Source organism: Hymenobacter aquaticus (assembly GCF_004765605.1).
Taxonomy (GTDB): Bacteria; Bacteroidota; Bacteroidia; order Cytophagales; family Hymenobacteraceae; genus Hymenobacter; species Hymenobacter aquaticus.
The window spans coordinates 1718051-1948736 of record NZ_SRLC01000001.1; the positions used below are offsets into that span (position 1 = coordinate 1718051).

Below are 230686 nucleotides of genomic sequence, written 5' to 3' on the forward strand. Positions count from 1 at the left end.
GGTGCGCATCGCTAACCCCAGCCAGCAGCCCACCACCCTGCGCCTGCTGCGGCAGGCCGACCAGCGCGTGCTCTACAAAGTACAGAGCCGGCAGCCGGCCTGCGGGCAGCAGCTGAATCTGAGCAACCTCACCGACGGGGCCTACGAGGTGGTGGTCAGCATCGGGGCCGCCACCTACCACTACGGCCTGCGCATCCAGACCACCACCCAGCGCCAGACCCAGCTCGTGCCAGGTCCGGTAGCTAGCCGCTAGGCCCGGCCCCCACTCCGCCTCCCCGGTCGTTTTCCCGCGAAGACCTGCTCCCGTCGGCAGGTCTTTTGTGTGCCTGCCGCGCGGGGTCCGCGGCTACCGGTGCGGTAGGTGCTCGAAGTTGGCGCGCACCATACCGGCGTACTCGGCCGAGTCAAGGAAAGCCCGCTGGTAATCCAATCGGGCCTGCGCTATTTTCAGGCTTAGCTTTTCCTCCGACCCGTACAGCGTTATCAACTGCTGTATATCTACTACTGGAGGATCAAACTCGAACAGCTGAGCCAGAAACTCAATATCCTGCAGACAGCGCAGCCTTTCACGACGGTCATCGAGCAGTTCCTTACGATTGAGGTCGTAGGCAGAGAGGGATGCACGACCGTGCGACGTTAATCCTTTAGCGGCCTCTTCCGCAAAAGTCAAGTGCCGCTCGGGGTCGGGTGTGCTGGCTGGATTCAGCAACAAAGGTTGTTCCCGCGCCACATCATCGTGGTGCATACGGGCACGACCGGCAGGATCATTCGCCAGTGGAAACAACTGTCGCTTACGGACACGGTTACAGTCTTCACAGGCAAAGAGCAGGTTTTGCCAGTCGTAGGCTAGCCAGTAGTAACCAGGGCCCTGTATTTGTCCGGCTGCCGTTTGGCGGTAGCCGGCTTTGGGGCGGTAGTGCTCCACGTCGCCAGGGCTGCTATGGTCGAAGCGGGTTTCGCAGTACGCGCATTTATTATGCTGATCCGCTTTAAGCAGTGCTTTCACGTCGGGGGCAGCATACACACGGCGGAGCGGTTTTAGGGTTGGACTGCCGGGCCGTTGGCAGCCCGCACGGTCCGTATCATAGGCCTGTTCTAGCTGCGCCCGGCCCGCCGCAGCCTGCCGTTGCAGGGAGGCCGGAGCTACGGCACTTTTCTGTACTGCAATCATCGTGCGGGCGCGTCGGAGGGGTTACGCCCCAGTTTCTGCCGAAGCTGCTGAAGCACATCGTGCACTTCCCGCTCCGAGGGCGTTTCACCCAAGGGCTGCTGATCCAACTCCTGCGTCAGCTCCTGTAGGCGCTTCTTCTCGGCGGCCGTCAGCCGCGCCTTACTCAGCAAGCCCGCCCGCTCAACCATCTTTGCCTCCGTTTCCCGCGAGCGGGCCGTTTCCAGACCAAACAGCTCACTGGTCATAATCTGGTCGATGCGCCAGCCGCGCACGTCTTCCAGGTCCTGCACCACCACCGTCTGGTCGCCCTCGCGCTTGAGCAGCACCACGTTGGCATTGGCGTCGCCGGCGGCCTGCACCACCAGGGGGCTGTGGGCGGTGGCAATGAACTGGGTGTTCTTGAAGATGCCGCTGAGGAAGCCAATGAGCTTGCGCTGCCAGCTGGGGTGCAGGTGCAAATCGATTTCATCGATGAGCACGATGGCCGGCATTTCCAGCGGGTTCGGGCTATCGGGGTAGCGAATGAAGAGCTTGCTGGCGAAGTCGGTAAGCCACACGACCAGGGTTTGGTAGCCCAGGCTCATGTCGCGCAGGCGCACCCAGCCGTAGGGCGTGAGAAGCTCAAGCTGCTGCTGCTGCTGCTTATTGCTTTTGATTTGGATATCAGCGACATCAGGAAGAACCTGTAATAGGGCTTGACGCACGCTTTCTATCTGTACTAATGCAGACTTTGCACCACCTTGATTTACATAAGAGCTAAGCATTTTCTGTAAAAACCATTCTTCTGGATTCAGTAAATCAGCTCGATCATCAAAAAGGCTACTGCAATTATCTTCTGCTGGACTTTCAGACGCTCCTAATGTAGTAGTGCCAGTAGTACGCCCAGCACCATATCCATAGCATTTCAATTCGGCATTCTCACTATCAACTACAGGGATATGAATTATATACTTATCCCGCTTCTGAGCTTCTGGACTAGGAATCATAACGGAATATGTTCCAACTACCGAATGGGATACGTCGGCTAGTTTGCTCCCTATATGCGTAATACAACTCATAATCGTAGTGCCCTCGCCTGAATGACGAATAGGCTTCCATCTAGAAACATTCATCTCCATATATGCTGGCATAAGATGATCTTCATCTGAGAAGCCCGTCTTAATTGGCCTCAACGCCGCCAACGCCTTCAGCACCGTCGTCTTCCCCACCCCATTATCCCCCAAAATAATCGTCCACTGCGCGGGCCTTCCATCCTCCCTCGCAAAGGAAATGGTCTGCTTCTCCCCGAAGCTGCGCACGTTTTCCAGGCTGAGGGAGAGGAAGTAGGCGGGCGGCGGGGTGGCGGGTTGCTTGGACATAGCACGAAAGGTAACGACTGAGGGCACGAGAAGCGGCCCGGCTCCAAAAATAACGGGCCTGCCGGTATCGGCAGGCCCGCGGGCGTTTTTTCCAGACATAGTTATGTCTGAGGTAAGACATAACTATGTCTGGAGCAAGACATAGTTATGTCTTGAAATACTACTTGGCTTGCTTGCGGGCTACGGCCCTGGCCACGGAGGCAGCCGATGGCTCGCTCACCCGCTTCAGCTCGGCCCCTTGCATGGCCGAGGCGAAGAGCTTGCCGGGGCGGAATACCACCTTTACGTTGTCGATGAGGGCGGCGCTGAACTCCTTTTCGGAGGCGGCCCCCTCCCCTTGCAGGCTCACCGAGAAGGAGCCGAAGTCGCCGAAGCGCACGATGCGGCCGGCGGCCAATTCGCGGGGCACCGTCTGAAAAAAGGCTTCGAGTACGGCCATCACGTCGACGGTGCTCACGGTACTCATTTCATTAATGCGGCCGGCCATGTCGCGCACGCTCGTGTCGCCCTGGGAGCGGGCTACAGCATAAAACTTCTTGGCGTCGGTGGGCTTGGCCGGGTTACCGCGCTCGGCCAGGGAATATTCGATAGGCATACGAAAATGGGTTAAGGATGAGACGATAAGATAACGGGATTTGGTATTGATTTCATATATAAAATAATGTTTCATTGAAATTATTTCAACGCAATACATCTATTCAGTCCCTGGCTTGAATGCGGGTTCTGCCGGGCTGATACTAGAAGGCGCGGCTTGGGTGGCCGTTGGTTGGGCCCGGCGGTGCGTGGCTGCCATACCAATTTTGCCCACATTACAAAAGCATTCCAAGACATATATGTGTTATTCTAAGCAAAATATATAATTCCCTATCTTTATAGGTGAAGCAAGATTCTCCTCACTCTTTCCCCACTGCTATGAAAAACACCCTTCCTACCCGGCGGCCCCTGTGGCGTCGCCCCCTGCCGCTGCTGGTCTTGAGCCTGGCCCTGCTGGGTGCCTGCAACGACGACGACGACGAGCAGGCCGCGCCCTCGACGACCTACGGTCCCACCGTCGTGGTGGGCAGCGGCACGGCCCGCGGCTTCGTGTCGGCCGATGCCCAGGGCAAACCCACCGAAATCGGGGTGGCCCTCTCCGAAACGGCCCTCAACGGCCTGCCCGCCACGCCCGCCTTTGGCACCATGTACGACGTGGCCCTGCCCAGCAGCCCCGCCACCGCCCAGATGCCGTTCGACCACATTTCCTTCGACTGGAACCCCAACGGCCATGAGCCCACGGCCGTGTACACCGTGCCCCACTTCGACGCCCACTTCTACATGCAGCCGATGGCGGCCCAGCACGCCATTACCCTCGACGACCCCAAGGGCGACATTTTCCCGGCTGCCACCAAGCTGCCGGCCGGCTACATTACGGCCCCCAACGTGGCCCCCGGCCGCACCGTGCCCATGATGGGCCGGCACTGGGTCGACCCCACCAGTCCGGAGTATCAGCCCGGCGGCAGCTTCAGCCACACCTTTATCTACGGCACCTACGACGGGCACGTCACCTTCCTGGAGCCCATGTTTACCAAGGCCATGCTCGTGCCCGGGGTGAGCGTGGAAAAGGCCATCAAGCAGCCCACCGTGTACGAAACGACCGGCAAGTACTTCCCCACCACCTACACCATCCGCCACGACGCGACGACCCGCGAGTACGTCATCTCGCTCAAGGGCATGACCGCGCGCTAAGCCCCGCGGCCCCATATCCCCGGAAAAACCGCCCCCGGTCCCGTTGCCAGTCAGCGGGGCCGGGGGCGTACTGTTTTCAAGCTGGCGCGCGTCTCCGACGCGTGCTTACCGGTCCCGCGTCTCTGACGCGGCCGTTGAACGAACGGAGCAGGCGGCGCGGATGGTACGCGTCAGAGACGCGAAACCGGGGGACACGCGTCGGAGACGCGCGCCAGCGAGGGACCACCAGCGGGGCCGGGGGCGGCTGTTTTCACGTCCAGTGGCCGGCCAGCAGCGCCGCGTACCCGGCCTCCGTATCCACGTCGACGCTGCCCCCGGCAAACGGCACGGCGGCCACCAGTTCGGGGTGCTGCCGCAGCAGCTGCCCGGCCCCGGCGGCCGGCGGCAGAGCCCGTAGCAGCGGCAGGACGGCTTCGGCAAACAGCACCGGCACCCCGCGCACCCCGTCGTACTCGGCAGCCACGATAGGCAGGCCGGTGGCGGCCTGGGTAGCGGCCAGCTGCCGCAGCACGGCGGGCGTGAGCAGCGGCTGGTCGCAGAGCAGGATGGTAACGCTACTCAGGACCCCGGCCGGGTCCAGCGCGGCTAGGCCGCAGTGCAGCGAGGCCCCCATGCCCTGCTCCCACTGCGGGCAGCGCACCACCGCGAGCGGCAGGCCGGCCAGCTCGGGCAACAAATCCTCGTGCAACGCTCCGGTAACCACCACCACCGGACCGCCCAGCGCGGCGGCCACGGCCGTTTCGGCGGCGCGGCGCAGCAGGGTCTGGCCCTGGTAGGGCAAGAGCTGCTTGGGCCGTCCGAGCCGGGTGGAGGCTCCGGCGGCCAGCAGAATAATGGCGGACAGCGGCACTGGCGGCGGCAGCATTACAGGCTACAGGCCGCGTCGGCCCGGCCTTCCATCACCAGGGGCGCGGTGGCGTGCAGGGGCGGATGAATCGGGAGCGGGGAGTCGCGCAGGAAGCCGGCGGGTCGCCCGGCCAGCACCGCCTGAATCTCGGCCACGATGGACAGGGCAATTTCCTCGGGCGTTTCGCCGCCCAGGTTCAGGCCAATGGGGCTGTAGAGGCGGCCTTCGAGCTGTTGGGCGGCAGCGGGCACGTCCTTTTGCAGGTCTTCCAGCAGGCGCTCATACTTCTTGCGCGGCCCCAGCAGCCCGATGTAGCGGGTGGGCGCCGAGAGCAGGTGGCGCAGCACGGCCAGATCGTAGTAGTAGTTGTGGGTCATCAGCAGGGCAAAGCTGGCGTCGTGCGGCTCGGCTTCCACCTGGGCCAGGGGCAGCACGCGCACGGCTTCGGCCTCGGGAAACCGCCCAGCCTGGGCCTGGTTGGGGCGACCATCCAGCACCTGCACCCGCCAGCCCAGACTGGCGGCCAGGCGCACCACGGGCTGCACGTCGTTGCCGGCCCCGTACACGGTCAGGCGCACCGGGGGCCGCAGGATTTCCAGGCATACCCGCACGGTGCCGGCCCCGGCCGGGTAGTGGCGCGTGGCCGGCTGCCCGGCGGCCAGCGCGGCGCGGGCATCCTGCAGAATAGCGTCGTACAGCTCCGAATCGGCCGAGAGGTTGCCTTCCACTCGGCCATCGGCGAGCAGCAGCAGGCGCTGTCCCATGCGGGCCGCCGCCGTGGGGCCGGCCATCCCGAATACGGTGGCCACCACGGCCGGGGCCTCTACCCCTTCGGCCCAGCGGCGCAGCAGCTCCAGGGGGTTGTCGGGATTCTGGAAGTCGAGGGGCTCGAGCAGGATCTGGACCACGCCCTGGCAGCCCAGCGCCGCCCCGAACTGCAGGTCGTCGTCGGGGTCGGTCGAGTCGTAGGTGACCACCGTGGGGCGGCCCTGCAGAATGGTTTGGCGGGCGCGGCGGCGGGCGTCGCCTTCAAGGCAGCCCCCGCTGATGGCGCCGGTCAGCTGCCCTTCCTCCGTCACGAGCATGCGGGCCCCGGGGCGGCGGTAGGCCGAGCCGGCCACATCTACCACCGAGGCCAGGGCGCAGGCGCGGCCGGCGGCACGGTGCTCGTCGTAAGCCAGAATAAGACGTTGTAGTTCGGTCATGGTATTAACTGTTGGCACTGAGCAGCTACGGCTAGAGGCTAAGGCTAGGAAAGCTAGTTCCCCTCCTTTTTTCAAGGAGGGGTTAGGGGTGGTTTGTCATTGAACGACTTTTAGATTTAGCCCTAAATCGTTCTATCGTTTCAACCACCCCTAGCCCCTCCTCATCTGAGGAGGGGAACTAGTTTCTAGTTACCTAACTCTTATAAAAACTCACCTTAAACACTCAGGCTGTTCATCACTTTGTCGGGGGTGATGGGCAGGCTGCGGATGCGCTTGCCGGTGGCGTGAAATACGGCGTTGGCCACGGCGGCGGCTACGCCCACCATCGAAATTTCCCCGATGCCCTTCACACCCATAGCATTAATGTAGGGGTCGTGCTCCTCGATGAACTCCACGGTCATGTCGGGAATGTCGGCGTTGACGGGAATGTGGTACTCGCCCAGGCTGGCGTTGGTGTAGCGGGCCAAGTTCGGGTCGCGGAAGGTTTCCTCCATCAGCGCCGCCCCAATGCCGAAGATGCTGCCGCCGATAATCTGGCTGCGGGCGGTTTTGGCGTTCAGAATGCGGCCGGCGGCGTGCACGCTCACCCAGCGCGTGACGCGCACGGTGCCCAGCTCCGCATCGACGCGCACCTCGCAGAAGTGGGCCCCGAACGAGTGCATCGAGTGGCCGCCCATATCGTCGGCGTGGCCCGAGTCGGCGGCCCCGGCGGTGCGGCCCGACTCGTAGCCGGCCCCGTACTTGCCGTTGCCCATGCCCTCGACGTCGGCCATGTCGGCGCGCTTCATCAGGGCCATGAAGTCTTCGCCTTTCGTTTTGTCGGCCTTGAGCTGCAGCCGGCCCTTCTCCACCACCACGTCGGCGGGCTTGGCCCGGTACAGCGGCGACTTTTTATCCTGCACAGCCAGCTTGGTCAGCTTCTGCCACACGTCCTGGGCCGCCATGTAAATCGACGACGACACCGTGCCGGCCGCCACCGAGCCGCCCGAGTTGGGGGCCGTGGGCAGGTTGGTGTCGCCCAGCTCGAAGCGCACCTTCTCGGGGGCGAGGCCCAGCGAGTCGGCCGCGACCTGCGTCATGACGGTGTAGGTGCCGGTGCCCAGGTCGGTGGCCCCGGTTTGCACCACGGCGTGGCCGTCGGCGTAGAGTCGCACCCGGGCCGTGCCCTGGTTGTTGTGCACCGGATAGGAGGCCGTTGCCATGCCCCAGCCCACCAGGTAGCGCCCCTGCCGGGTGGCCCCGTTGCGGGGGTTGCGCTTGCTCCAGCCGAAGAGCTCGGCCCCGCGGGCGTAGCACTGCTTGAGGCTTTTGCTGCTCCAGGGTTTGCCGTTGGTGGGGTCCTTGTCGGCGTAGTTCAGCAGCCGGATCTGCAGCGGGTCGATGCCGAGCTGGTAGGCCAAATCGTCCATCGAGCACTCAATGGCAAACGAGCCGGGCGCTTCGCCGGGGGCCCGCGTGAAGGTCGAGGTCATCACGTTGGCCCGGCCCAGCCGGTAGGTCGACTCGAAGGCGGGGCAGGCGTAGAGCAGGTTGATGATGCGGCTGTTGGGCTCGGCGTAGTTGTCCCAGGGCGAGGTGGTGGAGGTTTTCTCGTGGATCAGGGCCGTGAGCTTGCCGTCCTGGGTGGCGCCCAGCTTGAGGGTCTGGTGCTGGTCTTCGCGGTGGCCCATGCTGGTAAACTGCTGGGGCCGGGTCAGCGCGAGGCGCACGGGCCGGCCCACGGCTTTGGCGGCCTGCACCGTCAGGATGGTGTGGGGCCAGGTCGAGCCCTTGCAGCCAAACCCGCCGCCCAGGTACTTGGTCACGACGCGCACCTGCTCGGTGGGCAGCCCCAGCATGGCGCTCAGGGCCTTCTGGGTGCGGGTCACACCCTGCGTCGATTCGTAGACGGTCAGCCGGTCGTTGCCTTCCCACACGGCCGTGGTAGCACCGGGCTCCATGGGGTTGTGGTGGTTGATGGCGTGCTCGTAGGTGGCCGTGAGCTGCACGGGCGCGGCGGCAAAGGCCTGCTGCGGGTTGCCGCGCCGGGTGTGGCCGGGCGTTTTGCCGTCCTGCACTTTCTCGGGGTCAAACAGCTCAGCCTTGGGGTCCAGAAACGATACTACGGGTTTCTCCACGGCGTACTGCACCCGCACCAGCGTGGCGGCGTGCACGGCCCGGTCGTAGGTGTCGGCTACCACCAGGGCCACGGGCTGCCCGGCGTAGTGAATTACGTCCGAGGTCAGGGGCAGGAAGCCCATCGGGGCCCCAATGGCCTTTTTGCCTTCCGCGTCGTTGGGAGTTTTGGCCAGCTTGGGCAGATTCAGGTGGGTCAGGATGGCCAGCACGCCGGGCTCCCGGGCGGCAGCGGTGGTGTCGATGCTCTGGATTTTGCCCCTGGCAATGTCACTGGTGCATAGCACACCGTAGGTCAGACCCGGCAGCTTATACTCGGCCGAGTACTTGGCCTGGCCCGTCACCTTGGCGAAGCCGTCGACCCGGTCGAGGGGCTGGCCGACCACGCCGCCGCTGCCGGGGCCGTTGGTTTCGAAGAATGCTGGTTCGTTGTCCATAAGTAGGAAGCTGTAGCGGCACGGATTCGCGCCTCAATCGTTGAACGGCCACTCGTAATAGGATGGAGCGGCGTACTACCGGCGGGAAGGGCAACTCCCGGCGGCGCCGAAGCGGCCGGGGCTTACGCCATCAGTTCCTCCAGCGCCTGCACCACGGTTTTCTGCGCCATTTCCACCTTGAAGCGGTTGTGCTCCCGGGGCTGGGCGCCACGCACGGCGGCCGCGGCGGCAGCCCGGAAGCTCTCCGCCGAAGGGGCTTTGCCGACCAGCAGCTTTTCGGCCTCCTGGGCCCGCCAGGGCTTGGTGCCCACGCCGCCCAACGCAATGCGGGCCGCCCGGATCTGGCCGCCCTGCACGTCGAGGCCCACGGCCGCCGATACTAAAGCAAAGGCGTAGGAGGCCCGGTCGCGCACCTTCACGTAGTGCGACTTGCGGGCGTGGGCGGCGGCCGGCACCGTCACGGCCACGATCAGCTCGTCGGGCTCGATGACGGTTTCGCGCTGGGGCGTGGTGCCGGGCAGTAAATGAAACTCCAGCAGCGGCACGCGGCGCTGCTTGCCCTTGGCGTTTTCCAGGGTCACCACGGCGTCGAGGGCTACCAGGGCCACGGCCAGGTCGCCGGCGTTGGTGGCAATGCAGGCCTCGGAGGTGCCCAGAATGGCCAGGTTGCGGTTGTCGCCCTGCTGGGCGGGGCAGCCCGAGCCGGGGTTGCGCTTGTTGCAGGGAAAGGCCGGGTCGCGGAAGTAGCCGCAGCGGGTGCGTTGCAGCAGGTTGCCGCCGATGCTGGCCATGTTGCGCAGCTGGGGCGAGGCGCTGAGCAGCAGGGCCTCGGCAACAGCCGGGTATTGCTGCGTTACCAGAGTATTTTCGCCCACGTCGCTCATGCGCTCCAGCGCGCCGATGCGCAGGCCGTCGGCCGTTTCCTGGATGCCCCGGAACGGCAGCAGGTTGATGTCGACCAGCTGAGTATGCTGCTCCACGTTGGCCTTCATCAAATCCAGCAGCGTGGTGCCGCCGGCAATAAAGGCCGCCTCCTTTTTATCCTTGCGAATGTTGGTGGCCTCTTTGGCCGTGCTGACCGGCGTATAGCTGAAGTTGTTCATGCGGGGAAGGGGTGAGATGGTGAATTTGTGAACTGGTGAGTTTGATGTTCTGGTGGCGCGGGGCTGCACAGTCTGCGCAGATTGAACGACAACTCACCAATTCACCAACTCACTGATTCACCGTCAGGCTTTGCCGGCCACCTCGCGCACGGCGGCCACGATGTTGGGATAAGCGCCGCAGCGGCACAGGTTGCCGCTCATCCATTCGCGGCACTGGTCGTCGGTTTTGGCGTGGCCTTCCTGCACGCAGGCCACCCCCGACATAATCTGGCCCGGGGTGCAGTAGCCGCACTGAAATCCGTCGTGCTTGATGAAGGCCTGCTGCATGGGGTGCAGCTCCTCCCCTTTCGCCAGGCCCTCGATGGTCGTTATTTCCTTACCCTGGTTCATCACGGCCAGGGTCAGGCAGGAGTTCACGCGCCGGCCGTCGACCAGCACGGTGCAGGCCCCGCACTGGCCATGGTCGCAGCCTTTCTTGGTGCCGGTCAAATCGAGGTACTCGCGCAGGGCATCGAGCAGGCTCACGCGGGGCTCGGCCTGGAGGGTGCGGGCCGTGCCGTTAATTTTCAGCGTCATACCCGTAACGCCCTCCACCGTTTTGGAAAAGGCCGTGAGCCGCTCGGCCTGGCTGAGCAGCGGCGGGGCCAGGGCCAGGCCCAGGATGCCGCCGGCCTGCTTGATAAAGGAACGGCGGGAGCCGTCTTCCGGCGTGGCCCCCGGCGCATCGGCGGCGAAATCAGCAGTATTCTCTTGACTCATGGCAGTAGCGGCTTCAAACAACAAACAGAATATGATACGCGCGGCAGCCGGCCGGTTGGGCTTCGGCCGCCGAAAAACGCCCTGGAGGCAAGGCTCCCGGTCAGTAGCAAGCGTTATTCTAACCACCAACGACCCGCCAGGTTAGCAGCCCCGGCAATATTTCAGGTTCTGCTCCCTCCCGCGCTCTGCCAACCTGTAGCTTACGCCGGGCCAAGGTTGAGGTTACGGACTGCGTGGTAAAAAACCGGTACCTCATTCGTGCCAGATGGCCGCGCCTACCTGCCTTGCCAAAAAACAAAAAGGGCGCAGCTGCCGGCTGCGCCCTTTTTGTTGGGTTGATTAGGGGTGGATTAGCTGTCCGGCGGCAGCTCGTGGGAGTCGGCGTGGACCACCAGCGGCTTCTGGGTGAACGGGTTGGTGATGATGCGCATCGAGAGGCCAAATACCTCCTCCAGGGTTTGCTGGTCCAGCTCGTTGGGGTGCGGCAGCGTGCGGTGCACCTGCCCCTGCTTGACAAACACGAGTTTATCGGCGTAGGCCAGGGCCAGGTTGATGTCGTGCAGCACGGCCACCACAATGGTCTGCCGGCGGGAAAAGCGCCGGGCCAGTTGCAGCAACTGGTGCTGGTAGCGCAAATCGAGGCTGGAAACGGGCTCGTCGAGCAGCAGCACCCGGGTGCCCTGGGCGGGCTCTTCCCAGATCTGGGCCAGCACCCGGGCCATTTGCACCTTCTGGGCCTCGCCCCCCGACAGCGTGGAGTAGTCCCGGTCGGCGAAGTCGCTCATGCCCAGCTCGGCCAGGGCCAGCTGGGTAATCTGCTGGTCGTGGCGCGCGGGGCTGCGCTGAAAGTGCGGGTAGCGGCCCATCAGCACCACGTCGGCCACGCTGAGCGGGAAGGCCAGCTGGATTTCCTGCGACAACACGGCCCGCACCCGGGCCAGCTCGGCCGCCGAGTAGGTGCTCAGGGCCGAATCGTGGTAGAGCACCTGGCCGGCCGAGGGCTGGTACAAGCCCGCCAGCAGCCGCAGCAGCGTGGTTTTGCCCGCGCCGTTGGGGCCCATCAGCACCGTAAACTCGCCCGGCCGGCACTCCACCGACGCGTTGCGGAGCAGGGTTTTGCCCGCCACCTGAAAGCTGACGTTATCGGCCCTAAGCATAAAATCCGCCCCGCTGGTTGAGTTGCCGGTAGTGGGAAAGCATCCACAGAAAAACCGGGGCCCCGATAAAGGCCGTGAGCACGCCAATAGGCAGCTCGGCCGGAGCAATGATGGTGCGGGCCACCGTGTCGGACAAGATCATCAGCACGGCCCCCAGCAGACTGGAGCCCAGCAGCAGCAGGCGGTTGTCGGCGAGGCGCAGCAGCCGCAGCAAGTGGGGCACCACCAGGCCCACGAACCCGATGACGCCCACCGTGGAGGTAGCCACGGCCACCAGCAGGGTGTTGAGCAGCAGGATGCGGGTTTGCAGCTGCCGGGTGTTCACGCCCAGATACTGCGCCTCATTCTCGCCCAGCTGCAACGCATTCAGTGCTTTGGCAAAGCGCAACGCCAGCCCCACGCCCACCACCGTCACGGCCAGCACCAGGTAGAACGAGGGCCAGTCGGCGCTGCTGAAGCTGCCCAGGTTCCAAAAGGTAATGGAGCGGGCCTGCGGGTCGCGGGCAATGTAGGCCAGGAAGCCCGTGCCGCCGGCGGCCAGGGCATTCACCGCAATGCCGGCCAGCAGCATCGAGGCCACCGTGACCCGGCCCTGCACCCTGGACAGGCGGTAAACCAGCCCGGTAGCCAGCAAGGCGCCCACAAACGCGGCGGCCGGCAGCACGAAAGCGCCCAGAAACGTGGTGTTCACCCAGCTCAGGGAAGCGCCCAGCACGAACACGCAGGCCGCGCCCAGCGCCGCCCCGGCCGAGGTGCCAATCAGGCCCGGCTCCACGATGGGGTTGCGAAACAAGGCCTGCATCAGCGTGCCCGACACCGCCAGCGCCGCCCCGACCACCGCGCAGAGCAGTACCCGCGGCAGCCGGATCTGGAAAAACACGCCTTCGTGCAGCGCGGCCGTCGGGTCGGCGCTGGCGGCGCTGAAACCCAGGCTCTGGGCCAGGTAGCTGCCGATTTCGGCGTAGGTGAGCACCACCGCGCCCAGCCGCGCCGAGCCGACGATACTCACCAGCAACGCCGCCAGCAGGATGCCGAAATACAGCCGCACGCGGCCCGCGCTCAGCCTCACGACTTGGGTGTCGGCTGGTGAATCAATTCCATGAGCTTTAGCACGTTCTGCCCCGTACGCGGCCCCAGATACACCATGTCGTGCTCTTCCACCCGGTAGATGCGGTTATTTTTGGCCGCCGGCGTGAGGGCCACGCCGGGCAGGGTCTTGAACTTCTCCAGCCCGCCCATCCGGTCGAAGCCGAAGTCGGTGGCCAGAATCACGTCGGGCTGGGCGGCGGCAATCAGCTCGGGGCTGATGGGCTTCATGCCCTCGGTGGCGTCGATGGCGTTGACGCCGCCGGCCCACTCCAGCATCTGGGTGCCGGTGCTTTTCTGGCCCATAGCCAGGTAGATGTTCTTTTGCAGGCCGTAGTGAATGATAACCACCTTCACGGGCCGGTCGCCAAACCGCTGGCGCTTCTCGGCAGCCGTGGCCATGTCGGTCGTGAGCTGCCGGGCCAGGCTGTCGGCGGCGGGGCGCTTGCCAAACCCGTCGCCGAGCTGCCGGAGCAGCTGGCAGGCTTCCTCGATGGTCTTGGTTTGCTTGAACTCCTTAATAGGAATGCCCACCTTCTGCAGCTGGGTCATCACGGCCGCGGGGGCCACGTTGCCATCCGAATACACCACGGTGGGCTTCAGCGAGACGATGCCCTCGGAGTTGAGCAGGCGGTGGTAGCCCACGGTGGGCAGTTTTTTGGCCGCCGCCGGGTAGGTGCTGCTCAGGTCCACGCCCACGAGCTTATTGCCCGCGCCGAGGGCGAAAATCATTTCCGTAAGCTGCTTCGACACCGATACGATACGCTCCTGGCCCGGGGCGTCGGCGGCCGTGTTATCTTCATTGCGGAACCGGTTGCAGGCCACAGCGGCCAGCAAAAGGGTTGCGTACACGAGTTTTTTCATGGATTGATGGTCGTAAGAACGTCATGTCGAGCGAAGCCGAGACATCTCGCGTGCAATGGTAATCAGATTACTACTGCAACCTCAGCACGCGAGATGTCTCCCGCTGGTCGACATGACGACCAGATGTATTTAGTGCCCGCTTCTAAAAAGTGTAGTTCAGAGTGGCGCCGCTGTACCAGTTGCGGGGTATGCCGGGGTTGTAGAAGGTCGGGGCCTTCACCGGCGTGGCCTGGTTCAGGGCAATGGACACGGCGTACCGCTCGTCGGTGAGGTTGTCGAGGCCGGCAAACACGTCGTAGCCCAGGTGGCCGGCCACTTTGCCGCGCACGCCTACTTTGCTGTTCAGCAGCCAGTAGGAGGCCGCGTAGCGGTTGTTGCTGTCCGACATCGGCGTTTTGTCGGTGTACTGCGAAGTCAGGTTCAGGTACAGGCCAAACTTGGTTTCCACGTCGAGGCCGCCAGTAAATAGGTTCTTGAACGTGCCGGGCACCCGCTTGCCGCTGTAGTCGTTGGCCGCCAGCTGGTACGACTTGAACTCGGCATCGGTGTAGGTATAGCTCACGAAGGGCCGCACTTGGGTCAGGACGCCGGCTTTTTCGGCTTCCACCAGATTGCCCGACAGGGCTACTTCGACGCCTTTGTATTCCGAGGCGCCGGAGTTCACGAAGTAGGTTACTTTGTTGGCGTTGGTCTGCGACACGAGGCCGTTTTTCACCTTCATCCAGTAGCCCGTCACGTCGTAGTTCAGCTTGTTGCCCAGCAGGCTGCCGCGCGAGCCCAGCTCAAAGTTGTCGTTCGACTCGGGCTTCAGGTCGGGGTTAATCTGGCCGGTCGACAACGAAATCTGGCTGCTGATGGGCGGCGAGAAGCCGGTGCTGTACTGGGCAAACACCGAGAACTGCTCGTTGAAGGTGTGAATCAGGGCCACGCGGGGCGTCCAGGTGGGCTTAAACTGGCGGTAGCCGGTCAGGCTCAGCTTGGGGTCGGCCCGGAACAGCAGGTCCTGAATGTCGTAGGTCACCACGTTGTAGCTGGCGCCCACGGTCAGGGTCGTGTGCTCCGTAATCGAGGCTTCGGCCTGGGCGAAGGTGTTGAGCTGGGTCGAGCGGATTTCCTGGTCGGCCGACAAAGCCGTGGGCGCGCCCAGGGCCGTAATGCCGTAGCGCTTGTTGTTGTCCTGGTTCGCCAGATACTCGGTGCCCAGGGCAAAGCGCGTCTGCACGCTGCCCAGCTGGGGGGCGTAGGTAAACACGCTCCGCACCCCCCGCTTGCTGCGCTGGGTGTGGGTGAAGCTGGGCTCCGAAGGGCTCAGGGAGTACGTGCTGCCCATAAACAGGCTGGTGGTATTCACGAAGTTGCCGGTGAAGCGGTAGGTGTGCGTCAAACCCAGGCGGGTGATTTCGGCATCCACGCCCACGTCCTTGTCCTTATAGGCCTGCGCCAGCTTGGTATAGTTGGTGAAGAAGTCGGTGCTGTCCAGCTCGCCGGCGTAGTTGTCGTGCTGGTTGGTGTAGGTGCCCAGCACGCTCACCGTCTGCTTCTCGCTCACGTAAAAGTCGCCGGCCACGGTCACGAAATCCTTGCGGCTGTTGGAGTGGTCGGCGCGGAAGCCCCGGGTTTCCTGGTGGCCGTAGTTGACCAACAGGTTCACTTTGTCGGTGCCGATGCCGATGCCGGTATTGGTCCGGAACAGGCCGTATTTGCCCACTACCGTGCCCAGATGAAGGCTGGTGCCGGGCGTGGCCTTGCGCGTCTGGAAGGAAACGACCCCGCCCAAGGTAGCCCCATAAATGCTCGACGCCGGCCCCTTAATCACGTCGATGCGGCCCAGGGTGGTGTAGTCCAGATCATCCAGGGAAGTCGTGCCATCGGCCTCCGACAGCGGAATACCGTTCTGATACAGCTTGATGCCCCGGATGCTGAAGCGCCCGTAGGTGCTGCCGATACCCCGAATCACCAGGTTCGACTGCGAGGCCGCGCTGCGCACGTTCATCCGCACGCCGGGCACCTGGTTCAGGGTGTTCTGCAGGAAGATGGTGTTGTTGCGCTGCAAATCCTTTTCGGTTACCACGCTCAGCGCCACGGGCGTTTCGAGTAGCTTTTTTTCGGTGGCGTAGCCCACCACCTGCACCTCGCTCAGGCCGGTGTTGGATGGTGCCAGGGCAATGGTCAGCGCGCCGGAGTTATTATTCTTGATAGTCACATCCTGGGCCACGTAGCCCAGGTACTGCACCTTCACGGTGCGCACTTCTTCGGTCGAGGACAGCTGAAAACGGCCGTCCTTATCGGTGGTAGCCGCGGTAGCCGAGCTGGCCGCTACCACCGCGCCCACCAGGGGCTGGCGGGTTTGCTGGTCAACGACAGTGCCCGAGGTAACGTATTGGGCAGCAGCGCCCGTGCAAAAGAAGAGTGAGCCCCACAGCAGGAGCACCCCAGTAAAGATTGATTTCATGAAATGCGAATAGGTTGCGGCCCACTGGGGCCGATGAAGGAGCCCGCAACGGCCCAGGCCGGCGGGACTTTTGTGTGAAGAGCAGGCCCAAGGCCACGTCAGCCCCTGTCGGCCGGGAAGGCCCAGGCTGCAAAATCAGGCATCCGCCTCGCGCGCGGCTATGCAACCGGCGAGTGGCGGAGGAACCCGGAAAACGAATTGGCTTAACGGCCAGCCGCAACCCAGTGCGCTTCCGCCGTGCGCGGCTGGCAGCCCCGCACCTGGCGCGTCATTACGAAAGGGAACCCGAAGCTAGGCCGCCGCCCGGGGCTCCGGCGGCGGCACCACCACGGCGGCGGTTCGGGGCGGCAAATTGCCGGCGGCGGCGGCGTGGTGCGGTAGCAGCTGGCGCGGCAGTACGCGCCCAGGCTCCGCAGCAGGAGCCGGCAGCAACGCCAGCTTAAACAGGTGGTCCAGCAGCTTCTTGGCCGTTTTGCCCGCCTCCGGATTGGGATGCGTCAGCTCCTCGACGTGCCGGTGCAGGCCCGCCAGCAGCTTCTCTTCGCCTTGGTCGTGCCAGCAGAAATACGTGATACTGTCCGCGCTGGCCTGCTGCCGCACCACGTCGTAGAGCTGGCCGCGCCACCGGAACTCGTGCTTTTCCTGCCACTGCGGGGCGGCCTCCCCGGCCGCCGTGCGGGCCACCCGAACGCGCACCAGGGCCTGATCGGGCAAGTGGGCGCGGCGCTGCCGCTCAGCCTGCTCCCGGAACTGGTGCTGCCGCCACGTATAGGCCGGATAGAAACCTACCAGGTTATACAGGAACAAGACCAGAAGAACAAAGGCAATAAGCTGCTTCAAGGAGCCAGTAGCGGAGAGTGCAAAACAAAAATACCGCAAAACCGCCCGTCCGACCTAGCTTTATTTAATCTGGTTTTAATGATTCCCGTAGGACGAAATTCCGGAATTTGTGGCCTGCCCTACCCTGTTGGGCACCTGGCCGGCCGCGGAGCACGGCGGGCAGTTTGGCATTCTAGTTGCCAAGTCGCTTGCCGCCGTTGCGGCGGCCCTTCATCGTCTTCTCATTCGACCTTCCCAACCTTCGTCCTATATGCATAAGATCCTCATTCTACTCGCGGCCATTACCGTCTCTTCCAGTGCCGCCTGGGCCCAGGCTCCGGTGAAAAAAGCCAACAGCAAAATTGAGTCGGCCAAGCCGGCCCACGCCCCCAAAACCCCGGAGCAACAGGCCGACCACTTCACCAAAGGCCTCACCCAAAAGCTGAGCCTCAGCGCCGACCAAGCGCAGCGGGTGCGGCAGCTGCGCCTGGCTTACGAGCAGGAGCAGCAAGCCGTGAAGGCCAAGTACGGCACCGACCACAAAAACCCGGCTCAGCGCCAGGAACTGAAGGCGGTAAAGCAACGCTTCGACACCCAGCTCAAACAGGTATTCAGTGCCGAGCAGGCTACTAAGTATGCCCGGCTGCGGGAAGAGAAGAGGCAGAAGCACGCCAAAGGCCAAGAAAAGCTGAAAGCCAAAAGTTAATCCGACGCGGTTACGGACCGCCAAAAAAGCCCTGACCACGCGGTCAGCGCTTTTTTGGCGGGTTATTTCTTTGGGAGTGCCCCCGGCGCAAGCCGCAGGCTGCCTGCGGATTCTCTAGTCTGGTTGGGCTTCCGTAATTTTGCGCTATACTATTCCTTTCGCATATGTCGTCCACTTCTCTTTCTCCCTGGATTGCCCGCGCCCAGCAGTTGCCCCAGCCTAATCAGCAGGTGTTGGTATATGTACCCTCCTCGTGGCTGGAAATTACGGTGGCTACCTACAAGCCATCCAACGCTTCTAAGTCGGCGCACATGTTCGTGATGCCTGACCGCAACGGCGTAGACCGCTACGTGAAGGGAGTCACCCACTGGATGCCCCTGCCCGCGCCGCCCGAAACAGCCTGATTATACGGTATCGTTTGCCGGCGTGATTCCACCGCCGCGCTTGACTCTATACTAATAGGAGTCCGAAATCAATGCTCGGCCTCGACGAGGCCAATAAAAACGCCTTTTATTAACCTTTATATAGCTTACTATCAGTTCATTAATCAAAAATCATTTACATTAGAATACCCATCAAACACAGTTCTGTACAGATATTCCTGCTCTGAATACCACGCAACTAGTACTCTACTGCAGGCATAATCTATAGACTAACGCGCGTTATGGTCAATCCAGTACCATAATTGGCAAAAATAGTAGTGGATTATGCTGCGCCAGCCCCCTACCTTAGTATTATAGAATGAAGCACAAAAACACGGCTTCTTTCGCTTCTCAATCAGCCGCCTTCAAGTGGAAGCGCAAGGGCGAGGAGTTAACAAGATAAAAGTACCGCGGAGCTTACAGCCCGTGGCTTATGATACAGGATCGGACCGACGTTGGGTGGGAATTTTCGTCGGTCACGATTCATTGAAAGGGCGTTCCGGGTGGGGCGCCTTTTTTGTTTTACCCCTTTTCCACCCCGGCGGCAGCAGCCGACTCGGTACGCTGCAACTCTGCTGCCCATTGGCTTTGTACCGGCTGCCCTCTTGATTAACGACTGGCAGCTGCACCGCCAAACGCCCCCCGTGGCTGTATGCCGCACCGGGCGACGTAATAGATAAGGCGGAACGCAGCCCCAAAAACAAACCGGCCGAACCAGTATGACACCAGTTCGGCCGACTATAGATTTTGGAATACCGATGGGTCAACTTGCTGAGTGGGAGAGCCGGTTGATTTCTCAGTAGTATTTTCCAGATGGGGTGGGGCTTCATCTGGTAAACAGGGCGTGGGAATTTTAATTATCAGCCAGCCGGGGGGATTAGCCAGCTGATAACTGTGACAATATTACTACATACCGGGTATAGTAACACTATAACGCCATAATTTTTTAGTAAGTGCTTACTCACCTATCATATATCCGGTTGTAAGCCAGTTATTTACTACGAAACCCAAAAAACACAACAACGGTCCGGATCAAACCTTATGGGCTTGATCCGGACCGTTGGCGCAGCTAGTTCGGCGGCCCTGCCCTCGTGGCTTACGGCGCTACTTCCAGCCAGCCTTTGTAGCGGCGGCCATCGGTGTAGGTAATCAGGTAGAAGTAGGTGCCGGCAATACCCGAGCCCTGCCACTGAAAACTGCGGTCGGGGGAGTGGTACACTTCGTTGCCCCAGCGGGAGAAGATGCGGATGCCGGCAAACTGCGCGCCGCAATAGTCAGGGGGCAGCGTGGGCAGGGCGAAGACGTCGTTGATTCCGTCGCCGTTGGGCGTGATGATGTTGGGGGGCCGGAAGCTGACCGAATCGGTGGTGGGCACGACCTCAAACTGCACGGTGAGCAGCTGGGGCTGGGCGTCGCAGGCGGCGCTTTCGGCCAGTCGGAAATCGACCAGCAGGCGGCCCAGCTGGGCGGCCTCGCACGAAGCCTGCCAGCGGAAAGTGCCCGTGGCGCGCCCACTCCCGTTTTGCGCCCCGAACGACATACCGGCCGCGGGCAGGTTGAAGCCCCGCCCGGTGGCGCTCAGCACCAGCGCGTCGCCGTCGGCATCGGTACCCGTCAGCGTGGCCGCATACCCGCTGCCGACCGGCAGGCGCACGATACGGGGCGTAGTTTCGGGCACGGCGGGCAGCGGGAAGCTGCTCGTCAGCACGGGCGGCGTGTTGGGGGCCGGCTCGGCCGTGAAAGCCAGGCGCACCGTGTCGCGCTTGGGCAGGCTGCAGCCGTTGTCGGCCACGATAAGGTCGAGCAGGTAGACTTTACCCTGGGTATCCTGGCAGCCCGGAAAGCAGAGCGTGGCCGTGAGCGTATCGGGGGCGCCGGCGGCCCGCACCGTGCCGCTGGTGGCGGTGGTGAACGTGGGCCCGGGGCTGCCGCTGGTGAAGTTGACGGGCTGGGCCGTGACGGTAAGCTGGGAGCTGGGGTCGGGGTCGGTGAAGCGCACTTGCAGGCAGTGGTCGGTGCCGGGCCGGAGGCGGAGCGTGTCGCGGCCAGGCTGGTAGGCGCGGGCACTGGCCGTGGGAAAGAGCTGCACGCTGGGCGCGGCATTCACCGAGCAGCTCAGCACGTAGAGCTGAAAGTCGCGGCGCGTTTCACCAATCTTCACCCCCCGGCGGTACTCGGAGCAGCGCACCCCGAACACGAACAGGCCCAGCTGACTGGGTCGCACGGTGAGGCGGCCGGTGCGCGCGTCGATACCCAGGGCCGGGGTGCCAGGAATCTGGTTTTGCGCGCTCAGGCCCGTGGCCCAGATAACGGTACTATAAGGAGCCGCCTGGGGCGTGATGGGGCCGGGGTTGTTGGCGGTAGTGTGGCCGTTGAGGGGCGTCACCAGGTCGTAGGCCAGGGAGTCGCCGTCGGCATCCTGGCCACCGAAGTCGTAGTAGAACAGCTCGCCGCGGCAGGCATAGTCGCCCAGGGGCGGAAAGATGCGGGGCGTGGAGTCGAGAAAGGGCTGCCCGCCGCGCACCACGGCCGGAAACTCCAGGTAGAAGGTCTGGGCCGCGCCGCCGGGGTTGACGATGTTGCGAATGCCCAGGTTGCGGCAGCACCGCTCCACCGAGGCGTAGTAGCCGCTGGCACTGGCATAGGTGGCCGCGTCGAGGGTAACGTCGCGGCTGTACACCAGCTTGCGGGTGCTGAGCGTGGGCTGGGTGCAGGCCGGGTTGGTGTATTGCACAAACGTGTTGCTGACCAGCGGCAGCACCACGTCGAGCATGCGCCGCTGGGTGGCCTTGTCAAATATTGAGGCCGGCATCTGCTGGTCGAGGGCGCCAGCGTTGCCATTGACGGCGTCGAAGTAGAGGTTGAGCGTGAGCGTATAGAGGCTGCCGGTGCGGTGTTGCAGCTCCATTTCGCCGCCCACGATGTGCGTAGCCGAGGCCGCGCCCGGCCGCAGCAGGGCCAGCACGAGCAGCAAAGCCCCTACCGCGCGCCCCGAAATCAAGGTAAAAGACAGCCGCATAAAACACTGAAAAAACAAAGGAATGAGTGGCAACGGGCCGCTGAATCGTCGGGCTTCCGGCCGGAGAGGGAAGCCCGACGAAGCAGGCGGAAACTGGGGCCGCGGGGCCCCGGCCCTACCCGGCAGCGTTAGGAGTTGCCGGTGCCGGAGGTGGAGGTCGAATCGGAAGGCGTTTTGGCCTTGCAATCCTTCTTGGCGCCCTTCGGGGCAATGTCGAGGGCGTCGCAGGCGCTGAGCAACGTGGTGCTCAGTAGCAGGGCAAAGCCGAGGCGGAGAATAGAGGAACGGTTCATCGAAAAAGAGGTAAAGTGAAACAGGAAGGGTAAGCGCACTGGGTAAAAAGGACTGCCGGCGGGCTACTGAATGTTGCCGCCCACGGGCAGGCCGCTGGGCACCTGGGCCGGAATGCTGGTGTCGAAGCCCCCGGCGCTGAGGGCCAGCAGGAACGCCACGATGGCCTGCGGGTTGTCGACGCGGGTCGGAATCAGCGGGTCGAGGCTTTGGGTGGGCACGTGGGGGTTGGCGGAAGTGCGCGGCCCGCCCCGGCCGGGGGCGTAGAAGCGCAGCACGTCGGGCAGGGTGCCGAGCACGCCGCTGTGCATGTAGGGTGCCGTGGCGGCCAGGTTGCGCAGGCTCGGGGTGCGGAAGGCGTAGGTCCCGTCCTGCCCCGAATCGGAGGTGGTATGCCGGGCATTGTCGGCAATGCCCAGAATGTGGGTCTTGAAGTCGGAAAACATCGGGCCGCTGTGGCACTTGGCGCAGCCGCTCTGCACGAAGGCCGTCAGCCCCTGGAGCTGCTGGGCATTCAGGGCGGATTTGTCGCCGCGCAGGTAGCGGTCCACGGGCGTATCGGTCACCACCAGCGTCCGCTCGAAGCAGGCCAGCGCCTTGCCCAGGTTGCCGGCCGTGATGGGTGAGCTGCCGGGGAAAGCGGCGGCAAACAGCTCCTGGTAGCGGGCATTGCGCCGCAGCCGGCCGACCACCGAATCGAGGGCGGTGGCGGGCGTGAAGCGGGAGCCCTGCATTTCTTCCAGGGTCACCAGGGGCCGCAACGACTGCTCTTCCAACGACTGCACCCGCATATCCCAGAACATGGGGGCGGCCTCGGGGGCGCAGCCGCCAGTGGCGGTCAGCCCATTGAAGGCCGTGTTGAGCACCGTGGACGTGTTGCGCTGCCCGAAGGGAATGGTAGTGCCGGCCGGGAAGTGGCGGGCGGCCCCCTGCCCCACCCCACTGGTGCCCACCGGCAGGTCGAGCCCGTCGGCGTAGCCGGTGGCCGGGTGGTGGCAGCTGGCGCAGCTCACGTCGCGGGCGCCCGATAGGATGGGGTCCCAGAACAGGAGCTTGCCCAGGCTGCGCTTGGCCGCCGACGACCCGTTGGCGGCCGGCTCGGGCGCGGTTTCGGGCAGGGCGCTCAGCTCGGCCGCCGCCGCCGTTAGGCTCAGGGGCTGCATGTCGGCCTCCTGCTGGCAGGCAACGAGCAGAAACACGGCCAGGGCCAGCAACAACAGCCAGGTAGAAGTAGGGCGCATAGCAGCAGGAAAAGCCAGGTGAAACGGTCGGGCAGTACCAGCGCCCGGGCCAGGTGGGGCTGGTTACTGCGTCGAAACTACCGCCCCGGCCCAGGGCCGCGAAACGAACTAGGCCATCTGCCCAATCACCTAGACCATCTGCCGTTTTTTGCCGCTTACGCTCCGGCTTTCATCCGCCCGGCGGCCGATGCGGAGGCCCCTGCTCCCGGCTTGTTTGTCGCTGCTACAGTACTGTTTATCGTTCCACGATGAGACGCAACGATGCGCCTCTACACCGGCAGGTCCGCCCCAATCGTGGCGGGCACTGTCGAAAAGAGCGGCGTGCGCGCCACAGTTGTGGAAGGCCCTCAGGAAAAGGGCGGGGTGCCGTGCACAGCTGTGGAAGGCATTCGTAAAAAGCCAGGGGTGTCTTACACAGCTGTGTAAGGCTATCATACAAAGTCGGGAGTGCCTTACACGGTTGTGTAGGGCCGTCCTAAAAAGCCAGAGGCACCTTACACAGTTGTGTAGGGTCGTCATAAAAAGCCAGGGGTGCCTTACACGACTGTGTAAGGCGGCGGGCAATTAGTCGGCCAGGGCCGGGTGAGTGCGGCGGACTTTGGAAGTGCGAATCGCCGAAAATTACTTCCAGCGGCTGAAAAACTGGTCGAACGTGTCGCGGTACCGGTCGCTGACGGGAATGGTCTGGTCGCCGATCTGCACGGTGCCCCGCGTCACGGATTTGATGTGGTTCAGGGCAATGATGTAGGAGCGGTGCACGCGCATAAACTGCTGGGCGGGCAGGCGGTCTTCCAGGGTTTTCAGGCTCGATAAGGACAGCAGCGGCCTGGGCTCACTGCGGCGGTACACCTTGATGTAATCCTTCAGGCCCTCGATGTAGAGAATGTCGCTGTAGTCGACCCGCACCAGCTGATATTCCACCTTCAGGTAGATGTAGTCCTCGGTGGGCGGGGCGGGCTCGGCGGGCGCCGGGGCACCTGCCGCCGCCGGAGCCGAGGCCGGGGCCTGAGTAAGTTCGGCGTAGGTTTTGGCCTTGGTGGCCGCGCGCAGAAACTCGTCGTAGTCGAAGGGCTTGAGCAGGTAGTCGAGGGCATCGACGCGGAAGCCTTCGAGGGCAAACTGGTTGAAGGCCGTGGTGAAGATGATGCGCGGCCCCTTGCCGCCCGGCCCCCGGTCGAGGATGCGGGCCAGCTCCAGGCCGTTGAGGTCGGGCATCTGGATGTCGAGGAAAATCACGTCGACCGAGGGCAGCTGGGAAATGCCGCGCAGGGCTTCCACGGCCTTGCCGTAGCTGCCCACCAGCCGCAGAAACGGGGTTTGCTCGATAAAGGTCGTCACCAGTTTGAGCGCCAGCGGCTCATCATCGACGGCAATGCAGTTGAGAATCATAGCAGCGTAAGGGTCAGAAGCACCTGATATTCGTTGTCGGGCGTGCGCTCGTGCACCACCAGGGAGTAGCGGCCGGGGTAGAGCAACTCGAGGCGGCGCAGGGTGTTGACCAGCCCGATGCCGCCGCCCTCAGCCAGAGTAGCCTGCTTGGGAAAGAGCGTGTTGCGCACTTCCAACGCCAGGGTGCGCTCGTCGGGCTGGCGCAGGGCCACGAAGATGTGGCTGGGCCCGGAGGCGCCCACGCCGTGCTTGAAGGCATTCTCGACGTAGGGCAGCAGCAGCATGGGCGCGATGGGGGCGTTGAGCAAGGGCTCGGGCACCTGGAAGGTGACTTGCACTTCGTCGGTCAGGCGCAGGTGCATCAGCTCGATGTAGTCGCGCACGAAGGTCACTTCCTGGCTGAGCAGGGTGGTATCGGCGGGGGTTTCGTAGAGCACGTAGCGCATCATGCGCGAGAGGCGGTGCAGGGCCGCCCGGGCCTGGTTGCCGTCGATGAGCGTGAGCGAGTAGATGTTGTTGAGCGTGTTGAAGAAGAAGTGCGGGTTGATCTGGGCCTTCAGCAGCGAGAGTTCGGTGGCCAGGCGGGCCTGCTCCAGCACCTGGCGGCTTTCGGCGTCGCGCTGGCCTTTCTGCACGGCGGCCAGGGTGGTGCCCATGCCCAGCACCAGCACCGTAATCAGCAGAATGCTCAGGTTCAGGAACTGCGGCTCGTCGGCGGGGCCCAGCTGCATGTGAGGCCGCGGGGCGCACCACGGATTCACGTTTAGGGCATCTTCGCGGGCCTGGGCCAGCAGCTGGGGCACGCGCAGGCCATTTTCCAGCTGCTGATGCACGGCCAGCACCGCCACCACCGCCCCGGCCAGCAGCGCCAGGTAGAGGGGCGCGTGGCGGCCGTAGAGCAGGCGGGGCACGGCCAGGCGCAGGTTGGCATAAAACAAGGCTACCAGCAACCCGAACACAATGCCCTGCTTGAGCAGAAAGGCCGTGGGCAGCGGACTGGGCTGGCCCGGCGGCGGCATGGACAGCAGCAGCCCGGCCAGGCTCAGAATCAGCAGGTGAACGAAGAGCGTAGGGGCGTAACGCTGCAAAGTAGACGGCACGGGGCGAGGGAAAGTTGGCGGCAGAAAGAAGGAGGCCGCAAAGTACACTACGGGCGCGCTACGCCCGGCACGGCTCTACAAGTAGCGGAAATTTACCGACCATCTGCGGTATTTCATCGGTCGGCAAACGGGCCGGTGGGGCCGCGCCGGGGCCGGGGGCGTCGTCGGGTCAGAATGCCGAATGGTCGGGGTGGGTGGGGTAGTTGTCTAGTACAGTTGGGGCCGGGCGGGCCGGGTAGCACCTTTGAAGCAGTACTCCGCCGCAGTCCTGAAAATACCGGCGGACTTCTTTTCCCTCCTTCTCCCCTACCGTTATGAAAACCCTGTCGTTTGTCCGCGTGGTGTTGTCGCTGGTGCTTTTGCTGCTGTTGCAGGTGCTGTCGGCCCAGGCCCAGATGCTGGAGCGCGAACTAGCCGAGCCCCGGGTGCGGCCCACGGCCAGCGCGCTTGCCCAGCCCGAAGCCAGCCTTGCCCCGGAGCAGCGCCGCGACCAGCTGGTGCGCACCCTGGCCAACACCCTGCAACTGCAGCCCCACCAGACGCTGCTGCTACGCCAGGCCCTGACCGACGATCTGAACCTGGCCCCCTTCCCCGACCTGTATAGCCCCGAGCTGGTGCAGATACCCTACCCCGAGCAGCTGCGCCTGCTGCTCTCGGCCACCCAGCTCAACCGCCTGCGCGAGTGGGAGCTGACGGCCCCCGAAGCCCGGCAGCTCAGCTTTATTGCCCTGGAGCGGTAAGCGGTAAGTCGATGCCCGTACTCCATTCCCGTCCTGTTGAGCAGAGCGAGACATCTCGCGGGCTGAGGTTCGATTAATGATTCAACGAACCCGCGCTAGAAGTCTCGCTCTGCTCGACATGACGACCTGCCGGCCTTGGTACGTTCTGCGGGCTCGTCGCCCATTCGTTTGCTTTCATCGTGTCTGCTTTTCGCTTCCATCCCGGTATGAAATCAATCTTTACGTCCGATCTGCTGCCGACTACGCAAGGGCGCTGCTCCGCCGAGGCGCTGCCCCTGGCCGTGCTGTGCCAGTCGGCGGACTGGGGCCCGGTGGAGCAGCAGACGCTCTGGCTCGCGCAGGCCCTGTACCACACCGGCCGGCCCGTGTTGCTCTTGGCCCCGCCCGCCGCGCCCTTGCTGTGCGAAGCCCAGTCCCTGGGGCTGCCCACCGGGGCCGTAGCGGCCGGGTTGGTGGGTATTGCCCCGCTGGCCCGGCAGCTGCGGCAGCACGGCACCCGCGTGCTGCTCACCACCCGCCCCACCGACCTGGGCGTGGCCCGCCTGCTCAAACTGTGGCAGGGCGCTACGTTGCGCCTGGTGCACCGGCAACTGGAGCCGCTGGCTGCGACAGGGGGGCTGCATGCCTGGTGGAACAGCCGGCACACGCACGCCGTGGATGCCTGCGTGGCGGCGTACCCCAGGGTCGCGCGGCAGGTGCAGCAGCACGCCGCCCTCGACCCGCGCCGCTTGTGGGTGGTGCCACCGGTATGGTTGCCCGAGCCAAGACTAGAGCAGCCGGCCCCGCCGGCCGAGGCGCGCCACCTGCTCGATTTGCCCGCCCGGGCCCTGCTGGTGGGCGTCGTGGCGCGCGATGCGGCGGGGCCGGCCTTTGCCCTCGAAGCCCTGTACCGCCTGCGGGAGGAAGAAGGCGTGGCGGCCGAGCTGGTTGTCATTGGTTGCCCCGATACGCCCCCGGGAGCAGACTACTGGGCCAGGCTGCGGGAGCTGGCCGGGCAGCTGCGCCTGAGCCACTGCGTGCATCTGCGGCCCCTGCACAACGCGGCCCACCCCGTTCTGTTCTACCAGGCCCTGGACGGGCTGCTGCTGCCCGACCAGGCCAATACGGCCGGCATGGCGCTGCTGGGGGCTATGGCCGCGGGCTGTCCGCTGGTTAGCCAAGCCAGCGCCGACGCCCCCGACCTGCTGGAGGACGGCCGCACCGGCCTGCTGTTTCCTGTTCATGATCTGGCCCGGTGCGCGGCTACCCTGGCCCTGGCCCTCACGCAGCCCGGCCCCGCGCAACGCCGGGCCGGCCGCGCCGCGGCCCTGGTGCGGCAGCACTGCAGCCCCGGCCGGCAGGCCCGGCAGTTGGAGGCCATCATCGAGTATGTTTGCCGCCACGAAACCCTTGTGTAATGGAATCGGCCGTCATCATCCCGCTTGCGGACCGTATCTTCACAGGCTCAACCCGGCATTCCGGCCTTATGAAACTCAAAAAGAACATTGCCACCAGCGAAACCGGGTTCATCTTCAACCCCGCTACCGGCGACTCGTTTGCGGCCAATGCCCTGGCGGCCGAAATCATCGGGTTGCTGAAGCAGGAGCAGTCGGCGGCCGACATCAAGGCCTCGATTCTGGCGCGCTACGAGGTGGAGCCCACGCAGCTGGAAAAGGACTGGGACGACCTGGTGGCCCAGCTGCGCGACCATAACCTGCTCGACTAGCATGACCCTGCAGCCCACCCGCCCGCGCTATACCATTGCCGTCACGGGCCTGAATGCCATTGACTCGCCGGGCCCCGGCGTGGCCGTTATCCGGGCCCTGCGGGAGGCGCCGGGCTTTGCCGTGCGCATCATCGGGCTCAGCTACGAGGCCCTGGAGCCGGGCATCTACATGCACGAGCTGGTGGACAAAACCTACCAGATTCCGTACCCCGGCGCGGGCACCACGGCCCTGCTGGAGCGTCTCACCCACGTGCAGGAGCACGAGCACCTCGATTTGCTAATTCCTAACTTCGACGCCGAGCTGCCCAATTTTATCCGGCTCAGCGGCCGGCTGCTGGTCCTGGGCATCCGCACGTTTTTGCCTTCCCTGGAGCAGCTCGACCAGCGCGACAAGCTGCACCTGCGCGCCTTCGGCCAGGCCCACGACCTGCTCGTGCCCGACGACGAGCCGGTGTTCCGGCTTGACGAGCTGCGCCGGGCCGGCGAGCGGCTGGGCTACCCGCTGGTGGTGAAAGGCAAGTTTTACGACGCCACCGTGGCCCACACCTGGGAGCAGGCCCAGAAGGCGTTTCACCAGCTGCACGCCACCTGGGGCCTGCCCGTTATTGCCCAGGAGTTTGTGGCGGGCCACGAAATCAACATTGCCGGCCTCGGCGACGGCGCGGGCCGGCTCATCAGCGCCGTGCCCATGCGCAAGCTCTACATCACCGACAAAGGCAAGGCCTGGGCCGGCATCACCCTGGAAGACCCGGCCCTGCTGGCGCTGGCCGAGCAGTTTGTGGCCGCTACGCACTGGCGCGGCGGCTTCGAGCTGGAGCTGATGCGCGGCAGCGGCGGCGAGCTGCACATCATGGAAATCAACCCGCGCTTTCCGGCCTGGGTGTACCTCACGGCGGCTTCGGGCCAGAACCAGCCGGCCGCCCTGGTGCACCTGGCCCTGGGCGAGCCGGTGGCCCCGATGCAGGGCTACGCCGTGGGCCGCATGTTTATCCGCTACGCCTGGGACCTGATTACGGATAACACCGAGTTTCACCAGATTTCCGCGTTTGGGGAGCTATGAGAACTATCCTTAGAACGTCATTCCGAGCGCAGCCGAGGAATCTCGCGGGCAATGGTAACTATCAGGCTGAGCGAAGTCAAAGCATCTCTCCCGCTTCGTTGCAATATGTAAATGAATAGCACTGCGGTAAAGATGCTTCGACTTCGCTCAGCATGACGCTCTGGTTTCGTAACGTTCTGTTCCCAATACTACCCAACAACCTCAGCACGCGAGATTCCTCGGCTGCGCTCGGAATGACGCCCTAATTCAACAACTACTTTCCCCACCCGTGACTCCAACTCCTAAACTTCGCTACGAGCGGCCGGTGCTCAGGAAGCTCAACGCCGGGCTGATGAACAAGTTTGGCACCCGCTCGGAGGTGCAGCCGGTAACGCACATCGACGAGGCGGCGGTGAAAGACCTGCTGGCCGAGTTTGGCTCGCCGGTGTTCGTGCTGAGCGAAAAGCAGCTGCGGCGCAACTACCAGTACGCGGTGCGCGCCTTCCGCACGCGCTACCCCCGGGTGCAGTTCGCGTGGTCCTACAAAACCAACTACCTGAACGCGGTGTGCCGCATTTTCCACCAGGAAGGCTCCTGGGCCGAGGTGGTATCGGGCATGGAATACGACAAGGCGTTGCTGAATGGCGTGCCCGGCAACCGCATCATTTTCAACGGCCCCCACAAAACCCGTGAGGAGCTGCGCCGGGCCGCCGAAAACGACTCCCTGATTCACCTCGACCATTTCGACGAGCTGTACGCGCTGCTGGAGCTGGCCGCCGAGCTGCCGCGCCGGCCCCGGGTAGCCGTGCGCGTGAACATGGACACGGGCGTGTACCCGCAGTGGGACCGGTTTGGCTTCACCTACGAAAACGGGCAGGCCTGGAACGCCATTCAGCGCATCGTGGCCTCGGGGCGGCTGGCGCTGGTGGGCCTGCACTGCCACATCGGCACGTTTATGCTCAGCACCAAGGCCTACGCCGTGGCGGCGGGCAAGCTCTGCGACTTGGCGCTGAATTGCCGCAACACGCTCAACACGCCCATCGAGTACCTCGATTTGGGCGGCGGTTTCCCCTCGACCAACTCCCTGAAGGGCGCCTACCTGCCCGGCACCGACACGGCCCCCTCGGTCGACGAATTTGCCGAGGCCATTACCAGCACGATTCAAAGCTGCGGCTTCCGGCCCGATGAGCTGCCCCTGCTGATTCTGGAAACCGGCCGGGCCCTGGTCGACGACGCGGGCTATTTGCTGGGCACGGTGGTGGCCAATAAGCGCCTGGCCGACGGCCGCCGCGCCACCATCCTCGACTTCGGCGTGAACCTGCTGTTCACCTCCTACTGGTACGACCACAAGATCAGTCCGGCCGGCGACTTTTCCCACCACACCGAGGAAACCGTGCTCTACGGCCCGCTGTGCATGAACATCGACGTGGTGCGGGAAAGCGTGAGCCTGCCCCTGCTCAACCCCGGCGACCAGCTGGTGGTGCACAAGGTGGGAGCCTACAACATGACCCAGTGGCAGCAGTTTATTCACCTGCGGCCCAACATCGTGCTGCTCGACGCGCAGAGCCGGCCCCACCTCGTGCGCCAGGCCGAAACCCTGGAGTATCTGCAGCAGCTGGAGCAGGTGCCCGCGCATCTACAGGCCGTAAACCTGCCCTAATGAGAAGCCGTGAGTAACGTCCGCGCGGGCCGGGGAGCCGCTTTTTCGTCGTTCATGCAGGCCGTGCTGCACAGCTACAGCCTGCTGTTTTTTTCCCAGCACCGGGGCTTCGCGGCCCTGCTGCTGCTGGCCACCTTCCTGAATCCCGGCGCGGGGGCGGCGGGCCTGGCCGCCACGGTGCTGGCCGTGGCCGGGGCCCGCGCGGGCGGCTTCAGCCGCGACCTGACCCAGCTGGGCGCCTACAGCTTCAACGCGCTGCTGGTGGGCCTGGCGCTGGGTACTTTCTACCGGCCCGCCGGCAGCTTCTGGCTGGTGCTGGCCGTGGGCGCGGTGCTGGCCCTGGCCCTGGCCGTGGCCCTGAGCGGCTGGCTGGGCAAGAACGGCCTCCCGATTCTGTCGCTGCCCTTTGTGGGGACACTCTGGCTGCTGCTGCCGGCGGCCGAGCAGTTTCACCGCCTGAGCTTGAGCGAAGGCAGCATCTACTGGCTCAACGACGTGTATGCCGTGGGCGGCGAGCAGCTGGTGGGCCTGGCGCAGCGCGTCGGGGGCTTGGCCGAATCCTGGCCCCTGCCCGCCGGCCTGACCACCTACTTACGGGCCCTGAGCGCGGTGCTGTTTCAGGACAGCGTGCTGGGCGGCGCGCTGGTGGCGGCGGGGCTGCTCTGGCACTCGCGCATTGCGTTTTGCCTTTCGGTGCTGGCCTTTGCGGCGGCCACGGGCTTCGCGCGGCTGGCCGGCGCCCCGCCCGAGCTGCTTACCCACTACGACCTGGGCGCCAACTACCTGATGGCCGCCCTGGCCGTGGGCGGCGTGTTCCTGATTCCCTCGGCCCGCTCCTACCTGGTGGCTTTGCTGACGGTGCCCTTCACGGCGGTGCTGGTGGTGGGGCTGGGCAAAGTGCTGGGCGCGGCCAGCCTGCCGGTGCTGTCGTTGCCCTTTTGCCTGGTGGCGCTGCTGGCCCTTTACTGCCTGCTGCTGCGCCCCGCGCCGGGCCGGCTGCCGCTCACGCCCTTTCAGCTGTATTCGCCCGAGCGGAACCTCTACGGGTTTCTCAACGACCGGGAGCGGCTGCAAAGCCGGCTGTACGTGCACCTGAGCTTGCCGTTCCGGGGCGAGTGGCGCGTCACGCAGGGCTACGACGGCGGCCTTACCCACCAGGGCGACTGGGCCCAGGCCCTGGACTTCATGGTGGCCGATGCCGAGGGCCAGACCTACCACGGCAGCGGCGCGGCCCTGCCCGACTATTACTGCTTCAGCAAGCCCGTGCTGGCCTGCGCCGACGGCGTGGTGGAAGCCGTAGTCATGCACATCGACGACAACCCGCCTGGCACGGTGAACACCCAGCAGAATTGGGGCAACACCATCATCCTCAAGCACCTCGACGGCCTCTACTCCAAGGTGTCGCACCTGCGGGCTCACTCGGCGCAGGTGCGCGTGGGTGACTTCGTGCGGCGCGGCGACGTGCTGGCCCGCTGCGGCAACTCGGGCCGCTCGGCCCAGCCCCACCTGCATTTTCAGGTGCAGGCCACCCCGTATATCGGCTCCCGCACCCTGGCGTATCCGGTGGCGTATTTCCTGCAGAAAACCGGCCGCGGCCACGAGTTGCGGAGCTTCACCCAGCCCGTTCTGCACGCCGAGGTCAGCAACCCCGAGCCTAATGCCCTGCTCAGCCAGGCCTTCCGGTTTCAGCCCGGCTACCGCCTGAGCGTGTGGGCCGCCACCGGGCCCGAGGCTCCCGCCCAGTGCTGGGAGGCCTTCACCGATGCGTACAACAAAACTTACCTGCGCTGCCACACCACCGGGGCCGTGGCCTACTTTGAGCACCACGAATCGAGCTTCTGCTTTACGGGCTACTACGGCCCCGAGCAGGCCTGGCTCTACCTGTTCTACCAGGCCGCTTACCGCGTGCCCCTGACGTATCTGCCCGAGCAAACTGTGGCCGATACTTTCCCGCTTTCCACGGTGGTGCGGCCGGTCCTGAAGTGGCTGCAGGATGCGTTGGCGCCGTTCGTGCTGTTCATCCGGCCCACCTTCGCCCTGCGCTACGAGGCCCCCGACAACCCCTACCACCCCCGCGCCATGCGCCTGCGCAGCCAGGTGGCGCTGGAGTTGCCGGGCCGGCGGCAGGTCCAGTCGCGGGCCGAGCTGGACCTGCGCGACGGGGCGCTGGCCGGCCTGACGGTACACCACGGCACTCAGACCGTGCAGCTGATGTGTAGTCCGGAAGCCCCTGCCCTATGCTGATGCCGCGCCACTTGCTGCTTTGCACCCTGCTGCTGCTAATCTTGGGGCTGGCCGGCCAGCCCCTGGCGGCCCAGGACCTGCGCGACTTTGCCTACGTCGACAGCCTGACCCTGACCCTGAGCGGGCAGGAACGGTGGGCCGCCCTGGACTCTTTGGGCGCGGCGGCCCTGCGGGCCGGCACCGATTATCCGGCGCTGCGGCAGCGGCTGGGCTACGCGGCCCTGCGGCAAGGCCACCTGGTGCCCGCCATCCGGCACTACGGGCAGGCCGTGGCGGCCAATCCCACCGACGAGGAAAGCCGCACCCAGCTGGCCCGGGCGTATCTGCTGGTGAACGAGCCCGGCGCGGCCCGGCTGGCCGTGGCTACTCTGCCCGATTCGGTGCGGCAGGCGCTGCACCTGCCCGCGCACCGGGCCGTAACGCAGGTGCTGGTGGAGGGCAGCGGGAAGCCGGCGGCCAACGTGCGGCGGGAGGCTGCGGGCTTCGGCCGAATTGGCCTCAGCAGCCAGCTCAGTACCCGCCTGGCGTTGACCCAGAATCTTTCCTACTACGAGCAGGCCGTGCGCCTGCCCGAGCGGCGGCCCACGCCCGCCTTCTTCATCCGGCAGCGCGAGTACGCCGCCCTGCTCACCGAGCAGGTAAGCCTGAGCTGGCAGGTGAAGGGCGCGTATCATTTCGTCAGCAACGACTACGGCCCGGCCCGCTACGCCAACCACCTGGGCTTCGCCGCTGCCCGGTTCAGCCGGCCCGGCTGGAGCGTGCAGCTAAGCCAGTACGTGGGGCGCGTGACGGACACGACGCGCCTGCAAACCGACCTGCAGCTGCTGGCTTACCCGCTGCCCTCGGCCCGCCTCTACGTCTACGGCCGGGCCAGCCTGATCCGCTCGGCGGGCCACACGTTCCCGAATGCCCTGCTGGGGCTGGGTGCCCAGCTTAGTCCGCGCCTGGCGGTGGAGGGCTTCGGCAGCCCGGGCCGGGTGCCGGTGCTGTTTGAGCGCGACGCCATCGACGTCTACAACGTGCTGGACCCGTTGCGCTACCGATTGGGCCTGAATACGTATGGGCAGCTGTCCGGCCACTGGCGGCTGCACTTTTCCTATCTGGCGGCCCGCTACCAGGAAATTCGCACGCTTACTTCGTACACTCAACACTCCCTGACCGGGGGACTTCTATGGACCTGGTAAAAACCTTCTCCACTGCCCTGCTGCTGCTGTTGCTCGGCGGCTCATTCCAAGCCGCGGCTCAGGATCAGTCGGCGGCCTTTGCCGCCAGCTACGCCGCCGAAGCCAAGGCCGACTACCCCGGCGCCATTACGGCCCTGCGCACCGGCTACTCCGGCACCTACGAGCAGAACCTGCGCCTGGGCTGGCTGTATTTCCTGGCTAAAAACTACACCACCGCCAGCAGCTACTACCAGAAAGCCGTGGAGCAGCGGCCCTACGCCCTGGAGCCCAAGTTTGGCCTGATCAAGCCCCTGAACGCGCTGAATCAGGTGGCCCAGATGCAGAGTGCCTACCTGTCGATTCTTAAAATCGACCCCCAGAACACCCAGGCCAACTACTGGGTCGGCGTTATCCTGCTCAACCAGAAAGCCTACGACAAAGCCGCGCGCTACTTCGAGCGGGTCGTGAACCTCTACCCCTTCGACTACGACGCCAACCTCTCCCTGGCCTGGTGCTACCTGAATATGGGCCGCAAAACCGACGCCCGGGTGCTCTACACCAAAGCCCTGCTCATCCGCCCCAACGACCCCACCGCCACCGCCGGCCTGAAACGCACGCAATAATGCGGTGTAATGTGCTAATGTGAGGAATGTGCTGAGGTGCTAATGATTAATGGGCTGAGGTGCTAATGCTTGTTTGTCCTTGCGAGCAAAGCGAAGCACCCGAAGGACAGCGTAGCTAATCCGTCCTCTGCGCAGGTGGTCCTGACTTTTTACCAGAAAGCCCTTTATTCCCGCCGGAGTAAAGGGCTTTTCACGTCAGAAGGCTCTGCCCCTTTCAGCGGACGGATTGCCGCTTAAAGCGCGGAATGCCGTGCCTCCTGGCAAGGACACGCTCTTATCATTTCTCACATTTTCCACCTCAGCACCTCAACCCATTAATCATTAGCACATCAGCACATTCCCCACATTAGCACATTAACATCAGCCTACTTCCAGCCCGGCCGGGGCGGGGGTGCGCTGCTCCTGGGCCATGAGCAGCAGATAGATACCGCCCGACACGAAGAAGCCGACAAACCAGGCGTAGTCGTAGAGGGCGGCCAGGCCGGGCCAGATGGCCTGCTTGTCGAGCACGCCGATGGCGGCCAGAAAGCCCGGCACGTTGGGCAGAATCCCGATAATGAGGGCGGCCACGGCCCGCAGGTTGTAGCCGTTGCGGTAGGCGTACTGGCCCTGGTACTGGTAAAGCTCCGGCACGCTCAGCTGCTCTTTGCGCAGCAGGTAGTAGTCGGCCAGCATGATGCCGCCGATGGGCCCGAGCAGGCCGGAATAGCCCACCAGCCAGGTAAAAATGTAGCCCGAGGGGTCGGCAATGAGCTTCCAGGGGAAAATCAGCAGCCCCAGCACCCCGGTGATGTAGCCGCCGGTCTTAAACGAAATCCGCTCCGGGGCCACGTTGGCAAAGTCGTTGGCCGGACTCACGATGTTGGCCGCAATGTTGGTGGCCAGCGTCGACAAGGCCACGGCCAGCATGGCCACGCTCACCAGCAGCTTGCTGTCGAACTTGCCGGCCAGCACCACCGGGTCCCAGATGGTTTTGCCGTATATCACGAAGGTAGCCGAGGTGACGACCACGCCCACGAAGGAGAAAACCGTCATGGACGTGGGCAAGCCCAGGGCCTGCCCCACCAGCTGAGCCCGCTGACTGGTGGCGTAGCGGGTGAAGTCGGGAATGTTCAGGGAAAGCGTGGCCCAGAAGCCGACCATGCCGGTGAGGGACGGAAAGAAAAACGCCCAGAACGCCGCGCTGGACGTGAACTTGGCGGGCTGCGCCAGAATCGGGCCCAGGCCGTTGCCGGCCGAAATAGCCCACCACAGCAGGGCCAGCGCCGCCACGGGCAGGAAAAACGCCTTGAACACGAGCAGCTTGCGGATGCTTTCCACGCCCAGGTGCACCACGTACATGTTCAGCAGCCAGAACAGTACAAACGTAATGGCCGGCCCCGTCGCCAGGGCCCACGACGCGGGAAATACGGCCGGCAGCGTGGCCAACGACGGCAGCCAGAGCACCGCCATCTGGTAGAGGGCGTAGCCGCCAATCCAGGTTTGGATGCCAAACCAGCCGCAGGCAATCAGGGCCCGCAGCAGGGCCGGAATGTTGGCCCCGCGCACCCCGAAGCTGGCCCGGGCCAGCACCGGAAACGGAATGCCGTAGCGCGCCCCGGCCCGGCCGTTGAGCAGCATGGGCACCAGCACGATGGTGTTGCCCAGAAAAATCGTCAGCAGGGCCTGCCACCAGTTCATGCCGCCCTCAATCAGGGAGCTGGCCAGCATGTAGGTCGGAATGCACAGGCTCATGCTGATCCAGAGGGCGGCGTAGTTGCCGGTGCCCCAGCTGCGCGCGGCCGGCGCTATCGGGGCCAGATCTTCACTGCTCAGGCCGGGGTCGGCGGCCAGGGGCGCGGGGGACGAGGGCGTCATCATACCGGGTCGTTTCGGGGAGAAGAGCGGCGCGGGACAGCGGCAGAGCATCTGCCCTGCGCCGCCGCGCCATTTTACCCCTTAAAGCTAGAAGAATTAGGCATTTGCCCTCAACGCCCGACCCGCTATTTTTCCGGCTGGCTACCCGCTTCCCAACCAGGTATTCGCGCCCGCGCCCCGCCGGCCGGCGGCTAGGAAAGATGCGCCGCCGCCGGCTCGGCCTTCGCCGCCCGTACCGAGGAGCCCCGCACCAGCAGCTCGGGCCGCAACGCCACCTGCCGGGGCGTGAAGGGCGCGGTACCGGCCTCAATCACGTCGAGCAAAAGGCGCACCGCCGCCTGGCCCATTTCCTCGCAGCGCTGGTCTACGGTAGTTAGGGTGGGCTCGGTGATGAGGGTAAAGGCCTCGTTGCTGAACCCGCTGATACTCACGTCCTGCGGCACGCGCCGGCCCTGGCGGCGCGCTTCCTGCATGGCGCCCAGGGCGCTGTAGTCGCCGGCGGCAAACACCGCGTCGGGGGGCGCGGGCAGGGCCAGCAGCTGGCGCATGGCCGCCGCGCCCTGCTCCTGGCTCATGTCGGTGTGCACGATCAGCTGCTCGTCGGGGGCCATACCGGCTTCGTGCAGGGCCTGGCGGTAGCCCTGGAGGCGGTTTTTGTAGATGTTCAGGTGCTGCGGGCCGGCCAGGTGGGCAATGCGGCGGGCACCCTGGCTTAGCAGGTGGCGGGTCGAGACGTAGCCGCCTTCCTGGTCGTCGAGCACCACGGCATTCACGTTGTCGCCCTCCGGCACCCGGTCGAAAAACACCAGCGGCAGGCCCCGGCCGCGCACCGTCTCGAAGTGGTCCGCTTCGAGGGTCGTGCGCGACATCGACACCAGAATGCCGGCTACCTGGGCGCTGAGCAGGATGTCGAGGTTGCGCCGCTCCTGGTCCACGTCCTCGTTCGACTGGCAGATGATGACGTTGTAGCCCGCCCGGCTGGCCGCCGTTTCGATGCCGTGCACCACCGACGGGAAAAACCGCCCCTCGATGTAGGGCACGATGATGCCAATGAGCTGACTTTTGCCCTTGCGCAGGGCCGAGGCCAGGCGGTTGGGCTGGTAGTTGTACTTCTTGGCCAGCTTCAGCACCTTCTGCTTCATGGCCGGCCCAATGCTGTGATGGTCGCTCAGGGCCCGGGATATCGTCGTCATCGAGACGCCCAGCTCCCGGGCCAGATCGGCCATCGAAACCGGGTTAGTCGACGCGGGAACCGGAGCTTGTTTTTTTCGGGAGGCCATACGGGGAATCTACTGCGCAATACGTGGGGTAAAGGTAGCATTCTGCCCCGGCGGCTGCTAACCGGGCCGCCGGCCCCACCTTGGGGCGGCAGGACTGGCGGCCCGGCTGGCCGCGGAGCGTACGGCCGGCGCAGCTTACCGCTGACCGTAGGCCACCTCGTTGTAGCGCAGCTCGTTTTTGAAGGTGCGCAGCCGGGTTTCGTCGTCGATGAGGACAAACTCGATGCCGGCCATTTCGGCGAAGTCCTCCAGGTACTCGGCCGTCAGGTTTTGGCTGTAGCCGGTGTGGTGCGCCCCGCCGGCCAGAATCCAGGCGGCGGCCCCCACGCTCAGGCTGGGCTTCACTTTCCACAGCACCCGGGCCACGGGCAGCTTGGGCAAGTCCTGCTCGGGGGCTACGGCCTCCACTTCGTTTACCACCAGCCGGAACCGGTGGCCCAGGTCCACGATGGTGGCGTTCAGGGCGGGGCCGGCGGGGCAGTTGAACACCAGGCGGGCCGGGTCGGCCTTGCCGCCGATGCCCAGGGGGTGCACTTCTACTTTGGCCTTGCCTTCGGCGATGCTGGGGCAGATTTCCAGCATGTGGGAGCCCAATACCTGCTCGTTGCCGGGCTGAAAGTGGTAGGTATAGTCTTCCATAAAGGAGTTGCCGCCGGGCAGGCCCGCGCCCATTACCTTCATGGCCCGCACCAAAGCCGAGGTTTTCCAGTCGCCCTCGCCGCCGAAGCCGTAGCCTTCGGCCATCAGGCGCTGGGTGGCAATGCCGGGCAGCTGGGCCATGCCGTGCAGATCCTCGAAGGTGTCGGTGAAGCCGATGGCCTGGGTGTCCTGCAAAAACCGGCGCATGCCCACCTCAATCCGGGCGGCCTCGCGCAGACTTTCCCGCTGCGCGCCGCCCTCCCGTAGCGCCTCGCTTAGCTCGTATTCCTGCTCGTAGGTGGTGAGCAGCGCGTTTACCTGCTCGTCGGTGGCCTGGTTGATGACGGCTACCAGGTCGCCGATGCCGTAGGTGTTCACCGAGTAGCCAAACCTGAGCTCGGCCTCGACTTTGTCGCCTTCCGTGACGGCCACGTAGCGCATGTTGTCGCCGAACCGCACGATGCGGCTGCCCTGCCAGTCGGCCCAGGCGCAGGCGGCGCGGGCCCAGATGCTGAGCCGCTCGTGTACGTCCGGGCTCTGCCAGTGGCCGACTACTACCTTGCGCTTCAGCTTCAAACGGGCCCCGATAAAGCCGAACTCCCGGTCGCCGTGGGCCGACTGGTTGGTGTTCATGAAGTCCATGTCGATGTCCTGCCACGGAATGTCGCGGTTGAACTGGGTGTGCAGGTGGGCCAGGGGCTTCTGCAGGATCTTCAGGCCGTTGATCCACATCTTGGCCGGCGAGAAGGTGTGCATCCAGGCAATCAGGCCCACGCAATTCGGGGTGGTGTTGGCCTGCTGCACCAGCTGGGTAATGGCCTCGGGGCCGGTCAGAACCTCTTTATAGACGATGCGGATGGGCAGTTCGTGATTGAGGGCGGCGGCAATCCGCACGGAGTGCTCGGCCACCTGCGCCAGGGTTTCGGGGCCGTAGAGGTGCTGGCTGCCGGTGATAAACCAGGCTTCGTACTGGGAAATGTTGATCATGGAGGAGGCAGGTAAAACCTTGGATGGTTGGGAGTTCTTGCGTTGTTGACTGGAAACTAAAAGCTAGTTCCCCTCCTTTTTTCAAGGAGGGGTTAGGGGTGGTTTATTAGAGCTAGAAATTGTAGCGGGAGTCATGCGGAACAGCGCTAGAGCTAATTCTAAAAATCGTTCTAGGGTATCAACCACCCCGCCCTTCGGGCACCCCTCCTCATCTGAGGAGGGGAACTAGCTGCTAATCGCTCTTTTCTAGCTTACTAGCCTGCTTACGACTGGCCGTAGTACGAATGCACGCCGTGCTTGCGGTCGTAGTGCTTCTGGATCAGGGCGTCTTTGAGGCGGGGCACGTCGGGGCGCAGGGTGCAGCTGAGGTAGGCCATGCGGGCCACTTCTTCGAGCACGGCGCTGTTGTACACGGCTTTTTCCACGGTAGCACCCCAGGTAAAGGGGGCGTGGTTGCTGAGCAGCACCATCTCCACCTCGGCGGGCGAGAAGCCCCGGCGCTGAAACTCGTTGATGATCTGCCAGCCGGTCTGGTGCTCGTAGTCGCCGGCTATCATCTGGTCGCTCATGGGCGGGGCGCAGGGAACATCGGTGGTGAGGTGGTCGGCGTGGGTGGTGCCCAGAATCGGGATGTCGAGCTGGGCCTGGGCCCAGGCCGTGGCGTAGGTGCTGTGGGTGTGCACAATGCCCCCGATATGCTCCCAGTGAGCGTAGAGCACGGCGTGGGTCTTGGTATCGGAGGACGGCCGCTTCTGCCCTTCCACCGGCTTGCCCGCGAAGTCGACGATGACGATGTCCTCGGCCGTCAGGGTGGCGTAGGGCACGCCGCTGGGCTTGATGGCAAACACCTGCTTCTCCCGGTCCACGACGCTGGCGTTGCCGAAGGTGAAGAGCACCAGCCCGAGCTGGGGCAGCTGCATATTCGCCGCGTAGCACTGCTCTTTTAGTTCCTGGTATTGACTCATACTGCTGATTGTTGCCTGTTCCGCCCCGCTCGCTTAGCATGCGGAGCGGGCGTACCGGGCGGTTGATGTCCTGAGAAGCACCGTTTTGGTCATTCCAATGACCGTTTCAGCGATTCGAATCACCGTTTCGGTCATTAGAATCACCATTTCGGTCATTCGAATCACTGTTTTGGTCATTCCGATGACCGTTTTAGCGATTCGAATCACCGTTTTGGTCATTCGAATCGCTAAAACGGTGATTCGGATCGGTGTTTTGGTCATTCGAATCACCATTTTGGTCTTAGCTAAGACCATTTCGGCGATACCTAAGGCTGTTTTGGTCTTAGCTAAGACCATTTCGGTGATACCTAAGACCGAAACGGTCTTAGCTAAGGCTGTTTTACCGATACCTAAGACCATTTCGGTCTTAGCTAAGACCGAAATGGTCTTAGCTAGGGCCTATTCGGCCAGGGCTGGGGCTTCCACGGCCTTGGCTACCGTCGTTTGCTCGACGTACTGGCCCAGGGCCTGGTACTGCTCGTAGCGGCGCTGGTAGTCGGTCACGCGCTGGGGGTTGGGCTCGTAGGTATCGGCGAAACCGTTGCCCATGGCCCGCTGCGCCGTCACCACGTCGGGGTGAATGCCGGCCGCCACGGCCGCGTACATGGCCGCGCCCAAGGCCGGGGCCTGGTCCGACTCGGCTACTTTGATGGGGCGGTTGAGCACGTCGGCCAGGGTCTGCATCATAAAGGCCGATTTCTTGGCCACGCCGCCCAGCCCGATGACCTGCTTGATCGGAATACCCTCCTGCTCGAAGCGCTCCACGATCTGGCGGGAGCCGTAGCAGATGCTCTCGACCAGGGCCCGGAAGATGTGGGGCGCCGAGGTGCCCATCGTCAGGTTGAGCAGGGCGCCTTTCAGGGCCTGGTTGGCATCGGGGGTGCGGCGGCCGTTCACCCAGTCGAGGGCCAGCACCTGCGACTCTTCGGGGTCGACGGCGGCGGCGGCTTTGTTGAGCTCCACCATCATGTTGTCGCTCAGCTCGGCCCGCAACGCCTCCTGCTGCTCGGCAGTCAGCACCGCCGACTGCGGCACGAGCGTGCGCAAGGGCCATTCCAGCACCTGCCGGAACCAGGCCAGCAGGTCGCCCACCGCCGACTGCCCCGCTTCGAGGCCCAGCATGCCCGGAATCACCGAGCCGTCGACCTGCCCGCAGATGCCCGGCACCAGCTTCGCCCCGACTTCGTCCATCGGGGCCACCACGATGTCGCAGGTGCTGGTGCCCATCACCTTCACCATCGAATAGGCCTCGATTTCGCCCGCCACGGCCCCGGCGTGGGCATCGAAGGTGCCCACGGCCACCACGGTCCGGGTCGTCAGGCCCAGGCGGGTCGCCCATTCCTCGGAAAGGTGGCCGGCTACCTCATCGGCCGTAAACGTGTCCTGGTAGAGGTGGCCGCGCAGCAGGGTCAGCTGGGGTTCCAGCTCCACGATAAACTGCTCCAGCGGCAGGCCGCCCCAGCTTTCGTGCCACATGGCCTTGTGGCCGGCGGCGCAGCGGCTGCGCTTGCAGGAAGTCAGGTCGGCGCCGGTCAGTAGCAAGGTTAGCCAGTCGCAGTGCTCCATCCAGGAGTGGGCGGCGGCGGCCACGGCGGCATCCTGGCGGGTGACGTGCATGATTTTGGCCCAAAACCACTCGGAAGAGTAGATGCCGCCCTCGAATTTGGTGTAGTCCTCCCCGCCCCAGCTGCGCGCCTTGCGGTTGATTTCGGCCGCTTCGGCCAGGGCCGTGTGGTCTTTCCAGAGCACGAACATGGCGTTGGGGTTGTCGGCAAACTCGGGCAGCAGGGCCAGGGCCACGCCCTGCTCGTTTACCGGGCCGGGCGTCGAGCCGGTGGTATCCACGGCCAGCCCCACGATCTGCTCGGCCGGCACGCGGCCCGCGACCTGCCGCACGGTGGCCTCCAGGCCCTCGATGTGGTCGAGCGGGTGCTGGCGGAACTGGTTTTTAGCCGCGTTGCAGTAGCGCTGCTCTTTCCAGCGCGCGTAGGGGTGTACGGCCTGGGCCACTTCGGCTCCCGTGCGGGCATTCACCAGCAGGGCCCGCACCGAGTCGGTGCCGTAGTCGATGCCGATAACGTAAGCGTCGGCGGAGGTGGGAGTTTCCAAAGTGGTGAGATGGTGAAGTGGTGAGATGGTGAAATGGTGAGGTGAATGAGTGAATGAGTGAGATGGTGAGTTTGATGTTTTGGCGGCGCGGTTCTGCGCATGTGGCGCACATAGAACGACAATTCACCATTTCACCACCTCACCACTTCACCTACTTGCGCACGCCGAATTTGTAGAGGGTGGTAGAGTGCAGCGTGTCGCCGGGCTGGAGCGTGGTGCTGGGGAACTTCGGCTGATTGGGCGAGTCGGGGAAGTGCTGGGTTTCCAGGCAGAAGCCCGCGTGCTTGCCGTAGACTTTGTTGCCCTTGCCCGTGAGTGTGCCGTCCAGGAAGTTGCCGGTGTAGAACTGAATGCCCGGCTCGGTGGTCAGGACCTCCAAAGTGCGGCCCGAGGTCGGCTCATACACCGTGGCGGCCGGGTGCGGGGCCGCGCCGGGCTGGTTCAGCACCCAATTGTGGTCGTAGCCGCCGGGCACCGCTCCGATCCGCTCGCCAATGGCGTGGGCCGTGGTGAAGTCGAAGGGCGTACCCTTGACCACGCGCAGCTCCCCGGTCGGAATCAGGGTGTTGTCGACCACCGTGTAGCGGTCGGCCGGCAGCGTGACCTGGTGAGCCAGCACATCCTTGCCCGCGCCCAGGTTGAAGTAGCTGTGGTTGGTCAGGTTCACCGGCGTGGCTTTATCCGTCGTGGCGGTGTAGTCGAGGCGCAGCGCGTCGTCCTGGGTCAGCGTGTAGACCACCGTGACGCGCAACGTGCCGGGGTAGCCTTCTTCCCCGTTTTTACTCACGTAGCGCAAGGTCAGGGTCTGGCCGTCGGCACTGCGGCCGGGCTCGGCCTGCCAGACGACCTTGTCGAAGCCCTGCTTGCCGCCGTGCAGGTGGTTGGGCCCGTTGTTTTTGGCCAGCGAGTAGGTTTTCCCGTCCAGGGTGAACTGCCCGGCCTTGATGCGGTTGCCGTAGCGCCCGATCAGGGCCCCGAAATACGGGCCGGCTTGCTGGTATTCGGGGCTCTGGTAGCCGCTCACGTTGTCGAAGCCCAGCACGACGTCGCCCAGCTGCCCGGCTTTGTCGGGCACCAAGAGGCTGGTGAGCGTGCCGCCGTAGTTGGTGATGCGCGCTTGCAGCCCGTGGGCGTTGGTTAGGGTATAGAGCTGTACTTCGGTGCCGTTCTGCAGCTTGCCAAAGGACGCCGCAGCCGGCGCGTCCGGGCCCGTGGAGGCCGGCTGGGCAGAATCGGCGGCGGCCGGCTGGGTAGTGGCCGCGCCCGGCTGCTCCGTCGGGCTCGACTGGTTGCAGCCGGCCAAAGTGAGCAAGCCCGCAACGCCGGCAGCACTGACAAGGAATCCGGTACGGTGGTTTTTTTTCATGGCGAAAGAGAGTGGGAAGTTTGGTGGGGTAGTATGGAGAAGCACTAAAGAAAAGCATCGGCACGGAGTAGCCCCAGTTACTTAGCCAAGCCCTGAGCACCCCTAATGTACCCCGTTACGCGACCAGCGGCGCCCCCTGATCGGTTCAGGACCTAAACCGGTGGGGAAAGTAGAAAAATAATTCCGGTCTGCACAATCGTTTGTGCAAATCTTACCGACTTACCCACTCCTTGCTTGACTTCCTGAATAACCGGTCAGACAAACTACCGGATGGTTTTCCGCATCATCCGATAAAGCGCCGCCAGGTCGTAAGCGGCGTCGTAGTGGCCGACATTCACAACCCTTTGTGCTACTGTTTTCCTCCGCCTTTTTTTGCGGCGGCGGCGCTTTTGAGTTGCCGAAGTAGCCGTTGGGGCCACTGTATTCCGGCTGAGGCGCTAAGTTTAGGGTTTCAGCCTCCAACCCGGTTTGTGCATGTCCAGCTTTCTTACTTTTCTGCAGACGCTGCAGCCCCTGAGCGCCGGCCTGACGGCGGCCCTGGTAGCCGGCACCCGCCGCGAGGAGCTGCCGGCCCACCACCTGCTGCTGCAACCCGGGCAGGTAGCCCGCCGGGTGTACTTTCTGGAAACCGGCCTCGTGCGGGGCTACACGCTGCTGCACGGCCGCGAGATATCCTCGTGGTTTATGCCCGCCGGCGACTTCGTGATTTCCATCCTGAGCTTTTTTACCCAGCAACCCTCCGATGAGTACCTGGAGCTGCTCGAGCCCGCCGTGGTGCACTCCATCACCTACGACCAGCTCCAGCGCCTCTACCACGACTTTCCCGAGTTTAATTTCATCGGCCGGCGAATTCTGGAGAAGTACTACGTGCTCAGCGAGCAGCGGGCCCGCAACCTCCGCTCCCGCTCGGCCGCCGAGCGCTACGAGCTGCTGCTGCGCGACTTTCCCACCGTATTTCAGCGCGTGGCCCTGCACCACATTGCGTCCCACCTGGGCATGGCCCCCGAAACGCTCAGCCGCCTGCGCAACAAGTAGCTACCCGGCCGCTGAGGGTTTCGAAAATGACATATATCAGGAAAGCTGCGCGTCGTGGCGCTGACTTTTGGGAATCTCTTCCCCTAACGCTCAGACCCGATGCTGCCCCTACTGCTGGTTATTTTCGCTGCGTTCCTGCTGCTGGAGCGCCTGTTGCCGGGCCGGGCCCTGCCCACCGTTCCGACCTGGACGATTCGGGTCCTGGGCATTAATGCGCTACAGCTGCTGGTGGTCGGGCTGGCGGGGCTGAGCTGGAACCGCTGGCTGACGGCCTATTCGGTGTTCCATCTGTCGGACCACGTGCCGGCGTGGGCCGGCGGGCTGCTGGCTTACGTGGCCGCGACGTTCGTGTTTTACTGGTGGCACCGCTGGCGGCACACCGTCGATTGGCTTTGGCAGTGCCTGCACCAGATTCATCACAGCGCCCAGCGCATCGAGGTGAGCACCTCCTTCTACAAGCATCCGGTCGAGACGCTGGTCAACCTGCTGATCGGGGGCCTGTTTATCTATACCCTACTGGGCCTGAGCGCCGAGGCCGGACTGATCTACACCTTGTGCACGACCGTCAGCGACTTTTTCTACCACAGCAACGTGCGTACGCCGCACTGGGTGGGCTACGTTTTTCAGCGCCCGGAAATGCACCGCCTGCACCACCAGTACGAAAAGCACGCCGGCAACTACGGCGACATCGTGTGGTGGGATATGCTCTTCGGCACGTATTACAACCCCGAGCAGGTGGACATCCGGTGCGGTTTCGACACGCCCCGGGAGCTGCGCCTGCTGGATATGCTCCGGTTTCGCGACGTGCACAAAGACCACCCCGCCCCCAAGGGCCGCTAGCCCCCGAGCCGGCCCGCGGGCTACGCCGACGTCAGGTTTTGCCGGGCCGTACGCAGCTCGTTTTCCAGCAGGCCTAGCAGCTGTTGCAGCTGCTCAACCACCTGCGCAATCAAGGGTTGCAGCTGGTGCTCTTCGAAGGGGCCGCGCCAGGTGTCGAGCTGGTGCACGGGGGGCAGCAGGTGCTGTACCTGCAGGTGCTCGAGGCTGGGCTTGAGCTTGTGAGTGGCGGCCCGCAGCCGCGGTACATCCTGGGCGCGGGCGGCTTCCTCCAGCTCGGCAATGGCCTCCTGGGCGCTTTCGATAAATGATTCCAGCATCAGCACCATAAAATCGGGGGCCCCCTGCCCGATCTGCTCGATGATGGCCAGGCTGTAGGGCGCGGGCAAGGCGGCGGCGGGTGGCGGCTGCTCCAGCGTCCAGCGGCTGATAACCTTCAGCAGGTCTTCTTCCTGAAAAGGCTTGGCCAGGTAGTCGTTCATGCCAGCGGCCAGGCATTTTTCCCGCTCGCCTTTGATGGCGTTGGCGGTCAGGGCAATGATGGGCAGATTCAGCGCCAGCGGCCCGCGCAGGTGGCTGGTGGCTTCCAGCCCGTTCATCACCGGCATCTGCACGTCCATCAGAATCACGTCGAAGCGCTGCCGGCCGGCCAGCTCCAGGGCTACGGCGCCGTTTTCGGCTTCGGCCACCAGCAGGCCGGCGTTTTGCAGAAAGCCCTTGGCAATCTGCCGGTTGAAGGCATTGTCCTCGGTCAGCAGCACCCGCTTGCCGCGCAGCCGCTGCCGGGTGTCGGCCGTCACCACCGACTTCTGGGGCAGATCCGCTTCCGAGCCCACGGCCAGCAGCAGGGTGAAGGCGCTGCGGGTGCCCTGGTTTTTCTGGCTGACAATCTCGATTTCGCCCCCCATCAGGTTGACCAGCTGGCGGCTGATGCTCAGCCCCAGGCCCGTGCCCCCGTATTTGCGGGTCACGGACGAGTCCTCCTGGCTGAACTCCTTGAAGATGTCGCCCAGGTAGTCGGCGTCGATGCCCACGCCGGTGTCGGCCACCGTGAAGCGCAGCGCCACCTGCCCGGCGGTGAGCGGCTCGACCAGCTCGCCGGTGATGGACACGTGGCCTTTCTCGGTGAACTTAATGGCATTGCCGGCCAGGTTGAGCAGTACCTGCGTGATGCGGTACGGGTCGCCGAGCAGCACCGGGGGCAGGCCCGCGGCGGCGCTAACCACGAAGCGCAGGCCCTTTTCCTCGGCCTTGAAGTGCAGGCTTTTCTCGACCTGGGCCAGCAGCGCCGCCAGGTTGAAGCCGATTCGCTCGATGCTGAGCTGGCTGGCCCCGATCTTGGACAAATCCAGAATATCGTTGATGATGACCAGCAGGTTTTCGCCGGAGGTGGCAATGGCGCGCAGGTAGTTGTGCTGCTCGTCGTTCAGCGGCGTTTTGGCCAGCAGCTGCCCCATGCCCAGAATGGCGTTCAGGGGCGTCCGGATTTCGTGGCTCATGTTGGCCAGAAACAGCTCCTTGCTCCGGGCCGATTCCTCGGCCGACTCCTTGGCGGCCCGCAGGTTGTGCTCCAGCTCTTTCTGGTGGGTAATGTCGAGGGTAATGCTGATGGAGCCGCACACGCGCCGCTCGTCGTCGTACACGGGGGCCCCGCTGACGAGCAGCCAGCGGCGCGGACCGGCCTTGGTGGTAATGGGCATTTCGTAGGTTTCGGCCACGCCCCGGAAGCGGTTCTGGCTTTTCTCGGCCACGAACAGGGCCCCCGCCTCGCCCAGCACGTGCTGCATGCCCTGCTGCTTGAGCAGCTCGTCGGAGGTGAAGCCGGTGATGTCGCAGAAAGCCTCGTTGACGTAGGCCACGGCCCCGGTATGGTCGCGCTCCACCAGGCCCAGGCGCATGTTCTCAATAATGCCCCGGTATTTCTCCTCGCGGCGGCGCAGGGTTTCCTCGTTGTTGCGGCGCTCGGTAATATCCTGAAACTTCCACAGGTAGCCGATGTAGGTGGCATCGACGAAAATTGGCACGAAGTCGCACTGCAGGATGCGGCCGTTTTTCAGCGGGAAAATCTCGCCCGTCACCAGCTGCCGGCTTTGCACCAGCGTCTGGTAGCGGGCCACAAACTCCTCGGCGTGCCGGAAGAGGTTTTTGGCCTGCTCCCCGAACAGGCGCGCGTCGCGCCCCACCAGCTCCCGGGGCGCCAATGGGCTGCTGAACAGCCGGCAAATGGCCTCGTTGGCCAGCACGACCCGGTGGTGCTCATCGACCAGCAGAATGCCTTCCTGAAAGTTGGCAATGGTAGTCGACAGGCGCAGGCGGGATGCTTCGATGGCGGCATTGGCATTCTTCAGGGCCGAAATATCGGTGTGCACGCCGGTCATAATCAGGGGCTTACCCTGCTCATCCACCTTCGTAACCAGGCCCCGGGTCAGCACCCACTTGTAGTCGCCGTTTTTGCAGCGCATGCGCCGCTCGATGGAGTAAATGGGCTCGTCGCCGCGCAGATACGCCTCCGACGCCAGCAGGCTGGCCTCGATGTCGTCGGGGTGCACGTGAGTCAGCCAGGTTTGGGGCTCCAGCGCAAACTCCTCTTCGGTATAGCCGAGCATGGCCTGGTAGGCGCCCGAGAAATACTCCTCGCCGGTCTGGTAATTGAATTCCCAGGCCCCGTCGCCAAACCGTTCCATGGCCAGCTGCCAGCGCTGCTCGTTGGCCTGCACGGTTTCTTCGGCCTGCTTCAGGGCCGTAATGTCGACCATGATGCCGTTGTAGAGGCGGCCGGCGGCGCCGGGCTGGTCTTGGCTGGCATTTACCCGGCACCAGCGCAGGGGCTGGCCCGGCACCAGCAGCCGGCCCTCAAACGTCCAGCTCCGGGCTTTGAGGGCGGCCTGCCGCACCGTGCGTTCCCACCGCGGCTGGTCCTGGGGGTGCAGAAAGCCGAGCAGCTGCGGGGCCTGCGCCGCGTCGACGCCGAAAATATCGGTCACTTTGGGGCTCAGATACACCAGCCCGGCCGTTTCGTGCCACTGAAACAGCACGCCCGGCACCTGCTCGGTGAGGTAGCGAAACCGCTGCTCACTCTCGCTCAGGGCCTGCTGGGTGGCTTTGGCCTCGCCGATGTCTTCGAGCAGCCCCACAAACCGGGCGGCCTCACCGGGGGCCGCGGGCAGGGGCTGAATCCGGACCCGGACCCAGCGCGGGGCGGCGGCGGGCGCGGCCAGATTGGTTTCGTAGCGAAAGGCGCGCCCCGTGCGCAGCTGCTCGTCGAGGTAGGCTACGGCTATTTCCCCCGGCCCGCTGCCCCGCAACAGCTGCCAGGGCTGCTGTGAGGGTAACAGGGCCGGTGAAGCCCCACGTAGCCGGGCAAAGCCCGCATTGGCCCATAGCAAGCGGCCCTGCGCATCCAGCACCACCACCGCATCGAAAGCCTGTTGCAGCAGCTGCAGTTCCTGTTCCCAATGACTGGCGGGCGGGCCAGAGTAACTTTCCTTCACAACAATCGTCCGTTGGGTGGTATGTAGCCAAATAGCAGATTTTTCCTCTTGCTCTATCACTGCTCCGGTTGGGCAAGGCCCGGTGGCCGGTTGATGAAACCACCTGCGCCCCGCCCACGGCGCAGCTCGACGCTAATTTACTACTAACCAGGAAATGTAGCCGGGGAAGTAATCGGGGCTCAACGGCCCCCAAACTACGGGTCGCCGCCGGTCTGCCGTGGCCAGCCTGGGTGGTTCGTGGGGGGCCACTTCGGCCGCGGGCAGGATAATAATATTATATTAAAAATAGTAAATATATTTAGCCAATTACCCGGTTTGTCCTATGGTTTCTACGCCTGATTATAGCCATTTGTCTCTCCTACCCACTCTCTCTTTTTACACGGTCCTACATCAGCCCAGCCCGCCCCTGCTGACCGGCATCAGCCAACGGGCCCTGCACGCGGAGGAAATCACCGAAACCTGCGAGGTGCTGTTAGCGGCGGCGGCCCGGCACCACTGCCCTTACTGGCTGCTGGATGGCCGCGCCAACCCGTGCGAGCAGCCCGCGACGCTGCACGAGTGGATGCGGGAAGACTATTTTCCGCGGGTGCGGGCCGTGCTCGGGCGGCAGCCCCAGGTAGCTTTTCTGGTGGCGCCCAACCTGTGGCCAGGGCTGCCGCAGCGCGGCTACGGGCCGCCGCACTGCTGGGAGTCGACGATGCTGCACGCGGCCTGGTTTTGCGAGGAAGACCCGGCGCAGGCCTGGCTGCGCCGGCAGCGCGCCCGGCTGGGGTTCAGTTGCGCCGGCTAAGCACCCGGAGGTGCTGGGGCGCCGGCGGCCGGGGGGGTATCTTCCGTTCACCGGCCCCGTTGGCGTCTTTTATATACCTGAACCGGAATACCGACTTCCCTTTGTCCAAAGGTTCAGTTGAATTGTAAATACGCGCACACTGACGCGCACCAAATAAAAAACCCCGAATAATCTGCGTTTCAGCAGCGTATTCGGGGTTTTTCGCACAAAGTGCAGAGAGGATGGGATTCGAACCCACGATAACCTTTTGGGCTATACACACTTTCCAGGCGTGCTCCTTCGACCACTCGGACACCTCTCTGGGTCTGGAATCGGGTGCAAAGTAACGGTCCTTTTTCCGGATACACAAGCCCCGGGGCACTTCCGTTAGCCAGAAGTTATTTCGCCGCGCAGGTCCTGGGCCAGCAAACGGGCCGTTTCCTTGGGGCTACGGCCCAGGCCGAGTACGAACATGAGCTTGGTAATGGCGGCTTCGGTGGTGATATCCTCGCCGCCAATGACGCCCAGGTCAGTGAGTTGGGAGCTGGTTTCGTACTGTCCCTGGATGACGTGGCCTTCTTCGCACTGGCTCACGTTGAGAATCTGCACGCCCCGCTGGTGGGCGTCGCGCAGGCACTGCAAAAACCACGGGGCCGTGGGCGCGTTGCCCGAGCCGTAGGTTTCGAGCACGCAGCCGCGCAGCCCGTCTACTTCCAGCACGGCCCGCACCACCTGCTCGGTGATGCCCGGAAACAGCTTCAGGATGACCACCCGCTCATTGAGGTGCTGGTGCACGCGCAACGGGGCCGAGGGCAGGTGGCGCACCTGCTTGTCGTTGTATTCCACCTCGATGCCGGCCCGGGCCAGGGGCGGGTAATTCTCACTGCGGAAGGCATTGTACTGCTCACTTTCCACCTTTTTGGCCCGGTTGCCCCGAATCAGCAGGTCGTTGAAGAACACGCAGACCTCGGGCACCCGCACCGTGCCGGCCTTGGAGTGGCGGGCCACGGCAATGTCGAGGGCGGTGACCAGGTTGCGGCGGGCATCGGTGCGGATGCGGCCCACCGGCACCTGGGCCCCGGTGAAGACCACCGTTTTGCCCAGGTTTTCGAGCAGGTAGCTCAAGGCCGCCGCCGAGTAGGCCATCGTGTCGGTGCCGTGCAGCACCACGAAGCCGTCGTAGGCCGAGTAGTGCGCCTCAATCAGAGCGGCCAGGCCCAGCCAGTCGGTGGCCGTCACGTTAGACGAGTCGATGGGCTCGGGCAGGCTGAGCACCGAGAGGTTCATGTTCAGCTGACGCAGCTCGGGCATCTTCTTGCGGATCTGCTCGAACTTCATGGGCACCAGCTCCCCCCGCTTGTTGTACTCCATGCCCACGGTGCCGCCGGTGTAAATAATCAGCACGGACGTGGCGGGCCGGGCGCTGGTGCCGACGGGCGTGATGTCGATAAGCGGCAGGGTGACGGGCAGGGCCATAGGGAATGAGTGAAGTGGTGAGGTGGTGAGGTGGTGAAATGGTGAGATGGTGAGGTGATGTTCAATCTGCGCGAAGCCACGCCAGCCGAACAACACTTCACCACTTCACCATCTCACCACTTAAAAAGCGCCTGGGCGTTGCGGGTGGTGGCTTCGGCAATTTCCTCGGGGGCTTTGCCCAGCAGCTCGGCCACGCGGCGGGCAATCAGGGGCAGGTAGGCGGGCTCGTTGCGCTTGCCGCGGTGGGGCACCGGGGCCAGGTAGGGGCAGTCGGTTTCGAGCAGCAGGTGCTCCAGGGCAATGTCGGGCAGAAACTGGTCGGCCCCGCCGTTTTTGAACGTGGCCACGCCCCCGATGCCGAGCTTAAAGCCCAGGCGCAGCACCCGGTCGGCTTCTTCCTTGGTGCCCGAAAAGCAGTGAAACACGCCCCGCAACGAGCCATCCTGGGCGGCCTCGATGATGTCGGCCGTTTCCTGGAACGCGTCGCGGGTGTGGAGCACCAGGGGCAGGTTGTGGGTTTTGGCCAGGGCCACCTGCACGCGCAGGGCTTCCTGCTGCCGGGCCAGGGTGGTTTTGTCCCAGTACAGGTCGATGCCGCACTCCCCTACCGCCGCAAACGGGCGCTTGCCCAGCCACTCCTCCACCAGGTACAGCTCCCGCTCGAAATCCGCCCCGACCGAGCACGGATGCAGGCCCATCATGGCAAAGCACTGCTGGGGAAAGCGGGCCTCGGTTTCGAGCATGCTGTCGATGCTGGTGTGGTCGATGTTGGGCATGACGATGGTCGTGACGCCGGCCTCGTAGGCGCGGTGCAGGGCCTCGTCCCGGTCGGGCTTGAACTGCTCGGAGTAGATGTGGGCGTGCGAATCGGTGAGTTGCATTCTAAGTTGTTGGTTGTTGGCTGGCAGTTAATAGTGCTTACAAGCAGTACTAACCGCCACATTATCATTTATATAAACGGCCTTTCCACTCGAAGGAAACCGGCAGCAGACGGAATACGGTAAGGGCCCCGGTGAGGGCCACCGTGTAGACTTCGAAGGCCGGCAGCAGCTGCCAGGGCATGCGCAGGCCGGCGCGCCGGTAGCAGCCGTAGGCCAGCAGGCCCTGCAACAGCATTTTCAGGCCCAGCACGCCTAATGCCGCCAGCGGACCGGCCACCACGGCCAGCACCAGCAGCAGAGGGTAAAAGCCAGCGTAGAACAACAGCCCGCTTTGCAGCCACCCCGGTAGCGCCTCGACGCCCCGCAGCCAGCGCCGCCGCTGGTGCAGCAGGCGCAGCGGCGTGCCGATGGGCAACGAACAGGCCAGCGCCTCGGGCCGGTACACGTTGCGAAAAGTGAAGCCCCGGGCCAGCACGGCCTTAAACAGCGCAAAGTCCTCGGTGACGGAAAACGGCAGGTTTTCGTAGCCCCCGGTGGCTTCGTAGGCGGCCCGCGTCACGAGCATGTTGTTGCCCATGGCCGTAACGGGCCGGCCCAGGTCGGAAACCACCTGCACCAGGCCCAGGGACTGCAGCCAGTCGAGGCCCTGGAGCCGGTCGAACAGGCGCGGGCCGTGTACCACGGTCAGGCCCGTGACGGTGCCCACTTCGGGCGTGGCAAAGGGCAGCAGCGCCGGAATCCAGCCCACGGGCACGGCAATGTCGGCGTCGGTGATAAAGAAGTAGTCGGAAGTGGCGGCCCGGGCCAGGTGGGCCAGCACGTTGGCCTTGCCCCGGGCCGAGCCCAGCTGACTGGTAATGGGCAGGCAGCGGAACCGGCCGGCGTAGCCCCGCATGGCCTGCTCGGCCACGGCCCGGGTGTGGTCGGTGGAGGCGTCGTCGCCGAGCAGCACTTCCACCAGCTCGGGCGGGTAGTCGAGCTGGCGAATGGCTTGCAGGCAGCGCCCGATGGTGGCTTCCTCGTTGCGGGCCGCAATCAGAATGCTGACCGGGGGCAGCGGGGCCGCCAGCGGGGCCGGTGCGGGCCGCTCGCGCCGCCAGAACAGCAGCGCCGAGGTGGCCAGCACCAAGAACCAGAGCAGAAAGTAGCCGGTGAGGAAGAAGGTCATGCGCCGGGGTTAGAGCAGCTCGAAGCGAAACCCCTGCCCGGCGAAGTGCGCCAGGTAGCGCGGCAGCACGTAGCGCAGGTTGCCACTGGCCTTCAGGCTATCGTGAAACACGACCACCGAGCCGGGCCGGGTGAGGCGGAGCGCGTCGCGCAGGCACTTTTCCGGGGCGTAGTCCCGGTCGTAGTCGCAGGTCAGCAAATCCCACATCACGATGCGGTAGTCGGGGCGCAGGTGGCGGTTCAAGGACGGGGTGAGGCGGCCGTAGGGCGGGCGGAAAAAGCGCGGGGCCCCGGCCGGCAGCACCGCGTCGAGGGCCTGCTGGCAGCGGGCAATATCCGCGTAATAGGCCGCCGCCGGCGTGCTCCAGCCGCTGAGGTGGTGGTGGGTATGGTTACCGAGCTGGTGCCCGGCGGCCACGACTTGCCGGGCCACGTCGGGGTGGCGCAGCAGGTTGTCGCCCACGCAGAAGAACAGGGCTTTGGCGTTGAACTGCGCCAGCTGCTCGAGCACCCAGGGCGTTTCCTCCGGAATGGGGCCGTCGTCGAAGGTCAGGTACAGCGTGGGGGGCTGGGTTGCCGCGTGCGGGCCGCGCCAGATGGTATCGGGCAGCCAGCGGTGCATTACTTCGGGCAAACGATGCAGATGCATGCGGGGGCGGTGAAATGGTGAGATGGTGAAGTTGTGAAAGCTCTACCGCGGCAACGCCTTGGCTGTTACTTCAACAATATTCTGCCAGATTTGCTCGGCGCTTCGCACCCACGAAAACCGGTGCACGTTGGTCAGGCCCTGGCGCACCAGCTCAGCCCGCAGCTCGGGCTCGGCATCCAGCCGGGCGAGGCCCTGGGCAATGGAATCGACGGAAAGCGGGTCGACGAGCAGGGCGGCACCGCCGGCCACTTCGGGCATGGAGCTGCAGTTGGACGTCAGGACGGGGGAAGCGCAGGCCTGGGCCTCGATGATGGGAATGCCAAAGCCCTCGAAATACGGCACGTACACCGTGGCCCGGGCCGCCGCGTAAAGCTGCACCAGCTCCACGTCCGACACGCGGCCGGTGAGCACTACCGCGTCGCGGTGCTGCATTTGCTGGTAGGCGTCGAACATGGGCCCGGCTTTCCAAGCCGTGCGGCCCACAATGAGCAGCTTGGTAGCCGAGCCAGTCCGGGCTTTGAACTGGTCGAAGGCCCGCAGCAGGTTCACCAGGTTTTTGCGCGGCTGCAGGGCCCCCACGAACAGAAAATACGGCGCGCCGGCGCTGAACCGGCCCCGGACCTCGGGCTGCTCATCGGCAGGCAAGGGCCGGAAGTGGGAGTCGGCGGCGTTGTACACCACCCGGATTTTGTCGGCACTGGTGCCGTAGGTCGTTATTAAATCCTGGCGGGTGGCTTCCGACACGGCCACCACCCGGGCCGAGGCCCGCACGAACTTCGGGGTGAAATAGTGGTAATACTTGCGCTGCAGCCAGCCCACGTCCTGCGGAAAATGCTCGAAGGCCAGGTCGTGGATGACGGTGATGCGCGGCACGCGGGTGCGCAGCGTGGTAAAGCCGTCGGGACTCAGAAACACGGCCGGGCGGTGCCGGCTCAGCCAGGCCGCCACGGCCCCCTCAAACCAGGCCACGAACAGCAACGGGTGGCGGGCCGGGGGCAGCAGCACGTGGGGCACTACGTTGTCGGCGAAGAGGTAGCGCTGGTCATAGGCCCGGTCGAAGAGGAAGTGGAAAGTGTGCTCGGGGTGCTGACGAACAAGGCGGCTGAGCGTTTCGAAGGTGAAGCGGCCGATGCCTTCGAGCTTGTCGCCGGGCAGCAGGAAGCGGACGTTAACGGCAATATTCAACGGGCAGGGTGGTTCGGAGGCGCTAAGATGTCCGTTTTTTGAAAAACATTCCGGCGGAGCGGCCACTCAGCGGCGCAGGGCTTTCAGCTCGGCCACCCGCAGAATGCCGGTACCAAAGAGAATACCGACGAAAGCCAGCCCCGCCCCGACGGCTTCCAGCAGCCACTGGTTCAGCCACAGGCGCAGGCCCCAGAAGGCGGCGCAGAGCAGCCCGAAAGCCAACAGCAGCCGCGCGATAGTGCCCCAGGGAATAGCCACGCCCGCCCGGCGCTGCACCAGCCACAAATAGCCCCCCGACACGAATACCACGCACAGCAGCGTGTTCAGGGCGGCGGCCACGGCCCCGTAGCGGGGCAGCAGCAGCACGTTCAGCACCACGTTCAGCCCGATGCTGCCGGCCACGAGCCCGCTCACCGGCTTTTCGTGGTTGGTGCTGGTGAGCAGGGTGCTGTAGATGGCGAAAAAGGCGTGCACCAGCACGTTCACGAACAAGATCTTCAAGCTCAGCGTCATGCGCGCCAGCTCGGGGCCGGTGCTGTGGGTGAACTGCCAGAACAGCACTTCACCCCGAAACAGCACGAAGGCGCACACAAACAGCAAGGGCACCGTCACGACGCGCTGCCCGAACCAGAGCAGCTCCTGCTGCTCCTCGCGCTTGCCGGTCACGAAGGCAAATTTGGCAAAGAACAGCGGCAGCACCGTCCAGAGGTACATCATGATGGCATCGACCCAGCGGTAGGCCGCCGCGTAGTAGCCCGCCTCGGCCGGCGAGGCCAGGCGCTCCAGCATCAGCATGTCGACCCGCTCGTTGAGGCCGTACACCAGCGTAATGAGGGCCAGGGGCAGGCTGGCCTTGAGCAGGCCCCGGGCGTGGTCCCACTTGAGCTTGAAGCGCACCCGGCCGTAGAGCCTGGTAACCAGCGCGTAGAGCACCACAAAGGTAAACAGCACCGCCACCGACCGGGCCCCCACGTAGCGGTCCAGGGTGATGCCCACCGGCAGCAGGGCCAGCACGAACAGCAGCAGCAAGGCTTTTTCCAGCACCGAGAGCACCGCGTCGGTATTGAAGCGCTGGTGGGCCTGCAGGGTGCCGCGCAGAAACTGCGTGTACTGCGTGACCAGCAGCGAGGCGCCCGTCAGGGCCAGCAGCGTGAGGGTGTGGCCCCGGTAGCCCAGCAGCCAGCCGCTGCCCACCATCAGCCCCAGAAACAGCACCGACAGCCAGCCTTTCAGGGGCAGCAGCGTGGGGAAATACTCGCCCAGAAACTCCGGATTGGCCGCCATCCGCTTGGTAGTCAGCTGGGTAGTCCCCAGGTCCGAGACGGAAGCCACGATGAGCGTCCAGTTGAGCAGGGCCGTGAAGGTGCCAAACACCGCGTGGCCCAGCCGGTCCTGCACCAGGTTTTCCACCACCACCCAGCCGGGTTTCACCAGCAGATTGAGCAGGACGACGAAGCTGATATTTCCGAAAAACTTTTTGATGCGGCCAGGGCGTAAGTGGGGGCCAAAATTAAGTAAAAACCGGTGGCCAGGCCCAGAATTACGCCGGAGCTTTGCTCCCGGACCCATTTCGGAGCGCCACGCCCAGGCCAGCCGCCGGCGGCGCCCAGGCACGAGCGGGTTGTTTTCGGGGCCCCAACCGTCTTTCGTCCTATTCAATGCGCGGAATTTGGAGTAGCTTTGCCCCAATGCAGTCAGCCGAAAAACGGCTCCTACTGTGCCCGTTGTCCTTTTTCCTTTTGCATGTCATCCCGCTCCTATTCACTCCTGGGTCTGTGGCCCGTTGTTAACCGCTGGAAACCCCTTGTTGCCGGAGCCGTCGGACTGGCACTCATTATCAGCGTGATAGTCAGCCTGCTGATGCCGAACATCTACAAGTCGACGGCCGTTTTCTACCCCACCAACCCTAATACCACCGACCCCGACCGAATTGTGACGGACGGCGGCAAGCTGGAGCTGGGCGGCCGGGCCGAAGACCTGGACCGGGTTATCACCATCGGCGAGTCGCAGACCCTGGCCGAGCTGATTATCAAGCAGTTTAATCTGCACAAGCACTACAAGGCCGGTAAGCCGGGCGAAGACGTGGCCGACCAGGCCGCCCTGGACGAGTTCAACAGCAACTTCACCATCGTGCACAACGACCGGGACGCTATTGAGGTCAATTTTCTGGACCGCGACAAAGTGCTGGCCGCCCGCGTGGCCAACGCCATTGTGCACGCCATCGACTCGATTAACCAGCAGCTGACCTTCGAAAACCGCCGCACCGTCATTACCCTCTACCAGACCCGCAAGGAGTTTCTGGAGCGTGAGTACGCCGCCGCCCACGACAGCCTGCTGGCTGGCCGCCGCCGCTACGGCATCTACGGCATGGAGAACGAGTCGCGCTACCTGGGCCGGGCCATCATCGAAACCGAAACCAAGCTGCGCCAGGCCGAGGGCGAAGGCAACAGCAGCAAGGCCGCCGGCCTGCGCAAAGCCCTGCGCGGCCTCACCCAGGCCGACGGCGGCAACTTCCTGAACCTGGAAAATTACGTGAAGGGCACCGACCGGATGGCCACCGTCTACGCCCGGTTCGCCGATATTCAGGGCCGCCTGATTGGGGCCCGCAACGCCTACGAAACCGCCAAGCTGGCCATCAGCGGCAAGATTTCGTCGATTTACAGCGTGCAGAAAGCTTTCCCGGCCACCAAGAAAACCAAGCCCGTGCGCTGGCTGATTGTCGTCTCGTCGGTGATTATCACCCTGGCGTTGTCCATTGTTTTCGTCACCCTGCTGGAGCTCTACCGGGGCAACCTGAGCGTGGGCCGCCCCGGCTCCGAGCCGCAGTATTAACTTTTCCCCGCTGATGGCCGCTTCTACCCTGCTGGCGCGCCTGCGCCCCCGCGACTCGGCCCAGCGCCTGTACGCTGCCTTTATCGGGCTGCTGCTGCTCAGCGGCGCGGCGGCGGCGCTGCTGGAAGCTCCGCTCTGGCTGGCCCTGCCCGTGGCGGCCCTGGGCGTGGGCGTGCTGCTCATCGACTGGCGCTGGGTGTACTACGCCCTGCTGCTGACGCTGGCTTTCTCCCGGGAAATCCCCTTGCCCGGCGGCCTGAGCCTGGACGTGCCCTCGGAGCCGCTGATGCTGCTCCTGCTCGGCTGCTTCGGGGTGAGCGTGCTGCTGGGGCGCTCGGGCGTGCCGGCCCACATCTGGCGGCATCCGCTGGTTATTATCATGGGGCTGGCCCTGCTGTGGTCGGCGGTGTCGATGCTGTTTTCGGTCAGCACCGTGAAATCGGTGAAGTACCTGCTGGCCAAGACCTGGTACATCGTGCCCTTCGTGTTTGTGACGGCCTCCATCGTGCGCCGCCCCCAGGACGTGTGGCGGCTGGTGGCGTTTTACGTGGTGGGCGCGGCGGCCACGGTGCTCTACACCACCTCCCGGCACCTCACCCGGGGCCTGAGCTTCGACTCCATCAACTGGGCCATTCAGCCCTTCTACATCAACCACGTTATCTACGCCGTGGTGCAGGCCCTGCTGATTCCGTACTGCTTCTACGCGGCCCGGGGCGCGCGGGGCACCAAGCGGCTGCTGTGGCGCATTGCGCTGGGTATCCTGCTGTTCGGGGTAATTTTCTCTTACACCCGGGCCTCTATGGCCTCGCTGCCGCTGGCGGGTTTGTTTTACCTGGCCCTGCGCCTGCGGCTCACGCGCATCATTCTGGCCGTGGCCGCCGTGGCCGTCACGAGCTGGGCCGCGTTCATGATGGCCAACGACAACTACATGAACTACGCGCCCGACTACGAGAAGACCGTCTTCAACGGGCACAACTTCGAGAAGCACCTGGAGGCCACCTACAAGATGCAGGACGTATCGGGCATGGAGCGGGTGTACCGCTGGGTGGCGGCGGCCCGCATGATCAGCGAAAAGCCCCTGACCGGCAGCGGCCCCAGCACCTTCTACCCCGAGTATAAGAAGTACACCGTCAAGAGCTTCCGCACCTACGTGAGCGACAACCCCGAGAAGTCGACCACCCACAACTACTTCCTGCTCCAGCTGGCCGAGCAGGGCTTCCCAGGCTTCTTGCTGTTCGCCGCCCTGTTTGCCACCGCCCTGATTACGGTCGAGAACCTGTACCACCGCAGCCGCTCGCCCGAAAACCGCCGCGTAGTGCTGGCCGCCGGCTTGTCCCTGGTCGTCATCATCTTTCACCTGCTGCTCAACGAGCTGGTGGAAGTCGACAAGGTGGGCTCCTTCTTCTACATTGCCCTGGCCCTGCTCATGCGCGCCCAGGGCTGGATAGACGAGGAAGCTGTGAATGAGCGAATGAGTGAATGAGTGAGTTGTCGTTCAACGACTCGTGTCATGGCGAGCTTGCGCAGCCATCCGTCTTCGGCTGGTGACAAACTCCTTTTACCAGAAAGCCCTTTCCCGTATTGAACAGGAAAGGGCTTTTGCTTGTAACGCGAAGTTCCACTTCGCGAGGCGTTGCACGACGGTCGTTCAGTCGGCTCCAACGACTCGCGAAGTGGAACTTCGCGTTACATGGGTCAGGATTTAGAGCTTTTCAGTGTAGGAGGCTCAGCACATTGCAGCGGACGGATTGCCGCGCAAGCTCGCCGTTCGCGCCGCCAGAACCAAAACTCACTCATTCACTCATTCACTACTTAAACCGGCAGCTGAGGATGGTGATGTCGTCGGCGAACTGGTTTTTGGTGGCGCTGAAGTCTTCGATTTCGCGCAGCATTTCTTTGTGCAGAGCGGATAGCGGCAGGTAGCGGTTGCGGGTCATCAGCCGAATCAGGCCTTCCTCGCCGTACTCGGCTCCGGCTTCGTCGAATACTTCCGTCAGGCCGTCGGTGTAGCTGAGCAGCAAGGAGTGCGGGGGCATCTGGGTTTCGCCCACCGTGAGCATGGGCAGCTTTTCCATGATGCCCAGCATCACGGTGCCTTCCTTCAGGTACTGAATCGGGCCGGAATCGGGCACCAGAATCGGGTCGTTGTGCCCGGCATTCACGTATTGCAGGTGGCGGGTGGCGCGGTTGTAGATGCCGAAGAACACGGTAATGAATTTCTCCCCGCCCGAGTTGCGGAACAGCAAGTGGTTCAGCTCGTGCACGATGGTGGCCAGGTCTACGTTCTGGCGCAGCAGGGTGCGCAGGCCGGCCTGGAAGTTCGACATCAGCAGCGAAGCCGGCACGCCCTTGCCGCTGACGTCGGCCACGCAGAACAGGAACCGGTCCTTGTCGATGCTGACCACGTCGTAGTAGTCGCCGCCGATGGCGGTGTGGGGCACGTAGCTGGCGTGCACGGCCACCTGCGCGTCGTTGGGCAGCTTGCTGGGAAACAGCAGGTTCTGCACTTCCTGGGCAATTTCGATTTCCTTGCGCATGGCGGCGGCCGAAATCCGCTGCCGGTTCAGGCGGCGGTTTTCAATGGCGCCCACCAGGATGTTGCTCAGCGTTTCCAGGAACTTGCTGGCTTCCTCGTTGGCATAGTCTTCCTGCACGCTGCCGATGAGCAGGTAGCCCACGACTTCGTCCTTGTTCTTAACCGGAATAATGGTTTCCAGCTTCTGCCACTCCGCGCCCAGCGGCAGCCCGCGCATGGGGCACGGCCCTTCCTCGCAGGAGTCGATGATTTCGTCGGGCAGCGCCAGCTTGCGGAAATCGGCCAGCTGGTGGCCAAACGAGGAGATGACGCAGCGCCAGGTGCGCTCCTCGCGCATGTAAAGCACGATGCGCCGGATCTGGAGCTGCCCCGTAACGGTAAACTGGAAGATCTTGTAGAGCGCCTCCTCCGTCATGTCCAGGTTGATGGACTGCGTGATTTCCAACAAAGCGGACAGCTCCTGCTGCTTGCGTAGCAGCTGCTTCCGGAGGCTCTGAATCTCGAGGTTCAGCGGGTTCGAATCAGGCATCTTTCTATAGTTGTTAGTTGTTGGTTGTTAGTTGTTAGGTCGTTAGTTGCTAGTTGTTGGTTGTTCTTAAAAACGACCTAACAACCAACAATCAGCAACTAACAACTAAAAACTAAGCCCCCAGCGGGGTTTTGGGGTCGTAGGCGTCGCGCAGGCCGTTGCCCAGCAGGTTGAAGCTCAGTACCAGCAGGCTGATGGCCAGACCCGGCAGCAGCGTGAGCCACAGGCCGGCCTCGGTGCCCAGCAGCTGGAAGCCTTCGTTCACCATCAGGCCCCACGAGGGGGCCGGCGGCTGCACGCCCAGGCCCAGAAAGCTCAGGCCAGCTTCCAGCAGAATGGCCGCCGCAAAGTTACTGGTTGCAATGACTATGAGCGGGCCGGTCATGTTGGGCAGCAGGTGACGGGCAATCAGGCGGCTTTGGGGCAGGCCCAGCACCCGGCCGGCCTCCACGAAGGTTTTTTCGCGCAAGCTCAGCATCTGGCCCCGCACCACCCGGGCCACGTCGACCCACATGGTCAGGCCCACGGCCACGAACGAGGTCCAGACGCCCTTGCTGTCGAGGGCCAGGGAAATGGCAATGACCAGCATAATGCCCGGAATGCTCCACACCACGGTCATTAGGCCCATCAGCAGCGAGTCGACCCAGCCGCCCACGTAGCCGGCCACGGCCCCGATGAGCATGCCCAGGGCCAGGGAAATGAGCACGGCCACGAAGCCAATGCCCAGCGAAATGCGCGTGCCCAGCAGCAGGCGGCTCAGCGTGTCGCGCCCGGCCTTGTCGGTGCCCAGCCAGTAGGTGCGCCGGATGATTCGGTCCTGCTCCACTTCCTGCCGCAGCGCCGCCACCGGCCCGGCGTGGCCGGCCACCTGGGCCAGGGAGTAGCGCTGGGGCGCGTCGGCCAGGGCGCTGTGGTTGCGGTAGGGCCGGATCAGCACCGAGTCGCCGGCCAGCTGGTAGCCCCCGATGGGCGACTCCGAAAACCGCGACTCGCGGCCCTGCCACCACGTACGCCAGATGTTATCGGGCGCGGTAGCCTCCTGCGGCGCCGGGCGGCGCAGAATGGTGGCCGAGAAGCCCGGCGGCTCCTTTTGCAGCTGCACCAGGCTGTTGTTGGCGTCGGGCGAGTTGTCGGGCAGCACCCAGTAGCCGAGCACGGCCACCAGGGTGCAGAGCACGATAAAGCCCAAACCCAGCATGGCGGGCTTGTTCTGGAGCAGGCGCCGGCGCACGTAGTAGCCCGGCGGCCGGGCCGCCGGGGGCGCGAAAGAGGCGGGAGCAGCGGCCACCTTAGCGGCTGTTGTGGGCCAGCAGGCCGGGCTTGGTGGCCAGGAAGTAACAGTCGCGGGCCAAGGCCCCGAACGACGTGGTTTCGTAGGCCAGCTCGGTATCGGGGTCGGGGTAGAAGCACTTCACGTAGTCCTGCTCGAGCAGGCCACGCAAGTGGCGCTCCAGCTCGGCGGCCGGCAGCTGGGTTTTTTCGCTCAGGGTGCGGAAGGCGGTGACGAAATACAGCTCGTCGATAATATCGTATTCGGTGTCAGTCACGGGAGGCGGGGCAGGTGAAGCAAGCAAATGTAGCTCCGCGAGACGGGAAAGGGAAATGCGGGCGACAACTGCCGGGCCCGGCCGGCGGGCTACCCCCACTACCCCACCGGTTTAACGGGCCGCCGGGGCGTAGGCTACCGCCGAGGCTCTATCGGTTGTGGCTTCGATATACGCCACGATGCTTTCGATTTCCCGATCCGATAACTGGAAGCTGGGCATCTGCTGCTTTTGGTACTGGTTGAAAATTTTCACCGCGTACTCGTCGCCAGCGGCCACCATTTTGCTGGAATTTTTCACCCACGGGATTATCCAGGAAACCGGCCGGCGCTCCGTAATACCCAGCAGCGCGGGCCCGACCACCACATCGGCGAGGGCGTGGCATTGGGCGCAGTTATTATTGAATAAAGTCTGTCCAGCCCAAATTATGGCCACCTGAGACGAGTCACCACCAGTCGGCACTCGTAAGGCTTGCTGCAAAGCCGCCGAATCAGTAACTGCGAAGTCTGTTACACCGCATCCACCCGCTTCCGCAGCATCTGAATGAGCCAGCGGCGACACATCGGCCGGAACAATGGAAACCAGGCCGGCTGCGCCCAGCAACAAAAAGCCTATGGCTACCACTATTGCGGCCATCGTAAGCGGCAGCATCCAGGCAAAATCGTACTTGCGCATGGCATTCAAGGCATTTTACCGCCCGTTGATTCGCTACCTAAGTACGCTCCGGAATACTGCCGAAACAACCGCTTACACCCTATTTTACCAACGGTTTCTGTCGTAGCTTGGCCGGTTTTGGCCGGGCCTACCCAGCGGCCCGCTGTTGGTCCGCGCGCCGGGTGGCGGCCCCGCTTACTCCGGGCCCCAGGCGGCTTCCAACACGGCCAGCTCGGCTTCCAGCCCGCGCAGGCGGGCCAGGCGCAGGGTATGCTCGGTGGCACTCAGGGGCACCGGCGCGTAGGCCATATCCTCCACCAGCCGGTCGAGCCAGCGCAGGTCCTGGGCCGCGTCGGGGAGTGGGCCGGCCCAGAACGGCGGCACGGGGGCCAGCAGCACGGTGCGCAGCTCGGCCAGCGCCCAGCGCCGGTGCGCGGCCGCCTGTGCCAGCTGCCCGCGCTGCTCCAGCTCCAGCTGGGCCCTGAGAATACCGACGCGTACCCCCTTGAGATGGAGCCGGAGAGCGGCTTTTTCGTCGGCGGCCAGCCGGGGCGGGTTCTCCTCGGCGCTACGGGCGGGGGCGGGCGGGGGCGCGGCCCCGGGCCCCGGCGCGGGCGGCAGGTGGTGGCTCAGCCGCAGCAGGCGGTAGACGGCAGCCTCTCCCAGCTGCTTGCGGCCCGCTTCCACGGCCGCCAGCATCGAGCGGCTCACGCCCAGAAAACCCGCCAGCTCGGCCTGGGTAAGGGCAAAATACCGCCGTACGGAGTAAGATAAAGAATGGGAAGCGCGGGAAGGGCGCGGCATAGGCAGAGGGGTAACAATCAAGGAAAACGCTGAACTGTTTGTTACCACCGGGGTAACAAACGTAAGATACCGACAATCATTTGTTACCACCAGGGTAACAAACGTTCTATTATTCCCCTCGTTTGTTACCGACCGGAGCGAAGTGCGGGGTCCCTCACTTCGTCGTCACGGCCCGCTCCTTCCACTCGTAGCTCCCGCGCAGGCCCAGCAGACCGATGGCCAGCGCGTAGGGCGCGTACAGCACCTGCAGCACCAGCACCCAGCGCAGCCACCGGGGCCGCCCCAGAAACCGCAGCACCGGGCCCAGAAACCAGGCATCGGCGCCCAGCTTCAGCACCCAGATCCCCAGCACCCAGGGCCAGAGTGCGGGCCGGATGAGCCCCAGCAACAACCCCAGAAACAAGGCCACGTTGGCCCCCAGCACCAGCAAAGCCAGCCGCTGGGAAGCCGCGTGCTGATAGTGCCGCCACTTGCTGGCCCAGCGCACCCGCTGCCGGAGCAGGCCCCCCAGCGTGGCCGGGGCCGCCGTGCTGACAATGGCGGCCGGGCTTTTCAGAAACCGGATGCTGCCGGGAAAGGCCGCGTGCAGCTTGTGCAGCAGGAATTCGTCGTCGCCGCTGGCCAGGTGCTCGTTGCCGGCGAAGCCCCGCACGGCCACGAAGTCGGCGCGGCGGTAGGCCAGGTTGGCCCCGTTGCACATGGTCGGGTGCTGGCTCCCGATGCTGGCCGCGCCCACCCCGATCAGGCCCGCGAATTCCAGCCCCATCAAGTGGTGCAGGGCCGTGGCGGGACCGGTCAGTAGCACCGGGCCGCTGATGAAGCGCGCGGCGTCGTCGGTAGCTACCAGGGCGGCGTAGCTGCGCAGCCAGTCGGGCCCGAGGCGGCAGTCGGCATCGGTACACACCACCCAGGGGGCCCGGGCCCGGCGCAGGGCCGCCTGCAAAGCCGCTTTTTTACCGGTGCCCGCGCCGGGCTCGTCCCCCAGGCGAATCAGCCGCAACGAAAACGGGCTACCCGCCGCCGCCGCCGCCACGATTTCCGCCGTGGCGTCGGTGGAATGGTCGTCCACGATGATAACCTCGAAGCAGGCTGCCGGCAGGCTTTGCCGCGCCAGATCGGCCAGCAGGCCGGGCAGGTGGGCCGCCTCGTTGCGGGCCGCTACCAGCACCGAAAACTGCCGGGTGGCGAGGAATTGCTCCGGCACGGTAGCCGGCCCCGTCGGCAGGGCGGCCCAGGCCCGGCGCAAGGCCAGCATCCGCGCCGCGTAAAGCAGCGGCAAGGCCAGCAGCGCCACTCCCACCCAGGCGCTGCTCATCGGCCCGGGGGTGTAGCCTCGGCGGCCTTCTTGCGAAACACCTTCAGGCGCAGCACGAACAGCAGGCCGGCGGCGCTGGGCAGGGCAATATTGATGACCCACAAGCTCAGGCTGGCGCTGAGCACGGGCAGCACCGGCTCGTGGAGCAGGCCAAACAAGTGCGTGGCCGACAGCTCCCGCACGCCCACGTCGGCCAGGGCATTGAGCGAGGGCACCAACGACTTCAGCAGAAACGTGCCCGCAATGGCGGCCAGCCCCGGCCCAATGGGCGGCGCGGCCCCGTAGGCCCAGAGCAGCAGACCAAATTGCAGGCAGAACACCGCGTAGCGCAGCATCGAGAGCCCCAGAATCACGTGCAGCGCCCGGGCCGGGTACGTGGGCATGACGGCCAGAAACCGCCGAAACCGCCGCAGCGGCCGAATGACCATGAGGGCCGTGAGCAGCAGGCGCGAGCGGTAGAGCGGCAGAATCACGCCCGCGTTGAGGAGCACCGTAGCCACCACCAGGCCCAGGCCGGCCGACGGGTAGCCCGGCAGGTAAAACGTGAGCAGAAAGTAGAGCAGGCCCACCGTACCGGCCACCACCGTGGCTACCAGCTGACAGTAGCGGCCCAGAAACACGGCCCCCAGCGCATCGAGGCGGCGGCTCTTGAGCTCGATGATGCGGCCGGCGTAGTCGCCCACCCGGTTGGGCGTTACGAAGCCCAGGGTGAGGCCCACCAGCACGGCCCGGAAGCAGCGCCGGAACGAGACGGGCTCCAGGTGCCGGGCCAGGCGCCACCACTTCCAGGCTTCCAGGCCCCAGTTGAGCGGCACCAGGGCCAGGGCGGCCAGCACCGGCCCCCGGCCCGAGCCGCTGAGCGTGGAGCTGAGCAGCCGCCGCCAGGCCGCCGCCGTGGCCGCGTCGGCAAAAACGGAGTGGTAGAGCAGCCCCAGCGTGAGGCCCGTGATGAGCAGCTTGCCGCCAATGACCAGGGCGCGCCGGCGCGGCGCGGGTTGTTCCGGCTTTTGGACGTAGTTTTGTAAGTTGGGCGGGGGCAAAACGGCGGCGCATTGATTAGCTTCGGCAAGTTACCGACGAAAATTCAACGGAACTCCACCCTTCCCGTCCCGTCCCCGCGTTTCGTTTGGCCTATGCTTCTGTCCTCCGCTGCTTCCTCCCCTGCCGACCTGCTGCCCAAGATTATCATGGGCGTCGACCCCGGCACCCAGATTATGGGCTACGCCGTCATTGAGGTGACGGGCAGCCGGGTGGCCGTGCTGCGCTACGACGTTATCGACATGAAAAAGCTGGGCACCAACCACGCCCTCAAGCTCAAGAGGATTTTTGAGCGGATGCTGGAGCTCATCGACGAGTTTTTGCCCGATGAGCTGGCCATTGAAGCCCCGTTTTTCGGCGTGAACGTGCAGAGCATGCTCAAGCTGGGCCGGGCCCAGGGCGTGGCTATTGCCGCCTGCCTCTCGCGCCAGATTCCCTACGTGGAGTACGCGCCCACCAAGGTAAAGCAGGCCGTGACGGGCTCGGGCTCGGCCAGCAAAGAGCAGGTAGCCAAGATGCTGCGCCAGACCCTGAAGCTGCCCCCCATCGAGGAGGCCCCCAAGTTTCTGGACGCCACCGACGCGCTGGCCGTGGCCATGTGCCACCACTACCAGAAGGGCAACAACGTGAAGGCCGGCACCAAAAGCTGGGACAAGTTCCTGACCGACAACCCCGACCGGATGGCCAGCGCCTCGGGCACCAAGAAAACCCCGGCCAAAGCCAAGAGTTAAGGTGCTCAGGTGCTAATGTGGTTGAATGTGCTGATGCGCTTTACGTGACCAGAACGTCATTCCGGGCTTGCCGAGGAACGACGTTCTTATTCTTATGTATAATGCACTCTTATTTATTCCTACCGCTATGCTCCGCCGCCCTATCCGTTCTACCTCGCTGAAAGCCGTGGGCTACGAAGCGGCTTCCCTGACCCTGGAAATTGAGTACCGCAACGGCCGCGTGGTGCGCTACACCGGCGTGAGCGAAGCCGTGTACCAGGGCCTGCTGACCGTGCCGGGCAAAGCCCAGTTTGTGGAGCAGGTGCTGGAACGCAGCGGCTACGGCCGGGAGCAGGTGAAGTGACTGGCTGGGCCGCTTTTGCGCTGCTTCACCGGTCATTCCGGGTCTGCCCACGGCACCTTCTACAACCTGAAAAGCCCTTTCCTGCCCGTGCGGGAAAGGGCTTTTCAGGTTAGGAAGCGCAGCACATTTCATCGGCTGACGCCACTTATTACGCGGCATGCCCTTCGTCCTCGCAATGGCACATTCCCAGCACATTCAACCACATTAGCACCTGAGCACATTCCCCTATCCCAGCTCGATTTCGCCCTTCAGGTAGGTCACGGCGTAGCCGCTCATCAGGGCCCGGTCGTGGCGCAGCTCGCACCACAGCTCGCCGCCCCGGGCCGATACCTGGCGGGCGCGCAGCTCGGTTTTGCCCAGGCGCTGGGCCCAGAAGGGAATCAGGGAGGCGTGGGCCGAGCCGGTAACGGGGTCTTCGGGCACGCCCACGCGGGGCGCGAAAAAGCGGGACACGAAGTCGATGCCCTCGGGGCCGGGCGCGGTAGCAATAACGCCCACGTACTCCAGGGCCGCTATTTTGGCCATATCCGGGTGCAGGGCCAGCACTTCGGCCTCCGAGTTGAACAGCACGACCAGGTCGCGGGAGGCCAGCACTTCCAGCGGGGTGGCCCGCAGCGCGTCGAGCAGGCCGGTGGGGTGCGTGGCCAGGGGCTGCGGGGGCCGGGAGGGAAAGTCGAGGGTGAAGCGGCCGTCGGCGGCGTGGCGCACCCGCAAGGGGCCGCTCTTGGAGTGGAAGGTTATTTCCTCACCCTGAAAGTTGAGGTGGCGAAACAGCACGTGGGCCGAGGCCAGCGTGGCGTGTCCGCACAGGTCGATTTCGGCCGTGGGCGTAAACCAGCGGATGGCGTAGTCGGCGCCCTCCTGCGGCACGAAGAAGGCGGTTTCGGCTAGGTTGTTTTCGGCGGCAATGGCCTGCATGGTGGCGGCCGGCAGCCACTCGGTGAGCGGGCACACGGCGGCGGGGTTGCCGGCAAACACCCGGTCGGTGAAGGCGTCGATCTGGTAGAGCGGGAGCAGCATGGGCGGAACTGGAAATGGAGTGGGCGCTAAAGGTAAAAGAAGAACCGAAAGCAGCGTAGCTTGCCCGGCGGGCTTTTTTCACGACCCGCCCGGCTTATTGAAATTATTTTTCCGCCGACGCAACCCCGGGTCGGGGCCGGCGGTCATGGGGGCAGAACGCTAGCGAAACGTATCCTTACCTGCTTATTCCCCGCCGCTGCCTATGGCCGAATCTATTGACGCACTCGTGGAAGGCTGCCGGCGGGGAAAGCCGGCGGCCCAGCGCGGCCTCTACGAGCGGCTCGGCTACCAGCTGATGGGCGTCTGCCTGCGCTACTGCCCGTCGCGGGCCGAGGCCGAGGATGCGTTGCAGCTCACGTTCGTCAAGATCTTCACCCGCCTCGACCAGTTCCAGGGCCAGGGACCGTTCGAAGCATGGGCCCGGCGCATCGCCGTCACGACCTCGCTGAACCTGTGGAAGCAGCACCAGCAGCGCGGCCCGCAGCTGGCCACCGAAGAGGCCCACGACGTGCACCACCCCGACGGCACGCCCTTCGACCAGCTTTCGGCCGACGAGGTGGTGCGGCAGATCAACTCCTTGCCGCCCGGCTACCGCACCGTGCTGAACCTTTACGCCATCGAAGGCTACTCGCACGCCGAAATCGGGGAGCTGCTGGGCATTTCGGAAGGTACCAGCAAGTCGCAGCTTTCCCGGGCCCGCCACTTGCTGGAGCAGCGCCTGCACCGGCAGGCCCATATTCCTCACTACCATGACTGAGTTCGAATCGGAAAAATTCTACCACGACTTACGCCAGAAGCTCGACGGCTACGGCAGCGCGCCGCCCGAGTCGGTGTGGGCCGGCATCCGGGAGCAGGTGCCCGCCCGCCAGCGCCGGCGGCGGCCCATCTGGCTGGCCCTGGCGGCCTGCACCCTGCTGGTATGCCTTACCGTGGGTCTTAACCAGTGGAAGTCCTTCTTCACGCTCCCAACCGACGTGGGGTCGGCGGCGGACAACGCGCGGGGCACCGCCCGGGCGGCAGCCGCCCGAACGAAAACCATGCGGACGGCAACTGCGGCGCCGACGGAAGCGACTGGCGCCAGCGCCGTAGCTTCGACGGCGGCTTCGGCTTCGCCCGATGCTTCGGCTCTACCATCCCGCACTTCGCCCACGGCCTCGGCCGCACCAGCTCCCAACGCCGGCAGCCCGCGGCCGACTACGGGTGCCGCCGCCGGAGCTACTTTGCCTCAATCGGTAACGCCTGGTCTTGGTCTTACGCGTACTGGCCGCCCCCGTCCCCCGCAGCTGGCGGCGCTGAACGCTACCCACCCGACGCGGCGGGTAGCGGGACGGCCGGCCGCTGACATGGCGGGCCCGTCGGCCACAGCGGCGCCGCTAGTCGGCAGCCGGGCCCGCCGGGCGCGGACTAGCGGCGCCGGGGCGGCGGGCCTGCTGGCCGGCAACTCGACCCGGCGGCGCACCCGGCGCTTCGGCCAGCCGACCGACCAGCTGGGCGCGGCCCCTCAGGTGGCCGCCGCCAGCCCCGGCCGCCGTGCCTACAACCGCCGTAGCCGCGCCCTGAGTGACGCTTCGCAGTCCGGCCTTTCCTCCGAGCTGACCACGACGGAAGCCGGCCGCCGTACCGGCAGCCGCCGCCGGAGCCGGGCCCCACAAATCAGCAACGATCGGCTGGCCCTGCTGGTGCTGCGGCCGGCGGCGCTGCAAGTGGAAGAGCCCGACGTGGAGCGCGCCCACCGCAATGCGCCTAAGCGGCCCACCCGGCAGGAGCTGCGCCTGCGCAACTGGAGCGCCCAGTTGCTCCTGGGCTCGGGCCTGACGTACCGGGTGCTGGGCGGCACGCCGACGCAGCTGGAAACGCTGGAGCGGCCCAGCCTGGGCTTCTCGGGGCAGGCCACGGCCAGCTACGCTTTTTCGCGGCAGCTGGCGGTAAGCGCGGGCGTGGGCTACGCCGAGTACGCCACCACCCTGCGGTATGATTTGCAGAAAGCCGGAGCGGAAACGGTGACGAAAAAGGATTTCCGCGACGTGTACCGCTTCCTGACCGTGCCGGTGCAGGCTCAGCTAACCCTGGGCGGCAACCCGCGCTGGCGCTACGGCGTGCTGGGCGGCGGCACGCTGGGCATTCTGGCCGGGGCCAAGACCACGGAAGGCTCGGCCTGCAACTGCCAGCAAACCCAGTGGACCAGCTCGACGCAGGAGCTGCCCTTTGCCCGCGCCAGCCTGCTACTCAGCGGCGGGGCCTTTGCCAGCTACCAGTTTGCCGTGGGCCAGTGGTTCACGATTCGGCCCCAGGGGCAGATTTTCCTGAACTCCCTGACCGACCCGGCGGCGGGCCGCACCGCCCGCCGGCCCTGGAGCCTGGGCCTGCAGGCGGGCTACAGCTGGGACCTGGACCCGCGCAACAAGCACTAATTCTCTTTATCCACTCTACCTCCTTACCTATTCCAATGAAACGTCTCCTGTTTGCTTCCCTCCTGCTATTGCTGGCCGGTGTGCTGCCCGCCTGCCAGTTCGACCCCGGCATCGTCGTCTGCGAAGATGGCAGCGGCACGGGTGCTTCCGACACCGTGCCGGCTACGCTGAGCCAGCTCCACGCCCAACTGGGCGCGCCCGTGCAGAAGCTGACCTACGACCCCAGCCGCACCAACACGTTTACCGGCGCGAAAGGCACCGTCATTACCATTCCGGCCAATGCCTTTCTCAAAAACGGACGGGTAATAACTGCGCCGGTGCAATTGTCTTTCCGCGAGATTTTCAGCCGGGCCGATATGGTGCTCAGCAGCATGCCGACCGTTTCGGTAGGCCGCCTGCTCGAATCGGCGGGGGAAGTGTACCTGCGGGCCGACCAGGATTCCTCGCTTCAGCTGGCGGCGGGCGCTACTATCCGGCTCCTGACCCAGAACCCGGCCAACCTGGCCTCGCCCGACTCGATGCGGCTGTTCGTGGGCAACCCCGGCAGCGGCCCCGGCTGCTTCGACTGGATGCTGAACAAGGACCTGGGTTCCTCCCTCAGCCAGACCGGCACCGGCAACCTCATCACCATCAGCAGTGTACTCTACAACCAGGGCGTGGGCTGGCTGAACTGTGACCGATTTTACAAGGCTACCGCCCTCACAAGCCTCACGGTAAAGGTGCCGGGCGGCGACGTAGACCCCACGCAGAATACGATGGTGTTTGCCGTGTTCCGGACGTTCAACGGCTCGTTGCGGGTCTGCGACTTCAAGGCTCCCGACACGTTCACCCTGCTCAACGTGCCGGATCAGCTTCCAATCAGCGTAGTCGTTATCCGGACGCTGAACGGCAAGCTGTATTACGGCCGCCAGGATGGCACGGTGCAGCCCGGCACGACCTTCTCGCCCGTGGTACAGCAAACGACGCCGGCCGGGCTGGTTGCGGAGCTAAACAAGCTGTAACGCCTTAACTACCTGCTCATCCTTATCCGGCTTATCTTCAGACTATTTCTAACGACGCTAAGCAAAAACGGCAGCCAGTGGCTGCCGTTTTTGCGTTCCGCTGCTGCTGAATCAGGCGTGCACCTGCCCGCCGATGATGACTTCGCGCACCGGGTTTTCGCCCAGCCAGTAGGGTATTTCCTGGTAGTCGGGCACGTTCAGCACCAGCATATCGGCCCGCTTGCCTACCTCAATGCTGCCGATTTCCGGGGCCAGCCGCAGGGCCCAGGCCGCGTTGAGGGTTACGGCGGCAATGGCTTCCTTAGGGGTGAAGCCCATTTTCAGGCAGGCCATCGACAAGGCCAACCACAGGTTTTTGCTCGGGCAGGAGCCGGGGTTAAAGTCGGTGCTGAGGGCCACGGGCACGCCCTGGGCAATGAGCTGGCGGCCGGGCGCGTACTTATCCTGGCGCAAAAACAGCGGCACCAGCGGCAGCAGCACGGCCACCGTCTGGCCCGAGGCCGCCACCCGGGCCGCGTCCGGGGCACTGAGGTAGTCGCAGTGGTCTACGCTGACGGCCCCCAGCTCGGCGGCCATGGCGCAGCCGCCCAGGTCGTGGAGCTGCTCGGCGTGGATTTTCAGCTTGAAGCCCAGCTCCCGGGCCTGCTGCAAGTAGCGCCGCGAATCGGCCACGCTGAACGCGCCTTCCTCGCAGAAAATATCCACGAACTCCGCCGCCCCGGCCAGCGCGGGCAGCACCTCGGCGGCCAGAAAAGCGAGGTAGTCGGCGGGGCGGCCCTTGTACTCGGGCGGCACCACGTGGGCCCCCAGAAACGTGGGCACCACCCGCACCGGCTGCCGGCGGCCGGCCTCCCGGGCCACGCGCACCAGGCGCAGCTCGGTTTCCTTATCCAGGCCGTAGCCGCTCTTGGCCTCCAGCGTGGTGATGCCGTAGCGCCGGAAGTCGCGCAGATGGCGCAGGGCGTTGGCCAGCAGCTCCTCTTCCGGGGCAGCCCGCGTGGCGCGCACGGTGCTCAGAATACCGCCGCCCGAGGCCAGAATATCGAGGTAAGATTCGCCTTGCAGCTTGCGCTGAAACTCGTGGGCCCGGTTGCCGGCAAACACCAGGTGGGTGTGGCACTCCACCAGGCCCGGCAGCACCACTTGCCCGCCGGCGTCCAGCACTTGGGTTTCGGCCGTCACCTGCGCCTCATCCAGCTCGGCCATCGGCCCCAGGGCCACGATTATCGGGCCTTCACAGGCGACAAAGGCATTTTCCAGAATCAGCCAGTCGGACAGGTGCGGGCCAGCCAGGGGCCGGTCGGTGGGGCCGCCACTGAGGGTCAGGAGTTGGCCACAGTTGCGGATAAGCAGGGAATACGGCACGGGCAGCGGGCGGCCCGGGGTGGAAACAGGCCGCGGCGCTAAACTAACCACATTAAAAAAGGATACGCCAGCCCGTGGCGTATCCTTTTTTAATGTGGGCCAGCTTCACAGCTAGTCACCAGCACGTTACGTCCAGTACTGAATGGGCGCCAGCGGAAAGCGGCGCTGCCATTCGGTAAAGAAAAACTGCTTGAGCACGCGCATTTCCTCGGGCTGGTACACGTATTTGGTGCCCCCGAACTTGTTGCGCTTCACGGCCCGGCCAGCTTCGCTCAGGTCGAGGCTGGTGTTGGGATACCACTGCTGTAGCACGTCCCGGGAGCCGGGCGTGAAGCGGTGGCTAATCATTTCCACGGTCAGGTCGCAGGGAAAGTCGAGGGTGGCGGCCAGCCGGTCGAGCAGGGCCGCGTAGTGGGCGCGCCACTCCGGAATGGGCATAATGGGAGCCAGCACCACGCCCACGGGGTAGCCGCCCCCACCCTGCTCCCGGGGCAAGGCCAGCTGGCGCAGGGCCCGCAGACGGGCCGCCACCGAGGCCGTACCGCCTTCCAAGCGGCGGGCAATGGGCTCGGCATTCAGGCTGAACCGGGCGCGGGTGCGGCCGTGGTGGGGCAACCCGAGCAGGGAATCTACCGCGTCGTACTTGCTCACAAACCGCAGCCGCGCGCCTTCGCGGGCCCCGTAGTAGCGGATGCACTCGGCCAGGCTGCCGGTCAGGTGCTCGATGCCCAGCACGTCGGTGTAGCAGCTCACTTCGAAGCTGGTGGTGCGCCCGGCCTGCTCGTAGGCAGCCGTGCCGGCCAGCAGCTTGGGCAGGTTGGCGTAGGCCCGCACCACCGGCGGCCCTTGCAGGCTGCCGGCCAGGTAGCAGTACTGGCAGTGCGCCGGGCAGCCTTCGGCCAGGTTCATCTGCCAGTCGGCCGAGGGCGGGGTGGGTTGCAGCTTCAGGGCGCCGGGCGGGGCGCACACCACGGCCAGCGTGTTTTTGGCGTTGCGGTACGTTTCGCGCACGTCGACGCCCCGCAGCCCGGTCAGGCGGTTGCTTTTCAGCACTTCTATTTCCAGGTCGTGGGCCCGCACCCGCTCGTACATCTGCTGGCCAAACGGCTCGTCGAGGGCATCGGGGGTGAAGAGCACCCGCTTGGGCAGCCACAGCCGCGCCGAGTGGGTGAGCGGCTGCGGGGTGGCCGGGGGCTGGTCGGTAAGCAGGGTATCGGAAAGGGAAACGAAGGCGCCGGTTTCGAGCATCAGAACAGGTAGCTGGTGACGGGTATAGAACACCGGGGGACTAGTTTAAAGTCCCGATGGGCCATTCCAGATCAATATTTTACATCTTGAAAATCAAAAACTTATCCTCAACATAGAATATTTGCAAGTGCAAATATCGTGAACGAAGCATCCATAGCAGCCGCGCGGCGCATCCGGGTACCAGATTCGCCGCGTTTCCTGGCGTCAACTCCCTGCCCCACCTTCTTTGTCTGGCGATGTAACGACTTTTCTTCAGCCCCAGGGCAGCCGCGTGGCCCGGGCGGGCGACCTGAGCTACACCTACGGCACGTATCTTTCCGCCCAGAATCCGGCCGACCAGGGTGGCTACCTGCACGTGTGGCAACAGGAAGCCTGCGGCTGGCGTTTAGTGGCCGAAGTCCTCACCCCTACCGCCCCGCCCAAACCGTAGGGCGGCCTTTTCTTATCCATTCTGCGCATGAAAGCTCTGCTGCTCATTGATATTCAACCCGATTTTCTGCCCGGCGGCTCCCTGGCCGTGCCCGGCGGCGACGCCGTGGTGCCCCTGGCCAATGCCCTGCAACCCCACTTCGACCTGGTAGTAGCCACCCAGGATTGGCACCCGCCCCACCACCAGAGCTTCGCGGCCTCCCACCCGGGGCAGCAGCCTTTCGCCGAAATCGACCTGCACGGCCTGCGCCAGGTGCTCTGGCCGGTGCATTGCGTGCAGGGCTCGGCCGGGGCCGCCCTGGCCGGCGCGCTGGACACCAACCGCGTGGAAGCCATTTTCCGCAAGGGCACCAACCCGGAAATCGACAGCTACAGCGGCTTCTACGACAACGGCCACCGCAAATCGACGGGCCTGGCGGACTACCTGCGCGGCCGGGGCATCCGGCAGGTGTACGTGGCCGGCCTGGCCGCCGACTACTGCGTGTACTTCACGGCCAAAGACGCGCTGCAGGAAGGCTTCGACACCTATCTGATTGAGGATGCCACCCGGGCCATTTCGCCCGAGGGCTTCGAGCGGACCAAAGCCGACCTGACGCGGCTCGGCGGCCATATCGTACACAGCAGCAGCCTGCTGCCCACTACCTAAGCGCATGACCACTCTGCCCCCATCCCCCGCGCCGCCCCTGATTCTGACCCTGGCGCTGGATGAGCCGGCCAGCCGGTTTTTCAACGAGCTGCGGCAGGCCCACTTTCCACCGCAGCGCAACTTTCTGGCGGCTCACCTCACCCTGTTTCACCATTTGCCGGGCCCGCAGCAGGCCGAAATTGAGCAGCAGCTGGCGGCTCTGGCCGGGGCGCAGCCGCCGCTGCTGCTACAGGTAGCGGGCGTGCAGTTTCTGGGCCAGGGCGTAGCTTACCGGCTGGAAAGTGAGGCGCTGGAGAGCCTGCACCGCCGCCTGCAACAGCAGTGGTGGCCCCAGCTCACGCCCCAGGATCAGCAAAAGCGGCGCCCCCACGTAACGGTGCAGAACAAGGTGCGGCCCGAAGTAGCCCGGGCCCTGCACCAGGAGCTAACGGCTTCGTTCAACCCATTTTCGGCCACCGGCACCGGCCTGCAGCTGTGGGCCTACCGCAACGGCCCCTGGGAGTGGCTGCGAGATTTTCCATTCACTGGCTGAGCTCAGCTTCGAATATTAGTTTTATTCTATTATTACGCCTACCGCCCAGGAATCTGCTTTTTCTGGGCAGCAGGCCGGTGCCCCGCGCCTACCTGCCGGCCAAAAGTCCAAACTTCATTGAATAGTACCGAAGCACGACGGCAAAAGTGGTAGCTTTGATTTTGTCCGAATCGCCAGTAGCTTTGAGATTCGTCCGCCCTGAACTACCACACCCTGTGCATGCAACATCTTCGTTTTCTTTTGGCGGCAGCTCTGCTTACCGGAGCCGCCTCAGCTACGGTTGCACGGCCCAGTGATACCCGGCTAGTCAGGGCTTCCCCAAAACGTCCTATTACTACTCAGCCCGCTGCTCGCGTGGCCGAGGCCGTGGGCGGCACGGTGCTCACCAGTACCGGCGAGCCGCTGCCCGGGGCCACCATATTCGTTAAAGGCTCTTTTATCGGCACCAGCTCCAACCAGCTCGGGCAGTTTCACCTGGCCGTAGCCTTCGACAAAGGCCCCGTGACGCTGGTCGTTGCCTTTGTAGGCTACGAGTCTCAGGAAATCACGCTCAGCGGCCCCGATGCGGAGCTGGTGGTTTCGCTGGTGCCCAGCGCGGCGGCGGTGAATGCCACGGTGGTATCGGCCTCGCGGGTGGAGGAAAACATCTTGCGCACGTCCGTTACCATCGACAAGGTATCGGCGCGGCAGCTGGAGCGCTTCAGCACGCCGGAGGTGCTGGCCGGCCTGGGCCAGCTGCCGGGCGTGGACGTGAACTCGGCCTCGATGCTCTTTACCTCCGTCAGCACGCGTGGCTTCAACACGGCCAAGAGCGAGCGGGTCATGCAGCTGGTCGACTACATGGACACGGCCCTGCCGAGCCTGAACCTGAGCCCGGGCAACCTGGTGGGCCTGCCCGAGCTGGACCTGGAGAGCATCGAGCTGCTGCACGGGCCGGCCTCGGCGTTGTACGGGGCCAACGCGCTGAGCGGGGTGGTCTTGTTCAACAGCAAGGACCCGTTCGTGTACGAGGGGCTGAGCGTGCGCCTGCGCGGGGGGCAGCGCAACCTGCTGGACGGGCAGCTGCGCTACGCCAAGAAGCTCACCGACAAGCTGGCCCTCAAGCTCAACGCCAGCGGGTTTCAGGCCCAGGACTGGCTGGCCCAGAACTACGAGGCGGCCAGCTTCTCACAGAACCCCGAAGGCTCCAGCCTCGGCTACGACGCCGTCAACCGGTCGGGGGAGCTAAGCTTTCGGTTTACCGACGACCCCAAACAGCAGCTGCCCGGCGGCACCCACCCCGACCTGTACGGCAAGACGGTGTACATGCCCGGCTTCACGGAGCAGGAGCTGATTGGGCCCGACCAGAAAACCAAGTCCTACCGCGTGCAGGGCGCCTTGTCTTACCTGCTGAAGGACAACCTGCAGCTGACCCTGGAAGCCAAGCGCGCGACGGGCACGGCCACCTACCAGAACATCAGCCGGTTTCGGGTGAAAGATCTGGGCACCAATCAGTACCGGGCCGAGCTGAAAAGCAACCGGGGGTTTGTGCGCCTGTATTCCACCGAAGACTTCACCGGCAGCAGCTACGAGCTGGCCCAGCTCGGGGCTTTGCTGCTGGGCTCCACGGCCCAAGAAACCAGCCCGTATGGCCCCCTGAGCTATGCGCAGCTGTATTTCAGCACCTACAACACGGTGTATTCCGACGCCATCCGGCAGCCCGGCACCACGCAGGCGCAGGCGCTGGCCCAGGCCCAGCAGGCGGCCAATGCCACCCAGCTGCAAAGCGCCGACCCGCGCTTTGCCACGCTGCGCGCCCAGCTCGTGGCCGACGACCAGCCGGGCCGGGGCGCGCAGCAGCGGTTCAACTCCTTTCTGAACGACATCAGCGCCCAGCGCAGCTTCCGCGCGTCCGACTTCGGCACCGACCTGATTCTGGGCGCGGCCTACCGCGAATACCGCCTGGGCTCCGACGGCAAGCTGTTCGACGACTTCAACCGCCGCCGCATCCGCAACTACGAGTTTGGGGCCTACGGGCAGCTGACCCAGACCTTGCTGCACGAGCACCTGAAGCTGGCTCTGGCCGGCCGCGTCGATTACTTCCGCAACTTTTCCCCGGCGTTGTCGCCCCGGGCCTCGGCCGTGTATTCGTTTGGGCCCGAGCAGCGGCATAATTTCCGGGCCAGCTACGCCGGGGCCTACCGCAGCCCGTCCCAGCTGGAGCAGTACGCCCACTCCGACGTCACCTCGTTTATCGTGCTGGGCAACATCAGCAGCGGGTTTCAGGGCTACAGCTTCACCGATGCCAACGGCAACCCCTACGGCACGCCGGGCATTCCGCTGGCCGCCTTTGCCATCAATTTGCCCAAGCTCAAGCTGGAACGCTCCAACACGCTGGAAGTGGGCTACAAAGGCATGCTGCTGCCCAAGCTCTACGCCGACGTGAGCTACTTCCGCAGCGTCTACACCGACTTTATCGGGGGCCAGGCCTTTGCCGGCAACGTGGACGGCAGCCGCCCCACCCAGGCCCAGATCGACGAAGGGCTGCCCGGCTTCACCGACCGGACCAAGCCCACGCGCATCATCTTTACCTGGTTCAACAACGCCCGGCAGGTGCGCACCCAGGGCGCCACGCTGGGCCTGGCCTACAAGCTCAGCAAAGCCATGAGCCTGACCGGCAACTACTCGCTCAACGTGCTGGACCGCCACCGCCTGCCGGCCGATTTCCAGACGTTTTTCAACACGCCCAGGCACAAGTTCAATCTGGGCGTGCACGGCACCGTCCGCCAGCACCTGACCTACGCCCTGAACTACCGCTGGGCCGAAGGCCACCGCCAGGAAATGCCCTTCGCCACGGGCACCATCCGGGCCTACAGCTCCACGGATGCCTACCTGGGCTACGCGCTGCCCGAGCTGGGTACCACGTTGCAAGCCGGCGTCTCTAACCTATTCAACGCCAACAATATCCAGATTATCGGTGGCCCCCAGATTGGCCGGCTGGCTTTTCTGGGCGTGCTGGTGAATGTGAAGTAGCACCGGTTTTACCGCAGGAAACAGCCGGAGCACGTCCGGCAAGTTTTGGGCGTGCTTCGGCGGTGGCGGGCGGTACCTTAGCGGTTGTTAATCAACTGAAACCGGGCGTCCGTTTCCGCGCGGGAAGCGTTGCGCATTTCCTCGGAAGTACCGTAGCCCACCTCCTGCTCGCCAGCGGCCAGGCGCGCCATGATGGAGTCGGCGAAGGCATCGACGGGCACGCCGAACGTGTGCAGCCCGGCCCCGCCCAAATCGGTATTCACGGCCGGCGGCACGATTTCCAGCACCTGAATCGGGGTGGACTGGGCCAGCTGGTGCCGCAACGAAAGCGTGAAGGAGTGCAGCGCGGCCTTAGTGGCGCTGTAGATGGGCGCAAACGCGGCCGGCGCAAACGACAACCCCGACGTGACGTTGATGATGTAAGGGTTGGGCTGCTGGCGCAGATGCGGAATAAACAGCATGGCCAGATGAATCGGGGCTTCCAGGTTGATGACGATTTCCTGGCGGCGGCTTTCCCAGTCTTCCGGGTCGTCGGCCAGCTGCAGGCGGTTCTGAATGCCGGCGTTGTTGAGCAGCACGTTCACCCCCGGAAACTCGTTTTTCACCCACTCCAGCAGGCTTTTACGGTCGGCGGCCCGGGCCACGTCGCACACGCGGGTGTGCAGGCCCGGCAGCTGGGCCCGGGCTTCGCGCAGCTTGTCTTCGCGCCGGCCCACGACGATGACCTCACTGCCGGCCCGCACGAAACGCTCGGCCAGGGCCAGGCCAATGCCGGAGGCGCCTCCGGTAATCAAGACGGTGTTATTCGCTGGGTTCATGAGTGGGCGGTGAAAAGAAGCTGGTAGTCGGAAACGAAAACTATACTACCCCTTACCAGTCCGTTTTGTTGGCCCTGCCCCCGTCAAAGTACCGCTGGCCTCCCTTTTTATTAGCCGTCTTTCTGACCACTTTTGTGGGCCGGCTTCTATCCGCGGCACTTAGCTATTCCAATGCGTCATGTATTCCTGTCGGCCGGCTTGCTGCTGGCCACTACCCTTACCCGGGCTCAGTCGTTCGAACCCGGCCTGCTCGTCACCACTGCCAACGACACCCTTCGGGGCGAAATCGAAAACAGCCACTGGGTCGAAACCCCGGCCACGGTGCGGTTCCGTACGGCCCCGGGCGCGGCCGTCGCCACCTACGCGCCTCCCCAGCTGCGGCTGTTTCGCCTCACCGGCGGCCGGTATTTTCGCTCGGAGCTGCTCCCGGTAGACCGCACCGCCGAAACCCGCGCCACCTACCTGACCCTGGACAAAGCGCCCAGGCAGCGGCCGGAAACCATCTTCGCCGAAGTCATTGTCGAAGGCCCCGCGCCCCTGCTGCGGCTGGCGACGCCCGGGGCCACCCATTATTTCGTGCGCCGCGAAACCCAGGGCTACATCGAGCTGACCGAGCGGCGCGTGGTGCGCCAGGATCAGCAAGGCCGCCGCACTGCCATCGACGCCAACAACTACCGCAGCCAGCTCACGGTGTTTTTCGCCAGCTGCCCCGCGGCTACCCAGGCCGTTGCTACCGCCAAGTTCACGGCTCCCGACCTGGCGGCCGTGGTGCAGGCCTACAACCAAAGCTGCGCGAATGCGCCGCAGGCCGGCACCAGCTTTCTGCCCACCACCAAGCGTCGGCACCACGTGGCCCTGAACGCCGGGGTGCTGGTCGGGGTGCAAATCAACAGCTTCGTGCTGCGCCGCGACGATTTCCGGCCCGCGCAGGACTACTCCCTGGATGGCCTGAACGTGAACAGCCGCTTCCACCCGATTGGGGGGCTGTACGCCGACGTACTGTTTGCCAGCCGCCAGCTGGCCCTGCACGGCGACCTGACGGTGAATACCATGGGCAAATCGGGGGAAATACCGGCGCGCGGGGCGTTGCCGGCCGGTGAATACGCGTGGCGGGGCCTCAGCTACACGGCGCGGCTGGGTGGGCGCTACTTCGTGCCCCTGGGCCAAACCAGCCGGCGGCTGTTCGTGGGCTTGGGCCTAGCCCTCGACCATATTCAGGTGACCAGCACCAGCCTGCGCTACGGCAGCGGGCAGCCCGTGCCCGTCGGGGGCGGCCGCACCGTGCCGTCGGCCGGCACTTTTGTCGATGTGAATCCCGGCAACAACTCTTTCCGGGGCCTAAACGACTTCGGCGGCTCGCTGCCCTACCTCGAAGTCGGGCTGCGCCAGGGCCGCCTCACAGCCACCCTCGACGTGCGCGCCCGGTACGAAACGTCTTTTCACGACGAGGTAGCCTTTGGCCTGCTGACCGCCAACACCACAACCGGCTTTCCTGAGCGGGTGAGCTACGACGCGCGCTACTGGCTGTTCAACGCTACCGTCGGCTACCGCCTGAGCACAGCCGACGAACGGGCTGGGCGCTAGCTACTTCACTGGTTCGGGAAAAAGCGGCCAGCCGAATTTCACAACAAAAGACCCTTTTTCCGCTTTTCGACGTAGGCAATACCTTTGCCGCTTTCTTTGCTACGTCACCTTATGAATACTACCGATAACTCTCCGGAAAGCACCGTCGACGTCGTGCTCATCGGCGCCGGCATTATGAGCGCCACGCTGGGCATGATGCTGAAGGAGTTGCAACCCGACCTGACCATTACCGTGCTGGAGCGCCTCGACGTGGCCGCCGCCGAAAGCTCCGACGCCTGGAACAACGCCGGCACGGGCCACTCGGCCTTCTGCGAGCTGAACTACACGCCCCAGCGCCCCGACGGCTCCATCGACATCAGCAAGGCCATCGGCATTGCCGAGTCGTTCGAAGTCTCGAAGCAGTTCTGGACGTTCCTGGCCGAGAAATACGCAGTAAAGGAGCTCCAGCGCTTCATCAACCACATTCCCCACATGAGTTTCGTGTGGGGCGAGGCCAACGTGGACTACCTGCGCAAGCGCCACGCGGCCCTCACCCAGTCGCCCCTGTTCAAGGGCATGGAGTACTCCGAAGACCGCCGGCAGATTGAGCAGTGGATTCCGCTGGTGATGGAAGGCCGGGAGCCGGGCCAGCCCGTGGCCGCCACCAACATGGAGCTGGGCACCGACGTGAACTTCGGCTCCCTGACCCGCGGCATGTTCTACCTGCTCCAGGAAAAGCCCGGCGTCACGTTCCACTTCAACCACGAAGTCACCAAGCTCAAGCGCCGCGACGACGGGCAGTGGCGGGTGAAAGCTACCGACCGCCTCACCGGCCAGACCCGCAAGGTCACGGCCCGGTTCGTGTTTATCGGGGCCGGCGGCGGCTCGCTTACCCTGCTCGAGAAGTCGGACATTCCGGAGGGTCACGGCTTTGGGGGCTTCCCCGTGAGCGGCCAGTGGCTGAAGTGCGTGAACCCGGCCGTCATTGAGCGGCACCAGGCCAAGGTCTACGGCAAGGCCGCCGTGGGCTCGCCGCCCATGTCGGTGCCCCACCTCGACTCGCGCATGATCAACGGCAAGCGGGAGCTGCTGTTTGGGCCCTACGCGGGCTTCAGCACCAAGTTCCTGAAGAAAGGCTCGTTCCTGGATCTGCCCGCCTCCATCCGGGCCGGCAACCTGCGCCCCATGATTATTGCCGGCCTCAAAAACATTCCCCTCACCCGCTACCTCATCAACCAGGTGCGCCAGTCGCCCCAGGACCGCCTGGCCGCCCTGAAGGAGTACCTGCCCAATGCCCGCCCCGAAGACTGGGAGCTGGAAATTGCCGGCCAGCGGGTGCAGGTCATCAAGAAAGACGAGAAGGAAGGCGGCGTGCTCGAATTCGGCACCGAAGTCGTGAGTGCCGCCGACGGCTCCATTGCCGCCCTGCTAGGGGCTTCGCCGGGCGCGTCCACGGCCGTGTCCATCATGGTAAGCCTGGTGCAGAAGTGTTTCCCGGCCCAGGCGGCTTCGCCCGAGTGGCAGGCCACGTTCCGGGAGATGATTCCCTCCTTTGGCCAGAAGCTCAACGACAACCCCGCGCTGCTGGAGCAGATCCGGACCCATACCAGCACCGTGCTGGGCCTCACCGAACCGGCGGCGGCCAGCAAATAGCACGGAGCAAATTGCAAGCAAAAAAGCCTCTCAACTGCACGTTGAGAGGCTTTTTTTGTGAGCTAACCGGCTTCTCCTACGGCCTGACGGCCACCACCGAATACACCAGCGGCGCCTGCGTACCGAGCGGCCCGATGCGGAACGTGCCGTCGGGCTGGGCCACGGTGTGGGCAAAGCAGTTGTAGGGCGAATAATCGTACTCGGCGAAGTGCGCGAGGTGCAGGCCCTGGGTCAGCAGGCTCCCGATAACCTCGCTCAGGCTGTGGTTCCAGGTAACGGACTGGTGCACCAGGTCGGCCTGCTGGTCGGCGTAGGTGCCCACTTCCGTTTCCTGGATGGGGCCCGAGTTGAAGTAGCTGTATTGCAGGCGGGTAAAGTCGTTGTCGAACATCCACACCACGGGGTGAAACTCGACCAGCAACAACCGGCCGCCGGGCCGCAGGTAGCGGTGCACCAGCGCGGCCCAGCGGCCCAGGTCGGGCCACCAGTTCAGCACGCCGTAGGTCATGTAGACCAGGTCGAACTGCGCCTGGGGCAGGTGCTCAGGCAGCGCGTGCACGTCGCAGCAGATAAACTCGGCCGGCACGCCCAACTCGGCGCTCAGGCCGCGGGCCGCCGCAATGGCCACATCCGACAAATCGACGCCCGTGACCTGGGCACCCAGCCGGGCCAGCGACAAACTATCCTGCCCGAAGTGGCATTGCAGGTGCAAAATGCGCTGCCCGGCCACGTCGCCGAGCAGGGCCAGCTCGATGCCGTTCAAAGAAGTATTGCCGGCCTTGAAGGCCTCCACGGCGTAGAAATCGGAGGCCAGGTGCGGGCCGGTGCGGGCGTTCCACAGGGCGCGGTTCAGGGCGAGGTACTCGGGGTCGGGAGCCATAACGGTAGTCAAAAACGAAGGCACTACGAAGCCAGGGGTGGCAGAAACACTTCCGCCAGCATGCACCGGGCGCTGCCGCCCCCAATGGTTTCGATGGTCGGAATGGGCAGCGGCAGCAGCTCGCAGTAGCGGCTCAACGCCAGGCGCTGCTCGGGCGTCAGGGCGTCGTGGGCCCGCTGCGACATAGCCAGCAGCTCGGTAGGGCGGCCGGCGGGTTGCAGCGTGAGCATGTTGCCGGCAAACTCGGCGACCTGTGCCAGGGAAATAGCCACGATTTCGTGGCCGGTGGCCGTCAGCGAATCGGCTACGGCTTGCCGCTCAGTGGCGTCGGTAATGCTTGCCAGGCAAACCACGGCAAACCCGGCCCCCACGCACATCATCACGTTGGTGTGGTAAATAAGCTGGCCCCGCGCGTCGTGGGCGTGGAAGGCCACGGGCCGGTAGCCCAACCGGGCGGCCACCTCCGTGAGCAGCCCGGCATCCGTGCGCACCGACAAACAGGCGTAGACCACCCGGTGCACGTGGTCGAAGATCAGGCTGCCGGTGCCTTCCAGAAACTGCCCCTGCTGCTCGTACGCCGACAAATCAACCACGTCGCGCAGCGCAAACTGCTGGCCGAGGCGGGCCAGAATATCCGGGCGCCGCTCGGGCCGGCGGTTGGGGGCGCACATGGGGTAGAGCACCACCCGGCCATCGGCGTGGAAGGAGCCCCAGTTGTTGGGAAACACGGCGTCGGGCTTGGCGGGCTCCGGGGTATCGTCGAAGACCAGAACCTGCATGCCGTGGGCGCGCAGCGTCGCGACCATAGCGTCAAACTCGGCAAAGGCTTTTTCCTGCACCTGCGCGTCGCTCAGGCCAGCAATGACCCGCTGAAAGTGGTTGGATCCGGCCGTTTCCGGGTTGAAGCCGAAGCGGATGGGCCGCACGAGGAAAACGGTGGAGGCAGATTGCATGAGGCAGCAACGTGGGTGGAGCGCGCAAGTAGGCAAATGCCCCGCTGCCAACCAAAGCCGCCCCGCATTTGCCCGGCAGCGGGTACGGCCCCAACGCCAAACTACCCCGGCCTGAAGGCAAGCCTCCAAACCGGGGTAGCGTAGAATAGCGCCGACACGACCCGGCGCTACGGGTTGGGCTTACAGGTAAATCGTGTGGATACCCTCGCCCTGGCCCTTAGAGCCGACGCCCGATACCGAAGCGTTGATTTTTACGGGGCTGCCCGAGTAGCTGAAGCTGAAGCTGGCCGTGGGCGTGGCCCAGCCGTAGGCCCAGGTCAACTGGGCGTAGGTGGTGCGCAACACGTAGCGCTGCTGCCGGGCCTGCGCCGAGCCAGCCGACATCCAGGCCGTAGCCGTGCCCGAGTTGGTCGTGATTTTACCGCCGCCGTACAGGATAGTGTGCTTCACGGTGATGTGGCCCCGCTGGCTGCCCCAGATCCACTCGATGTCGAAGTCAACGGCCGTGGCCGTGAAGGGCGTCGTCGTGACTTTGGCCTGCTCACTGGCCACGTCCGAGGTGCGCTGGTCCTTGAGGGTGAACAGGTTGGCCAGCATGTTGTCGTATACCAGGCCCTTTTCGTTGTAGAGGCACAGCGAGGTAAAGCGCTGCCCGTCCCGCTCCCAGGTCAGCTCTACCTGGCCCAGGCCGGCCTGCAGAGATTTGCTCAGGTAGGCATTGATGCCGGCCTGCGCCTCATTCACGCTGCCGCCCGGCTGGCGCTGGGCGTTTTCCCGCAGGCTCATCAGCTCAAACGGGGGCGTCTGGTTGGCTTTGCTGCCCTTCTGCAGGTCGCCATACACCGGAATGATACTGCCCGCGTCCAGGATGCGGGCTTTGGCGGCGGCCACTTCCTCGGCCGTCGTCAGGCGGCTGCGGAAGGCGTAGGACACCAGCTTCAGGTTCAGCGCCGGGTTAGTGTTGGCGTAGGCAATGGTCGAGTCGAGCTGGCCCGTGATGCGCACGTTGGCGGCCTGGGCTACCGGGTCGAGGCCCCGGGCGTCGCCGGTCTGGGCCGTGGGCGTGGGCAGGCTCTGCTCCTCTTTCTGGCAGGCACTCAGGGACACGCCGAGCAGGGCTGCCCACAGCAGGGAAGTAGTGGTTGTTTTCATGGGAAATGGTTGTGGGGAAAGAGTGGAAGAAAGAACTGGTCAAAGATGCCTTTCCGCCCAACCAGAGTAAAGGAATAATATATGGTAATTATATATAGTAAATATTCAATAATAAATATACTTTAAACAATACGATTATTTCGATTTCGATTTGTATTCACAGGCAGCGCCCGTTGGGCAGGCAGCAGCCGTTCAGAATAGCCGCGTCGTTGTGACATGCCCCCGGCGCGCTGCCCCCGATGGGAAGCCAACCATCGGGGGTAGCTTCCCATCGGGGGCGCGGCCGGCTTACAAGTGCTTGGTCACGAGCAGGCCGCCGTAGGAGTAGCCGTTCACGTTCAGGCCCTGCAACGGGCTAACCGAGAGGCCAGTGCGCCGCCCGGTTTTGTGCAGCTGGGGCACCACCACGCCCATCGTGGCCCCGACGGCGTAGCCCAGCAGGTTGTCGGTCAGAAAGTGCTTGCCGGCCTCCATGCGGTAGTAGGCCACGGCGGCGGGCACCACGGCCGCCGCGCCCCACACAAAGGGTTCCGCCGCCGAACCGGGGTGGTAGTCGTGGAACACCTTGGCGGCAAAGAAGGTAGCGGTGGCCGTGTGGGCCGTGTGACCGGCGAAGAACGAGTTGGTGGAAATCTTGCTGCTCCGCTCCCTGGGCGTGCCGCCCGAGCCGTAGAGGAAAGGCCGGTAGCGGTACACGTTGCCCACACTGGAGGTGAACATAGCCGCCGACGTGGCCATCGTCTCCACGTAGAGCACCAGCACCTGGCCATAATGGGCCCGCATGCTGGGGTCGAGGGCCAGCAGGCCGGGGGCCACGGCCAGCGAGCCGTAGCAAAGCAGGTCGCTGGCCGTTTGGGCCGAAGTGCTGTAGTTGCCGGCCACAAACCGGTCGATTTTCGGCACGTTATTCTTGGACAGGGCCGCCAGCTGCTCTTCCGTCAGTCCCTGCTTTTGCTGCACCCGGTAGAGCCCAAAGCCACTCACGGCGCCCAGGCCGGCAATAACGGGGGCATCGACGGCAAAGCGGGTGGTGTAGGGCGACTGGCCCGGGGACTGGGCGGTGGCAACGGGGGCGGCGGCAAGCAACGAAGCCGACAGCAAGAGCGGAGTGAGAAACTTCATAGAGGAGCTTGGGAAAGATTGAGGCTGAAACGCACCCTCCCCCGCTAAGGTTGGCCCCGCCGCTACGCTCCTTTATGGGTTCCGGGTGGCATTGCGGCAGCCGGCCAGCAACCAGGCCCGCACCGAAGCCCCGGAGCGCGCCGGGGCGCAGCAAAGAGAGACGGAAGGCATGGCGGCAGGAATTGGGACAAGCCAGAATTTCTTTTCCCTGCTTCTCCCCTACTTCTCAGCCACCTTCTGCGGCTCGGGCGGCCCGCTGGCTGCGTTCCGCGGCCGGGCTTAAAGCGGCGGAAAGGTCGGCAGCCAGGGCTGCGCGGCTCGCAGCAGCTCGGAGCCGGTGAAGCTCAGCTGCATACTACCCGCATCGGGCAGGCTGATGCGGGTGGTGTAGGTAGTAACCCAGAGAAACTTTTCCGCCTGAATAGGCCCGAAAGCAACCCACGGAATGAGCAGTGGCGGGTGGCCGATGCTGAACAGCGCCATCGTAGACAGCCCCAGGCCCTGCGCCGTAGCCGTGGCCCGGACAGACCGGTCGTATTTGACGGACCCGATGTGGGCCCGCGTCAGGGAGAAAACCCGACCGGCGGGCACGGCGGGCACGGCGTAGTAGCGGGCCAGTCGCCGCCAGCCCAACAGGGAAATCAGCTTTACGACCAGGCACCAGAAGGCCACAAAGCCACCAACAAGCAGAAACGGAAGAGGGTACAGCCACGAGTTGTGCATGCTGCCAGTACGGGAGACGGGGCCCAATGGTATACGCGCGGCAGACTGGCCGGCACCGAAGCCAGCCGAAGCCAAGCGCCAACCTTTCCCGGGCCCGGTGGGTACACTTGCTACATCCGAAGCCCGCCGCCGACCTGCCGCGCGGCAGTTACCATGAAAGAACAAGCTGCTCATCTTTTCGCCCACTTCCCCGATATTTTTGCCACGCTGGGCATTCTGCTGGGGGGCCTGATGCTGGGCCTGGTGCTCAAATACGTTATTTTTCGGGTACTGGGGGCCGTTGCCAAGCGCGAGGATTCGACTCTGGCCCGCTCCGTGGAGCGCCACCTAAGCTCGGCCAGCGCCCTGTTTTTGCCCGTGCTGACCGTGTCGCTGCTGCTGCCGCTGGTGCCGCTGCCGCCCAAAGGCTTCGAAGTGCTGCGCCGCATAGTCGAGTTCACCCTGATTCTGACTTTCGCCTGGGGCCTGATCCGCACCCTGGACGTGCTCCAGGACCTGGTGCAGCGTCGCTACCAGCTCAATTCCGACAACAACCTGCGGGTGCGCAAGCTCTTCACCCAGCTGCAGTTTATCAAGAAGCTGGCCATGTCGCTGATTGCCTTCGTGGCCGTGGGTTTGGTGCTGATGAGCTTCGAGACGGTACGCCGCCTGGGCACGGGCCTGCTCACCTCGGCCGGTATTGCCAGCGTCATCGTGGGTTTTGCCGCCCAGCGCTCCATCAGCAACCTGCTGGCCGGCTTCCAGATTGCCTTCACCCAGCCCATCCGCATCGACGATGTACTGGTGGTAGAAGGCGAATGGGGCCGGGTCGAGGAAATCACCTTTACCTACGTGGTGCTCAGCATCTGGGACGAGCGGCGGCTGGTGCTGCCCCTCAACTACTTCATCGAAAAGCCCTTCCAGAACTGGACCCGCACCAGTGCCCGCCTCACCGGGGCCGTGTACCTGCAAACTGACTACTCGGTGCCCGTGGAGGCCGTGCGCACCGAGCTGCGCCGCATCTTGGCGGCCCACCCGCTCTGGGACCAGCGCGTGGCCGTGCTGCACGTCACCGACGCCAAGGAGCGGACCCTGGAGCTGCGGGCCCTGGTCAGCGCCGCCGACGCCGGCTCGGTGTGGGAGCTGCGCTGCGCCGTGCGCGAGCAGCTGATAACGTTTTTGCAGCGCGAATACCCCGGCAGCCTGCCCCAGGCGCGCGTGCAGCTGACGGCCGGCGGCGGCTTGCCCACCTGAGCCGGGCTACTCCCGCAAGCCCAGGTCCTGCTTGTGCATCCAGCCCCGGGTCGTCACTTTTTCCCAGTTGGTAAACGTGACGTACACCGCCGCGCCCTGCTCCTGACCCAGCCGCACTTTGTCGCCCTGCTCGCAGTACGCCTTACGGGGCTGGCCCAGGTCGGGGGAGTTGTAGAAATAAGCCCGGGCCACCCGCACGACGGCCGTTTGCGCGCCGCCGGGGCTGGTTTGCGCCGGCTCAAGTGGCTGAGTTGCGGCGGGACGGGCGGCCGGGGCAGCCGGCGCGGTGGGCCGGCTCCGACTAGCCTGCGCCGACGCGTTTTCGATTAGGCTGCTGAGGTCCTGCATTTTCAGCCATCCGGCCACGGTAGCGCCCTGGGGGCTCACAAAGCGGGTTTTTACGAAGCCGTTGCCCTCGTCCTGGCCGTAGAGCACGTCGCCGCGCCGCAGGTAGTTGCCCCTGGGCCGGGCCTGCCGGGGCGAGTCGTAGAAGTAAGCCGTTTCGGCCCGCACCCGGTAGCGGCGGCCCGCCCCGGCCGGCAATGCCGCCGCCGCCGCGTTTTCCGCCTCGATTACACTGGGCCGGCGCTGGTCCGGGGCCGGCGCATCGACGCGCAGCTCCGAATCCGGCCGCCGCGCCGCGTCGTCGGAGCAGGCCAGCAGGCCGGGGGCGGCCAGCCCCAGCAATAGGCCGTGCGCCAGCATCCGCCAGACGGAGGAAGCCGGCCGCGCATCGAAAAGCAGGGGTAGTAAGTCGCCGGAACGGGGCGGGCGGCAGTGAGAAGCGGGCATAAACATATCGGTAGCGGGCGAAACCCGGTGGTGGCTTTCCGGTGCGTACGTAGGTCGGACAGCCGGCGGCGGTACCGGGCCATTGCTTTCTACCCGGTGTCGGCCGGGCGGGACGCACCGCATAATGATGTGATGCCGAAAGCCGCCCGCCCCGCGCTACGGCCCTTCCGGCCCGTTGCGCGCCAGCTATAACATAAAAATGCTATATCCATCAGAGGTTAAATCCTATTAAACTTGCCTCGCCATTGCCGCTATTGGTATCCCGGTCAGCGGCTTGGCGCTTGCTTTTCCACTCCATTTCTACCAGCTATGAAAACATCCCCTTTCTTCCCCTCCCCCACGGTTGCCATCATTGGCGGCGGTCCGGCCGGTATTGCCGCCGCCAAGTCGTTGCTCGAAGACGGCCTCACGCCCGTTGTCATCGAGCAGAGCAGCGGCCTGGGTGGGCAGTGGAACCAGGGCGCGCCCCACAGCGGCCAGTGGCCGGGCATGCACGCCAACTCCTGCCACATCAAGATGTCGTTTTCGGACTTCGACTACCCGGCCGGCACCCAGATGTTCCCGACGACGGAGGAAGTGCTGGCCTACCTGACCGAGTACGCCCGCCACTTCGGCGTGCTGCCCCACGTGCGCTTCAACACCCGCGTGGAGCACGTCAGCCCGGGCCCCGATGGCCAGTACGTTATCCAGACGGTAAACCAGCAGGGTGAGCGGCGGACGGAGTTCTTTGGCCGCGTCATCGTGGCCTCCGGGCGCTACAACAAGCCCCGCCTGCCGCGCACCCCGGGCCTCGACCAATTCCAGGGCCGGGTGCTGCACTCGTTTGACTACCGGGGCCGCCACGACTTCCGGGGCCAGCGCGTGCTGGTGGTCGGCAACAGCATCAGCGGGCTGGAAATTGCCAGCGACCTGGCCCAGAACGACGATACCGTGGTGCTGTCGTCGAGCCGGAAGCCGCGCTACATTGCCCGCAAAATCATGCACGGCGTGCCGACCGACCAGCTGGCCTTTACCCGCTTCGGGGCCTACGTCAACCAGGCGCTGCCGCCCGCTGAAGCCGCCGCAGGCCTGAAAGAGCTGATCTTAAGCGCCGTGGGCAACCCGGCCGACTACGGCGGGCTGCGGCCGGCCGACGACATTCTGGAAGCCGGCGTGTCGCAGTGCCAGGACTACCTGGACCAGGTGGCGGCCGGCCGCATCCGGACGCTGCCCGGCGTACGGGAGTACACGGCCACCGGGGCCATCCTCACCGACGGGCGCGCCGTGCCGGTCGATGTGGTGCTGCTGGCCACGGGCTACGACCTGCACCTGCCGTATCTGCACGAGAGCATCCGGCAGACGCTCAACGCCGGCCCCGAGCACATCGACCTGCACCACTTCACCTTTCACCCGGCCTTGCCCAACTTCGCCTTCATGGGGCTGTACCAGCAAATCGGCTCCTACTTCGTGACGGCCGAGCTGCAGGCCCGCTGGATTGCGGCCTGCTGGAGCGGAGCCTGCCCCGAGCCCACGGCGGCCGAAATGGCGGCGGGCCTGGCCGAGTTTGAGCAGTTCAAGCAGTTTCGGGGCACGGCCACCTGCCAGGAAGTAGCCGAAACGATTTCCACCGCCATGGGCGTGGCACCCACGCTGCCCGACTACCCGGAGCTAACCCAGGAGCTGTTTTTTGGCTTGCTGGCGCCGGCTCAGTTCCGGATGGAGGGCCACGGCCGCCAGCCCGACGCCCGCCTCCGCTTCGTGCGCAACGCCCGCCACTTCACCGCCGGCCAGCCCACCCCCATGACGGAGCAGCAGCTCGGGGGGCTGCGGATGCTGGCCGCGCGCCTGCCGCAGCACGCCATGCTGCAACGGGTGGTCCAGCAGTTGCAGCCCGAGTCGGCTTTGGCGTAAGCTGCCCTGCTTTTTTCAAGTACGCGAGCCGACGGATAGCCTCCGTCGGCTTGCTGATTTTTGCCCCGCCCGTTGGCGGGAAAACCGGCCCCGCTGGCGGCTAGGCTATAACTTTCGGGGACGAGTAGCGGTAGTAGCTGCAAGCGGCGCGGTTTGCCCGGGCCAGCCGGCCAGGGGCACCGCCGCTGGCCCTACCTTTTCTTCCCTGCTTTATGGCATCCCAATCAGCTGAACCAACCTCGGATTTTCCTTCTGCTTCTCCCGCCGCCTCACCCGTCATCGTGCTGGCGGGTGCCACCGGGGCCCTCGGGCTGCTGATTGCCCACCACCTGCGCCGCCGCGGGGCTACCGTGCGGGCTCTCGTACGACCTAGCGCCGAGCACGGGGCCGAAGCAACTTCCCTCCGACTACAAGGCGTGGACATCGTGACCCTGAACTACCACGATGCCCCGGCCCTGACCACCGCCTGCACGGGGGCCGCCTGCGTGGTATCGGCCCTGTCGGGGCTGCGGGAGGTGATTGTGGACGCCCAGACCCGGCTGCTCGACGCGGCCGTGGCGACCGGCGTGCCCCGCTTTATTCCCTCCGACTACTCCGCCGACTTTACCCGCCTGCCGGAAGGCGCCAACCGCAACTTCGACCTGCGCCGCGAGTTTGCGCGCCGCCTCGAGCAGGCTCCGATTCAAGCCACGTCCATTCTCAACGGCATGTTCACGGATTTGCTGACCGGCCAGGCTCCCGTGATTCTGGCGGGGCCGCGCCGGGTGCTGTACTGGGGCAGCGCCGACCAGCCCCTGGACTTTACCACCATGATTAACACGGCCGAGTACACGGCCGCCGCCGCCCTCGACCCTACGACGCCCCGCTACCTGCGCGTGGCCGGCGAAGTAGCCAGCATCCGGGGGCTGCGGGCGGCGGCCGAGGCGGCTACGGGCCAGCCCTACAAGCTGCTGCGGGCCGGCAGCCTGGGCTTGCTGCGCACCATGATTTCGATTACGAAGACGCTGCTGCCGGCCAAAAACGAGGTATTTCCGCCCTGGCAGGGCATGCAGTACCTGCACAACATGCTCAGCGGCCAGGCCAAGCTGCCCGAGCCCCTCGACAACGGCCGCTACCCCGAAATCCGGTGGACGCCGGTGCGGGAAGTGCTGGCTCCGGGCAAATAGCGCGGCAGGCGCACGGCAGTGGCGCGGGCGGCTCGCAGTTCGGGCGGGCTACTCGTGGGCGGCGGGCAGCTGCCAGGCTACGGCCGTGGCCCACAGCTCGGCCGCTTCGTAGATCAGGTGAAAGACGGGCTCCTTCAGAAACAGGTAGCCGTCGATGCTGTCGGGAAACAGGTGAGCGGCCCGCTGCTTCAGCAGGCCGTACTCGGCGCGGGCCCGGGGGCTGGCGCGCAGGTAGTCGCGGAACAGCAGGGCGTAGCGGGCATTGAACCGGCCCGCTTCGCGAAGGTGAATGTGGGTGCGGCGCTGCCCGGCGGGCTCCCGCGCGTAGCCCTTGCGCAGCTCCACCGACGTGGCCGGCAGGCCGTGAAACTCGTCGTACTGCCACTCTTCGCGCAGCCGGAAGCCCGCCGCGCCCAACGGCCGCGCCAGCCCGGCCACGCCCGAGAAGTCGGCCACGGTCAGCTGCACGTCGATGACGTCTTTGGCGCATAAGTCCGGCACGGCCGTGGAGCCGATGTGGTCGATGCGCAGCACCTGCGGCCCCAGCACTGCCCGCAGGTGCCGGGCCAGCTGGGCATACTCCCCGGCCCAGGCCGGCTGGTAGGGCCGCAGCACCACCGGCCTTGATTTGGCAAAACGCTCCATGCTGGACATACTCCCTGAAAAAAAGCCACCGGAAAGCCCGAAAATACGTTATCGGCCGGGCCCGCCAGTAGGCGCGCCGCTATTTTCCCAGGGTGCGCAGGTAGCGGGCCGGAATGGGCAGGCCGCGCAGGTGGTTGGTGAAGGCAAACAAAATGAGCAACGCCACCACCACGCCCAGGCCCCCGATGCCCCAGGCGTGCCGGCGCGCCCGGCGCGGCCCGAAAATACTACTTGCCTTCTGGTAGTGCAGCGCGGCCAGGTGCAGGAAAACCGCCGTGACGGCCAGGAAGTAGTAAGGCACAAAAAACAGGCTGAACGGAAACGTGTTCAGGCCGGCGGCGGCGAAGTAGAAGTTGGTATCCAGGCCAAACCAGACCCGGCCGGACAGCACGGCCCCGGTGTGCGCCAGCAGGAAAAACGCCAGGTACAAGCCCGAAAAAATCTGAAGCCGCCGCGCTGCCGACGGCCCGGGCTGGCGGCGGGCTTGCCCGTACAGCCGCACCCCGGAAACCACCTGCAGGCCCGTGGCCAGCAGCAGCACGGCTTCCACCACCGGGTGGCGGTACCCGACGCGCAGCGCGTTCATCACGGCCAGGTGGGCCGGAATGCCGCTCAGGGCTACCAAATGATTGGCCAGATGAGCCAGGATAAACACCGTCAGCAGCAGTCCGGTCCAGTAATGCGTGGTGGTCAGGGAAGGGCGCATCAGTTGTAGCAAAGGGAAGCGGGTGCAATACTAGCACGGCCTGCCCTTTATGCATAGCGGGCCGCTTATATAGAGCCACTGCCGCCGGCAATTTCCGCCGGGCGGCCGGGCCGGCGGTCCAGCGCCAGCCGCAGACTCAGCAGGGCCAGCACCAGCGTCAGGGGCGTAAAAACGTGCTTTTCCAGCGGATTAACCGACAGCAGATTGCCCACGGTGTTCAGCCCGAACAGCGCCGTCATCAGCCACAGCGCGCCCCGCAGCCAACCGGTGCGGCGGCCAGCGCCCCAGTGGCCGGCCCAGGCCCCGGCCACCCCGGCCAGCACCAGGTTTGCCCCGATGGAAACGGTTTCGAACGCCAGCATCTGGGCCGGGCTCTGTAGGCGGCCGCCCCACACGATTCCGTACGGCACAATGCCGGTGAGAATCAGGGCGTGAAAGAGCACCAGCAGGGAAAGCAAAACTAGCAGGCAAGTAGCCGCCCGGCGGGTGGAAAACAGGTGTTTCATGGCGGAAGGAATAGCCGCGAAGTACGCCATTTCACCAGTACGATGCGCCCGTCATCAGGAGCCGCGCGCCCCGGTACCTTCGCTTAGAGGTACGACAGCCACCAGTAGCGGTGGCGCCGCTTGTAGCTACCGTACCAGCGGCAGGGCCAGTACAGGAGCACCACCACGGCGGCCCACACCGCGTAGGCGCGCCACAGGCTGGGCTCGTAGCCCTTGGGCCAGCTGGCCGGGGGCGTAAACGACAGGTTAACAGCCTGTCCGAACGCCAGGCGGGTCCAGAGCCAGGCCCCGGCACTGATTAGCAGCAGGTGCAGCAGAAAGTAAAAGAAAGGCACCTGCCCGTAGGTGCGCAGGGTGCGCGTCAGGCGGTTGTCTACGGTTTCCAGCCGGCTGAGCAGCAGCAGGGACACGCCCAGCGTGAGGCCCACGAACAGCAGGGAAGGCGGGTACTTGCTCACGTTCAGCAACGACAGCCCCGTGTAGAGCGCGCCCCGGGCCTGCCCGCTCCACGGGGCCGGGTCGCCGTACCAGTTGGTTGCCCGCAGCACCCCGAATACGACCAAGAGCACCGCCCCGGCCGTGCGCAGCCGCCGGGCCCGGTCGGCCAGGGGCAGCCCAAACCACGGCCCCACCACGTAGCCGGCCAGCATCACGCCCAGCCACGGCCCCACGGAATAGGCCACCAGCAGCGGCGGCAACTGGACCAGGGGCAGCACGAAGGGCGTATTGTGCAGCAAGGCCCAGCTGGCGTTGGCGGGAGTCACGGGCTGAATAAAGGGCAGCGCGTCGTGGCCCAGCACGATGAGGGCCGCCAGCGCCGCCAGCACCGGGCGCGGCAGCCAGAGCAGCCCGGCCATCAGCACCATGCCGCCCCCGATGGCCCAGATAACCTCCAGCACCAGCAGCTCGTGGCTCCATTGCAGCAGGAAGGTAATGACCACCACCTCGACGCCAATCAGCCACAGCCCGCGGGTGAGCAGCCGCCAACTGGCCGCGCCCCGGCTCCCCTGCTTCTGCAGTTGCAGCCAGATGCTCACGCCGGAGAGAAACACGAACGTGGGGGCGCAGAAATGGGTAATCCAGCGGGTGAAAAACAGCGCGCCGCTGGCCTGGGTCAGGTCTTCGGGCCGGATGGCGGTGCTGCTCCAGAAGTCGCGCACGTGGTCGAGAGCCATGATAACCATGACCAGGCCGCGCACCACATCCACGGCCTGCACCCGCGGGGTACTACCGGCCCGCCCCGGGGCGGACACGACTTCTGATTCGAGGGCTGCTTGCATACGGGGTGGGCATTCGGTTGGCGGGGAGGTAGCGGCCGGCGCGGGCCTCCGGCGTCCGGCGGCCGTAAGCTACACGTTGGGCCGCATTTAACCAGCTGGACCGCAGCTCATTTTACCCGACCAGCCGGACAAAAAACGTATATTCAGTAAACCCAATATCCAGTGCTATGCAACGCCGCCCCAGGTCGTTCGGGCGGTATTTATCAGACAGAATGATACGTGAGTAACCCAGCACCACCACGAGTTGACCCCAGTTAGACAGCCGGCCCCGCGTCTCTGGCGCGCCCGTTCGCGCAATACACCTGCACGGCGCGGCTGATTCGCGTCACAGACGCTGAGCCGACAAGCACGCGCCGGAGACGCGCGCTTGCCGCGCAACACAGCCTCGTCGCTGGCGCGCGTCTGTGACGCGTGCCTCCCGGTTGCGCGTCTCTGACGCGCCCGTTCGCGCAAATAGCGACGCGTGCCGGCAGCACCTGCGCTATTCCAGAAACTGTACCGGTAGCAAACCACCGTGACCGGCATAAGTGGCCGCCGAGCTATAGAGGTAATGTTCCGGCTCGGCCACTGTCAGATCGGTAACGGGGTTGCGATGCACATACTCGAGCTTTTGCCGGGCAAAGGCTGGGGTAAGCAGCTGCACCGCATGGCTGCCATCCTGCCAGAGCTTATAGTCCTGTACTCGCCGCGTCTGCGCGGCATGAAAAGCAAAGCGGTGCAGCAGCCACTCGCGCCGGCTTTCGGCCTCCTGCTGAATGCGGTACAGCAGCTCCCGATTGGTGTACTTCTTGAAGTCGCGCAGAAAGGCCGAAAGGCTATGGCCCGGCGCTGCCCCGGCAATCAGGTGCAGGTGGCTAGGCATCAGGCACCACGCGTAGAGTAGCAGCCCTTTGTGCTGCTGACAATAGCGTAGACTGTCTACAATGACTGTTTTATAGCTACCCCGCGTGAACAGATCAACCCAGTCCACTACCGTCATGGTCAGGAAATAAATGCCCTCCGGGTCGTTCGGGCGGTATTTATCAGACATAATGATACGTAAGTAATTAAGCCCGTTGAATAGCTGGCGCACGTCACAGCGGCACAGCTGGCCCGCATCTCTGCCGCGCCCGTTCACGCAATATACGTGCACGGCGCGGCTGATTCGCGTCACAGACGCGGAGCCGGAAAGCACGCGTCAGAGACGCGCGCTTGCCGCGTTAGCAGCATGCCCACCCTACTGCTCACTGCTGGCGCGCGTCTCCGACGCGTGCCTCCCGGTTGCGCGTCTCTGACGCGCCCGTTCGCGCAATACACCTGCACGGCGCGGCTGATTCGCGTCACAGACGCGGAGCCGGAAAGCACGCGCCGGAGACGCGTGCTAGACAGCATCCCTACTACTCCGCAGCCGGCAAGAACCAGCGCTGGTAGGCTAGGGCCACCAGGCGCTGCCACTCGGGGTGGCGCTTCAGGTAGCTGGTCACGAAGGGGCACAGCGGAATCAGGGGCTGCTGGCGCCGCGCGGCTTCGGCCAGCACCTTTTCCACCAGGGCCGTGCCCACGCCCTGCCCTTCCAGCTGGCCCGGCACTTCGGTGTGAAACAGGGCCAGGGCCCCTTCCCGCTCGCCGTACTCCATGAAGGCGGTGGCGTGATTCACGGTTAGCTCGAAGCGGTGGCTGCCGCCGTTGTCGATGAGGGGCAGGCTCTGGAGTTCGGGTTTCATGGCAGGCGAGATTAGTGGTAGCGGGCCAAAAGTAGCGGGGCCCGGGCTGGCATGCCACTTCATGCGCCGTAAAACGCAAAGCGCCGCCCCGGTTTCCCGGGGCGGCGCCGATTCTGTAGAAGCCGGAAACCTAGGACTTCCATTGGTTGCGGCGGAACTGCTTCCAGGTTCGCTGTTGCTTGGCCAAGGTGGCGTTGTTCGTTTCGGGGCCATGCGGGAAGCAGACGGCACAGCCGCGGGCTTCTCCGAACACCACGCGCGACACCTGCACGTTGGAAAACTTGGCGGGGAAGGCTACAAAGGGTCCTTCGTCCACGGTGCCAAAGGCTTGCCGGAGTTTCTTTACTCGTTTCATGGGGCTTTGAGTTGGTACTCAAAGCGGGCTGCCTTTAGCAAAGACGGGTAAGTAGATCATGGAGTAGTAACGCACGTTCGGCAGCAGGCCTAAGATAGCAAAACCACCGGACCACGGTCGGCGCCGGTGGGCAACAGTTTCCAGCGGCGGCAAAAAAGGAACAAACCAAAACGTCATGCTGAGCCCCGCGAAGCATCTCTACCGCCAAAGTAACTTTCATTACTACTGTGGTAAAGTTATTTCGCGGGGATCAGCATGACGTTTCTGGCGGCAGTAGATTATAACTCTGCTTTCAAAGTAGCCGCCGCTACCGGGCGGCGGCTATTTCAGCTTGATGCCCTGGTCGGCCATGGCCTGCTCGGTGCGGGCGTGGTTGGCCTTGAACTCGGCGTGCTGGGCCTCGGTGCGCTCGGTGCCCAGGCTGGCCAGGTGCTCGCGCAGCTGGTCGGCGGGCAGGTCGGCGCCGTAGGAGGGCGTGCCGGGCTGCTGCCGCCACGACTCGTGCAGGGTGCCGTCGTCCACGGCGTCGAAGCCCAGCTCATCGACCAGCTGCATGACTTTCTGCTTGGCGGCGCTGTCGTCGGAGGCCACGGGCAGCGAAATGCGGCCCGGCGTGCCGGCGGCTACCCCTTTGTTCTGCAGGTGGTCGGCGTAGATGTTGTTGAACACCTTCACCACCGGGCGGCCCAGGTGCTGCTGCACCCACTCGCTCTCGGTCAGGCTGCCGGTTTCCAGCTCCGGAATCTGGCCGTCGCGCAGCATGGGGTAGTAGTTGCTGGTGTCGATGATGGGCGTATCCTGAGGGACGCTGGCCAGCAGGTTTTTGGGCAGGTCGGGAATGTTCTTGAGCGGGATGGTTACCACGATGAGGTCGGTGCCGTGCTGGGCGGCCTGCTCGGCCGTTACGGCCTTGGCGCCCGTCTTCTGCTCCACCTCCTTCAGGGTTTCCGGCCCGCGGGAGTTGGCAATGTATACCGAGTGGCCGAGGCTGGTGAGCCGCACGGCGAGGGCGCTGCCGATGTGGCCGGCCCCAATAATTCCAATGTTCATAGTCGGGAAAGGTTGTGTGGAATGCGCGCCGGCCCTACGCCGCCGCAGGTGGTTAAACAGCGGCGAGGCGGTTTTGCTTTTTTGCCGCGAATAATGCGCACCTGACCCGGCCCCGGCCCGCCCACAAAAACGCCCGGCTTCCGCGAAGGAAACCGGGCGCTGGGTAGCTGCAAGTAGGATAGTGAGGATAGAGGGGGCGCGGCGGAACGAACTAGCCCAGGGAGGGCGACACCGGCTTTCCGGCCGGGACTTTGGCGGCGGGCTGGTGCTGGTTGAAGTACTTCTTATCGAAGTAGGTGCCGGCCTGCTCGGGGTGCTCGTCGAAGACCAGGCCCAGGGTGCGGGCGTTGCGCGAGAGCTGGCGCGTGAGCAGGTCGCGCTCGGCGTGGGTGCCCACGCGGGCGTCGGCCTGGGCCTTCTTCTGCCCCGTCTGCGCGGTGAGGGCGCCCAGCAGCGCGTCGCGGTGCTGGGTGTAGGTGGCCTTGAAGTCGGCCTCGAACCCCTGCCCTACTTCCGTGAGGGCCGTGTCGTAGCGCTCCAGCAGGCCGGGCCAGGCGGGGTGGTCGGCCTGGTGGTACTCATCGGCGCCATTGGGGTAGAAGCGCAGGCGCTGGGCCTTGTCCTTGAGCTTGTAGTTGACGTATTCGCGGCCGGCGCCCACCAGCCAGTCCACCAGCTGCTGCCGGGCCGTGCCCAGGGTCAGGGTGGTGCCCTTGCCCCCACTGTGGGCCGTACCCGCCTGGCTGCGCTGCCCGAAATACGCCTCGTAGCAGGTCTCGGTAGCCGCAATCAGGGCCGCGAAACGGTCGTGGTCGTTGCCCTGGCGCAGCCGTTCCAGGTGGTCGCGGGTGCCCGCCTCCAGCTCCTCAAAGCTGATGGCGTCGTCGGCGAACCAGTCGCCGAAAATCTTTTCAAAGGATAACATAAATCAGTAAGTAAGTGAAGATTGAACTCCTGCCTAGCTACTAAGAATCCGCTGGAAATCCTACCGAAAAACGCCGGTTCTCCGTTCAGAGCTCTGTTCCTGCCGCCCAGGTTTTCCGGGCCATCATCCAGAGCTCTGGAAAGCCCTCCGCTTTTTTCCGGAGCCCCGTCCAGAGCTCTGGAATACACCCCGGAGTTTTCGGGTCGCCCATCCAGAACTCTGGAAGGCCGACCCGAAAACTCCGGAACCTAAAACAGAAGTCTGGATGGGCAGCCGAAGTTTTCCGGCGGGCCTTCCAGAGTTCTGGGAGGGCTGGGGGCTTTTCCCGGGCGTGAGCCGGTGGTTATAGGCTTTGCTGGCAGGAAAATGGGCTGGTTCCCGATAGAACGAACAACGCCGCCGGAGTTTCCTCGGGCGGCGTTGTTCGTTCTAACAGATAATGATATTACAACGAAGTCCAGCTTAGTAAAGAAAAGTCAGTTCTGCATTAGACTATGTATCTGGTATTTATTCTGAGGCAGGATTTGGCTGGGTAAAAAGTATAGGTCTAGCCCTAACGTATGTTTGAAACAATGAATCCTTGAATCTATAGTGTTTATCTCTAAGTTTAACAAGCTCAGCTCCATATTCTTCAGTAACCAAGTGCCCAACATACTGACTTGGATTATCAACATCTTGTTCAATAGCTAGTTTGTAAGCATCCGTAGTATAAATTTCGCCATCAGTTCTTACATTACTAGATAAAACCTTGAGTACCGTTTCTCTTGATCTAGAGGAAGCTACTGCCTTCTTATATCTGCCTTCCAAAACTGGATCAGCTTCTTTCTCCGCAATAGATTTCAGCACTTCATCTACATAATCCTCGTTTAATTCTTCATACCTTCCCTCAAAGTAAGCAGATCTAAAAGCCTGTTTACCTATGAGATGGACAATATATGGGTGACCATTAGCCAACGTAATAATTCTCCTTTTGGCATCGTCATTAAACGATATAAGATTATTGATAGAAAGTTCCGCATTATTAATAATTTCCTCTAGCTCATCATCATTCATAGAGGGCAGATTTATAACACTACCCGCAAACAATCTATCAGCACTTTGATGCTCCTTCATCAAATTATGTATATCTTGAGCTACCCCAATAATACAGAACTTTAAATAAGGAAGGTTAGTCGCACAAGATTTAAGCAATGAAGCAAACCCTGTCGGGTCAACTATCTGATCGAATTCATCAATTACGATCAATATACCGTTTTTTGCTACACTACTTTTTTGCAAATCATATAGAACGTTTATGAATACTGATTCTATGGAATGCTTTTGCAAAGCTGCGTTCTTAGTAGATTCATCTGTGTCATCACCACCTATTTTCGCCACTCCAATATTCGCACCACCAGTTAGCTTACTGATTTCTTTACTAGCAGAAGGTATTTCATAAATCCATTCAGCAAGGCACGCTCTAGTGGTAAGAAGTCGCTCCATTAGCTGTTCAGTATTTTGAATGGAGTTACCACAAGCTAAATACACGCTCAAATAATCAAGTTTTTCATCATGGTGAATATTAAGCTTGCTTAACAGCTCATTATCCCCTTGGCTAATTTTAATTATCTGCCTTGCTAATGAGGACTTACCAATCCCTCTATTGCCGACTATAGCAATATTACCTCCCTCTGACATCAATGCCAAGTATGCATCTCTAACATATTCACCTCTTCCTGCAAACTTCTTTGGATCCGAAATTTCTTTTGCAGGAACGAAGGCATTTTCAGTCTGTTTAAGCGTTACAACTTGAGTCATTTTTAATTTATTTTTTTGTTTCAAATGCATCTACATTATCCGTGATTTTTTCCACAAAGTTACTCCGCCGCTTATGAAAGTAGTGGCTTGTTATTTCACTTTAAGGAATCTTCACCCCGCGTTCCTGGGCTACCTGCTGGGCCAGCTCGTAGCCCGCGTCGGCGTGGCGGAAGACGCCCATGCCGGGGTCGGTGGTGAGGACGCGGCGCAGGCGCTCGGCTTTTTCGGGGGTACCGGTGGCTACTATCACCATGCCGGAGTGGGTGCTGTTGCCGATGCCCACGCCGCCGCCGTTGTGCAGGCTCACCCAGTCGGCGCCGGAGGCGGTGTTGGCCAGGGCGTTGAGCAGGGGCCAGTCGGCCACGGCGTCGGAGCCGTCCTTCATGCCCTCGGTTTCGCGGTTGGGCGAGGCCACGGAGCCGCAGTCGAGGTGGTCCCGGCCGATGACGATGGGGGCCGAGACTTCGCCGCGGGCCACCAGGTCGTTGATGACCAGGCCGAACTTTTCCCGCTCGCCGTAGCCCAGCCAGCACACGCGGGCGGGCAGGCCGATACACGGGACCTTAGCCTGAGCCTTCTCAATCCAGCGAGCCAGCATTTTATTGTCAGGAAACGTTTCGAGCAGGGCGCGGTCGATGCGCAGAATATCCTGCTGGTCGCCGCTCAGCGCAACCCAGCGGAAAGGTCCTTTTCCTTCACAGAATAAAGGCCGGATATACGCGGGCACGAAGCCGGGGTAGAGGAACTGCCCGTGTTCGTCGCGCACTTGCAGGCCGCCTTTTTCGGCCTGCCCGCGCAGGTTGTTGCCGTAGTCGAGGGCCACGCTGCCGCCGGCCTGCATGTCGATGATGGCCTGGCAGTGCTTCACGATGGAGGCCAGGGCCTGGCGCTTGAACTCCTCGGGGTTGTTTTTGCGCAGCGCCAATACCTGCGTGATGTCGCCCTCGGGAATGTAGTCCATCAGGTCGTGGGCCGAGGTTTGGTCCGTCACGATGTCGGCCTTGTAGCCCCGGGCCAGCAGCTCGGGCAATACCGTGGCGGCGTTGCCGGTCAGGCCGATGCTCCAGCCCTGGCGCGCCTGCTTGTACTGCTCGCACAGCGCCAGGGCGTGGTTTAGGTCGCGGGCCTGCTCGTCGAGGTAGCCTTCCTGCACCTTCTGTTTCACGCGGGCGTCGATGGGCTCGATGACCAGGCACACGCCGTCGTTCATGGTCACGGCCAGGGGCTGCGCGCCCGACATGCCGCCCAGGCCGGCGGTAATGGTGACGGTGCCGGCCAGGGTGCCCGCAAAGTGCTGGTCGGCCACGGCGGCGAAGGTTTCGTAGGTTCCTTGCAGGATGCCCTGGGTGGCAATGTAAATCCAGGAGCCGGCCGTCATCTGCCCGTACATCATCAGGCCCAGCTTATCCAGCTCGTCGAAGTACTCCTGGGTGCTCCAGGCGGGCACGATGTTGCTGTTGGCAATGAGCACGCGCGGGGCGTGGGCCCAGGTGCGCAGCACGCCCACCGCCTTGCCCGACTGCACCAGCATGGTTTCGTCGGCTTCCAGGTTCTTGAGGGTCTTGACGATGGTTTGGTACTCCTTCCAGTTGCGGGCGGCGCGGCCCGCGCCGCCGTACACGATCAGCTCGTCGTAGACGAGGCTTACGGCCGGGTCGAGGTTGTTTTCCAGCATGCGCAGGGCCGCTTCGGCCTCCCAGGTTTTGCAGCGCAGGGTGGTGCCGTGCATGGCTTTCACCGTTTCCTCGGGCTTGTACTCGTAGTACATCGGGCGGCCCCCACCCCCCGGCCCCGCATCTGCTTTAGGCGCAGAGCCCTCGGGCGAGGGGGAGCCAGACGACTTGGGCGCTTGGGTGTGGTCGGATTGGCTGGTGGCTTCGAGGTTGAGCTCGGGCGTGTCGAGGGAAGCGGGCGTAGACGGCTGGGACATGGGTGGCAGGGAGTTGAGAGGGAATGGGTGGAGCGGCAAGTTAGTTTTTTTGCCTTTCTGCGCTACTGCGGGCGGGGCCGGCGTTTCGGGCGGGGATTTTTCCCGCGTCGGTCATTCCGCGCCCGGCGAATAACTGACGGCCCCTACCCCACCACGGCGTAGTGCCAACGTGACCAGGCTGTTCGACACGCTGCTGGACGGACCTGGTCGGGTTGAATCCTGGTTGCCCAGGTTCTTCACTGCGGCCAGGCTGACCGGCGCGGTGGCGTTGCGCTCGGCCTGTACAACCCGCCCAAGTCGGCTTATCCATACCCTTACCCCGGGTTTCTGCGTAGTTCCATTTCCGTCCAACCAACACCCCGACCGATGAAACAAGTAGCTCCTGGCGTACACCAGCTCACGATTCAACGCTTTGTCAACCTGTATTTCGTAGAAACCGGCCGCTCCGGCGAGTGGGTGCTGGTTGATACCGGCCTGCCCGGCGCGGCCAAAGACGTTATTGCCGCCGCCGATAAGCTGTTCTATCCCGGCACTCATCCTGAGGCCATCATCCTGACCCACGGCCACATGGACCACGCCGGCAACGCCCGCGAGCTGGCCGAGCACTGGAAAGTACCGGTGCTGGCCCACGCCCTGGAAATGCCCTTCCTGACCGGCAAAGCCGTGTATCCGCCCGCCGACCCTACCGTGGACGGCGGCGGCTCCCTGGCCTTCGTGGCCCGGTTTTTCCCGCCCCAGTCGTTTCAGCTCAGCGACATCGTGCAGGTGCTGCCCGCCCCGGACACGGACCCGCCCTTCCTCCCCGACTGGCAACTGATCCACGTGCCGGGCCACGCGCCGGGGCAGGTTGCCCTGTTCCGCGAAAAGGACCGCACCCTGCTGGGTGCCGACGCCTTTGCCACGGCCAACCACGAGTCGGTGCCGGCGCTGCTGCTGCAGCGGCCCCGCATCAGCGTGGCCGGCGCGCCCTTCAACTACAACTGGGAGCAGGTGCGCGCCTCGGTGCAGACGCTGGCGGCGCTGCGGCCCCAGGCCATCGGCTGCGGCCACGGCCCCGTGATTCAGGGCGCGGAGGCCGAGCAAGGGCTGACGGCCCTGGCCGAAAACTTCCCCATGCCCACCCACGGCCGCTACGTATTGGAACCCGCCCGCACCGACGAAACCGGCGTGCAGTACGTGCCCAGCGCCCCCATCGACACGCTGCCCTCCAAGCTGGCCATGATTGGCGCGGGCGTCGGGCTGGCCGTTACGGCGGTGGCGCTGCTGTCGGCGGGCGGCAAGAAGAAGAAAAAGAAGGCCGGCCGCCGCGCCCCGGCTTCCTACGGCTACGCCGGCAGCTTCGACAGCCAGTATGACGACTACGAGAACAACTACGGCGTGCAGCCCGACGGCACCGTGGTAGGCCCCGGCCCCAGCCACCCCGGCTGGCGCAAGGGCGGCGTGGGCGACTAATCCTCACTCGGTGCCCCAAGCAAAAGGCCGCAGTAAGCAGATGCTTGCCGCGGCCTTTTCGGTTGTGGTTATTTGCTCGGCTTACAGCTGCGTGAGCGTGACGCTGCCTTTGGTGGTCACGGCCCGCAGGGAAGCGCCGCCCTGGCCCAGCGTGGCGGTTACCACTTTCTGCAAGGTTTCCGACGTGGTGACGGGCAGGCGGCCGGCGCTGATGGAGCCCACCGTGGTAGCGGCATACACGCGGGCCGAGTAGGTTTTGGGCAACGTCCAGGTGATGCTGCCGTTCAGGGTCGTCACGTCGAGGCCCTCGCCCACCCATTTGGGCCCGGCCAGCTTGATTTTCACGCCCCCGTTCACAGTGCGGCCCTTCACGCTGCCGCCCACGTTGGTCAGGGAAATGGCGCCGTTGGCCGCCTCGAAGGTAACGGCCCCCTGCAAGTCGCTCAGGTTGATGCCGCCGTTGAGGGTGCGCAGCGTGAGGGCCATGCCGCGGGGCACGAACACCTCGTAGCTCACGGCCCAGCCCAGCTCACCGGGCTCCGAGCTTTCGGCCCGCAGGGTGTAGTCTTTGGCCATGATGGTGACGCTTTTGCCCAGCTGCCGGGCTTCCTCGTCGGTTTTGCCCCAGGCCAGAATCTTGGCCCGGACGCGCACGTCGGTACCATCCCAGCCCTTGACGGTAATGCCGCCGTTGGCCCGCCCGTCGATGGTGATGCCCTGCCCGGCCGGGGCGGGCAGGATTTTGTCGCGGGTTTCGCAGTAGCGCTTACTGCTGCTGCTGGTGAAGGTGCCGTCGCCGCAGGTGAAGGTGAAGACGGGGGCCGTCTGGGCCCGGGCCGACCAGGCCGATACGCTCAGGAGCAGAGCCAGCAAAGGAATTTTCATGCAGCACGAGGCGAAAAGGCAAGGCGGCCAGCCGGCCGCTGCTGTCCACAAGCACAAATGCCGCCAATTAGTTGCCGGGTTTGCCGGCAGCCCACAAAAAAAGCAGCTCTGCCGGCCGGAAGAGCTGCTTTTGCAAACTGAGTAGCGGCTGCTATTCCTGGTTGACCTTGATGCCGCCGTTGGTGGTCACGGCTTTCAGGGAAGCGCCGCCCTGGCCCAGATTGGCGGCAATTTCCTTGTGCATGAAGCCCGATTTGGTCACGGTCAGGTTGTCGGCCTTGATGGAGCCCATCATGGTGCTGGTGTAGAGCCGGGCCGAGTAGTTTTTGGGCAGGTCCCAGGTGATGCCGCCGTTGGTGGTCGTCACGTCGAGGCCCTGGCCTTCCCACTTGGTGCCGGCCAGCCTGATGTTCAGCCCGCCGTTCACGGTCTGGCCTTTCACCCGGCCCGACACGTTGCTGAGCGACACGCCCCCGTTGACGGCCTCAAACTGCACCTCCGAGTCGAGGTTGCTCAGGCTGATGCCGCCGTTGACGGTGGTCAGGGCCAGGGCCGTTTTGCGGGGCACGAACACCTCGTAGCTTACCGCCCAACCCTGGTCGTTCTGCTCGGGGCCCTGGGCGCGGAGCGTGTTGCCGGCGCTGGAAATCGTCAGCTTTTTGGCGAGCTGCGCGGCCTCGGCATCGGTTTTGGCCCAGGTGCTCACTTTGGCCCGGACGCGCACGTCGGCACCGTCCCAGCCCTTCACCGTGATGCCGCCGTTGGCCCGCCCGTCGATGGTCAGCTTTCGGGCGCCGGGGGCGGGCATGGTCAGCTCGCGGATTTCGCAGTAGCGCCTGGTGCTGTTGGGGCTGGTGTAGGTATTGCCCTCGGTGCAGGCCGAGGTGAACGTGGGAGCGGTTTGGGCCAGGGCCGGCAGGGTAGTCAGGGCCAGCAGCAGGGCCGCGGAAAAGGTTTTCATAGCGCAGAAAGGAAGAAGTGAAAGTTGAGGCGGCCGCAACGGCGGGCCGCTTATCTAGCTAGAAGCAAGTAAGGCGCGAAGCGTTGCCTGGGCTGTTACTGGGCGCGCTTGATGGAGATGCCGCCGTTGGTGGTCACGGCCCTGACGGGGGCGCCGCCCTGACCCAGGTTCACGGCTATTTCCCGCCCGATTTTGCCTTTCACCGCCGTATCGAAGTCGGTGTCGACGGGGCCGTGCTGGGTGCTGCTGTAGAGCTGGGCCGAGTAGTTGGCCGGTACTTTCCAGGCAATGCGGCCGTTCTGAGTGGCCACGTCGAGGCCCTTGCCCTCCCACTTCTTACCGGCCAGCGTGATGTTCAGAGCCCCATTCTGGGTGTGGCCGCGCACGTCGCCGCCCGCCCCGGCAATGGTGACCGAGCCGTTCTGGGCCTCGAACGTAACCGGGCCGCGCAGGTCCTTCAGGCTGATGCTGCCGTTGTGGGTTTTCAGGTCCAGGGCCGTTTTTTCGGGCACGAATATCTCGTAGCTCACCGCCCACTGCTGCTCCTCTTCTGCCGCCGGGCCGGCTTGCAGGCGGTTGTTGCTGGTTGAAATCTGCACGGTGGCCGCCTGCGCCTTGGCCGCGGCGGCATCGGCGCCCCAGATGCTTATTTTGGCCCGCACCCGCACGTCTTGCCCCGCCCAGCTTTTCACCGTGATGCTGCCGTTGCGCCGCCCGTCCACCGTCAGCGGCCCCGACTTGGGCACGGCCATCATCAGGTCGCGGGTTTCGCAGTAGCGCTCCTGGCCGCTGTGGTAGTATTTGCCCTCGTCGCAGGTCGAGGTGAAGGCGGGGGCCGTTTGCGCGGCTACGGGCAGGGCCGCCGTGCTGAGCAAGAAAGCGGCAAGTAATTTTTTCATGGGAGTAAGGCTGGTTGGGAAGAAGTTGAACAACGGACGGCCCGCAAACCGGAACCGCTGCACAACCAACGAAATATTTCGTATTTAATCACGAATTATTTCGTACTTCTTTTCCAGCCGCCGCCCCTTACTCGATTAACGCATTATTACACAACAAATTACTTACCCGATATTTCCTGCGCCACCCCCGTAATAAAGGCCGTAATGATGGTAGCGGCCAGCCGGGCCGTCTGGTTGTCCCGGTCGAAAACCGGGTTCAGCTCCACCACTTCAAACAGGCGCACGGCCGGGTGCCGGCCGGCCAGGAAAGCCGCTTCCACGGCCTGCCGGGGCGTAAACCCATCGGCACTGGGTGCCGACACGGCCGGGGCGTAGGCTTCGGCGCACCCGTCGATGTCGAAGCTGACGAAGGCGGAGCCCCCGGCGGCGGCGCGGCGCAGGGCCCGCTCCATAAACAGCGCCATGCCATCCTGCTGCACGTGGGCCAGGGGCACGATGGTAGCCTGCTGCTGGTGCAGAAAGTCGATATCCTCCTTGGTGTTGAGGTTAGAATGCAGGCCGATTTCGGTGAAACGAGCCCCGGCCAGCACGTTTTCCCGTAGGAGCTTGCCAAAGGGCGTCCCGCTGCTGATGAGGCCGGGCCGGTCTTTCACGTCGGCGTGGGCGTCGAGGTTGATGCCGCCCACGGGCTGCCCGCCGCTGGCATCGGAAAGGCCGCGCACGGTGCTGTAGGTGCCGTCGTGGGAGCCGCCCAGCACGACTACCCGCGGGTATTGCGCCAGCAGCTCGGCCAGGCGCTGCTGGATGGTGGCGTGATTTACAGTATGGTCGGGGTCGAGCAGGGCCAGGTTGCCCGCGTCGGCGATGCGCAGCGCGGAGAGGTCCACGTCGTGCTCCAGGTTGTAGGTTTTGTGGTAGCGGCGCAGCTCCCGGCGGATGGCGTCGGGGGCGTGCACGGCCCCGGCCCGGCCGCCTTCCAGCACGGTACCAAAATCGAGGGGCAGGCCCACCAGGCAGATATCGGCCTGGGGCAGCTCGGCGGCGGGCCGGATCAATTCGCGCAGAAACGTGGGCATGGGCAAGGGGCAACGAGGGTGGAAAACGGCGAAATGTAGCTTGATCCGGGCATTCGTGCCCGGCCCGCCGGCCCGGTCCGGCCTCATTTTCCTGCGTATCTTGCCTTATGCTTACTCGTCTTCTGCTTTTCAGCGCCCTGCTGCTGGCAACCGTCGGCGGCCGGCCAGCCCAGGCCCAGCAACGCACCCAACCCAAGTCGGCGGTGCTCAGCGCCTCGTTTTTCCGGTCCTACACCTACCTCTCCTACGCCATCGTCGATACGGAAACCAGCGCCAAGCCGATGCTGGCCCAGGGCGTGGGCGGCTCGCTGACCCTGCACCCCGACGGCACCTACCAGAAACGCCTGCAGCTGGCGGGCAACGGCGGCACGATGAGCTTCAGCCAGGACGGCCGCTTTACCTTCTCCGGCGACCAAATCACCTTTCGCTACACCGACAGCAAAGGCCAGGCCCGCTCCGACCAGGGCTCGTTCGTGTTTCAGCCCAAGGCCCGCACCCTCACGCTGACGCTGATCGGCTACCCGGCCGGCAACAAAGGCATCTACACCCTGCGGGCGGATTAATTGGTTGTTGATTGTTGGGAGTTGATTGTTGGAAGTTGTGATGCGTTTTAACGATCAACTCCCAACAATCAACAATTCTCCCAATTGCGCCCGGCCGCCCTTTCTGCTAACTTGCAGCCCCTTTCTGGGCCACCCACCCAGCTCAACAACTCACAAATTCACCATTTCACTCATTCACTATAGATGGGAAGAGCATTTGAATTCCGCAAAGGCCGGAAGATGAAGCGCTGGGACAAGATGTCCAAGGACTTTACCCGCATCGGCCGGGAAATCGTAATGGCCGTGAAGGAAAGTGGTCCTAACCCGGATACCAACTCCCGCCTGCGCACGGCCATGCAGAACGCCAAGGGCGTGAACATGCCCAAGGACCGCGTGGAAGCCGCCATCAAGCGGGCCAGCAGCAAGGAGGAAAAAGACTACCAGGAAGTGGTGTACGAGGGCTACGCGCCCCACGGCGTGGCCGTCGTCATCGAAACGGCCACCGACAACCCGACCCGCACCGTGGCCAACGTGCGCATGTACTTCAACCGGGGCAACGGCGCCCTGGGCACGGCCGGCTCCTCAGACTACACCTTTACCCGCAAGGGCGTGTTCCGCCTCGCCGCCGAGGGCCTCGACCTCGACGAGCTGGAGCTGGAGCTGATTGATGCCGGCGCCGAAGACGTGTACGCCGACCAGGAAGAAGACGAGCACGGCAACGTGAAGGACTTCATCGTGGTGGAAACCGCCTTCACCGACTTCGGCCAGATGCAGAAAGCCCTGGAAGAAAAGCACCTCAACGTGGTGTCGGCCAACCTGCAGCGCGTGCCCAACACGACCGTAACCCTGGAAGGCGAGCAGCTGGAAGAGGTGATGAACCTGATTGAGAAGTTCGAAGAGGACGACGACGTGCAGGCCGTATACCACACGCTGGGCTAAGCCTTGCCGAACCGGAAAAACCTTCCGAAACGCGGGCCGCTCCGGTTGGGGCGGCCCGCGGTGCTTTTACCGCTACCTTCGACTTCCAATCAGCCCTCCGGAATACCCATCTCATGCAGCTCCAGGCCACAATTACCGAAATCCGGGACCGTCTGAACTCAACCTTTGCCAAGCAGGACGAGTGGTTTGATAAACCGGCCGAGCTGCGCGCTTTCCGCCCGCAACACGGGGGCTGGACCATCGACGAAGTATTGGAGCATATCGGGCTGACCAACCACTATCTACTCATCCTCATCACCAAAGCCACCCGCAAAGCTTTGCTGAATGCTGCCGACGCCGACCTGCAGGCTGAGCTGAGCAGCCACGTATTTCAGCGCGACAAGCTCACTGAAATTGGGCAGCATAAGTCTTTTGCCTGGGTGCGTCCCGAGCACATGGAACCCACCGGCGCCAAGCCCCTGCCCGAAGTACGCGCCCAGCTGCAAGACCAGCTCGGCCAGTGCCTCAACAGCCTAAACCAACTCAAAAACGGGGAAGGCGTGCTCTATAAAACGACCATGTCGGTGAATGAGCTGGGCAAAATTAACGTGTATGAGTACCTGTATTTTCTGGCTCAGCACGGCCAGCGCCACCTGACCCAGATGGCAAAGAACGAAGCCGAATTTGCGGCTCGCCCCCGCTAGTCTTAGCCGTTTTCCTGCTCTTCCGAATTCTATGAAATTCCTCATTACCAGCCTGTTTTTATTGTTCTACTCCTTTCTTGCCACGGCCCAGCAAGCCGAGCTGGAAGCCCTGCGCAAGCGCGAAAACGTCACCGGCTTGCAGCTGGTTTACACCAGAAAGGGCGAAACCAGGCAGTACAGCCTCGGGCAGCGGCAGGCCAGCACCACCCCGGCCCCGATGACGGCCACGACCACCATGCAGGCTGCTTCGCTGGGCAAAGTGGTGCTGGCCTACACCGCCCTGCGCCTCCACGACCAGGGCCGCTTCGACCTCGACCAGCCCCTGCTGACTTACGCGCCCTACCCGCGCCTGCAAAACGAGCCCCGAGCCACCCGGATTACCGCCCGCATGGTGCTGGGCCATACCACCGGCCTGCCCAACTGGGCCGATTACCCCCTGGCCGAAAGCTGGAAAACCTCGCAGCTGACGTTGAAATTCGCCCCCGACAGCTGCTGGAGCTACTCCGGGGAAGGCTACGTGTGGCTGCAGCGCACCCTGGAGCACCTTACCGGTAAGTCGCTCGAAGAACTGGCCCGGCAGGAGGTTTTCAAGCCCCTGAAGATGCCCCACAGCTCCTTCGTCTGGCAAGCCCGCTTCGAGCAGAACGCTGCCTACGGCCACGATAAAGCCGGCCAGCCCACCGACGTCAAGCGGTTCCGGGAGCCCAACGGCGGCTTTAGCCTGCTGACCACCGCCGCCGACTACAGCCGCTTCCTGCGGGCCCTGCTGACGGGCCAGGGCCTGAAGCCCGCCACCGCCCGGCTACTGACCACCGCCGCCACCCCCGCCACCCGCTGCACCACGCCCCTCACCCCCACCGATGCCAGCATCAGCTGGGCCTGGGGGCCGGGACTGGCCGCTACCAGCCACGGCCCGGCCCAGTGGCACTGGGGCGACAACGGCGACTTCCGCGGCTTCTTCATGACCTTTCCCCAAACCCAGGAAACCCTGCTCCTGCTCACCAACAGCGCCAACGGCCTCAAAATCGTGGACGACGTGCTGCGCCTCTTCGTGGGCCCCGGCCAGTACCAGGCCATGCAGTGGCTAGCCGAGGAGAAATAGCCATTCCTGATTAGCCGTAAAGCCAGTCCGTAGCGCGAACTTTGTAGCTAGCCTGCCTAGCGTCGTTCGTGTGTGCACAAGTCGTCTGGCTCCCCGAAGAATGCTTGATGCGCATTCCCTTTTTTGGAGAGGGGCCGGGAGTGAGGCGCACCCCAGAACGAGCCGCATCGAAACCATGATTGAAAACCCCGAAGAACCCGAAATCATCCACCGCCACTTTATGGTGCATAAGCCCTGGGGCTACATGAGCCAGTTTGTGTGCGAGCTGAAAAAAAAGAAGCTCCTGGGCGCGCTTCACGACTTTCCCGCCGGCACCATGTCCATCGGCCGCCTCGACGAAGCCAGTGAGGGTCTGCTGCTGCTCACCACCAACGGCAAAGTCAGTGAGCAGATCCGGGCCAAATCGGTGGAGAAGGAGTACTACGCCCAGGTCGACGGCCTGATTACCGACGAGGCCGTGGCCCAGCTCCAGCAGGGCGTCGAAATCGGGCTGCACGGCGACAAGTACCAGACCCTGCCCTGCCGGGCTTTCCGCCTGGAAACGGCCCCCGACCTGGGCGCGCGGGGCCGCAAAATCCGCGACGAGCGGCACGGGCCCACCAGTTGGGTGTCCATCATTGTCACGGAGGGCAAATTCCGGCAGGTGCGCAAGATGACGGCCGCCGTGGGCTTTCCCACCCTGCGCCTGGTGCGGGTGCGCATCGGCAGCATCGAGCTGGGCAGCCTAGCCGCCGGCGAAGTGCGGGAAGTGGGCGGCTTTTTCGCCGCCGCGCCCGTGCCCACCGTGGTGCCCCTGCCCGAACAGGCGTAGCCGAGGCTGCTTTTGGCCGGGGCGGGAATTATGGCTAGGTTTAACAGTCGGCCTCTCACCGGCTTGTTCCACTTTTTTTCAGCCCTGCCCGCCATGCTCCCCACGTTCTTTCGCCCTGCCGCCCTGCTGCTGGCTGGCCTCAGCACCCTGGCCGCCTGCTCCCAGCAAACCGCCCAGGATACCCCGGCCTCTGCTGGCTCCGCTACCCATCAGGCGGCCGTTCCGGCCGCCTACTTCCAGAGCGCCGAAACCGGCGTGCAGGACGGCGGCGTGCGGGTTATTCCCATCACCACGCCCAAGGGCAAGTTCAACATCTGGACCAAGCGCTTCGGCCATAACCCGCGCATCAAAGTGCTGCTGCTCAACGGCGGCCCCGGCGCCACCCACGAGTACTTCGAGTGCATGGAAAGCTTCCTGCCCAAAGAAGGCATCGAGTTTATCTACTACGACCAGCTCGGCTGCGGCAACTCCGACAACCCCCGCGACACGGCCATGTGGAGCCTGCCGCGCTACGTGGAGGAAGTCGAGCAGGTGCGCCAGGCCCTGAAGCTCGATAAGGACAACTTCTACCTGCTGGGCCACAGCTGGGGCGGCATCCTGGCCGCCGAGTACGCCTTTAAGTACCAGCAGCACCTCAAGGGCCTCATCATTTCCAACATGATGATGAGTTGCCCCGACTACGGCAAGTATGCCGACCAGGTGCTGGCCAAGCAGCTGAAGCCCGAAGTGCTGGCCGAAATTCGGCAGATCGAAGCCCGCAAGGACTTCCAGAACCCGCGCTACATGGCGCTGCTCATGCCCAACTTCTACGCCGAGCACATCTGCCGCCTGCCCCTCGACCAGTGGCCTGAGCCCGTGACGCGCTCCTTCGCCAAAATGAACCAGTCGCTCTACGTCACCATGCAGGGCCCCAGCGAGTTTGGCGTGGCCGGCAAGCTCGTGAACTGGAACCGCGTGCCCGACCTGCCCCAACTCTCGGTGCCCGTGCTCAGCATCGGCGGCAAATACGACACGATGGACCCCGAGCACATGCGCATGGTAGCCCAGAAAGTGCAGCACGGCACCGCCCTGATCTGCCCCAACGGCAGCCACATGAGCTTCTACGACGACCAGCAAACCTACATGCGCGGCCTCACGAAGTGGATTCTGGGCGTGGATAAGGGCGAAGAAAAGGTGGCGCTGTAGGTGTTATTGCTTAGGAATAACTAAAAGGACTATAATTTCCCGGACCCATGAACACTCAGAACGCAAACATTTATATTGATGAATTTGGCAATACTGCGCTCAATATTGAGAAACCAGGAACATTCTCCCATTTTGTATATTGCTCGATCATAATAAACAGCAATGACAAGCTCAAAGCAGAGGAACTAAGAAAAAAGATAACAAAGGATCATAATTTAGGAAATGATATTAAATCCAAAAATATCAGCGAAAAACTATTTGATAGAAGACTGCGAATATTATCGCAACTTGTTGAAAACCTAGATTTCACTATTGATGTATTGGTTGTTGACAAGTCAAAGTTAGCAGAAGCACAAGGATTAAAACACAAACGAGTATTTTATAAATATTTTCAAAATTTTTTTGTTAAAAAGTATAACGATAAATATGAATCATTTTCAATATGGGCAGATAAAGTAGGAGAAGATTTTCAGTTTGAATTGGAAGCTTACATAAGAAACAATAGTATCTCTCCTTCACTTTTTCATCAAGATAGATTTTTCTTCATTTCTGATGATATCGGCAAGGAGAAATTGATTCAGTTCGCTGACATACTTTGTGGATCAATAGGAAAAATATTTTGCACTAGTCATACACACGCTAGAGCACAAGAAATATTTGATATTCTACACACTAGAATGAGTGTTGATTTCTTTCCATATCAATCAACAGATGATGAAATACAATTATTCAAACACAGCGAATTAGACCCTCAAATATCGGAAATAACGCTTCGCATAGCAAAAGAACACCTGAGTAGTGCAAGGCGCAAAGACAATCCTGAAGAAGCTAGAATGCTTGAATATCTAATATTAAACCATCGAGTAAATCCAAATAGACTGATACCAACGTATGATATAACTAATTACTTATCTAACTTCTCTAGCAACGCTTCAGACGAGAGAACCAGAAACATAGCAAGAAGCTTAAGATATGAAGGAGTGTTCGTTATAAGCCATTCTGGAAAATCAGGATATAAGCTAGCAAACTCATATACAGATATTACTCAACAGTTCGAGCATTACCTCAAATATGTTATTCCAATGTTAAAGAAGATAAAAATACTTAACTCAAGCATTGCTGAACAGACTTTCAATACTATCAACATCCTTGAGAAAGACAAAGCCTTTCAAGAGTTAAGACAAATGCTTTCAGGTGTAAAGTAGTATTTGGATAATCTGTTTCAGCATTTCCCCTTCCCAGCCACAATGCCCATTCCCTACCGCACCCTCTTCTTCCTCGACAACGCCACCACCAGCATCCTGGAAGTCAAGCGCCTCGACCGGCCCGACGACGCGGCCCCCGACCAGCTCTACCACTGGCTGCTCTTCGACAAAGCCGCTGGCCACCTCACCAGGCTCGACTTTCTGTCGATGCTCTCCCGGCCTCAGGCCGAGGAGCGGGAGTTTGAGCAAGGCAGCCTGCGCTTCGACCAGCACACGGGCGTCTATACCAGCGCCACCACCCGCGCCACCCAGCAGCTGGCCGCCAGCCGCCACGGCGAGCTGCCCCAGCAGCTGGCCACCGCAGTCGAAGGGTATTTGCAGAGCGTATAGCTGGCCGGCCAGCCCCAGCGGGGCGGCATAGCGGTAGAAAAACGCGCCTCAAGCGTTGCCAAAGCCCCCGCGGGGCGACACCATCGGTACTACGATTAGGTGTCGCCCCGCGGGGGCTTTTCTCGCGCAGGCCCCCAGCAGCTACCGCTATGCCGCCCCGCTGGGGCTTATTGCAAGAAACCCGAAACACCGCGCGACCAATGCAAAACACGCCGTATCCAACCCCAAACACCCTGTAAGCAAGCCGAAATACCCTGTGACCAATGCAAAACACCCCGCACCCAACTAAAGACACCCGTACCCAACCCGAAACACCCCGCACCCATTGCCTAACCCGCGCACCATGCAACCGTCGTCTGGCTCCCCCTTGCCCCGAGGACTCTGCGCATAAAGCAGATGCGGGGCCAGGGAAGTGGGGCCCACCCAGCTTCTGCGTAACTTGCAGGCCCGCCCGCCACCCCGGCCGGCGTTTTCACTCTTTGCTGCCGTTTGCCCTATGCCCAGTTCCGACACCACGCGCCTCAACAAATACATCAGTGAAAGCGGGGTCTGCTCCCGCCGCGAGGCCGACAAATTCATTGAGCAGGGCACCGTGTTCGTCAACGGCAAGCGGGCCACCATCGGCACCCAGGTCAGCAGCAAGGACAAGGTCATCGTCAACGGCAACCTCATCGAGCCCCGCGCCCCCGAAGACGCCATCTACATTGCCTTCAACAAGCCGCCGGGCATCACCAGCACCACCGAAACGAGCGTCAAGGACAACATCATCCGCTACATCAAGCACAGTGAGCGGATTTTCCCCATCGGCCGCCTCGATAAAGACTCCCAGGGCCTGATTCTGCTGACCAGTAACGGCGACATCGTCAACAAGATCCTGCGCGCCGGCAACAAGCACGAGAAGGAGTACATCGTCATGGTCGACAAGCCCATCAGCGACCAGTTTATCGAGGGCATGCGCAACGGGGTGCCCATCATGGGCATCATGACCCAGAAGTGCGAGGTGCAGAAGGAAACCAACTACATCTTCCGCATCACCCTCATCCAGGGCATGAACCGCCAGATCCGGCGCATGTGCGAGCATTTCGGCTACGAAGTCGTGCAGCTGGAGCGCATCCGGGTCATGAACATCAGCATCAAGGGCCTCGGCGTAGGCGACTGGCGCGAGCTGACCGACAAAGAGCTGGCCGGCCTGTTTGCCATGACCGAAAAGTCGTCGGGCACCAAGGAAGCCTCCCTGCCCAAGAAGCGCGTGGGCTCGCCCGCCACCAAGTGGAGCACCCGCCCCGCCCGCTTCGCCGACGACTTCGACGGTGACGCCAAACCCGCCCGCAAGCCCGCCGGGGCCAAGCCGGCCCGGCCCGGCCGCCCCACCACCGGTGGCGCCAAGCCGGTGCGCAAGCTGGCCAACGGCAAGCCCGCCTTCGGCGGCGACGACAAGCCCTTTGGCAAGCCCGGCCGCGCCACCGGCCCCGGCTCGAAGCGCAAGCCCGCCGCCAAAACCCTGAGCCGCGCCCCCAAGGGCAACGCCGGCAGCCGGGGCAGCAGCCGCGGCAAGCGCTAAAAACCGCCCCGCAACCCGGCCTGCATCCGTCACAACAGCCCAGTTCGGGGTACTACTCCCGGCCAGGCGCTTTGCCGATTTCAAAAGTCCGTTGGAGCAGTAGCTCCAACGGACTTTTGTTTTTACTAATCGGCCATCCATGCGCCCCAAAGCCACTTTCCAGGCTTACCGGGCCAGCAGGCGGGCGGCGCTGACCTTCCGTTCAAAAGTCTGATTACGCCCGATAATCCTGCCGCATCCTTTGTTGGAGCAGCAAACTTATGACTAGGTTTGAACGCCTTACCGGCCGAGTCAACCTCTTTATTGTTCTACCTGTTCCTTCTTTTGCCATGAACGCCAAACCTTCCAACGCCTTTATCGGAGCCTCCTGGGTAGCCTTGCTCGCCGGCATGGTGGCCTACAACGTGGGCCTGTGGAACGCCACGATGCCGCTCAACGAGAAAGGCTACTACTTCACCATTCTGCTCTACGGGCTGTTTGCCGCCGTATCCCTGCAAAAGACCGTCCGCGACCAGCTGGAGGGCATTCCCGTCACGAATATCTACTACGGGCTGTGCTGGTTTGCCACCCTGTCGGCCGTGCTCCTGCTGAGCGTGGGCCTGTGGAACGCCACGCTCACGCTCAGCGAAAAAGGCTTCTACGCCATGGCTTTTATGCTCAGCCTGTTTGCCGCCATTGCCGTGCAGAAAAACACCCGCGACAGTCGGTCGGGCAGCCCGGAGCCCGCGGCCCCCACCGAGCCGCCGCTGCACTAGCCCGGCGCATGTCACAATCGGAGCAACTATGACCTGGTATTCTATATTCAAACTTCCTTTTATTGCCGCCTCACTTCATTTATTTCACCTCACCTATCATGAAAAAGTTAGCCGTTCTTGCTTTCCTCGCTTTCGCCGGTGCTTCCTGCTCGAAAGAAAACGCCAAACCCGCCCCCGCCAAAGCCCAGGCCAGCTCCTCCGACGTGCGCGACTCGTACAACTGTCCGGACGTGTACGACCCGGTGTGTGCCAATGGCGTAACGTACCCCAACGCCTGCCAGGCCAGCCGCGCCGGCGTCACCAGCTACACGAAAGGAGCCTGCGGCGGCGACATCTAAGCGTCTTGCCCCTACCTGCATCAGCACAAACGGCCCGCGTCAGACTGACGCGGGCCGTTTCTGTGTGTGGCTGAAAAGGCGCGGGTATTTACTTCACGTTGACCAGCAGGCCCAGGTAGGCCAGCCGCCCCAGCTGGGGGCCGCCGATAATCTGGATGTTGTTGGCGTCAAACAGGTTGGACACCCCGGCCTGCAGCGTGGTAGCCAGCTTGGGCACGGTGTAGCCCAGGTAGGCATCGGTGGTGCGGTAGGTGCGCACCTGGCCCGTCGCCAGGGGCAGCTCCTGCTGGTGGCCTTCCACCCAGCGGTAGTTCACCGAGTAGCTCAGGTTGCGCAGCACGGTGCCGCTGGCGTTGAGGTTGAACTTGTGCTTGGGCGTGTTGAAGAACGTGCGGAAGCCCGCGGGCAGGTTGCTGCGGTCCAGCACGTTGAGCGAGTAGTTACCGCCCACGTTCAGAGCCTTGTGCAGGTAGTAGGTGATGCCCACCGTGGCGCCCTGGGTGCGCACTTCCTGGCTGTTGTTGTAGGAAGCGAAGATAATGCGCGCCGGCGTGGCTTTGGCGTCGGTGAAGCCCGAGGCCAGCCCGGCGTTTACCTGCTGGAACGTGGGGCGCGTGCCGTCCACGTTGCCCACGAAGGCCGAGCCCCCGATGAAGTCGTTGTAGCGCGAGCGGAAGTAGCTGGCATCCACGTACACGTTGGGCAGAATGGCGCCCTTGTAGCCCACCTCGGTCGTCGTCACGCGCTCCAGCTTCAGCTTGTTCAGCGTCAGCTCGTAGCCGGCCAGCGACGTGCCGGGCACGTAGCTTTTACCGTTGGCATCGGTGAAGCTGTAGCCCTGGAAGCCGCCAAGGTTGCCGAGCAGGATAAACGTGCCCACGTCGGAGCGCAGGTACTGGTCGGTTTGCGAGGGGCTGCGGAAAGCCTGGCCGAAGGAAGCGCGGAAGTTGTGCTGCTTGTCTTTGCCAAACGAATACACGGCCGACGCCCGGGGCGAAAACGAGGGGTCGAAGTTCTTGAAGAAGTCGACGCGGCCGGCCAGGGCCAGCTTCAGGTGCTCCTGTAGCAGGGTCTGGGTCAGCTGGCCGTAGGCGCCGTACTCGTGGTTTTCGAGGCGCTTGCCGTCGGTATCCGCGAACAGCTTGCCGCCCGAGCCCAGGCGGTACTGGCGGTAGGCGCCCCCCAGCACCAGGTCGGTGCCGGCGTCGGAAAGGCGGAAGCTGCGCTGGGCGCTGATGTCGTTGAGGAAGGAGTTGAAGTTCTGCTGCGCGCCCCGGCCGGGCTGGTCGTCGCCGGTGATTTTCTCGCGCAGCGTGGCATAGCGGGCATCCGAGCTTTTCAGCTGCACGGCATCGGCCGCCGCTTTGGCCGCCGCCTGGGCCTCGGCCACGCCCAGCTTAAACTCGTCGCGCGCCTTGGTGTAGGCCTGATTGAAGGTGTAGAAGTATAGCTGCTTGTAGCTGGTGGGGCCGCCTTCCGTGGTGGGCGAGTTCTGGAGCAGGGCGCTGAGCTGGGTCAGCTCGTAGCTGCTGCCGGTGAAGTCCTCGGTGGAATAGGCCCGGATAAAGCCCTTGGAGCTTTTCAGCTCGGCCCGGTACTGGTTGGTGCCCAGGCCCTTGATGCGGAACCGGCTCTGGTTTTGGTAGGTGGCCGTGCCCACCCCGCGCTTGGCTTCCAGGGTCAGCTTCAGGTCATCCTTAATCAGGTACGACAAGGCACCCTGCACGCGGTAGGACTTGGTTTTCTGGTCGGGCCCAATCAGCTCCTGCTCCGTGAAGCCGGGCATGTACACCGTCTTGCCGTACAGGTCGGGGTGCACCTTGAACTCGGCCGAGTTCGGCGTAGCGGGCCGGTTCTGGTAGGGCGAGTACACGTTGCTGATTTCCCCGTAGCGGTTGACGGCGTCGTAGCCGAGGCTGGAGCCTTCGGGGTTCTGTGAGAAGCTGGCCGCCTCGTAGTTCTGGGCCAGCCAGTCCTGGGCCTGGAACCCGCTGGCGTTGAGCTTGAGGGCCAGCTTGTCGGTGAGCTTCTTGGCGTAGCGCAGCTGCCCGTCCAGCAAATTGCGCTGCCCCCCGCGCACGCGCACGCTCAGCCCCTCGTACACGAACGGGTCCTTGCTGTTAAACAAGACCACCCCGCTCAGCGCGTTGGCCCCGTACAGGGCCGAGGCCGGCCCGTGCAGCAGCTCGATGCTCTCCAAATCCAGCTCGGGCAGGCCCACCAGGTTGCCCGGGCTCAGGTTCAGGCTCGGCAGGGCCGTGTCCATGTAGTCGACCAGCTGCATGACCCGCTCGCTCTTGGCCGTGTTGAAGCCCCGCGTGCTCACGCTGGTAAAGAGCATCGAGGCCGAGTTTACGTCCACGCCCGGCAGCTGGCCCAGGCCGGCCAGCACCTCCGGCGTGCTAAAGCGCTCCAGCTGCCGCGTCGATACCTTGTCAATGGTAACCGGGGCCCGCAGGATGTTTTCCTCTACCCGCGAGGCCGATACTACGGTTTCGTTCAGCAGCGTGGAACTGGGAGCCAGCACGACGCTGAGCAGGTTATCGGATTTATTCAGCTGCACGAGCTGGGTTTCGTAGCCAACGTAGGCCACCAGAATTTCCACCGCGCCGTTGTCGAACGGCACGTTCAGGCTGAACTTGCCCAGCTGGTCGGTGCTGGTGCCGATGAAAGTGCCCTTGAGGAAAATGGTAGCGCCCGGCAGCGGCTCGCCGGTGTTGGTGAGCACCGTGCCGCCGATAGTAGCCTCGGCCGGATCGGGGGCCGGGGCCACGGTTTTGCGCTTGGTTTTGGTGAGCAAAGGCTGGTCGCCACCACTGGTGGGGGCGGCCGCCAACGGGGCCGCCTGGAGTAGCGAGGCGGCCAGCAGGACCGGATAAATTTGTTGCATTAGGAGAAAAGTATGGTAGGTCGGAAAGCACAAACCTAGTCCCGCGCGCGGCCGGGTATCAGCCTTTTGTGCGAACGGCGCACTCCGCTGGCTGAATACCACCGGCCACTGGCTGAGCGACGCCCGCTCTGGGCCGCCCCCGCCGCGCCGCAAGCCGGCCGCCCAGCCCGGTTTGGCTTGCTAAAACCCCGCTCCGGCGCAGATAACCGGCTTCTCGCGTAACTTGCGGCCCTTAGCCTTGTTTCACCCGTGCCCCGGCTTACCCGCCGGCCCCGGTTTTCCCTATCCTACCCATCCCGAACGCCCTGCCCATGCTCCGTACCGACTGGACCCTTGACGAAGTAAAAGCCATTTATAACCAACCCGTTCTGGAGCTGGTAGCCCAGGCCGCCGCGGTGCACCAGCAGCACCAGGCCACCGGTGAAGTGCAGGTCTGCACCCTGCTGAGCGTGAAAACCGGCGGCTGCCCCGAGGACTGCGCCTACTGCCCCCAGGCGGCCCGCTACCACACCGGCGTGCAGGCCCACAAGCTGCTGCCCGACGCCGAAGTCATTGCCGCCGCCCAGCGGGCCAAGGATTCGGGCTCGACCCGCTTTTGCATGGGTGCCGCCTGGCGCGAAATCCGCGACAACCGCGACTTCGACCGGGTATTGGGCATGGTTGAGCAGGTAAACGAGCTGGGCCTGGAGGTGTGCTGCACCTTGGGCATGCTCAACGAGTACCAGGCCGAGCGCCTCAAGCAGGCCGGCCTCTACGCCTACAACCACAACCTGGACACCAGCGCCGAGCACTACTCCGAAATCATCACCACCCGCACCTACGACGACCGGCTCAACACGCTGGAGCACGTGCGCAAAGCCGGTATTTCGGTGTGCTCGGGCGGCATCATCGGCCTGGGCGAAACCGACGAGGACCGCATTGCCATGCTGCACACCCTGGCTACGCTGCCCGCCCACCCCGAGAGCGTGCCGGTGAATGCCCTGGTGCCGGTGGAAGGCACGCCCCTGGCCGACCAGCCCCGCGTCAGCGTCTGGGAAATGCTGCGCATGATTGGCACGGCCCGCATCCTGATGCCCGGCACGATGGTCCGCCTCTCGGCCGGCCGCCAGGAAATGCCGGTGAGCGAGCAGGCGCTGTGCTTTTTGGCCGGTGCCAACTCCATCTTCTCGGGCGAAAAGCTGCTGACCACGCCCAACCCCGACTTCGACGCCGACCGCCAGATGTTCGATTTGCTCGGCCTCAAGCCCCGCAAAGCCTTCAAGGACGTGCCCGAAGGCGCTACCGTGCTGGGCAAAGAGCTGGCGTAGCGCATTGCTTTTTAGAAAAGAACGTCATTCCGAGTGTAGCGAAGCGAAGCCGAGGAATCTCGCGGGCAATGGTATATCTCAGGCTTGATCTGACGACTGCAAAGCCGAAGCATCTCTACCGCTTCGTTGCCTTGCAAGTGGATTACCATTGCCCGCGAGATGCTTCGGCTCCGCCGCTGCATGACGGCCTTCTTATCCTCCTCTTACCTTCTACTTACCCTTCCCAATGACCATATCCTTCGATCTGAACCTGGACCACGCCTACGCCGAATCCCTGCGCCAGCAGCACGAGCCGGGCAAAGCCCAGGAGCTGATTTCCGACCTGGAAGACCAGATTGGCTCGGCCCTGAACCTGGTGGTGCAGCGCCACGGGGTGCTGCCCGCCGTCGGCGACCGGGTCGAGGTCGACTTTGAGTGGGTGGAAATTACGGCCCGCACGTTCGGCCAGGACGGCACCGTGTGGCTGTCGGCCAACCGGTTTACGGTCTAACCGCCAGCTCCCGCGGTGACGCCCGTTCCTTCTTCGCCCCTGCTCACGCGCCTGGCTCAGCACCTGGGCCAGCGCGCGGCCGAGGGCACCCGGCGGCAGCTGTCGGTAGCGGCGCCCGGCCTGGTCGACTTCAGCTCGAACGACTACCTGGGGCTGGCCCGCTCCGGGGCGTTGCAGGCGGCCCTGCGCCGGCACCTTACGGATGAAAACCCGCTGGCCGGCAGCACCGGCAGCCGCCTGCTGACCGGCAACTCGGCCGCCGCCGAGGCGCTGGAAACGCACCTGGCCGCCTTTCACCGGGCCGAAGCCGCGCTACTCTTCAACTCGGGCTACTCGGCCAACCTGGGCTTCTTCCAGGCCGTACCCCGGCGCGGCGACACCATCCTTTACGACGCGACCAGCCACGCCTCGGTGAAAGACGGCATCCGCAGCAGCTTTGCCGGCAGCTACAGCTTTCGCCACAACGATTTGCAGGACCTGGAGAAGCGCCTAGCGCGGGCCACGGGAGAGGTTTTCGTGGCCGTGGAAGCCCTGTACTCGATGGACGGCGACCAGGCCCCGCTGCGGGAGTTGGCGGCCTTCTGCCAGGCGCGCGGGCTGCATCTGGTGGTCGATGAGGCCCACACCAACGGTATTTACGGCCCCCATGGGGAAGGCTTAGTGGTGGCGCTGGGCCTCGAAAACCAGGTTCTGGCCCGCATCGTCACCTTCGGCAAGGCCCTGGGCAGCCAGGGCGCGGCCGTAGTGGGCCCAATGGTGCTGCGCGAGTTTCTGCTCAATACCAGCCGGCCCTTTATGTTTACCACGGCCCTGCCCCCGCTGTCCATTGCCGCCCTGCAAGCCGCCTACGACCTGCTGCCCACGCTCCAGGCCGAGCGGCAGCAGCTGTTTGCGTTGTCGGCGCTGCTCAAAGCCCGGCTGGCCGACGTGCCGGGCGTGCGGGTCGGGGCCGACAGCCACGTTATTCACCCCCTCTTTCTCGACCAGCCCAGCCCCCAGCGGGTGCGCGCGGTGGCGGCGGCCGTGCAGCAGGCCGGCTTCGATTTGCGGCCCATCGTGGCCCCCACCGTGCCCGCCGGCACCGAGCGGCTGCGCCTGATTCTGCACAGCTACAACACGGAAACGGAGCTGGCTGCGCTGGCCGCCACGCTCCGCGCCCTGGGTTCCTTCTGATTTTTGCCCGGCCCCCGGCAAACAACCGGCGCGGGCCGTTGGTATTCCCTTTCCCTATGCGTACTTCTTCTTCGCGCCCCGAGCGGCTTTTCGTCACCGGCATCGGCACCGACGTGGGTAAAACCCTGATAGCCGCCATTCTCACCGAGGCCCTGCAAGCCGACTACTGGAAGCCCGTGCAGGCCGGCCTGGAGCCCACCACCGACACAGCCACGGTACGCCGCCTGGTCAGCAACCCGCACTCGGTGTTTCACCCCGAAGCCTACCGCCTGCAGCTACCCGCCTCGCCCCACCTGGCCGCCGCCCGGGAGCAGGTCACCATTCAGGCCGACGCTTTTCAGCTGCCCGCCACCGCCAACCACCTGGTAGTCGAAGGCGCGGGCGGCCTGCTCGTGCCCCTGGCCCCGGGTCTGCTGCTGGCCGACGTAATTGCGCCCCTGGGCCTGGAAGTCGTCGTCGTCTCGCGCCACTACCTGGGCAGCATCAACCACACCCTGCTCACCCTCGAAGCCCTACAGCGGCGCAACATCCCGGTGCGCGGCCTGGTGTTCAACGGCGCGCCCACCCCCGCCACCGAAGACTTCATCACCCAGCACACCGGCGTACCCATCCTGCCCCGCCTACAGCCCGAAACCGACGTAACGGCCGCCACCATCAGCCGCTACGCCCCCGCCTTCCGCCAGTGGTTCGGCCTCTAGCGTACAGCCGAACACTGCGAACCTCTGCGCCAACCTCTGCGTCCTCTGCGGGCTAAAAACACCCGAACGAACCTTCCGGGCTAAAAACACCCAAACGACAATCAAGGCCAAACCCCGAACGAAACCACATGAGCCTCGCCACCCGTGACCATGCCGTGCTCTGGCACCCCTACACCCAGATGCAGACCGCGCCCCTGCCGATTGCCATTACCCGGGGCGAACAGTCGTGGCTGATTGCCGAGGACGGCACCCGCTACCTCGACGGTATTTCCTCCTGGTGGGTGAACCTGCACGGCCACAGCCACCCCCACATTGCGGCCCGGGTCGCGGAGCAGCTCCATACCCTGGAGCACGTGCTGTTTGCCGGCTTCACCCACCCCGCCGCCGTGGAGCTGGCCGAGCAACTGCTGGAAATTCTGCCCTCGAACCAGGCCCGGGTGTTTTACTCCGACAACGGCTCGACGGCGGTGGAAGTGGCCCTGAAAATGGTGCTCCAGTACTTCCACAACCTGGGCCAGCCCGAGCGCCGCACCTTCCTCTGCTTCCAGAACTCCTACCACGGCGACACCTTCGGGGCCATGGCCGTCAGCAGCCGCGGGGCCTTCACCCAGCCGTTCTGGCCCTTGCTCTTCGACGTGGAATTTCTCGACGTGCCCACCCCCGGCCACGAAGCCCAGACCCTGGCCCAGCTCGACACCTTGTTGCAGCGCCCCGACGTGGCCGGCTTCATCTTCGAGCCCCTGGTGCTGGGCACCGCCGGCATGGTGATGTACGAGCCCGAAATCCTGAGTGAGATGCTGCGCCGCTGCCACCAGCGCGGCGTGCTGGCCATTGCCGATGAGGTCATGACCGGCTTCGGGCGCACCGGGCCGCTGTTTGCCAGTGAGCTGCTGAGCGAGCAGCCCGACATCATGTGCTTTTCCAAGGGCCTCACCGGCGGCACCCTGGCCATGGGCCTGACCACCTGCGCGGCCCCCATCTACGCGGCCTTTCTGAGCCAGGACAAGATGCGCGCCCTTTTCCACGGCCACTCCTACACCGCCAACCCCGTGGCCTGCGCCGCCGCCCTGGCCAGCCTGGAGCTGACCCGGGCCGCACTCTGCACCGAGCAGCGCCAGCGCATCGAAGCCGCCCACGCCGCTTTCCACCGCGAAATAGAAGGCCAGCCCGGCATCCGGGCCGTGCGCCACCGGGGCACCATCCTGGCCGTGGAGTACGACCCGGGCGAGGGCACCAGCTACTTCAGCCGCCTGCGCGACGCCTTCTACCAGCTCGCCCTCGACCACCACGTGGTGCTGCGCCCCCTGGGCAACGTGGTGTATCTGCTGCCGCCCTACTGCACCACCGATGCGGAGCTGGACTTGCTCTACACCGTGCTGCGCCGCATGCGGGAGCTGGTGCTCGACTTCACCCCCGCCCCCAACCTGCCCGAAATCCTGCATGACTAACCCCGCCGACTCCCTGATCCTCATTCGTGGCCGGGGCCGGGTGTCGGCCTTGGGTTCGGCGCTGGACACCGCGGCGCCGCCCCTGTCGGCGTTCCAGATGCGGGAGCTGCCGGGCCGCGCCGTGGCCGTGGGCAGCGTGCCGCCCGCCGTAGAGGAAGCCCTCCAGCACCTGCGCCGCACCCACGCCCCCTACCGCCAGCTCGACCGAACCGTGCTGCTGGCCCTGCTGGCCGCCCGCCAGGCCACCGCCCAGGCCGGCTGGCTCCCGCAACCCGCCAGCCTTCCCCCGCACGACGCCAGACACCTCCCGCACGACGACAGACATCTCCCGCACGACGCCAGTCATCTCCCGCACGACGACAGACATCTCCCGCACGATGCCAGCCTTCTCCCGCACGACGCCAGACAGCTCCCGCAACCCGACAGATACCTCCCGCAACCCGACAGATACCTCCCGCACGACGCCAGACACCTCCCGCAAGGTGACAGCAAGTCGCCGCACCTAACAACTGACAACCAACAACTAACAACTAACAACCAACACCCAACAACTACCCTCGCCGTCAGCATCGGCTCCTCGCGCGGGGCGACGGGCCGGCTGGAGCAGTTTCACGAGGAATTTCTGAGCGAAGGCGCGGTTTCTACCGCCGCCTCGCCGCTGACCACCCTGGGCAACGTCGCCAGCTGGGTAGCCTACGACGCGGGCAGCACCGGGGGGGCCACGCTCAGCCACTCCAGCACCTGTAGCAGCGCGTTTCAGGCTTTGGGCAACGCTCTGGCCTGGCTCCGCGCCGGCATGGCCGAGCGGTTTCTGGCCGGCGGCACCGAGGCCCCGCTCACGCCCTTCACCCTGGCTCAGATGCAGGCCCTGGGCATCTACTCGCCCTTTTCGGCCACCGAGTTTCCCTGCCGCCCCGGTGCCGGCCGGCCCTCCACCTTCGTGCTGGGCGAAGGCGCGGCCGTGTTTGCCCTGGAGAAAATCAGCCGCGAAGCTTTGGCTGCCGAGCAAGCCGGCCAACCCACGCCCGCGCCCGTTTTCGTCCTCGAAGGCGTGGGCTTCGGCTTCGAAGCCATCGGCAGCAAAACCGGCCTTTCCCCCGACGGCCAGCACTTCCAGACCGCCATGCGCGCGGCCCTGCGCCAGGCCGGCACCACGTCAGATACCGTGGATGCCGTGGTGCTGCACAGCCCCGGCACCCCCGCCGGCGACGCGGCCGAGCGGCGGGCCCTGCGCGCCGTGTTCGGCGAGAATCTTCCCGATTTGGTGTCCAACAAATGGCAGCTGGGCCACACCCTGGGCGCCTCGGCCGCCCTCAGCCTGGACTTTGCCTGCGAGATTCTGACCACCCAACGCTGGCCCGCCCCGCCCTTCGCCACTGACCTCACGCCCGCCCCCACCCGCCCCATCCGGCGGATCCTCATCAACGCGGCGGGCTTCGGAGGCAACGCGGCCAGCGCCCTGGTGTCTGTGGGGTAAGGTTGGCTGTTTCGTTGGCTTCGTTGTTTATACTGTCATCCTGAGCAAAGCGAAGGACCTTATTACGTCAGAACAAGTCGTGCAAACGTGATAAGGTGCTTCGCTTTGCGGACGTTAGATAAAGGATGACAGACGAAAAATGCAGCAGTTAACGCCCATTTCCGCCAACCCACCCGTACTTTCCGTACCGCATCTTCCCTCCCGCTTTCCCAAGAAAAACATGAACCTTCGCTTCGCGCTGCTGCTCTCGGCCAGCCTCACCCCGGCCTTCGTCTTTGCCCAAACCGCCGCCCCCGCCCCGGCTCCCGACCCCAGCATCAAGCAGATGGTGGAAAGCATTTCGGCCAAAAATCTGGAGGAAGACATCCGCAAGATGGTGTCGTTTGGCACCCGCCACACCCTGAGCGACACCAAAAGCAAGAAGCGCGGCATCGGGGCGGCCCGCAACTGGGTCGAAAGTGAGTTTCGCAAGTACAGCAAGGCCAGCGGGGGCCGCCTCAAAGTGGAGCAGGACACCTTCCTGGTGAAGCCCGACGGCCGCCGCATCGACAAGCCCGTCATCATGGCCAACGTCATGGCCACCCTGCCCGGCACCGACCCCACCGACACCCGCGTGTTCATCGTCAGCGGCCACCTCGATTCGCGCGTGACGGACGTGATGAACGCCACCGCCGACGCGCCCGGCGCCAACGACGACGCCTCGGGCGTGGCCCTGGTCATGGAAATGGCCCGCGTGATGTCGCAGAAGCAGTATCCATGCACGCTGATTTTCGTGGCCGTGCAGGGCGAAGAGCAGGGCCTTTATGGCTCGACCCACTTGGCCAAGCGGGCCAAAAAGGAAAACTGGAACCTGACCGGCATGCTCAACAACGACATCGTGGGCAACTCGAAAGGCTACGACCCGGAAATCTCCGACAACAAGCACATCCGCATCTTCAGCGAGGGAGTGCCGGCCACCGAAACCCCGGACGAGGCCAAAGTGCGTCGCACCCTGAGCAGTGAAAACGACTCGCCCAGCCGGCAGCTGGCCCGCTACGGCAAAACCGCCTGCGAGCAGTACGTCCCCGACTTCGGGGTGCTGCTCGAATACCGCCCCGACCGGTTCCTGCGCGGCGGCGACCATACGCCCTTCAACCAGCAGGGCTTCACGGCCGTGCGCTTCACCGAAGTCAACGAGAACTTCAACCACCAGCACCAGGACCTGCGCACCGAAAACAACATTCAGTATGGCGACCTGCCCGAGTTCGTGGACTATGAGTACCTGCGCAAGAACACCGGCGTGAACCTGGCCACGATGGCCAGCCTGGCCCTGGCCCCCAGCTCGCCCGAAAACGTGGGCGTGCTCACGGCCAAGCTCACCAACCGCACCGAGCTGAAGTGGGACGCGCCCAAAGTGGGCGAAAGGGCCGCCGGCTACGTGGTGCTGATGCGCGAAACCACCTCCCCGGTGTGGCAGCAGCGCTTCCCCGTCGCCACCACCACCGCCGACTTGCCCCACAGCAAGGACAACTACATCTTCGGCGTGGCCGCCGTGGACGCCGAGGGCCACGAAAGCCTGCCCGTCATTCCCAAGCCGGTGCGCTAAGCCTCTCGAAAAATACCAACATGTTGGTATTTCGTCCGGCGCGGGGGCTGCCTAAACTTGCAGCTGGTTAGCGGGGCTGCTTCTCCGCTAATCACATGCAGATACCCTATACGCTTTATTACCTGTCTATCGTACCCAACAGCCCGAACGGTCCTCGTTTCGGGCTGTTGGCTTTTTCAGCCCCTGCGCGGGCCGGCTGACCGGGCCCGCCGGGTGGCCTGTCGGTCAGCTACGTAAGCCGGGGCAGAGAAAATTCCGGGCGCTGATGTCGATATTTTAACAATCCTGTCCGTACTTGCGGCTGCAAACAGCAGCTGGCGGCGCGGTGCCCCGGCTCTTTCCTGCTCCCATGTCCATTTCCCGCTTCGGTTTTTCTACGGTATTTTCGGTGGCTTCGGCTGGCCGTACCGCCGTGGCCGCCCAGCGCGTGATGCGGAAGAAATGCTTCAAACGGCCCTCGACCTGACCGTCGCACTTCTTCATGCTTCCCTCCTTCTAAGCATCAAGCGCCGGTCCAGCCAGACCGGCGCTTTTTTTTGCCATTTCCGTACTACTCTCTCCGCCCGTTCATTTTTTGGTTAACCCCACGTTTCACTGATGAAAGTTCTCAAGTTTGGCGGCACCTCCGTCGGTTCGGCCGAGCGCATGCGCGCGTTGCCGGCGCTTATTCAGGGCTCGGAGCCCCGTATCGTTGTGCTGTCGGCCATGTCGGGCACGACCAACGCCCTGGTCAACATTGCCAAGCTGCTGTTTGAGGGCGAAACCACGGCCGCCACCTACCAGACCGAGATTCTGCGCCAGCACTACCTCATCGTGGCCCGCGAGCTGCTCACCGAGCCGGAAGTGGCCGCCGAAGCCATTACCCACTTGGATTCCGCGTTCAAAACCATCTTTAACCTGACGCGCCACCCGCTGTCGGCCTCCGGCGAGCGGGTGATTCTGGCCCAGGGCGAGCTGCTGAGCACCCTGCTCTTTCACCGCTACTACACTCGTATGCTGGGCCAAGAGGCCGTGCTGCTGCCGGCCCTCGACTTCATGCGCCTCGACAAGAACGACGAGCCCGACGGCGACTACATCGAGAAGCACCTGGCCCAGGCACTGGCTCCGCACGCCGGACAGCCGCTGTTTATCACGCAGGGCTACATCTGCCGCAATGCCAACGGCGACATCGACAACCTCAAGCGCGGCGGCTCCGACTACTCGGCCTCGCTGATCGGGGCGGCGGCCCACGCCGAGGAAATCCAGATCTGGACCGACATCGACGGGCTGCACAACAACGACCCGCGGGTGGTGGAAGGCACCTACCCGATTCGGGAGCTGTCGTTCGACGAGGCGGCCGAGCTGGCGTATTTCGGGGCCAAGATTCTGCACCCCAGCTCCATTCTGCCCGCCGCCAAGCACGGCATTCCGGTACGCCTGCTGAACACGATGCAGCCCGAAGCGCCCGGCACCCTGATTTCGACCCAGACCGGCGACGAAGCCATCAAGGCCGTGGCGGCCAAGGACGGGCTGGTGGCCATCAAGATCAAGTCGAGCCGGATGCTGCTGGCCCACGGCTTTTTGCGCAGCGTGTTCGAGGTGTTCGAGCGGTACCGCACGCCCATCGACATGATTACCACCTCGGAAGTAGCCGTATCATTGACCATCGACGACTCGACGCACCTGGCCGAAATCCTGGAGGAGTTGCGCAGCTTCGGCTCGGTGGAAGTCGATGAGCAGCAAACCATCGTGTGCCTGGTCGGCAACCTGATTCAGGAAAACAACGGCTCGGCCTGGCTGGTGTTCAACGCCCTGAAGGACATTCCGTTGCGCATGATTTCCTACGGCGGCTCGCCCAACAACATCAGCATCCTGATTCATACCAGCCATAAGCAGCGCGCCCTGCAAGCCCTGAACGAAGGGCTGTTTCAGCAGCGGGCGGTGGCGCCGTAGTTTTTCACGCAGTGGCCCGCGGTGGCAGGCCGCCGGGTTTCGCAGTGTTGTTCTTTAATTAAGTAGTAGATGAGTTTTGCCCTCCCCGCCGACGCCGCTTCCCGGCCGACGCCTTTTTACCTGTATGACCTGGCGTTGCTGGAGCGCACCCTGGCGGCCGTGCAGCAGGCTGCCCGCAAGCGCGACATTCACGTGCACTACGCCCTGAAAGCCAATGCCAACGCCCCGATTCTGGAGCGCATCCGCCGGCACGGCCTGGGCGCCGACTGCGTGAGCGGCCCCGAGGTGCAGCGCGCCCTCGACACCGGCTTTGGACCCCAGAACATTGTGTTTGCCGGCGTGGGCAAGTCGGATGCGGAAATAAACCTGGCCCTGGCCGCCGATATATGGTGCTTCAACGCCGAGTCGGTGGAGGAGCTGACGGTGCTCAACGAGCTGGCCGCCGCCCAGGGCCGCCGGGCCCGGGTGGCGCTGCGCATCAACCCCAACGTGGACGCGCACACCCACCACTACATCACCACCGGCCTGGATGCCAACAAGTTCGGCATCAGCCTGAACGACCTGGCCGACGTTATCGACCAGCTCGGCGCGCTGCCCCACCTCGAGCTGGTGGGCCTGCACGCCCACATCGGCTCCCAGATTACCAACCTCAGCGTATTCGGGGAGCTGAGCCGCAAGCTGAATGAGCTGCAAACCTGGCTGGAAGGCCGGGGCCACCACCTGCCCCACCTCAACGTGGGCGGCGGCCTGGGCATCGACTACCATAACCCCGACACCCAGGCCGTGCCCGATTTCGAGGCCTACTTCCAAATGTTCGAGCAGCACCTGGTGCGCCGGCCCGGGCAGCAGGTGCACGTCGAGCTGGGCCGCTCCATCGTGGCCCAGTGCGGGGCGCTGGTGAGCAAGGTGCTGTACGTAAAGCGCAGCCAGCAAACCAACTTCGCCATTCTCGACGCGGGCATGACCGAGCTGATCCGGCCGGCACTCTACGGCAGCTACCACCAGATTCAGAACCTGACCAGCCAGGGCTCCCGGCAGCTATACGACGTGGTGGGCCCCATCTGCGAGTCGTCGGATACGTTTGGCCGGGAGGTGGCCATGCCCGAAACCCGCCGCGGCGACCTGGTCGTGATTCGCTCGGCCGGGGCATACGGCGAGGTAATGGCGTCGAATTACAACCTGCGGGAGAAGGCGGAAGCGGTGTACGTGGGGTAAGGTTTTGGTTCTACTCTGTCATCCTGAGCAGCGCGCTTCAAGCGGTGACGAAGGACCTTCCTCTCCTACCCCACTGTAGTTCTTACCAACGTGACAAAGCCCTTTACCACCGGCGTGGTAAAGGGCTTTGTCACGTTGAATTGAGCTTATCACTTAGGGGAGGAAGGTCCTTCGTTTCGCTTTGCTACACTCAGGATGACAGAATAAATAACTACTGCCAGCCGCCGTAGTAGATAACCCAGGGACCCAGGTGCTGCTGCTGGGGAAAATACGGCAGCATCCAGGCCCGGTAGTATTCCAGCTCGCCGCGCGCAATCAGGACGGGGCTTTGCCGGAGCAGGCCGCGGATGTATTCCTGCCGGGTCGAGTCGTTGGCGTTTACCAGGTGCTGCTGCCAGCTGGAATCGGCCTCGAACTGGGTTTCGCGCCGCAAGTCGTCGTTGTCGTGCACCAGGGTGATGGGCATTTTATCCAGCTCGAAAGCCAGGGAAGGCAGCATTTCGTCGTAAATAAGCACCGGGCGCTGGTCGAGCTGGTGCGCTTTCAGCCATTCGACCAGGGGCCGGGTGCTGTTGGCTGCCACCTGGTTCTGGTGCAGCACGGCTTTGGCCGTCAGCAGCACCGTGACGCTAAAAATAACGGTGAGCACCAGCAGCCGGGGCGCCACCCGCACCTGGTTCCAGAGCATCTGCTGGGCCACCAGGGCAATGATGCCGGCCGCCGGCCACAGGGCCGTCAGCGGATGAATTTCCAGGGCCAAGCCCAGCGCCCCACCCAGAGCCGGCAGCAGGCACAAACCCGCCAGCAGCAACGCCAGCACGCCGCTCATCACCACGTACCAGCGGTAAAGCGCCGCGTCGGTGAGGCGGCCCAGGTAGTACACCGTCAGCAGGGCCAGGCCGGGATACACGGGCAGCAGGTAGAGCAGCAGCTTCGACTGGGCCAGGGAGAAAAACACCAGCGGCACCAGCACCCAGAATACCAGCACGTTGTGCCACTGCCGGGGCACGTCGGCCCAGCGCGTGCGCGCTGCCTGCACCAGCAGGGCCACCGCCCACGGCAACGCGCCCACGGGCATCAGCACCAGGTAAAACCACCACGGCTTGGCCCGCTTAAACGCCTCGGCGCTGGCAAACCGCTCGGCCGTCTGCTTCCAGAGAAAGTAGTCCAGAAAGGCGCGGTTTTCGGCCATCAGGTACAGATACCAGCTTAGCCCCACGGCCAGCAGCAACGCTACTCCCAGCACGTGGTGGATGGTGAAAGGCCGCCGGGGCTGGGGTTGCCGGAAGTAAAACCCGGCCATCACCATCAGCGGCAGCACGGCTCCCACGGGGCCTTTGGTGAGAAATGCCAGGCCCAGGCCACCCCAAAACAGGTAGAACCACCGCCAGCCGCCCCCGTGCAGGTAGCGCAGCAGGCCATAGGCGGCCAGCAGCTCCCAGAGCATCAGAAAGGCATCAGTGGTGAGGTTCAGGGCCGAAATCAGCACCACCGGAAACGAGCCGTAGAGCACGGCGGCGGCCAGGGCGTGGCGCCGGTCGTGCTGAAATAGCAGCCGGCCCAGCCCGTACACCAGCAGCACCTGCGCCAGCACGGCCAGCACGGCCGGCAGCCGCACGGCCAGCGCCGTGGGGCCCAGGGCCGCCAGGCCGGCCGCCGTCAGCCAATACGTCACCGGCGGCTTATGGAAGTGCTGAATGCCCAGCAGCCGCGGGTGCAGCCAGTCGCCGGAGGCCAGCATTTCGCGGCTGATTTCGGCGTAGCGGGCTTCGCTGCTTTCCACCACGCCCCAGCCGCCAATGCCCACCAGCAGCCCGGCGGCCAGGATCAGCACAAACAACCAGAGCCAGGTGCGGGAAGAGGACAAGGAAATAGGCATAGGGCAAACAGGAAAGAAACCGGGCCACGAAGGTAGCCACAAAGGCCCGCCGGGGCTACTCCATAACCAAACCCGGCATCCGGGGTTGTATTCCAGGCAGTTCCGCCTCGTCCCAATTTGTGCCCATGAAAATCCTGCTCACTGGTGCCAATGGCTACATCGGCCGCCGTTTGCTGCCCCTGCTGGTCGAGGCCGGCCACGAGGTGGTGTGCCTGGTGCGCGACCCGCGCCGCTTTGAGCTGCCCGAGCGGCTCCGCACCCAAGTAACGGTGTGCCCCGGCGACCTGCTGCAGCCCGCCAGTCTGCACGGTCTGCCCCGCGACATCGACGCGGCCTACTACCTGGTGCATTCCATGAGCGGCCATGACCAGGATTTCTACCGGGCCGAGCAGCTCTCGGCCCGGCACTTCACCGACTACCTCGACCAGACCACCGCCCGGCAGGTGATTTACCTCAGCGGCATTGCCAACGACCGGGCGCTGTCGGCCCACCTTCGCTCCCGCAAGGCTGTCGAGAAAGTGCTGCGCAAGGCCCGGCACGCGGCCGTCACGGTGCTGCGGGCCAGTATTATCATCGGCTCGGGCTCGGCGTCGTTCGAGATTATCCGGGACCTGGTCGAGAAGCTGCCCGTGATGGTAACGCCGCGCTGGCTGAACTCGCGCTGCCAGCCCATCGGCATCCGGGACGTGATGCACTACCTGCTGGCCGTGCTCGACCACCCCGACTGCCTGGGCGAAACCTTCGACATCGGCGGCCCCGACGTGCTGACCTACAAGCAGATGCTGCTGGGGCTGGCGGCCGAGCGCGGCTACCGGCGCTACATCATCACGGTGCCGGTGCTCACGCCCCGCCTGTCGTCGTGGTGGCTGTTTCTGGTCACGCGTACTACGTTTTCGTTGGCCCAGAGCCTGGTGGAAAGCCTGCGCAACGACACCATCGTGGCCCTCAAGCGCAGCATTACGCAAGTGCTGCCCCACCAGTGCATGAGCTACCGCGAAGCCCTGGCCCTGGCCTTCACCCGCATCGAGCAGAACGAGGTGATCAGCAGCTGGAGCGACGCGGTGAGCAGCGGGGTGATGGAGAAAAACTACATGGACTTCGTGCAGATTCCGCAGCACGGCATGCTTACCGACCGGCAGACGCTGCGCTTTACCCGGGCGCCGGAGGAAGTCTTGCAGAACATCTGGAGCATCGGCGGGCAGCGCGGCTGGTACAAGGTCGACTGGCTCTGGCGGGTGCGCGGGCTCATGGACAAGGCCGTGGGCGGCGTGGGGTTGCGCCGGGGCCGCCGCTCGCCCACCCGCCTGCGCCCCGGCGACCCGCTGGATTTCTGGCGCGTGCTCGTGGCCGACCGCGCCGGCCGCCGCCTGCTGCTCTACGCCGAAATGAAGCTGCCCGGCGAGGCCTGGCTGCAATTCCGCATTCTGCCCAACGCCGACGGCTCGCACACGCTCGAGCAGCTAGCCGCTTTCCGGCCGCGGGGCCTGGCCGGGCGCCTGTACTGGTACTCCCTGGTGCCGTTTCACTTCGTGATTTTCAAGGGCATGGTCGAAAACATCGTGCACTACAACGACGCCCAACCCGGCACGCCCGCCTTATCGGCCCCGGGGCACTAAGGTCGGGCGGAGTGTCTTTGTCGCGCGTCGCCTCCGTTGCGGAACGGTTTTTCCGGACGGGCCAACCGGGGGCGGCTCCGATTGGAAAATCCTTTTTTGCGGCCGTAAGCGGTTGGCAAATGAGTCTTTAAGCGCTCAGAACTCACGAATACAAAGTCTATTCTTGTTGCATTAGGGCGGCCAGACCCGCTTAGCATTCAGTAGATTGACCCCAGAACCGGCAGCCGGCCCGCCACGCAATGGCGGGTAGGCGCTGCCGACTTATATCTATTGCCCGCTGCTATGCCCCAACTGCTACTCCTACACCCGCTGCACTGGGCCGTGCCCGCCGGCACCGGCTACGATTTTTACACGCTATTCTACCTGCTGGCGTTCCTGCTCAACCTGCTCCTGCTGGTGTGGACCGGCCACCGGCGCGGCTACCCGATGCGCACCTGGCTGGTGCTGCTGGCCTGCACCACGCTGGCGTTCATTCTGGGCACCAAGCTGCTGGCCTTCTCCCCCGCCGAGTGGCAACAGCTGCTGCACACCGGCCACTGGCCCGACTCCCAGGCTCGCACGGTGCTGGGCGGGGCCCTGGCCGGCACGCTCACGCTGCTGGCGCTGCGGCGGCCCTTCGGCTTCAGCTGGCACGTATTCGACGCCTTTGCCCTGCCCATGTGCGCGGCCCTGGCCCTGCAGTGCGTAGGCTGCATCCTGACCGGCTGCTGCTTTGGCGAGCCCACCAGCGGCGGCTGGGGCTTCACGTATCCGCCCGGGACGCTGCCCTACATGGTGCAGGCCGTGCAGGGGCTGCTGCCCGTGGGCGCCGCGCACTCCTTGCCCGTTCATCCTACCCAGCTCTACTCTCTGCTGCTGTGCTTGGCAGTAGGCGGCGTGTTGCTGCTGACCCGGCACCGGACCTGGCCTGGTGGCAGCCGCCGCCTGTTGCACCTGGGGTTGTTGCTGGCGGGCCGCTTTGTCATCGAGTTTTGGCGGGCCCCGGCCGGCGAGCAGGTTGGGGCGGCGGCCCACGATCATCTGGGTTTGACGCTCAAGCAAGTACAGTGGGCCCTGCTGCTGCTCGCGCCGCTGGCCCTGGGCGGGTGGTTGGCGCTGGTGCGCCGGGCCACCCCGCGGCCTGAGCAGGCTCCGGCGCAAAACCCGGTGCGCAACCTGCTGGCCGTGGCCTTGCTGCTGGCTCTTACGGCCTGGCTGGGTCCGCAGGCGCTGGTGCGGCCCGAAGTGCTGGTTGTCAAGACCCTGCTGCTGGCCGTACTCGTGCTGGAAGGCGGCGCGCTACTGCTCGGCGCCACCGACGGCCTGCGTCCGGCCCGGGTGGCCCTGGCCGGGGTGGTACTGGTGCTCACCAGCCAGGCCCCGGCCGACTCGGCTAAGATCCGCCCTAATACCCTGGAAGTAAGCCTGGGCTACGGCAATGGCGCTTTCGGGGAAGACGTAAGCACGAGCGGCGGCAGTGGGGGCTGCTCGGGCGCGGCCACCCGCCAAACCTACGCGCACCGCTATTCCCTGCTGGGCGGCAACGTGGAACTGCACCACACCAACCCGGACAACCGAGTGTTGACATACGGGCTGGGCATCTGGCGGGGCCAGGATCAGGTTCATTACCAAACGCTGGACCCGACCACCGGGGCGGTGCTGGGCTACGCCGACAGCACGTTCCGGCTGCTGGACGTAAATCCCTACTTCGAAACCAGCTCCCGGCTACGCCCCGGCCGGTTGGGGGGTGGCTTCCGGGCGGGCCTCCACCTGGGTTCCCTTTCCAACTACAACGACGAACCCTTCCTGTATTCCAAGTCGACCTCCTTGGACCTGGGAATGTGGCTGGGCGTGCGCGACGTGCTCTACGCCCAGGCCGACGTAAACCGGGGCGCGTTGGGCCTGGGCAACGCAACCAGCCGCCTGGGGCTGGGCTCGGGGCTGGGGCGCCTGGCGGGCAGCTCGGTGCTGGCCGGCCTGGCGTACAGTAAAAATAACGACAGCGGCGGGGGCCGCATGGGCTTTCTGAGCGCCGATATTCGCCTGGGGCGCACCGGCGTTACGCTCTACCCCTACGGCGCCACCGACTTCGGCCGCCACCACCAGCTCAATCTGCGGGTGGGCTACCGGCTTCCGCTGGGCAGGCACTAATTGCCCAGGGCAACGCCCTTGCCGCTTAGCCCACCAGCCGCCGCCACAGCCAGAGCAGCACGCTCACCAGCACACTCACCACCAGCATGGAAACCAGCGGCGCGTAGAAGCGGAAGCCCGGCCGCTCGACGCGGATGTCGCCGGGCAGGCGGCCAAACCAGCCCAGCAGGCTGCCGCCGCCCAGCCACAGCACGGCCCCCAGCACCACGAGGCCCAGGCCCGCCAGCACGAGCAGCTTACCGAGTTGCGGAGTCATGGGCGGTTGGTTGTAGCGTTGAGGAAGTAGAAACTGTACGGCTCATCGCCAATACGGAATACTGAGCACCAGGGCCGCCACTACCGCCGCGTACAGGCCCAGGGCCAGCCACTCCTCCCGGTTGCTGAAGTTGTAGGCAAACCGCCGCACGGCCGCCTGCTGCAACTGAATGGAGAAGTAGAGCCCCGCCGTAGTCAGCAGCAGGCCCACCCACTGCGGCACGGCGGGGCGCAACAGCAGCAGCATCATGCCCACAATCGGCAGCAGCCCGACGAGGTAGCCCAGAAAGCGCGCCCTGAACAGCGCCCCGGCCGGCGGGGGCGGCGGGAGCTTCGGTGGAAGCTGGGGTTTCGGTGGGCGTTTGGGCATGGGCGTTTGGCTAAGTTACTTGTTATCAAACACCGGCTCAATCCGCCCTTCCCCATTTACCTGCAAAGCCGCCTCGTAGCGGTTACCGGTTTTGGTCGACACGAAGCCGCGGATGACGCCGGTTTTGCCCTTGCGCAGCAACTGGTTCATCTGGGTTTCGGTCAGGGTTTTGCCGCCCCACTCGAAGGGCGCCCGGAACTGGCAATCCTCGCGGAAGCGGGAGCAGCCCCAGGCGGCCTTGCCGCGCAGCATGGTACCGAGCTTACACACCGGGCAGGGAATGACGCCGGGGTCGACGGGGGTGGTGGGCTTGCTTTCGGCGGCCCGCACCAGCTCCAGCCCGTGCTGGGGCGTGAGGCGCACGGCCGCGTCGAACTTCTGGCCCATTTCGTCCACGTAGCCCTTGATGACGGGCGTGCGGCCCTTGGCGAGCAGGGCCGAAACCTGCTTGTCGGTCAGGTTCTTTCCCTCGAACTGGGCGGGCAGCCGGAACTGGCAGTTCTCCCGGAAGCGGGAGCAGCCAAACGCCGTTTTGCCCTTCAGAATGTGGCCCGCCTTACAGGCCGGACAAGCGCCCAGACTACCGGGCACGGCCGGGGTGGCCGCCGCCGGCTTAATGGGCAGCACCGCCGCCGGTGTCGCGGCCGAAATGCCGGCCCCGGCTACCGTGATGGAGCGGCGGGAACCGTCCTGCTTGACTTCCTGCACCATCTCGCGCACCAGCATCTTGAGCTCGTCCAGGAACAGGCCCGAGTCGAGGTTGCCCGACTCAATCTGGCGCAGCTTCCGCTCCCACTGCCCCGTCAGCTCGGCCGACTTCAGCGTGGGGTTGCGGATCAGGCCAATTAGCTCGACGCCGGTGGGCGTGGGCACGATTTTCTTTTTGTCGCGGCGGATGTAGCCGCGCTTGAACAGGGTTTCGATGATGGCGGCGCGGGTGGAAGGGCGGCCGATGCCGTTTTCCTTCATGGCCTGGCGCAGCTCCTCGTCGTCCACGTTGCGGCCGGCGGTTTCCATGCCGCGCAGCAGCATGGCCTCGGTATAGTCGCGCGGGGGCTGGGTCTGCTTCTGGTCGAGGCGGGGCTTGTGGGGGCCACTCTCGCCCTTCTCGAACGAGGGCAGCACGGTGCTCACCACGTCGTCGTCGCCTTCGCCGGGCTTGGCGGTGCTGGGAGCCTGCTGCTGGGTCGGGTCACCGTAGACCACGCGCCAGCCGGGGTTGAGAATCTGCCGGCCCCGGACGCGGAACGGGTGCTGGGCCGCCTCGGCCGTCACGGTCGTGTTCGAGACTTCGCAGTCGGGGTAAAACGCGGCCAGGAAGCGGCGCACGATGATGTCGTAGACGCTGTGCTCGGTGCCGCCCAGGCCACCCGCGCTGGCCCCGGTCGGGATAATGGCGTGGTGGTCGGTGACTTTGTTGTTGTTGAAGACCTTGGTGCTCTTCTTAATCTTGGCGGCCAGCAGCGGCTGGGTAAGGCTATGATACGCCCCCAGACCCTGCATGATGCCGGCAATCTTGGGGTACTGGTCGTCGGGTAGGAAGGTGGTGTCGACGCGGGGGTAGCTCACTACTTTCTTCTCGTAGAGCGCCTGCACGGTCTTGAGCGTATCCTCGGCCGAGAGGCCCAGCTGGTTGTTGCACTGCACCTGCAACGAGGTCAAATCAAACAACGAAGGCGGCGACTCCAGGGCCTTCTTGATTTCGACGCCCGTCACGGTCAGGGGCGCGTCTTTCACGGCAGCCATAGCCGCGTCGGCTTCTTCCTGACTCACGAAGTAGCCCCGGGCTTTCAGGCGGGCCTTTTCGTCGGGCTCGTCGTCGTCCTTGCCCTTTTTGACCAAGGCTACGTGGCTGAACATGGTGCCCCGGTACTCGGTGCGCAGCACCCAGTAGGGCTCGGGCCGGAAGTTCTGAATTTCGTGGTAGCGGTCCACCAGCAAGGCCAGCGTGGGCGTCTGCACCCGTCCGATGCTGAGCACCTGCTTCTGGCCGGCGGCGTACTTGAGCGTGAACAGCCGGGTGGCGTTCAGGCCCAGCAGCCAGTCGCCGGCGGCCCGGCTTTTGCCGGCCTGGTAGAGGTTGTCGAACTCGGCCCCGTCGCGCAGGTTGGCGAAGCCCTGGCGGATGGCATCCTCGGTCAAGGACGAAATCCAGAGGCGCTTGAAGGGCTTGCGGTACTTGGCTTCCATCAGCACCCAGCGCTGAATCACCTCCCCTTCCTGGCCCGCGTCGCCGCAGTTGATGACTTCCTCGGCGGCGGCCAGCAGGTTTTTGATAACGTTGAACTGGCGCACTACCCCGTCGTCGCGGCGCATGAGCTTGATGCCGAAGTTGTCGGGCACCATGGGCAGGTCGTGGATGCTCCAGCGCTTCCACTCGGGGCGGTAGTCCTCGGGCTCGCGCAGCTGGCAGAAGTGCCCAAACGTCCAGGTCACCTGGTAGCCGTTGCCCTCGAAGTAGCCGTCCATCTTGCGGCTGGCACCCAATACCTGGGCAATTTCACGGGCTACGCTGGGCTTTTCGGCAATACAAACAATCACGGATTCTCGCTGAGGTTAACGCTGATTTTGCCGACGAAGGCCGGCAGGGAATCAACAAAGATACGGCAGGAAAAGGTCGTTTGGCCGGAGCGTGATAGAACGTCATGCAGAGGCGCAGCCGAAGCATCTCGCGTGCAGTGGTATTGTCATGCAGAGGCGCAGCCGAAGCATCTCGCGTGCTGATGTTGCCGAAGTAATCTGATTACTACTGCACGCGAGATGCTTCGGCTGCGCCTCTGCATGACGTTCTTTCTGGTATCGGCCTCGTTTTTACCTCAGCTACTTGAGCTGCCTCAGCTACTTGGCCGCCGGCTGCAACACCACCTTGCCGGCGCCGTGGCGGCGCACATAGGCGGGCAGGGCCGGCCGCGGCGTGGCCTGGGCCTGGGCGTGCAGGGCTTGCAGCTGGGCCAGCCACTGGGCCCGGTCGAGGCCGGGCACGGCCAGGCTCTGCATCCAGATGCCCAACTCGGCATCCACGAAGGTGCCGCCCACCCACTCCGGGGGCGTGAGGGGCAGGGCATGGGTCAGCACGGTTTGCAGGTTGGCCAGGCTGTGGTTCGACAGCGGGTTGTCTTCCAGGGCGTGGTAGGCGCAGAAGGCCGTCTGGAACTGGTCGCCCACGGCCACGTAGCCCAGGTCTTGCAGCGGGTAGTGCGGCACGCTGTCGTAGTAGTTCACCACGCGGGTCACGGTGGCACTCACGCCCAGGGTGGCGCAGGCCTGGCCCCAGGAGGCATCGCCCACCCGGGGGCTGGAAAAGTTGAGGTTGGTGACCTTGATGTCGGGGCGCGACACGGCCACGTCCAGCGAGAACAGCTGGCTCAGGGCCGCGCCCAGGCTGTGGCCGGTCACGAGCAGCTCGGCGGGATTAATTTGTTCCAACACCTCAAACAGGGTTTGCTGCATGGATTTGGGCATGGTGCCCCCGTGGGCGTACACGTCGTAGAAGCCCGCCTCGACCCGCACCGGCCCGGGCAGGTTCTGGGCGTTGGCGTAGGGCGCGAAGGTGTTCTTGTCGAAGAAGGCGTCCTCGAAAATATCCAGCCGCGACGAGGTGCCCCGGAAGGCAATCAGCAGCTGGCTGGTGCCCGGCAGGGTCGACTGGAAGATCAGGCCGTAGTTTTCGGCCCGGCCCAGGGAGCCGATGATGCCGTCCCAGCCCTGGAAGCTGGCCAGGAAGCTGTAGTTGGCGGGCGTGGTGAAGGTGCCCGTGTTAAACGCGTTGTAGGCCGCCATCGACGCCCCTGCCAGCAGCAGAGTCAGGGCGGGGTCGATGGAGTCGAGGTTGGCGGGCGTGGTGGGGGTAGCGGGGATGGACATAAGGCGAAAGGACGTAGAAGTGAGCAGTACAACCGGCCCAAATATCCGCCTTTTGGCCGGTCGCCACCCCCGTGTAATTACCTGATTTTAGGAGCCGACCGGAAGTATTTGCCGAATGGCGGCCGGGCACTACCCGCTCGTCATGCGCAGCGGAGTCGAAGCATCTCTACCGCTTCGTTGAACCCCTCCCCAACCCCTCCCCAACCCCCGCCGCTTGATGCGCGGAATCCTCCGGGAGAGGGGCTTAGGGTAGCATTGCGGTAGCGGTTTTTCGACTGCGCGGACGTCAGATGAAGCAGGACGGCCCACGGCGGTTTCGCTAGTTCCCGTACCTTCGCTACCCCTCACTCCTACGGCTATGCTTAACTCCCTGCGCATCCAAAATTTCAAGTCCTGGCGGGACACCGGCGACATTCAGTTCGGCAGTATCACCGGCTTCTTCGGCACCAACTCCTCGGGCAAAACCAGCATCCTGCAGTTTCTCTTAATGCTGAAGCAGACCGTGGAGTCGTCGGATAGAGCGCAGGTATTGAATTTGGGGGATGAGCGGTCTTATGTGGAGTTAGGAACATTTCACGATATTATTTATAATCATAACAGTACAGAAACTATAAAATTTACCTTGTCTTATACTTTACCATACCCTGTTGAAGAAGACAGAATATTTGGCAACCATTCAGGCAATGCTATTCACGAATTAGGATTCTTTGCAAAAATCAGCAATAACGAATTTATCACGCTTGATGAATTCAAGTATTTTTCGAATGACGTATCAATTGGCATTATGAGTACAGAAACTTCTTTAAGTCAGGACAGCACGTATGTTCTAGTCAAGAACGGCACGCATAAATCACCTAAAAATAAAATTGGGTCCCCTACAAGGTTTTATGGCTTTCCTGCTAACATTTTATCTAATAACATGCGTTACATATGGGTCCCGGAGTTATCTAGCTTACTCGAAAATACATTCACAAATTCATATTATCTAGGGCCATTACGAGAACATCCAAGTAGACTATACACATGGGGTGGAAATAAACCCGGAAATATAGGGAATAGAGGTGCTGGTGCTGTGGCGGCTATTCTTGCCTCTAAGAATACAAAATCAACAATTAATATAGGCACAAAAGAGTCACCTATCACACTTGAACAACACGTTGCCTACTGGCTAAAAGAACTCGGCCTTATCCATTCCTTCGAAGTCCGACCCATTGCACCCAACCGCAAAGAGTACGAAGTGCGCATTAAACGCACTGCTGAATCGGCGGAAGTATTCCTCACCGATGTAGGTTTCGGCGTCTCGCAGCTACTGCCAGTTCTCGTGCTGCTTTTCTACGTCCCAAAAGGCTCCACCATTATTTTAGAACAGCCCGAAATACACCTGCACCCGGCCGTGCAGGCCGGATTGGCCGACGTATTTATCGACGCCATTAAGCGGCGCAACGTGCAGATAATTCTGGAAAGCCACAGTGAACATTTATTGCAGCGGCTGCAACGGCGGCTGGCGGAAGAGGCCCTGCCCACGGACCAGGTGAAGCTGTATTTCACCGATTTCGTGGGGGCCGCTTCGACCCTTACGCCGCTGGATTTGGACGAGTACGGCAACATCCGCAACTGGCCCCCTAATTTCTTCGGCGACTCTTTTGCCGATGCTTCCGCCATGATGGATGCCGAACTAAAGCGCCGCGAAGCTGCGGGCGAGAAATAGCCCATGCCTTCCCCCGAAACGAAGTGCATCCTGGACACCAACGTGCTGCTGACCGCCGACGGTAAGTCGGACGCGGGCATTGGCTGCATCCGGGCCGCCAAGGCGCGGCTGGAGGAGGTGCGGCAACACGGCGGCCTCGTGCTGGACGCGGGGTTTCTCATCCTGAAAGAGTACGGCAACAAGCTCAGCCCGGTCGGCCCGAATACGCCCGGCAACGCGTTTCTGAAGTGGCTGTGGCAGAACAAGGCCAACCCGGCCTTCGTGGATGCCCAAACGGCCCTGGAAACCGCCGCCGACGGCTCCTTTACGGCCTTTCCCCCCGACCCCGACCTAGCCGCCTTCGACCCCTCCGACCGTAAGTTCGTAGCCCTGGCCCTCACCCACCCCGAGCGGCCCGTCATCGTGAATGCCACCGATACCGACTGGCACAAAGACCACCTGGCCCTGGCCCGCCACGGCGTGCGCCTGGAGTTTCTGTGCCCCGATGAGATGCTGCGCCACCGGGCGTAGTACGCGCGTACCGAGGCCTCCCCCGTCTTTTAAAGCCCGTGGGACGTACGTCCCAAACCTTGCTCGACGCTGTGTAGCCCTCGGGACGTACGTCCCATGCTCTCCCCGGTACCTGATAGCCTTCGGGACGTACGTCCCACGGCCTACCCAACGCTTCGCGCCCCTCGGGACGTACGTCCCACGGCCTTGCTGACAACAAAAAGCCCTTGGGACGTACGTCCCAAGGGCTTTTGGCTACTGATGCTGTTTAGAGAGTCGGTTCGTTGCTGTAGAGACGCATACTTGCGTCTCGTCGTTGAACGAGAACCGCTGGTATTGTTCAATGACGAGACGCAAGTATGCGTCTCTACCTCGTTCCGGCGACTTCCTAAACAGCTTCACTAGTCAGCCTGACGCTACTTATTTGGGTAGCGGAATAGTCGGCGTTTTTTTCTTCGAGCCGGCAACCTGAGCCTTGCTCAAATCGAAGTAGGCGGCTACGCGCTGGGGCTGCTCGTAGTGGGTGAGCAGCAGTTGGGCGTAGCTGCGGAACAGCTGGCGGCAGGTAGCCTCGCGGCCGTCGTGCAGGTCGGTGCGGGTGGTGCTGGCCGCCGACTCGGCCTGGTCGGCCCGGCGCAGGGCCCCGGCCAGGGCCTGGTGCACGGTGCGGCCCTCCTGGCGCAGGGCGGCCGGAAACGTGGCGGGGCGGGCATCGAGGGCGCTGAGGAAGGCCGTGAAGTTGTCGAGCACCAGGGCCTGGGAGCTGCCGGTGAGGCCGGAGCGGCCCTTGGGGAAAATGGCGCGCACGTCGGCCGAGCCCTCGTCGTAGGCGGGCGTCACGTGCTTGCGCTCCACGCGCTTGACGTAGGCCTTGAAGTCCTGGAGGGCCTGGGCTACGGTGAGCGTGGCGCCCTGGCCTTCGCCGGAAAGCTGCCCGCTGTGGGCGGCGGCGTAGGCGGTCAGGGCCGCGTCGAGGGCCTTGATCAGCTCGTCGTAGCGGCCGGCATCGGGACTCTGGCGCAGGGCCTGGAGGGTGAAGCCGGCCATGTCGCCGAACTGGGCGCGGTTCAGGCGCAGGTTAAGAAAGAAATTGTCGAACCGGGATTCATACTTGGCCATGCGGCAATCAATAAAAGGATGGATAGATAAGTCGGCGCCGGGCCGCGGCACCGCCCCGGAATATAGAAGAATTGGCATCAACAACTACTATCCGTTTGCGGGCTAACCCTCGTACTCCCACCTACTCCCGTATCCAGCCTTTACCTCTTGCATCAGTATGTGGATTGTCTTTTCGTTGCTGGCGGCCCTATCGGCGGCCGTCGTGGTTACCCTGTCCAAAATCGGCGTTAAAAACGTGGAGCCCAGCGTGGCCTTCGCCGTGCAGTCGGTGCTCATCATCATCGTGGCCTGGGGCGTGGTGGCCTACAAGGGCCTCTTGCCTACCGTGGCCCAGATTGAGGGCCGCACCTGGGGCTTCCTGGTGGCGGCCGGCATCATCACCTGCCTGTCGTCGCTGTTTTCCTTCCACGCCCTGAAACTGGGCCAGGCCTCCCAAACCTCATCGTTCGACAAAGTCTCGTTGGTGTTTGCCATCATCCTGGCCGTGGTGTTTCTCAAGGAGAAAGTCACCTGGCAGCTCGTGCTGGGCGCGGTCCTGATGGCCGGCGGCGCCGTGCTCATCGCCTTTTCCAAACCCGAAGCGAGCTAGCGGTGAATGAGTGAATGAGTGAATGAGTGATGTTATTTTGTCATTGCGAGCAGCGCGAAGCCATCCGGCCTCTGAAATGGGCTTAGCCTTCTACAGTAAAAAGCCCTTTACTCCAACTGGAATAAAGGGCTTTCTGGGTAAAAGTCAGGACGCACTGCGCAGAGGACGCATGGCTTCGCGCTGCTCACAATGACATTCGCACTTCACTCATTCACTCATTCACTCACTCACCGTTAGCACGATTTTGCCGGCGGCGCGGCCGGCTTCGCTGAGGCGGTGGGCTTCGGCGGTTTCGGCCAGCGGGAAGGTGTGGGCAATGATGGGACGCAGGGCGCCGGCTTGCAGCCAGGCCGAAATCAGGGCCATGTCGGGACCGTAGTTGGAGGCCAGCAGCATGCTCATCTTCTTGGTCGAGAATACCGATACCAGGGCTCCGGCCGCCAGGTCTCTGGGCTCGGGGGCGGTGGTTACGTAGCGGCCGTTGCGGCGCAGGGCGGCTTTGCTGGCCAGGTAGCTGCTCTTGGCCACGGCGTCGAAGATCAGGTCGTAGCGGCTCAGCTCCTGGGTGAAGTCCTGCTCGTGGTGGTTCAGCACCCGGTCGGCCCCCAGGCCCCGCACCAGCTCGGCGTTGTCGGGGCCGCACACGCCGGTTATCTCGCCCGCGCCCAGCAACCGGGCCAGCTGCACGGCAAACGTGCCCACCCCGCCCGAGGCCCCGTTGATCAGGACCCGGTCGCCGGAGAGCAGCTGGCCTTTGTCGCGCAGGGCCTGTAGGGCGGTCAGCGCGCCCAGGGGCACGGCGGCGGCTTCCGCGAAGCTGAGCTTTTCGGGAACGAAGGCGGCGGCCTGCTCGGGCAGCAGGGCATATTCGGCGTTGGCCCCGCCTACCCCGTCGGGCATGCCGTACACCCGGTCGCCGGGCTGGAAGCGGGTCACGTTTTCGCCCACGGCGGCCACGGTGCCGGCCACGTCGCGGCCCGGAATCTTGGGAAAATTCTGGCCGGTAATCAGCTTGAGGCTGCCGGCGCGCACTTTCCAGTCGATGGGGTTGACGCTGCTGGCGTGCACGCGCACCAGAATCTGGTCGGCCTGGGGCGTGGGAGTCGGCTGCTCGCCGTAGTGCAGCACGTCGGCCGGGCCGTAGTGCTCGAAGTAAATGGCTTTCATAGGAAGGGTCAGGAACAAGGTACAACCCGGGCTTACGTAGAAAAGCCGCGCTACCGTTGCGCTTGCCGGCACGGCCGCCGCACTATTTGCCCGGATTTGGTGTCTGCCAGAAAGCCAGCCGGACCAGCCGCCCCCCCCCCCCCGCGGCCCCGAGGGCCCGACGACTTCCTGCTCCTGATGCTTTTTCTTCCGTCTCTTCGCGCCGGCCTGGTTTGCTGGGTGCTGGCCGCGTTTTTTTTGCCCGGCCGCGCCGCCGCCCAGCTCCCGGCCGCCGGCCTGAAGCTGCTGCCGCCCACCACCGTACTGGCCACTACCGAATTTTACGTGGCCCAGGTTCTGGACCAGCGCCCCACGCCCACCGCCGTGGCCTGGCTGCTGCTGCCGCCCGCCAAGGCCGGCCAGGCGGCTACCCCGCGCGCGGTTGACTTGCAGGGCGGCAGCCTGGCGGCCATTCGCACGTTCATCGGTCAGAGCCTGCCGCGCCCCGGCCGCCGGCCCCTCACGGCGCGGCTGCTGGAGTGCCGCGTGACGGAAACCGCCGTGCCCGGCCAGCCGGCCCAGGTAGAGGGGCGGGTGGAAATCAAGCTGGCGTTTGAGTGGCAGCGGGAAGGCCAGACCGTGCCGCTGACCGACTACCACGGCGCGGCCCGCTACCGGCGGCCCCTGGCCCAGCCCGCCGTGGTGGAGCCGGCCCTGCGGCAGGCCCTCACCGAGGCCGTGCGCTACCTCCACCAGTGGGTGCACACCCAGGCCCCGACCAGCCTGAAGCTGGCCACCGGCCTGCGCCTGCGCTTCACCGACGTGACCAGCCAAACCCAGCCCGACACGCTGTTCTACGACCCGGCCCGGCCCCTGCGCTTCCCCGACTTTACGGCTCCCTCCCGCTCGGGGCCCTACGCGGCGGCCGTGTTTCCCAGCTTTGCCTACGCCGGCCAGCCCCGGGTGGTACAGGGCGTGCTGCAGCTCGATTTACAGCTGAAGGTGTTCGTGGTGCGCAGCTCCTCGTGGGCTTCCCTGCGCGACGCCTACACCCTCAACCACGAGCAGCGTCACTTCGATCTGGTGAAGCTGGTGGCCGAGCGGTTCAAGCGCCGCCTCACCCCCGAACGGATGAATCTGCAGGACTACAACAGCATTCTGCAGTATGAATACCTGGTGGCGTTTCAGGAAATGAACCGCCTGCAGGAGCAGTACGACGCCGAAACCCGCGGCGGCCAGGATACGGCCGCGCAGCAACGCTGGAACCAGCGCATCGACCAGGAGCTGCGAACCTACGGCGTGGGCCCGCCCGAAAAACCGGCCCGCCTGCCGGGCCCGGCCAATGAGTAGGCCCCGTCGTTAGCGGCGGATCAGCTGGCGCATGACCGGCCCTTCGGGCAGCAACAGCCGCACCGTGTAGACTCCGGCGGGCAGCGCTGCTACGTCGAGCGTGGCGGTAAGCCCGCCCTGCTGCGGCCGCGCCTGGCCGTGGCGCACTACCTGGCCCAGGCTGTTGAGCACCTGCACCGGCACGACGGATGCGGCGGCGGCAGCCACCGTCACCGTCACGCTGGTAACGGCCGGATTGGGATACAGCTCGACGGTGGCCCCCGGAACCACTTTGGCGCGGGTGGCCAGTGGCACGAAGCCGGAGTACCGGCGCTTTTCCGATTTCACGTAGCTACTTACCACCGGCTCGTACCGCTCCGAGAAAGAGGCCAGCGTCGCGGTGCGGGCCAGGTTATACACCACGGCCGTTTTATCCCCGCGTTCCAGCGCCCACTGGCCGTTGGCGTCCAGCTGCTCCCAGGTGTCCACCAGCAGATTACCCAACTCGTCGTAGGTCACCACCTTGCGGCTGAAGTCCTGCCACTGCCCGTTTATCTGGAACTGCTCCCAGGACTGAAACGAGTTGTTGGGCAGCCACGTGGCGCGGGTCAAGGACGAGGTTTCCCAGGCGCTGCCGTTCCACGTCTGCTCGGCGTAGCTGGCGGGCTGGTTGGCGGCCCAGTCGTGCCACACCAGGTTGCTGATGCGGTCCTTGTTGACCCAGCCACCGTTGCGGTACTGCTGGCCGGTGATGGACGTCCACTGCCCGGCGGCGTCGGTGGTGTACAGCTTCCGCACGGAGGGCTTGTAGGTGCCTTGCTGCCAGGTTTCCAGCACTTCTTCGCTCAACGTGCCCAGTGGGGTGTAGGAGTTGGTGGCCCGGTAGCCGCCGTAGGTTTCCCAGGCGTTGTTCGTCCACACCTGGTCTACGACCAGCGTGGGCGTATCGTGCGCGTCGTACACCTGGGTCGTGCGCAGCCAGTTGGTCCAGGGCAGGGACGTCGTGTCCCGCTGCTGGATCAGCTGCTCCACCAGGTTGCCGCGGGCATCGAAGGTAAGCTGGTCCCGGTCGACGCCCCCCGGCCCCTGGATAGAGTCGCCGCTCAGCGTCTGGGTTACGCGCCCGGCCGCATCGTAGGTATACGAAGACAGGTAAGGAAAATCCCACGCGTTGTCGACCGGGTTCCAGGTGTACATCATCACCCGCGTGGGCAGCTGGGCAGCCGTGGCGGTCCGGGCCGCGGCGGCTGGGGGGTGCTGGCCGCCGCGGCGCGCCGGCAGCAGGTCGGACAGCGGCTGACGAGCAGCGGGCTTCAGCCGGGCCTGGCCCTGAGTGGCGTGGGCCCCGCTGAGCAGCAGACACAGCAGGAATATACCTAGAGGGCGGACGTAATAATTACGCATACAGACGATAAATTGAGCAAAGATCAGGGGCAAACTAGCCGCAAGATACGGCATGAACAATCGGCAAAGTCCAGTCATTAGGCTTTTCTTTCTGGCTTTTGCGCACTGGCCAAGGCGGGTTTTCCGCAAAAAAAAGACCGCAGCCAAGGGCTGCGGCCTTTTCAACCACACATAGACTATTACCGGGCAGCCCGGCTGCCGGCCAGCTTCGTTAGCTGACCTTGTGCAGCGCGGGTTCCTCCTCGGTTTTTTTGGCTTTGGAAGCCGGTTTGCTTTCGGCCGCCGGTTCGGCCACTTTGCCATCCTGGGCGGCTTCGGCGGCCTCCTCGGCGTGCTCCACGGCCTCGACGCCGTAGATGTGCATGAATTCGTTGATGGTGTCGGTTTCCACGTTCAGGTCTTTCAGCAGGCCGTCGTGGATGTCGTACACCAGGCCGTGCAGGCGCGGCGGGTTGGGCCGCTGCAGGGCATTTTGAATGATGTTGGTCTTGGCCAGGTTGCGCACCTGCTCAATGACGTTCATCTCCACGAGGCGGCGCAGCTGCTGCTCTTTATCGGTAATGCGCAGAAACTCGGTTTCGTGCAGGCGCACCACGTCTTTGATGTGGGTCAGCCAGTTGTCGATCAGGCCGTACTGTTTGTTGGAAGCCGCCGCCGCCACGCCGCCGCAGCCGTAGTGGCCCACGACCATGATGTCCTTCACTTCCAGCACTTCCACGGCGTATTGCAGCACGGCCAGCAGGTTCATGTCGGAGTGCACGACCAGGTTGGCGATGTTGCGGTGCACGAACATCTCGCCGGGACCGGTGCCGGTGATGGCGCTGGCGGGCACCCGCGAGTCGGAGCAGCCGATGAACAGGTAGCGCGGCTTCTGCCCCTTGGCCAGGTTGTGGAAGTACTCGGGGTCGGCAGCTTTCTTATCGTCGACCCACTTGCGGTTGTTTTGCAGAATCTCGTTCATCGACGACGATGAAGCGGCATTATCGGAAGCTTTCATGGAGAGGTGGTTTTGCGGGTAATCGGGTAAAACAGAGTGAGAGGTTGCCTAGTGGCCCAGTGCTTCTACCTGCCGGATGCCCCGGATTTCCAACTCGATGTCGCGCTCGGCGGCAGTAAGGCGGAAATTCTCAATGGCTTCCAGCACGTCGTAGTCAATTACTTCAGAGTCGGTGCCGTCCAAGATCAGCTTGGTGCCCGGCGTAATACGCTCAAAAGTAGTTACGAGACTAGCCTTATTCAGGAATGAAACATGCTCACTTAGTTTTAGGTGCAGCACGCGCGAGTCGCGGGTTGGCTCGCTGTGGAAGTAATACGCCGATTCGAGGTTCGCTTTCAGGATGTAGAATATGCCCACGGCCAGGCCCACGCCTACGCCCTTGAGCAGGTCGGTGAACAGGATGGCCACCACCGTCACGAAGAACGGCAGGAACTGGTCCCAGCCCAGGCGCCACTGCGTGCGGAACAGGGCCGGCTTGGTGAGCTTGAAGCCCACCATCAGCAGCACCGCGGCCAGGGCCGAGAGCGGAATCAGGTTTAGTACTGAGGATAGAAACAGCAGGCTGCCCAGCAGCAGCAGGCCGTGAATAAAGGCCGACATCTTGGTTTGGCCGCCGGCGTTGATGTTGGCTGAGCTGCGCACGATAACGGCCGTCAGGGGCAGGCCGCCGAGCAGGCCGCTCACCAGGTTGCCGATGCCCTGGGCCTTCAGCTCGCGGTTCTGGGGCGTGTGGCGCTTGTGCGGGTCGAGCTTATCGACGGCTTCCACGCTGAGCAGGGTTTCGATGGAGGCCACAATGGCAATGGTGAAGGCCACCACGTAGGTGCTGCCGCGCGTCAGGGCAGACCAGTCGGGCAGGCGCAGCTCGCGGGTCAGGTCGCCGAACGAGGAAATCTGGGGCAGCTTCACCAGGTGCTCGGGGCGCACTTGCAGCTCGGGGGCCAGGCTGCTCAGCAGCAGGTTCAGCAGGATGGACAGCACCACCACGATCAGGGCGCCGGGCACCAGCTTCAGAGCCGCATTGCTTCTTACCGGCTTGCTTTCCCAAGCCATCAATACCAGCAGCGAGATGACGCCAATCAGGGCCGAGCCCCAGCTGATGGCCTCGCCGGCGGCGGCAATGGCGCTGAACGTGTTCTGCCCGTTGAACTGCAGGAAGGACATGTCCTCGAAGTAGTCGGTATCGGCCCCGAGGAAGTGGGGTATCTGCTTCAGAATAAGGATCAGGCCAATGGCGGCCAGCATGCCTTTAATCACCGACGAGGGAAAGTACATGCCGATGATGCCGGCTTTCAGAAAGCCCAGGGCCAGCTGCACCAGGCCGGCCACGACGGTAGCGGCCAGCACGGCCTCAAACGTGCCCAGGGTGCTGATGGCCGACACCATAATGGCCGTGAGGCCGGCGGCCGGACCGCTCACGCTCAGCTGCGAGCCGCTGAGCCACGACACCAGCACGCCCCCGACGATGCCGGTGATAATGCCCGAAAGCAGCGGGGCGCCCGAGGCCAGGGAAATACCCAGGCACAGCGGCAAAGCCACCAGAAACACCACCAGGCCGGACGGCGCATCCTTGGCCAGCGACTTGAGGTAGTTGGCCGACGGCGGAGCCGGGGAAGCAACAGGAGCAGCTGCGGCCGCGGGAGCAATTTTTGGCATAGAGGGCGTTATACGGCAGAAGAATTGCCGCCCACCAGGGCAGCGGTTCGCTACGATATAACACAATACTAGGCCGAGGTAGTTAATACCGGGTTAAAAGAGAATTAAAAGGGCATTAAAACGTAGTCCAAGGCGCTCAGGCGCTTACCAGGGGCAACTCCAGCGTCACCTGCGTGCCCGCGCCCAGCTCACTGTCGACCCGGATGCTGCCCCCGTGCAGGGCCATGATCTTGAAGGTAAGCGGCAGCCCGATGCCGTGGCCCGGCACGTTGCGCACCATCTCGGCCCGGAAGAAAGGCACGAACACCTGCTGGCGGTCGGCCTCGCTCATGCCCACGCCCCGGTCCCGGATTTGCAGCCGCAGCCGCCGGCCCACGCAGGTCAGGCTGGCTACGATGGGCTCCTGGCTGTCCTTGGAAAACTTGCAGGCGTTTTCCAGCACGTTTAGCACCGCCGAGAGCAGCAGCGGCTCGTTGCCCATCACCCCGAACGCCACGCCCCGGGAGTTGGGCTCCCCAAAGTCCAAATCGATGCGGCTGGTGGGCTGGCGGCGCAGTACTTCCTCGTGGGCCTGCAACAGCAGCTCGTCGAGGCGCACCAGGGCCAGGGGCACCTGGGAAGGGTCGTCGGAAGCGCGGGCAATCTGCAGCAGGCCGTTGGTGAGGGCCGTGAGCATGCGGGCCGCGTCGAGGGTGCTTTGCAGCACGCGCCGGTACTCGGCGGGGCTGCGTTCCTGCAACAGGGCCACCTCCAGCTCGCCGGTCAGCACCGTGAGCGGGGTGCGCAGCTCGTGAGAAGCGTCGCGTACGAAGGTGCGCTGGCCGGCAAAGGCCGTTTCGAGCCGGTCGAGCAGGCTGTTGAAGCGCTGGGCCAGGTGCGACACCTCATCCTGCCCATCGGCCTGGGATAGGCGGCGGTGCAGATCGAAGGCCGTGATGGTGTCGACTTCCTGCACGATGCGCTGCATGGGCCGCAGGGCCTGGCCGGCAAAAAACCACCCCCCAATGCCCACGATTCCGAAGCTGATGAGCAGGCCCCCGGCCAGAATCTTGCGCAGGGTACGCTGCTCCACCTGGCTGTCGGCATCGACGGAGGACGCCACCACCACGAAGTCGCCGCGGCGGGCGTCACGGTAGAGCAGGCCCACGGTCTGGGCGTGGTCGGTGTCCAGCTCCACCAGGCTGCCGGTTTGCCGCACCCGCGCGAGCAAGCTCAGGGGCACGGGCTGGCCGGTCTGCTGGCCTTCGCGAAACACAACGCGGTTCTGGGCATCGTAGACGCGCACTTCCTCGGCGGGCAGGGTGCGGTAAAACTGGCGCAGGTAGCGGCGGTAGGAAGCCCGGCTGGCGTCGTCGCCGCGGTTGGTGCCGTCCAGGTAGACGTGGGCCACCACGCGGGCCCGGGCAAAGAGACTATCGGTGAACGAGTTGCGCCGCGACTGGTAGGTAAAAAAGTAGATTACCAGGGAAAACAGCAGCAACGTCACCGCCAGAATGGCCGCAAACTGCAAAGCCAGGCGCGTGCGTATGGTCACGGAACGGATGGTTGGAAGTGAAGACAAAATCAGCAGGCAAGTGGAAGATAACCCGGACCCGGGGAAATGTTTTGCCGGCGCCCGGCAGATTTTCGGCAGGCCACACCCGGCAAACTTAGCGCGAAACCCGGGAAGCCGCCGCCGGGCCGAAAGTCGCCCAACTGCTATATAGCAGGTAAACCGGGCCGGGCCGCTTATTTTTGGCCTGACTTTCTGCCGCCCTGCCCCCCCATGAACGACCCGCACATCCGCGCTTTGCTCTACCCGCTGCTCACCGGGGGCCTCTACGTGGATGAGCTGCCCACCGGCTCTACCCGCGCCGACGTGGTGCACATCACCCCCGATTTCATGCACGGCTACGAGGTGAAAGGCGACGGTGACACCTTGCAGCGGGTGGAAAATCAGCTGCGGTGCTACGCCGAGGTCTACGACTTTGTCACGTTCATCGTCACGGAAAAGCACCTGTCCAAGCTCCTGCCCCTGCTGCCCGACTGGGTGGGCGTGCTGGTGGCTTCCGAAGATGCGCTGCGCCCCTACCGGCCGGCCGGCTACAACGCCACGGTGGAACCGGCCCCACTGGCCGCCCTGCTGCTGCTCGACGAGGTAAAGCAGTTTCTGCTGGCCCGCGGGCTGCGGGGCGTCAGTCAGCTGCGGCGGGCCGAGGTGATGAACCTGCTGCGCACCACCCACGCCATTCCACTCTCCAGCCTGGCCCAGCACGTGCGCGAGCGGCTGATGGTGCGCATGCCCCAGCGCCTGCTCGACCGGGCCGAGCGCCGGCTGGAGCGGCAGCGCCTGGCGCCGCTGCGGGCCAAGCGCCGCAAAAAGCAGGCAGCCACCCACGGCACGCGCCGCAAGGCGGGCACCAAGCGCAAGGCAGCGGCGAAGAAAGCTAAAAAAGGAGCGTAAGCTGCTGGCCGGCCGCCGCTTCCAGCGTGCTCAAACTTGACACCGACACGCCCAGCAGCCGCACGCCCTTGGGCAGCGGCAGCAGGGGCAGCAGCAGCTCGCGGCACACCTGCTCCAGCAGCTCCTTGCTACTGATGGGCAGCAGCGTAGTGCGGCTGCGCGTGATTTGCTGGAAGTCGTCGTACTTCACCTTTACCGTCACGGTGCGGCCCCACACGTCGAGGCGCTGGCAGTAGTCCCACACCGATTCCAGCTCGGGTTGCAGGCCGGCCACCAGCTCGTCGTAGGTGCGCAGGTCCTGCTCAAAGGTATTTTCCGAGCCGATGGACTTGCGCAGCCGGTCGGGCTCCACGGGCCGGTGGTCTTCGGCGCGGGCAATGGCGTAGTAGTAGCCGCCGGCCTTGCCGAAGTGCTGGCGCAGAAAGGCTTCCGGCTGCTGCCGCAAATCGAGGCCGGTAAAGATGCCCAGGCGGTTCATCTTGGCCGCCGTCACCTGCCCGATGCCGTGAAACTGCCCCACGTCCAGAGTTTCGACGAACGCCAGGCCCTGGGCGGGCTTAATCACAAACTGCCCGTTGGGCTTGCGGTAGTCGGAGGCCAGCTTGGCCAGAAACTTATTGTAGGAAATGCCCGCCGAGGCCGTCAGCCCGGTTTCGGCCAGAATGCGCGCCCGGATTTCCTCGGCAATGCGCGTGGCCGAGGGCATCTGCTTCAGGTTGTGAGTCACGTCGAGGTAAGCCTCGTCGAGCGACAGGGGCTCGATGAGCGGGGTGTAGTCGGCGAAAATAGCCCGAATCTGGCGCGAAATGGCCTTGTACACCTCAAAGCGGGGCTTCACGAACACCAGGTGGGGGCACTTGCGCTGGGCCACCACCGAAGCCATAGCCGAGCGCACCCCGAACTGCCGGGCCTCGTAGCTGGCCGCCGCCACCACCCCGCGCTGCCGGGAGCCGCCCACGGCCACCGGCTGCCCGCGCAGCTCGGGGTTGTCGCGCTGCTCCACGGAGGCGTAGAAGGCATCCATGTCGAGGTGAATAATTTTCCGGTTTTCTGCCGCCGCCACGCTTCGTTTGCTTAAGGCAGTAAAGATACGGCGACGCTCAGCACAACTACCACTTCGCGGCGCACGACGCAGCCAGGTTGCACGTAGCCCGACGAAGTTAGCTACCGGCGTCTCGTAAGCGCATTCCAGTCTGGGATTTATCGATAGTATTGTAGTATTTTAAAAGCAAAAATAGCGCGTCCTTCTCTGTCCAGTCTCTAAAGCCATTACCGTACCTGCTATGTCACATTCTCTACCCGCTGCCCTGGTGCCCACCCGCGTGCTGACTACATTATTGCTATTGGTGCTTCCCGGGGTGGCATCGGCGCAGGCCCCGGCCTTTGAGCAGGCACTGCCGGTAGGCGTGGCCGCCGCCGGCAGCAACATCACTCAGACGGCTATTGCCACCGATGCGCAGGGCAATACGGTTGTAGCAGGTCAGTTTTCCGGCAGTATCCGTTTCGGCACCACCACTCTGACTGGTACTGCCGATGCCTTCGTGGCCAAGCGCGACGCCAATGGCACCTGGCTCTGGGCCACCCAGGCCAGCGGCCCCGACAGCGACTATTGCGCTGATATGCTGCTCGATGCGCAAGGCCAGCTATACGTCGTCGGCTCGTTCTCGGACGGGCAGCGCACCTTGCCGTCCACGGCTACTTTTGGGTCTACCGTTCTCACCACGGAGGGCGGGGCCGATGTGTTCGTGGCCCGGCTCGATGCGGCTACCGGAGCATGGCTGTGGGTGCGGCAGGCGGGCTACGGCAACAAAAATGGCACGACGGCCACCGGCAACGACATTGGCCGCGCCATAGCCCCGGATGGGCAAGGTGGCGTGCTCGTGGCCGGCAACTTCAACGGCCCCGGGATGCAGGTAGGCACTACCAGCCTCACCAAGGCCAGCGCCGGCTCGGCCACCGACCTGTTCGTGGCTCGCCTCAACGCGGCCGGCACCTGGCTCTGGGCGCGCAACACGGGCCAGGGCGACGTAACCGACCTGGCCAGCGACACCCAGGGCAATGCCTACCTGTGCGGCGAATTTGCCAATACGCTCAGCTTTGCCACCACGCAGCTTACCAAAAACCGCGGCAGCTATCTGGCTAAGCTGAGTTCCACCGGCACTTGGCAGTGGGCGCAGGCGCTGCCCGGCACGCAAGGGTACGGCTCCTACGGCAGCTACGGCGGCACCTACTGCGGTGCGCTGGCCACCGACGAGCAAAACCACCTCTACGTGGCAGGCCGCTTCGACGGCAACCGGGCCATTTTTGGCTCTACCATGCTGCTCAACACCAGCGGCGTGTACTACAGCGAAGCGCCCGGCTCCATTCAGCGCGGCGACGTTTTTGTGGCCCGGATGAATACTGCTGACGGCACCTGGCAGTGGGCAGCGCAAGCCGGGGGGCTGGATGAAGAATACCTGTCGGATATGGTGGTGCGCGACAGCCGGGTGTACGTGAGCGGCAGCTTCGGCATTCCCCGGATCTACAGTCCCTCGGGGCAGCCCGCCCCCACCAACAGTTCTTTCGGGGGCAGCGTGCTGGTTTCGGCCGGTGAAATTGATGGGGTAGTAGCCGCGCTCGACACCAATGGCCGGTGGCAATGGGCCGTGCGAGCCGGCGGTACCGGCCGGGACCAGTGTTCTGCGCTGGCCCTCGATGCACTGAACCGGGTGTATGTGGCAGGTAGCTTTGCCAGTACCACTGCCCAATTCGGCTCAACTTCGTTGGCTTCTACCGCAGATTTAACGCCTTTTCTGGCCCGGCTGGCGGCTGCAGAGCCCCTACCCGCGGTCCTTCCAGCGCCCCGGCTATCCTTCGCCGTGTATCCCAACCCCGCCCGCGCCGCGGTGACGGTGACCGGCCTACCCGGCGGCCAGCGCATCGAGGTGCTTGACGCGCTGGGCCGCGTGGTAGTTGAAGCGCAGATGCCAGCCCATGGCCCGCTGACCCTGGCCTGCGCTGGTCTGGCGCCCGGTTTGTACATGATGCGCGCCGCCGGCCACTCCCAGCGCCTGGTGCTGCACTAGGCAGCGCCGCACGCGGTGTGGTTGTTTCGGCGGCACGGCGGTAGCGAGGCCCGCGCCTACTCCTCGCGCATCACGTAGCCCATGCCCACCAGGGTATGGATCAGCTTGGGCGTGAAGTCCTTATCCACTTTTTTGCGCAGGAAGTTGATGTACACGTCGATGACGTTGGAGCCGGTGTCGAAGCTGGTTTCCCAGACCTGCTCCAGAATATCGACCCGCGACACGACGCGGCCCTGGTTGCGCAGCAGGTATTCGAGCAGGGCAAACTCGCGGGCCGTGAGCTGCACGGGCTGCCCGGCGCGCTGCACCAGCTTGCGGGCCGGGTCCAGGGTGAGGTCGGCCAGGCGCAGCAGGGTTTCGGTGGCGGGGCCTTCGTGGCGGCGGCGCACCAGGGCCCGGATGCGGGCCAGCAGCTCCTGAAAGGCAAAGGGCTTGACCAGGTAGTCGTCGGCACCGGCGTCGAGGCCCCGGATTTTGTCGTCGGTTTCGCCCAGGGCCGTGAGCATCAGAATCGACACCGACGAGTTTTGGGTGCGCACCTGCCGACACACTTCCAGCCCGCTCAGGCCCGGCAGCAGGTTGTCCAGAATCAGTAAGTCATAGCTGTTGCTCAGCGCCAGGCGCAGGCCCGTGACGCCGTCGGTGGCGATGTCGACATTGTGGGTTTGCTCGGTTAGCCCCCTATGAATAAAGGAGGCCACTTTGGGTTCATCCTCAACCAGCAGAATTTTCATGCGCTCAACTTTCTATGAATACAACCGGCCAAGGTAAGATGTTCAGGCCGGACTGCCGAGGTGGGCCCCGCAGAAAGGGCCGAAAACCAGGCCGAAAATCACATCATTATGCAGTACAAATTATTATGAGAATTATTTAAATTTAACTTGACTTTAACAAACAGATCCAATACGTTTATGGAAATATTCTATTACCGATAAATACTGCGCGTTCCTGTTCCGTTTCCTCTTTCCGGCTTTTTCCAGTTGGTGAAATGAAGCGGCTTTCTCTGGTCTCTAGCTGCTTCCGTATGCCCACGCTCTCCGTTACCACCCGCATCCGCTTCGGTCTGTTCGCAATTCTATGGTGGCTCAGCGGCTGCGTAGCCCAGCAAAAGATACCGTATCTGCAAAGCAAAGAGTACTCGACCACGGCCCCGGTCAGCGTGCCGAATGCCCGCCAGGACTACCGGATTCAGCCCAGCGACGTGCTCAGCATCCGGGTGCAGAGCGTGCAAACCAACCTGAACGAGATTTTCAATATCTCCGACACCCGGACCGTGTTTTCGGGTGACCCCAGCACGCTGTTTCTGACCGGCTACTCCGTAGATGCCGCGGGCTTCATTAATCTGCCCACCGTCAATAAGGTGAAAGTGCAGGGCCTGACTCTGGACGAGGCCCAGGTGCTCATTCAGCAGCAGGTCGGCAAGTTCGTGCGCGACGCCAACGTGCTGGTCAAGCTGCTCAGCTTCAAGATTACGGTGCTGGGCGAGGTGCGCAACCCGGGCCGCTACTTCATCTATAACTCCCAGGCTACCCTGCTCGAAGGCCTGGGCCTGGCCGGCGACCTGACCGAGTTCGGCAACCGCCAGAACGTGAAGCTGATCCGGCAGACGGCCACCGGCTCGGACGTGGTGCTGCTCGACCTCACCGACCCCAACCTGCTCAAGTCGCCTTACTTCTACCTGCTGCCCAACGACGCGCTCTACGTGGAGCCGCTGCCGGCGCGCGTCAACCGGGGCAACGCCAACAACCTGGGCATCGTGTTCGGGGGCATCTCGGCGTTGGTCCTGCTTTTTAGCTACCTGAAAATCTTCTAGCCGCTCTCTTCCAGTCCTGGCCCTCCCCTTTTTAAAACACCTGCAGCATGGAACAACGCGTTACTTCTCCCGCCGACGAAATTGACCTGCACGAGCTGTTTTTCCGGTTGCGCAAGCGCTGGCCGCTGTTTGCGGTATGCCTACTGCTGGCCGGAACGCTGGCCTTTCTGTATCTGCAGGTGAAAGCGCCGGTCTACGACTTCCGGGCCTCGATGCTGCTGGGCAACCAGGGCTCGGGTTCCAAGCGGGCCCAGGAGCTGCTCCAGATTCTGGAAGTAAAGGAGAAAGGCATGAAGATGGAAGACGAAATCGGGCTGCTCAGCTCCACCGACGTGGTGCACCGGGCCCTCAGCCGCCTGCCCTTCACCGTGTCGTACTATGCCGTGCCCAACACTTGGCTGAACTCGCTCCGGGAGCTACAGGTGCGCGAGCGGCCCGCCGGCGCGGTGCCCTTCCGCATCATCCCCGACCCGAAAGCGCCCCAGCTCACCGGCGTGCACATTGCCGTAGAGCCCCAGTCCGACGGCCGGTTCCGGGTGCGGGCCCACGCCAAGCGCGGCACCCTGCACAACCTCTACAGCGGCGAGATGATCCGGGAGTTGCTTGACGTGGACCTGGACCAGACCGTAGCCGCCGGCGATACGCTTCGCTCGCCCCTGCTCACGGCCGTGGTGCAGGCCGAGCCCGGCTACCCGGCCGGCACCGCCAACGAGCGGTACTTCTTCACGATGAACGACTTGAACAGCCTCACGGGCACCTACCAGGGCAACCTGGCCGTGCGGCCCATCGAGCACGAGTCGCGCATCGTGGAGCTGACGCTGAAGGACGTAGTGCCCACCAAAGCCACCCAGTTTCTGGACACGCTCATGGCCGTGTACATCGAAGACGACCTGCGGGAAAAGAACATTACGGGCTACAAGACGGTGGAATTTCTGGACAAGGAAATCGACAAGCTGGCCGACTCGCTGCGGCACTCGGCGGCGGCGCTCAGCTCGTTCCGGGCCGCCCGGGGCGTGGTCGACGTGGGGGCGCAGTCCAACGAGGGCATCCGCCAGCTCAGCGACCTGGGCATGATGCGGGCCCGGGCGGCCACCAACCGCAAGTACTACCAGAACATGCTGGCTTACCTGCGCGCCCACCAGGGCGCCACCCAGATGGCCTCGCCCAGCAGCGTGGGCATCGAAGACCCGGTGGTCAACAACCTGATTATGCAGCTCACCGACCTGAACAGCCAGCGGGCGGCCCTGGGCGTGAATGCCAGCAGCACCAACCCCCTGGTGACGGTCCTGGACGAGCGGATTCTGACGGCCAAACAGTCGTTGATGCAGACGCTGACCAACATGATGCGCGCCACCGACATCACCCTGCGCGACCTGGATCAGCAGTTGAGCCAGGTTCGGGGCACCATCAGCGCCATGCCGGAGAACGAGCGGCAGCTGGCTTCGCTCAAGAACAAGAGCGACTTCAACGACAAGAACTACAACTTCCTGGTGGAGAAACGCTCGGAGGCCGCCATTGCCCTGGCCACCAACGCCACCGATAAGAAGGTGGTCGACAACGCCAAGATGAGCGGGGGCCTGCCCTCGGCGCCCAAGCCGGGCCTGGTGGCCCTGATTGCCGTGCTGGCCGGCCTGGGCGTGCCCTTCGCCCTGACGCTGGTGCTGGACAAGGCCAACCGCCGCATTCAGAGCAAGGAAGACCTGGCCCGCATCACCGGCATTCCGATGCTGGGCGTGGTGGCCCACGGCAGCCGGGCCGACAAGGAAAGCATGTTGCGCGACCCCAAAGGCCCCATTGCCGAGTCGTTCCGCTCGATTCGGGTGAACCTGCAGTACCTCTCGGCCGGCCTCGACAAGAAGGTTATCGGCGTTACCTCGTCGGTGCCGGGCGAGGGCAAGACGTTCTGCGCGGTGAACCTGGCGGCCGAGCTGGCCCAGAGCGGCCGGCGCGTGCTGCTGCTCGAGTGCGACCTGCGCCGCCCCACCGTGGCCAGCTACTTTGGCCTGGAAGCCCACGACGAGCACGGCCTGAGCTCCTACCTCATCGGCAACAGCACCCTGGCCGAGGCCGTGCAGCCCAGCGGCGTGCGCAACCTGGACGTCATCTGCTGCGGCCCGATTCCATCGAACCCGACCGAGCTGCTGGAGACGGAGCGCATGGACAACCTGCTCAGCCTACTGCGCGCCGAGTACGACTACGTGCTGGTCGATACGCCGCCGGTGGGCTACGTGGCCGAGTTCTTCGTGCTGCTGCGCCACCTGGAAGCTAACATCTACGTGGTGCGCCAGAACTACACCGACAAGGGCCTGGTGAGCCAGATCGACGAGCTGCACCAGCAGAAGAAAGTCAAGCAGATCTACATCGTCATCAACGACATGCACTTCACCAAGACCTACGAGTACCGCTACAAGGAAAAGGCCTACGCCTACGGCCACTAGGGCGCCGCCATTCTTCTTTCCGCCTTTTGCTTTAGCCTTATGTCTGCCCCCAAAAACCTGACTACTACCACGCTGCACAGCATGACCTGGACGACGGCGGCGACCATCGTCACGTCGGTTATGCAGATTGGCTACACCGCTATTATGGCGCGGCTGCTGCCGCCGGCGGCCTTCGGGCTGGTGGCGCTGGCGGGCGTGGTGCTGCGCTTCGGCGGCTATTTTGCCCAGATGGGCATGGCCCAGGCCCTGATTCAGAAGCCCGAGCTCAGCGACGAAGACATCCGGGCGGCTTTTACCTCTTCCACGGTGCTGGGCGCGCTGTTTGCGGGCACGATGGTGCTGGGCGCCCCCCTGACCCGGTACATATTTGAGCAGCCCGAAGTGGTGCAGCTGGTGCGGGTAATGGCCCTGGGCACGTTTGTGGCGGGCGTTATTGCCACGAGCATGAGCCTGCTGCGCCGCCGCATGGAGTTTCGCACGCTGGCCATCATGGATATCATTACCTACGTGCTGGCCTACGGCGTGGTGGGCGTGGGCCTGGCCTGGCGGGGCTTCGGCGTGTGGAGCCTGGTGTGGGCCAGCCTGAGCCAGGGCCTGATTCTGGGCGTGATGTCCTACGCCATAACCCGGCACAACGTACGGTTTTACTTCAACTGGGAGCGGTACCGCCCCCTGCTGTCCTACGGCGGCCGGATTTCCTTTACCAGCTTTCTGGAGTTTATCACCAGCTCGCTCGATACGATGGTCATCGGGCGGGTGCTGGGGGCGGCCCTGCTGGGTATCTACAACCGGGCCTACATGCTCATCAGCCTGCCGCTCTACCTGATTACGACCAGCGTTTCCAAGGTTATCTTCCCGGCTTTCAGCCAGCTGCAAACCAACCTGCCCAAGCTGCGGGCCGTGTACCTGGCCAGCATCACGCTGGTAGCGGCCGTGGTGCTGCCCCTGAGTGCGGGCATGGCCGTGGCCGCGCCCGAGCTGGTGCGCTCCTTGCTCGGGCCGGGCTGGGATGCCTCGGTACCGGTGCTGCGCATGATGAGCCTGCCGGTGTCGATGAGTCTGGTGACGATGTTTGCCGGCGTGATGTGCGACGCCCGGGCCCAGCTCAACAAGAAGATTGTCGTCAACGTTGCCACGCTCATTACCCTAGTGGCCATGTTCTGGCTGCTGCGCGGCTACGGCCTGCTGGGTTTCGCCGGGGCGCTGCTGCTGAACGAGTTTATCCGGATGGGGCTGTTTATGCTGCTGATGCACCAGGATCTGGGCCTGAGCTACGCCCGCCTGCTGGCCAGCTACCTGCCGGGCGTGTGGCACGCGGTGGCCGTGGGCGGCGCGCTGTTTGGCACGCGGCTGCTGCTGGTGCCGCTGCACCTGCCGGCCCCCATAACCCTGGGCTTGCTGATTCTGGCCGGGGCCCTGGTATTGGGCACGCTGGTGCTGGCCCTGCCCCTGCCCCTGCTGCGCCACGAGATGCACACCTTCCTGAGCCGCCTGCACCTCTCGGGAGCGGCCGGGCGGCTGCTGGCGCGCTACACCCGCTACCTGGACCGTAGCCCGGAAAGTGCGCCCGGGTTTCAGAACGCTTCTTCACCGCTGTAGCCGTGAACATTCTGCTTGTGTCTTTTATGCAGCCCGACGCGCCCTCCGGGGTGCGGGTGCACTACTTGCAGCTGGCCGACCTGCTCCGCCAGCAAGGGCACCGCGTGGACGTGGTGACGCCGGCCTCGCTGGGCGGGTGGCGGCGCTACGCGGTGGCCGCCGTGCGCCACGGCTTTTACCGGCTGGGCGCCACGGGCCGGGCCCTGGCCATGGAGGCCGACAACTTCCTGCGCGTGCTTTGGAGCATTGACGCCCACCAGCCCTACGACCTGGTGCACGCCCACGACGCGGGCAGCGGCGTGGCGGCCCGCCGGGCCCTGGGCGGCCGGGTGCCGGTCGTCGTGACCGGGCATTTCAACGACCACCCCGGCGAGGAGCTGGTGCTGCAATACGGCCTGACGGGCCGGCCGGCGGCCCAGGTGTTGCGCTGGCACACGTATCTGCTGGCCCAGACCCGCTACTTCCTGGGTGTTTCGGAATACGTGCGCCGCCGCACCGCGCTCTGGCTGGCCCCGCAGGCCCTGCACACCGTCATTCACAACGGCATCGACCTGACGGCCTTTGCGCAGGCTCCCGCCGATGCCGCGCTGCTACGGCTAGCCCGCGGCCGGCAGGTGCTGCTGAACATCGGCCACCTGGAGCCGCGCAAAAATCAGCGGTTTCTGCTGCGGGTGGCCCGGGCCCTGCGTACTCTGCGCCAAGATTTTCTTATTGCGCTGGCGGGTTATGGTCCCGATGAGGCGCTGCTCCGCCAACAGATTGCGGCCAATCACCTGGAGGATGTGGTGCTGCTGCTGGGGCAGTGCGAGCAGGTGGCGCCGGTGCTGCGGGCCAGCACGCTGTACGTGCACGTGGCAACCCGGGAAAATTGCCCCCTGGTGCTGCTCGAGGCTATGGCCTGCCGGGTGCCGGCCCTGGCCTTTGCCGTGGGTGGGGTGCCCGAGGTGCTGGCCGCCACGCCCGAAGCCCTGCTCCCGCCCGATGCTACGGCTGAGGCGGTGGCCGAACGGCTGCACGCGCTGCTGAGCTCGGCCCCGGACCAGGAAGCGCTGCGGCAGCGGCAGGCGGCGGCCGTAGCCGCGCACTTCGACGTGCGGCGCATGACGCAGGCCACGCTGGGCTTCTACCACGAGGCGCTCCGCCACTTCCAGGCCGCCTCCAGCCGGGCCGCCACCAGCCGGCCGCTCGCCTTTCCCGTGCCCGACCAAAGTAAGTCTCTGACTACTTAGGCTTTTCGGGCATTCAGCCGGGTCCTTTTGCTTTCTACGCCATGAAACTGAATCTGCGCTTTCTCTACCTGCTGCCCCTGCTGGCCATCCTGCTCACCGACCGGGCGTTGGGCGAGTTTGTGTTCGGCACCGACGAAGTGCGGCCGGCCGAGCTGCTGTTCGTGTATGCGCTGGCCGGCGGCTCGGTTCTGCTGGGGCTGCTTTACTACCGGCGGTTGGAGCCCCTGGTGCGCTGGTGGTTGCTGGCGGTGCTGGCCTGCATCGGGGCGCTGTGCCTGGAGTCGTACGGGGGCTGGGGCGTGTGGGCCAAGTACCCGCACGTGTTCAGCAAGTTCAGCGTGTTGCTGCCGCTTTTTGGCCTGTATGCCTACTACCGGCGCTACCCCGCGCCCTCCTACCGGCAGCTGGTGGCGGTGCTGTTTCCGGCCCTGCTGCTGAGCTTGGTCGTGTTTCACCGGGATGCGCTGAGTCTGGGCTCCTTTCTGGAAACCGAGCGGGGCTTTGGCGTGAACTCGGCGTATCTGCTGCTGCTCGTGGCCCTGCTGTGTTTGAATTGGTACCTGACCCGGGGCGAAATGCTCAGCGGCCTGAGCTTTCTGCTGGCCTTGGCCCTGATTGTGTTTCTGCAGCACCGCACGGTCTGGATCTGCTCGGCCCTGGCCATTGCCCTGAACCTGGGGCTGCTGGCCCTGCGCGTGCCCCAGGCCCACAACATGGGCCGCCGCCTCACGGTGCTGGGCACGCTGGCGCTGGTGGTAGGGCTCGGCAGCGGGTTGGCCGTCATTCTGGATAATCCCGACGTGGTCAACAAGTTTGCCGCCAACCTCGACGACCTGATGCACCCCACCACCCAGGGCACCGGCAGCTTCCGCATGCACCAGTACGAGGCCTACATTCCGCTGGTGGATGAGCGGCCCCTGGCCGGCTGGCGCCTCGAAGGCTTTGAGGTGCCCATTCAGCTCTACGACGAGGCCGGCGACCAGCTCTGGCCCGATTTCACCGGCCACCACTTCCACAGCTTCTACCTCGACCGGCTGTTTTACTTCGGCTGGCTGGGGCTGGCCCTGGTCATCGTGGTGCCCGTCGTGGCGCTGCTGAAAGCCTTGCTGCGGCTCACGCCCATCTCGCCCGAGCTGGCCGCGCTGCTGGCCTTCAGCAGCACCTTTTTCCTGTTCGGGTTTTCCTACGACTGGCCCAGCTACATCTATGGGCTGCTGGGCCTGGTGCTGGCGGCCATTTCCTACCAGACGGCCCCGGCCCGCACCGCGCCCCCGGCCCCGGTCAGCCAGCCCGAACCAGCACTTTCCCTGCCCTCTCCCGCCTAAGTCTACCGGTCTCTTATCCGCTTTCCTCTCAAGCTTCCTGTGCTATGAAAGTCCTCTGGCTCGCCGCGTTTCCCTCGCCCCACGAAACCCACCCCTCCACCGTTCCCTGGATTATGACCCTGGCCGATCTGGTGGCCAAGCATCCGGAAGTCGAGCTGACGATTCTCAACTTCGCCGGCGACCTGAAAAAGCCCATCAACGAGTTCGACAGCAACGGCATCCACTTTATCTATTTGCGCGTGCCGGGCTGGCGCCCCGATATTCTGTCGCTCTACCAGTGGCGCATCGCCATCATGGCCAAGTACATGCGCGAGCATTACCACGAGTACGACCTGATTCACGTGCACGGCTCGGAGCTGCAGTACCAGGTGGCCACGGCCGGCCTCGACATTCCGCAGGTGCTCTCAGTGCAGGGCCTCGTGTCGGAATACGCCAAGGTGGTGCCCAACCCGGTGTCGAAGCTGAAGTTTCTGTGGACGCTGGCCGGCTACTACGAGTGCAAGTACATGCCCCAGATGCCCCATTTCTCCTGCCGCACGCACTGGGATAAGTCGCACGTGGCCCGCCTGAACCCGCGCGGCACCATTCACCACAACTGGGAAATGCTGCGGCCCGAGTTTTTTGCCGCACCCGCCCCGGCCGCGCCCAACGGCCGCCCGCAGGTGCTGTTTCTCGGCGGCCAGCAGATCATGAAAGGCTTCCGCGAAACCCTGGCCGCCTTCGACCTGGCCCGCCAGCAGCAGCCCGACCTGAAGCTGGCCTTCGCCGGCCGCGTCACGGCCGCCGACGTGCAGAAAGCGGTGCAGCAGGCCGGCTTGCGGCACATTCGGCCCCAGGACGTGGAGTGCCACGGCTTTTTGTCGTCGGAGGGGCTGGCCCGGCTCTGCCACGAGTCGCTGTGCCTGCTCCACCCCTCCTACATCGACAACAGTCCCAATACCATCTGCGAGGCCCAGGTGGCGGGCCTGCCCGTCATTGCTTCCAACGTGGGCGGCGTCAGCTCCCTGATTGACACCGAGCAGACCGGGATTCTCACCGACCTGAACCCGCGCAACCTGGCCACCGAGGTGCTGCGCCTCCACGACGACCCGGCCCTGCGCCAGCGCCTGGCCCAACAGGCCCAGACCGTGGCCCAGGAGCGCCACGACCCGCAGGCCATCCTGCAGAAAACCATCGACATCTACCGCGCCATTCTGTAAGGACGCCACCCATGCCAGACCTTGACGCCTTTGCCGCCCCGGCCACGCCCGCCGTGCTGTTGCTGCTCTTCAACCGAGCCGAAACCACCCGGGAGGTGTTTGCCGCCATCCGCCGGGCCCGCCCGGCCCGCCTCTACCTGGCCGCCGACGGCCCCCGCCCCGGCCACCCCACCGATGCCGCCACCTGCGCCGCCGCCCGGGCCGAAGTCGCCCGCGTCGACTGGCCCTGCGAGGTGCATACGCTGTTTCAGACCCGCAACCTGAACTGCGGCGTGGGGCCGGCTACGGCCATCACCTGGTTTTTCAGCCAGGAAGAAGAGGGCATTATCCTGGAGGATGACTGCGTGCCCAGCCCCGACTTCTTCCGCTTCTGCGCCGAGCTGCTGACCCGCTACCGCCACGAGGCCCGCGTGCTGCACATCGGCGGCAACAACTTCGGTAGCGAAGCCCGCCAGCCCCTGGCCCCCGGCGCTGAGTCGTACTACTTCTCGGGGCAGGTAAACAGCTGGGGCTGGGCCACGTGGCGGCGCGCCTGGCGGCTCTACGACTTCGACATGGCCCGTTTCGATGCGCTGGGACCCCAGGGCCGGCTGCGTCCCCACTACAGCAGCTGGCTGGAGGAGCGCTACTGGCGGCGGCAGTTTGCGGCCGTGCGCGGGGCCGCCATCCCACCCGACGTGTGGGACTACCAGTGGCACTTCACCGTAGCGGCCCACGACGGCCTGGCCATCATGCCGGCCGTCAACCTGGTTGGCAACATTGGCTTTGGGCAGCACGCCACCCACACCCACGATGCCGCCGACGACTTCGCCGCCGTGGCCACCGGTGTGCTGCCGACTCCGCTCTGCCACCCGGCCGCCGTGCGCCGCCACTGGCCGCGCGACCGGCAGCGGTTCCGCGAGTTTCTGACCGGCCGCCTGCTGGCCAAAATCCGGCGGCTGGTGCGGTGGAACTCGGCCGGGTCGACGCCGCCGCCAGCCGTGCCGGCCCGGCCCCAGCCCCTGGCCCCGGTCCGGCCGGCGCCGGCCGAGTCGCTGGTGTAGCCGACCATTTTCCTGTCTATTCAGCACCCTAACTTCTGCGTTCCGATGCTCTACATTGTTATTCCCGTTTTCAACCGCCTGAAATACACCCGTGAGTGCCTGCAGTCGTTGCGCCGGCAAACCCGCACCGACTTCCGCGTGGTCGTGGTCGATGATGGCTCGACCGACGGCACCGACCGGATGCTGGCCGACGAGTTTCCCGAAGTAGTGGTGGTGAAAGGCAACGGCAACCTGTTCTGGACGGCCGGCGTGAATGCCGGCATCCGCCGGGCCCTGGCCCTGGGCGCCTCCCGCATCATGACCATGAACAACGACGTGCTGGTGCTGCCCGATTTCGTGGAGCGCATGCTGTTCTGGGCCGAAAAGCACCCGAACGCCGTGCTGGGCTCCCTGGAGCTGGACGTGGCCACGGGCCAGCCCGTGTACGGCGGCGAGCGGCTCGACTGGCGCACCAACACCCGCCACGACCTGCTGGCCGAGCTCGACGCGGCCGACCACCACGGCCTGCACCCAGTAACCTACCTGCCCGGCCGGGGCCTGCTGATTCCGCTGGCGGTAATCGAGAAAATCGGGCTGTTTGATGAGAAACGCCTGCCTCATTACCTGGCCGACTTCGACTACACCAGCGTGGCCCGTCTGCACGGCTTTCCGGTGTACTGCAACTACGACGCGCGCCTGAGCACCTACCCCGAGGAAAGCGGGCAGGAGCAAACCCGCCGCCGCCGCAGCGTCAGGGGCTATTTCCAGCATTTGTTCGGCATCCGGGGCGGGGGCAACCTGCGCAACTTCACCCACTTCACCTTCAAGAACTGTCCGCCCCGCTACCTGCCCTACTACCTGCTCAACGGCTACGCCCGGCGGCTGGTGGGCTACTTCCTGCATTAATTCCGACCCCTGGCGGCGTATTCTCTCACTCCCAGCGCGCCCTTGCTGGAAACCCGCTGCGGCGGGCCGGGCCTCTCGTTCTATGGTTATCCTCACGGAAGATTTCAACGGCTTCGGCAACCAGCTCCTGCTGACGTCCCACTTTATTGCTAACACGGCCGAGTACGACTACGAGCTGCTGATTCCCAGCTTCGGCCCCTCGGCCCCGTACTTTGAAGGCACGGCCACCGCGGATTTCGGCCACCTGCCCGTGCGCCTGCAGCCCGCCCCCGCCGACCGCCTGAGCCGGCTGCTTTTCCGCGCCTTACAGCTGCGCTGGGGCTACGGGATTCTCAAGCGCCTGCCGTGGCTGCAGCGCAGTCTGGGCGTGCAGATCCGGGGCGACGAGAACGACACCGACCAGGACCTCAACAACCCCGAGTTTCTGGCCCAGGCTCGGCACGGCCACGTGTTTGTGCACGGCTGGATGTTCCGCGACAAAAAGCACTTCGCCAAGCATGGCCCCCTGCTGCGCCGCATCTTCCGGCCCGTGGCCCGCTACCAGCGCGCCATTGAGCAGGTGCTGGCCGCCAACCGGGAGCAGGCCGACGTGCTGGTGGCCGTGCACATCCGCCGCGGCGACTATGCCAACTGGTACGGCGGGGCCTACTTCTACGACAACGCCACCTACGCCCGGGCCATGCAGCAGATGCAGGACCGGTTCCCGGCCCACACCCGGGTGCGCTTCCTGCTGTTTTCCAACGAACCCATTGCCGCCGCCGACTTTGCCGCCTTCGACACCGGCCGCGCCACCGGCCACCCCCTCGAAGACCTCTACGCCATGGCCGGCTGCGACTACATTATCGGGCCGCTGAGCACGTATTCGATGTGGGCATCTTTCTACGGCGAAACCCCGCTGTTTCACCTGCACCGCCCCGATCAGCCCATTCCGGAGCTTGACGAGTTCGTGGTGTTCGAAGACCAGGAAACCACCCAGTGGCAGCCCAGCCTGGTGTCATAGGGTGCTATTGCCAGCTGCCAAGTCATTTTCTTCTCTACCTGCCATGCCCCTCTACCGGTACAGCTCTTCTTCGCGGCATCGGGTAATTGCCCGCCGGGCGGTACCACGGCAGGCCATCTACAGCTGGCTGTGGCTGGCCCCGCTGGCGGGGCTGGCCGTGTTTCTGGGCCCCTCCCACACCCTGCTTCCGGCCGAGCCCGGGCCCCTGACCATCCGGCGCGGCGGGGTGTACTCGGGCACGTTCCGCAGCCCCGATTCGGCCGTGCCCTGCATTACCATCGCCACTACCGAGCCCGTGACGCTGCAAAACTGCGTGCTGGAAGGCGCCGGCAACCTGATTCAGGCCGACCAGGGCTGGGCCCAGCTCACGGTGCTCAACTGCCGGGGCTACGGCCTGCGGCCGTCCCAGGACCAGGTGCCCCGGGGCAAATTCCTGGTGGCCGGCTCCGCCAAATCGGTGCGCATCGAGCACAACTACATGGAGCAAACCACCGGCATCAGCATTCACCGCTGGAACGGCGACGGCTCAGCGGCGCAGACGCTGACGGTGCGCTACAACCAGGCCAAGAACATCGACGCGCGCTACCGCAACGGCGGGGGCACCTTCGCCGACTTCATCGGCCTGGACAAGGTCAGCAACCTGCAAGGCGTGGACATCTCCTGGAACCAGGTCATCAACGAGCCCAACAACTCGCTGGTCGGCGACATCATCGCCTTCTACAACTCCGGCGGCTCGGCGAGCAGCCCCATGCGCGTGCACGACAACTACGTGCAGGGCGCCTACCCCTACCCGGCCACCGGCTCCGAGTTCACCGGCACGGGCATGATCGTCGACGGCGACCAGACCAACACCCAGGGCTTCATCGAGGCCTACAACAACCACTTCGTGGCCACCTGCAACTCGGCCATGAACATTGCCGGCGGACACGACATCTACTACCACCACAACCGAATCGTCATGGCTGGCCTCATGCCCGATGGCGTGACGAAACTGCCCTCCGCCTACACGGGCATTGCTATTTTCAATTACTACAAGCAGGCTAAATTCGTCCGGCTCCGGGCCGACCACAACACCATTGGCTACGTGCACTGGGGCCGTAACAACCCCTACCCCAACCGGCAGGACGAGGGCGACTACGGCATCCAGATTATCACGAACACCCAGCACCTGCCCAACCCCATTACGCCCCAGACCGAACAGGACGAGCACGGCCGCTGGCTGGCTAAAGTGCGGCAGCAGCACCTGACGATTGGTCCGGCACCAGCCACCCTGGCCAGCCAAGGCAAGCCGTAGCATCCAGCACAAAAAAGCCCGCCGGAATTACCGGCGGGCTTTTTTGTGGGTAGCCAGGTGGCTGTAGTTCGAAGCTCTTAGCGGCCAAAGACGCCATCTACTTGCAGCAGCCGGCCGGTTTCGGGGTGGCTGTGGCCCGGAATCAGGGTCAGGAGCGTGCCGAAGCCCAGCGTGTGCAGGTAATCCATCATTTCGTGGTAGAGCATCTCCCCGTTGTAGAGCTCAATGAGCGACATTTCCAGCTGAATCAGGGAAACGTGGGGCAGGAAGCTGCTGGCGCCGGCCAGCACGTACTTCTCGAAGCCCTGCACGTCGATTTTCAGCATGATGGTCCGCTCGTCGTACTTGGTGCCGTACTCGTACCAGAAGTCGTTGAGGGTGCGCACCTCGATTTCCTCCTTGCCAACATAGGCCGACTCCGGGGCCGAATCCAGGTGGCTGTCCATCATGGGCAGCAGGGAGCTGCTGTGCGAGTTCTGCGACAGGTTGATGGTAGTCGTGCCGGGCACCTCCCCGAAGGCGTAGTGGAAGGCGTGCCACTTGGGGTCGGCGCCGGAAGCCTGGCGTAGCTGCTGGTAAGCGGCCATCTGGGGCTCAAACGAAAGGATTTCACCCTGGTAGCCGTGCTCGCGCAGCTCGTCGCCAAACTGGCCGATGTTGGCGCCCACGTCGAAAACCAGGTCAATACCGGTGTGGCGCATCAGCTGACCCCGCTGGTCGAGCAGCGTAGTGGCCAGGTGCGGATAACGAACAATATCCACCCCGACGGACCGGGTCACGGACCGTGCCGTGCGAGCAAAGCTTTTAATGATGGAATCCATAAAGTCGGCTGAAAAGTGATGAGAGGACAAAAAGACGAATGAGTAGGACTATTTAATAAAATTATATTATTAATAAAAATATTTATATCAAATAATCTCCTCCCTATGCTTCCAAACTTCGGCAGCAGGCGCAAGTCCTGGGCCCTGCGCGACTTTAGTAGGGATACACTGACTGATAATACTTCACGGTTTCCACGATGCCTTCCGAGAAGTCGGTGAACTTGAAGTGGGGCAGTAATTGCCGGAACCGGGTGTTATCCATCACCTTTTTGGGGGCGCCATCGGGCTTGGAGGCGTCCCACACCACCTGGCCCTTGTAGTTGAACTTGGTTTGGATCAGGGCAACCAACTCTTTCACGCTCAGGCCGTCGTTCTGGGCCAGGTTTACGGGCTGGGCCAGGCTTTTGCACCGGTGGTTCTGGAGTACCTCCCAGATCAGGCGGCCGAAATCCGGGGCGTAGAGCCACTCCCGGATGACTGTGCCCGTGCCCCACACCGGCAGCTCGGCCTGGTTGGTCAGCTCGGCCTTCACGAATTTGGAAATCAGCGCGTTCAGGGCGTGGGCCTTGTTGGGGTCCGTCGAGTCGTAGGGGCCGTACATGTTGGGCGTCAGCAGATGAATGCTGCGCACGCCGTACTGCATCTGGAAGCACTCGGCCGTGGCCCACAGCAGGCGGCGGCTAGTACCGTAGCTCAGCACCGAGCGGTGCACGTGCCCGTTCCACCACTCGTCTTCCCGAAAAACGTCGGCCGTGGCCGGGTAGGCGCAGTTGGCAATCGGGTTGATAACCACCGCCTTGGGGCAGGCCTCCGCTATGGCCTCGTACATTCCCAGAATCATACGGGCATTGTCGGCTACCACCGTAGCGGCTTTTTCCGTGACGTAGTTGAGGCTGCCCACGTGGGCGGCGCAGTTGATGATAAAATCGGGCCGGTGCTGCCGCAGAAAGGCGGTCGTGGCGGCCGCGTCGCGCAGGTCGAGACCCAGGCTGAGCGAAGACTCGACGGGCTCGACGTGGTGCTGCCGCAACACCTGCGCTACGTTACGACCGGCAAACCCCGTGGCGCCGAATAGAACTACTTTCATACAATCGGTTTACCATCCTTGGTGAATCACCTCTATTATATAGGCTACCTGGCTGGCGTCCAGGCCATCGTGCAACGGAATATGAATCTGCGTATCGTCGAAGCGCCGCTGATTGGTCAGCTCCAGGCGCTTGCCGCCAAACAGGGTATTGTGGTCGATGCCATCGTGCACCACGGAGGCGGCAATGCCCTTGGCCTTCAGGGCCCGGATAAACTGCAGGCGGTTTTCGACGTGCATCCCGAACAGCCAGTGGGCACTTTCCCGGTCGGGGCGCTGCTCCAGCAGCTGCAGGCCGGCCACGCCCTGCAAACCTTCCCGGTACTGCCGCACCAAGGCCCGGCGCCGGCTCATGCGCTCCTGAAAGCCGTCCAGGTTGGCCAGCCCCAGAGCGGCGGCGTAGTCGCTGAGGTGATACTTGAAGCCCACATCGGTCAGGTCGTACTCCCGCTCCCCGATTTCCGACACCGGCGAGTGGGCCCGGTCGATGCCAAACCAGCGCCGGCGCAGCACCTCCCGCGCCATTTCGGGGCAGCGGGCGCACAATGCCCCGCCGTCGCCGGTGGTAATGTGCTTGATGGCCTGAAAGGAAAAGCACGTCAGGTCGGAGATGGAGCCAATCGGGCGGCCCTGGTAGGTAGCACCCGGCGCGTGGGCCGCGTCCTCGATGACGAGCAGGCCGTGGCGGCGGGCAACGGCGTGAATTTCGGCCAGGTCGCAGGGGTAGCCGCCCCAGTGCACGGCCATAATGGCCTTGGTGCGGGCCGTAATGCGGTGCTCAATATCGGCCGGGTTGATGTTCCCGGTTTCGTACTGGATATCGGCGAAAACGGGCTTGGCGCCTACCTGCACCACCACGATGGCCGAGGCAATAAACGTCTGGGGGGCCAGAATTACTTCGTCGCCGGGCCCCACGCCCGCCACTTCCAGGGCCAGGTGCAGGGCGCTGGTGCCACTGTTCAGGGCCGCCGGGTTTACCAGGCCCAGCTCGGTGCTCAGCCGGGTTTCAAATTCCTGCACCAGCTTCCCCTCGCTAAGAAAGGTACTCTGCAACACGGCCTGCACCCGCTGTGCGGCCTTTGGGTGCACGAACGTCGTAAACATGGGAATGGGGGTGGTAGCGGGTATAGATAAGGCCGGTACCGGAGCAGGGAGAGTAGCTTGATCCAACATAAGAACCTAAGTCAAGAGAGTACTGGAGATGGCCACAAGGTATCTCATATATCGAATTAAACATTATTTTTTAATATAAAAAATTTTAATAGTTACATTTAATGGAAATGTAATCTTCTGTATGCTATATACTATAGCATCTGCCTGGTTACCGCGACCAAAGCTTTGCGGCTAAAGAGCAGTGTCTGGTGCGCTGCTGCCGCGCCGTTGGCTGCTTGCTCTTCCACCACCCTTTTTTGCTTTCGCCAGAGTCGCTGCTCCGCAAGGAGTTCAGCCCGGCAATGTTGTAGCGGCGTTGGCGGCACGCTTGCGTCGGCCGGCATCGGGCTTACAGTCAGTGAGTAATAAAATTTTGGCTTTGTTGCGGAATGCTCCCGGGGCTTTAAGGGCTCAAAAAACAGCGCTACGGGCATTTTAAGACCCGCAACAAATTTTCGGTCCTATCAATATATAAAATAAGTACAATTACACCTTCTTTCAACAACCTTTGCCAATTCAACATCTTTTGTACATTTGCATTGAACCTCTTCAATCATTTTATAACTATTCGTAGTTAACAAATGATCAGGATTTTCAAAAACGGTCTGCATGACGCCAATCAGGCGTTTTGAATAGGACCATTTGAGAAACCGAACTTAGCGGGCCAGCTCGGCGGCCAGCAAACAGGGACGAGATGTGCAGGAAGCGTAAAAGCCTCGATTTAGATTCATTAAAGAGGGATTCTAAGAATTGAGCGACGGAGCAGGAGGACAAAACGGTTGGTGCAATTCCCCATCTGGCGCCGGATGGGAAACGAGGCGACTACCCCAGCTCCCCAGCCAAGACCAAGCAGACCACTTTTCTGAATAATAGCACAAATTTAATTCAGGCATTCGGAACAAATTGACTTTCGGCCTGGTTAAACGGATCATTCATATATAGTTCTTTTTCCAAAAAGCTCACAGAATGCAAAAAGGCACTGAAAACCATTTCTCTTCCGCGCTCAGCAACCGCTCCGGTGCACGCTTTTTGCCTTTATCGGCGATGTTGTCCTTTTTCCTGCTGCTGTTCCCCGGCTTGACCCGGGTCTTCGCGCAGGCTCCCAACGTGACCTACCAGGGTCCCTTGGTGATTACCCAAGGCGGTACCTACTCGGGCAACTACCGCAGCACCGACTCCAACGTGCCAGCCATCAGCGTGCAAACCACGCAGCCCGTTATCATCGAGAACTGCATCATTGCCAGTGCCGGTGAAATGATTTCGGCCGTGACCAACGGCGCCAACCTGACCGTGCGCAACAACCGCGGCTACGGCCTGCCGCCCACGAAGGATAACACGCCCCGTGGTAAGTTTCTGAACTCGCACGCCGCGAAAATGCTGCGCATCGAGAACAACTATATGGAGCAAACCACCGGCATCAACGTGCACACCTGGTCCGGCGACGGGTCGGGCGGGCAGACGCTGACGGTGCGCTACAACCAGGCCAAGAACATCGACGCGCGCTACCGCAACGGCGGGGGCACCTTCGCCGACTTCATCGGCCTGGACAAGGTCAGCAACCTGCAAGGCGTGGACATCTCCTGGAACCAGGTCATCAACGAGCCCAACAACTCGCTGGTCGGCGACATCATCGCCTTCTACAACTCCGGCGGCTCGGCGAGCAGCCCCATGCGCGTGCACGACAACTACGTGCAGGGCGCCTACCCCTACCCGGCCACCGGCTCCGAGTTCACCGGCACGGGCATGATCGTCGACGGCGACCAGACCAACACCCAGGGCTTCATCGAGGCCTACAACAACCACTTCGTGGCCACCTGCAACTCGGCCATGAACATTGCCGGCGGACACGACATCTACTACCACCACAACCGAATCGTCATGGCCGGCCTCATGCCCGACGGTGTGACCCGCCTGCCCTCTGCCTACTGCGGTGGTGCCATCTTCAACTACTATGGCCAGGGCGGCTTCAGCAACTTCAAGGTTGACAACCAGATTATTGGCTACGTGCACTGGGGCCGTAACAACCCCTACGCCAACCGGCAGGACGAGGGTGACTACGGCATCCTGATCATGACCAACACCCAGCACATGCCCAACCCCATTACGCCCCAGACCGAGAAGGATGAGTACAACATCTGGCTGGGCAAGGTAAGCCAGAACGGCCTCAAGATCGGGGTGGGCGGCAGCAGCACCCCAACGCCGACCAACGTAGCTCCCACGGTGAGCCTGAGCGTGCCCACGACCGGCACGGTGGGCACGGCCCTGACGCTGAACGCCACGGCCGCCGACGCCGACGGCTCGGTTGCCAAAGTTGAGTTCTTCAACGGCGCCACCAAGCTGGGCGAAGACACCTCGGCCCCCTACTCGCTGAGCTTCACGCCCACGGCCGCCGCCACGCTGAGCCTCACGGCCCGCGCTACCGACAACGTAGGCGCAGCTACCTCGACGGCCGTAACTTCGGTAACGGTAACGGCGGCTACCAGCGGTGGCGGCACCGGCGGCTCGACGGGCGGCACGGGTACTCCGACCAACGCTACCTTCTTCCGCGCCCTGAACGTGAACGGCAGCGCCACGACCGTTGATGGCCTGACGTTCGAAGCCAGCAGCGGCGCGGCCAACGTGCAGATCGGCGGCAGCCCCTTCGCCAACCAGACCATTGCCCTGAACCCCGCTACCGATGCGGCCCGCGCCTCGATGATTCGCTCCTCGGTGTACGGCAACAGCTACACGGCTACGGTCGGTGGCGTGACCAACGGTGCTTACCAGGTGTACCTCTACATGTGGGAAGACAACAACCCGGTTACGTTCAGCATCAGCCTGGAAGGCCAGACTGCGCAGAGCAACCTCAGCAGCGGCAGCGGCGGCAGTTGGAAACGCCTGGGCCCCTTCGCGGCCAACGTAGCGGATGGCAACATCAGCATCGGCATCACGGCGGCCAACGGTGGCAATGCCAACCTGTCGGGTATCGAAATCTGGAAAGGCAGCACCACGGCACCAACCAACGTAGCGCCCACGGTTAGCCTGACGGCTCCGACGACCGGCACGGTCGGCACGGCCCTGACGCTGAACGCCACGGCCGCCGACGCCGACGGCTCGGTCGCCAAAGTTGAGTTCTTCAGCGGCGCTACCAAGCTGGGCGAAGACACCTCGGCTCCCTACTCGCTGAGCTTCACGCCCACGGCCGCCGCCACGCTGAGCCTCACGGCCCGCGCTACCGACAACGCCGGGGCTACCACGACCTCCTCGGCCCAGTCGGTGACGGTAGCAGGTGCCACGGCCTCGACCCGCGCCTTCTACCGGGCTATCAACATCAATGGCAGCGCCATGACGCTTGACGGCAACAGCTGGCAGGGCAGCACCGCCACCAACTACTCGATTGGTGGGGACCTTTTCGCCAACCAGAACGTGACGCTGAACCCGGCCACCGACGCTACCCGCGCCTCGATGATCCGCTCCTCGGCCTACGGCCCGTCTATCAACTTCAGCATGAGCGCCGTACCAACCGGCTCGTACGAGGTGTACCTCTACGTCTGGGAAGATGACAAAGCCGAAATCTTCAACATCGCCGTGAACGGCGTGACGGCCGTGAGCAACTTCAACAGCGGCTCGGCCGGCAACTGGAAAAAGCTGGGTCCTTTCGCGGCAAATGTGACCAACGGCACCATCAGCGTAACCACCAGCGGGGGCTGGGGTAACCTGTCGGGCGTAGAAGTCTGGAAAAAGTAAGCACCGGCCGGGGCGCGGCAGCTCAGCCGCTGCGCCCCGGCTAGTCTTGCCGGCCTCATGCCGCCGCCACCTTCACTGGCCAGGCATGAGCAGCACACTCATAGTATCTGCGGCTTTCACTTGCCGCCGCGCCAAGGCCTGCTCCTGCAAAGGGGCAGGCCTTTGTTGCGTTTGGGGCTTGTCCGGGCAGGTATCCAGCAGGCTCCTGATTCCGCTTATCGGCTGCCGTAGGCCAAGTGTCCTACTATATTGCGGCCTAGCTTTATTCAATTAATTATTTAAATAGGTAAATTATTTTCCCTGAACTGTTGCTATTGTTGTTTTTAATACAATAATTTGACAATAAAGTTCTAATAAAAGAACATTCCCTAACGCATGTAATTCATCTACTCACACCTGTTTGTATGAAGCGCGCACTCATCACCGGTATCACAGGACAAGACGGAGCGTATCTGGCCGAACTGCTCCTTTCCAAAGGCTACGAGGTTCACGGCATCAAGCGCCGCTCGTCGCTCTTCAACACCGACCGAATCGACCACCTCTACCAGGACCTGCACGAGCAGCACGTGCGGTTTCGGCTGCACTACGGCGACCTTTCCGACGCCACCAACCTGATTCGCATCGTGCAGGAAGTGCAGCCCGACGAGATTTACAACCTGGGCGCCATGTCGCACGTGAAGGTGTCGTTCGACATGCCCGAGTACACCGCCGACGTGGACGGCGTGGGCACGCTGCGCCTGCTCGAAGCCATCCGGATTCTGGGCCTCGCGAAGAAAACCCGCATTTACCAGGCCTCTACCTCCGAGCTGTACGGCCTGGTGCAGGAAGTGCCGCAGCGCGAAACCACGCCCTTCTACCCCCGCTCGCCCTACGCCGTGGCCAAGCTCTACGCCTACTGGATTACGGTGAACTACCGCGAAGCCTACGGCCTGTACGCCTGCAACGGTATCCTGTTCAACCACGAGTCGCCGCGCCGGGGCGAAACCTTCGTGACCCGTAAAATCACCCGGGCTGCGGCCCGCATTGCCTTGGGCTTGCAGGACAAGCTCTACCTGGGCAACCTGGATGCCAAGCGCGACTGGGGCCACGCCAAAGACTACGTGGAAGCCATGTGGCGCATGCTGCAGCAGGAGCAGCCCCGCGACTACGTCATTGCCACCGGCGTCACGACCAAGGTGCGCGAGTTTGTGCGGCTGGCTTTTGCCGAGCTGGGCGTGGAGCTGGCCTTCAGCGGCGAAGGCGTGGCCGAAGTGGGCCACATCGTAGCCTGCCACAACCCCGATTTCCAGCTGCCCACGGGTAAAGTGGTGGTGGCCGTCGACCCGGCCTACTTCCGCCCCACCGAGGTGGAGCTGCTCATCGGCGACCCGACCCGGGCCCAGGCCGAGCTGGACTGGCACCCGACCTACGACCTGCCCGCCCTGGTCAGCGACATGGTGCAGAACGACTTGCGCCTGTTCCAGCGCGACGCCGTGCTCGTGGAAGCCGGCCACCAGGTGCTGAGCTACCACGACGAATAGCCTCGCCGATTTCCGACCTCTCACCTAACTTTCAGGCGGTGCGGAGCCTGTTCCCAGACCGGACCCTGGCCCTGGCAATAGGCCGCGCGCCTGCCACCACACGTTCGTTATCGTTTTGTTTATGGAAAAGAATGCCAAAATCTACGTGGCTGGTCACCGGGGCATGGTAGGGGCGGCGCTGGTGCGCCGTCTGACCCGTGAAGGCTACCGCAATCTGCTGGTGCGCACCTCGGCGGAGCTGGACCTGCGCGACCAGGCGGCCGTAGCCCGTTTTTTTGCCCAGGAAAAACCCGACTACGTACTTCTGGCAGCGGCCAAGGTGGGCGGTATCGTGGCCAACAACACCTACCGGGGCGAATTTATCTATGAGAACCTGATGATTCAAACCAACGTGATTCATCAGAGCCACGTGCACGGGGTAAAAAAGCTGCTGTTTCTGGGTTCCTCCTGCATTTATCCGCGGCAGGCCCCGCAGCCCATCCGGGAAGACTACGTGCTGACCGGCCCGCTGGAGTATACCAACGAGCCCTACGCCGTGGCCAAAATTGCGGGCCTGAAAATGTGCGAAGCCTACCGGGCCCAGTACGACGACAACTTCATTTCGGTGATGCCCGCCAACCTCTACGGCCCGGGCGACAACTACGACCTGCACAACTCCCATGCCCTGCCGGCCCTGCTGCGCAAGTTCAGCGAGGCCGTGGCCGGGGGCCACGACCGGGTGCAGGTGTGGGGCACGGGCACGCCCCGCCGCGAGTTTCTGCACGTGGATGATCTGGCCGATGCCTGCCTGCACCTGATGCTGCACTACAACGAGCCCGAGCCCGTCAACATCGGCCCGGGCCAGGACCTGACCATTCAGGAGCTGGCCGAGCTGATTGCCGAGTTGGTGGGCTTCACCGGCGCCATCGAGTTCGACTTTTCCCGCCCCGACGGCACCATGCGCAAGGTCCTGGACGTGAGCAAGCTGCACGGCCTGGGCTGGCACCACCGCATCCGGCTGGAAGAAGGCCTGCGCGCCGTGCTCGACTCAGAAGAATGGCGGGCCGCTTCGCCCCGCCGGACCCTGGTGCCCCAGGCCAGCGCGTAACCCGGTTTTTCTTCTTTTCTCTATTCCTGGCTCCATGGCTACGTCTCAATTGCTACACAAAGGCCGGCGCTGGGCAAGCCGACGGCTGCGCGAGGTGCTGCCCCACAACGGCCACTACCGGCCCGTGGGCGTGCACGCCAGCAGCCAGGCCCTGGCCGCCGTGCCCCGCAGCGGGGCCACCTACGTGGAAATCTACGCCCCGGAAACCTCTTACCTGGAAATCAGCGAGGCCCTCTACCACCACACCTGCGACTACGGCGGCCTGCACGCGAAACCCATCCGGACGGAAGACACCTCGGCCTCTTTTCTGCTGGCCCTGGAGCACGGCCGGCTGCTGGCCGACAACAGCCAGAGCGTGGCCGTCATCAGCGCCGATAACCAGCTCGTCGGCGACGTTTCCTTTCAGTACGACGCCCGGCAGTCGGACGTGACGCGACCCGAGCACAACAACGTGTTTCGGCTGCGCTGGTTTTCGGAGCCGGTGCGGGTGCGCGGCACGGTGTTCAGCCTGCTGTCGGGGGGGGGCGCCGCCAGCGGGAACTACTACCACTGGCTCACCGACTCGCTGCCCCGCCTGCACCTGCTCAAGGAAGCGGGCCTGTGGGACTCGGTCGACTACTTCCTGGTGTATGACCGCCGCCGTTTCGTGCTCGATTCGCTGCTGGCTATGGGCATCCGGGAAGAGCAGCTGCTCGACGTGAGCACCCACCAGCACCTGCTGGCCGACCGGCTGCTGGTGACTTCGCACGTGCGCCGCCCCACCCACACGCCCGAGTGGGCCTGCTCCTTCCTGCGCCAGGAGCTGCTGCCGGCCGCCGCCCCCGACACCTTCAGCCCCTACATCTACCTGAGCCGCCGCGACGCCCCGGCCCGGCACGTGCTGAACGAGGCGGCCGTGGAAGACTTTTTGCGCCCCTACGGCTTCGAAACCCACGTGCTAGGGCACTACACCCTGGCCCAGCAGATAGCCCTGTTTGCCGGGGCCCGCATGGTTATTGCCCCCACCGGGGCCGGGCTCACCAACCTGCTGTTTGCCCCGCCCGGCACGCCCGTGGTCGAGCTGTTTCCCAAGCACTTTACGGTTATCGAGTATCCGGAGCTGTGCTACCGCCTGGGGCTGCCCCACCAGTTTCTGGTGGCGGAGGCGGCCAACGGGGCGCTGCACTCGCGCCGCCAGGGCTGGCAGGAAGATCTGACCGTGGACCTGGCCGCGCTGGCCGAGTGCCTGGCCAACGCCGGGCCCGCCGCACCGGCGGCCAGGCCGGCCGCGCGCCCGGTTCATTCCGCTGCTTCTCCTTACTAGCCCCCGGGCGCTTCCCTTCCGATGTCTATGCAAGATCTTTTCTCCCGGGTCCGGCGGCGCACCGGCTACATGCTGCGCCAGTGGGTGCCCTACAACGAGCAGTACCGGCCCGTGGGGGTGCACGCCAGCAGCGAGGCCCTGGCCGCCCAGCCGGGCAGCGGGGCTAGCTATGCCGAGGTGTATCCGGCCTACCATTCCACGCTTACTGTTTCCGACGACTTCAATGCCCTGCTGCCCTCCTATTACGACAAGGTGCCGGCCCAGGAGCAGATCCCGCCCGCCTTCGTGCTGACCCTGCCCGGCGGCCGCATTAACGTGGACAACCGCAGCAGCGTGGCCGTTATCAGCGCCGACAACCACCTGGTCGGGGATGCGTCGCTGCAGTACCTGCCCGGCCGCTTCCGCGTGACGCCGGCCACGGAAAACCCGGTGCTGCGGCAGCGCTACTTTCGGCCGCCTCACCAAGTGCAGGGCACCGTCTGTAGCCTGCTCTCGGGCGGCGGGGCGGCCATTGGCAACTACTACCACTGGCTGCTCGACTCGCTGCCCCGCCTGCACCTGGTGCAGGAGGCCGGGCTCTGGGACACCATCGACTACTTCCTGATTTATGACCGGCGCCACCGCTTTGCCGTGGAAACCCTGCTGGAGCTGGGCATCCGCGACGAGCAGATTCTGGACGTGCAGCAGCACTCCCACCTGTGGGCCCGGCAGCTGGTCGTGACCTCGCCGGTGCGGGGCGGCGGGCACCACACCCCGCCCTGGGCCGGCCAGTTTATGAAGCAGGCGTATCTACCTGCCGCGCAGGCCAGGGCCGTGCCGCGCCGCTTCAGCCCGCTGGTGTACGTAAGCCGCCGCGACGCCGCTTTCCGGCGGGTGCGCAACGAGGCGGCAGTGGAAGCGCTGCTGGCCCCCTACGGCTTCGAAAGCTACGCCCTGAGCGAGCTGAGCCTACGGGAAAAAGCCGCCCTGTTTGCCGGGGCCCGCATGGTGGTGGGCCCGGTGGGCGCCGGTCTGATCAACATTCTGTTCTGCGCGCCCGGCACGCCTTTGGTTGAGTTTCTGCCCCGCAACCTGGTCGTGGGCGACTATCTGGAGCTAACGGCCCGGCTGCAGATGCCGCATTACCCGCTGATCAGTGCCCGCGACGATGCCTCGGCCCAGAAGGCCACCGCCGACCGCCAGGACGACCTCACGGTAGACCTGGATGCGTTGCGCCAGGCCTTGCAGCACGCCCTGGCCGAGGCCGAGGTGCAGCTGGCCTAAGCCCGACCGGCAGAGCTTACCCGTTTTTTTCCGCGCGTTTCCAGCTTTCTGTTCTATGCCTTCCGTTCTGCTTTCTATCGTCACCTGGAACAGTGCCGCCGTGATTGAAGCCTGCCTGGCCTCGGTGCTGGCCCAGACTTACTCCGATTTTGAGGTGTGGGTGGTGGATAATGCCTCGGCCGACGACACCCGGACCCGCGTGGCCGCCATTGCCGCCACCGATGCCCGGGTGAAGCTGCACGCGCTGCCCCGCAACACGGGATTCTGCGGCGGCCACAACTACGCCCTGGACCGTACCACCTCCGAGGCCGTGCTGCTGGTAAACCCCGATATTGAGATGCAGCCCGACTACCTGGCCTGCGCCCTGGCCCGGCTGCAAACCGACAAGCGCATTGGCACCGTGTGCGGCCTGCTGCTGCAAAGCCCCGACGCGAATCCGCGCATCGACAGCACCGGCATGGAAGCCCTGCCCGACGGCCGGTTCCGGCTGCGGCACCACGCGCAGCGGCTGCACGAAACGCCCCTGACGGCGGGCCCCGTGGATGGGGCCGATGGGGCCCTGCCCCTGTACCGGCGGGCCTTTATCGACGATTTGAGGGTGGAAGGGCAGTTTTTTGACGAGCGGTTTTTTGCCCACAAGGAAGACTGGGATATTGCCTGGCGCGGACGGCTGTTTGGCTGGCTCACCGTCTTCGACCCCGCCTGCCGGGCCCTGCACCCGCGCGAGTTTCGCCCCGCCGACCTGCGGGTGCGCCTGCGCCTGAGCGGCAACATCAAGGCCGACGCAGTGAAAAACCAGTGGCTGCTGTTGCTCAAGAATCCGCCGCGGCGCGACTTGCCCGGCCTCTGGCTGCGGGCCCTGCCCCGGCAGCTGGGCATTCTGCTGTACTGCCTGCTGCTGGAGCGCCCTTCGCTGCGGGCTTACCGCTACGTGTGGCAGCACTGGGGCAGTATTCGGCACGCCCGCCGGCTGATTCAGACCCGCATCCGGGAACGGGAACAGCCGGGCCGCCGGTTGTGGCCCGGTCCCCCGGCTCCCACCGGCAAGCCCCTGGGCAACCTGGCCGCCGACTTGGTGTAGACCTTCTTCTCCTCCGATATACAGCAGCGCCCCGGTCATTCTGGTTTCGAAGCCAGAACGGCCGGGGCGCCGCCGTGCCCAGCGGTGTACGCCAACCCACGGGCTAACCACACCCGGCACTCAACAGCCCGATAACAATCAAAATATGATTCCTCTGCCCCTGTGCTTCACCTATCTGGCACTAAACCCTGCTAACAATTTCAGTAATAACTGCTTGGCCAACTACTCTCAATCGAATATTATAGACCTTTTACAATAAAAAATACTTATCAAAAAAATATTAGTACAAACTAAAATCAAAAACTTGCAATTATTGATTAAAAGTGTAGCTTTGGTATGCGTACTATTCTGTTGCATTTTAAGAAGCCAAGCAATGAAGAATCTCTCTCTCTTCTTTTGTACTTCCGGCACCAAAGCACTGGGTAAGGTTGTGCTGCTCGTGTGCCAGTTCCTGCTGCTCAGCTCTGTGCTTCATGCGGCAGCCCTGCGCCCCTTCGCTCCCCGGGGCACCGCGCTATTAGCCGACCCTACGGTACTGAGCTACACGCTGGTGAATGCCGACACCGACCAGGATATCCAGCTCCTAACCGACGGGGCCGTGCTGGATCTGAGCGCCTTACCGACCCGCAACCTGAATATCCGGGCCAATACCGACCCGGCGCAGGTAGGCAGCGTCGTATTCGATTTGAGTGGCGCGCAAACCCAGAGCATCACGGAAAGCGTGGCGCCCTACGCGCTTTTCAGCGACTTTCAGGGGGACTACTTCAACTGGACGCCGGCCGCGGGCAGCTATACTCTGACGGCCACGCCCTACTCCGAAGCGGGGGGCGCGGGCGTGGCGGGCATTCCGCTTACCCTGAGCTTCAGTGTGCTGGACCCGCCCGCTAACGTGGTCAGCTTCACGCTGGTGAATGCCGACACCGATACCGATATCCAGCCCCTGACCTCGGGTACGACGCTGAACCTGACCACCTTGCCGACGCGCAACCTGAACATCCGGGCCAACGTCAACTCCTCCCCGATTGGCAGCGTGGTGTTTGCGCTCAGTGGCGCGCAAACCCAAAACCTCACAGAAAACAGTGCGCCTTACGCCTTGTTCAGTGACGCCGGCGGCAACTACAACCCCTGGACGCCCATCGTGGGCAGCTACTCCCTGACGGCCACGCCGTACCGGGGCGCCAACGCCACCAGTGACGTAGGCGGCGCCCTGACCATCAGCTTCTCGGTTATTGACCCCACGGGCAGCGTCGCCAGCTTCACGCTGGTGAATGCCGACACCGACCAGGATATCCAGCCCCTGACGGCCGGGGCCGTGCTGAACCTGGCCACGCTGCCCACCCGCAACCTGAACATTCGGGCCAATACCAGTCCGGCCACGGTGGGCAGCGTGGCCTTTGTACTGAGCGGCCAGCAAAGCTCCAGCATCACGGAAAGCGTGGTTCCCTACGCCATGTTCGGCGACTTTCAGGGCGACTACAACGCCTGGACGCCCACCGTCGGCACGTATTCCATAACGGCCACGCCTTTTCCGGCGGCCAATGGTGTCGGGGCGGCCGGCACGGCGCTTACTATCAGCTTCACCGTATTTGATCAGACCGGCCCCTTGCCAGTGAAACTGACTTCTTTCACTATCCGAACTCAGCCGACGGGCATAGAAGTGAGCTGGACTACGGCCAGTGAGGAGCGCAACCGCGAATTTGTGCTGGAACGCAGCCTCGATGGCAAAATCTTCCGCGACATTGTCACCGTGGCCGGCCACGGCACGACCAGCACTACCAACCATTACCGCTACCTGGACACCCAGGTGCCAACCGGCAGCGCCGACCTCTTCTATTACCGTCTGCGTCAGATAGATATCGACGGATCAACCCACTTGTCGCCCGTGCGCACCGTGAGCCTGGTTGCCAGCAACAGCCGCCTGCAGGTTTATCCGACGGTAGTTACCACCGGGGTGTTGCATGTTGCCTTAAGCAGCGAGCAGGCGGCGGGCGGGCAGCTGGAGCTGCTTACGGCGCAGGGTCGGCACCTGCCCTATCAGTCGGCAGGCACCCCGACCGACGGCACAATTCTGACCCGCGACCTACCCGCCGGCACGTATATTTTGCGCTACACCTGCGCCGAGGGCGTATTCCACAGCCGCTTCATCGTGCCCTAGCCCGGCTTACGGCTCCAGCCCTACCGGTCGACTCGCACTACCGTGCGGGTCGGCCGGTTTTTTATTGGCAGAAAGGCACCAACGGCGGTTACCAAGTCAGCTGCTATAGCGGCGCCAGCATGCCTGCCCTCCCACATTACCCTGGCTACTCTGCACGCCGGTACACCTCACTCACTCACTCACTCACTCACTCACTCACTCACTCACTCACTCACTCACTCACTCACTCACTCACTCACTCACTGCCCACGCGGGCCGGGGCATTGCCGACGGGCAAGCCCGCTGGTAAGAACAAAAAAAGCTCCACCGCCCGGCCTGTGGAGGTGCCGGACGGTGGAGCAGTATGGGAGCCGGCAGCAGAGCCGGCGAGTCAGGTATTTATTGCCGCAGCAGCTTCACGCGGGTGGCGCGGCCGCCGCTTTCCAGGACCAGGTAATAAAATGCCTGGGGCTGCATGTACCGGGCAAAATCCAGCTGGATAGTCGCCCCGGCGTTGCCCGCCACGCTACCCGTCGCCATTTGGGTACCCAAAGCCGATACCAGCGTGTAAGTTACGGCTTGCCCTCCACGCTGGGGCAGATACAGGGTGTAGCGGCCATCCGCCGACGGATTGGGATACGCCCGCGCGTCGTCCTGGAGGAGCGTGGCCACCGGCGTTTCCGAGGCAGTCCCGGTATTTGCCGTGTTTGACACGCTGAAGAGAATGGTCAGGGCTTGTCCCGCGTTTCCGCCGCCACTGGCCTCGGTGTAAGGCTGGGCCGTCAGGGAGTACGAGCCGCTCTGGGGCGTCCAGGGGTTGTAGTCGCCGCCACTGTCACTGAACAAGGCGTAGGGCACTACGCTCTCCGTCTGAAACCGCTGCTCCGCCCCGCTGAGCCGGAACAATACGCTGCCGACGGTGGGCGGGCTGGTGTTGGCCCGGATGTTCAGGTTGCGGGTGGGCAAGGTTTTCAGATTCAGCGTCGTGCCGGCCGTCAGGGGTTGAATGTCGGTATCAGTATCAGCGTTAACCAGGGTGAAGCCCGTGATGGTCAGCACCTGCGAGGTCGTTACGCTGAACGTGACCGTGACCGTAGCCCCCGGCGTGCCCTGCCCGCCAGCGCCGGAGTACGTGGTGGCCGTCAGGGAGTAGTTGCCCAGCGGCGGCGTCCAGGAGTTGTAGTCGCCGCCACTGTCGCTGAACAAGGCGTAGGGTGCTACGCTCTCGGTCTGATTCTGGGTTTGGGCTCCCGTGAGGGCAAACACGACGCTGCCCGATGTGGCCGTGCTGTTGAGCCGGATGTTCAGGTGCTGGGTCGGTAAGGTGGCCAGGTCGAGCACCGCGCCGCTGGCCAGGGGCTGCAGATCCTGGTCGGTATCGGCATTCACCAGCAGAAAGCCCAGCCCGACCGGTCCGCCCGACATGGAAGCAAACTGGGCCGTCACGGTTTTGTTGCTGTTCATCACCAGCGTCAGCGGGTTCGTGGTGCCCGTCGCGTCGCCGCTCCAGCCCATGAATACCTGCCCGTAGGCGGGGGTGGCCGTCAACTGCACGTTTTCCCCGCTGACGTACGTCGGCTTATCGGGATTTTTGCTGACCGTGCCGCCGCCGCTGGCCCCCACGGTTAGGGCGAAGGTGGGGGCGCTGCCCTGGTCGACCACGGAAAACTGCACTACGAAAGGCGGCGAAGCGGCGCCGCCCCCACCGGCCCCGCTGAAGGCCGTGGCTTCGAGCCGGTAGCTGCCGGCCGACGGCGGCCAGGAGTTGTAGTCGCCGCCGGCGTCGCTGAACAAGGCGTAGGGCGTCAGGGATTCTACCTGGCTTTTCTGCTCGGTTCCGGACAGCTCCAGCAGCACGCTGCCAATCGTGACCGGGTTGGTATTGGCCCGCACGTTCAGGTGGCGCGTGGGCAAGGTGGCCAGGTCCAGGGTCATGCCATTGGTCAGGGGCTGAATATCCTGGTCGGTATCGGCATTCACCAGCGTATAGCTCGTAACGGAGGCCGGGGCAAAATTAGCCGTAATGCTTTTGGCGCCGGTCATGCTGACCAGCAGCGGGTTGGTGCTGCCGGTCGCGTCGCCGCTCCAGTTGAGGAAGAACTGTCCGGGGCCGGGCGTGGCCGTGAGCATCACGCCGCCGCCGCTGGGGTAGCTGCTCAGGTTCGGGTTGCGGGCCACCGAGCCGCTGCCCGTGGTAGCCAGCAGCAGCGGGTACGCGCCGGGCGGCGGCGGCCCCAACAGGCCTTGCAGGGCCGCGTACCAGCGCGTACTCATTTTGTCCTCGCCGGTGGCATTCAGGTGCACGCCATCATACATGTCGGTGGCCGGGTCGAAGCCGGTGTTTTGGTCCACGATGACCACCCGGGACTGGGGCGTGCTTTTCTGCTGGGCCAGGTCGGGCAGCAGGGCATTCAGGGCGTTGATGTTGGTGTTGCCGGGGCTGAGGGCCGTCGGCAGCAACTGGGCCAGAATAATCTGCACCGTGGGCTGGGCCAGCCGCAGCTGGTCGATGATCTGGCCCAGCTCGTCGCGGGTGCCGGTCACGTTCTGATTCTGAAAAGCATCGTTGGAACCCGCGTGCAGCAAGACGACGTCGGGGCGGGCGGCGTCGGCCCACTGCCGGGTGCTTACCAGCAGCTCGTCGGTGCGCAGGCCCCAGTGGCCTTCGTGGTCGAGGTCAAAATCGGAGGACGGTGGTGGCCCCCCGGAGTTCAGCCGCTGGGAGCCCACGAAGTCGACGCTGTAGCCGCCGGCGGCCAGCTTCTGCCAGAGGGGGCGGCGGTAGGATGCATGCGTGGCGTCGCCCTGGGTAGCGGAGGCCCCAAAGGGCATTATTCGCACCTGAGCCGAGCTGGTTCGAAGCCCCAACAACAAAATGCCAAGCAGCAGCCATTGCCACCGGGCAGAACTAGAGCGGTGCGGAGTACAGGTAGTACGCATAAAGTGAACAGCAAGAAGTGGTAGATATGCCTGCGCCTAGCCTTTTTAAGCGGGGAAGACCCGGGTTAAAAAGGAATAGGTAATCCGAGTCACCCCGTGGCGGCAGGGCAATTCAATTCGAAGTAAGAACTGGAAGTAGCGTATACGGAAAGCTCTAATTTATATAAATATTTTGTTGAAAAAATTAATTTATACAATAAAAACATAAATAATTATCAACATAGGACTACAAATACTAAGTAAAACCCTATTACTCCTTCTGCAGTTAGCAAGCCAATGCCACCACCACGGGCCGGCTACCGGCTTGTGGTGGTGGCATCCGAGAAGCAGCCCGCACTCGTGGTCAGCGCCTGACTTTGAGCCGGGTGGAAGCTGAGCCACTTTCCAGCAGCAGATAGTACAGCCCCGGTGCCGGCATGCTCCGGCTGAAGTCGAACGTGAGGCTGCGCACCGACTGCGGAAGCAACCGGGTTCCTTTGTCAACCTCGGCCCCGATTACCGAGAGCAGAGTGTAGTTGATCGGGCCTTGGAGCGGCTCAGCAAGCACTACCCGGAAGCTGCCATCCGTGGTTGGATTCGGGAATACCTGCGCCTGCAGTTGCCGGCCGGCCGGCTGGGCCCGGGTGGCCAGCGCCACGGCCGGCACGCTCTGATCAACGACGGTGAAGCTGGTGGTGAGGGCCGTGCCGGCCGTGCCCCCGCCGCTGGCGGCCGAGTAGGGCCGGGCCGTGAGTGAGTAGCTGCCCACCGCTGGCGTCCAGGGGTTGTAGTCGGCATTAGCGTCGCTGAACAGGGCGTAGGGCGGCACACCCTCTGTCTGGCTACGCGTCTGCGTTCCACTCAGGGCGAAGACCACGCTGCCCACGGTGGCCGGGTTGGTGTTGGCCCGCACGTTCAGGTTGCGGGTCGGCAGCGTGGCCAGATTCAAGGTCGCTCCCGCCCCTAAGGGCTGAATGTCAGTATCCGTATCGGCATTGACCAGCGTATAGCTGGTGACCGACTGCCCGGCCGGAACAGCGGTGAAGGTGGCCGTGATGCTCTTGTTGGCCGACATGGTCACGCTCAGCGGGTTGGTCGTGCCCGTGGCTGCCCCGCTCCACCCGCTAAAGGTGTAGCCCGTGGCCGGCGCGGCCGTCAGGCTCACCACCGTGCCGCTGGCATAGGAAGCGGCATTGGGGTTCTTGGTCACCGTGCCGCTGCCGACCACGGCAGTAGTCAGGGTGAAGGGCCCTGAAGAAGCCACATCCGTTACCGAGAAGCTGATGGTCAACGCGGTGCCGGCCGTGCCCCCGCCGCTGGCGGCCGAGTAGGGCCGGGCCGTGAGCGAGTAGCTGCCCACAGCCGGCGTCCAGGGGTTGTAGTCGGCGTTGGCGTCGCTAAACAAGGCGTAGGGCGCTACGCTTTCCGTCTGGTTCTGCACTTGGGCCCCGCTCAAGGCGAAGACCACGCTGCCCACGGTGGCCGGGCTGGTGTTGGCCCGTACGTTCAGGTTGCGGGTGGGCAAGGTGGCCAAGTTCAAGGTCGCGCCGACCGTCAGAGTCTGGATATCCTGGTCGGTATCGGCATTGACCAACGTAAAGCTGGCCACCGATTGCCCGGCCGAAGTGGGCGTGAAAGTGGCCGTAATCGTCTTGTTGGCCGACATGGTCACCGCTAGCGGGTTGGTAGTGCCCGTGGCGTCGCCGCTCCACCCCGAGAAGGTGTAGCCCGTGGCCGGCGTAGCCGTCAGGCTCACTACTGTTCCACTGGCGTAACTCGTGGCATTGGGGCTTTTCGTCACCGTGCCGCTGCCACTGGTGTTCACCGTCAGCGAATAGGTGCTGGGGCTGGCCTGGTCAATCACCGAGAAAGTCGCGGTAAGTGTGGCGGCTGGGGTGCCCGTGCCGCCTGAGCCACTATACGGGGTAGCCGACAACGCATAGCTACCCACCGGCGGGGTCCAGGGGTTATAGTCGCCGCCAACGTCGCTAAACAGGGCGTAGGGGGCCACATTCTCGGTCTGGTTCTGGGTCTGGGTGCCGGTTAGGGCAAACACCACGCTGCCGGTGGTGGCCGCGTTGACGTTGGCCCGGATGTTCAGATTGCGCGTAGGCAGGGTGGCCAGGTTGAGCACGGCCCCGTTCACGACGGCCTGAATGTCCTCGTTGGAGTCGGCATCGACCAGGGTGAAGGTGGTGGTGGTGCAGTCCGGATCCAGGCGCACCTGCTGGGTGGTGGCCAGCCCGGCCGCATCGGTCACGGTCAGCTGCACCACGTAGTAGTACGTCTCCGACCCGCACCCGTAGGGCGCGATGGTCGTCGTGGTTTCCACGCTCGTGTCTACCGGGTCGGGGTGCTGGTGTTGGGCGTGGTGCAGAATGGTTTGCCACTGGTAGGAAAGCTGGGCCGCGCTGTGCTCAGGGTCGGTCACGGTGGCCCGCAGGTTGTAGGTCGTGTTGCCGGTCATGGGGTAGCGCGTACCAACGGCGGGCGAGGTAATCGTGACCTGAGGCGGGGTGTTGTTCACCGAAATCACCAGCGTCGTCTGGTTGGTCAGGCCCTGGCTGTCTTTTACCGTCAGCTTCACCGTGTATTTGGTGGGGGCCGACGTGGGCGGGGCAAAGGTGTGGGCCGGGTTGGTGGCCGTGCTGGTGCCCCCGTCCCCGAAATCCCAGGCAAACGTCAGCGCCTGCCCTTCGGGGTCGGAGCTGGCACTGCCGGTAAATTGCACCGCCAGCGGCCCCGGACCGTACGTTTTGTTGGCGCTGGCCACTGCCTTGGGCGGCTGGTTGGTGCTGGTCGAGTACGTTATTTTGCGGATTTCAGAAGGGTAGAAATTGACGTAGAACAAACCCTTTTCACCGGGACTCACGGCCATAGCCACGGGCACGGCCCCGCTGTTCACAAAGTCGCGCACCTGGCTGGGCTTGTTGCTGGCGTCCACCGTCATCGAACGAATCCAGCCGCCCACGTAGTCGCCGAAAAAGTACGTGTTCTGGTAGGCCGCCGGCCAGTCGGTGTAGGGGTAAAACACCCCGCCCGAGGACGAGTTGCCCCCGAACTGCGGCCCGGCCACCGGCGAGCCGGCCGCCCCGAGGTTGATGGTCGCAGCGGTGGAGCCGCTGAAGATGCCCGTGCGCGAGGGGCCCGTGCCGTGGCCCCAGTCGATGAGCGGGCGGCGGTGCACGAAGGTGGGCACCGAGCTGGGAATGGCCTTGGTGTTGTCGCAGGGGTTGGGGAAGGAGGCCGTGCCGGTGGGCGTTTCCTGCTTGAGCAGGTCGCGGAAGTAGAAGTATTGCTGGGTGCAGCCCCCAATGCCGTACTGCGGGTTCGGCGCGTCCTGGTTGTAGGTATTCTGCGAGGAAAAAGAAGTGTACGATGTCAGGCCCTCAAACAGGGGCCAGCCCAGGTTTTGCCGGGGCTGGCTGACGACGTGCGTTTCTTCCCAGTTCGAGGCGCCCACGTCGCCGATGTAGAGCGTGCCGGGGTTGGCGGCGGCGGGGTCGGTGCTGCCCGTGCCGGGTCTGAGCGTCATGCGGAAGGGGTTGCGGCAGCCCAGGGCCCAGACTTTCGAGCGGGGCGCGTTGGGGTTGCTGGCGTCGTAGAAGGGGTTGCTGGGCACGCCCGCCCCGGTGGCCGGGTCGATCCGCAGAATCTTGCCGCTCAGGCAGTTCACCAGCTGAGCCCGGAAGGAGCCCACGTTTTCCTTGCTGGTGATAATGCCGTCGGCCAGCGCCTGGGCGGCGTAGGTGTAGGAATAGTTGCCGTAGTCGGGCAGCGGATGCGCCCCGTCGCCGGTCGAGACCAGCAGCGTGCCGTCGGTGCCGAACAGCAGCGTGTTGGTCACGTGCCCGTTGAAGGTGGAAGGAATGCCCGTCGACTTGGTCGCGCCCAGCAGAATCTTGCGGGTAGTGGCACTGACGGCGCAGGCACCGGTCGGATTGCTGGCCGTGTAGCGCGTGAGCCGCCCGATAGTGGGGCTGAAATAGTCGTTGGTCGTGGCGCTGTAGGCGGCCGTGCCGTAGTTCAGCAGGTAATGCCGATCCACGACGTAGAGCAGGTAGAGGTAGCCGTTGGTGTCGAACTTGGGGTCGAGGGCAAAGCCTAGCAAGCCGTGGTCTTCCCAGGCCCCTACTTCTTCCGAGATGTCCAGCAGCACCCGCCGCTGCCCGTTTTCGACCACCCACACTTTGCCGGGCCGCTCCCACACAAACATCTTGCTGCCCGACTTATTAAAGGTCAGCCCCACGGCCTCATTCCATCCCGCTGAAACGACGGTGGACGTGAAGCCGCTGGGGGGCGTTTGGGCCCGCCCCGGCCAGCCGCACAGCACTATGCACAACACTGCAAGCCAGGTACATATGTTTTTCATGCTTTCCAAGATTAGTATTTTCAACTGCCAGCGTCAACTCTCATTCTGACCAGGAAAAACCGCGTAGTGGATCGGCTGGTGCCCGGCTATCCGTAGCACACCGCGCGGAGGCAGCCGGTTATCCAGCCCGGGCGGCGGTGGACTAGCGCGGCAGCAATGCGGCCGGGGCAGAATCCAGGCTCTGCTGGGGCTTACTGCCCCCTAAAGCCGCACGCAGCGGGTTTCCGACCGGCTCCGCAGCGCCAGGCCGCCCTACCGTATGCCCTAATGGGTGACAATATGGATAAAAATATAACATAAATATTCCAATTAAAAAAATAATTATTTTTATTTAAACCTCATCTATTCTTCATGTATTATTTCCTTAAAATCATATCCTTACCGAAGACGCGCTAACGGCCACGAAAAACCAAAAACAAGCCAGCCAATCCTACGGGGCGGTAGAATTGGCTGATCGAAAGCAGAATACTTATTTTCCTAATGAATCAGTCAGTAGTGAAAAATTCATAAAGTTTAGGCAGCGGGTCACCAAGCATGCCCGCCAGGGTCGTATCCCGCAGGGTAAAGGGTATTTTGTTGGCGCCCGACCCGAATAATTTATAGCGCACATAATTGGGAAAGGGAATATAGCGGCCCAGGGCGAAGGAAGGCAGCGGCAGCGACTGGCCCAGGGCGGCGCGGCAGGCCAGCACCGGAAAATTAACCTGGGCCCGCACGGCCGAGCCCACCACCGTCAGCCAAAACCGGGTGTTGATTTCAATGACTTTCATCTGCCGGGTGCGGGCGTCGTAGCGCAGGTCCAGGTGGGCTACGCCGTTCCAGCGCAGGGCCGTCATCACCCAGTTTACTACTTCCAGCACCGCCTCATTGCGCACAAACTCGATGGCCTCGGTGGGCGCGTAGGCCGAAGCGGCCGGCAGAACACCTTTCTGAATGGAATACGCTACCAGCTTCCCGCTCTGATACAGCACGTTGCAGTCGATGTCGTAGCCCTCGATGCAGTTCTGAATGATGTAGTTGCTGTCGGCGGGCAGGGCGGCCACGGCTTTGAGCAGCGCGGTCCGGTTGTGAAACAGCTCGATGCCGCCGCCGCCGATGCCGTCCACGGGTTTGAGCAACACCGGAAACTCGATGGTATCGAGCTGCGCCGCCAGGTTGCGGCGCACGTCCAGGATGGTATCGGGGGCCGGAATGCCGCGCTGCTGCATAAAGGCGCCCAGCTTGCTTTTGTCGGTGGCTATTTCGTAGGCTTCCGATTCGGGCAGGGGCAGCACCCGCAGAAACGAGGCCAGCTCCGGCTGGTGCGCAATAGTGAAGCGCATCCCGGCCACGTCGATGGGCAGCAGCACCTCGGCCTGCGTGGCGGCGGCTACCTGCCGCATGCAGGCAATAAACTCGGCGTCCGACTGGCCAGGGGCGCAGTAGTGCCACTGCCGGATGTAGTGCGAAAACCGGTACGGGCTGGCGGCGTTGCGGGACACCAGGTGCACCCGGATGTTCTTCTGCCGGCTCAGGCAAAACAGCACGGCCCCCGTCAGCCGGTAGTTGCTTTCCAGCACCAGCACCGTGCAGGTGGCTCCTTCCCGGCGCGGTGGCTTAGGTGCCGGAACGTTACCATCAGCGGGCAATATGTCTTTTTCTCGCGTGGGCGGTTCGGGGGCAAACGGCGGGCGGGGCGACAGAATAAGCGGCAGATGGCGGTTGGCGCCGGCGTATTCCAGCAGGTTCAGCTGATCAGAGTTCATGTGTGGTGGGCGCAGAGGAGGTGGGAGTAGTGAGAGCAAAGGGCCGGGCCAAGCCTTATTCCGTGGCCGTCAGCACGGGGGCGGGAGCGGCCGTCGGGGTTAGTCCGAAGTAGGCTTCCTGCTCGCGCCGCAGCTCGTCGATGAGCCGACCCTCGGGCAGTAGCACGTCGTCGTAGGTCAGCACCTGGTCCTTGGGCACGTCGCGGCGCAGCACGCAGCCTTCGGCGACGCCCAGCGGCAGCAGGTTTTCGGCCCGGGCCACGCTGTAGTTTTCGGCCAGCCCGTAAGTCATGTAGTGCCCGATGCCGTCGAGCGTTTCGCCGGCCCGCAAGGCAATTTTGGCGGCCGTCACCACTTCCACGCACGGGGCTCCCTGGGGCGCCAGCGCGGCATCCTGAAACAGCACGGCCCGGGCTACCGAGGTCGGCGTTTCGAAATGGCACAGGTGATAGGGCGTGTAGAAGCAGTACAGCGGGCCCGGCCCCAGCTTATACAGCTTCAGGTAGTGCTGCTGAACCGGGTCGTCGTGGGTGCCCAGGATGAAGACGCCCGGGCCGGGCTCGGCCCCGACCACGTAGTCGACGATGCCGGGGCCACCGCTGAGCAGGCGCTCCTGCGGGTACCACTCGGCCGCCTTGCTGATGGGCGTGCCCGGGGCCACCGTGGGCCCCAGCATGCCGCGCTGCGCGACTTCCATACCCAGGGCATTGGCAATAACGGCCTGCTCGAAGCTGATTTTGCTGCCGTCGGCAAAGCTGGTCACCATGCTCGGGTTCTGGCCCCACTGCCGGGCAAAGCCCTCCTGAGTAGTGGGGTTGCGGTAGGGGTCGTGCAGGCCCTTGATGTTGCCGCACAGCACCGGTTTCACGCCCAGGCCCTTCACGAAGCGGGCCAGGTTGAGCGTCACGCCGGGCTGGTCGCCGTCCGACACGGTGTAGACCACCCCGGCCCGGTCGGCGTACACTTTCAGGATAGCGCCCACGGTGCCGTCCAGCTCGGCGTTGAGCAGCACCATGTGCTTGCCGTGCCGGATGGCTTCGAGCACCACCCGCGCGCCGTGCTCCACGGCCCCGGTCACTTCAATAATACAGTCGATGCCCTCGGCCCGGCTCAGCAGCAGCGCGTCGTCGGTAATGGCGGGCTGGCCCAGCTGAATGCAGGCTTCCAGGGCCGCCACGGTGCCCACTTCCCGGGCCCCGGGCTCCCCGGCTTCCTCGTAGGCGCGGCGGGCCTGGGCCAGGGTGCGGTTGGCAATGGCCACGAGCTCCATACCCGGCACGTAGCGGCAGATCTGGAGCGCGACGCCGCGCCCCATAAAACCGGCTCCCACCATGCCGACCCGGATAGGTTGACCAAGGCGTTGTCGTTGGGCCAGCGCAGTATCAATGATAAGCATAGCAAGTCAGAATGCGGATGAGGGGGAAAGCACGGCCGGGGCCGGGCCGCTTAGTCGCTGAGCTGCCCTTCGGCGGAGGGCACCAGCAGGTGAAAATCGGGGTGGTTCTGGTCTTTCTCCGAGATGAGCACGGGCTCCAGGGGCCACTGAATGTTGATGGACGGGTCGTTCCAGCGCAGGCCCCGCTCCGAGCCCGGCGCGTACTTGGCCGACACCTGGTAGCACACGTCGGTGTTGTCGGTCAGGGTGACGAAGCCGTGGGCAAAGCGGGCCGGCACAAACAGCATCCGGAAGCTGTCGGCCGTCAGCTCCACGCCCAGCCACTGCCCGTACGTCGGCGACTCTTCGCGCAGGTCCACGATTACGTCGTAGATGGCGCCGCGGGTGCAGCGCACGAGCTTGGTTTCTTCGTAGGGCGCCAGCTGGTAGTGCATGCCGCGCAGGGTGCCACGCCGGGGGTTCGACGACACGTTGGCTTGCAGCGGGGGCATTAGAATGCCGTGGGCGGCAAACTCATCCACGCACCACGAGCGGGCAAAAAAGCCCCGCTCATCGGCCATGCGGTCCACATCGATAATAAAGGCACCTGGTAGTTCGGTCTCAGTGAAAATCATAGAAGCAGGAAGTAGCGGTGGTGGAAAAGGAAGTGGTATCGGCAGGGTTCAGGACAAGGCCAGCTCGGGCGTGGCCACGGGCACGGGGCGGGCCGCCGGATCCTGCCAGCACAGGTCGGCATCGAGCTGGCCGGTTTCGCGCAGGGCCGTGAGCACCCGCAGGCGCATCAGCTGCGACGAGCGGAACTCCGGGTCGCGGAAGCCCATGCCCAGCAGGCCGGCGTGCAGCTCGGTAATCGTGTCGGCCAGGGTGCGCTGGGGCTGGTGATGGGGGGCCAGCTCCCGGAACAAGCTAAAGTCGACGCGGTAGGAGCGCTTATCCGGGGGCGCGCTGGGGTTCAGCTGCACCTCAGTGCCGGGAATAGCCTCGGCAATAGCCGCCGCCAGCTCCCGCACCTGGTAGTTCCACTGCTCCGATCCGGCATTGATGGCCAGGAAATTGCCGCCGCAGTCGGCGGGCCGGCCAATGGCCCACTCAATAGCCCGGGCCATATCCTGCACGTGAATCAGGGGACGCCAGGGCGTGCCGTCGCTCAGGATGCTGATGCGGCCCGTAGCCACGGCCCCGGCCACGAAGTCATTCACCACCAGGTCGAGGCGCAGCCGGTCGCTCCAGCCGCAGGCCGTGGCAAAGCGCAGGCAGGTCACGGTAAAGCCGTCGTCGGCCAGCGGGGCCAGATCCTGCTCGCTCAGCACCTTGGAGCGGGCGTAGGCCGTCAGCGGGTTCAGCGCCGACTGCTCGGTTTTGGCGCCTTCGCCCCCCGCCCCGTACATGCTGCAGGAGCTGGCAAACACAAAGGCCCGGACGCCGGCGGCTTTGGCCCGGCGGGCCAGTGAAATCCCGGCCTGGTGGTTTATTTCCAGGGTCACGGCCTCGTAGGTTTGCCCCATCGGGTCGTTGGAAATGGCGGCCAGGTGCACAATGGCGTCGAGGCCGGGCAACAGGTCGTCGGGCAGCTCGCGCACGTCGCCGAACATCTGGCGGTCGAGGCGGGCCTCGGGCAGGCGCTGGGCGCCGGTCAGGCAGTGGGCAAAGTAGGCCATGTCGTAGCCAATGAGCTCGGCCTGCGGAAACTGCTGCCGCAGGTGCCGCACCACGCCGGGCCCTACGTAGCCCATGTTGCCGGTAATGAGGATGCGCTGCATAGAATAGAAGTCAGAAATGTGGATTTTATCGGGAGAATGAACGGCGCTTCGGCGCCGGTACGGGGTTAGTCCTTGGGCAGCAAGGTGGGCGCGGCCACGCGCTGGCCCACCGGGGCCGTCACGGCCGAAGTCATAATCTGGGTCAGAACCGGGTCGGTGGCCGCGGCTTCGCGGGCATTGTCCCACACTTTCCAGCGGGCTTTGCCGGCGCTCCACATTTCCTCCAGCATGTTCCGGTCGCGCAGGGTATCCATGGGCTGCCAGAAGCCGGTGTGGCGGTAGGCGGCGAGCTTGCCTTCGGCCGCCAGGCGCTCTAAGGGGCCTTTTTCCCACACGGTACTGTCGTTTTCGATGTAGTCGAACACCTCGGGCTCCAGCACGAAAAAGCCGCCGTTGATCCAGGGAGTTTCGCCGCCCTCGGGCTTCTCGGTGAAGCTACTGACACGGGTGGCTTCGTCGCTGAGGGAGAAAACCCCGAAGCGGCCCGGCTGCCGCACGGCCGTGAGCGTGGCCACGGCCCGCTGCTCCTGGTGGTGCCGGATAGCGGCCCGAATGTCGACATCCCCTACCCCGTCGCCGTAGGTCAGGCAGAAGGTTTCGTTGTCTAGGTGCTCGCGCACCCGGCGCAGGCGGCCCCCGGTCATGGTTTCCTGGCCCGTGTCGACCAGCGTAACGGTCCAGGGCTCGGCGTTGCTGCGGTGAATCTGCATTTCGTTCCGGTCCATGCGGAACGTCACATCGGAATTATGTAGAAAATAATCGGAAAAGTATTGTTTTATCATGTGTCCCTTGTAGCCGCAGCACACCACAAAGTCGCGGATGCCGTGGTGGGCGTAGATTTTCATGATGTGCCACAGGATAGGCCGGCCGCCTACTTCCACCATTGGTTTGGGCCGTACGCCGCTTTCCTCGCTGATTCGGGTACCGTAGCCACCCGCCAGAATAACTGCTTTCATAGGTGTAATATGAGGTGATGTTGAAGCCAAGAAGAAACAAAGGAGAGAAGACTGATACATCAGCCGGAGCGCATCTACACGCTGGCACTTAGATGCAGAAATATAAGACTAATTATAATATTATCAATAAAAATTATTAAAATATTTTAACATAAATCAATTGCACATAGATATTATTCTGTTATTCATCGACACGCTGAGTCGACTCTGGCTACCATAAGGCCAGAACTTCAGTGCACTAATACAATAAATTATATAAACCAAGTTTGTTTGACGCTCCTGCCTTCAGCAGAGTAGCCGGCCTAGGTCGAAGCCGGCACGTGGGGGCGGCCGGCCAGGTAGGCCAGGGCCCGGCGCCCAATCAGGTACACAAACTGGGTGTTGGTGTGCAGATAACGGCGCCAGAGGCGTTTGGGCTCCAGCCACAGGCGGTAGGCCCATTCCAGCCACAGTTGCCGGGCCCAGCGCGGCAGGCGGGGCTCCAGGCCCGCGTACACCGGAAACGCCTGCCCCACCCCCAGCATGCAGGCCCGAATCCGCCCGCGGTGCGAGGCCATCCAGCGTTCCTGCCGGGGGCAGCCCAGGGCCACAAACAGCAGGTCGGGGTCGGCGGCGTTGATGGCGGCGGTTTCGGCGGCATCTTCCTCGGCGGTCAGCTCCCGGAAGGGCGGCGAATAGGCCCCGGCCACGCGCAGAGCAGGCAATTCCCGTTGGGCCCGGGCAACCATAGCCGTCAGCACCTCATCCGTGGTACCGTAGAAGTACACCGATTGGCCGCGGCGGGCCGCTTCCGTCAGCAGGGCAGGCAGCAGGTCCATACCGGCCACGCGCTCCTGGTGCTGGTGATGAAAAAACCCGACGGCGGCGGCCACGGGGCTGCCGTCGGGCACTACCAGGTTGGCCTCGTCCAGAATGCGCCGGAAATCAGGCTGATGATGCGCTTCCACCAGCATGTGCACGTTGGCGCAGCACACGTAGGCCGAGGCCCGGGCCGCGCCCAACCGCAGAATGGCGTCCGTAAACTCAGGAAAGGTTCCGGTCGAAATCCAGGAGTCCAGCACCAAGCGTTTGGGTAGCATATCGGTGAAGTAGTGAATGAGTGACGTAGTGAATGAGTGAGTTTGCTATCCGACTTGCGCAGACTTGCCGTGTTGGCGCCATTTGAACGACAACTCACCAAGTCGCTCAGTCACTATTTCACCGCTAGTAGGCGTTTTTCTCGCCGCGGATCATGTTCCAGACGGTCTGGCCGATAATCTTCATATCCAGGCCGAAAGACCAGTTTTCCATGTATTTCAGGTCGTATTCCACCCGCTTGCGCATGGCCTGGGGGGCCCGGGTTTCGCCCCGGTAGCCGTTCACCTGGGCGTAGCCCGTGATGCCCGGCGTCACGGCGTGGCGCATCTGGTAGGTGCGAATGTGCTTGGAGTATTCCTCCAGCTGCGACACCATGTTGGGGCGCGGCCCCACCACCGACATGTGGCCCAGCAAGACGTTGAAGAACTGGGGCAGCTCGTCGAGGTTATACTTGCGCAGGTACTTGCCGACGCGCGTCACGCGGGGGTCGGCGAAGGTAGCCTGCAACTCGGTCTGGCGGTGGTCGGCGCGCATGGTGCGCAGCTTGTAGCACGGAAACAGGTGGTTGCGCTTGCCGGGCCGCATCTGCTTGAAGAACACCGGCCCGGGCGAGTCGAGCTTGATCAGCAGCGCCAGGATGGGCATAATGAAGGGGAAAGCCAGCAGGATAACCGCCAGGGAAAAGACGATGTCGAACACCCGCTTCAGCACCTGATTGGTTCGAATGCCCAGGGGCTGATGCCGGATGGTGAGGATGGGCATGTGGTCGTAGAAGTACACGTTGACCTCGCGCCGCACGGTGCCGCTGAAATCGGGCACAATCCGGAACGACAGGAAATGGTCGTCGGCAAACTGGGAGAGGTCCTCAATCAGCTCGTGGCGGTCGAGGGGCAGCGTGAAGTAGATTTCGTCGATGGTGGTGCGCAGGCAGTAGTTTTTCAGCTCGGCCAGCGGGCCCCGCACGTAGGGGCGCAGGCCCTCGGCCACGGGCTCGTCGGCAAAGAACCCCTGGAACTGGTTGCCAATCGGGTCGTGGGAGGCCAGGAAGCGGTAGAGCTCCTGCCCACTGTCGCCGGCCCCAACGATGATAAAGCGGGAATGGGGCCGGGCCACGTGCCGGTGGTAGGCCCGGTAGCAGAACGTAATCAGGAAACGGGCCCCCACTACGCCCGTCACGGCAAAGCTATACACGGCAAAGATGTAGCGCAGCGGCAGCCAGTCGAGCTCCAGGGCCAGCACCACGGCCAGCACCAGGCAGGCGTGCAGCAGGAAGGTGCGCATCAGGTAGAGCAGCTTCTCGGGGTACGTTATCAGCTTATCTACCCGGTAGATGTTGGCAAACTGCCCCGACAACAGCCACCACAAGAGGCCGAATATCACGAAGCAGAACGGCGCGTAGCCGTTGAAATGCCACGTGTTCCAGATCATGCGGCCGGCGAGCCGGAAAGCTCCGAAAATCAGGAGCACGTCAACCACGGGCAATACCAGGCGCGAGGCGTCGGAGTAATGTCTGTACCGTTCCATAAAGCTATGCGTGTGAAAGAGCCCAATAAGGAAGAATGCTCTACCGTAGGTGGGGGTAGAAGTAGATTAAGACCAAGTAACATATTTTTTGGTGTTTAAGCAATAATAAATATGATTTTTGTTTTACTAAGTTCATCACATGTATATGTATTAGGATTTAATAAATAAATATTTTACCTAAAAAATGATGATTTATCACGCTTTTTCAGTTTTACGGCAACGAAAAAGAGCCATCAGCACCCAAAATCGGGGTACTGATGGCTCAGAGTCGTCGAAAAAAACGAACCGCTACAAAAACCGATTTGTCATTTCGGGCGCTCCACGGCGCTGGATTCCAGCGCCGCCGCATCGGCGGCGGCGTACTGCCGGGCTTTGCCGGGCAGGGTTTTGTGCTTCTCCTTGCCCAGGGCGGCGGCCGGCGCGGGCACCCAGTGGTGGCGGCCGCCGGCGCGCTCATCGTCGAATTCGGTCGGGATGGTTCCGGCCTCGGTGCGCTCTTTCCAGGTGAGGTGCTCGGTGCCGTCGTCGCGCCGCTCCATCGTGATGCACTGCTCCACGGGGCATACCAACGAGCAGAGGTTGCAGCCCACGCAGTTTTCCTGGATGATTTCGGGCACGCGGGTGCCTTCGTTGAGGCGAATGGCCTGGTGGGCGCCGTCTTCGCAGGCCGTGTAGCAGAGCTGGCAGCCGATGCACTTTTCCTCGTTGATTTCGGCCGTCACCTTGTACTTCAGGTTCAGGTCTTCCCAGTGCTTGACGTTGGGCAGGGCCTTGCCCACCATGTCGTAGATGGTATGGAAGCCCTTTTCGGTCATGTACTGCTCCAGGCCGCTGGTCATTTCCCGGATGATGCCGAAGCCGTAGTGCATGGCCGCCGTGCACACCTGCACGCTGCTGGCGCCGAGCAGAATATGCTCTACCGCGTCGCGCCAGCTCTCGATGCCCCCGATGCCGGAAATCGGCAGCTGCACGTCGGGGTGCTGGGCGCAGTTTTTCACCATGTTCAGGGCAATGGGCTTCACGGCCGGACCGCAGTAGCCGCCGTTCGAGCCTTTGCCGTCTACGATTGGGTAGGGCGCAAACAAATCCAGATCCACGCCCACGATGCTCTGGATGGTGTTGATCAGCGAAATGGCGTCGGCCCCGCCCCGGCGGGCGGCCATAGCCGGCTCGGTAATATCCGAAATGTTAGGCGTGAGCTTGACAATCACCGGAATCTTGGCGACTTCCATTACCCATTCCACAATGGTCTGGAGCACTTCCGGCTCCTGCCCTACCGCCGAGCCCATGCCCCGCTCGCACATGCCGTGGGGGCAGCCGAAGTTGAGCTCGATGCCGTCGGAGCCGGCGTTTTGCACGTCGCGCACGATGTCGTGCCACTCCTGCCGGCTCTGCACCATCAGGGAGGCAATAACGGCGTGATGCGGGAAGCGCTTCTTCACTTCCTCGATTTCGCGCAGGTTGTCGCTCAGCGGCCGGTCCGAAATCAGCTCGATGTTGTTGAAGCCCATCATGCGCTTATCCCGGTAATTCACGCCGCCGTAGCGGCTCGACACGTTCACGACGGGTACGCCCAGGGTTTTCCAGACGGCGCCGCCCCAGCCCGCGTCGAAAGCTTTCATTACCTGATAGCCCGAGTTGGTCGGGGGGGCCGACGCCAGCCAGAACGGGTTGGGCGACTTGATACCGGCAAAGTTTATGGATAAGTCTGGCATTGGTTAGTTGTTGGTTGTTAGTTGTTGGTTGTTAGTAAGCTGGCTTCCAAAAAGCCAACAACTACAAGCCAGCACTCAAATACTCGTGAATGCCGCGGGCCGCGGCTTTGGCTTCGGCCGAGGCGTTGACGACTTCCGCGCCGCCGTTGCGGGCGTCGCCGGAGGTGAAATACTTGGGGTTGGTGGTCTGGCCGGTGCGCTCATCGGCCACGATGCGGCCTTTGCCGTCGATCTGCAAGCCCGGAATCAGGCGCAGCAGATGGAGCTGCTTGGCCTGCCCGGTGGCTTTGATGACCATGTCGCAGGGCTCCACGAACTCGGTGCCGGCTACGGGCTGCACCTGCCCGTTCAGGGTGGCCGTGCGAATGAACTTCACGCCTTCCACCTTGCCATTGCCCATAATTTCGACCGGGGCCACGTTGAACAGCCCCTTCACCCCCACGCCTTTGGCCAAGTCGTACTCAAACTCGTAGGCCCCCATTTCCTCCTTGCCGCGGCGGTAGGCCAGAATCACGTCTTCGGCCCCCAGCCGCGCTGATTCCGAAGCCGCGTCCATGGCCGTGTTGCCGCCGCCCAGCACGATGACCTTGCGGCCCACGGCCGTTTGGTGGTGGCGCTGCCGCAGCTGCTCAATGAACTCGACGGCCCCCACGCAGTTGGCGCGCTCCTCGCCCGGCAGGTGCAGAGGATTGGTCAGGCCCAGGCCGATACCGAGAAACACCGCGTCGTAGGATTCTTCCAGCGCCTCCAGCTCCCGGCGGGAGGTAATGGGCTGGTTGTACTGCACCCGAAAGCCGAACTGCGCCTCCAGATACGCCATTTCGGCCAGCACTTCCTCGTTCGTGATTTTGTAGGGCGCCACGCCGTACACCGTCAGGCCCGAGGGCTGAGCTTTGGCCTCAAACACGTCGACCTCGTAGCCCAGGCTCCGCAGCTCGCAGGCCGCCGATACGCCAGCGGGCCCCGCCCCGATGATGGCGACCTTGCGACCGTTGGGCGGGCCGGCGCTGAACAGCTTCTTATCCTGCTCAATGGCCTCGCGGGTGGCGAAGCTTTGCAGCCGCCCGATTTCGATGGGCTTCATGTCCTGCAGATTGTACACGCAGGCACCTTCGCACAGCACCTCAGTGGGGCATACCTTGCCGCAGGCATTGCCGAAGTAGTTGGCCTCGTAAATGGTGCGGGCCGCGCCCGTGGTGTTGCCGGTATTAATCTGGCGGATAAACTGCGGCACGTCGATGCCCGACGGGCAGGCTTTGATGCAGGGCGCATCGAAGCAGAACAGGCAGCGGGAGCTTTCGAAAAGCGCCTCGGTGCGGTTCATGCGGGGCTTGAGCTGCGCGAAGTTGGCGTGAAATTCCGGCTCGGAAGTAGGAGTGTTATACTCGGCCATGGTACTAAAAGGAGAGGTAGCGGTGGGGCAATAAGCAAAGGGAGAAGCGTGGCAGCGGGCCCCTCATTGGGCGGCCCACCAGGCACTAACAGCGCGGGCAAGGACTGGCGACTCTGCACCAATCCTTGCTAGTCAAACACTTAGTAAGATACGCTTATAATTCGACCAGCTTGTCGTAGGTCTCGGGGCGCCGGTCGCGGAAGAACTGCCAGGTGTTGCGCACTTCCTCAATCATGTCGAGGTCAAACTCGGCCACCAGCAGCTCATCGTTGTCTTCCGAGGCCTGGGCCAGAATCTGCCCGCGCGGGTCCACGAAGTAACTCGTGCCGTAGAATTTGCCCAGGTTCCAGGGCTTTTCCGTCCCGACGCGGTTGATGCAGCCCATGAAGTAGCCGTTGGCGGCGGCGTGGGCCGGCTGCTCCAGCTTCCAGAGGTACTGCGAGAGGCCCGCCACGGTGGCCGAGGGGTTGTACACGATTTCGGCCCCGTTCAAACCCAGAATGCGGGCCCCGTCGGGGAAGTGCCGGTCGTAGCAGATATACACGCCCACTTTGGCGTATTTAGTCTGGAACACGGGGTAGCCCATGTTGCCGGGCTTGAAGAAGAATTTCTCCCAGAAGCCGGAGGTATGCGGAATGTGGTTTTTGCGGTACTTGCCCAGGTAGGTGCCGTCGGCGTCGATGACGGCGGCGGTGTTGTACAGGAAGCCGGCGGACTCCCGCTCATACACCGGCACAATCATCACCATGTTGTACTTCTTGGCGTATTCGGCCATGCGGTCGGTGGTGGGGCCGGGCACGGGCTCGGCCGAGGCGTACCAGGCTTTGTCCTGGCCGGGGCAGAAATACGGGGTATTGAAGATTTCCTGCAAACACAGAATCTGCACGCCCTGCCGGCCGGCTTCTTCGATGAGCGGAATGTGCTTCTGCACCATGGCCTCCATGATTTCGGCAATTGTGCCTTCGCCTTCACTGATGGGCAGACTCATCTGGATCAGGCCAGATTTGATAATTCTTGGCATTGGAAAAGAGAGGAGAAAAGGGGTTGGGGGGAATGTTGGGTTTTTCGAGTGTCAGAACGAAACTCCCCTCCTTCCTTCAAGGAGGGGTGCCCGCAGGGCGGGGTGGTTAGCTAGAGACTAGAAAACTAGAGCTAGAAAGTCGTTCAGCTAAACAACGATTGAACCACCCCTACCCCCTCCTTGAAAAAAGGAGGGGAACTAGCTTTCTAGCTTTAAAAGGCCGTTTTGCCGCGTTTGATGAACTGCCCGTAGCCGCGGCCGACTTTGGTTTCGCCGCCTTGCACGGCCACTTGCCCGCGCAGGATTACGGTGTCGATTTTGCCGGTTAGCTCCCAGCCTTCGTAGGCCGAGTAGTCGACGTTCATGTGGTGGGTGGCGGCCGAAATCGTGTGCTTTTTCGCGGGGTCGATGAGCACTAGGTCGGCATCGGCGCCGATACTGATGGTTCCTTTGCGCGGAAACATGCCGAAGATTTTGGCCGCGTTGGTGCTGGTGACTTCTACGTACTTCTGCAGGCTGATTTTGCCGGTCGCCACACCTTCCGAAAACAGCAGCTCCATGCGGTGCTCAATGGCCGGGTGGCCGTTCGGGATTTTGCTGAAGTCGTCTTTGCCCATCATCTTCTGCTCCCACATAAAAGGGCAGTGGTCGGTACCCACCACCTGCACCAGGCCCTGGTTGATGCCGGCCCAGAGCGTGGCCTGGTCCTTTTTCTCGCGCAGCGGCGGCGACATCACCACCTTGGCCCCGTTCACCTCGTCTTCGTAGAGCGAGGCATCGAGCACCAAATACTGAATGCAGGTTTCCACGAATACGCGCTGGTTGCGCTCGGTGGCGCGCCGCACCTGGTTCAGGGCCCCCTCGCAGGTCAGGTGCACGATGTAGGCGTTGACGCCGGTGTAGTTGGCAATGTCGGCGAAGCGGCCCGAGGCTTCGGCTTCGGTTACTTCGGGCTGCGACAAATAATGGTAGAGCGGCGTGAGCTTGCCCGCGGCCCGGTGCTGGGCAATGAGCGTATCAATCATGTCGCCGTTGGTGGCGTGGGCCGTCACCAGCCCGCCGTGCTTTTTCACTTCCTGCATCAGCCCCACCATCTGGGCGTCGTCAATCATGAGGGCGCCCTTGTAGGCCATGAAGGTTTTGAAGGACGTAATTCCCTCTGCTATCATGTCCTGGATTTCCTCCTTGGTGCCGGGGTTGAAATCCGTCACGGCCATGTGGAAGGAATAGTCGCCGACGGCCGTGCCGGTGGCGCGGCCCTGCCACTCGGTCAGGGCTTCGCGCAGGCTGTGGCCCTGCTTCTGCAGCACGAAATCAATGACGGTGGTCGTGCCGCCGTGCAGGGCGGCGCGGGTGCCGGTTTCGTGGGTATCGGAGCTGAAGGTGCCCATAAACGGCATGTCCAGGTGCACGTGCGGGTCGATGCCGCCGGGCACGATAATCTTGCCCGTGGCGTCAATGGTTTGGTCGGCTTGCACCGGCAGGTTGCGGCCAATGGCCACTATCGTCTCCCCTTCCACCAGCACGTCGCACACGGAATCAGAATCGGCCGTTACCACGCGGCCATTTTTAAGTAGCAAAGACGCCATTCAGACAGGAAAAGTGAAAGAAGTTTAGTTGGAAAAAGTAGGCTTTTATCGACCCAAAAGCAAGTCGGGCTACGGGCTTATTTTTCAGAAAGGAAAACAGTGTCCCAAAGCCGGTTAAACCGGCGGGCAAGCAACCCGGAAAGCTGGTGGTGCGCCGCAATTCTGCTGTTGCATTTACAGCAGTTATCGGCGCGGTTTAGTCCTGTTTTGCTCTACTGCACTCCGCTCCAGGCACAGTAGCGCGAACTTTGTAGTTCGCGTGCCAGAACGACTCGACTCAACGATTGTCGTTCTGGCACGCGAACTACAAAGTTCGCGCTACTTCCCAGCGGCACAACCTACCGCGTCACGTACTCGTCGGCGACGCTGATGGCCTGGGAAATGATGTCCAAGCCTTCGTCGAGCTCGTCCTTGGTGATGCTCAGCGGCGGGGCCACGAAAATGTAGTTCCAGCGCACGAAGGTGTACATGCCCAGCTCCTTGATTTTGGCCGCTACCTTGTTCATGATTTCCATCTGATTCGGGGCGGCGTTCCAGGGCGCCATCGGCTCCTTGGTGGCGCGGTTTTTCACCAGCTCGATGCAGCCGAACAAGCCCGTGTTGCGCCAGTCGCCGATGCTGGGGTGCTGGGCCATCAGGTCGCACATGCGGGCATCGAGGTGGCGGCCCAGGTTCACGGTATTGTCGAGCAGGTTGTCTTCCTCGTAGATGTCCAGCACGGCTACGGCGGCGGCGCACGACACCGGGTGGGCCGAGTAGGTTAGGCCCAGCGGCAGGGGCTTGTCGTCGAAGGACTTGGCAATGGCCTCGTCGACCATCACCGCGCCCAGGGGCAGGTAGCCGGCGGTAATGCCCTTGGCCATGCACATCAAATCCACTTTCACGCCGTGGTGGTCGGAGCCAAACCACTTGCCGGTGCGGCCGAAGCCGCTCATTACCTCATCGGCCACCAGCAGGATGCCGTACTTGTCGCAGATGGCCCGCACCCGCTGCCAGTATGTGGGCGGATACTTAATGCAGCCCGAAGTGCCCGACTCGCCTTCCAGGATAATGGCCGCGACGCTGCCCGGGTTTTCGTACTGAATAATGCGCTCCATGGCCGCCGCGGCCCGCTCGGCGCACTCCTCGGGCGTGCTGCTGTACCAGGGGCAGCGGTAGAAATACGGGTTTTCGACGTGGACCACGCCCGGCATGGCCTGGCTATCCACGGCAAACTTGCGCGGGTCGCCGCCGGCGCTGATGGCCCCGTAGCTGGCCCCGTGAAACGACTGGTACAGGGTCACAATCTTGTGGCGGCCGGTATACACGCGGGCCAGCTTGATGGCGTTTTCAATGGCCTCGGCTCCGCCCAGGGTGAAGAAAGCCTTGGTCAGGTTGGCGGGCGTGATTTCCGCCAGCTTCCGGCCCAGGTCGCCGCGGGCCTTGGTAATCATGCCCGGGTACACGTAGCTGAGCTCCCGCATCTGGGCGGCCACGGCTTCGGTCACGCGCTGGTCGCCGTGGCCGATGTTGACGTTCATCAGCTGCGACGAAAAGTCGATGTAACGCTTGCCGTCCCGGTCCCAGAGGTAGACGCCCTCGGCGCGCTCGGCGTTTATCGGGTTCAGCCCGCTTTGCTTCGACCAGGAAAACAGCGTGTGCTCCAGGTTGTCGTGCAGGATCTGGTCTTTATCGGTGTCGGTGTAGGTTTCCATTGGGGAGGGAAGAAGTTGTTCTAGAAAGCTAAAAGCTAGCTAGTTCCCCTCCTTTTTCAAGGAGGGGTGCCCGAAGGGCGGGGTGGTTAGCCAGTGGTAGAAGTCGTTGGGTGTTTATGCGAACTGTATTTAGCTCTAGAACCAGATATCGTTCTGCTGTTTCAACCACCCCTAGCCCCTCCTCATCTGAGGAGGGGAACTAGTTTTCTAGCTCTGGCTCAAAATAGCTCTGGCTCAAAATAGTTCTAGCTCATCCAGTTCACCCTTGACTCGGGGTTCCACTTGGTGGTGGTTTTCTTGAGCTGGGTCCAGAACTCGATGGAGCTTTTGCCGGTGATGTCGCAGGCACCGAACTTCGACTCGTTCCAGCCACCGAAGGAGAACGGCTCCCGCGGCACGGGCACGCCGATGTTGACGCCAATCATGCCGGCCGAGGCGTGGTCCATGACGTAGCGGGCTGAGCTGCCGCTGCTGGTGAATACGGCCGCGGCGTTGCCGTAGGGGTTGGCGTTTTCGATGGCCAGGGCCTCGTCCAGGGTGTTGGTGCGCATAATGGCCAGCACCGGGCCGAATACTTCCTCCTGAGCAATGCGCATGTCGGGCGTCACGTAATCGACTACCGTGGCGCCCACGTAGTAGCCGTCTTCGTGGCCGGGCACCACAGCATTGCGGCCGTCGAGCAGCACTTTGGCCCCGGCGGCTTCGGCCTCGGTGATGTGCTTTTCGATGCGCTCCTTGGCTTCCTTGCTGATGACGGAGCCCAGGTTCTGGCCGGGCACGATCTTGCGGGCTTCTTCCACGATTTTGGCCACGATGCCGTCCACCGCGCCCACGCCCACCATCGTGGAGCCGGCCATGCAGCGTTGCCCCGCGCAGCCCGACATGGAGGCGGCCACGTTGGAGGCCGTCATGTCGGGGTGGGCATCGGGTAGTACCATGAGGTGGTTTTTGGCCCCGCCCAGCGCCACGCAGCGTTTCAGGTTGCTGGTCGCCCGGATGTAGACCACTTTGGCAATGGCCGTGGAGCCCACGAACGACACGGCCTCGATGCCGGGATGGTCGCAGATGGCTTCCACGATTTCCCGGTCGCCGTGCACGATGTTGAGCACGCCGTCGGGCAGGCCGGCTTCCTTGAGCAGCTCGGCAATCTTGCCCGCGCTCAGCGGCACGACTTCCGAGGGCTTCAAAATCATGGTATTGCCCAGCACCAGGGCGTTGGGAATGGTCCAGTGCGGCACCATGTTGGGGAAGTTGAAAGGCGCGATGCTGGCCACCACGCCCAGGGGCTTGCGCTCCACGCGGGCCTCCACGCCCTTGCTTACTTCCAGAAACTCGCCCTGAATCAGTTGGGGCATGGAGCAGGCAAACTCGGTCAGCTCAATGGCCTTCTCGACTTCGGCGCGGGCTTCGTCGTAGGTTTTGCCGTTTTCCTCGCGCACCAGGTCGGCCAGCTCCTGCATGTCGCGCTCCAGCAGGGTTTTGTAGCGGTAAAAAATCTGGACCCGCTCCTTGATGGGCGTGGCCGACCAGGCGGGGAAGGCGGCTTTGGCAGCATCCACGGCTTGGCTGAGGGCCTCCATCCCGCTCAGGGGCACCGTCGAAATAACGGCCCCGCTCAGCGGACTAAACACTTCTAAGCTACGCGGTGTGCTGCTGTCCACAAACCGCCCGGCCACGTAATTCCGGACCGCGGGATACTTCAAAGTTTCGACTTCCATGTTAAGAAATTGTTAAGCGGTTGCAAGTAATGAGTTTGTTGCACTTATGCAAATACTTAGCGCGGGCCCGGCAACGCCTAAAATGTACTCGGCCGCGCGCTTTTTCGCAACCAAAGCCTGCCAATAATGCTACTACGGGCTTTCTGCAAACGTTTGTGGCCTTTGGCGGGCGTTTCAAACGGCAGCCAGCCCGGAGTTTCGGAGCCGCCGCGCCCGGAAAATTATCCGGGGCCGAGGTGGGATTCACGGGATGCTCACGCGCGGCAGCTACTATTGGGCCTTCTTTCCCTTAGCCCTTTTCGATATGGCGTTTCTTGTTTTAGTCCGCCACGGCCAGTCGGTGGCCAACCTGGCCAACGTATTCACGGGCTGGCTCGACGTGGTCCTTACGCCCCAGGGCGAGGACGAAGCCCGGGCGGCCGGCACCAAGCTGCGCGACTTCCACTTCGACCAGGCTTACTGCTCCACGCTCGTGCGCTCGAAGCGCACCCTGGAGCTGATTCTGGCCCAACTGCACCAGGATACGGTGCCGGTGCACGCCACCGACGCCCTGCGGGAACGGATGTACGGGGCGCTCCAGGGGCTCAACAAAACCGAAACCGTGCTCAAGTACGGCCAGGAGCAGGTCAACCGCTGGCGGCGCGGCTACGACGACGCGCCGCCCGAGGGTGAAACCCTGCACCATACCCAGGAGCGGGTGGTGAGCTACTATGAGCAGGAAATCGTGCCCCAGCTCCGGCTGGGCCGCCACGTGCTGGTCGTGTCGCACGGCAACACGCTGCGGGCCCTGCGCATGCAGCTCGAAGGGCTGAGCGTGGCCCAGGTGGAGGCCCTGGAAATTCCGACCGGGGGCGTGCGGGTGTACATCCTGACGCCGGAGCTGTCGATCAGCCGGATGTATGATCTGTAGGGGCGGGCACCAACGCGGGCCGGCGCAGTTGCGTTAAGCCCCGTGGTGCTGGTCCGTTTTTTCCCTTCTACCCTACCGCCATGACTGCTTCCGTGTTATCCCATCTGCTCGAGCACAAGCTCGTTTCCATTATCCGGGGCGCCAACCCTGACGACCTGGTCAGCATCGTGCGGGCCCTGCACGCGGGCGGCATCCGGTCGGTGGAAGTCACCATCAACTCGCCCAAGGCCCTGCGGGGAATTGAGCTGGTGGCCGACGAGCTGGGCGCGGAAATGATGGTGGGCGCCGGCACCGTGCTCGACCCCGAAACGGCCCGCCTGGCCCTGAACGCCGGGGCCCGGTTTATCATTTCGCCCACCCTGAACGTGAAAACCATCCGCCTGACCAAGCGCTACGGGGCCGTCAGCATTCCCGGCGCCTTCACGCCCACCGAAATCCTGACCGCCTACGAGCACGGCGCCGACATCGTCAAGGTGTTTCCGGCCTCGCTGGGCGCGGCGTACTTTAAAGACCTCAAAGGCCCGCTGCCCTTCATTCCGCTGATGCCGACGGGCGGCGTGAAGCTGGACAACATCCGCGAGTTCCGGCAGGCCGGGGCGGCGGCCTACGGGCTGGGCAGCGCCCTGGTCGATACCAGCAAGCCCGTGTCGGAGGAATACCTGCGGCAGCTCGCCCAAAAGGCCCAGCAGTTTGTGCAGGCTGTTTCATGATTCGCCAGAACGTCATGTCGAGCAACGCGAGACATCTCGCGTGCAATGGTAACTGATTACTACCGCAACGTCAGCACGCGAGATGTCTCGCTTAGGCTCTGCATGACGTGCTAGTCCCAACAACGTCAGCACGCGAGATGCTTCGCTTCGCTCTGCATGACGTTCTTTTTTCCCCTTCCTTCTTCTCCCCTTCCCTGCTATGAAAATCACCGGCTTCAAGTTGTATCAGGTGCCGCCGCGTTGGCTGTTTCTCAAGATTGAAACCGACGAAGGCCTGGTGGGCTGGGGCGAGCCGGTGATTGAGGGCCGGGCCGCCACCGTGGCCACGGCCGTGCAGGAGCTGATGGGCAGCTTGCTCGGGAAAAGTCCGCTGCCGATTGAGGACCACTGGAACGTGATGTACCGGGGCGGCTTTTACCGGGGCGGCCCCATTCTGATGAGCGCCATTGCCGGCATCGACCAGGCCCTGTGGGACATCAAGGGCAAGTTTTTCAACGCCCCGGTCTACGAGCTGCTCGGCGGCAAGGTCCGCGACACGATGCGGGTGTATTCCTGGATTGGCGGCGACCGGCCCCACGACGTGGGCCTGGCTGCCCAGGGCATGGTGGATAAGGGCTTTACGGCCGTGAAGATGAATGCCACCGACGAAATGGGCTACCTCGACTCCCACGCCAAAATCGACGCGGCCGTGGCCCGCATTGCCGCCGTGCGCGCCGTGGACCCTTATCTGGGCATCGGCGTCGACTTTCACGGGCGGGTGCACAAGCCCATGGCCAAGATGCTGGCCCGGGAGTTGGAGCCGTTCAAGCCCATGTTTATCGAGGAGCCGGTGCTGGCCGAAAACAACGAGGCCCTGCGCGACATTGCCCGCCACACCACCATTCCCATTGCCACCGGCGAAAGGATGTTTTCGCGCTGGGACTTCAAAAAGCTGCTCATCGAGGGCTACGCCGACATTATTCAGCCCGATTTGAGCCACGCCGGCGGCATTACGGAGTGCAAGAAAATCATCAGCATGGCCGAGGCCTTCGACGTGGCCGCCGCCCCGCACTGCCCGCTGGGCCCCATTGCCCTGGCCGCCTGCCTGCAAGTGGATGCCACCTGCCATAACGCCTTTATTCAGGAGCAGAGCCTGGGTATTCACTACAACGTCGGCAACGACCTGCTCGACTACCTCGTGGACCCGACCGTGTTTGAGTACCACAACGGCTACGCCAACATTCCCGGCGGGCCCGGCCTGGGCATCGAAATCAACGAGGAATACGTGCGGCAGCGCGCCCTGATCGGGCACGACTGGAAGAACCCCATCTGGCGCAACCCCGACGGCAGCGTGGCCGAGTGGTAGGGCCGCGGGGCTTAACCAATTCCGGCCGTCGGCAGTACTTATTGCTATGAACAACCTGACTCACTTCCTGAGCTGCGACTGGGGCACCTCCTCGTTTCGTCTGAAGCTGGTGGAGCTGGCCGGGCTGCGGGTGGTGGCCGCCGAGCAGTCGGAGGAAGGCAACGCGGCTACGTTCGAGCAGTGGCAGCAAGCCAAGCAGCCGCCCGAGCAGCGCCTGGGCTTCTACCTGAACGTGTTGCGCACCCACGCCCAGAAGCTGGAAAAGCAGGTTGGCCGGCCGCTGGCGGGCGTGCCGGTAGTCATTTCCGGCATGGCCTCCTCCACCGTGGGCATGCTGGAGCTGCCCTACAAGCCGTTTCCTTTCGCCGCCGACGGCTCCGACCTGACTACCCGGCTGCTGCCCGCTACTGCCGATTTCGACCACCCGGTGCTGTTGATTTCGGGGGTAAAAACCGACGACGACGTGATGCGCGGCGAGGAAGTGCAGCTGGTGGGCTGCCGCTTCGCGCCCACCGACCGGCCCCAGCTGTTTCTGCACCCCGGCACCCACGCCAAGCACGTGCTGGTGCAAGGCGGCCAGGCCACGGCGCTGAAAACCTACATGACCGGCGAATTTTTCGCCCTGCTGTCCAAGGAAAGCATTCTGGCCTCGGCGGTGGAAAAGAACGACGATTTTCAGCGCCCGGAACACGCCCGGGCTTTCGAGCGGGGCGTGCAAGCCAGCCAGACCGACAACCTGCTGCACAACGCCTTTCTGGTGCGCACCAACCGGCTGTTCGACAAGCTCAGCGCCCCCGAAAACTTCTACTTTCTCAGTGGCCTGCTCATTGGCTACGAGCTGAGCAGCTTCCCACCCGACTTTACCGGCCCGGTGGTGCTGGCCGGCGAAAAAGCCCTGGTAGCGTCTTACGAAGCGGCCCTGCGCCTGCTGGGCATCACCGATAAAGTGGCTTCCGTGACGGTGAAACAGGCTGCGGAAGTGACGCTGCGGGGCCAGGCCGCCGTGCTGGAGCGGGCCGTAGCGGCCGGCCAGCTTTCTGCTCCCCACCCCTGGTAAACCGGTAAACCGATGGCTGTTTCCTCCTCCCCTGAGCAACTCCCGAGCGTGCGCGTAGTGCTGGCCGCCCAGGCTCAGCTGGGCGAAGGCGCCATCTGGAACCCGCAGGATGAGAAGCTGTACTGGGTGGATATTGAGGGCCGGATCCTGCACATTTTCGACCCGGCCACCGGCCAGCACCGGCAGCTGCCGACCGGCTCCCGCGTGGGCACGGTGGTGCCGGCCCGGGGCGGCGAGGTGCTCCTGGCCCAGCAAAACGGCCTGCACCGCCTCAACGTGCTGACCGGGGAAAGCACGCTGCTGGTCAACCCGCTAAACCCGCTGACGCAGCCCAGCCTGCGCTTCAACGACGGCAAGTGCGACCCGGCCGGCCGCTTCTGGGCCGGCACCCTGGATATGGACGGCCAGCCCCACCGCGCGGCCCTCTACCGCCTCGATACCGACGGCACGCTGCACACCATGCTCACTGAGGTTAGCATTTCCAACGGCCTGGCCTGGACTTCCGACCGGCGTACGATGTACTACACCGACACACCCACCCACGTGGTGCAGGCCTTCGACTACGACGACGCCACCGGCCACATCAGCAGCCCCCGGCCCGTCATCCGTATCCCGGAAACCGACGGCGCGCCCGACGGCATGACCATCGACGCGGAGGGTAACCTCTGGATTGCCCTCTGGGGCGGGGCGCGGGTGGTGTGCTACGACCCCACTACGGGCCAGCAGCAACACAGCATTCCGGTGCCCGCGCCCCACACCACGTCCTGCGCCTTTGGCGGCCCGGGCCTGCGCACGTTGTTCATCACCTCGGCCCGCCAGGATTTGTCGAAAGAGCAGCTGGAAGAATTTCCGCTCAGCGGCAACGTGTTTGCCGTGGAGCCCGGCGTGGCCGGCGTACCGGCCAACACGTACTTGGGCTAGGCTGAGTGGACAGCAAGGCTTTTTGCTCCTATTCCGGCCGTCATACCGAGCATTCTGCGCATCAAGCAGAGTGCTCGGCACGGCGTTCTATAAACCTACTATCCATACAGCCTGGCATGGGCCCCACTCCCTACGCTTCCGGAAAATACAGCCGAAACGTGGTGCCCTCCCCCACGACGCTGTCGACCTCGGCCCGGCCGCCGGCCTGCTGCACCAGGCGCCGGACCAGGTACAGACCCATGCCCGAGCCGTCGACTTCGGGGTGAAACCGGCGGAACAGCTGGAACACCTCCTCCCCGTGGCGGTGCAGGTCGATGCCCCGGCCATTGTCGCGCACCAGCAGCACGGGCCCGCCGGTGGTGAGCGTGGTGCTGACCAGCACCCGGGGCCGCCGGCCGGGCTGGGCATATTTCAGGGCGTTGCTGAGCAGGTTGTAGAGGATGCTGTGCAGGCTGGTGCGGGGCAGCCGCAGGGTGGGCACCGCCGCGAAATCCAGCACGAAATCGGCCGTGGCGGCAGCCTGCAGACTCCGCACGATGTCCTGGGTAAACGAGTGCAGGTCGATGGCGTCTTCCGGGCCCTGGTCGGGCTGGCGCTGGAGCTGCACCACGTCGGTCATGCCCTCGATGGTGCTCAGAATCTGCCGCAGCGCCTCCTCAAACATGTTCATCATGCCGGCCGCGTCGGGGTCGTGAAAGGTGGCCGTGCGCTTGAGCTCCTCAAACAACCCCACCATGTTGCTGGCCGGCTGCTTGAGGTCGTGCGAGGCGGTGTAGACGAAGTTGTCCAGCTCGGCATTGATGCGCAGCAGCTCGGCGTTTTTCACGGTCAGCAGCTCGCGCTGGGCTTCGGCCTCGGCTTTGGCCCGCAGCAGCTCCTGCTCGTACTTGCGCCGGTCGGTGATGTCGAACAGCGTGACGCGCACCACCAGGGGCTCGCCGCGCGCGTCGCGCCGCAGGTTGGCGTTCAGCAGCACGGCCAGCCGGCGGCCGTCGCGGCACTGGAGCTGGTAGCTGATTTCCCGCACCTGGTCTTGCAGCAGCAGCAGCGGGGCGCAGTACGTTTCGTAGTGCAGGCGGGCTCCCACCGTCAGCAGATCCTGCAGGCAACGGCGCGCCACCAGCTCCTGCCGGGAGTAGCCCAGCCAGGTCAGCAGCGTCTGGTTGAGCTTGACCAGCGTGCCATCGGGCAGGCAGGAGCAGTAGCCGCAGGGCGCGTTGTCGTAGAGCTCATCCAGGTTTTCCTCGGTCAGCCGCAGGTCTAGTTCAAACTCGGAATCCAGGTCGTCAATACTCATGCGCTAGGCGGGCTCCGGCGCCAGAAAGTGGTTGATGGCCTCGATGGTGGGCTGCGGGGCGCTCAGGTGCGGGCAGTGCCCGGAGGTTTCAATCAGCACCAGCGTGCTGCCGGGCAGCTGCCGGTGCAGGTAGTCGCCCACGGCCCGGGGCGCCAGCGCGTCGTGGGCGCACTGCAGAATCAGGGCCGGCACGCGCAGGCGCGGCAGGTCGGCGCGGTTGTCGGACAGGAACGTGACGCGGGCGAAGTGGCGGGCAATGCTGGGGTCGGTGCGGCAGAAGCTGTTGTGCAGCTCCTCGGCCAGCTCGGGCCGGTCGGGGTGGCCCATAATCACGGGCGTGATACCCGCCGACCAGCCCAGGTAGTTGCTGTCCATGGCGTCGAGCAGCTCCTGAATGTCGGCCGGCTCGAAGCCGCCGACGTAGCCCTCGTCGTTGAGGTAGCGCGGGGACGGGGCCACGAACACCAGCCGGGCCACGCGCGCGGGCTCCCGAATGGCGGCCAGCATCACAATCATGGCGCTGACGGAGTGGCCCACCAGCACGGCCTGCTCCACCCGCAGCTCGCGCAGCACGGCCAGCACGTCCTCGGCGTGGGCGGCCAGCGTGTCGTAGCGCTTGGGGTGGTAGGCCGCCAGGTCCGACTGCCCGGCCCCGACCAGATCGAGCAGCACCACTTGGTAGCGGCTTTCGAAGGCCGGGGCCACCAGCCGCCACATGTGCTGGTCGCAGCCGAAGCCGTGCACGAACAGGATGGTCTGCTCGCCCGAGCCCGACACGGTGACGTTGTTGCGCTTGAGAATATTCATAGAAGCTTGCTCAGCGGTTGGCCCGCTCATTCGAGCCGGCTGCCCCTCTATACTCGGCTTTGAAGGTAGCGGTTGCTCATTGCGGATCTACTACTCCGCCGGACAAAAGCAGCCGGCCAGTTGGCGGAGCTGGGAAATCAAGCCGCCGGGGCTACATTTACGATCTTGCCCCGTGTTTCCCTAGCCTTTCGCGCCGTGTCTGCTGCTGTTGCCTCGCCCTCCTTTATTCTGCTGATCCGCTGCCCCGACGAGCCGGGCCTGGTGTTTAAAATCACCGGCGTGCTGTTTGCCCACGGCCTGAACATCGTGCGCAACGGGGAGTTCGTGGAGCGCGCCGACAACACGTTTTTCATGCGGACCGAGTTTGCCGGCTCGTTTGAGGCGGCGGCGCTGCTGGCCCGGCTGCGCGAGGCGCTGCCCGCCGCGGCCCACATCCGTTTGGCCGACAACCAGCCCAAAGACGTGGTGCTGATGGCCACCAAGGAGCACCACTGCCTGAGCGAGCTGCTGGTGCGCCACGCCTTCGGCGAGCTGAATGCCCGCGTCGTGGCCGTCATCAGCAACTACCCCAAGCTGGGCGACCTGACCCGGCGCTTCGACCTGCCGTTTCATTACATCACCCACGAGGGCAAAACCCGGGAAACCCACGAGGCCGAGGTGCTGGCCGTGCTGGCCCACTACCAGCCCGAGTTTGTGGTGCTGGCCAAGTACATGCGGATTCTGTCGTCCGACTTTGTGGCCCACTACGCCAATCGGCTCATCAACATTCACCACTCGTTTCTGCCGGCTTTCGTGGGGGCCAGCCCCTACGCCCAGGCCTACGCGCGGGGCGTGAAAATCATCGGGGCCACGGCCCACTTCGTGAACGAGCAGCTCGACCAGGGGCCCATCATTGCCCAGAGCGTCATCCCGATTGACCACACCCAGAGCGCCAGCGAAATGGCCCAGGCCGGGCGCGACGTGGAGAAAATCGTGCTGGCCCGCTCCCTGCAGCTGGTCTTTGCCGAGCAGGTTTTCGTGCACCACAACAAAACCATCATTTTCGATTAAGGCCCCGCGCTGCGCTTATTTCGACCGGGCGGCGTACTTTTACGGCTGCTTATGCTGTATTACTCCTCCCCTATTTTCAAGCTCACCCCACCCTGAGGACTGGCCCGCCTGCCCCCGGCCGCCGCTTCCACCCGGAAGCGTGCGGCTTTTCTTTTGCCTTTCACTCAGCGTTTTATGTTTTCTTCTTTCTCCCCCGCCTCCTATCTGGCTCAGTACCAGCGCAACGTTAAAAATGAAATTCTGGCCGGCCTGACTACGGCGCTGGCCCTGGTGCCGGAAGTGGTGGCCTTTGCCCTGCTGGCCCACATCAGCCCCTTGGTGGGCATTGGCTCAGCCTTCGTTATTTGCCTTATCACCAGCGTATTCGGCGGGCGGCCCGGCATGATTTCGGGCGCGGCCGGCTCGGTGGCCGTCGTAATCGTGGCCCTGGTGGCCCAGCACGGGGTCGACTACCTGTTTGCGGCGGTGCTGCTCATGGGCCTGATTCAGATTGGCGTCGGGCTGCTGCGCTTCGGCAAATTCATCCGCCTGGTACCCCAGCCTGTTGTCTATGGCTTCGTCAACGGCCTGGCCGTCATTATTTTCATGGCTCAGCTGGAGCAGTTCAAGGCGCGCGACGCGGCCGGGGTCGAGCACTGGCTCAGCGGCCCCGCGCTCGGGCTGATGCTGGGCCTGGTGGCCCTGACGATGGCCATCGTGTACTTTCTGCCTAAGCTTACCAAGGCCGTACCGGCTTCGCTCACGGCCATCGTGGTGGTGTCGGCCCTGGTTATCGGGGGCGGGCTCCACACCAAGTCGGTGGGCGACATTGCCTCCATTGCCGGCGGCCTGCCCCGGCTGCACTGGCCCCAGGTGCCGCTTACCTGGGCCACGCTGGCGCTGGTGTTTCCCTATGCCCTGATTATGGCCCTGGTGGGCCTCACCGAAAGCCTGCTGACGCTAACCGTCGTGGATGAAATGACCGACACCCGGGGCCGGGGCAACCAGGACTGCGTGGCCCAGGGCTTAGCCAACGTGGCCTCGGGCCTGACGGGCGGCATGGGCGGCTGCGCCATGATCGGGCAAACGATGGTCAACCTGGAATCGGGCGGACGAGGGCGGCTGTCGGGGGTAGTGGCGGCCGGGGCCCTGGCGCTGTTTGTGGTAGTGGGCGCGCCCGTGATTGAGCGGCTGCCGCTGGCGGCGCTGGTGGGCGTGATGTTCATGGTCGTCATCGGCACCTTCGAGTGGGCCAGCCTGCGGATTCTGCGCCGTATGCCGCGCACCGACGTGCTGGTAATGCTGCTCGTGACCCTGGTAACGGCCGTGTCGCAGAACCTGGCCCTGGCCGTGCTGCTGGGCGTGGTGGTGTCGGCGCTGGCCTTTGCCTGGGAAAACGCCAAGCGCATCCGGGCCCGCAAGCACGTCGATGCCCAGGGCGTGAAGCACTACGAAATCTACGGGCCGCTGTTTTTCGGGTCGGTGCAGGCCTTCACCGATAAGTTCGACGTGGCCGCCGACCCGGCCGAAATCATCATCGACTTCCGCGAAAGCCGGGTGGCCGACATGTCGGGCATCGACGCGCTGCACAAGCTCACCGAGCGGTACCAGCGCCTGGGCAAAACCCTGCACCTGCGCCACCTCAGCCCCGACTGCCGCCAGCTGCTGCGCAACGCCGGCGCCCTGATTGAGGTCAATATCCTGGAAGACCCCGGGTACCGGGTAGCCACCAGCGCGGGCTAGGCGGCGCGGCGGCGGCAGGGCGCGGGTATGCTCCAGAATGCGCCAGCCCAGCCGCCGGGGCCGGGAGAGAAACGGCAGGCCGCAGACCACGTAGTCGGGTAAAGTCAGCACCCGGTCGGCCCGGAACCGCCGGGGCAGGCCGTACGGTGGCAACCCGCTTTTGGAGTCCGGGTGGCCGGAGACGAAAACGGGTGGCTCTGCCGGGCCGGCAGATGCGGCCGTTCGGGGTTTGTGCCGTATGTTTAGCCGTTCTGCCCCTATCCCGGCCCTATCTTTCCGCCCCGACTCCTCAACTATCTATGCAGCTTCCCGGACTCATTATTGGTGGTGGCATTGCGGGCCTGACCACGGCCCTGGCCTTGCAGCGGCGGGGCCTGGCCGTGACGGTGTGCGAGTCGGCGCCGGAGATAAAGCCGCTGGGGGCCGGCATCTGGATGGCCCCCAACGCCATGCAGGTGTTTCACCGCCTGGGCATTGCCGACAAGATCAACGCGGGCGGGGTGCCGCTGCGCAACATCCAGGTGGTCGATGCCCGGATGCAGCCCATCATGCGCACCGACCAGGAGCGGGTGCGGCAGCGCTTTGGTTACACCACCACGGCCATCCGGCGGGCCCGTCTGCAGGAAACGCTGCTGGCCGAGCTAGCGCCCGGCACGGTGCTGCTGGCCAAAACCCTGGCCAGCTTCACCCAGCACGAGCAGGGCGTCACGGTGCACTTCACCGACGGCAGCGTGTTGCAGGCGGGCTACCTGGTGGCCGCCGACGGCATTCATTCGGCCGTGCGGGGCGTTTTGTTTCCCGGCGCCCGGTTTGCCAGCACCGGCCACATCGTGTGGCGGGGCATTTCGCCGGTGCGGCTGCGGCCCGAGTTTCAGCAGTCCATCATGGAGGCCTGGGCCCACGGGGTGCGGTTCGGGTTTTCGGAAATAGCCGACGGCGTGGTCGACTGGTTTGTGGGCGAATACGCGCCGGGCGTGACCTCCTACCCCCAGGGCCTGAAAAACCACCTGCTCGACTTGTTCCGCGACTTTGCCTACCCCATCACGACCATTCTGGAGGCCGCCGACGAGGCCCGCATCATCCGCAACGAAATAACCGACTTCGACCCGATTCCGAGCTGGAGCCAGGGCAAGGTGTGCCTGATTGGCGACGCCGCCCACGCCTCGACGCCCTACATGGGCCAGGGCGGCTGCCAGGCCGTGGAAGATGCCTTTGCCCTGGCCCAGTGCCTGGAGCAGGAAGCCACCGTGGAACAGGCCTTTGCCGCCATGCAGCGCCTGCGCCGCGCCAAGGCCCTGCACATCGTGCGCACCTCCCGCCTCATGGGCAAAGTGGGCTATCTGCAGCACGCCCCGGCCGCGCTGCGCAACTTCATTATCCGCACGACGCCTTCCTTTATCATCGAGCAGCAGTTTCGGCGGGTGTACCAGCTTAACTTCTAAAGCAACTTCCGGGTGAGCGCACGAGGTAGAGACGCAACATTTTGCGTCTCGTCGTTGAACGAGAGCAGCTTACGGCCCTCCTGTTGCTTAAACGCCCTATTGCGTCTTGTCGTCGCCCGAAGTTGTCCGGCGATACTGCCGCCAGTCGTTCAACGAGGAGACGCAAGATGTTGCGTCTCTACAGCGCCTGGTGAAATTCGCGGATGGCGGCGGCCGTTTCGGCGGCCTGGTGCAGCGCCATCCAGTGGCCCGCGCCGGGCAGCACCCGCAGCTGGGCGTGCGGGATAAAGCGCTGCAACGAATGAGCCTGCGACAAAGGGAAATGCTTGTCCTTTTCGGCCCACAGAATGAGCACGGGGCAGCTGATCTGGCGGTACCACTCGGGCAGGCGCTTGAGCTGGCCTTCGTAGCCGGCGCACATGCGGATGATGAATTGCCGCACCGCCGGCCGCCGAAACGAACTCCACATATCCTGGCTCGCCGCCGCGCTGATCGTCGCGCCGGCGGGCAGAAACGTGCGCCGGGCCCGCCGAAACACCAGCCACGGAAAATGGCGCAGCAGCAGCTTATTGACCCCAAACCGCCGCAGCCACTCGATTTCCCAGGACGTTTCGACCGCGCCATCGACCAGGGAGTTCATCACCACCACGCTACGCACCCGTTCGGGGTAGACGGCCGCGAAAACCAGAGCCGGCTGCCCGCCCATGTCCTGGCCCACGAGGTGTACTTTATCGAGCTGCCAGAAGTCGAGCAGCTGCAGCAGGCGGCGGGCCACCAGCAAGGGTGTGGCCCCGCCGGCCCAGTCGTCGCTCTGGCCCATGCCGGGCCAGTCGAAGGCAATAACCTGCTTCTCGGGGGCCAGCAGCGGCGCCAGCTGACTGAACACCTGCAAGGTATCGGGGTAGCCGTGCAGCAGCAATACCGCTTCGCCCTGGCCCAGGCGGGCTACGCGCAGCTGCTTGCCGGGCCGGGGCTGCTCCTGGGTGGTGCTAAGCATGGCGCGGAAAGTCTTGGGCCAGACAATCGGCGGCCAGCACCCCGGAAATGGCGCAGAAGCTCACCCACTGGCCCGGGTGGGTGGCGCTGCCCGTCAGGTAGAGGCCGCGCACCAGCGGGCTACGGTGGGCCAGGCGGCCCTGGCGCATGAATTTGGCCGTCATCACCGGGTTCATGCTGTCGTGGTAAAGCGTAAACTCGCGGCCCCACTCGAAGGTGGTGCGGCGGTGCAGCACGCGGTACTCGGCAACGTTTTCCTGCCACCACGGGTCGACCAGCAGCTCGTCCATCAGCTCCCGCTGCCCATCTGGGCCCAGGGCCGCGGCCGTGGCGTGGTCGAGGGGCGCGATGAGGCGGGCTGGGTACCAGCCGTCCTGGGCCAGCTCGGGGGCCAGCAGGCCAGGCTGCACGAAGGCCGTGCAGCCGGTGCCGCGCAGCTTGAAGCGGATGTAGTAGGGCGGATTCAGCCCCCGCACGGCCAGATACACGCACACGCCCGGCGACTGCAGCGGCAGGGCTTCCAGCTTCTGCTTTTCCTTCGGCGCAATATCCCGCACCAGCTCGGTGTACGTCCCGATGCCGGCCGCGTTGGAAATAATGGCCGCGGCCGGAACAACCTCGCCGACGGTGGTTGCCACGCCCGTCACGGCCCCCTTGCTGGTGTGGATGCGGGCTACTTTGGTGCCGTAGGAAATGACGACGCCGGCTTCCCGGGCCGTTTTTTCCAGCAGCTCCGGAATGGCCCGCATGCCACCCACCGGGTAAAACGAGCCCACGTGGTGAAACAGCCCCGGCACGAAGGCCATCGGGCTGGGCGCTTCCCGCACGGGCTGGCCGGCAATGTGGGTCCAGATGCTGATGCCCTTGCGCACGGGCAGCGGCAGGGCGGCGCGCTCCAGCACCGCGCCCAAAGAGCTGAGCAGAAACGGCACGTGCCGCCACCCGCCGGCCCGCAGCACCGCCAGCGGCGTGGGGTGGTTGGTAAACGTGAGCGGCTTCATGATCTGGTGAATCCGGAAGGTGCGGTCCACGAAATCGGCGTAGCGGGCCCCGCTGCCGGGGTGCTGGGTGTCGAAGCGGGCCGCCGTGGCCGCCAGGCTCCGGTCGAAGGCGGTGGTAGAGCCGTCTTCCTGCAACACGTGGTACACGGCTTCGATGGGCCGCAGCGGCAGGGCTTCAGGCGGGATACTCAATTGCTGAAATGCCCAGGCCAGCCCCGGCTGGTCGAGCAGGATGTAGGGACCTGAATCGAAGGAAAAGCCCTGTAGGGTGAAGCCCGAGGCCAGCCCGCCGCCCTGCTCCCGGGCTTCCAGCAGCCGCACCGGGTAGCCCAGCCGGGCCAGGCGAATGGCGGCGCTCAGGCCGCCAATACCGGCCCCGATGATGAGAATAGGAGTTGGGGCGGAGGCGGGTAATGGGGGCATGCAGCGGGGAGAAAAGTAGCAGCAGGCAAGATACGGCGGGCCAGGAAAGGGTGGCCACTTCCGGCGGGCCGCGAAGGAAAAATAACGTCGTGGCAAGTGAAGCAGAACAACGAAAACAAAGCGCCACTCCGGGCATCCTGGGCGTCAGACAGCGGTTGAGACTACTATTGCACGCACAGATTCCTCGCGGGACTCGGAACGCCCCGCTTCCTTCCGCTACCCTTTCCCGCCCAGAAACCGCCGCAGGTGCGGGGCCGTGCGGCTTTCCTTCACCTGCGCCACCCGGGCCGGCGGGCCGGCCGCCACGATTTTTCCGCCTTCGTCGCCGGCCCCGGGCCCGATGTCCAGCACCCAGTCGGAGCCGGCCACCACGCGCATGTCGTGCTCCACGACGATAACCGTGTTGCCGGCTTCCACCAGGCCGTCGAGCTGGGTGAGGAGCTTTTCCACGTCGGAGGGGTGCAGGCCGGTGGTGGGCTCGTCGAGGATGTAGAGCGAGTTGCCGCGCTGGGCCCGTTGCAGCTCGGTAGCCAGCTTGATGCGCTGGGCCTCGCCCCCGCTCAGCTCGGTGGCGGGCTGGCCCAGGCGCAGGTAGCCCAGGCCCACTTCGCGCAGCACCGTGAGGGCGCGCTGCACGGCGGGCTCATCGGCAAAAAAGGCCCAGGCGTCATCCACGGTCAGGCCCAGCACCTGGGCAATGTTCAGGTCGCGGTAGGTTATTTCCAGGGTTTGGGCGTTGTAGCGGGCCCCGTGGCACACCGGGCAGGGCGCGTAGACGCTGGGCAGAAACAGCAGCTCCACCATCACGAAGCCTTCCCCCTGGCAATTCTCGCAGCGCCCCTTGGCCACGTTGAAGGAAAACCGGCCCGCGTCGTAGCGCCGCTTTTTGGCCGCGGGCGTGGCGGCAAACAGCTTGCGCACGTGGTCGAACAGGCCGGTGTAGGTGGCCATGTTGGAGCGCGGGGTGCGGCCGATGGGCTTCTGATCCACGCGCACCAGGCGCTTGATCTGCTCCAGACCCGCCACGATGCGGCCCCCGGTGGTTTGGGGCGCGGCCCGCTCCAGCGGGTCGGCCTCCTCTTCCTCGGCCGCTACGTCCTGGCCCAGGTGCTCGGCTACCAGCTCCACCAGCACCTGGCTTACCAGGCTCGACTTGCCCGAGCCCGACACGCCCGTGACGGTGGTAAACACGCCCAGCGGAAACTCCGCGCTGAGATTATCAAGGTTATTGCGCGTGACGCCCTGCAGCTTCAGCCAGCCGCGGGGCTGGCGCGGGGTGCGGACTTCGGCGGCAGTTTCGTTGAACAAGTAGCGGCGGGTTTGGGAAGACTCAACGTCTGCCAGCCCGGCGGGCGGGCCGCTGTAGAGCACTTCCCCACCCTGCTCCCCGGCGGCCGGGCCCACGTCCACGAGCCAGTCGGCCTGGCGGATAACGTCCAGGTTGTGCTCGACCACGAACAGCGAGTTGCCGGCTTTTTTCAGGCTGGCCAGGGCTTTGAGCAGGGCTTCGGTATCGGAGGGGTGCAGGCCGGCGGAAGGCTCGTCGAGCACGTAGACCACCCCGAACAGGTTGGAATAGAGCTGGGTGGCCAGGCGCAGGCGCTGCAACTCGCCCGGCGACAACGTGGGCGTGCTGCGCTCCAGGGCCAGGTAGCCCAGGCCCAGATCCAGCAGCACGGCCAGGCGGGCGCAGAGGTCTTCGGCAATGCGCTGGGCCACGATGGTTTGCTCGGGGTGGGCCGCGTCGTGCTTGCGGCGGCCGGGGGCGGTGCCGTCGGCGAAGGGCCGCAGCAGGCCGGCCACCCGCTTGAGCGGCAGGCGCGACATGTCGGCAATGTCGAGGCCGGCGAACGTGACGGCCAGCGACTCGGGCCGCAGCCGCTTGCCGTGGCACACCGGGCACTCGGTGCTGACCATGTACTGCAAGGCCCGCTTTTTCATCAGGGGGCTTTGGGTGGTGGCGAAGGTGTGCAGCACGTGGCGCTTCACCCCCGTGAAGGTGCCCATGTAGTTCGGCGGCTCCCGGCGCTTCAGGGCCCGCTGGGTTTCCTGGGGCGAATAGCCGGGGTACACCGGCACTACGGGCTGCTCGTCAGTAAACAGAATCCAGTCCCGGTCCTTTTGCGGCAAGTCCTGCCAGGGCGTATCCACGTCGTAGCCCAGGGTCACGAGGATGTCGCGCTGGTTTTGGCCGCCCCAGGCCTGGGGCCAGGCCGCAATGGCCCGCTCCCGGATGGTGAGCGTGGGGTCGGGCACCATGCTGTGCTCCGTGACTTCGTAGAGGCGGCCCAGGCCGTGGCACTGCGGGCAGGCACCCTCGGGCGTGTTGGGCGAAAAGCCCTCAGCGTACACGATGCCCTGGCCCGCGGGGTAGTCGCCGGCCCGGGAGTAGAGCATGCGCAGCAGGTTCGACAGGGTGGTGACCGAGCCCACCGACGAGCGGGTAGTGGGCGTGCCGCGCTGCTGCTGCAACGCCACGGCCGGCGGCAGCCCGTCGATGCTGTCCACCTCGGGCACGGCCATCTGGTGAAACAGCCGCCGCGCGTAGGGCGACACCGACTCCAGGTAGCGGCGCTGGGCCTCGGCGTAGAGCGTACCAAACGCCAGAGAGGACTTGCCCGAGCCCGACACGCCGGTAAACACCACCAGCGCGTCGCGCGGAATGTCGACGTCGACGTCTTTGAGGTTGTGTTCCCGGGCCCCGCGCACGCGCACGAAACCGGTGAAGTCGGAAGAGGAATCTGAAGTAGGTGTCGCCATGAGCTGCGGACAAGTCCGAAAAGTGTTGGTGGCTATACTGCGCAAACTGTTCATGGGTTAACGCCGAGGTGGCCCCCAGCGGCTTCTGATCCGACCAGGCACTAGGCCGGGTGCATATTGTATGGCTTGTCTATACCTAAATCTTCTGAAACGTTAGTAGTCCAGGAAACTCATCACACCTCTGCGTTTCCTGAACTTTGCACAGTGAACCAGTTTCTTGAACTCAATTTGGTCTGTAGGACCACTTTGCCGTGCCAGCAGACGAGCATGGGCAGTAGTTCAGGAAAAGGAGGGTATGTTTGGCTGTTTAAAATTGGCAGACAGAAGAATGGAAGAACAGGAAGAGCCTTACGGCATCGACAAGGACTATGCGCATCCAAGAGCACTTGAATTGGCACCAGAGGATTTCTTCTGGGATTGCGGGGATGAATTGGCCCCTTTCGGGTCGGACGAAGGGGACATGGCATTAAGTGAGTTCAGAGAGTGGCGCAAAGAGAATCCCGCGCTGCCAGTCATAGACTGTTTAGTGTGGACAATTGAAAGCGTTGGAGAAATGCCGGTAGAAGAGTACAGCGACGCCCTTCTTTCTGAGAGCAAAATCACGGCGCAGATTGCCGATAAGGATTTCGATGATGCACAATACATCTATGTCCTTGATACCTCTGTCATCGCTACTGGCTTTGCCCAATTAGTGGACGAAGGCCAAATAGACGCTGCTTGCAAACCCTTTATTCAGCGTGCTATCCAGCGGTTGACGACGTGGAGCGAGCTAACAGATAGTATGCTGCCGCAAAGCAACGTCAAAGAGTACCACGCGAAATTGCAAGTGTTGCAGCGCATCCTGCAGCAGGCATAATAGGCCGTTAGCTATCCTGAGGTTAGCTAACGCCAGCGCAATAAAGATGCTTTCTAATTCCCCTCGAATATGGGAAATGCAGCCGCTTAAGTTCAAGAAAACGGTGGTTTACGTTTTCTGTGCGGACGCTATTCCTATTAAAGATGTATTCCATCTTCTCACACCCGCACCAAACTTGCCGAATTGATGCAGTATCGCAGCCCGGCCGGGGCCGGGCCGTCCGGAAACACGTGGCCCAGGTGGCCGCCGCAGACGTTGCAGCGCACCTCCACCCGCTGCATGTGGTGCGTGTCGTCGAAGTGGTAGCGGATGGCACTGGGGGCCGCGGGCTGGGTGAAGCTGGGCCAGCCGGATATGGCGTGGTACTTGGTGGCCGCGTCGAACAGCAAGCTGCCGCAGCCGGCGCACTGGTAGCGGCCGGGCTCGTAGCTGCGGCAGTAGGCGTTGCGGTA

The 230686-nt window shown here is 63.9% G+C and carries 189 protein-coding genes, 1 tRNA gene and 1 pseudogene (2 of these 191 cut by a window edge); 86 read left to right on the forward strand and 105 right to left on the reverse strand.

The window, feature by feature from the left end; translation table 11 throughout:
• A protein-coding gene (locus E5K00_RS07080; protein WP_135462537.1) for a hypothetical protein crosses the window boundary here: on the forward strand, window positions 1-253 show its 3' portion. 125 nt of this gene lie to the left of the window's left edge; only the last 253 of its 378 coding nucleotides appear in the window; the start codon falls outside the window, past its left edge; its stop codon occupies window positions 251-253.
• 93 nt (window positions 254-346) lie between these two features.
• Here E5K00_RS07080 and E5K00_RS07085 read toward each other — a convergent pair whose 3' ends face one another.
• From E5K00_RS07085 to E5K00_RS07095, 4 genes and pseudogenes are all read right to left on the reverse strand, one after another.
• Window positions 347-1006 (reverse strand): HNH endonuclease family protein, encoded by a 660-nt coding sequence (locus E5K00_RS07085; RefSeq protein ID WP_167856779.1) that lies wholly within the window; start codon window positions 1004-1006, stop codon window positions 347-349.
• 161 nt (window positions 1007-1167) lie between these two features.
• Window positions 1168-1875, reverse strand: a complete 708-nt coding sequence (locus E5K00_RS23075) for an AAA family ATPase (RefSeq protein WP_245328228.1) — start codon at window positions 1873-1875, stop codon at window positions 1168-1170.
• 483 nt (window positions 1876-2358) lie between these two features.
• Window positions 2359-2628 (reverse strand): annotated as a pseudogene (locus tag E5K00_RS23310) (AAA family ATPase); the annotation flags it as partial.
• 61 nt (window positions 2629-2689) lie between these two features.
• On the reverse strand, window positions 2690-3124 hold the full coding sequence (locus tag E5K00_RS07095) for an HU family DNA-binding protein (RefSeq protein ID WP_135462540.1): 435 nt from the start codon (window positions 3122-3124) through the stop codon (window positions 2690-2692).
• Window positions 3125-3441: 317 nt separating this feature from the next.
• Between E5K00_RS07095 and E5K00_RS07100 the strand changes: the two genes are divergently transcribed.
• Window positions 3442-4254, forward strand: a complete 813-nt coding sequence (locus E5K00_RS07100; RefSeq protein ID WP_135462541.1) for a DUF5602 domain-containing protein — start codon at window positions 3442-3444, stop codon at window positions 4252-4254.
• Window positions 4255-4504: 250 nt separating this feature from the next.
• On the opposite strand, the gene E5K00_RS07105 is transcribed toward E5K00_RS07100, so the two are convergent.
• The 10 genes from E5K00_RS07105 to E5K00_RS07150 form a co-directional block, all read right to left on the reverse strand.
• Window positions 4505-5119 carry a nucleotidyltransferase family protein gene (locus E5K00_RS07105; RefSeq protein WP_135462542.1) on the reverse strand — a complete coding sequence of 205 codons (615 nt, stop codon included), beginning with the start codon at window positions 5117-5119 and terminating at the stop codon, window positions 4505-4507.
• Window positions 5119-6306, reverse strand: coding sequence for an XdhC family protein (locus E5K00_RS07110; RefSeq protein ID WP_135462543.1), 1188 nt, complete (start codon window positions 6304-6306; stop codon window positions 5119-5121). The genes E5K00_RS07105 and E5K00_RS07110 overlap by 1 nt, the downstream gene beginning before the upstream one ends.
• A 215-nt stretch (window positions 6307-6521) precedes the next feature.
• The gene (locus E5K00_RS07115) at window positions 6522-8858 is read right to left on the reverse strand and encodes a xanthine dehydrogenase family protein molybdopterin-binding subunit (RefSeq protein ID WP_135462544.1); all 2337 of its coding nucleotides are present in this window, start codon (window positions 8856-8858) and stop codon (window positions 6522-6524) included.
• A 122-nt stretch (window positions 8859-8980) separates the two neighbouring features.
• Complete coding sequence (locus E5K00_RS07120) at window positions 8981-9961, reverse strand: FAD binding domain-containing protein (RefSeq protein WP_135462545.1); 981 nt, start codon at window positions 9959-9961, stop codon at window positions 8981-8983.
• A gap of 123 nt (window positions 9962-10084) precedes the next feature.
• On the reverse strand, window positions 10085-10720 hold the full coding sequence (locus E5K00_RS07125; protein ID WP_135462546.1) for a (2Fe-2S)-binding protein: 636 nt from the start codon (window positions 10718-10720) through the stop codon (window positions 10085-10087).
• Window positions 10721-11070: 350 nt separating this feature from the next.
• Complete coding sequence (locus E5K00_RS07130) at window positions 11071-11877, reverse strand: heme ABC transporter ATP-binding protein (protein WP_135462547.1); 807 nt, start codon at window positions 11875-11877, stop codon at window positions 11071-11073.
• Window positions 11870-12946: a FecCD family ABC transporter permease gene (locus E5K00_RS07135; RefSeq protein ID WP_135462548.1), complete on the reverse strand. Its 1077-nt coding sequence runs from the start codon at window positions 12944-12946 to the stop codon at window positions 11870-11872. Before E5K00_RS07135 ends, E5K00_RS07130 begins: the two co-directional genes overlap by 8 nt.
• Complete coding sequence (locus tag E5K00_RS07140; RefSeq protein WP_135462549.1) at window positions 12943-13827, reverse strand: heme/hemin ABC transporter substrate-binding protein; 885 nt, start codon at window positions 13825-13827, stop codon at window positions 12943-12945. The genes E5K00_RS07135 and E5K00_RS07140 overlap by 4 nt, the downstream gene beginning before the upstream one ends.
• 142 nt (window positions 13828-13969) lie before the next feature.
• Entirely contained in the window at window positions 13970-16279 is a 2310-nt protein-coding gene (locus E5K00_RS07145; RefSeq protein WP_135462550.1) for a TonB-dependent receptor, read from the reverse strand.
• Window positions 16280-16570: 291 nt separating this feature from the next.
• Complete coding sequence (locus E5K00_RS07150; RefSeq protein ID WP_135462551.1) at window positions 16571-17119, reverse strand: hypothetical protein; 549 nt, start codon at window positions 17117-17119, stop codon at window positions 16571-16573.
• A 250-nt stretch (window positions 17120-17369) separates the two neighbouring features.
• On the opposite strand from E5K00_RS07150, the gene E5K00_RS07155 reads away from it, so the two are divergent.
• A complete protein-coding gene (locus E5K00_RS07155; RefSeq protein ID WP_135462552.1) occupies window positions 17370-17804 on the forward strand; it encodes a hypothetical protein in 435 nt (144 codons plus the stop codon).
• Between the two features lie 164 nt (window positions 17805-17968).
• Window positions 17969-18208, forward strand: coding sequence for a DUF551 domain-containing protein (locus E5K00_RS07160; protein ID WP_135462553.1), 240 nt, complete (start codon window positions 17969-17971; stop codon window positions 18206-18208).
• A gap of 1114 nt (window positions 18209-19322) precedes the next feature.
• On the opposite strand, the gene E5K00_RS07165 is transcribed toward E5K00_RS07160, so the two are convergent.
• From E5K00_RS07165 to E5K00_RS07180, 5 genes are all read right to left on the reverse strand, one after another.
• Window positions 19323-21245, reverse strand: a complete 1923-nt coding sequence (locus tag E5K00_RS07165) for a gliding motility-associated C-terminal domain-containing protein (protein WP_135462554.1) — start codon at window positions 21243-21245, stop codon at window positions 19323-19325.
• Between the two features lie 128 nt (window positions 21246-21373).
• Window positions 21374-21538, reverse strand: coding sequence for a hypothetical protein (locus E5K00_RS22790; RefSeq protein WP_167856781.1), 165 nt, complete (start codon window positions 21536-21538; stop codon window positions 21374-21376).
• 63 nt (window positions 21539-21601) lie between these two features.
• Window positions 21602-22777 (reverse strand): cytochrome-c peroxidase, encoded by a 1176-nt coding sequence (locus tag E5K00_RS07170; RefSeq protein ID WP_135462555.1) that lies wholly within the window; start codon window positions 22775-22777, stop codon window positions 21602-21604.
• Between the two features lie 621 nt (window positions 22778-23398).
• Window positions 23399-24166: a LytR/AlgR family response regulator transcription factor gene (locus E5K00_RS07175; RefSeq protein ID WP_135462556.1), complete on the reverse strand. Its 768-nt coding sequence runs from the start codon at window positions 24164-24166 to the stop codon at window positions 23399-23401.
• A complete protein-coding gene (locus E5K00_RS07180) occupies window positions 24163-25266 on the reverse strand; it encodes a sensor histidine kinase (RefSeq protein ID WP_135462557.1) in 1104 nt (367 codons plus the stop codon). The genes E5K00_RS07175 and E5K00_RS07180 overlap by 4 nt, the downstream gene beginning before the upstream one ends.
• 314 nt (window positions 25267-25580) lie before the next feature.
• Here E5K00_RS07180 and E5K00_RS07185 point away from each other — a divergent pair, with 314 nt between their 5' ends.
• The 8 genes from E5K00_RS07185 to E5K00_RS07220 all read left to right on the forward strand — a co-directional run bounded on the left by E5K00_RS07185 (window position 25581) and on the right by E5K00_RS07220 (window position 34440).
• Window positions 25581-26006: a hypothetical protein gene (locus E5K00_RS07185; protein WP_135462558.1), complete on the forward strand. Its 426-nt coding sequence runs from the start codon at window positions 25581-25583 to the stop codon at window positions 26004-26006.
• A gap of 206 nt (window positions 26007-26212) precedes the next feature.
• Window positions 26213-27403: a glycosyltransferase gene (locus E5K00_RS07190; RefSeq protein WP_135462559.1), complete on the forward strand. Its 1191-nt coding sequence runs from the start codon at window positions 26213-26215 to the stop codon at window positions 27401-27403.
• 68 nt (window positions 27404-27471) lie between these two features.
• Window positions 27472-27711 carry a PqqD family protein gene (locus E5K00_RS07195; RefSeq protein WP_167856782.1) on the forward strand — a complete coding sequence of 80 codons (240 nt, stop codon included), beginning with the start codon at window positions 27472-27474 and terminating at the stop codon, window positions 27709-27711.
• A gap of 1 nt (window position 27712) precedes the next feature.
• Window positions 27713-28771 carry an ATP-grasp domain-containing protein gene (locus tag E5K00_RS07200; protein WP_135462561.1) on the forward strand — a complete coding sequence of 353 codons (1059 nt, stop codon included), beginning with the start codon at window positions 27713-27715 and terminating at the stop codon, window positions 28769-28771.
• Window positions 28772-29039: 268 nt separating this feature from the next.
• Window positions 29040-30410, forward strand: coding sequence for a type III PLP-dependent enzyme domain-containing protein (locus E5K00_RS07205; RefSeq protein ID WP_245328229.1), 1371 nt, complete (start codon window positions 29040-29042; stop codon window positions 30408-30410).
• Window positions 30411-30419: 9 nt separating this feature from the next.
• Complete coding sequence (locus E5K00_RS07210) at window positions 30420-32654, forward strand: urea transporter (protein ID WP_135462562.1); 2235 nt, start codon at window positions 30420-30422, stop codon at window positions 32652-32654.
• The gene (locus tag E5K00_RS07215) at window positions 32654-33838 is read left to right on the forward strand and encodes a tetratricopeptide repeat protein (RefSeq protein WP_167856783.1); all 1185 of its coding nucleotides are present in this window, start codon (window positions 32654-32656) and stop codon (window positions 33836-33838) included. Before E5K00_RS07210 ends, E5K00_RS07215 begins: the two co-directional genes overlap by 1 nt.
• Window positions 33826-34440, forward strand: coding sequence for a tetratricopeptide repeat protein (locus tag E5K00_RS07220; RefSeq protein ID WP_135462564.1), 615 nt, complete (start codon window positions 33826-33828; stop codon window positions 34438-34440). Before E5K00_RS07215 ends, E5K00_RS07220 begins: the two co-directional genes overlap by 13 nt.
• A gap of 360 nt (window positions 34441-34800) precedes the next feature.
• On the opposite strand, the gene E5K00_RS07225 is transcribed toward E5K00_RS07220, so the two are convergent.
• The 7 genes from E5K00_RS07225 to E5K00_RS07255 all read right to left on the reverse strand — a co-directional run bounded on the left by E5K00_RS07225 (window position 34801) and on the right by E5K00_RS07255 (window position 43682).
• Entirely contained in the window at window positions 34801-36300 is a 1500-nt protein-coding gene (locus E5K00_RS07225) for an NCS1 family nucleobase:cation symporter-1 (RefSeq protein ID WP_245328230.1), read from the reverse strand.
• A 188-nt stretch (window positions 36301-36488) separates the two neighbouring features.
• Complete coding sequence (locus E5K00_RS07230; RefSeq protein WP_167856784.1) at window positions 36489-37523, reverse strand: LacI family DNA-binding transcriptional regulator; 1035 nt, start codon at window positions 37521-37523, stop codon at window positions 36489-36491.
• Between the two features lie 189 nt (window positions 37524-37712).
• Window positions 37713-39203, reverse strand: a complete 1491-nt coding sequence (araA, locus tag E5K00_RS07235) for an L-arabinose isomerase (protein ID WP_135462566.1) — start codon at window positions 39201-39203, stop codon at window positions 37713-37715.
• Between the two features lie 263 nt (window positions 39204-39466).
• Window positions 39467-40168 (reverse strand): L-ribulose-5-phosphate 4-epimerase, encoded by a 702-nt coding sequence (locus tag E5K00_RS07240; protein ID WP_135462567.1) that lies wholly within the window; start codon window positions 40166-40168, stop codon window positions 39467-39469.
• Window positions 40169-40201: 33 nt separating this feature from the next.
• The gene (locus E5K00_RS07245; RefSeq protein ID WP_135462568.1) at window positions 40202-40567 is read right to left on the reverse strand and encodes a hypothetical protein; all 366 of its coding nucleotides are present in this window, start codon (window positions 40565-40567) and stop codon (window positions 40202-40204) included.
• Window positions 40568-40606: 39 nt separating this feature from the next.
• Window positions 40607-42316, reverse strand: coding sequence for a ribulokinase (locus E5K00_RS07250; RefSeq protein ID WP_135462569.1), 1710 nt, complete (start codon window positions 42314-42316; stop codon window positions 40607-40609).
• A 151-nt stretch (window positions 42317-42467) separates the two neighbouring features.
• Complete coding sequence (locus E5K00_RS07255; protein ID WP_135462570.1) at window positions 42468-43682, reverse strand: aldose epimerase family protein; 1215 nt, start codon at window positions 43680-43682, stop codon at window positions 42468-42470.
• A 474-nt stretch (window positions 43683-44156) separates the two neighbouring features.
• Between E5K00_RS07255 and E5K00_RS07260 the strand changes: the two genes are divergently transcribed.
• Window positions 44157-44717 (forward strand): Crp/Fnr family transcriptional regulator, encoded by a 561-nt coding sequence (locus tag E5K00_RS07260; RefSeq protein ID WP_135462571.1) that lies wholly within the window; start codon window positions 44157-44159, stop codon window positions 44715-44717.
• 99 nt (window positions 44718-44816) lie between these two features.
• Complete coding sequence (locus tag E5K00_RS07265) at window positions 44817-45557, forward strand: sterol desaturase family protein (RefSeq protein ID WP_135462572.1); 741 nt, start codon at window positions 44817-44819, stop codon at window positions 45555-45557.
• Window positions 45558-45577: 20 nt separating this feature from the next.
• Here E5K00_RS07265 and E5K00_RS07270 read toward each other — a convergent pair whose 3' ends face one another.
• Entirely contained in the window at window positions 45578-49045 is a 3468-nt protein-coding gene (locus tag E5K00_RS07270) for a PAS domain-containing hybrid sensor histidine kinase/response regulator (protein WP_167856785.1), read from the reverse strand.
• A 349-nt stretch (window positions 49046-49394) separates the two neighbouring features.
• On the opposite strand from E5K00_RS07270, the gene E5K00_RS07275 reads away from it, so the two are divergent.
• The gene (locus E5K00_RS07275; protein ID WP_135462574.1) at window positions 49395-49835 is read left to right on the forward strand and encodes a hypothetical protein; all 441 of its coding nucleotides are present in this window, start codon (window positions 49395-49397) and stop codon (window positions 49833-49835) included.
• A gap of 213 nt (window positions 49836-50048) precedes the next feature.
• Here the strand turns inward: E5K00_RS07275 and E5K00_RS07280 are convergent.
• The 7 genes from E5K00_RS07280 to E5K00_RS07310 form a co-directional block, all read right to left on the reverse strand.
• A tRNA-Ser gene (locus E5K00_RS07280) sits at window positions 50049-50136 on the reverse strand.
• A gap of 65 nt (window positions 50137-50201) precedes the next feature.
• Window positions 50202-51290, reverse strand: a complete 1089-nt coding sequence (locus E5K00_RS07285; RefSeq protein WP_135462575.1) for an asparaginase — start codon at window positions 51288-51290, stop codon at window positions 50202-50204.
• A 113-nt stretch (window positions 51291-51403) separates the two neighbouring features.
• Window positions 51404-52171: a TatD family hydrolase gene (locus tag E5K00_RS07290; protein WP_135462576.1), complete on the reverse strand. Its 768-nt coding sequence runs from the start codon at window positions 52169-52171 to the stop codon at window positions 51404-51406.
• Between the two features lie 64 nt (window positions 52172-52235).
• Window positions 52236-53339 carry a glycosyltransferase gene (locus E5K00_RS07295; protein WP_135462577.1) on the reverse strand — a complete coding sequence of 368 codons (1104 nt, stop codon included), beginning with the start codon at window positions 53337-53339 and terminating at the stop codon, window positions 52236-52238.
• A gap of 9 nt (window positions 53340-53348) precedes the next feature.
• Window positions 53349-53987, reverse strand: a complete 639-nt coding sequence (locus E5K00_RS07300) for a polysaccharide deacetylase family protein (RefSeq protein WP_135462578.1) — start codon at window positions 53985-53987, stop codon at window positions 53349-53351.
• A gap of 42 nt (window positions 53988-54029) precedes the next feature.
• Window positions 54030-55172, reverse strand: a complete 1143-nt coding sequence (locus E5K00_RS07305; RefSeq protein ID WP_167856786.1) for a glycosyltransferase family 4 protein — start codon at window positions 55170-55172, stop codon at window positions 54030-54032.
• A 66-nt stretch (window positions 55173-55238) separates the two neighbouring features.
• Complete coding sequence (locus E5K00_RS07310; RefSeq protein ID WP_262710087.1) at window positions 55239-56741, reverse strand: oligosaccharide flippase family protein; 1503 nt, start codon at window positions 56739-56741, stop codon at window positions 55239-55241.
• Window positions 56742-56915: 174 nt separating this feature from the next.
• Here E5K00_RS07310 and E5K00_RS07315 point away from each other — a divergent pair, with 174 nt between their 5' ends.
• Window positions 56916-58004, forward strand: coding sequence for a GumC domain-containing protein (locus E5K00_RS07315; RefSeq protein ID WP_135462581.1), 1089 nt, complete (start codon window positions 56916-56918; stop codon window positions 58002-58004).
• Between the two features lie 13 nt (window positions 58005-58017).
• Entirely contained in the window at window positions 58018-59487 is a 1470-nt protein-coding gene (locus tag E5K00_RS07320) for an O-antigen ligase family protein (RefSeq protein WP_135462582.1), read from the forward strand.
• A 325-nt stretch (window positions 59488-59812) separates the two neighbouring features.
• Here the strand turns inward: E5K00_RS07320 and E5K00_RS07325 are convergent, their stop codons facing one another.
• From E5K00_RS07325 to E5K00_RS07355, 7 genes are all read right to left on the reverse strand, one after another.
• Window positions 59813-61069, reverse strand: a complete 1257-nt coding sequence (locus E5K00_RS07325) for a PP2C family protein-serine/threonine phosphatase (protein WP_135462583.1) — start codon at window positions 61067-61069, stop codon at window positions 59813-59815.
• A gap of 112 nt (window positions 61070-61181) precedes the next feature.
• Entirely contained in the window at window positions 61182-62357 is a 1176-nt protein-coding gene (locus E5K00_RS07330) for an ABC transporter permease (RefSeq protein ID WP_135462584.1), read from the reverse strand.
• 1 nt (window position 62358) lies between these two features.
• The gene (locus E5K00_RS07335; RefSeq protein ID WP_135462585.1) at window positions 62359-62616 is read right to left on the reverse strand and encodes a hypothetical protein; all 258 of its coding nucleotides are present in this window, start codon (window positions 62614-62616) and stop codon (window positions 62359-62361) included.
• A 111-nt stretch (window positions 62617-62727) separates the two neighbouring features.
• Entirely contained in the window at window positions 62728-63288 is a 561-nt protein-coding gene (locus E5K00_RS07340; protein WP_245328231.1) for a c-type cytochrome, read from the reverse strand.
• A gap of 174 nt (window positions 63289-63462) precedes the next feature.
• Window positions 63463-64071, reverse strand: coding sequence for a helix-turn-helix domain-containing protein (locus tag E5K00_RS07345; protein WP_135462586.1), 609 nt, complete (start codon window positions 64069-64071; stop codon window positions 63463-63465).
• 154 nt (window positions 64072-64225) lie between these two features.
• Window positions 64226-65386 carry a glycosyltransferase gene (locus E5K00_RS07350; protein ID WP_135462587.1) on the reverse strand — a complete coding sequence of 387 codons (1161 nt, stop codon included), beginning with the start codon at window positions 65384-65386 and terminating at the stop codon, window positions 64226-64228.
• Entirely contained in the window at window positions 65383-66426 is a 1044-nt protein-coding gene (locus tag E5K00_RS07355; protein ID WP_135462588.1) for a lysylphosphatidylglycerol synthase transmembrane domain-containing protein, read from the reverse strand. Before E5K00_RS07355 ends, E5K00_RS07350 begins: the two co-directional genes overlap by 4 nt.
• Window positions 66427-66519: 93 nt before the next feature.
• On the opposite strand from E5K00_RS07355, the gene ruvC reads away from it, so the two are divergent.
• Complete coding sequence (gene ruvC, locus E5K00_RS07360; RefSeq protein WP_135462589.1) at window positions 66520-67155, forward strand: crossover junction endodeoxyribonuclease RuvC; 636 nt, start codon at window positions 66520-66522, stop codon at window positions 67153-67155.
• A gap of 127 nt (window positions 67156-67282) precedes the next feature.
• Window positions 67283-67498, forward strand: a complete 216-nt coding sequence (locus tag E5K00_RS07365) for a KTSC domain-containing protein (protein WP_167856788.1) — start codon at window positions 67283-67285, stop codon at window positions 67496-67498.
• A gap of 225 nt (window positions 67499-67723) precedes the next feature.
• On the opposite strand, the gene E5K00_RS07370 is transcribed toward E5K00_RS07365, so the two are convergent.
• Window positions 67724-68518 (reverse strand): PhzF family phenazine biosynthesis protein, encoded by a 795-nt coding sequence (locus tag E5K00_RS07370; RefSeq protein ID WP_135462591.1) that lies wholly within the window; start codon window positions 68516-68518, stop codon window positions 67724-67726.
• A gap of 202 nt (window positions 68519-68720) precedes the next feature.
• On the opposite strand from E5K00_RS07370, the gene E5K00_RS07375 reads away from it, so the two are divergent.
• From E5K00_RS07375 to E5K00_RS07385, 3 genes are read left to right on the forward strand one after another with little or no spacing between them, the layout of a single operon-like run.
• Window positions 68721-69275, forward strand: a complete 555-nt coding sequence (locus tag E5K00_RS07375; RefSeq protein WP_135462592.1) for an RNA polymerase sigma factor — start codon at window positions 68721-68723, stop codon at window positions 69273-69275.
• Entirely contained in the window at window positions 69268-70929 is a 1662-nt protein-coding gene (locus tag E5K00_RS07380; RefSeq protein ID WP_135462593.1) for an outer membrane beta-barrel protein, read from the forward strand. The genes E5K00_RS07375 and E5K00_RS07380 overlap by 8 nt, the downstream gene beginning before the upstream one ends.
• 35 nt (window positions 70930-70964) lie before the next feature.
• Window positions 70965-71930 (forward strand): hypothetical protein, encoded by a 966-nt coding sequence (locus E5K00_RS07385; protein ID WP_135462594.1) that lies wholly within the window; start codon window positions 70965-70967, stop codon window positions 71928-71930.
• Between the two features lie 111 nt (window positions 71931-72041).
• Here the strand turns inward: E5K00_RS07385 and hutI are convergent, their stop codons facing one another.
• Together hutI and E5K00_RS07395 are read right to left on the reverse strand one after the other, a co-directional pair.
• Window positions 72042-73295, reverse strand: coding sequence for an imidazolonepropionase (gene hutI / locus E5K00_RS07390; RefSeq protein ID WP_167856789.1), 1254 nt, complete (start codon window positions 73293-73295; stop codon window positions 72042-72044).
• A 126-nt stretch (window positions 73296-73421) separates the two neighbouring features.
• A complete protein-coding gene (locus E5K00_RS07395) occupies window positions 73422-74576 on the reverse strand; it encodes a spore photoproduct lyase family protein (RefSeq protein ID WP_245328232.1) in 1155 nt (384 codons plus the stop codon).
• A 193-nt stretch (window positions 74577-74769) separates the two neighbouring features.
• Here E5K00_RS07395 and E5K00_RS07400 point away from each other — a divergent pair, with 193 nt between their 5' ends.
• The 4 genes from E5K00_RS07400 to E5K00_RS07415 all read left to right on the forward strand — a co-directional run bounded on the left by E5K00_RS07400 (window position 74770) and on the right by E5K00_RS07415 (window position 79162).
• Complete coding sequence (locus tag E5K00_RS07400) at window positions 74770-74973, forward strand: hypothetical protein (protein ID WP_135462596.1); 204 nt, start codon at window positions 74770-74772, stop codon at window positions 74971-74973.
• 27 nt (window positions 74974-75000) lie between these two features.
• Window positions 75001-75618, forward strand: a complete 618-nt coding sequence (pncA, locus tag E5K00_RS07405) for a bifunctional nicotinamidase/pyrazinamidase (protein ID WP_135462597.1) — start codon at window positions 75001-75003, stop codon at window positions 75616-75618.
• A 4-nt stretch (window positions 75619-75622) separates the two neighbouring features.
• Window positions 75623-76150, forward strand: coding sequence for a 2'-5' RNA ligase family protein (locus tag E5K00_RS07410; RefSeq protein ID WP_135462598.1), 528 nt, complete (start codon window positions 75623-75625; stop codon window positions 76148-76150).
• A 354-nt stretch (window positions 76151-76504) separates the two neighbouring features.
• Window positions 76505-79162: a TonB-dependent receptor gene (locus tag E5K00_RS07415; RefSeq protein ID WP_167856790.1), complete on the forward strand. Its 2658-nt coding sequence runs from the start codon at window positions 76505-76507 to the stop codon at window positions 79160-79162.
• A 77-nt stretch (window positions 79163-79239) separates the two neighbouring features.
• Here E5K00_RS07415 and E5K00_RS07420 read toward each other — a convergent pair whose 3' ends face one another.
• The gene (locus E5K00_RS07420; protein ID WP_135462600.1) at window positions 79240-79980 is read right to left on the reverse strand and encodes an SDR family oxidoreductase; all 741 of its coding nucleotides are present in this window, start codon (window positions 79978-79980) and stop codon (window positions 79240-79242) included.
• 171 nt (window positions 79981-80151) lie between these two features.
• On the opposite strand from E5K00_RS07420, the gene E5K00_RS07425 reads away from it, so the two are divergent.
• Together E5K00_RS07425 and E5K00_RS07430 are read left to right on the forward strand one after the other, a co-directional pair.
• Entirely contained in the window at window positions 80152-81564 is a 1413-nt protein-coding gene (locus E5K00_RS07425) for a hypothetical protein (RefSeq protein ID WP_135462601.1), read from the forward strand.
• Between the two features lie 111 nt (window positions 81565-81675).
• On the forward strand, window positions 81676-83196 hold the full coding sequence (locus tag E5K00_RS07430; protein WP_135462602.1) for a malate:quinone oxidoreductase: 1521 nt from the start codon (window positions 81676-81678) through the stop codon (window positions 83194-83196).
• Window positions 83197-83272: 76 nt separating this feature from the next.
• On the opposite strand, the gene E5K00_RS07435 is transcribed toward E5K00_RS07430, so the two are convergent.
• The 5 genes from E5K00_RS07435 to E5K00_RS07455 form a co-directional block, all read right to left on the reverse strand.
• The gene (locus E5K00_RS07435) at window positions 83273-84076 is read right to left on the reverse strand and encodes a class I SAM-dependent methyltransferase (protein ID WP_135462603.1); all 804 of its coding nucleotides are present in this window, start codon (window positions 84074-84076) and stop codon (window positions 83273-83275) included.
• Between the two features lie 23 nt (window positions 84077-84099).
• A complete protein-coding gene (gene ctlX / locus E5K00_RS07440) occupies window positions 84100-85029 on the reverse strand; it encodes a citrulline utilization hydrolase CtlX (RefSeq protein ID WP_135462604.1) in 930 nt (309 codons plus the stop codon).
• Window positions 85030-85209: 180 nt separating this feature from the next.
• A complete protein-coding gene (locus E5K00_RS07445; protein WP_135462605.1) occupies window positions 85210-86181 on the reverse strand; it encodes a hypothetical protein in 972 nt (323 codons plus the stop codon).
• Window positions 86182-86469: 288 nt separating this feature from the next.
• Entirely contained in the window at window positions 86470-87303 is an 834-nt protein-coding gene (locus E5K00_RS07450) for a phosphatase PAP2 family protein (RefSeq protein ID WP_135462606.1), read from the reverse strand.
• A 279-nt stretch (window positions 87304-87582) separates the two neighbouring features.
• Window positions 87583-88026 (reverse strand): hypothetical protein, encoded by a 444-nt coding sequence (locus E5K00_RS07455; RefSeq protein ID WP_135462607.1) that lies wholly within the window; start codon window positions 88024-88026, stop codon window positions 87583-87585.
• Window positions 88027-88179: 153 nt separating this feature from the next.
• On the opposite strand from E5K00_RS07455, the gene E5K00_RS07460 reads away from it, so the two are divergent.
• On the forward strand, window positions 88180-89259 hold the full coding sequence (locus E5K00_RS07460; protein WP_135462608.1) for a mechanosensitive ion channel family protein: 1080 nt from the start codon (window positions 88180-88182) through the stop codon (window positions 89257-89259).
• Between the two features lie 6 nt (window positions 89260-89265).
• On the opposite strand, the gene E5K00_RS07465 is transcribed toward E5K00_RS07460, so the two are convergent.
• Complete coding sequence (locus E5K00_RS07465; protein ID WP_135462609.1) at window positions 89266-90051, reverse strand: hypothetical protein; 786 nt, start codon at window positions 90049-90051, stop codon at window positions 89266-89268.
• Window positions 90052-90360: 309 nt separating this feature from the next.
• Between E5K00_RS07465 and E5K00_RS07470 the strand changes: the two genes are divergently transcribed.
• Window positions 90361-91941, forward strand: a complete 1581-nt coding sequence (locus E5K00_RS07470) for a flavin-containing monooxygenase (protein ID WP_135462610.1) — start codon at window positions 90361-90363, stop codon at window positions 91939-91941.
• A gap of 212 nt (window positions 91942-92153) precedes the next feature.
• Entirely contained in the window at window positions 92154-93107 is a 954-nt protein-coding gene (locus tag E5K00_RS07475; protein WP_135462611.1) for an NmrA family NAD(P)-binding protein, read from the forward strand.
• Between the two features lie 48 nt (window positions 93108-93155).
• Here E5K00_RS07475 and E5K00_RS07480 read toward each other — a convergent pair whose 3' ends face one another.
• The 11 genes from E5K00_RS07480 to hutU form a co-directional block, all read right to left on the reverse strand.
• On the reverse strand, window positions 93156-93761 hold the full coding sequence (locus E5K00_RS07480) for a GrpB family protein (protein WP_210114283.1): 606 nt from the start codon (window positions 93759-93761) through the stop codon (window positions 93156-93158).
• A gap of 70 nt (window positions 93762-93831) precedes the next feature.
• Window positions 93832-94458 carry a hypothetical protein gene (locus E5K00_RS07485; protein WP_135462612.1) on the reverse strand — a complete coding sequence of 209 codons (627 nt, stop codon included), beginning with the start codon at window positions 94456-94458 and terminating at the stop codon, window positions 93832-93834.
• 65 nt (window positions 94459-94523) lie between these two features.
• A complete protein-coding gene (locus E5K00_RS07490) occupies window positions 94524-94964 on the reverse strand; it encodes a hypothetical protein (RefSeq protein ID WP_135462613.1) in 441 nt (146 codons plus the stop codon).
• An 83-nt stretch (window positions 94965-95047) separates the two neighbouring features.
• A complete protein-coding gene (locus E5K00_RS07495) occupies window positions 95048-96244 on the reverse strand; it encodes a DUF1624 domain-containing protein (protein ID WP_135462614.1) in 1197 nt (398 codons plus the stop codon).
• Window positions 96245-96725: 481 nt separating this feature from the next.
• A complete protein-coding gene (locus E5K00_RS07500) occupies window positions 96726-97397 on the reverse strand; it encodes an REP-associated tyrosine transposase (protein WP_245328233.1) in 672 nt (223 codons plus the stop codon).
• 223 nt (window positions 97398-97620) lie between these two features.
• On the reverse strand, window positions 97621-97947 hold the full coding sequence (locus E5K00_RS07505; protein WP_135462615.1) for a GNAT family N-acetyltransferase: 327 nt from the start codon (window positions 97945-97947) through the stop codon (window positions 97621-97623).
• Between the two features lie 130 nt (window positions 97948-98077).
• Window positions 98078-98302, reverse strand: a complete 225-nt coding sequence (locus E5K00_RS07510) for a phosphate ABC transporter substrate-binding protein (RefSeq protein ID WP_135462616.1) — start codon at window positions 98300-98302, stop codon at window positions 98078-98080.
• A 321-nt stretch (window positions 98303-98623) separates the two neighbouring features.
• A complete protein-coding gene (locus tag E5K00_RS07515; protein WP_317128880.1) occupies window positions 98624-99640 on the reverse strand; it encodes an NADPH-dependent F420 reductase in 1017 nt (338 codons plus the stop codon).
• Window positions 99564-100277 carry a hypothetical protein gene (locus tag E5K00_RS07520; protein WP_135462618.1) on the reverse strand — a complete coding sequence of 238 codons (714 nt, stop codon included), beginning with the start codon at window positions 100275-100277 and terminating at the stop codon, window positions 99564-99566. The genes E5K00_RS07515 and E5K00_RS07520 overlap by 77 nt, the downstream gene beginning before the upstream one ends.
• Window positions 100278-100784: 507 nt before the next feature.
• The gene (locus tag E5K00_RS07525) at window positions 100785-102098 is read right to left on the reverse strand and encodes an nSTAND1 domain-containing NTPase (protein WP_135462619.1); all 1314 of its coding nucleotides are present in this window, start codon (window positions 102096-102098) and stop codon (window positions 100785-100787) included.
• A gap of 76 nt (window positions 102099-102174) precedes the next feature.
• Window positions 102175-104004: a urocanate hydratase gene (gene hutU / locus E5K00_RS07530; protein WP_210114284.1), complete on the reverse strand. Its 1830-nt coding sequence runs from the start codon at window positions 104002-104004 to the stop codon at window positions 102175-102177.
• 366 nt (window positions 104005-104370) lie between these two features.
• Here hutU and E5K00_RS07535 point away from each other — a divergent pair, with 366 nt between their 5' ends.
• Window positions 104371-105456: an MBL fold metallo-hydrolase gene (locus E5K00_RS07535; RefSeq protein WP_135462620.1), complete on the forward strand. Its 1086-nt coding sequence runs from the start codon at window positions 104371-104373 to the stop codon at window positions 105454-105456.
• 81 nt (window positions 105457-105537) lie between these two features.
• Here the strand turns inward: E5K00_RS07535 and E5K00_RS07540 are convergent, their stop codons facing one another.
• From E5K00_RS07540 to E5K00_RS07555, 4 genes are all read right to left on the reverse strand, one after another.
• Complete coding sequence (locus E5K00_RS07540; protein WP_135462621.1) at window positions 105538-106341, reverse strand: DUF4097 family beta strand repeat-containing protein; 804 nt, start codon at window positions 106339-106341, stop codon at window positions 105538-105540.
• A 151-nt stretch (window positions 106342-106492) separates the two neighbouring features.
• Complete coding sequence (locus E5K00_RS07545) at window positions 106493-107302, reverse strand: DUF4097 family beta strand repeat-containing protein (protein WP_135462622.1); 810 nt, start codon at window positions 107300-107302, stop codon at window positions 106493-106495.
• Window positions 107303-107397: 95 nt separating this feature from the next.
• Window positions 107398-108201: a DUF4097 family beta strand repeat-containing protein gene (locus tag E5K00_RS07550; RefSeq protein WP_135462623.1), complete on the reverse strand. Its 804-nt coding sequence runs from the start codon at window positions 108199-108201 to the stop codon at window positions 107398-107400.
• 158 nt (window positions 108202-108359) lie between these two features.
• Window positions 108360-109277 (reverse strand): arginase family protein, encoded by a 918-nt coding sequence (locus E5K00_RS07555; RefSeq protein WP_167856791.1) that lies wholly within the window; start codon window positions 109275-109277, stop codon window positions 108360-108362.
• Between the two features lie 107 nt (window positions 109278-109384).
• Between E5K00_RS07555 and E5K00_RS07560 the strand changes: the two genes are divergently transcribed.
• From E5K00_RS07560 to E5K00_RS07610, 11 genes are all read left to right on the forward strand, one after another.
• Entirely contained in the window at window positions 109385-109840 is a 456-nt protein-coding gene (locus E5K00_RS07560) for a hypothetical protein (protein ID WP_135462625.1), read from the forward strand.
• Window positions 109841-110023: 183 nt separating this feature from the next.
• Window positions 110024-110758, forward strand: a complete 735-nt coding sequence (locus E5K00_RS07565; RefSeq protein ID WP_135462626.1) for a YebC/PmpR family DNA-binding transcriptional regulator — start codon at window positions 110024-110026, stop codon at window positions 110756-110758.
• Window positions 110759-110871: 113 nt separating this feature from the next.
• Window positions 110872-111441 (forward strand): DinB family protein, encoded by a 570-nt coding sequence (locus tag E5K00_RS07570; RefSeq protein WP_135462627.1) that lies wholly within the window; start codon window positions 110872-110874, stop codon window positions 111439-111441.
• Between the two features lie 31 nt (window positions 111442-111472).
• Window positions 111473-112543, forward strand: a complete 1071-nt coding sequence (locus E5K00_RS07575) for a serine hydrolase domain-containing protein (protein ID WP_135462628.1) — start codon at window positions 111473-111475, stop codon at window positions 112541-112543.
• A gap of 175 nt (window positions 112544-112718) precedes the next feature.
• Window positions 112719-113354, forward strand: a complete 636-nt coding sequence (locus E5K00_RS07580) for a pseudouridine synthase (RefSeq protein WP_135462629.1) — start codon at window positions 112719-112721, stop codon at window positions 113352-113354.
• Between the two features lie 93 nt (window positions 113355-113447).
• Window positions 113448-114539, forward strand: a complete 1092-nt coding sequence (locus E5K00_RS07585; RefSeq protein WP_135462630.1) for a proline iminopeptidase-family hydrolase — start codon at window positions 113448-113450, stop codon at window positions 114537-114539.
• Window positions 114540-114586: 47 nt separating this feature from the next.
• Window positions 114587-115744: a DUF3800 domain-containing protein gene (locus E5K00_RS07590; RefSeq protein ID WP_135462631.1), complete on the forward strand. Its 1158-nt coding sequence runs from the start codon at window positions 114587-114589 to the stop codon at window positions 115742-115744.
• A 42-nt stretch (window positions 115745-115786) separates the two neighbouring features.
• Window positions 115787-116134, forward strand: a complete 348-nt coding sequence (locus E5K00_RS07595; protein WP_135462632.1) for a hypothetical protein — start codon at window positions 115787-115789, stop codon at window positions 116132-116134.
• Between the two features lie 496 nt (window positions 116135-116630).
• A complete protein-coding gene (rluF, locus tag E5K00_RS07600) occupies window positions 116631-117695 on the forward strand; it encodes a 23S rRNA pseudouridine(2604) synthase RluF (RefSeq protein ID WP_135462633.1) in 1065 nt (354 codons plus the stop codon).
• A gap of 329 nt (window positions 117696-118024) precedes the next feature.
• Window positions 118025-118450 carry an inner membrane protein YiaA gene (gene yiaA / locus E5K00_RS07605; protein WP_135462634.1) on the forward strand — a complete coding sequence of 142 codons (426 nt, stop codon included), beginning with the start codon at window positions 118025-118027 and terminating at the stop codon, window positions 118448-118450.
• A 98-nt stretch (window positions 118451-118548) separates the two neighbouring features.
• Entirely contained in the window at window positions 118549-118788 is a 240-nt protein-coding gene (locus tag E5K00_RS07610) for a Kazal-type serine protease inhibitor family protein (protein WP_135462635.1), read from the forward strand.
• A gap of 88 nt (window positions 118789-118876) precedes the next feature.
• On the opposite strand, the gene E5K00_RS07615 is transcribed toward E5K00_RS07610, so the two are convergent.
• A complete protein-coding gene (locus E5K00_RS07615; protein WP_135462636.1) occupies window positions 118877-121678 on the reverse strand; it encodes a TonB-dependent receptor in 2802 nt (933 codons plus the stop codon).
• A 311-nt stretch (window positions 121679-121989) separates the two neighbouring features.
• Here E5K00_RS07615 and bioB point away from each other — a divergent pair, with 311 nt between their 5' ends.
• The 7 genes from bioB to E5K00_RS07650 all read left to right on the forward strand — a co-directional run bounded on the left by bioB (window position 121990) and on the right by E5K00_RS07650 (window position 129856).
• Window positions 121990-122985, forward strand: coding sequence for a biotin synthase BioB (bioB, locus tag E5K00_RS07620; protein ID WP_135462637.1), 996 nt, complete (start codon window positions 121990-121992; stop codon window positions 122983-122985).
• A 226-nt stretch (window positions 122986-123211) separates the two neighbouring features.
• Window positions 123212-123475, forward strand: coding sequence for a hypothetical protein (locus E5K00_RS07625; protein ID WP_135462638.1), 264 nt, complete (start codon window positions 123212-123214; stop codon window positions 123473-123475).
• A gap of 15 nt (window positions 123476-123490) precedes the next feature.
• Window positions 123491-124648 (forward strand): aminotransferase class I/II-fold pyridoxal phosphate-dependent enzyme, encoded by a 1158-nt coding sequence (locus E5K00_RS07630; RefSeq protein ID WP_135462639.1) that lies wholly within the window; start codon window positions 123491-123493, stop codon window positions 124646-124648.
• Window positions 124649-124704: 56 nt separating this feature from the next.
• Window positions 124705-125346 carry a dethiobiotin synthase gene (bioD, locus tag E5K00_RS07635; protein WP_135462640.1) on the forward strand — a complete coding sequence of 214 codons (642 nt, stop codon included), beginning with the start codon at window positions 124705-124707 and terminating at the stop codon, window positions 125344-125346.
• Between the two features lie 128 nt (window positions 125347-125474).
• Window positions 125475-126794, forward strand: a complete 1320-nt coding sequence (gene bioA / locus E5K00_RS07640) for an adenosylmethionine--8-amino-7-oxononanoate transaminase (RefSeq protein ID WP_135462641.1) — start codon at window positions 125475-125477, stop codon at window positions 126792-126794.
• Window positions 126787-128271: a beta-ketoacyl synthase N-terminal-like domain-containing protein gene (locus E5K00_RS07645; protein WP_135462642.1), complete on the forward strand. Its 1485-nt coding sequence runs from the start codon at window positions 126787-126789 to the stop codon at window positions 128269-128271. Before bioA ends, E5K00_RS07645 begins: the two co-directional genes overlap by 8 nt.
• A gap of 220 nt (window positions 128272-128491) precedes the next feature.
• Complete coding sequence (locus E5K00_RS07650) at window positions 128492-129856, forward strand: M28 family metallopeptidase (RefSeq protein WP_135462643.1); 1365 nt, start codon at window positions 128492-128494, stop codon at window positions 129854-129856.
• A gap of 276 nt (window positions 129857-130132) precedes the next feature.
• On the opposite strand, the gene E5K00_RS07655 is transcribed toward E5K00_RS07650, so the two are convergent.
• Entirely contained in the window at window positions 130133-130339 is a 207-nt protein-coding gene (locus tag E5K00_RS07655; RefSeq protein WP_135462644.1) for a hypothetical protein, read from the reverse strand.
• 114 nt (window positions 130340-130453) lie between these two features.
• Here E5K00_RS07655 and E5K00_RS07660 point away from each other — a divergent pair, with 114 nt between their 5' ends.
• On the forward strand, window positions 130454-131788 hold the full coding sequence (locus E5K00_RS07660) for an aspartate kinase (protein WP_135462645.1): 1335 nt from the start codon (window positions 130454-130456) through the stop codon (window positions 131786-131788).
• Window positions 131789-131857: 69 nt separating this feature from the next.
• Entirely contained in the window at window positions 131858-133003 is a 1146-nt protein-coding gene (gene lysA / locus E5K00_RS07665; RefSeq protein WP_135462646.1) for a diaminopimelate decarboxylase, read from the forward strand.
• A 211-nt stretch (window positions 133004-133214) separates the two neighbouring features.
• Here the strand turns inward: lysA and E5K00_RS07670 are convergent, their stop codons facing one another.
• Window positions 133215-134882, reverse strand: a complete 1668-nt coding sequence (locus tag E5K00_RS07670) for an ArnT family glycosyltransferase (RefSeq protein ID WP_135462647.1) — start codon at window positions 134880-134882, stop codon at window positions 133215-133217.
• 125 nt (window positions 134883-135007) lie between these two features.
• On the opposite strand from E5K00_RS07670, the gene E5K00_RS07675 reads away from it, so the two are divergent.
• Window positions 135008-136498 (forward strand): SDR family oxidoreductase, encoded by a 1491-nt coding sequence (locus E5K00_RS07675; protein ID WP_135462648.1) that lies wholly within the window; start codon window positions 135008-135010, stop codon window positions 136496-136498.
• A gap of 282 nt (window positions 136499-136780) precedes the next feature.
• A complete protein-coding gene (locus E5K00_RS07680) occupies window positions 136781-138628 on the forward strand; it encodes a prolipoprotein diacylglyceryl transferase family protein (RefSeq protein WP_135462649.1) in 1848 nt (615 codons plus the stop codon).
• Between the two features lie 25 nt (window positions 138629-138653).
• Here the strand turns inward: E5K00_RS07680 and E5K00_RS07685 are convergent, their stop codons facing one another.
• The 4 genes from E5K00_RS07685 to E5K00_RS07700 all read right to left on the reverse strand — a co-directional run bounded on the left by E5K00_RS07685 (window position 138654) and on the right by E5K00_RS07700 (window position 143117).
• The gene (locus tag E5K00_RS07685) at window positions 138654-138884 is read right to left on the reverse strand and encodes a DUF2905 domain-containing protein (protein WP_135462650.1); all 231 of its coding nucleotides are present in this window, start codon (window positions 138882-138884) and stop codon (window positions 138654-138656) included.
• Between the two features lie 42 nt (window positions 138885-138926).
• Window positions 138927-139253 carry a hypothetical protein gene (locus tag E5K00_RS07690; RefSeq protein ID WP_135462651.1) on the reverse strand — a complete coding sequence of 109 codons (327 nt, stop codon included), beginning with the start codon at window positions 139251-139253 and terminating at the stop codon, window positions 138927-138929.
• A gap of 15 nt (window positions 139254-139268) precedes the next feature.
• Window positions 139269-141794, reverse strand: coding sequence for a type IA DNA topoisomerase (locus E5K00_RS07695; RefSeq protein ID WP_135462652.1), 2526 nt, complete (start codon window positions 141792-141794; stop codon window positions 139269-139271).
• Window positions 141795-142091: 297 nt separating this feature from the next.
• Window positions 142092-143117 (reverse strand): lipase family protein, encoded by a 1026-nt coding sequence (locus E5K00_RS07700; protein WP_135462653.1) that lies wholly within the window; start codon window positions 143115-143117, stop codon window positions 142092-142094.
• A 358-nt stretch (window positions 143118-143475) separates the two neighbouring features.
• On the opposite strand from E5K00_RS07700, the gene E5K00_RS07705 reads away from it, so the two are divergent.
• A complete protein-coding gene (locus E5K00_RS07705; protein ID WP_135462654.1) occupies window positions 143476-144825 on the forward strand; it encodes a DUF3696 domain-containing protein in 1350 nt (449 codons plus the stop codon).
• A 3-nt stretch (window positions 144826-144828) separates the two neighbouring features.
• Window positions 144829-145335, forward strand: coding sequence for a hypothetical protein (locus E5K00_RS07710; RefSeq protein ID WP_135462655.1), 507 nt, complete (start codon window positions 144829-144831; stop codon window positions 145333-145335).
• 399 nt (window positions 145336-145734) lie between these two features.
• Here E5K00_RS07710 and E5K00_RS07715 read toward each other — a convergent pair whose 3' ends face one another.
• Window positions 145735-146433, reverse strand: coding sequence for a hypothetical protein (locus E5K00_RS07715; RefSeq protein WP_135462656.1), 699 nt, complete (start codon window positions 146431-146433; stop codon window positions 145735-145737).
• Between the two features lie 157 nt (window positions 146434-146590).
• Between E5K00_RS07715 and E5K00_RS07720 the strand changes: the two genes are divergently transcribed.
• Window positions 146591-147022: an EamA family transporter gene (locus E5K00_RS07720; RefSeq protein ID WP_135462657.1), complete on the forward strand. Its 432-nt coding sequence runs from the start codon at window positions 146591-146593 to the stop codon at window positions 147020-147022.
• 219 nt (window positions 147023-147241) lie between these two features.
• Here E5K00_RS07720 and E5K00_RS07725 read toward each other — a convergent pair whose 3' ends face one another.
• Window positions 147242-148189, reverse strand: a complete 948-nt coding sequence (locus E5K00_RS07725; RefSeq protein ID WP_135462658.1) for an NAD(P)-dependent alcohol dehydrogenase — start codon at window positions 148187-148189, stop codon at window positions 147242-147244.
• 177 nt (window positions 148190-148366) lie between these two features.
• Between E5K00_RS07725 and E5K00_RS07730 the strand changes: the two genes are divergently transcribed.
• Window positions 148367-149518 (forward strand): hypothetical protein, encoded by a 1152-nt coding sequence (locus E5K00_RS07730; protein ID WP_135462659.1) that lies wholly within the window; start codon window positions 148367-148369, stop codon window positions 149516-149518.
• A gap of 9 nt (window positions 149519-149527) precedes the next feature.
• Here E5K00_RS07730 and E5K00_RS07735 read toward each other — a convergent pair whose 3' ends face one another.
• The 4 genes from E5K00_RS07735 to E5K00_RS22795 all read right to left on the reverse strand — a co-directional run bounded on the left by E5K00_RS07735 (window position 149528) and on the right by E5K00_RS22795 (window position 155088).
• The gene (locus E5K00_RS07735; protein WP_167856792.1) at window positions 149528-150901 is read right to left on the reverse strand and encodes a T9SS type A sorting domain-containing protein; all 1374 of its coding nucleotides are present in this window, start codon (window positions 150899-150901) and stop codon (window positions 149528-149530) included.
• A gap of 211 nt (window positions 150902-151112) precedes the next feature.
• Window positions 151113-151898, reverse strand: a complete 786-nt coding sequence (locus E5K00_RS07740; protein ID WP_317128875.1) for a carbonic anhydrase — start codon at window positions 151896-151898, stop codon at window positions 151113-151115.
• 48 nt (window positions 151899-151946) lie between these two features.
• The gene (locus E5K00_RS07745; protein WP_135462661.1) at window positions 151947-153554 is read right to left on the reverse strand and encodes a SulP family inorganic anion transporter; all 1608 of its coding nucleotides are present in this window, start codon (window positions 153552-153554) and stop codon (window positions 151947-151949) included.
• Window positions 153555-153690: 136 nt separating this feature from the next.
• The gene (locus tag E5K00_RS22795; RefSeq protein WP_167856793.1) at window positions 153691-155088 is read right to left on the reverse strand and encodes a sensor histidine kinase; all 1398 of its coding nucleotides are present in this window, start codon (window positions 155086-155088) and stop codon (window positions 153691-153693) included.
• A gap of 231 nt (window positions 155089-155319) precedes the next feature.
• On the opposite strand from E5K00_RS22795, the gene E5K00_RS22800 reads away from it, so the two are divergent.
• Window positions 155320-155997: a sce7726 family protein gene (locus tag E5K00_RS22800; RefSeq protein WP_167856794.1), complete on the forward strand. Its 678-nt coding sequence runs from the start codon at window positions 155320-155322 to the stop codon at window positions 155995-155997.
• Here the strand turns inward: E5K00_RS22800 and dinB are convergent.
• Window positions 155981-157060, reverse strand: coding sequence for a DNA polymerase IV (gene dinB / locus E5K00_RS07755; RefSeq protein ID WP_135462663.1), 1080 nt, complete (start codon window positions 157058-157060; stop codon window positions 155981-155983). The genes E5K00_RS22800 and dinB overlap by 17 nt on opposite strands.
• A gap of 220 nt (window positions 157061-157280) precedes the next feature.
• Between dinB and E5K00_RS07760 the strand changes: the two genes are divergently transcribed.
• A complete protein-coding gene (locus tag E5K00_RS07760; protein ID WP_135462664.1) occupies window positions 157281-159062 on the forward strand; it encodes a T9SS type A sorting domain-containing protein in 1782 nt (593 codons plus the stop codon).
• Window positions 159063-159118: 56 nt separating this feature from the next.
• Here E5K00_RS07760 and E5K00_RS07765 read toward each other — a convergent pair whose 3' ends face one another.
• Window positions 159119-159796, reverse strand: coding sequence for a response regulator transcription factor (locus E5K00_RS07765; protein WP_135462665.1), 678 nt, complete (start codon window positions 159794-159796; stop codon window positions 159119-159121).
• Between the two features lie 290 nt (window positions 159797-160086).
• On the opposite strand from E5K00_RS07765, the gene E5K00_RS07770 reads away from it, so the two are divergent.
• The 10 genes from E5K00_RS07770 (at window position 160087) to E5K00_RS07815 (ending at window position 172887) form a co-directional block, all read left to right on the forward strand.
• A complete protein-coding gene (locus tag E5K00_RS07770; RefSeq protein ID WP_135462666.1) occupies window positions 160087-160875 on the forward strand; it encodes a polysaccharide biosynthesis/export family protein in 789 nt (262 codons plus the stop codon).
• Window positions 160876-160922: 47 nt separating this feature from the next.
• Window positions 160923-163313, forward strand: a complete 2391-nt coding sequence (locus E5K00_RS07775; RefSeq protein WP_135462667.1) for a polysaccharide biosynthesis tyrosine autokinase — start codon at window positions 160923-160925, stop codon at window positions 163311-163313.
• A gap of 39 nt (window positions 163314-163352) precedes the next feature.
• Entirely contained in the window at window positions 163353-164912 is a 1560-nt protein-coding gene (locus E5K00_RS07780; protein ID WP_135462668.1) for a lipopolysaccharide biosynthesis protein, read from the forward strand.
• Between the two features lie 2 nt (window positions 164913-164914).
• Window positions 164915-166141 carry a glycosyltransferase family 4 protein gene (locus tag E5K00_RS07785; protein WP_135462669.1) on the forward strand — a complete coding sequence of 409 codons (1227 nt, stop codon included), beginning with the start codon at window positions 164915-164917 and terminating at the stop codon, window positions 166139-166141.
• Window positions 166142-166182: 41 nt separating this feature from the next.
• Window positions 166183-167466, forward strand: coding sequence for an O-antigen ligase family protein (locus tag E5K00_RS07790; protein WP_135462670.1), 1284 nt, complete (start codon window positions 166183-166185; stop codon window positions 167464-167466).
• Between the two features lie 44 nt (window positions 167467-167510).
• Window positions 167511-168665, forward strand: a complete 1155-nt coding sequence (locus tag E5K00_RS07795; protein WP_135462671.1) for a glycosyltransferase family 4 protein — start codon at window positions 167511-167513, stop codon at window positions 168663-168665.
• 11 nt (window positions 168666-168676) lie between these two features.
• Window positions 168677-169708, forward strand: a complete 1032-nt coding sequence (locus E5K00_RS07800) for a nucleotide-diphospho-sugar transferase (protein WP_135462672.1) — start codon at window positions 168677-168679, stop codon at window positions 169706-169708.
• A gap of 45 nt (window positions 169709-169753) precedes the next feature.
• The gene (locus E5K00_RS07805) at window positions 169754-170593 is read left to right on the forward strand and encodes a glycosyltransferase family 2 protein (RefSeq protein ID WP_135462673.1); all 840 of its coding nucleotides are present in this window, start codon (window positions 169754-169756) and stop codon (window positions 170591-170593) included.
• An 82-nt stretch (window positions 170594-170675) separates the two neighbouring features.
• Window positions 170676-171593 (forward strand): alpha-1,2-fucosyltransferase, encoded by a 918-nt coding sequence (locus E5K00_RS07810; RefSeq protein WP_135462674.1) that lies wholly within the window; start codon window positions 170676-170678, stop codon window positions 171591-171593.
• Between the two features lie 43 nt (window positions 171594-171636).
• Entirely contained in the window at window positions 171637-172887 is a 1251-nt protein-coding gene (locus tag E5K00_RS07815) for a hypothetical protein (RefSeq protein WP_135462675.1), read from the forward strand.
• Between the two features lie 77 nt (window positions 172888-172964).
• On the opposite strand, the gene E5K00_RS07820 is transcribed toward E5K00_RS07815, so the two are convergent.
• The 3 genes from E5K00_RS07820 to E5K00_RS07830 form a co-directional block, all read right to left on the reverse strand.
• Window positions 172965-173708, reverse strand: coding sequence for an FkbM family methyltransferase (locus E5K00_RS07820; RefSeq protein WP_135462676.1), 744 nt, complete (start codon window positions 173706-173708; stop codon window positions 172965-172967).
• Window positions 173709-173862: 154 nt separating this feature from the next.
• Window positions 173863-174795: an NAD-dependent epimerase/dehydratase family protein gene (locus tag E5K00_RS07825; protein ID WP_135462677.1), complete on the reverse strand. Its 933-nt coding sequence runs from the start codon at window positions 174793-174795 to the stop codon at window positions 173863-173865.
• Between the two features lie 9 nt (window positions 174796-174804).
• A complete protein-coding gene (locus tag E5K00_RS07830; RefSeq protein ID WP_167856795.1) occupies window positions 174805-175896 on the reverse strand; it encodes a DegT/DnrJ/EryC1/StrS family aminotransferase in 1092 nt (363 codons plus the stop codon).
• A gap of 1092 nt (window positions 175897-176988) precedes the next feature.
• Here E5K00_RS07830 and E5K00_RS07835 point away from each other — a divergent pair.
• The 7 genes from E5K00_RS07835 (at window position 176989) to E5K00_RS07865 (ending at window position 188079) form a co-directional block, all read left to right on the forward strand.
• Window positions 176989-179670 (forward strand): Ig-like domain-containing protein, encoded by a 2682-nt coding sequence (locus tag E5K00_RS07835; RefSeq protein ID WP_167856796.1) that lies wholly within the window; start codon window positions 176989-176991, stop codon window positions 179668-179670.
• Between the two features lie 404 nt (window positions 179671-180074).
• Complete coding sequence (gene gmd / locus E5K00_RS07840) at window positions 180075-181190, forward strand: GDP-mannose 4,6-dehydratase (protein WP_135462680.1); 1116 nt, start codon at window positions 180075-180077, stop codon at window positions 181188-181190.
• Between the two features lie 121 nt (window positions 181191-181311).
• Complete coding sequence (locus E5K00_RS07845; protein ID WP_135462681.1) at window positions 181312-182277, forward strand: GDP-L-fucose synthase family protein; 966 nt, start codon at window positions 181312-181314, stop codon at window positions 182275-182277.
• Window positions 182278-182311: 34 nt separating this feature from the next.
• Window positions 182312-183580 carry a glycosyltransferase family 61 protein gene (locus tag E5K00_RS07850; RefSeq protein WP_135462682.1) on the forward strand — a complete coding sequence of 423 codons (1269 nt, stop codon included), beginning with the start codon at window positions 182312-182314 and terminating at the stop codon, window positions 183578-183580.
• Window positions 183581-183607: 27 nt separating this feature from the next.
• The gene (locus tag E5K00_RS07855) at window positions 183608-184843 is read left to right on the forward strand and encodes a glycosyltransferase family 61 protein (protein WP_167856797.1); all 1236 of its coding nucleotides are present in this window, start codon (window positions 183608-183610) and stop codon (window positions 184841-184843) included.
• Window positions 184844-184898: 55 nt separating this feature from the next.
• Window positions 184899-185924, forward strand: a complete 1026-nt coding sequence (locus tag E5K00_RS07860) for a glycosyltransferase family 2 protein (RefSeq protein ID WP_167856798.1) — start codon at window positions 184899-184901, stop codon at window positions 185922-185924.
• Window positions 185925-186297: 373 nt separating this feature from the next.
• Complete coding sequence (locus E5K00_RS07865) at window positions 186298-188079, forward strand: T9SS type A sorting domain-containing protein (RefSeq protein ID WP_135462685.1); 1782 nt, start codon at window positions 186298-186300, stop codon at window positions 188077-188079.
• A 378-nt stretch (window positions 188080-188457) separates the two neighbouring features.
• Here the strand turns inward: E5K00_RS07865 and E5K00_RS07870 are convergent, their stop codons facing one another.
• The 15 genes from E5K00_RS07870 to E5K00_RS07940 form a co-directional block, all read right to left on the reverse strand.
• Window positions 188458-190890 carry an InlB B-repeat-containing protein gene (locus E5K00_RS07870; protein WP_135462686.1) on the reverse strand — a complete coding sequence of 811 codons (2433 nt, stop codon included), beginning with the start codon at window positions 190888-190890 and terminating at the stop codon, window positions 188458-188460.
• A gap of 451 nt (window positions 190891-191341) precedes the next feature.
• Complete coding sequence (locus E5K00_RS07875) at window positions 191342-195349, reverse strand: InlB B-repeat-containing protein (protein WP_135462687.1); 4008 nt, start codon at window positions 195347-195349, stop codon at window positions 191342-191344.
• A 485-nt stretch (window positions 195350-195834) separates the two neighbouring features.
• Window positions 195835-197094: an ATP-grasp domain-containing protein gene (locus E5K00_RS07880; RefSeq protein WP_135462688.1), complete on the reverse strand. Its 1260-nt coding sequence runs from the start codon at window positions 197092-197094 to the stop codon at window positions 195835-195837.
• A 55-nt stretch (window positions 197095-197149) separates the two neighbouring features.
• A complete protein-coding gene (locus tag E5K00_RS07885) occupies window positions 197150-198490 on the reverse strand; it encodes an NAD(P)H-dependent oxidoreductase (protein ID WP_135462689.1) in 1341 nt (446 codons plus the stop codon).
• Window positions 198491-198540: 50 nt separating this feature from the next.
• The gene (gene rfbC / locus E5K00_RS07890; protein ID WP_135462690.1) at window positions 198541-199104 is read right to left on the reverse strand and encodes a dTDP-4-dehydrorhamnose 3,5-epimerase; all 564 of its coding nucleotides are present in this window, start codon (window positions 199102-199104) and stop codon (window positions 198541-198543) included.
• 48 nt (window positions 199105-199152) lie between these two features.
• The gene (locus E5K00_RS07895) at window positions 199153-200250 is read right to left on the reverse strand and encodes an NAD-dependent epimerase/dehydratase family protein (RefSeq protein WP_135462691.1); all 1098 of its coding nucleotides are present in this window, start codon (window positions 200248-200250) and stop codon (window positions 199153-199155) included.
• A 65-nt stretch (window positions 200251-200315) separates the two neighbouring features.
• The gene (rfbF, locus tag E5K00_RS07900) at window positions 200316-201206 is read right to left on the reverse strand and encodes a glucose-1-phosphate cytidylyltransferase (protein ID WP_135462692.1); all 891 of its coding nucleotides are present in this window, start codon (window positions 201204-201206) and stop codon (window positions 200316-200318) included.
• A 302-nt stretch (window positions 201207-201508) separates the two neighbouring features.
• Window positions 201509-202285, reverse strand: coding sequence for a WecB/TagA/CpsF family glycosyltransferase (locus tag E5K00_RS07905; RefSeq protein ID WP_135462693.1), 777 nt, complete (start codon window positions 202283-202285; stop codon window positions 201509-201511).
• Between the two features lie 124 nt (window positions 202286-202409).
• On the reverse strand, window positions 202410-203807 hold the full coding sequence (locus E5K00_RS07910; protein ID WP_135462694.1) for an undecaprenyl-phosphate glucose phosphotransferase: 1398 nt from the start codon (window positions 203805-203807) through the stop codon (window positions 202410-202412).
• 305 nt (window positions 203808-204112) lie between these two features.
• On the reverse strand, window positions 204113-205522 hold the full coding sequence (preA, locus tag E5K00_RS07915; RefSeq protein ID WP_135462695.1) for an NAD-dependent dihydropyrimidine dehydrogenase subunit PreA: 1410 nt from the start codon (window positions 205520-205522) through the stop codon (window positions 204113-204115).
• 61 nt (window positions 205523-205583) lie between these two features.
• The gene (locus E5K00_RS07920; protein WP_135462696.1) at window positions 205584-206915 is read right to left on the reverse strand and encodes an FAD-dependent oxidoreductase; all 1332 of its coding nucleotides are present in this window, start codon (window positions 206913-206915) and stop codon (window positions 205584-205586) included.
• Window positions 206916-207069: 154 nt separating this feature from the next.
• Window positions 207070-207936 (reverse strand): nitrilase-related carbon-nitrogen hydrolase, encoded by an 867-nt coding sequence (locus E5K00_RS07925; protein WP_245328235.1) that lies wholly within the window; start codon window positions 207934-207936, stop codon window positions 207070-207072.
• A 212-nt stretch (window positions 207937-208148) separates the two neighbouring features.
• Entirely contained in the window at window positions 208149-209525 is a 1377-nt protein-coding gene (gene hydA / locus E5K00_RS07930) for a dihydropyrimidinase (RefSeq protein ID WP_135462697.1), read from the reverse strand.
• A gap of 338 nt (window positions 209526-209863) precedes the next feature.
• Complete coding sequence (locus tag E5K00_RS07935) at window positions 209864-211219, reverse strand: aminotransferase class III-fold pyridoxal phosphate-dependent enzyme (protein WP_135462698.1); 1356 nt, start codon at window positions 211217-211219, stop codon at window positions 209864-209866.
• A gap of 245 nt (window positions 211220-211464) precedes the next feature.
• Window positions 211465-212937: a CoA-acylating methylmalonate-semialdehyde dehydrogenase gene (locus tag E5K00_RS07940; RefSeq protein ID WP_245328236.1), complete on the reverse strand. Its 1473-nt coding sequence runs from the start codon at window positions 212935-212937 to the stop codon at window positions 211465-211467.
• A 304-nt stretch (window positions 212938-213241) separates the two neighbouring features.
• On the opposite strand from E5K00_RS07940, the gene E5K00_RS07945 reads away from it, so the two are divergent.
• The 5 genes from E5K00_RS07945 to E5K00_RS07965 all read left to right on the forward strand — a co-directional run bounded on the left by E5K00_RS07945 (window position 213242) and on the right by E5K00_RS07965 (window position 217880).
• The gene (locus tag E5K00_RS07945; protein ID WP_135462699.1) at window positions 213242-213847 is read left to right on the forward strand and encodes a 2,3-bisphosphoglycerate-dependent phosphoglycerate mutase; all 606 of its coding nucleotides are present in this window, start codon (window positions 213242-213244) and stop codon (window positions 213845-213847) included.
• 80 nt (window positions 213848-213927) lie between these two features.
• Window positions 213928-214557, forward strand: a complete 630-nt coding sequence (locus tag E5K00_RS07950; RefSeq protein WP_135462700.1) for a bifunctional 4-hydroxy-2-oxoglutarate aldolase/2-dehydro-3-deoxy-phosphogluconate aldolase — start codon at window positions 213928-213930, stop codon at window positions 214555-214557.
• Window positions 214558-214756: 199 nt separating this feature from the next.
• Window positions 214757-215902, forward strand: a complete 1146-nt coding sequence (dgoD, locus tag E5K00_RS07955) for a galactonate dehydratase (RefSeq protein WP_135462701.1) — start codon at window positions 214757-214759, stop codon at window positions 215900-215902.
• Between the two features lie 46 nt (window positions 215903-215948).
• Window positions 215949-216959, forward strand: coding sequence for a 2-dehydro-3-deoxygalactonokinase (locus tag E5K00_RS07960; RefSeq protein ID WP_135462702.1), 1011 nt, complete (start codon window positions 215949-215951; stop codon window positions 216957-216959).
• A gap of 12 nt (window positions 216960-216971) precedes the next feature.
• Window positions 216972-217880 (forward strand): SMP-30/gluconolactonase/LRE family protein, encoded by a 909-nt coding sequence (locus tag E5K00_RS07965; RefSeq protein ID WP_135462703.1) that lies wholly within the window; start codon window positions 216972-216974, stop codon window positions 217878-217880.
• A 130-nt stretch (window positions 217881-218010) separates the two neighbouring features.
• Here the strand turns inward: E5K00_RS07965 and E5K00_RS07970 are convergent, their stop codons facing one another.
• Together E5K00_RS07970 and E5K00_RS07975 are read right to left on the reverse strand one after the other, a co-directional pair.
• On the reverse strand, window positions 218011-219177 hold the full coding sequence (locus E5K00_RS07970) for a PAS domain-containing sensor histidine kinase (protein WP_135462704.1): 1167 nt from the start codon (window positions 219175-219177) through the stop codon (window positions 218011-218013).
• A 3-nt stretch (window positions 219178-219180) separates the two neighbouring features.
• The gene (locus E5K00_RS07975; RefSeq protein ID WP_135462705.1) at window positions 219181-219984 is read right to left on the reverse strand and encodes an alpha/beta fold hydrolase; all 804 of its coding nucleotides are present in this window, start codon (window positions 219982-219984) and stop codon (window positions 219181-219183) included.
• Window positions 219985-220179: 195 nt separating this feature from the next.
• Here E5K00_RS07975 and purU point away from each other — a divergent pair, with 195 nt between their 5' ends.
• The 3 genes from purU to E5K00_RS07990 all read left to right on the forward strand — a co-directional run bounded on the left by purU (window position 220180) and on the right by E5K00_RS07990 (window position 224198).
• Entirely contained in the window at window positions 220180-221034 is an 855-nt protein-coding gene (gene purU / locus E5K00_RS07980) for a formyltetrahydrofolate deformylase (RefSeq protein ID WP_210114285.1), read from the forward strand.
• Window positions 221035-221208: 174 nt separating this feature from the next.
• Window positions 221209-222756: a SulP family inorganic anion transporter gene (locus E5K00_RS07985; protein ID WP_135462707.1), complete on the forward strand. Its 1548-nt coding sequence runs from the start codon at window positions 221209-221211 to the stop codon at window positions 222754-222756.
• Between the two features lie 299 nt (window positions 222757-223055).
• Complete coding sequence (locus E5K00_RS07990) at window positions 223056-224198, forward strand: FAD-dependent oxidoreductase (RefSeq protein ID WP_167856799.1); 1143 nt, start codon at window positions 223056-223058, stop codon at window positions 224196-224198.
• A gap of 178 nt (window positions 224199-224376) precedes the next feature.
• Here the strand turns inward: E5K00_RS07990 and E5K00_RS07995 are convergent, their stop codons facing one another.
• From E5K00_RS07995 to uvrA, 3 genes are all read right to left on the reverse strand, one after another.
• Window positions 224377-225195 (reverse strand): alpha/beta fold hydrolase, encoded by an 819-nt coding sequence (locus tag E5K00_RS07995; protein ID WP_135462709.1) that lies wholly within the window; start codon window positions 225193-225195, stop codon window positions 224377-224379.
• On the reverse strand, window positions 225188-226618 hold the full coding sequence (locus E5K00_RS08000; RefSeq protein WP_135462710.1) for a phytoene desaturase family protein: 1431 nt from the start codon (window positions 226616-226618) through the stop codon (window positions 225188-225190). Before E5K00_RS08000 ends, E5K00_RS07995 begins: the two co-directional genes overlap by 8 nt.
• Window positions 226619-226834: 216 nt before the next feature.
• On the reverse strand, window positions 226835-229378 hold the full coding sequence (gene uvrA, locus E5K00_RS08005; protein ID WP_135462711.1) for an excinuclease ABC subunit UvrA: 2544 nt from the start codon (window positions 229376-229378) through the stop codon (window positions 226835-226837).
• A 328-nt stretch (window positions 229379-229706) separates the two neighbouring features.
• Between uvrA and E5K00_RS08010 the strand changes: the two genes are divergently transcribed.
• Window positions 229707-230234 (forward strand): hypothetical protein, encoded by a 528-nt coding sequence (locus tag E5K00_RS08010; RefSeq protein WP_135462712.1) that lies wholly within the window; start codon window positions 229707-229709, stop codon window positions 230232-230234.
• A gap of 158 nt (window positions 230235-230392) precedes the next feature.
• Here E5K00_RS08010 and msrB read toward each other — a convergent pair whose 3' ends face one another.
• Window positions 230393-230686, reverse strand: partial view of a peptide-methionine (R)-S-oxide reductase MsrB gene (gene msrB / locus E5K00_RS08015; RefSeq protein ID WP_135462713.1) — the 3' portion only. Its footprint extends 147 nt past the window's final position; 294 of the gene's 441 nt are visible here — the last part of the coding sequence; the start codon falls outside the window, past its right edge — the gene reads right to left on this strand; its stop codon occupies window positions 230393-230395.

Coding starts and splice junctions, on each gene's coding strand:
- E5K00_RS07810 (WP_135462674.1), top strand. CDS start 170,676: ATGGTTATCCTCACGGAAGATTTCAACGGCTTCGGCAACCAGCTCCTG.
- E5K00_RS22800 (WP_167856794.1), top strand. CDS start 155,320: ATGAACGACCCGCACATCCGCGCTTTGCTCTACCCGCTGCTCACCGGG.
- bioA (WP_135462641.1), top strand. CDS start 125,475: ATGAGCCTCGCCACCCGTGACCATGCCGTGCTCTGGCACCCCTACACC.
- E5K00_RS07365 (WP_167856788.1), top strand. CDS start 67,283: ATGCTCCGCCGCCCTATCCGTTCTACCTCGCTGAAAGCCGTGGGCTAC.
- E5K00_RS07870 (WP_135462686.1), bottom strand. CDS start 190,890: ATGCCCTTTGGGGCCTCCGCTACCCAGGGCGACGCCACGCATGCATCC.
- E5K00_RS07145 (WP_135462550.1), bottom strand. CDS start 16,279: ATGAAATCAATCTTTACTGGGGTGCTCCTGCTGTGGGGCTCACTCTTC.
- E5K00_RS07460 (WP_135462608.1), top strand. CDS start 88,180: ATGAAAGAACAAGCTGCTCATCTTTTCGCCCACTTCCCCGATATTTTT.
- rfbC (WP_135462690.1), bottom strand. CDS start 199,104: ATGATTTTCACTGAGACCGAACTACCAGGTGCCTTTATTATCGATGTG.
- E5K00_RS07295 (WP_135462577.1), bottom strand. CDS start 53,339: ATGACCTTCTTCCTCACCGGCTACTTTCTGCTCTGGTTCTTGGTGCTG.
- E5K00_RS07140 (WP_135462549.1), bottom strand. CDS start 13,827: ATGAAAAAACTCGTGTACGCAACCCTTTTGCTGGCCGCTGTGGCCTGC.
- E5K00_RS07895 (WP_135462691.1), bottom strand. CDS start 200,250: ATGCAGCGCATCCTCATTACCGGCAACATGGGCTACGTAGGGCCCGGC.
- E5K00_RS07095 (WP_135462540.1), bottom strand. CDS start 3,124: ATGCCTATCGAATATTCCCTGGCCGAGCGCGGTAACCCGGCCAAGCCC.
- E5K00_RS07420 (WP_135462600.1), bottom strand. CDS start 79,980: ATGAACCCAGCGAATAACACCGTCTTGATTACCGGAGGCGCCTCCGGC.
- E5K00_RS07285 (WP_135462575.1), bottom strand. CDS start 51,290: ATGGCCCTGCCCGTCACCCTGCCGCTTATCGACATCACGCCCGTCGGC.
- araA (WP_135462566.1), bottom strand. CDS start 39,203: ATGATCAACATTTCCCAGTACGAAGCCTGGTTTATCACCGGCAGCCAG.
- E5K00_RS07230 (WP_167856784.1), bottom strand. CDS start 37,523: ATGGCCGATCTGGCCCGGGAGCTGGGCGTCTCGATGACGACGATATCC.
- E5K00_RS07790 (WP_135462670.1), top strand. CDS start 166,183: ATGAAACTGAATCTGCGCTTTCTCTACCTGCTGCCCCTGCTGGCCATC.
- E5K00_RS07370 (WP_135462591.1), bottom strand. CDS start 68,518: ATGCTGCTCCCGCTCTACCAGATCGACGCCTTCACCGACCGGGTGTTT.
- E5K00_RS07875 (WP_135462687.1), bottom strand. CDS start 195,349: ATGAAAAACATATGTACCTGGCTTGCAGTGTTGTGCATAGTGCTGTGC.
- E5K00_RS07550 (WP_135462623.1), bottom strand. CDS start 108,201: ATGAAAAAATTACTTGCCGCTTTCTTGCTCAGCACGGCGGCCCTGCCC.
- E5K00_RS07760 (WP_135462664.1), top strand. CDS start 157,281: ATGTCACATTCTCTACCCGCTGCCCTGGTGCCCACCCGCGTGCTGACT.
- E5K00_RS07960 (WP_135462702.1), top strand. CDS start 215,949: ATGAACAACCTGACTCACTTCCTGAGCTGCGACTGGGGCACCTCCTCG.
- E5K00_RS07655 (WP_135462644.1), bottom strand. CDS start 130,339: ATGAAGAAGTGCGACGGTCAGGTCGAGGGCCGTTTGAAGCATTTCTTC.
- E5K00_RS07540 (WP_135462621.1), bottom strand. CDS start 106,341: ATGAAAATTCCTTTGCTGGCTCTGCTCCTGAGCGTATCGGCCTGGTCG.
- E5K00_RS07265 (WP_135462572.1), top strand. CDS start 44,817: ATGCTGCCCCTACTGCTGGTTATTTTCGCTGCGTTCCTGCTGCTGGAG.
- E5K00_RS07385 (WP_135462594.1), top strand. CDS start 70,965: ATGAAACGTCTCCTGTTTGCTTCCCTCCTGCTATTGCTGGCCGGTGTG.
- E5K00_RS07465 (WP_135462609.1), bottom strand. CDS start 90,051: ATGCCCGCTTCTCACTGCCGCCCGCCCCGTTCCGGCGACTTACTACCC.
- E5K00_RS07125 (WP_135462546.1), bottom strand. CDS start 10,720: ATGAGTCAAGAGAATACTGCTGATTTCGCCGCCGATGCGCCGGGGGCC.
- E5K00_RS07830 (WP_167856795.1), bottom strand. CDS start 175,896: ATGTTTACGACGTTCGTGCACCCAAAGGCCGCACAGCGGGTGCAGGCC.
- E5K00_RS07615 (WP_135462636.1), bottom strand. CDS start 121,678: ATGCAACAAATTTATCCGGTCCTGCTGGCCGCCTCGCTACTCCAGGCG.
- E5K00_RS07800 (WP_135462672.1), top strand. CDS start 168,677: ATGCCAGACCTTGACGCCTTTGCCGCCCCGGCCACGCCCGCCGTGCTG.
- E5K00_RS07100 (WP_135462541.1), top strand. CDS start 3,442: ATGAAAAACACCCTTCCTACCCGGCGGCCCCTGTGGCGTCGCCCCCTG.
- E5K00_RS07950 (WP_135462700.1), top strand. CDS start 213,928: ATGACTGCTTCCGTGTTATCCCATCTGCTCGAGCACAAGCTCGTTTCC.
- E5K00_RS07825 (WP_135462677.1), bottom strand. CDS start 174,795: ATGAAAGTAGTTCTATTCGGCGCCACGGGGTTTGCCGGTCGTAACGTA.
- E5K00_RS07650 (WP_135462643.1), top strand. CDS start 128,492: ATGAACCTTCGCTTCGCGCTGCTGCTCTCGGCCAGCCTCACCCCGGCC.
- E5K00_RS07700 (WP_135462653.1), bottom strand. CDS start 143,117: ATGTCCATCCCCGCTACCCCCACCACGCCCGCCAACCTCGACTCCATC.
- E5K00_RS07310 (WP_262710087.1), bottom strand. CDS start 56,741: ATGGGTCCGGGAGCAAAGCTCCGGCGTAATTCTGGGCCTGGCCACCGG.
- bioB (WP_135462637.1), top strand. CDS start 121,990: ATGCTCCGTACCGACTGGACCCTTGACGAAGTAAAAGCCATTTATAAC.
- E5K00_RS07300 (WP_135462578.1), bottom strand. CDS start 53,987: ATGCATCTGCATCGTTTGCCCGAAGTAATGCACCGCTGGCTGCCCGAT.
- E5K00_RS07130 (WP_135462547.1), bottom strand. CDS start 11,877: ATGCTTAGGGCCGATAACGTCAGCTTTCAGGTGGCGGGCAAAACCCTG.
- E5K00_RS07510 (WP_135462616.1), bottom strand. CDS start 98,302: ATGAAACGAGTAAAGAAACTCCGGCAAGCCTTTGGCACCGTGGACGAA.
- E5K00_RS07745 (WP_135462661.1), bottom strand. CDS start 153,554: ATGCCAAAAATTGCTCCCGCGGCCGCAGCTGCTCCTGTTGCTTCCCCG.
- E5K00_RS07855 (WP_167856797.1), top strand. CDS start 183,608: ATGCAAGATCTTTTCTCCCGGGTCCGGCGGCGCACCGGCTACATGCTG.
- bioD (WP_135462640.1), top strand. CDS start 124,705: ATGCGTACTTCTTCTTCGCGCCCCGAGCGGCTTTTCGTCACCGGCATC.
- E5K00_RS07480 (WP_210114283.1), bottom strand. CDS start 93,761: ATGTCCAGCATGGAGCGTTTTGCCAAATCAAGGCCGGTGGTGCTGCGG.
- E5K00_RS07555 (WP_167856791.1), bottom strand. CDS start 109,277: ATGCCCACGTTTCTGCGCGAATTGATCCGGCCCGCCGCCGAGCTGCCC.
- E5K00_RS07470 (WP_135462610.1), top strand. CDS start 90,361: ATGAAAACATCCCCTTTCTTCCCCTCCCCCACGGTTGCCATCATTGGC.
- E5K00_RS07455 (WP_135462607.1), bottom strand. CDS start 88,026: ATGCACAACTCGTGGCTGTACCCTCTTCCGTTTCTGCTTGTTGGTGGC.
- E5K00_RS07160 (WP_135462553.1), top strand. CDS start 17,969: ATGTCGTCCACTTCTCTTTCTCCCTGGATTGCCCGCGCCCAGCAGTTG.
- E5K00_RS07815 (WP_135462675.1), top strand. CDS start 171,637: ATGCCCCTCTACCGGTACAGCTCTTCTTCGCGGCATCGGGTAATTGCC.
- E5K00_RS07770 (WP_135462666.1), top strand. CDS start 160,087: ATGCCCACGCTCTCCGTTACCACCCGCATCCGCTTCGGTCTGTTCGCA.
- E5K00_RS07430 (WP_135462602.1), top strand. CDS start 81,676: ATGAATACTACCGATAACTCTCCGGAAAGCACCGTCGACGTCGTGCTC.
- E5K00_RS07220 (WP_135462564.1), top strand. CDS start 33,826: ATGGACCTGGTAAAAACCTTCTCCACTGCCCTGCTGCTGCTGTTGCTC.
- E5K00_RS07805 (WP_135462673.1), top strand. CDS start 169,754: ATGCTCTACATTGTTATTCCCGTTTTCAACCGCCTGAAATACACCCGT.
- E5K00_RS07585 (WP_135462630.1), top strand. CDS start 113,448: ATGCTCCCCACGTTCTTTCGCCCTGCCGCCCTGCTGCTGGCTGGCCTC.
- E5K00_RS07535 (WP_135462620.1), top strand. CDS start 104,371: ATGAAACAAGTAGCTCCTGGCGTACACCAGCTCACGATTCAACGCTTT.
- E5K00_RS07675 (WP_135462648.1), top strand. CDS start 135,008: ATGAAAATCCTGCTCACTGGTGCCAATGGCTACATCGGCCGCCGTTTG.
- E5K00_RS07560 (WP_135462625.1), top strand. CDS start 109,385: ATGCTTACTCGTCTTCTGCTTTTCAGCGCCCTGCTGCTGGCAACCGTC.
- uvrA (WP_135462711.1), bottom strand. CDS start 229,378: ATGGCGACACCTACTTCAGATTCCTCTTCCGACTTCACCGGTTTCGTG.
- E5K00_RS07985 (WP_135462707.1), top strand. CDS start 221,209: ATGTTTTCTTCTTTCTCCCCCGCCTCCTATCTGGCTCAGTACCAGCGC.
- pncA (WP_135462597.1), top strand. CDS start 75,001: ATGAAAGCTCTGCTGCTCATTGATATTCAACCCGATTTTCTGCCCGGC.
- E5K00_RS07325 (WP_135462583.1), bottom strand. CDS start 61,069: ATGCCTGATTCGAACCCGCTGAACCTCGAGATTCAGAGCCTCCGGAAG.
- E5K00_RS07920 (WP_135462696.1), bottom strand. CDS start 206,915: ATGGCCGAGTATAACACTCCTACTTCCGAGCCGGAATTTCACGCCAAC.
- E5K00_RS07725 (WP_135462658.1), bottom strand. CDS start 148,189: ATGAAAGCCATTTACTTCGAGCACTACGGCCCGGCCGACGTGCTGCAC.
- E5K00_RS07425 (WP_135462601.1), top strand. CDS start 80,152: ATGCGTCATGTATTCCTGTCGGCCGGCTTGCTGCTGGCCACTACCCTT.
- E5K00_RS07910 (WP_135462694.1), bottom strand. CDS start 203,807: ATGGAACGGTACAGACATTACTCCGACGCCTCGCGCCTGGTATTGCCC.
- E5K00_RS07835 (WP_167856796.1), top strand. CDS start 176,989: ATGTTGTCCTTTTTCCTGCTGCTGTTCCCCGGCTTGACCCGGGTCTTC.
- E5K00_RS08000 (WP_135462710.1), bottom strand. CDS start 226,618: ATGCCCCCATTACCCGCCTCCGCCCCAACTCCTATTCTCATCATCGGG.
- E5K00_RS07190 (WP_135462559.1), top strand. CDS start 26,213: ATGAAATCAATCTTTACGTCCGATCTGCTGCCGACTACGCAAGGGCGC.
- E5K00_RS07165 (WP_135462554.1), bottom strand. CDS start 21,245: ATGCGGCTGTCTTTTACCTTGATTTCGGGGCGCGCGGTAGGGGCTTTG.
- E5K00_RS07735 (WP_167856792.1), bottom strand. CDS start 150,901: ATGCGTAATTATTACGTCCGCCCTCTAGGTATATTCCTGCTGTGTCTG.
- gmd (WP_135462680.1), top strand. CDS start 180,075: ATGAAGCGCGCACTCATCACCGGTATCACAGGACAAGACGGAGCGTAT.
- E5K00_RS07495 (WP_135462614.1), bottom strand. CDS start 96,244: ATGCAAGCAGCCCTCGAATCAGAAGTCGTGTCCGCCCCGGGGCGGGCC.
- E5K00_RS07245 (WP_135462568.1), bottom strand. CDS start 40,567: ATGGTCTTAGGTATCGGTAAAACAGCCTTAGCTAAGACCGTTTCGGTC.
- E5K00_RS07705 (WP_135462654.1), top strand. CDS start 143,476: ATGCTTAACTCCCTGCGCATCCAAAATTTCAAGTCCTGGCGGGACACC.
- E5K00_RS07795 (WP_135462671.1), top strand. CDS start 167,511: ATGAAAGTCCTCTGGCTCGCCGCGTTTCCCTCGCCCCACGAAACCCAC.
- E5K00_RS07115 (WP_135462544.1), bottom strand. CDS start 8,858: ATGGACAACGAACCAGCATTCTTCGAAACCAACGGCCCCGGCAGCGGC.
- E5K00_RS07690 (WP_135462651.1), bottom strand. CDS start 139,253: ATGCCCAAACGCCCACCGAAACCCCAGCTTCCACCGAAGCTCCCGCCG.
- E5K00_RS07375 (WP_135462592.1), top strand. CDS start 68,721: ATGGCCGAATCTATTGACGCACTCGTGGAAGGCTGCCGGCGGGGAAAG.
- E5K00_RS07485 (WP_135462612.1), bottom strand. CDS start 94,458: ATGCGCCCTTCCCTGACCACCACGCATTACTGGACCGGACTGCTGCTG.
- dgoD (WP_135462701.1), top strand. CDS start 214,757: ATGAAAATCACCGGCTTCAAGTTGTATCAGGTGCCGCCGCGTTGGCTG.
- E5K00_RS07940 (WP_245328236.1), bottom strand. CDS start 212,937: ATGGAAGTCGAAACTTTGAAGTATCCCGCGGTCCGGAATTACGTGGCC.
- E5K00_RS07595 (WP_135462632.1), top strand. CDS start 115,787: ATGCCCATTCCCTACCGCACCCTCTTCTTCCTCGACAACGCCACCACC.
- E5K00_RS07345 (WP_135462586.1), bottom strand. CDS start 64,071: ATGCCGCGCCCTTCCCGCGCTTCCCATTCTTTATCTTACTCCGTACGG.
- E5K00_RS07965 (WP_135462703.1), top strand. CDS start 216,972: ATGGCTGTTTCCTCCTCCCCTGAGCAACTCCCGAGCGTGCGCGTAGTG.
- E5K00_RS07765 (WP_135462665.1), bottom strand. CDS start 159,796: ATGAAAATTCTGCTGGTTGAGGATGAACCCAAAGTGGCCTCCTTTATT.
- E5K00_RS07570 (WP_135462627.1), top strand. CDS start 110,872: ATGCAGCTCCAGGCCACAATTACCGAAATCCGGGACCGTCTGAACTCA.
- yiaA (WP_135462634.1), top strand. CDS start 118,025: ATGAACGCCAAACCTTCCAACGCCTTTATCGGAGCCTCCTGGGTAGCC.
- E5K00_RS07340 (WP_245328231.1), bottom strand. CDS start 63,288: ATGCGCAAGTACGATTTTGCCTGGATGCTGCCGCTTACGATGGCCGCA.
- hydA (WP_135462697.1), bottom strand. CDS start 209,525: ATGGCGTCTTTGCTACTTAAAAATGGCCGCGTGGTAACGGCCGATTCT.
- ctlX (WP_135462604.1), bottom strand. CDS start 85,029: ATGCAATCTGCCTCCACCGTTTTCCTCGTGCGGCCCATCCGCTTCGGC.
- E5K00_RS07320 (WP_135462582.1), top strand. CDS start 58,018: ATGGCCGCTTCTACCCTGCTGGCGCGCCTGCGCCCCCGCGACTCGGCC.
- E5K00_RS07590 (WP_135462631.1), top strand. CDS start 114,587: ATGAACACTCAGAACGCAAACATTTATATTGATGAATTTGGCAATACT.
- E5K00_RS07990 (WP_167856799.1), top strand. CDS start 223,056: ATGCAGCTTCCCGGACTCATTATTGGTGGTGGCATTGCGGGCCTGACC.
- E5K00_RS07710 (WP_135462655.1), top strand. CDS start 144,829: ATGCCTTCCCCCGAAACGAAGTGCATCCTGGACACCAACGTGCTGCTG.
- E5K00_RS07885 (WP_135462689.1), bottom strand. CDS start 198,490: ATGCTTATCATTGATACTGCGCTGGCCCAACGACAACGCCTTGGTCAA.
- E5K00_RS07120 (WP_135462545.1), bottom strand. CDS start 9,961: ATGAACAACTTCAGCTATACGCCGGTCAGCACGGCCAAAGAGGCCACC.
- E5K00_RS07820 (WP_135462676.1), bottom strand. CDS start 173,708: ATGGATTCCATCATTAAAAGCTTTGCTCGCACGGCACGGTCCGTGACC.
- E5K00_RS07185 (WP_135462558.1), top strand. CDS start 25,581: ATGAAAACCCTGTCGTTTGTCCGCGTGGTGTTGTCGCTGGTGCTTTTG.
- E5K00_RS07610 (WP_135462635.1), top strand. CDS start 118,549: ATGAAAAAGTTAGCCGTTCTTGCTTTCCTCGCTTTCGCCGGTGCTTCC.
- E5K00_RS07490 (WP_135462613.1), bottom strand. CDS start 94,964: ATGAAACACCTGTTTTCCACCCGCCGGGCGGCTACTTGCCTGCTAGTT.
- E5K00_RS07995 (WP_135462709.1), bottom strand. CDS start 225,195: ATGCTTAGCACCACCCAGGAGCAGCCCCGGCCCGGCAAGCAGCTGCGC.
- E5K00_RS07580 (WP_135462629.1), top strand. CDS start 112,719: ATGATTGAAAACCCCGAAGAACCCGAAATCATCCACCGCCACTTTATG.
- preA (WP_135462695.1), bottom strand. CDS start 205,522: ATGCCAGACTTATCCATAAACTTTGCCGGTATCAAGTCGCCCAACCCG.
- E5K00_RS07380 (WP_135462593.1), top strand. CDS start 69,268: ATGACTGAGTTCGAATCGGAAAAATTCTACCACGACTTACGCCAGAAG.
- lysA (WP_135462646.1), top strand. CDS start 131,858: ATGAGTTTTGCCCTCCCCGCCGACGCCGCTTCCCGGCCGACGCCTTTT.
- E5K00_RS07660 (WP_135462645.1), top strand. CDS start 130,454: ATGAAAGTTCTCAAGTTTGGCGGCACCTCCGTCGGTTCGGCCGAGCGC.
- E5K00_RS07945 (WP_135462699.1), top strand. CDS start 213,242: ATGGCGTTTCTTGTTTTAGTCCGCCACGGCCAGTCGGTGGCCAACCTG.
- E5K00_RS07445 (WP_135462605.1), bottom strand. CDS start 86,181: ATGAAAACAACCACTACTTCCCTGCTGTGGGCAGCCCTGCTCGGCGTG.
- E5K00_RS07720 (WP_135462657.1), top strand. CDS start 146,591: ATGTGGATTGTCTTTTCGTTGCTGGCGGCCCTATCGGCGGCCGTCGTG.
- E5K00_RS07290 (WP_135462576.1), bottom strand. CDS start 52,171: ATGCAACTCACCGATTCGCACGCCCACATCTACTCCGAGCAGTTCAAG.
- E5K00_RS07970 (WP_135462704.1), bottom strand. CDS start 219,177: ATGAGTATTGACGACCTGGATTCCGAGTTTGAACTAGACCTGCGGCTG.
- E5K00_RS07520 (WP_135462618.1), bottom strand. CDS start 100,277: ATGTTATCCTTTGAAAAGATTTTCGGCGACTGGTTCGCCGACGACGCC.
- E5K00_RS07925 (WP_245328235.1), bottom strand. CDS start 207,936: ATGCCAAGAATTATCAAATCTGGCCTGATCCAGATGAGTCTGCCCATC.
- E5K00_RS07670 (WP_135462647.1), bottom strand. CDS start 134,882: ATGCCTATTTCCTTGTCCTCTTCCCGCACCTGGCTCTGGTTGTTTGTG.
- E5K00_RS07155 (WP_135462552.1), top strand. CDS start 17,370: ATGCATAAGATCCTCATTCTACTCGCGGCCATTACCGTCTCTTCCAGT.
- rluF (WP_135462633.1), top strand. CDS start 116,631: ATGCCCAGTTCCGACACCACGCGCCTCAACAAATACATCAGTGAAAGC.
- E5K00_RS07645 (WP_135462642.1), top strand. CDS start 126,787: ATGACTAACCCCGCCGACTCCCTGATCCTCATTCGTGGCCGGGGCCGG.
- E5K00_RS07350 (WP_135462587.1), bottom strand. CDS start 65,386: ATGAGCAGCGCCTGGGTGGGAGTGGCGCTGCTGGCCTTGCCGCTGCTT.
- E5K00_RS07780 (WP_135462668.1), top strand. CDS start 163,353: ATGTCTGCCCCCAAAAACCTGACTACTACCACGCTGCACAGCATGACC.
- E5K00_RS07775 (WP_135462667.1), top strand. CDS start 160,923: ATGGAACAACGCGTTACTTCTCCCGCCGACGAAATTGACCTGCACGAG.
- E5K00_RS07110 (WP_135462543.1), bottom strand. CDS start 6,306: ATGACCGAACTACAACGTCTTATTCTGGCTTACGACGAGCACCGTGCC.
- E5K00_RS07845 (WP_135462681.1), top strand. CDS start 181,312: ATGGAAAAGAATGCCAAAATCTACGTGGCTGGTCACCGGGGCATGGTA.
- E5K00_RS08010 (WP_135462712.1), top strand. CDS start 229,707: ATGGAAGAACAGGAAGAGCCTTACGGCATCGACAAGGACTATGCGCAT.
- E5K00_RS07860 (WP_167856798.1), top strand. CDS start 184,899: ATGCCTTCCGTTCTGCTTTCTATCGTCACCTGGAACAGTGCCGCCGTG.
- E5K00_RS07175 (WP_135462556.1), bottom strand. CDS start 24,166: ATGATTCTCAACTGCATTGCCGTCGATGATGAGCCGCTGGCGCTCAAA.
- E5K00_RS07195 (WP_167856782.1), top strand. CDS start 27,472: ATGAAACTCAAAAAGAACATTGCCACCAGCGAAACCGGGTTCATCTTC.
- E5K00_RS07225 (WP_245328230.1), bottom strand. CDS start 36,300: ATGATGACGCCCTCGTCCCCCGCGCCCCTGGCCGCCGACCCCGGCCTG.
- E5K00_RS07850 (WP_135462682.1), top strand. CDS start 182,312: ATGGCTACGTCTCAATTGCTACACAAAGGCCGGCGCTGGGCAAGCCGA.
- E5K00_RS07505 (WP_135462615.1), bottom strand. CDS start 97,947: ATGAAACCCGAACTCCAGAGCCTGCCCCTCATCGACAACGGCGGCAGC.
- rfbF (WP_135462692.1), bottom strand. CDS start 201,206: ATGAAAGCAGTTATTCTGGCGGGTGGCTACGGTACCCGAATCAGCGAG.
- E5K00_RS07475 (WP_135462611.1), top strand. CDS start 92,154: ATGGCATCCCAATCAGCTGAACCAACCTCGGATTTTCCTTCTGCTTCT.
- E5K00_RS07715 (WP_135462656.1), bottom strand. CDS start 146,433: ATGGCCAAGTATGAATCCCGGTTCGACAATTTCTTTCTTAACCTGCGC.
- E5K00_RS22790 (WP_167856781.1), bottom strand. CDS start 21,538: ATGAACCGTTCCTCTATTCTCCGCCTCGGCTTTGCCCTGCTACTGAGC.
- E5K00_RS07880 (WP_135462688.1), bottom strand. CDS start 197,094: ATGAACTCTGATCAGCTGAACCTGCTGGAATACGCCGGCGCCAACCGC.
- E5K00_RS07215 (WP_167856783.1), top strand. CDS start 32,654: ATGCCGCGCCACTTGCTGCTTTGCACCCTGCTGCTGCTAATCTTGGGG.
- E5K00_RS07435 (WP_135462603.1), bottom strand. CDS start 84,076: ATGGCTCCCGACCCCGAGTACCTCGCCCTGAACCGCGCCCTGTGGAAC.
- E5K00_RS07730 (WP_135462659.1), top strand. CDS start 148,367: ATGCTTTTTCTTCCGTCTCTTCGCGCCGGCCTGGTTTGCTGGGTGCTG.
- E5K00_RS07200 (WP_135462561.1), top strand. CDS start 27,713: ATGACCCTGCAGCCCACCCGCCCGCGCTATACCATTGCCGTCACGGGC.
- E5K00_RS07935 (WP_135462698.1), bottom strand. CDS start 211,219: ATGGAAACCTACACCGACACCGATAAAGACCAGATCCTGCACGACAAC.
- E5K00_RS07565 (WP_135462626.1), top strand. CDS start 110,024: ATGGGAAGAGCATTTGAATTCCGCAAAGGCCGGAAGATGAAGCGCTGG.
- E5K00_RS07975 (WP_135462705.1), bottom strand. CDS start 219,984: ATGAATATTCTCAAGCGCAACAACGTCACCGTGTCGGGCTCGGGCGAG.
- ruvC (WP_135462589.1), top strand. CDS start 66,520: ATGCTTCTGTCCTCCGCTGCTTCCTCCCCTGCCGACCTGCTGCCCAAG.
- E5K00_RS07315 (WP_135462581.1), top strand. CDS start 56,916: ATGTCATCCCGCTCCTATTCACTCCTGGGTCTGTGGCCCGTTGTTAAC.
- E5K00_RS07680 (WP_135462649.1), top strand. CDS start 136,781: ATGCCCCAACTGCTACTCCTACACCCGCTGCACTGGGCCGTGCCCGCC.
- E5K00_RS07410 (WP_135462598.1), top strand. CDS start 75,623: ATGACCACTCTGCCCCCATCCCCCGCGCCGCCCCTGATTCTGACCCTG.
- E5K00_RS07545 (WP_135462622.1), bottom strand. CDS start 107,302: ATGAAAACCTTTTCCGCGGCCCTGCTGCTGGCCCTGACTACCCTGCCG.
- E5K00_RS07575 (WP_135462628.1), top strand. CDS start 111,473: ATGAAATTCCTCATTACCAGCCTGTTTTTATTGTTCTACTCCTTTCTT.
- E5K00_RS07905 (WP_135462693.1), bottom strand. CDS start 202,285: ATGCTACCCAAACGCTTGGTGCTGGACTCCTGGATTTCGACCGGAACC.
- E5K00_RS07740 (WP_317128875.1), bottom strand. CDS start 151,898: ATGAAAGCTTCCGATAATGCCGCTTCATCGTCGTCGATGAACGAGATT.
- E5K00_RS07625 (WP_135462638.1), top strand. CDS start 123,212: ATGACCATATCCTTCGATCTGAACCTGGACCACGCCTACGCCGAATCC.
- hutU (WP_210114284.1), bottom strand. CDS start 104,004: ATGTCCCAGCCGTCTACGCCCGCTTCCCTCGACACGCCCGAGCTCAAC.
- E5K00_RS07105 (WP_135462542.1), bottom strand. CDS start 5,119: ATGCTGCCGCCGCCAGTGCCGCTGTCCGCCATTATTCTGCTGGCCGCC.
- E5K00_RS07255 (WP_135462570.1), bottom strand. CDS start 43,682: ATGAAAAAAAACCACCGTACCGGATTCCTTGTCAGTGCTGCCGGCGTT.
- E5K00_RS07685 (WP_135462650.1), bottom strand. CDS start 138,884: ATGACTCCGCAACTCGGTAAGCTGCTCGTGCTGGCGGGCCTGGGCCTC.
- E5K00_RS07170 (WP_135462555.1), bottom strand. CDS start 22,777: ATGCGCCCTACTTCTACCTGGCTGTTGTTGCTGGCCCTGGCCGTGTTT.
- E5K00_RS07865 (WP_135462685.1), top strand. CDS start 186,298: ATGAAGAATCTCTCTCTCTTCTTTTGTACTTCCGGCACCAAAGCACTG.
- E5K00_RS07240 (WP_135462567.1), bottom strand. CDS start 40,168: ATGAGTCAATACCAGGAACTAAAAGAGCAGTGCTACGCGGCGAATATG.
- E5K00_RS07260 (WP_135462571.1), top strand. CDS start 44,157: ATGTCCAGCTTTCTTACTTTTCTGCAGACGCTGCAGCCCCTGAGCGCC.
- E5K00_RS07450 (WP_135462606.1), bottom strand. CDS start 87,303: ATGAAGTTTCTCACTCCGCTCTTGCTGTCGGCTTCGTTGCTTGCCGCC.